The organism is Nocardia sp. NPDC051981 (assembly GCF_040680715.1).
Classification (GTDB): Bacteria; Actinomycetota; Actinomycetes; order Mycobacteriales; family Mycobacteriaceae; genus Nocardia.
The window spans coordinates 491,187-687,647 of sequence record NZ_JBFAXK010000002.1 but is presented as its reverse complement, the minus strand read 5'-3'; the positions used below and the strand labels follow the sequence as shown (position 1 = coordinate 687,647).

The window sequence follows — 196,461 nt, the reverse complement described above, 5'->3', positions numbered from 1 at the left end:
CCGGAACTGTTCCAGTCCACCAGCACCCGACGCCGCTCGTCCTCACCCAACACATCGATCGCCCCCACCCGACACCCCGGATCAGCAGCCACCGCAAGAGTGCGAATCAAACGCATATAGAGCTCGTGGTGACTTGTCGTGTTGTACTGGCTGTGCACCGCGCCGTTGGCGAGAAGGTCGATGTACAGGCCGTCCACATCCGCACGGTCATAGATCGCCAAGGCGAGGTCGCCTATCGGGCCAATCGACAGGTTGTGGACAGAGGTATTCTGATTAAAGAAATTGGAATAGTTGAATCTCATGAAATTGACATGGAAACCAAAAAGGCCATCCAATCCACCGTCCACGCCTAGGTCCCGTGCGATATCTTCAGCGCGATACCGCTGATGTCTCAGCGCGTTTATTACTTCATCGGATGTCGAATATATCAACTCACCTATAGACATACCCGGACATACAGTGAGTCTTATCGGGACAATATTTGATACCATTCCCGGGGTGCCTGCAAATTCCGAGAAAGATCGCGCCGAGACCGGCAGGCCTAGGACTATATCACGCTCTCCGGTTAGTCGATGCAACATAATACCGGCTGCCGCGATGAGAATAGCCGGATAGCCGACGTTCAGGGATTCAGCAAGCCTCAATAGCGCCGGCCACGCCTTCTCCTCAAACTGGCCCGATTGGGCTATAACAGATTGTCCGGTAGTTGCGGAGTTGCCAAGGACACGAGATCCGTGCGCAATGCCGGCAAGGCGGCCCATCCAGAAATTTCTATCCCTATCATAAGACTTGGAATTTCGATATTCTCTATCCTCACCAATCAGCATACGGAGTGACTTGAACCCTGAGGGCCGGGGCTCAATGCCGGTCGCGAAAGCCGTGTAGAGCTCGGCAACCCGGCGAGCAACAATCGACATCCCCATACCATCAATCAAAAGATGATGGAAACTGTGATACCAAAGTGATTTGTCGGGTGCCAGCCTGAGCAGTGCAAAGTAAAAGAGCTTATCGCGTTCAGGGGATAACGCAGTGCCAATCTTGGAGGCCATCCATCGTTCCGCCTCAAGTGCCGGATCCGGAAAGTTCGAAAAATCAACGATGGGGAATTCCCAATCGAGGTCGTCGTCCACATACTGAAGCACAGTATCGCCGAATTCTACGAAACGTGCACGGAGGGCCTCGGCCTCGCTCACTACCTGCCGAGCAGCCCGTTCAGCAAGCTTCGGATCCAATAACCCTTCGATTTCCAAATATTCGCCTACGTGATATTTGGGGGAATTCGGATCCAGCTGTGTCGCCATCCAGATTTCATATTGCGCTGCGGTCAATGGGAGGTACTTATCATTAACGGCGCCCTCGCCGGCCGTACGACCGCTCATTTTCGAACCCTTCGGAGTATTTCGGCACCGACGACGCAAATTGCAGGCGTGCCACCGGCAGAGCTTTCTTACAGTTCGGACTGACTTGCTAGTTCAGAGACGTACGCGCAACCAGCGCGGCTATCTGATTTGCTGTCTTGAAGTTCTTTGCGTTCACACTCGATTGCGGGACCGAGCGACCGAACTCCCGCGAAATAAACCCAACCAGCTCGGCAGTGCTCATGGAGTTGAGAATTCCCCATTCCAGTAAGGGCGTTTCGCCATCCAGAGCACTTGCCCGGTCGTCTCCGAGAAATCGTTCTCTGATATATTTCAGAAGGCGCTGTGCAATCTCGGTCTCGGTCATGAAAGGTCCTTGTCTAGGCGATATCGGTCAATGAAATGAGTTTCACTGTTGCTACAGCGCAGGCAACGCATTTCGATCCGTCTTCCCAGTCTGGGTCCGAGGAAGGGCCGATACGATACGCACCTCGTCCGGTATCATGTAGCGGGGCAAACGCAAAGCGCTGTGCCGCTTCATTTCAAGTACGCTGAGTTCGAATCCGTCGTGTACGACAACAAATAGAATGAGCCGTGCATCCATCCCCGAGCCGCGAACGACTGCGACTAATTCGGCCACAGCGGGGTGCTGTCCGATCCAGGCCTCGATCTCGCCGAGCTCGATCCGGTTGCCGCGGATCTTCACCAAATGGTCTCGCCGACCGACGTAGTCGAAAGATCCGTCATCGAGCACCCGGACAATGTCTCCGGTATGAAACGGCCCCTGCTGGTATTGATGCCCCCAGTAGCCCACCATAACCGTTGGTCCATCCACAATCAGTTCGCCATCCTCCCCGAACTCCGCGGCTGTCCCGTCGGGCTTCTCGGCCCAGACCTTGTCGCCACATGCGGCCTTGCCGATTGGCACAGGTTTATCTCGCAAAAGATCGCTCGCTGTCACCTCATGCGCGGTACATACATTGGTCTCAGTCGGTCCGTAGAGGTTCAGTAGTCGGGCCGAGGTCCATGCTCGAAGCTGACGCACGTGTGTAATAGAGAAGGGCTCGCCTGCGAAAAGTACCGCACGCAATGATGCTGGTGCCGGGTGGTCCAGTAACCCTCCATCACGAATCATTAGTGCGAGCGCCGACGGAACGGAATACCAGACTGTAATCGCATGCTCATGCAGAAAGTGACTCAGCTGCACTGGAGCGTATCCGAGCTCGGTCGGCACCAGGTGCACAGAAGCTCCTACAGCAAAAGCGCAATATACATCGAGTACCGATAGGTCGAACGTCAATGGCGCGTGATTTGCAAACCGATCGTCCGGATGAGCCCGCAACATCTGCACCGCCCAGTCCACAAACGCACGAGCGTTGCCGTGGCTGATGCAGACACCCTTGGGACTTCCTGTTGATCCAGAGGTGTAGAGAATATATGCAAGATCCGCAGAGGCATTTTCATGGTATTGCGCATCCGGATCGCAGGGCACCGGCTGCGCGAGGTCGAACCAGGCAGTATCAGCGCACATGCCGGCCGGCCTCGGGCGGGTCGAGCAAACTGCTTTCGCACCACAATTCGCGGCAATCGCGGCTACGCGGTCAGGCGGTGAGGCGCCGTCGGCAGGAATGTAGACCGCTCCGATGCGCAGCACTGCCTGCATCGCAGCTATAGCTGTGGGCGACTTGTCGTCCCATACCACCACTCGATCACCGTGCCGGACCCCTGTGGCAAACAGTCCCTTCGCGAGGTGCGTCACAGCACGGTCGAGCTCGCAGTAGGTCGCGTCTCCCATTGGGCTGCTCACGGCAAGTCGATCCGGATAGCGGGCTGCGGCCTCGATGAGCAGAGCGGACAGGCTCACAGTCCGACCTCCCGAGCGACGATGTCGCGCTGGATCTCAGATGTGCCTGAGAACAGAGTGGTCGGGACCGAGTCTCGTAGGTACCGCTCGATCCCACCGGGAACCAGATAGCCGGCTGCTCCGAAGATCTGGATCGCATCGAGGCTGTTGGCTATCGCAGCCTCGGACACACTCAGCTTTGCCAGCGCGGCTGCCGCGGTTTGCTCATCGGCTCCCTGATCGATTAGCCAGCTGGCGCGATAGACGAGCAGCCTGGCGCTTTCCAATCGCTGCTTCATGATGGCGATCCGATGAGACACGGCTTGAAATTGCGAGATCGAACGGCCAAACTGCCGACGTTCACGCGCGTGGGCAATGCATCGCTCAAGCTGCGCGTCCATCATGCCGACGTAGGCGGCGAACAGACACGCGCGCTCCCAGGCCATAGCGTGCGCGAAGATTGTGGAACCTTGGCCTTCTTCGCCCAGCAGAAAATCTCGCGGCACTGGGCAGTCACGGAAACACACACGTCCAGCGAGACATCCGTGTAGCCCCATCTTTTCATACGGCTCACCGACGCTGACACCTTGGAGGTCGGCAGGCACCGCGAACGCCGAAACGCCGAGAAATCCTGCGCCAGGAGTGGTCGAGGCATAGGTGACAAGGACGTCGGCGGCCGGACCATTGCTGACAAAAGATTTCTCACCGTTAATTAGGTATACAGATCCCTCTTCACGTGCGGAGACAGAAAGCCGACTCGTATCTGAACCTGCACCGTCTTCAGTAATCGCGTTAGCGGCTGTGAGGTCACCCGAGGCGAACCCAGGCAAGAAAATATCACGGAGATATTCGGATCCGAAGTCACGAATAGGAACTGCCCCTGCAAGCAGGTGAGCGCAGACACCGAAGACGAATCCGGTATCCGGGCATCCGCGGCCGAACGCTTCTAGTGACAGAGCCGTGTCGAACGCACCAAGGCCTCGACCACCATACTCCTTTGGTATGCATAGACCCGTGAGGCCGATCTGGCCAGCTTCTCTCCAGCTGTCTCGACCTGCATTCCCGCCGCGGGACAGCCTGCTCTGTGTTCGCTCCAGAATCTCTCGATATCTCTCAGACTGTACTGCGGTCAACAGGAAATCCATCTTCACCCTCTTCGCAAAAGCCGATCATTCTAGTCAATCTTCGAATCCGCATAGCCGAGCAGAGTCGAAGTGCACCAGTTGATACAAGGCAGCCGTGAACAGCTTCATGATTTTCCGGTTCATTTCTCCCCACAACCGTTCAACGTACTGCAATGGAGGATCACGGAAAAGCAAGCAGATTCCGTTAAGATTCTGAAAAATACAGCAAGTATCGGCAGTTAAGACATGCCGCAATCGATGATTGAAGAATAGGGGTTGAGAAGATCCCCGGAATAGTTCATTATGGGCAATTTTTCCCCAAGACCGAGTTCTTGCGCCATCTCCAAAAATACATCCAGCGCAAGGTGATCTTCAAATGCGAACCCAGTACTATCGAATACAGTCAAGCCATCTCTGACTTGCTTCGCCAATTGCGGTGCCGCACATAATTCCGGAAGACTCGCTCCGATCTGGTTCGATACAAGCTGCTGAGAATCTCCCTCTGCCAGCGCCTGTTCCAGATGGTCGACACAAACGAAAGCCCGCCGTAAGAGGCCGACAGGTAGTTCGGTCTTTCCCGCTTCGTCAGACCCGATAGTGTTGATATGTAGATGTGGGAGGTGGCTTACATCCGGCAAAACCGGGCCCTCGCCGACAGGAACTGACGTAGCAGTACAGATGATGTCAGCATGGGTCATTATCTCAAAAAGCGTCGCGACCTCGACATGCAAGCCAAGAAAGGCTACACGATCCGCAAAACTCTCAGCGTTGGCGGCATCGATATCAAACACAAGTACATTCTCAATGCCATATACTGTGCTAATCCCGTGAAGCTGGGTCACAGATTGGGCGCCGGCTCCCACGATGCCAACGGTACTTGAGTTCACACGAGCAAGAATCTTACTCGCAATAGCCGAGGCAGCGCCGGTCCGCATTGCGGTAATCAGTTGCGCATCGGCAACCGCCGTGAGAACGCCCGTATCGCCGCTGACCCTGTAAAGGCTCCCGAGCACCGTCGGAAGAGCGAATCTCTCACGATTGTGTGGAATGTAGGAGATATTCTTGAGGGTCATGTCGTGCCCAGGCTCATAGTGCGGCATATTCTCGATTACACCATCGCCTGGCGTTGCACGTAAAAATCCGCTCCTCGGCGGAGAATTCCTCCTCCGACCGAGGCCGAGTTCTGTCATGCCGTATTCGAGTCGATCTATAACTCGACACATAACCTCGTGCGGTCCAATTACTTCTAGCAAACGTCCGATATGTTCCTGAGTGAGTACCAGAGTATCCAAATTTATCAACCCTCCAACGCCGACCATTATGTTTGTCGAACAAACGGCCAGCTGCATTCAACGAACCCGCACTCTTAGCTTCACAGGCGGGCCCGGGAAGCCGGTCACATATAGGTTGCCGAGCGCAGACAATTAAACGTCTGATTTCATAGAGTCCTGAAGACTCTTAGGACGCATATCAACCCAGGTCTTTTCAATATAGGCGATACAGGATGGCCGATCATCCTCGCCGAAGACCACTCGCCATCCGGCGGGCACTTCACAGAATGAAGGCCAGAGAGAATACTGCAACTCGTCATTGACTAGCACGCAGAAGCGACCATCTTCGTCATCAAAGGGGTTCGAACTCAACCTATTTCCTGTTCTCGAGCGACAGTCGTATTTTAATTCCGAAGAATCCTCAAGGGGCCTTTGGTGCCGAAGGTCTGATTGATCGCCTCCGGCCAAAGCTCAGGCGCGAAACTTTCGTTCCGGGCTTATTTCCGACGGCCGACGGTTAATTCCCCGTAGCGTCACCGAGGTGGGACAGAGTCTCACTGACAAGCGCTGCCCACGGCGTACGTGCAATATAGCCCGCCTCGGTACTGGCCGGCTGCACCCGGGTATCCATCGAAATCCTGACGTCTCCGTCCGGCGAAGTATTCGGCACGGACCTATGGCAAGTGAAGGCATGGAATATCAGCAGATCCCCAGGCTCAACCGGCGAGAAGACCAGCGGAGCATACTCGGCCAGAGTAGCCGCTGGTATCGCACTCACCGCATGCCCGAATTGCTTATATCGATCGTCCGCGAGGTGTTCCCGCAGACCGAGCTTGTGACTTCCATCCGCGATTGCGACGCCACCAATGGTAGGGCTTGTCGGCAACAGGGGTATCCATATGGTCCGAAAATCCTTATTCGGACCCAGGAAACAGCCGTCCTGATGGAATGGAGTTATGTAAGATGGGCCGTCCGGATTCGTCTGAGCCGGATAGTATCTAATTGTGGAGCTTTTGAATACGAATACAGGCTCCCCGAATACCTTTTCGAACACCTCTATAGTCTGAGGATGATTCCAGAACCCGTCGTAGTCGACTTGGCTCTGCAGCACGGCTTCGTCTACGCTCTCGTAGATCTCAAGGCCGATATTGTTCAGAGTGGCATCGGGAGGCACCGAGCCGGTCGACTTCAATCCGGCCAAGACCTGCTGCGCAACACCACGAACCAGTTTCTTGTCCAGGACTCCCTTCAAATAGAGGTACCCGTGCTCGTCGTAGAAGTCCCTGAGTCGAGATGAATTCTCAAGCCACTCACTGCTATCAATATACGGAGTGAACACCGGAAGGGTCATATGGATCAATTCTCCAAAGGTTACGAGCCGCCTATTCACGACGGCCGTCGATCACAAGAATGAATTAGACCGACTCATGAGCGCTCGAAAACAACGGGGCAGCGCGCTTTCGACATTCGACACTCCAATCCCGGGTTCACCTGTTCGCGTGCACTCAACGCACGACGTAGAATACGCATTCTACGAGGAACCAGACGGCGATGTTATACCGGATGAGATACTTCGAACTCCCCCTAGATTTCTGATCCTCAGAATCCCTGAGAACCCCCAGAAGTTTCTTTTGACTCTAAGGTTCTAGACTCGATGCACGGATTGCTTCTGCAAAGCCTCTCCCCCATTCGAGCTGGTCCGTCAACCGTTACTCACGATATATGCCAAATGGAACTATTTCAAGTGAAAGCTATTGATGTGACCTGCATCACAAACTGTCGCCTTTCAAATCGGTAGCGGCTACGTCACGCAGACGGAGCGAGGTATCACATCAGCCCAGTAGGCACCTTGAACACCTACCTCACTAGCTTGGGTAGAAAGAGATGTCATAGGCAAAGCCGACCGAATGCGAGAACCGACCGGTCGTTTATCAGGAGAAATGATCAAGACCTGTGGATGACGGGGAAGGACGTACCTAACCTCGATCTTTCGCCGGGCCTTCAGCCCGGCATGATCGGGTTCGGATTGGTTTCCGGCGGCTGATCAGCGGCCAGTGAGCAACCGAGGGTGGCCCGGTCAGCGGGGTGGCTGCCGGGTTCCACGGGCCCGGAGATGGTCCTTTCGAGGGTCGTAGGTGTGGGTTGGTGCTGGTCAGCCGGGGTGTAGTCGGTTGAGGGCGGTGGCCAGCAGGTCGGTGTGCGGGGCGTGTGGTGGTAGGCGCAGCCAGGTTCTTCGGGCGTGGCGGGCGATGCGGGCTGGGAGTGAGAACAGGTGCAGGCGAAGGGTTTTCGGTTCCCAGCGGCGGGCGTGGTGGTCGTGCAGGGCGATGGTCTGCAGCCAGGCGGTCAGATCCAACGCGAGCGCGACGATGGAGCACCAGATCCGGTTGGCGTCGAAGCCGTGGAAGGGCAGATTCCGCAGGCCGGTGTCCTTGGCGGCGCGGATGCGGTCCTCGCAGCGGGCGCGGCGGCGGTGCCGCATTTCCAGATCCGCCAGTTGGCCGCGACGGGTGTTGGTGACGAAGGCGGTCAACCTGAGTCCATCGACGTCGGTGAACCGCAACTGCGCGCCGGGATGGGGGCGTTCTTTCCGGACGATCGAACGCATGCCGTCGGGCCAGCTCGACAGGTCGGCCAGGCCGGTCAGTTCGGCGACCCAGGCTCCGGGGCGGACCTGGCCGTCGGCGTCGTAGGCCGGGGTCCAGACATCTGTGGGCACCGTGTCGATCGCCGTGACCAGGGTGTCGGTGAGGGTGAAACCCAGCGAGTACTGCAGTCGGCGTTTGTGGCAGTAGGCGAGGAATTCGTGGGTGCCGCCGCCGGCGTCGGTGCGTACCAGTACTTTCCGTCCGACCCGATAGCCGGGCTGCCACGGCAGTTGCTCGAGCGCGGTGGCGAGTACCCGTTTGTGGTCGGCGGCGGTGTTGGCGGTGGCATTACCGGGCCGCAGTGTGAGTGCGGCGGGCTCGCCGGTGCCGGAAACGCCGTGGTCGATGAATGCGCACAACGGGTGGAAACCGAACCCGCGCTTGAATGTTGGAGCCGCGTTCTGTTTCTCCGAATGCGCGTCCAGCAGCGTGGCGTCCAGGTCGATGATCAGTGGATGCTCGGCGTCGATCCGATGATCGGGAGCATGCTCACCGGCGTGGCGCCAGGCCCGCGACCGGGCCTGCGCACGCGCCGAAGCGATCGCCGACAGCACTTTCGGTGCATCCGTGGCCAGCGCCGTGATCGTCCGGGACACCGTCGGATCTGAGGCTACCGAACCGAAAACTGCTGGCTCGCATCGCAATACCGACAGATCTGCAGCGCAGTCACCGCCGATCGCCACCGAGACGGCCAGATCCAGCACGATCTTGCCCGGATCGTGCGCGGCCGATCGCTTGCGCCATGGTGCCAGCGCGCTCGACAACGCCCGATCCAGCCCGACCTGCTCGGCCGTGCGCAGCAGCGCCACCGCTCCGGCTTGCGACACAACCCCCGACCCGTCACCGCCAACTTTCAGCGACGGGTACCACGACATAGACTCACTCACCAAAAAGGTGCTCCCACCACCGCGAAATTCAACCCTAGACAAGTCGAATTATCGCAGGTAGGAGCACCTTTCGCTCACCTCTGGCAAGCAGTGCCGAGATCGCCGTGAATGGCCGAGGCTAATGAGTTCGGGAGACCCCGCCGGACGTGGTTGGCTCCCAGCGGTAGTCACCGGCGGGTGAGCACACGGAGTACCTGGACCCGAGTCCTACGGAAAGACCGTGCCCCCGCCGGTGCCGCCGGGAGAGCCGGATCGCTGATGGGATGTTGTGCCCGCGCGGCGTGAGCACTGGTTCATTAGGTCGCGACGCCTCTCCCGCTGACTGCCTAGGCAGGAGACCACCGACGCGACTGGAGACGGGTTTGCTGTTCATCGGCGAGGATTGGGCCGAAGACCACCACGATATCGAGGTGATGGACCCGGAGGGCAAGGTCCTGAACCGGGCCCGGCTGCCCGAGGGAGTCGCGGGTATCACCAAGCTGCACAGCACCATTGGTGAATTGGTAGGCGAAAGAGGTCAGACCACCGAGATCGTGATCGGCATCGAGACCGATCGCGGCTTGTGGGTGGCCGCGCTGGTCGCCGCTGGCTACACGGTACACGCCGTGAATCCGGTGCAGGCTGCCCGTTATCGGGGTCGGCATGCGGTCTCCGGCGCCAAGAGCGACGCCGGTGACGCTCACATGCTGGCGGATATGATATAGTGCGCACCGATCGGCACCAGTTGCGCCGGATCGCTGGCGATTCTGCGCAGGTCGAGGCCATCAAGGCGTTGTCTCGGGCACACAAGACGTTGATCTGGGAACGGACCCGCCACGCCCTGCGGCTGCGTCACACGCTGCTTGAGTACTATCCGGCGGCGCTGGCGGCCTTCGCCGACCTCACAGCACCCGAGGCCCTGCTGATCCTGGACAAGGCGCCGTGCCCGGACAGCGGAAAGAAGCTGACCCAGGCGCAGATCCGGGCTCTGCTCAAACGCGCCGGCCGGTGCAAGCTCGACACCAGGGCACCGGTGCTGCAAGCGGCCCTGCGCGGCGAGCAGCTCGGCCAACACGCCACGATCAGCGCGGCCTACGCGGTGATCACCCCGTCTGCGGTAGCTGTGCTGACCACCCTCAACGAACAGGTCACAGCGTTGCATGAGCAGGTCGAGCAATTCTTCACCCGCCACCCCGACGCCCAGCTCGTCGCCTCGCAGCCGGGAATCGGATCCATCATCGGCGCCCGCATCCTGGGCGAATTCGGCGATGATCCGCACCGATATGCCAGCGCGAAGGCCCGCAGAAACTACGCGGGCACCAGCCCGATCACCCGAGCTTCGGGCAAAAAGACCGTTGTGGCCGCACGATTCGTCCACAACGACCGGCTCGTCGACGCACTCACCCAGCAGGCGATCACCGCGATCCGCATCCCACCGGGCGCGCGAGCCTATTACGATCGCCACCGCGCCCGCGGCGTCGAGCACTATGCCGCGCTGCGGCACGTCGCCAAGCGCCTCGTCGGCATCCTGCACGGCTGTCTCAAACATCGCAGCCCCTACGACGAGGCCACCGCATGGCCGAACGCAATCGGACAATCCACCTGATCATCCTCTGCCGCTTGACATCCGAGAACCAGGGATGTCTTTCTGGTGAGGGAGTCTACGTCGTGGTATCCGTCGCTGAAAATTGACGGGGCCGGGTCGGGTGTGGTGTCACAGGCCGGGGCGGTCGCGCTGCTGCGCACGGCGGCGAGGGTGGGGTTGGATCGCGCGTTGTCACAGGTGCTGGCGCCGTGGCGCAAGCCCCTCGCAACTCATGATCCGGGAAAGATCTTGCTGGATCTGGTCGTGTCGGTCGCGGTCGGTGGCGACTGTGCTGCCGATCTGGCGATGTTGCGCGGCGAGCCGGGCGTGTTCGGTGCCGTGGCATCGGACCCCACGGTGTCCCGCCTGATCTTGACGCTTACCGGCGATGCACCGAAAGTGTTGTCCACCATCGCCTCCGCGCGCGCTACCACGCGAGCGGCGGCCTGGCAGGCCGCCGGTGACCGGGTGCCGGACCACGCGATCACCGCCGAGGACCCGCTGACCATCGATCTGGATTCCACCCTGCTCGATGCGCACTCGGAGAAGGAATGCGCCGCGCCGACATTCAAGAGGGGTTTCGGGTTTCACCCGCTGCTGGCCTTCGCCGACCACGGCCGCGACGGCACCGGCGAACCCCTGGCCGGGCTGCTGCGCCTGGGCAACGCCAGCGCCAACACCGCCGCCGACCATAAGCGGGTCCTCGCCGTGGCATTGGCGCAGCTGCCGTGGCAACCCGGCTACCGGGTCGGTCGGAAAGTCTTGGTGCGCACCGACTCCGGCGGCGGCTCCCATGAATTCGTCGACTACTGCACTGCCCGCAGACTCCAGTACTCGCTCGGGTTCACCCTCACCGACACCATTGTCGCGGCGGTCGACGCCATCCCGAAACACGTGTGGACGCCCGCCTACGACGCCGACGAACACGTTCGTGAAGGCGCCTGGGTCGCCGAGCTCACCGGCATGGCAGACCTGACCGGCTGGCCCGACGATATGCGGCTGATCGTGCGGAAAGAGCGACCGCATCCCGGCGCTCAGCTGCGGTTCACCGACGTCGACGGCCTCCGGTTGACCGCCTTCGTCACCAATACCCGCAAGGGACAGATCCCTGACCTGGAACTACGTCATCGGCGCCGCGCCCGCTGCGAGGACCGCATCCGCAACGCGAAAGACACCGGACTACGCAACCTGCCGTTCAAGGCGTTCGACGCGAACCGGATCTGGGTCGCGATCGTGGCCCTTGCTCTCGATCTGACCGCCTGGCTACAGACGATCGGCCTGCACCACCACCGGGCCCGCCACTGGGAACCGAAAACACTTCGCCTGCAACTGTTCTCGATTCCCGCACGGATCACACACCACGCCCGCCGCGTTCATCTTCGCCTGTCACGGCATCACCGCGGCACCAGCCTGCTACTGACCGCCTGCAACCCGGCTGAACAGCGAAAACCATCCCTACAACCACCGAAAGGACCCCGATCCGGGCCCGTGGAACCCGGCAGCCACCCACTGACCGGGCTATCCTGCGTTGCCCAACGCTCGCTGATCAGCGACCGGAAATCAATCCGAAACCAATCAGGCCGGGCCGCCGGCCCAGCGAAAGATCGAGGTTAGGGGGCGAGGGCGTGGTAACACGCCCTCGCTACCCGCCGAGACCTGGTTTTCGATCATCACCCGTCAGGCGATCCGCCGCGGCACCTTCACCTCGGTGAGAGTGCTGGTCAAACAGACCCGCGACTACATCACCGCATGACACACCGATGCGAAACCATTCGACTGGGACCGCCACCGCCGACGAGATCCTTGCCAAGGTCCGGCTCACCCAGACCAACATCAAGAAACTCGTCGACAACAATGGGAAGTAAACCGAACAGAATCACCACACACCAGGGCTTGAGGTGCTATCATTGCAGGCTGTTTCGATGTGTGAAATCGATACTCTATCGAGAGCTGCGGGCACCTCTTTTGGGCCAAGGGTTTGCCAATTGCCCATTCTTTTGAAGCAATTTGATCCACGCCTGTGCGAGATGATTCGGAATGTCGTAGTGCTTCGCAACCTTGCTGATGCTGCCAAGTCTCCAATACGTAACACCGAAATCCGCAGGAATGTCCAAGCGGTTTGAGTGATTATTCGTCGAGTATTCATGTCCTATGGTATCCGATGCGGCCGAACTCTCATATTGTGCACAATCATCCATTTCCGAATCGTTCCGGGACGGACGATCGACTTTCAATGCTGATGGCACATCGGCAGCAGGTACAGTGTGGGCGGGTGGCGTGAGGTTCAAGGCGAGTGAGGTACGCACCAGCAGTGAGAAGTCGACGTCTCCTAACTCGGGCGGTATAGTAAATTCTCCACCCATTTCTGCACGTATCTCTCTTATTCGAGCACCGCCGTTAAAGGCTTCAACTGTGGCGGTGACAAGAATTGTAGTGCTGTCGGGCCCCGCGATGCTAATCGTATATGTATTTTTCATTGTTGATGTGCTGTTCCTGGTTCGAGTGCGGTCAAGAATGTGTCGACTTTTGCGAGGCCTGAGCATCCAACTTCTTTAGGCGGCCAATCCAGCCCTGAGCCGTATGTCTAGGAACCTGGTAGTACTTCGCCAGGCCAGTCACGGTGCCAATCTGTTCGAAGCTTTTCCGAAGATCTTCTGGCGCAGGCATTCTTCTATATGCTCGAACCGTGGAGCTTTCCGGCAAATTGACTGAACCGTCTGTCTCATGTTCAAATAGGGTAGCGTCGTTAGGCAGTTTCGAACTGGTGACCATCAATTCTGCGGTGGCTTGTCCATCTGCGGGGAGGGGGCCGGAGCCCAGATTGTCACTGGATGTGCTCATGTGTGATGTCAACGCCGAGATAACGGCAGCGAGGTCGATATCAGGAAAGCTCTTCGAAGTCAACCCTTCGGGTGCGTGCGAAATGACAGAAAGTCCGGTCAATTGAGCAGATGGCCTGTCGGTATCGACATGCAGAACCATCCGAGGGTGATAATCGACATCACCAGAATGCTCGCCACGCACGATTACTATGGTGTATTTGCTCATCCGGGATTGATCCTCAATGTCTCGGGTAAGTTGGAGACTCCAATGCACTGACTAACATACAGGGTGAAGCCGACATCGGAGTCTCGGCCAGCCCAATAGCGCGATCTCGCAGACCGGTCTCAGCCCAGCAAGCGGATCGGTTGCCTGGCTGGTGGTTCTCGGATGAGCCGAGTATCTGGGTGACCGGTCCCCGATGACGGGACGCAACCGGCCTTTGAGTCCGGGTTGGTTTCGATCCAGTCTCAGTTGATGTCGCAGGCCACGGGGTGGTGGGTGTGGCTGCAGCGGGCAGTGCGCTCGGCCGGGGTGAGATAGCCAGCGCAGAATGCCGATGTGAGGCGGCTGAAGATCTTCGAACAGTGTGCCCAAAATAGAATTTGGGGAACTGAACGGAGTTGTTTGTGGCACAGAAGAAGTCGCCGAAGTCGCGGCAGTTCAGTCCCGAGTTTCGAGAGACTGCGGCCCGGGAAGTGGTGGAGAAGTCGCGGGCGGTCGCGGATGTCGCCCGCGATTGCGGGGCCGATCAGACGATCCGGAACTGGGTGCGCGATTTCCGGCGCGCGCATGTCACCGATTCGGAGTTGTCGATCTCCGGGCGTGCCCGGTTGAAGGAGCTGGAGCGGCGGGTGCGGGAGTTGGAGGAGGACAGCTTCTTGGGAAAGAATCTGAGAGCCGCGTAGCGCCACTGCGTGGAGGCGGAAATCCTGTGCGGTTCTTGCGTTGCGGGGTGGGTGCGGGGTGGACGATGGTGGGGTGCGTGTCACGGATGACCCCGAACGCTTTGCGGTGCCGGTGAGCCCGATGGGAAAGATGGTGGTGGAGGCAGGGCGGTTCTCGTCCTTCGCGGGATCCGTGGATTGTTGCCCTGAGCACGTGTAGGAAGTTCCTGTTTGTTTTCGCCTCCCCGTGATACACACGCCGACAACAGGTTTCGTGCGAGAGGGAGAGGTGGGGCGCGGTGGAGGTCGTGCATGGCAGGTGCGCGGGGATCGACATCTCGAAGAAGGACGCGAAGGTTTGCGTGCGGGTGCAGGGCGACGGCCGGCGGGCGACGGCCTCGACGGTGACGACCTGGGGTGCGACAAGCGCCCAGATTCTGGCGCTGCGTGAGCATCTGATCGCGCAGGAGGTGACCTGCGTAGTGATGGAGTCGACCGGCGACTATTGGAAGCCGTTCTACTACCTGCTCGAGGACGGGTTGAACGTGACGCTGGTCAACCCGGGTGAAGCACGCAACCGGCCCGGTCGCAAGACCGATGTCAGCGATGCGGCGTGGCTGGCCGATCTCGGGGCACACGGGCTGTTGCGGGCGTCGCTGGTGCCGCCGCCACCGATCCGCCGGTTACGGGATCTGACCCGTGCCCGCACCAGCCTGCGGCGCGACCGCGCCCGGCAGGTGCAGCGCATCGAGAAGATCCTCGAGGACGCGGGGATCAAACTGACCTCGGTCGTCACCGACATCATGGGGGTTTCGGGGCGGGCGATGCTGGGCGCGTTGATCTCCGGCGAGCGGGATCCGGCCGTGATCGCCGCTCTCGTGGTGCCCAACATGCGGTCCAAGACCGAGGCGTTGACCGCGTCGTTGGCCGGCCGGTTCACCGCCCATCACGGGTTTCTGATCGGGATGCATCTGCGTCTGGCCGACGCGTGCACCGCCGAGATCGCGGACTTGGATACCGCGATCACGTCTGCGCTCTCACCGACCTTGACCCAGGCGAGGGAGCTGCTGGCCAGCATCCCGGGCTTCTCGACCACGGTCGCCGAGGTGTTCCTCGCCGAGACCGGCGGCGATATGAGCGTGTTCCCCACCGGCGGGCATCTGGCGTCGTGGGCGGGGGTGTGTCCCGGGGCGAACGAGTCCGCGGGCCGGATCAAGTCCACCAAGACGCGTCCGGGAAACCGGCATCTGATGGGCGCTCTGGGCATTGCCGCGATCTCGGTATCGCGTTCGAAGAAAACCTATTTCGCTGCCAAGTATCGTCGGATCACCGCCCGACGCGGTCCGATGAAAGCGATCGTCGCGGTCGAGCACGCGATGGTCACCGCCGCCCACGCCATGCTCATCCACGGCGACTTCTACCGAGATCCGGGCCCGGACTACTTCACCACCCGAAAACCCGGGTCCGCCAAGTCCCGCGCTGTCCGACAACTGGAAACCCTCGGATACGAGGTCACACTGAAACCGTTGAGCGACAACACATAACCGTCGGCGAGAGATTCCCCGTCACCCGGTGACGGTCGCATCCGCGTGCACTCACCAGCCCGTGGTCACCTTGGATTTCGTAGGAAATCGGTCTTCTTCGCGAAGAAGCACCGGTGAGCGTCAAGTACGCGTTCATCGCCTCCGAAGAAGGCAATCATTCCGTCGTGGACATGTGCCGGTGGGCGAAGGTCTCGCGCTCGGGCTACCACGACTGGTATCGACGCGAGCCCTCGGCCACCGCGCAGCGCCGCGCAATCCTCGCCGCTGAAATCCAGTTCTGTTTCCAACACTCCGACGGCACTTACGGCTATCGGCGCATCCACGCCCAACTGACCCGGTGGGGCACGGTCGTAGACCCGGACACCGTCCGCGCGATCATGCGGGAGCTGGGCTTTGGTGCCATGCCAGCCACGCCCGTTCCGGCCGGTCACCACCCTCGCCGGCGATGCGGCCGAGCTGCCGGACCTGGTGCGCCGCGACTTCACCGCCGATCTCCGGGCACGAAATTAGTTGGCGATATCACCTATATCGAGACCTGGGGCCGCGGCTCCCGATAGTCCACCCACGCCAGTCCGGCTTCGCACCGCCGATCGTGCCCTCGCAGCGGTGAGCAGGTAGGTCGCCATCTCCTCGGTCGCGATCGGTGAGGGACGGCGCAGCGGGAACGCGGCGGCCAAGCTGGCCAGCAGCGTGCACGCTTCCGGACCGGGTTCCCAGCGAGGCAGCGCCAGCGGCGCGAACCGGTTCTCAAGCTGGTCATCGGAGCGGATCGCCAGATTCGCGTCCCGAATCCCGACCCCTACCAGGGGGATTCGCAGGCTGTTGCCGAGGAACCGCAGCAGGTTCAGGAATTCCCGCTGTCGGTCGCCCCGACCACCGAGCACGTTGTGCAACTCGTCGATCACCAACATCCGCACCCCACACGCCTGGCACAGCCGCAGCACCAGCTGCTCGAACTGTCGGTGATGCCTCTCGAACGCGAGGGCGGACAAGCGCAGTTCATCGTCCACGACCACGCCCCCACACCACAAGGCTCCGAGCTGGAGGCGCTGCTTACCTGGCTACAGGAAAATCTGGCCCGCGACCTCACCCTCGCCGACATCGCCGAGCGCGCCTGGACCAGCACCCGAACCCTGATCCGGCGCTTCGGCGACCAGACTGGGACCACTCCGCTCCAATGGCTTCATCGAGCCCGCATCCGCCAGGCACAGCACCGTCTCGAAACCACAGTGCCAGTACTCCGAATCCGAGACCACCCGAAACCAGGCACGTGACCGGCATCTGCTCACCAGGTCCACTGACTTCGGTGACCCGGTAGACGCGCCACCGCTCGCGCCGGCGGCCTGGCAACGATCCTGATCGGCGACCGACGGGATGGGTTCGCTTACGTCGGTGGCTGTATCTGTGTTGACCAATCATGCCGGTACCGCCATCAAGATCCAGGCAACGGCAACCAGTCGCCCGAATCGACGCGATACGCAGTAACTCGACTCAGTAGCCGCCCTCGATCAGCAGCAGATACGTCGCTTCCAGATGCACAATGCACTCGTCTGGGTGATGGGACCGGTGGATATCTCGCAGCTCCCGTGCACGGTCGGGGGTCAGCTCCATCAAGTGCACCTGGCACATGAACTCGGCTAGCCTGCCGTCCGCCTGCACGAACGCCCTCTGCTCAGAGGGATCTGACAGTGTCATGGTCTTCTTCCCCGCATGCCCGAATGGCATTAAATGTTCTAGGACGAAAGGGATTCGGAATTCAGTCCCACAACTCGGCACACGGCAGTGATGGCAGGTCGGGGCGCACCTCGTCGTCGATCATCACCACCAGCTCCAAATTAGCGAAGCCGCTGATCAGTTCGTCCGCCACGTTCTGCGCTTGTTCGGCGCTGGCCTGGTAGTCCAGCGTGAGCGCGCCAGATTCGATGCGGATGTGCCGGATGCGGCGCGGTGGAAGCGGTTCTCGGACACTTCGAATGGGTGGCATCACCGATCACCGTCCGAGTACAAGTTGCTGGGCGGATTCGATCGCAGCCGCCAGGCAGTCGTAGCCCTGGCAGAGCTGCGCCAACTGGGTTGCCTCGGCTGGCTCTTCATCCGTCGCTACTGCGGCGAGCACCAGTCCCCATAGATCCGCCATCCGAGTGGCCAGCGGCCCAATGCTTTCCGTTTGCACAACCATGGCCGGTGTGCCCTCGGAGACGCCGGTGATCGGGAGTGGCGGCAGTGCCGAGTGGATTGGCGTTGCACGCCGCTGTTGCCGATAGCCGACGGCATCGGCAATGACGCCCGCCAGGATCTCGATGCCCTGACCGCAGGAAACCAGTTGCGAGGCAGCCTGGTCCAGTTCAAGATGCTCGATCTGCTCATCAGCCAATGTGAGCAGTGCCTGTCGGTGCTGCCGCTGGAAGGCCACCAGGTCAACCGCCGCCTCCACCATGTCGTTGCCGTGCAACTGTCGCACCCCGGCGAAGGACGCCAGCAGCAGTTCGTTCGACAGCAAGGCCGCACCTGGTGCCGCTTCCGGGGTCGGCTCGGTTGGAACATCGCCCATGGTGCTCGACGGAGGATCTTCCGGACTGTCGCCATCCGGCACGCTGGTCATGGTCGATCACCGGGGCTTACTCGTGGACAGCACCATCCGACCGGCTTCGGCCAGCGTGTCGAGCGCGGCGCTCTTACGCGGGCAGATCTTTGCCCGGCAGGCGATATGGATCTGGACGACTTCGTGAGCTTGGGCTGGAGTAAACGGCACCATCGGTGCGGCGTGCGCGGCAGGATCGCACAGTGCGATGAGTTCGTACATGGCAAGGGAATTGGTGGTGGCCATCTCTTCGGCATCTCCTGGTCGGGCGGTCTCGATCGGAGGTGCCCGGCACCGGGGGCTTGCGCCACCGGCCTGCCACTCTGGAGGCCAATGCGCCGGACGAGGGGGTACGGCTTCAGCCCGGTGCCGGGTACCGCTTTTGACCTTGGCCCACAGGCGCTTTCGGCCGTAACCGCGCGGTGTTGGGGTAGTGTTGGCGTAACGTTAGCGTTTGCCCAGGTCAGGCGGAGAAACCGTAGGTGAAGGCGATGGTACGAGGGCGCGAATGGACCGGGTTCGAAGCGGTGGCCCTGCAGGAGGCCATGCGAAAGTCGGTCCGCGAATTCGCTGCCTTACTCGGTATTGAAACCACCACCGTCAGCAACTGGCGTACCGGCCTGAGCGCAGTGAAACCGCGTTCGAACACCCAGGCCATCCTGGATACCACGCTCGGTCTGCGGGCGACCCCGGAGGACCGGGCGCGGTTCGAACAGATCGTGGCCGAGGGTGAAACGGTGTGGCGGGAGCGGCGTAGCCGTTCTCGCCGTCCGGCAACGAGCCCCAGCGTTCATCCGCCCTATGATGGGGTGACATGGTCCCTGGAGCATCAGGTTGATGACGTGCGTCGCTCAGATTTTCTTCGCGGTCTGTTAGCTGTATCTACGACGACGCTGACGGACGAGGTAATCACGACTGCCACCAAGCCGATTGACCGCCTTCCCGTTCGGGTTGGCATGGATCATGCTGAGCGCGTGCGGGATTGGGCGTCACTGTTTCGGGCTGCCGATGACGCCGGGCTGCATATCGGGGATGGTATGGTCGCGCAACTCCGGGTCGCAGTGGGCTATCTGCGCGCAGATATGTCGGCACCAGTCCGTGGTGCTATGAATGCGGCGGTCGGGACGTTCTTCCGGGTTGTCGGCTGGGCTCTCTATGATCGGGGGAACCATGAGGCGGCTCGGACGAACTTCCGCGCGGGTTGGCACTGTGCCGAGCAGGCCGATGAGTGGTGGCTGCGCGCTGCGGTGCTGACTTGTCTGGCTCGCCAGGATATTTATCTCGGGGATCCGGACAATGCCTTGACCCTGCTCGGGCTGGCATCGGTTCGCGCTGATCGGGTGTCGCTGCTACGTCGTGCTGACATCGCGGCTGTGCAAGCTCGTGCTTTCGGAAAGTTGGGCAATGCCGTTGAATGCATGCGGGCCGTCGACCAAGCAGAGAAGTTCTTCGACGAATCACGCGGGCAAGACCACCCCGATACCGCACACGAAGGCTTCAAGACGTACTACAACGAATCACTCCTGAGCGGCGACACGGCCCAGGGGTTGTTTGACCTCTCCTATCACCACAATGCCGAGGTGCCCAACACGGTGAGCAGGCTGCGGACAGCACTGAACCTGTCCGACGAACACGCCCGATCGCGCCAACTCAGCTTGATTCGGTTGGCCGCGTTGCAGCTTCGCCGTGGTGATCGCGATGAAGGACTGGCGCTCGGTATCCAGGCGGTCGACAGCGCCTCCGGTACCGGCTCAGCACGCATCCTGGATGGCCTGAAGATGGTGCACCAGGCAGCCTGTGACGATCGCGTCGCGTCGACTGCGGGCGCGCAGGAACTACGCCGTGGTATTGCCGACTTGCTGCATTCCTCATAGTTTCACAACCTGAATGACAAGGAGCTGTTTGTGATCATCGCCTTCTCAGTCACTCCGATGGGCACAGGAGAAAGCGTCGGCCAAGGCGTTGCCGAGGCCGTGCGCGTTATTCGAGCTAGCGGACTTCCGAATGAAACCAACGCCCTGTTCACGACAATCGAGGGTGAATGGGACGAAGTCATGGCGGTGATCAAGCAGGCGATCGACGCTGTCATGGCAGTCGCTCCCCGCTGCAGCATCGTACTCAAAGGCGATGTCCGGCCTGGGGTTACTGACGCCATGACCGGCAAGGTGGCTTCAGTCGAACGCTATCTGGCCGAGGAGCCCGGGGCTGCGGACGCCCAGAAGGCCGGCGGCCACTAGCTCATCGAGGCCGCCCAAGCTCGCTGGCGCAAGGTCAACGCGCCCGAACTGGTCGCGCTCGTTCGTAACGGCACCCTGCTCCACAAGGGCACCTCGGACGACCCCGCGACATCACTCCCCCGTCAGTCGGCCCGGCCGACACCCGCATGAACGGAGGTCGTCTGAAACAGACCGAACGAACGCTCGGTTCCTGCCCCAGGACGAGCGGCTCAAAATCGCTGATCTACGCCAGGCAGGCTTGAGCATCCGACCGATCGCGAGGCAATTGGGACGGAGACCCGTCTACGATTTCGCTAGAACTTCGCCGGAATGCGTTCAGAGGCAGAGGGTATCGGCCGTTCGAGGCGTATCGAGGCCCCACCGCCGGGCGGGCTCGACCACATCGGCGGTGAACCGAGACCAACCTCGAACTCCAACGTCCAGTCACGGAGTTGCTGGAGCAGCGGTGGAGTCCGCAGCAGATCAGCCGACATCTGCGGAGGCGGTATCCCGAAGATCCGCAGATGTGGTTATGCCACGAGACCATCTATCAGGCCGTCTACCCGGCCCCAATTCATCCCTGTTGCGGCCCTCGCAGCTGGTGCCGCACCGTCGATCGCCGTTGCGCACCAGACGCGATCATCGGCGCGCTCATCAACGGTCCGACCGGTGTCGGCGGCACGTGAAAAATGACCACCGCGCGGCACGGTGGTTTCTATCGACTGTCGCAACACTTCCCGTAGGTTCTGGAGGTTGTGTTGTCGTCGTCTCGTCGTGTGAAGAAGGGGCCGGGCCGTCGTCCGCAGTCGGCCAAACGTGAACGGTTCATGGAGCTTCGGGCGCGAGGCTGGAGCATTCTGCGCGCGGCCCGCGAGGTCGGAGCATCACGAACCGCGGGCAACAACTGGTCACGCGGCTACAAGACCTACCGCAACGGGGCGGTCGTCGGATTCGTGCCGGCACTGGATCGGCTGGCAGTGCGCCGGATCGATGCGCGGTACCTGTCCCAGGACGAGCGGATCGAGATCGCCGACCTACGCCAGGCGGGTTTGAGCATCCGGGCGATCGCAACCCGATTGGGCAGGTCGCCGTCGACGGTTTCACGAGAACTGCGACGGAATGCGTTCCGGGGCAAGGCGTATCGGCCATTCGAGGCACATCGACGCGCCGTCGCCCGGCGGGCTCGACGGCATCGGCGGCGCCTCGAGATGCACCCGGAACTACACCGTCTGGTCGCGAAGCTGCTGGCGCAGCGGTGGAGCCCGCAGCAGATCAGCCGACACCTGCGCGGGCGGTTTCCCGGGGATCCGCAGATGTGGTTGTGCCACGAGACCATCTATCAGGCTGTCTACCAGCCCGGATCATCGTTGTTGCGGCCGTCTCCGCTGGCGGCGCACCGTCGATCGCCCTTGCGCACCGGACGCGATCATCGGCGCGCTCATCAGCGGCCCCAGCGGCGACGTCCTCGATTCGAGCAGCCGATGCTCACCATCCACGACCGTCCCTTTCCGCCCGAGGATCGCTCGCAGGCAGGGCATTGGGAGGGAGATCTCATCATCGGCAAGGACCAGGGCTCCGCGATCGGCACGCTCGTCGAACGCCAGACCCGCACGGTCCGGTTACTGCACCTTCCCTTCCACGACAGCGAATCTCTGCATACAGCCCTGACCGCGAGGATGAGCGATCTGCCGGCACCGTTGCTGCGATCGATCACCTGGGACCAGGGCACCGAGATGGCCCGGCACCGCACGATCGCGCAATCGATAGGTGCGCCGGTCTACTTCTGCGACTCCCACTCCCCGTGGCAGCGCGGTTCGAACGAGAACACCAACGGGCTGCTGCGCGACTACTTCCCGAAGGGAACCAACCTCAAAATCCACTCACCGCAGCACCTGCTGGCCGTCGAGAACGAACTCAACCATCGCCCCCGCCGCGTCCTCCAAGACCGTTGCCCGGCAGAGCTATTCACCGCCCTGCTAGCCTCCCAGAGGTAGTCGGTGTTGCGACGTTGCCTAGAACCCGCCCCGCCGTCAAATGGTCCGGATTGGCGCGCCGTTGACAACCGGCGTCGCCCTCGTTTCGAACAACCCATGCTCACAATCCGCGACCGATCATTCAGTCATCTGTGCATCGCGTAACGTTGTTGCGTTAGTGAATGATTGATGCGGAAGACAACGACGCGACCGGTAGGGTGGGGATGTACGTCTCGCAGCTAACACTGAGTAACTTTCGCTCGTGCCGTGCGGCCACGGTAACGCTGCAGCCTGACCTCACGGTGTTGGCAGGGGAGAACAACGCCGGCAAGTCGACAGTGGTCGACACGCTCCGTATTCTCACCAATCCGCTCGACAACGGCGGAATTCTCTGGCCCGCCGACAACGACGTAGCGACCGGAGAAACCCAGGCACGGCTGAGCCTCACACTCGCCGACATCGCCGCAGAACAAGCCGGTACCTATACCGACGGCCGCTTCGAAGCAGAAGGACCCGACCAGGTTCAGGCCCGCTGGGGCTTCGAATATCAACGTGCACTCGAGGGCGAACGCCGCGGAGGCGGCACCTGGTTCCAAGGCGCAGACGTTCCATGCTCCGAGCCAGCGTTTCGAAACGGAATACGACACGTCTACCTAAAACCACTACGCGACGCCGCCCGAGAACTCGGGGGTGCATCCGCAGGCAGGATCCGCGCCATCCTAGCCGGACTGCTCGGCGGACCAGACGCGCTGCAAACGTTCCTCGCCAACGCCCACCAGGTCCTCAACAAGATCATGGACGATGAGGTGATCCGCGATCTCCAGAAGGAGATCAACGGCCCCCTTACCGATCTGACCATGGGTGCTCACCAACAGCAGACCGAGTTCCAGATCACCGACGCCACCCTCGCCTCAATAGCCCGCGTCCTCCAGATGATGATGGGCGATGCCGGACATCCGCTCAACTCCCTCGACTCCTCGGGGCTCGGATACGCCAACGCCCTATACATCGCCACCGTGCTCGCCGAGCTCCGCTCGGTCAAGAAGACCGATCTGACCCTGCTGCTGGTCGAGGAACCAGAAGCTCACCTGCACCCACAACTGCAGATTCTGCTCCTGCGCCACCTGCGAGAACGCGCGATCGCCTCACGCACGACCACACCGGCGGACGACGACGCGCCGAAGGACCCGACCGCTCCAGCAGGTCACCTCCAGGTCATCGTGACAACCCACTCCCCCGTCCTGTCGGCGTCGGTGAGCGTCCGCGACATCGTCGTCATGACACGGAGCCAGCACGAGCCGAGCGGAGGCTGGCAGGGCAATGCGGTCCCCGTCGCCCTGCTAGGTATGCAGGACAAGCAAATCCGCAAGATCGATCGACTGCTCGACGTCACCCGCAACGCCCTGTTCTATTCCCCACGCGCGATCCTGGTCGAAGGCTTGTCGGAAGCTCTTCTCCTGCCCGCCTTGGCAACCCGGCTCTACTCCGTACCGAAGAACGCCGACAAGGCGAAAAGTTCCGAGGCTCAGCAGAAACTAGAGCGATTCCACGGCACCACGATCCTGCTGGTCGACAGCGTCGGCTTCTCGACCTACCTACAGCTACTGGTGACACCCGTGCACGGTGCGTGCATAGGCCAGCGGATAGCACTGATCACCGATACCGACGGGGAAGAAGACGAGGACGAATCGCAGCGGATCGAGGGATACCGCATCCGGGCCGAGGCCCACCGCCCCGGGCTGTTGGGGGTCTTCGCTGGAACTCGATCCCTGGAACCACAACTGTGGACGTCCGGCAACGAACCGGTGCTGCGTGAAGCCTTCCTCGACCTGCACCCGCGTTCCCAAGAGCGATGGCAGCAAGTCCTGAAATCGCCCGACCAACCCCGCGCCTTCTGGGGACTGTTCGACCCCGCGAAGAACAGCGACGAGAAGGGACAACCGCTTATTGGCGGAAAACCCGTGTCCAAACCGGCATTCGCCCAAGCCCTGGCCGAAATCCTCACGACACAACCCGATCGTGAGTTCGCGTGCCCGACCTACCTGCAGGACGCTCTCGAATTCATCACCCGCATCGAGCAACCAGGACCAGCCCATGAGTGATGAGCTCGCGGCGGCCGAAGCCCAGCAACGGCTCGCAATCGACACCCTGCCACCGCTGTTCATCGAGGCATGTCCCGGCGCGGGCAAGACCCATGTGATCGTGTCGCGTCACATCCAGCGGCCGTCCCCCTCCTTGCGCGGTGGTCGGGCTCTGATCTCCTTCACACGCAACGCACGTGACCAGATGAAGTCGCGCTGCATCACAGCGGGGCGACCCGAACTCACCCGGTTTCCGCATTTCATCGGCACCTTGGATGCGTTCATCTGGCAGTTCATCGTCCGCCCGTATCTGCCGGAACCGAAACTCGCACAACGAATCGAGTCGTGGCGACACCTGCCGAACGCGGAAGCCACAATCAGCAACCGTGCCGTACCCCTGGCGGCCTTCGACTTCAAACTCGACCCGAAGACACAGGGCGAAATCGTCACCGTCCCAGGCTCACAGACCCCCTCGGGACGAGCGATAGCTGACTCACCTTTTCAACCCTGGCAGTGGAGAAACGCAGCGATCCAGTCCAGGAACCAGTGGCTGGAACGCGGCTATTACACCGGCCACGAAGTTCGGCTACACGCGCACAGGAACCTTCGAATGACCTCACATCGTGTGCTGGACGCAATCCACTCGCGATTTTCCGAAATCGTCGTCGACGAGGCCCAAGACTGCTCCGTCTCCGACCTGGAACTGCTCGACGCGATACGCCGCCACGGGATTCCACTGGTGGTCGTCGCCGATCCCGACCAGTCGATCTACGGCTGGAACAACGCCGATGTCACCCGCCTGCTCCAGCTGCGCGACGACCTCACCACTACCGTCCCACTCAGCGGAAACCGCCGCAGCACACCACCGATCTGCACACTCGCGGCAACAATCCGGGCCGGCGCACGCCCACCGGACGTATCCGTCATCCGCGCCGCGGGTCCGCCAATTCATATGGTGCCCACCAAGTTCGGGAATATGGGCAAAAACACCCACAGCCAGTCCGGTGAATCCATCCTCGATCTCACCGTTCGACTGGCCACTGTCCTCAGCGACTCCGCCGATCCCGACCCCACTGTCATGTTGCTTGCCCGCAAGCACACTCAACTCCCGCCTCCGCTCCGCCGCGGCGAACCGGACACGAACCCAATCACGCGACTGGCCCGAGCGCACCAGGTACTGCATTTCGGGATCGCCGACCCGGCCGAACTCGACCAAGCGTGCAGGCAAGCCGAGCATGTGCTGCTCAGCTACTGGTTCCCCGGACACACCGGAAACATCCGCCAGATCTGCCAGCAGAATGCACTGTCACCCGCCACACTCCGCAGACACGCGTATGCCTTCCTCGCCCACCTGTCAGCACCGACGACAGACTGGGCCGGACACGTCAATGCCTGTCTGAAATCCTGGTGGCGGCCACCGACCGCTCTCGTAAACGGTCGCACCGGAATGCTCGGCGGCAGCGTCGCCGGATCACGCAGTCCGAAACGTCCAGACTCGGCTGCCCTTCTCACCACGGTGCACCAGGCCAAAGGCACCGAGGCCGACGCGGTCTGCGTCCTGGTCGACGACACCACTGTTCTCCGGCACTGGAGCTCCGGCACAGCGACAACCAGCAGCGAGCTCGAAGAACTCCGTGTCCTCTACGTTGCTGTCACCCGCGCCCGCAGTCTCTTGGTCCTCGCACTACCCGAAAGCACAATCGGCGAAATACACGACTTCCTCACCAGTCGGCACGTACCTACCAAGATTGTCGAGTCCTGAAAGACCCGTAGTTCGGGAATAACGCCTCCGGCCACGACGCCGTCGTACGGTTCGGGACCTTGTGGACCAATCGTGGACCAGGGCTGGTCCACGATTGGTCGACAACCTGTGCCGTGCAGTCGTTCTGCACCGCACCAGGTTTCGGGCACCGGCACCTCACGCTGGCCGGTTCGGACAGCGTGGTACGCGACTGTTTAAGAGAATGGTGGTAGGGGCCAGGTCCTGGCCAGGGCTTGGTCAAGGTATCGGATCCCTGGTCCATGTCTGTGAATCGGCCGGTGCCGGACGACCCCATGCTCTGCTGTGGGGCCACGAACCGCGCCAGACCGGCTGTACCGATCCCGCTGCCAGGGTGGCCGCATAGATGTACAACACAGCCACTGGACATGGGCTGCAGTGGCCGGTCCCGGATGCACCGTTCATCGTGGAGACCTTCTGCATGAGCGACCACGCGATCGTCTCCGGCTACCGCCGCGCCTCGTCAGGACGGGTGGAACCAATTCTCCTCGCCGACGGTTCGGCCACGGGGCCGTTGCGCTTTTACCGGCGACCTGAGTTGCGCGTCCGGTTCCGCCCAACCTGCGACATCGCACAATCAATCTGGTCGATCCACCAAACTACTGCAAGTTTGGCGTCGCACCGGTGAGCGGGTACCGTCGATCGTGCGTTGAACCCATACACCATTCAACGCGCTAGGTCAAAGGTAGACCTGGCGGAACTTGAAGGGCCGCAACGGCCTAGCCCTATCGCAGGGATGCACAACATGCCTCTGCCCGCGTTCGCGCAGCAGCCGTTGGCCGCAACCCGGTCGATGAACATCAACGCGGCTGCCGCCGCCCTGAAGATCTCGCGGGCCTCCTTCGAGAAACTCATCGCCTGCGGTATGGTTCCGACACCGATCGATGCGGACCTGATCGGCTTGCTGGCGAGCCGTCCGCGCCTCGTCGTCACCGCCGGTGAGCTGACAGTGCTGAGGACCGCAGCGCGGTCCGCTGCGCATGAGTCAGACCGCGACTGGATCGGCTTCGACGTCGGTTTCAGTGTCGTGGACATGACAGCCGCGGCGCTACGCTGGTGGCGATGCGATCCGGACCGCGTCCTCGACAACGAACTGTTCGCGGTGACCGTCGCAACGATTCCTGTCGCGGTCTACGCCGTCACGGCATTGGAAGACACCATCCAGGAGCCGGGTGAAGCCGAGACACGACACCGGTTCGCCGGAGACCTTCTGGCTCGCTGGGGCGAACCTGTGGCACAGGGTATCGCCCCGCGCCTGAAGGAGCGTGTAGAGCAGATGATGTCCAGCCGCATCTCGGTCTCCAGCGGCGGCCCCATCGGATACCTGAACGCCGAATAGCTCTTCGGCGGACAAGGAGACCCTCCGTACTGGATCTCAGCGCCGAGGATCTCTTGCCATGCCACCCCGGTGATGTCGCAGTCACGTCTGCCGCTAGTGACGGCGCTCGCTGAATCTCCCCGCTGACGCTCACCGAAATTCCCCATTTGTCCCGTGTGGCTCCGCCGTGAAGGGCGGGCCTCCTCCAATGCTGGTGGTTACCACACCTGACCAGCAGCTTTCCTTCGGAGGAGGCCCGCTTTTCCATGTTGACACGTGAGGAAGATGTGGAAATAAGTGCCCTACGCGCCCGAGGCTGGACGATCTCCCAGATCGCCCGCCACACCGGCCGCGACCGAAAAACCGTCCGCGCCTACCTGGCCGGCGAACGAACCCCCGGCGTCCGCAAACGCCGCCAGCCCGACCCGTTCGAACCGTTCCTCGACTACGTCACCGCCCGCCTCGCCGAGGACCCGCACCTGTGGGCGCAAACCCTGCTCGACGAGCTGGAACCCCTCGGCTTCCCGTTGTCGTATCAGTCGCTGACCCGCAACATCCGAGCCCGCGGCCTGCGCCCTGTCTGCCATGCCTGCCGGACCGCTACCGAACGCCCCAACGCCGTCATCCCCCACGCGCCCGGCGGTGAAACCCAATGGGACTGGGTCGATCTGCCGAACCCGCCCGCCGATTGGGGATGGGGTGCCAACGCGCACCTGCTCGTCGGATCCCTCGCGCATTCCGGGCGCTGGCGCGGCTATCTCGCCCCCTCGACCGATCAGCCGCACCTGATCGAGGGCCTGGACCGGGTCGCCCGCGCACTCGGCGGGGTGACCGGGTCGTGGCGGTTCGACCGGATGTCCACGGTCTGTCACCCGGCCAGCGGGCAGGTCACCGCGTCGTTCGCCGCGGTCGCCAAGTATTACGGCGTGGTGCCGGCGATCTGCCCGCCGCGGCGCGGGAACCGCAAGGGCGTGGTCGAGAAGGCCAATCACACTGCCGCGCAACGCTGGTGGCGCACCTTGGCCGACGAGACGAGCGTCGAACAAGCTCAGGCATCGCTGGACAAGTTCTGTTCGCTGCGCGGCGACACCCGGCTGCGGCCGACCGCCGACGGCCGCGCCTCGGTCGCGGCCGTCGCGGCGCGGGAACCGTTGCGGCCCAAGCCCGCCGAGCCCTATCCGGCGATGGTCGCCGAACCCCGGATCGCGTCGCGGCAGGCGATGATCTCCTGGCGCGGCAACCGCTACTCGGTCCCACCGGAACTCGCGGCGGCGACGGTGGTCGTCGCGCAACCGTTGCGCGGCAACCACATCGACATCGCCACCACCGCCGGGATCGTGATCGCCCGCCACGAACGCAGGCCCGACGGGCTCGGCGCGACCGTCCGCGACCACGGCCACGTCGTCGCCCTGGACGCCGCCGCGATGGCCGCGGCCGACACCGGCCGCCCGCACCGCCGCAAGGAACGCATCCCACCGGGCGAGGCCGCCCGCGCCGCCGCCGCAGCGTTGCGCGCCGCCGCCGACCCCACCACCGTCACCGACGCCACGACCGGCGCGACGGTCACCGATCTGGCCGCCTACGAGCGCGCCGCCACCGCCAGGAGCCGCAAATGACGAACCCGACCACCCCGAAGAAGGCCAACCGGCGCACCACCAAGGCCGTCGGCGCCGACGAGACCTCGACCCGCTACCAGCAACTCCGCTCACACCTGGCGACGCTGAAACTCCATGCCGCCGCCGAAGCGCTGCCGAAGGTTCTCGAAGACGCCGTCACCGAGAACCTGTCACCGACAGCGACATTGGAGAAGCTGCTGCGGATCGAGGTCGACGACACCGAAGCCCGGCGCCTGTCGGGCCGGCTGCGGTTCGCGAACCTGCCCACCCCGGCATCGATGGACAACTTCGACGTCGATGCCGCATCCGGGATCGACCGGCCGTTGCTCGACGAGCTCGGCACCTGCCGATTCCTCGAGACAGCGACCAATGTCCTGCTGATCGGCACACCCGGGACAGGCAAAACCCACCTGGCGACTGGCTTGCTCGCGCGGCCGCGCACGCTGGTTACCGCACCTATTTCACTACCGCCGCGGACCTCGCCGCGCGCTGTCACCGGGCCGCGATCGAGGGACGCTGGGCCACCACGATGCGTTTCTACGCCGGCCCGGCGCTGCTGATGATCGATGAACTCGGCTACCTGCCGCTGCCGGCCGAGGCGGCGTCCGCGTTGTTTCAGGTTGTGTCGCAACGGTATTTGAAGACCTCGATCGTGATCACGACGAACCGCGGCGTCGGATCCTGGGGAGAGATCCTGGGCGACAACACCGTCGCCGCAGCCCTCTTGGATCGCCTCCTGCACCGGTCGATGGTGATCAACCTCGACGGCGACTCCTACCGGCTCCGGGACCATCAGGCCACCGCCGACAACCTCCGCCGCGCTACGACCGGGAACCGGGAGCCCCTATAATCAGCACGCTCACGGGTGGGGAATTTCGACGAGCCCGGCCGGGGAGATTCGATGAGCGCAGTCACTAGTTCTTCCCGGTCCCGGTGCGGTTCGGCAGCGCTGGTCGAATGGCGTTCGCCCGAAGAAGTTTCCGAAACGAGCGAACTATCCTAACGAGAGAGAGTCCATCGTTTTCAGGGTCGAGGTGCCTATCAACTTCGACGCACTAAGTTGATCTGCAGCCGATTACAGATTCTCGGGAATTTGGACCTTGAGGGAGTGATCCGACTCGGCCTTCTCGATGCGGGCGTTGTACAGCTCAAGGAGCCGCCGTAGCTCGGCGCGCACATGATCCTGTCGGAAGCCCGCCACTTCTTCGATGTTGGTCCCGACGAAGTCCTCGATGGACTGGATCGCGACTTTGTTCGCGATGCCTGCGTCTTCCGCGTAGATCTCGGCCCTGCGCAGCTCATCCTTCGGAACGAGCACGCGCGGTCGGAAACCGTGGTGGATGTTGTCTTTGCAGCGGCCCTGGAAGACTTGGCTGCTCGGCGACATGGTGACGTGGATCGCAGTGTGGCCGATCTGGTAGTCGCCGGCCCTCCCAGTCTGCTGATCGGCGGTGGTGTAGCTCTCCACGTTGATCTTCTCGTCGGGGAAACGGATCTGGAGTTTGGCGCCGACGAGATGCTGGACGATTGCGCCGGCCGTATTGCCGCCTCGTTCGCGCCCAGCGGCGATGAGGTTCGCGACTATCGTGCGGATCGACCAGGACGGGTCGATGTCGGCGCTGATCTTCTGCCGCCCGAAGTAGTCGTCCCGTACGCGGTCGACGAACCACTCCTGCAGGATCCATGCCAATGCGTGTCGCTCGGAGGGCCCCAGAGCGTTCACTTCGGCCGCCGCGCCCGCGCTGTTGATCGTGTCGGCCAATTGCTCGGCGAGGACGATGGTTTTGCGGGAAGTGCGCCCGCCTTCACTGGTGAACTTCCGCGTCTCCCCGTGGTCGGCGAGCAGTTCCTTCGCCTTGGCTCCGCTGGCTCCCTTCACCTGGGTGTCCGCCTTGTACACAGCGGGAGTCAATGGGAACGCGGCGGCGAGATAGTCGGAGATGTACAGTCCCGCGCACATCACGTTGGAGTCGACTTTGCCCTTGGCGTTCCGGTTGCCCTCATACCAGGGCTCGATCGCGTCGAGCAGAGTCTTGGCGGTCGCGGTGAGCTGTGCGGATTCTTCTTGCCCGTTCGGCTTGACCATCGTGCCACGTCCTTACTGTATGAAGCTGTCGATCTGTGAAGTTGTCGATCGTCGCGGAGGCGTTCGCGGGAACTCGCTCAGCAGGCGAGCTCACCGGAGAGCAGCGGGCCCAGGTACTCCTCGGCAAGCCATTGCACTGCGTTCACGCACACGGCGTCGCCGAAGCCCATGATCGATTGATTCCGATTGCCGGGGAGCCGATAGTCGGGAGCTCCCATGAGCTTGGCGTACTCCCTGGCGGTCATCCACCGAACCCGCAGCGATTCTCCCTGAATACGGACGACCGCCTGTTTCGACGACCCACCGCGCGCGGTACGCAGGCAGCCGGCGACGTCGCCGTCTCGGATCTCCCACGCAGGCTTGCCATTCCGGGTGCGACGGTACGCAGTGCGGTACTGAGGGCGGCCTCCAGCCTGTTCGGCGAGCTTTTTCACTCGCTCGGATTGGATAAGGGAGAGTTCGCTGCAGAACTTCGCGGTGCGCGTCTCGTCCCACCACTCCACTTCCTTTGCGCGGTCGTCGTCGACCAGGTCCGTCCATCCTTCAGTGAGCAAGGCGGGAGGTTCGGGCAACTCAGCGCGATGCGTGCGCAGGCCAGAGTCCAGTACAGGGTCGAGCCAGCTGGGTCGCAGTGCCGTGTCGCGACGTTCGTCCAGCTTCACGTCACTCAAGAGGAAGGGGTGCGCCGCGATCAGGAACAGTCGCGGACGCGACTGCGGCACCCAGCGACGAGCGTCCAACGTGACCACGTCGACGGAGTAATCGAGCTCGTTGAGACGGCGCACCGCCGCCTTGATGTCCTCGCCGCGGTGACTCGTGGCGAAGCCGTTGACATTCTCGATCGCGACCACCGGCGGGCGGTCATCCCCGAGGTGCTTCAGGATGTCCGTGAAGTTCCAGAAGGTACCCGAATGCCGCCCGGCCAGGCCCTGTCGGCCTCCTGCCAGAGAGAGATCTGTACACGGAAAAGACGCCCAGGCCAGACTCAGGTTCTTGGGCACCCGCGCAGTCTCGATATCCTCGGCGACAACGCGGATGTCCTCGAGGTGGTAGTGGGCCTCGCCTTCGCCGAAGTGGCCGATATACATGCGCTGCTTGTCCAAGTCGAGATCATTGGCCCACTTGACTTTGAAATTCGTGTTCCGCGCGTGCTCCAGACCGAGCCGTGCCAACCCGATTCCCGCGAAGAACTCCGCGACCTCGAACACCGTCATCGCGCTGTTCGTCGACACCGCCTTGACGATGCGTTCCCGCATCTTGACCGAAACATCCGGAGCAGCCGGGGCAAGACCAAGATCAAGGGCGGAAGTCACGGAGTCGATCCTATGCGACGGCGCCGACAGATAGCCCGTTCGCCGCGTGTAGAGCGTGAGATGGCTCGCATTGTTCAGGTCGTGGGGCCTATCTTGAACGGGTGGGACAGATCACGGAATCGTGGGCATCCTCACCAGGCGCGCGTGCCAGCATGCAGGCCAATCGAAGTCGAGACACCCGGCCCGAATTGGCGCTGCGGCGTGCGGTTCACGCCCTCGGCCTCCGCTATCGTGTCGCGGCGCGCCCGGTGCCGGGCCTGCGCCGCACCGCCGATCTGGTGTTCAGGGGCCCCAAGGTCGCCGTTTTTCTGGACGGGTGCTTCTGGCACGGCTGCCCCGAGCACCACACGGTGGCGGTCAGAAATGGAGCCTACTGGGCGGAGAAGGTCGCGAAGAACCGAATGCGCGACGCGGATACAGATCGCCGGCTCACCGAGGCGGGGTGGGCGGTGGTTCGCATCTGGGAACATGAGGACCCGCGGTTGGCAGCTCAGCGGGTACTCAATCTCGTATCCTCGCGGCGGTCGAGACGAGCGGGCGAGAATGACTGCGGCTGATGCCGATTCGGCATCCCCATCGGATCGAGGTTGATTGCTCGGCGCACAGCGCTCCCGACCACCGAGTCAGTGCCCGGCTGCGAGAGTCCTTGCGCCCCAGCGTCGTCCGCTCCAGCCGGTCGAGATCTCCTCACGCTGAATCGAATCCCGGAATCGTGAAACCCGGGTCGAAAGCAAGGCGAGCGTGTCTCCAAGATTCTTTCGGCGGTGTTATCAATGCCGACTCCTCCCATAGGAACCGGGGTGAGTCCGGTGGGACGATTCGGCGAAGCAGGCGCGAATCAAGCTCGTAGACGCCTTCGATGTGCGAGTGGTCGAGCTCTTCCGCGATGAAGGCCGAGCTCCGGAAGACCACTTGCAGCAGCCGCCATTCATCGCCGTGCTGTTGGCTCTTGTCGAACTCGTTGCGTGAGAGATGAAACGTTCGAGCCGTCCGCGGTCCCGCCGCCTTCACCTCGATCCGCTCCGTGAACGGATCCAAAACCTCGATGTCGTACCCGTAGACGTCAGATATCCGGGCTACATGGACGGGGTTCAATCCGGAGTATCGCAGCGCTTCGAGCACGAAAAGCTCTGCGGCATCGCCGATCTGCTTCTGCCACTCAGTCTGAGCGGACGAGTAGGCGTGGTCGTGCGCCTCGATGAGAAGCCTATCGAAGTTCGGTTCGAGCCATCGCAGAGAATCGAGGTCGCTCGCCGGGATGTACTCTCTCGTAACGACATCGCGGTTCACGGCCAGGCGCAGCCACTCCGGAGGAGCCGTGATCAGCAAGAGCCGAGCGACTTGTAAGAGCCCGTCGACATCGCGGCAACCCGTGGCGGCATCCAATTGCGGTGACAGTTCCAGCGATCGCCCGATGCGCGCGAGTCCGCTGCCGATGAGCATCGTCGCGGTAGCCTCAAGATCGATGGCGGCGGCGAGGAAGGATCCGTGCATTCGCGCAGCCGCTATCCAGTCGTCGACGCTGTGACGGGGAGCCACGGTCGCGGCACGCGCGAGCAGCAGTACGCCATAGCAGAGCCCGTGTCTAGGTAGCATTTCCGTCCGCAGCGCGAAGATACGCCGTGAACGCGGCGGCGTCATCGGTCGCGGCCGGCGGTTCGCTGGTTCCGGTGTCCGTCTCCGGCAGCGCGACCTGGACGAGCCCGGGGTCGTCCATCAACTGTGCGAGGGCCACGATCTTCTCGCGGAGACGCCCGTCGACGAGCTCGTCGATGGTTTCGGCGCTGATCAGCAAGGTGAACCGGGTGAGCACGCCGTCTCGGAGCCCGAGGCGGTGGATTCGGTCCTGACTCTGGAGATAGTGCCCGGCGTTGAAGGTGCGGTCGATGTAGACGGCGTGGTGGCACCAATGGTGGAGGCTCACGCCTTCTCCGCACGCAGCGGGATTGGCCAGCAGGACTGTGCAATCGGGGTCATTGCGGAATCGATCGAGCTCGGCATCTCGGGTCAGGACTCCGGGCGCGGCTCCGTCGGCCGGCGGAACTCCGCCGTGGACGACGGCCGGCTCATAGTCCTCGAGGTGCGCCGCCAGGATCCTCAGGTTGCGAACGAACGTCGACCAGACGATCACCTTCTCGCTTCTTTTCGCCGCGGCCGCGACGATTTCCGCGACTTTGTCGTATTTCCAAGGGATCTCGTGTTCTCGGTACCGCTGAAGCAAGTGCGTGAGCTGCTCGTCGCCGCGCAGCTCGAGCGGGGGATGCACGAACTCCAGCATGTCGTTCTCATCCGAGCCGGCGACCAGCAGCATCGGGTTCGTCGCGGCTTCCAGGAGGTACATCATCACGCGCCCGATTCGGTCGAACTGCCGCCGTGCGTCGCGGTCCAGTGCGAATGCTCCGCGGTATCGTCCGAGAAGCGCCTCGTAGATCGCCTGTTGAATCGGCCGCATCGGCTCGGTGACCACGTCGAAATTCGTCGGCGGCAGGTCCAGCCTCGACTTCGGTGTGCGAACGAAATAGCGTGAGATGGCCGCGCCGGTCTCGCGGAGCACCTCCTTGTCTCGGCCGGAACGCTCGAAGTACGCGCTGGCCGGAAGGATCTGCTGATCCTGTCCCGGATACAGGAATCTCATCGGCGCGATGAGGTCGAAAGCCCCTTGCGGAGCAGGAGTTCCGGTGAGGACGTCCCGCCGTCGCGCGGCGTAGGCGAGATCGAGCACGGCACGGCCGTGAACGCCCTGTTCACCCCGCTTGATCCGGTGGGCTTCGTCGAGAATCACCTGGGTCGGTCGCAGAGCGACGAACTCCCTGATGCGGTCGTAGTCGGAGGCGACGCGGTTGTAGTTGGTCAGCAGAATGTCGAGATCATCGGGTATCAGCGATCCGGAGCCTGTGTGTATGGCGATCGACGGAGCGGGCGACAGGCACTCTGCAGAGTCTTCCTTCCATGCCTGGAAGGCCGCGATCGGAGCGACGACCAGCATCTGCTCCACTCGGCCTCTCGCCCGGTTGAGGGCGAAGTTGGCGAGGGCGACCGTCGTCTTGCCCGCCCCCGGCACGGAGAAGTCCGCACCGTGCGGAAGCCTGAGCACGCTGGCCAGGTTCTCGAGCTGAAACGCCTTGAGCTCGCGCTTGAAACCAGCGTCACGGAGCTCCGCCTCCAGATCGTCCGTCTCATCCGAGACCGGCTCCGTGAAAGCCTTCTCTCGGGCCTTCCGGTCTTGTGCGAGGGAGCGGAGCTGCTCGGTGAGCGCCGGTCCCAGTTTGATCATCTGGCCGAACAGATCTCGTACTTCGCGAACCGCGGCGAGCTCGGCCAGAAACACATCGGCGCGGACGTCGGTCCGGTTCGTCGACCCGCCGACGACACCCCGCGAGAGCGCCTCCTGCAGTCGCGCCCAGGCTCCGTCGTTCGCACCTTCGCGACGCTCGACGATCACAAGCGGGCGGCCAGCCCGATACAGCTCCGCGAATATCAATGAGTCTCCTTGAGCGCCGTCAGAAGTTCCTCAATCGTCGCGATGCCTGCGGTCAGCCCAGACTCGTCCCACTCGGGAAACGCGCGCGCTTTGGGCAGCGCGGAGACGGCCCGCTGAAGTTCTTCGATCGCTTTGTTCACCCGCTTGATCGGCGCGATGAGCGCGCTCTTGTCCCGACCTTGTTCCTCCGCTTCGTCGGCGGCGGCAGTGATCGAGCTCTTCAAGCTGCCTAGGAGGTCCTGCACGCTCACCTTCTCGCCGTCGACCAGCGTCAGGTTCGCTTCAGGGCGTCTCGTCGCGACGAACCCAAGAAGGCTGTGCAGGGGCGAGGCGGGCGCGCTCTCGCCCAGCACGTCGTCGAGGTCGTCGTGGGCCTCCGGCGATCCGCTCGAAGCCTGCGCGTCAGCAGTCTCCAACACGCGGCGTAGCGCCGGTTCTTTCTCGAGCTCCTCCCGGACGAGCGCGGCGGCATCCGGGCGGCGGAGGTTGCGGAGCTTCCGATACTCGGTTCCCGCCAGCGTTCCTAGGAAGTAGACCGCCTTCACGGCATCGGCCTCATGAGCCGGCTTGTTGCGGACATGCGCCGCCAGCTCGTCGAAGGCCGACTCGTTCGCCGTGAAGCTGAGGTGGTCGCGTGCGCCCTCGGACAACGCGACCAGCTGGTGGACCTGCTGCAGCTTCTCGTACAGATCGCGCACATCGCTCGTTTTGCGGTGCATGCGGATCGCCACCCGATCCCAGTCCTTCCCCTCGCGGTTGTAGTACTTCTCGATCATCAGGGCCTCGTTGATCCAGGAGTAGCCCTCCTTGAAATCTCGCGCCACCTGCAGCTCGGCTTCGAGATCCTCCAGCTCGTCCGCGGTCGTATCGGTCGGCAGGACCAGACACTTCACGTACTTGGTCTTCAGAACGCCGTCTTCGAAGAGCGAGCGCATCGCAGCCGAACGCCGATTGCCGTTGATGAGGACGCCGTCAGCGGTGATGATCGCAGGCTCCTGCTGGCCGCGGTGGCGGAGATCGTCCTTCAGCGCCTCGAACCCGTCCTGGCCGCAGAGGATTTCGTACTGGGCCTTCTGAGCGTCCGGGCCGAGCGGATCGGACTGGAAGAGATCGGGCCGGCCGGTGGTCTTGATCATGCGGAGCTGCTCAGCTCGAGTCCGCCCATTGAGAGTGGAGAAGCGGACCCAGGTGGCCTCCAACTCGACCTGCGGCATGTCCTTGTCCTCCCGCGGCCAGGCGGGAACGGTCACACGGTTCTTCTTCTCCCTGGCGGCGAGAAACGCTGCGCGGTCCGGTTCGAGGGCGGGGACGGTCATAGATCAGCTCCTGGAGGTCGTGACTCGGATGCCGCCGTAGCGGGAGGTGATTGTGGTTCGCAGCGCGCCCGCCCGGCGTTGAAAACCGACGTGGCCTGTGAAGGACGGAGCCTTCTCCTCAGGTATCCCGAAAGCCCGTAGCAGGACGGTCGGAAAGAACCGCTGCTGGGTCCCGTTCCAGTTCCACTCGTCCGCGCCCACCGAGCTGTCCGGCTCACGATCCGGCATGACGTATATGCACGGCGGCGGCGTCTCGATTCCCCCGAAGGCGGCGGAGCTCGCCGCCTTCGGGCACGGGCGTGGGCCGCGCCCGCAGAGCTGGTTGTGGAAGATCACGCCGTCGACGGTTCCGGGGAGTTCGCCGAAGAAGCGCTGACGCAGGCGATTCACGCCTTTCGAGACGTGCTCTCCGGGCTCGTATCGCATGCTGTCGCACAGCCACCACAGATACGTCTCCTTCGCCCATTCGGGAACGGACCAGCGGACGCTGCTGTGCGCGCCGTCAGGGCAGCCCTTCTGGATGACTGCGACGTCGCCGTACCCGCTGATCGTCAACCGGTACACGGTGTCGTCGCCGTACATCGGCTTCTCGAGAGCCTCGATGTGTCCGTCCTGGAGCATGCCTTCAAAGAGCGTGGCAAGGAAGTGCCGCCTGTCGCCGACGCTCGCGCTCATGCTGCCCCGGATCCCCTCGATCGCGGCCGGCAACGCCTCGCGATACTCCTGAGCCGTGAGTCCGTACCGGCCGAGAAGGCTCTCCTCCGAGGCCAGGTCCGTGATCAGACGAGAGACGCTGTTGACGACGGCTGTCGGTGGCGCACCGGCGTGGCGACACGGTGCGGCTTCCTCAGCGCCCATGGCCATCCCCCTCTGTTCGATCGACTCTTGACGTGCCGTCGGTCCTGTCGAGCAATTCGCGCGTCAGCGCGGAGGAACCAAGTCCTCCATCCGGACAGCCCATCATTTGTATCACTCGCATCACCTAAATCTGTTGCGACCCAAGCTCGATCGCCCAGCGTACCGAGGGGGTGCGACATGATTCCGATCCGTCGGTTCTCTACAGGCGTCGCTCCCGTTTGCGAACTGGCGCCGTCGTCGAGACGTTGGGCGAGATGCGGCAGCTGCGCGATTGCCGGAAACCGGTGGACTCGACAACCGACAGGCTCGAGATCCTAAGCGGTGTAGAGGGATTCGAGAAAATGTCGGTGGGGCGTGCGATGCTCTGGCACATGGCGCAACCCACAACCGTCCAGCATGGTTTCATGCAGTGGGCGAGACCGGTGTCGGCGCGCCATCGGCGCGCCCGGGCGTCGGTGAAGAGCTCCGATGGAGACGGCACCGTCAGATCGAGGCTGACGGCCTGTGCGGGCGTGCACAGAATCGAACAGAGATCCGTGCGAGTGCGGAGTTCCGCTGGGGGTGAGTTTCAACCGATGTCCGTCGACATGTTCGAACGCCGGTTCGTCCAGGAATTGAGGAAGCTGAAAGAGTTTCGGCCGAATGACGTACGTGACCCGCGGGTGTGGCCGAGCGTCGGTTCGGACGCCGGGAAGCTCCCGGCCTGGCGAGCGCTGTTCACCTCCATGTGCCACTATGGGCACAGTACAGGCTACCGCTTGTTCGAATTCGAGGACTTCTACAACTATTGCCAGAAGGCGTACACCGAGAAGAATCCGAGCCGACAGAAGTACAAGAAATACTTCAGCGGCGAGTTGCGGAGTGGCATGCGTCAGAGGGTCGGGGTCTGGTACGAATCCGGCATGGCCGAGACTTACCTGTATTCCTGCTTGGCCGAGGCCATCGAAGACCAGATGAAGGTGGGCGTCGTTCTGTACGACGCTCGGGCGGACTGGAAGCTCAAGGCCGACATCGTGGTGATCATGAACGACAAGCCGATGCGCGTGAGCGCATACGTCGGCGAGGATCAAGAGCGGCCGAGCATCGAGGCGCGGCGCGAGGTGATCGAGAGAGAGCGGAAGAAGAACACCTCGCAGTCGGCGCACTGGAACAACACTCAGCTGGAGAGGATGAGACTGTTCGAGATCCAGCGAACCGACGATGACCTGCAAATCGTGAACGGGGTTCGACTCTTCTCGATCAGTGCGGTGAATCGCCTTCTCGTCGAAATGTACAAGCACGCACGCGTCGAAGGCGGATGGGTCTTTCCGGAGTAGTCGGATCGGCGACGGTAGCCGGTCGCCGATTCCGCGCGGTGGTCGTATTCGAGTGGTGCGTGGGACGCCGTCAGGCAGAGCGGTGGCGGGCGGCGGCCAATCGGGGGTGGCCGGTGCCCACGCCTCAGCGCTCCGAATCGGAGACGAGGAAGCAAGCGCACAGCTCCTCGGAGGGCGGCAGTCCGTTTCTCGCGTTGCTGAGTGCGAGATCGCAAGCGGTGTCGAAGGATTGGACGTCGTGGCCGTCGGCAAGCGCATCGGCTCCGTCGTCTGCATCGTATAGGCACGCATACCAGTGCAAGATGCGGCCGCGCTCTTCGGCGAGGCCGTTGTCGACAGTGGTGATCATCAGCAGCAACGGGTGATCGGTTCCAGGCGCTTCGCCCACGACGGCCTCGATCGCCATGCAACCGCCGCCGGTGTTCACGATCTGAGCAGTCGACCCGAACCGGTTGGCGAGCGCGTCGAGCTCAGTGCGGTAGGTCTCGCTCAGCCGAGCCTTGTAGGCGTCGTAGGCGTCCATCGGCGCAGCGTCTCCTGTCAGATCGAAGAACCCTTTCGAATCGACGCTAGTGCAGAACCCCGAGCGTCATCAAGGACGCCCCCGCTCGAGCGGCGAGCGCGAAGGGCTATCGCCGTCTGCCTAGTCCTGGCGAGCCGCCCCTTATCGTGCGGACGCTTACAGGTCGGTTCGATTGTCGGACCTCCACCGACGGCGGCGGGGGCTCGACGTCCAGGCGTTCCAACCGTTCCGGGGCCGGCTCGCCGGTCGGCGGCAGTACCTGCGCACCCGACTCCGGGCACGGGCGCGATGATTGAGGTTCGTTGTGGGAGTAGATCGTTCCTGTACGTCGGTTCGCGCGCGTGCGAGCGCCGCACCGGGAGCACTGGTGGGCAACGACATTCGGATTGCGAGGTACAGCCTTCACGCTGTCGAAGCTCCCGTCCGGTTCGACCATGAGTCGGCCGGATTCGTCGCATTCTGTTCGCGTTCCCGGCTGGCGGTGGCCGTATACGCGACCGCTGCGCAGATTGACGAAAGTGTCCTTGCCGCAGGTTTCGCACTTGTACTCGACGCGGCTGTCGACGTTCCCCATACCAAATGATCATCCGCCTACGTGGTCGTCGGCAAGTGCTTGGTCGCCTCCGCCGAGATCCTTGCTGCATCCGGCGAAAGGCTGACGCCCATCGCAGATGCGCCGAATCCCTTTGTGGTGAAGACGCATTCATGGGAGAGGCTGAGAATAGTTGCAGCAGAGTCGTTTCGGCGGCGAGATGGCTGGCGAGATCGCAGTGATCTCGCCAGCCCTCAAGTTCCTGGCCTGTGCTGGACGACGGCACGAGATCATCGACTGGCCCTAACTGCGACTCAGATAGTCCCAGATCGAAATCGGATTCCTTCGGAAGGCACGTATGTCGTGCAGCCGAACGCGGCGATGCTGAGCCTCGGCCTCCTCGACTGCGGCGAGCTGCACGGGATCGAAGTGCGCCGGTTCCTGTCGCCACAGCGGATGGGTCAGCAAGACGCAATTGTCGCTTGTGACGATGGCCGGCACGCCGTGGATGATCGTAGGGGAGCTGTGAAGAGCCTTGGCCGCGGACTCTATCCATTTGTCTTCGGACGGAAGCGATCTGGACGTGGTCAGCGGTTGCCCGGTGGTCAGTTCGAGCAGGTCGAGCGCGAGTCGCCAGTCGAGCAGCGCGTGTCGGCGCGCGTTGCCGTAGGAGCGCAGACAGTCCGGGCAGGACGTGTCGCATGTTCGGCTGTGGCACGCCGCCCCCGGCAACCCCGGCATCGCCACCCTGGCCGCCTGCCACCCTGTCGACCCCTGCGACGGGCCCGCCGTCGCGGCCTTGGCCACAGCCCTCAAGGTCGACCTCGTCGTGGTCGGCCCCGAAGCGCCACTCATCGCCGGTGTCGCCGATGCCGTGCGCGAGGCCGGGATCGCATGCTTCGGCCCCAGCCAGGCCGCCGCACGCATCGAAGGCTCCAAGGCGTTCGCCAAGGACGTCATGGCCGCAGCAGGGATACCGACGGCGAAATCACGCACCTGCACCAGCGAGACCGAAATCCGGGCCGCGCTCACCGAATTCGGCGCACCCCATGTCGTGAAGGACGACGGTCTGGCTGCGGGCAAAGGCGTGTTGGTGACCGACGACTACGCGGCTGCTCTCGCCCACGCCCTCGACTGCGAGCGCGTCGTGATCGAGGAATACCTTGCGGGCCCGGAATTCTCGGCGTTCGCGCTCTGCGACGGCAGCACCCGCAGCGTGCTGCTCGCCCTCGCCCGCGACTACAAGCGCGTCGGCGATGGCGACACAGGACCCAACACCGGCGGTATGGGCGCCTACTCACCGGTGGCGTGGCTGCCCGACGGCGTGGAGGACACCCTGTCCGAGGCCGTCATCGAACCCCTCCTGGCCGAGCTGCAGCGGCGCGGGACCCCGTTCTCCGGGGTGCTGTTCCCGGGCTTGGTCCTCACCGTATCCGGGGTCAAGGTCATCGAATACAACGCTCGCTTCGGCGATCCCGAAACCCAGGTCGTGCTCGAACGCCTCGACACCCCGCTCGCCGGACTCCTCATGGCCTGCGCGACAGGCACACTCAAACCCGACACCGACCTGCAATGGAGCTCCGACGTCGCTGTGAACGTCGTGATCGCCTCCGACGGCTACCCCGATGACCCGGTCACCGGCGATCCCATCACCGGCCTCGACACCGCGGCCGCCGTCGACAGCGTAGATGTCCTGCACGCGGGCACGACCCTGGCCGACTCCGGCGAACTGATCGCAGCCGGGGGGCGACTGATCAACATCGTGGCCCGCGCCGACACCGCAGCCCACGCCCGCTCGAACGCCTACAAAGCCGCTGACAGAGTGCAGCTGCGCGGACAGGTCCGACGCAACGATATCGCCGCCGACCTCATCTGACCCACCCGAATCCATCCAAGTACCACGGGAGTTCGCATGAACGATGGCTGGCCACTGCTCTCCCGTGACTACCCCTACAGCTACAAGCTCGGCCGGATCCGTCGCGACCACATCCGCGGTCGCGACGGATCACCGCACACGCTCACCATCCTCGAAAACGCTGGTGCCGTCTACGTCATCCCCCTGACCACCGACGGCACCATCCTGCTGCTACGCCAATACCGTCAATCGCGGCAACAATGGGGATGGGAGCTACCAGCAGGCGCCCGGTTCGACCACGATGGCGATCTCCGCGACCTCGCAGCGAAAGAACTGAGCGAGGAAGCCGGCGCGACTGCCGACCAGTTCGAATATCTCGGGTACTTCCACGACAGTGTCCCCATCACCACGTCCCGCTGCGACATCTTCCTCGCCCACGGCACTGTGATCGACCACGAACCATCGCCAGGACGAACCGAACTCATCACCACCCATCTGGTACCGGTAGACCATGCCCTGGTCATGGCACGCAGCGGCGAGATCACTGATGGCCGCTCCGCGCTGTGCCTATTGCGGGCAGAAGCGCTCCTCGCCGAAACCGGCGAGGCTCACACCGGAAACTGACTCGGTGCTGTTCATCGGGATCGAGCGAGATCAAACTACCGTCGCGTTCGGCAAGTCACCCACACCGTCGGATCGTTTGGCGACAGTCGAATACGAGACCATCATGGCTCCCGCACCGCCCCGGCCGCGTGATCACAGTTGACCTAATCGTGCAGCAATCCAAATTCTTTATTGCGGATCACGAGTCGATGACGAAGTACGCAGCGCACGGAAGTCGGGTCCGAATCCGAGTTCCTCGATCGGAAGGGTTCCACCCACCGGCCCGAACCATGCTGTCGGCACCGCATCGAAGGGAAGTCCTGGCTGGGGAACGTGTCGGGTTGGGGTGCATCGATGTAATGGTCCTTGTGCCGCGTCGAGGATGACGCGCATGTGCGGGTCGATGTGAGAGACGAACAGTGTGCTCATCGCTGTGCGGTCCTCGGTGACACGCGCGGCTTCGAACACGGCATGCAGGGCAGCGAATCGGACGGCAACGCCGTGGTGTGCCCACCATTGCCGACACCACGTGTATTGGCCTTCACGGTGATTCGCCGCCACCCGTACTGCGGTTACGGGTAGCAGCCATCGGTCGACGAAGGTGGAGTAGTGGCCGAAGCGCGGTGGTTTGGTCTTGCGCTCGTCGCCGTCCTTCGTGGTCGGTGCGGAACGTCGTGGTGGTCCGAACCATCCGGGTGGGACCGGTTCTGCGGATAGTGATGGCAGTGCGGTGTGTTTTGTTCTGGTGCAGCGGTGCAGGGGGCCGTTGGCGGCGTCGAGGATGATGCGCATGTGGGCGTCGATGTGGCTGAGCAGGAAGGTGGAGATGGCACCGCCGGATTGGCTTCGTCGTGAGGCTTCGAATGCGTTGTGTATGTGTGCGATTCGGACGGCGACGGGACGGTGCCGCCACCATTGCGCACACCAGGTGTAGGTCTGTTCACGGTTGGCTTCGGCCAGGCGGACGGTGACGAACGGGAACAGCCATTTCTCCCCGAAGGTGACGAAGTCGGGATACGCGGAGGGCTTGGGAGCCTTCTTGCCGGATCTGCCCTGAGATGGAGCCGGACCAGACGATGTCGTGGTCACTGCCCAGTACCGCCTTCTCGTCCGCTCCCATTGGGTGTTCGCGGCCGCTTCTCCAGCGAAACAGTGAGCTCAAATTCGGCAAGGGAGGCGTTGACGATCGGCGCGAATTCCGGGTGGTCCCACCAGAAGATCTTGCGCACGAGGATCGGCTCGTGATTCGGCAGGCGGACCAGGGCACGGTCTTTGGGCAGTGCACCGAGTTTGGCGACGTTGAGGATGGGCTCGGCGCGCCAGGAGACTGTGCGATTGACTCCGCCGGGGCCGATGGAGCGAGAGCGATCGGCGACGTCGTGCTCATCGATCAACTTCGACCATTCGTCGAGGTAGCTGACCGAAGCGATGTTGCCGCCATAGAGTTCGATCGATTGGGCACGCATCGTTTTCACCCCGTTCACACCCCACAGATCTTCACCTTGTTCGAGGACCTGGATGATGGTCACCAGAATGATCCCGCAGCCGCCACAGTAGGTGTAATAGCTGGGCAATTCACCGATGCGAGCGCAGTTGGCCGCCTCGTCGAGCACCGCCAGCAGCGGTACCGCCAACCGTCCGTCCAAGCGTGAACGTGCCACGGCGAGGGCGGCTTCGAGAATCTGCCCCACCAACGCGGCGGTCAACGGTCCCGCGGAGTCGGGGCCGGTCATCGACAGCGCGTAGAGCGTGTCGTTGCTCGAGACGAAGTGGGCGGGTTTGAATTGCGGCAGTGCGTGGGTGGCGGGTTCGGCTGCGATGTCGATGATGATGTTGTCTTCGCCTTCGTAGACGGTGAAGCGTTTGCGGGAGGGTGGGGTGATCATGCGGGCGTAGTCGGCGTCGGACAGCACGTTGAGGAATCGTCTTCCCATGTCGTACAACCCATCTCGTTGTCGGGCATAGAGGCTTTGCGCGTCGAGGATCCGTTGGGCAGGTCGGTGGTGGCCGTGGTGGCGCAGGATCAGCGCGGGTGTCTGGTCCTGGTCGCCGGACAGCCATTCGGCGACGTGCAGCAGGTCACCGTCGACGCAGGCTGCGGCGAAGGCGTATAAGGCGAGGAGTTCCTGAGCGCCTCCGTCAAAATACGAGTCGACTTTCGCGTTGGCTTGCTGCGCCGCAGACCCGGAGGAACCGCTGACGAAGAAGGCCGCCAGCTTCCGCGCGGCGGGCAGATTGTTGACCTGGGCGAGCAGATCGACCCAGAACTCGCATTCCGCGCGGCCGGTCACTGCTTGCAGATCACACAGCCACACGCGGCCACGCTGCGCGCGTCCGAACCTGGTGTGCCGGTATAGATCCGGCTTGTTACTCGTAGCCAAAGCGGGCCCCCAGGCCGAAAGTAGCCCGGGGATGGCCCAGGCCATCGTCTTTCCCGTACGTTGACCAGCGGCGATGAACACACCCAATTCCGCGGGGACGAACAGGTCGATGTCGCCGAGTACGGTGCGTCCCAGCGGTGGGCCCGGGCGTAGCCGGATGTCTGCGGGTGCGTCCTTGAGGAGGCGGGTCGCGGCGTCGCGGTTGTCTTGCGCCCGCGCGACAGTGATATTGCGGGGTCGGGCCATTGTTCTCGCAGCCGAGTCGAGGCCGGCACGTGCGGGGAGCCGCTTGCGAATCGCAAGCGTACCGGCCGCTACACCACCGGCGAAAATGACAGCGATGCAGGTGGATTGCCACGGCCACGGCCGTCGTCCGAGAGCCATCCCGAGCAGCGCGGCGACTGGATTGGCCGTCACCGGAAGTCCTGCCAGCCAGCTCCCGGCGCACAACGCGGCCCAGCCGAGCAGAGCAACGAGGACGGCAGCGAGGAACAGCAGCAGCAGCCATGCCTCTTCGCCGAGGCCGCCAGTATTGCGGCGACGAGATTCCCTCACCGGCACGACACCGCCGCCTTCTCACGCATCGGCTGACATGGAACTGTTTGGTGTGCAGTCGATTTCACGACTGAACTCCCAGATCGATCTGCGCATTCGCCGAAGCGGGCTGGTCTGGAGTGGACCCGGTTTCGGTCCAGATGCCGGCGTCCGCGTCGGCAAGGACTGCGTCGATCGCTTCGACGATCCGAGCACCGCTCTCACTCGTCGGCTGGACGTGCGTATCGACGGAAATTCTTCTGCCACTGGCTATTTCGATGCTCGACCGCGGTGAGGCGTCGACATCGGGTTGTGCGGGCTGGGTGGCGTATCGGCTGCGCAGGGTGGCGGCCTCGGCGCGGGCGCGGTCGCGGTCGTCGGACAGTTGCGCGATGCGGCCCAGACGTGGGTGGGACGGCTCGGTGCTCCAGTAGATGCCGTCTCGACCGAGGATGTAGGCGCGGTCGATATCAGGGGCGGGCACGCCGGCGCGCAACGCGTCGCGGCGAGCTGAGGCCAGCCCGTCGCGCAAGGCTTCGAGTTTGGTGATGCGGGCTTGGTCGTCGTGTCCGTCGAAGGCGTCGGCCACCGTCGTGTGCTCGCACGCGAGATCCTGCACTTCACGCAGGAGCTCGGCTTGCCGTAGCTCCCACACCTCTGATTGCGCGTAGTTGTAGCTGATCGGCGCTTCGCGCACGGCGCGAGGCAGCAGCGCTGCGCGGGCGTCGCGGCCGGTATCGAGATCTCCAGCATTTTCTTCTGTTTCGAGCGCGGCGTCGGTGGCGGCGATGATGTCTCGGATGTGATCGAGACTGGTTACCGTCGAGGCAGCTGCGCTGTCCCGGGGCGCGCCGAGGGTGCGTTCCACGGCAGTGCGCGAATCAGCTTCGGTTCGGTCGCGGTGCGGCTGGTTCGCGAGGGTGCGGCCGGGCTCCAGGTTCGGGAATCGGTGGGCCGCGTCGAGGATCGAGTCAGAGGAGGCCATGTCGGTGCCGTGGCCAGTGATCGCGCGTGCTTGTTGCAGGCTGCGCCAGAGGGTGTCGTCGACGGTGAGGTCTCCGGCGTGGCGTGCGCGGGCGAGTTGGTCGAAATTGCGGCGTGCGAGGTCGGGCCGGACTTCCCATCCCATGACGGCGGCTTGCAGTGTCTCCCACATCCGCCGGTGTTCGGCTGATTGGTGATGTCCCCATCGCATGGCGAGTTCGTCTGCGCGCTGGGTCATTTCCGCGGTATCGGCAGGCGTTTCGCCGAAGGGCGCGATTTCGCGCAACTGGTAGTACTTGGCGAAATCCGCGCGTAGTAGTCGTTCGCTGTGGTCTGCCGAGTCGGAATAGTAGGCGGGGTTGGCGTACCCGACCGGTTCGGTGATCCAGGTCATGGCTCGAGCTCGCCTTCTGGTGTGGCGGGGGGATGCTCTGTGAGCGGGGTGATGGGCGGGGATGGATCCTCGGCTATGGGTGGGTCGGCGCCGGTCATGGCGACCTCGACCGCGGTGCCGATGTCGGCGCCCGTCTGCGGGCGGCCCTCGGCACGGTCAGATGCGTCGAGGGCGTCGACCATGGTGGCGGTAGCGAGCACGGTGTTGGCGTGACGCAACTTCGCCAGAGATTCCAGTTCGTGCACAGCCTCGGCGCGGCTGGTGATCCAGTGGTGGTCATCGACTTCGCCGAGAAGTTCGCGCAGTGAAACTTCCTGCTGGGAGACCGTGGCGCCGAGGGCATCGATGGCGGCCTCGGCGGTTTCCAGTCGCTGGGTGAGGTTTGCGATCAGTTCGGCTTGCTCTGCGTTGTGGTTGCCGAGGTGATACAGCTCGTGACTGAGATCTTCGAGGCGGCCCAGCAGCCGGTGGGCGGGCTGCTGATCCCAGGCCAGGCCACTGCTGCCGATCTTGTCGGCGTTGTCGATGTCGGCGGAATCGACGCCTGCCTGGGCGGCGTCGATGCGCGCGGCATGCAAATCCTCGGCGATCCCGTTGACGTACATAGCCCACCGAGGCCGTGGATCGCTGATGTCGAGATCGTTGGCGACGGCGTTGGCCATCCACGCCGCACGCAGGAACGCCGCGTTCTGGACGGCTTTGAGCTTCGAGGCATGGATGGCGTCTATGTCGCCTGGCCCGAATCGGTGAGCGATCGCGCCGTCGCGCAAGGCTTGTGGCACATCGAATTTCGCGCCGTACAGGCGACGTATGGTCGGCCACAGGTCCTCTGGCGACATATTGCCGGAACCTGCGGCGTGTGCACGTGGCAGCGGGCTCGATCCGGACGAGTCAGGGCGTCTTTCCTGACCTGTCTCGGGATCGGGTGCTGAGTTGTCGAAGTATTTGTCGGACACCCTGTTTCCGCCTTCGCGGTTGCGTGATGTCCCTCGCGGAATGGTTTCTGGTTGTTCTCACGATGGTCGGCGCCAGCGCCACCGTGAGCGGGATCTCCGGCGGTGACCCCTCATGCCGAGTTCAAGGTCACCAGGGTTCAGCGGCCGGTCAGGGCTCGGGTCCGGGGCTGGGTGATGGCTGGGTTACGGTGGTGTCGGAGGGGGGCGGTTCGGGTCCCCACTGCCACTCGGTGTCGGCCGGTATCGCCACGTCGACGGCAATTTCAATGTCCCACTGCGCTGTCGGCGGGTCGAAGGGGTATACGCGCAGCGTCTGCGCGGCCTCGGTGATGAGCTGTTCAGGGGTGGGTGGACTGATAGCACCGTGTGCGAGTGGACGTTCGCCGTGGTAGTCCGCGTCCAGATAGGGCGGGACGGTGGAGGCGGGGTTGGGTTGCGTGTATTGCCGCCACGCGAATTCGAGAGTGAGGTTGTCCCAGCTATTGACCGCCACGGCTGTCACCTGCTGCAGGTCCGCGTTTTCTGCTGCGCCCCAAAGCTTCTCGGCGTCAGCATGGGTGAGCTGCGCGGCGTCGGCGAGTGCGCGGACCCGTAGATGCAGTAGTTGCATGTTGTGCTGGTATTCGGCTCTGGCGAACGGGGCTGTGCCGAACTCGTAGGAGCCTTCGGTTTCGCGGAGTTCTCGCGCGGCGGCCACGTAGGCCATGCGTTGCAGGTTCCACACGTCGACGCTGAGCATGTCGAGGTAGAACTGTTTGGCTTCATTCGCCGGTTGCTCGGACAGATCCGGTGGCGGCGTCGGGGTGTACTCGGCGCCGACGGTGCGGGCACGCTCGATCCAGGGTTGCGGGATCCCTGCCGACAACGCGATGCGTTCGGTCGCTTCACGCACAGCCGACAGGGCGTCGAGATGATCGAGCCAATCCTTCGTGCCGTCGCCGTCGGTGCCGTCGTAGCCGGCGGCCCCGAGATCGTCGATACGTCGGAACTCTGCCGCGAGGTCATGCACGCGCTGCAGCAGATCGATCTTCCACCGCTCGATCGACTCTGTCGGCGGTTCAGGGTCGGGGGCGGTCATCGCGCCCTCCTCAACTCTCCGCATGTGTTATGCACCAGCGCAATTCGACTCGCTGTGCTCATGGCTCCAGCTCACTGTCGGCGCGATGCTCGTTCTGCGGACCTGACGTTGCAGGGAACGGATGGCTGTCAGCCGACCAGTCGACCGAGAGTTCCTCGGGCAGAGCGGCTTCGACCGCCGCGCTGATCGCGGCGCTCTCAGCGCCGTCCGAGAAGTCGGGGCCGGCGACGGCGGTGTGGGCTTCGCTCAGCATTTGGCGTGGTGGCATCGGCATGTCCGGTAGCGGGATGTCGGGTCCGTGTTCACCGGCGCGGGCCAGCCGACTCAGCGACTTGCGTGCCGCGGTCGCGATGGCCGGATCGCCGTGTCCGCGCCAGCGGGTGTGTAGTTCTCCGAGGTCCTTGTCGGTGAGGTAGTGCCCGACGCGCTGCTGCCACTCCTGCGGTGTCACAGCCCACAAGACGGTCCGTTCCCTGGCGCTCATGCCGATCGACTCGGCGGTGCGTCCGGCGCGCATCCACAGCGCAGCCATGTTGCGGTGAATCTGTTGCGTCACCGCCTGTTCCATGGCCGAGACCAGTTCATCGACAGGTTTGCTATGCACGTAGGCGGCGTGGACAGCGGCCATGTCCTTGAGCTGTTCGACATCCTCGGCAACTCGTCGAATGGTGCGACGTTGTGCACGGGGGGCTGGATCGGGCAACGACTGATCATCGCGCCAGGGGTATCCGCGCTGGCCCAGGGTTCGGACTCGATCGATCCATTCCGCAGGGACACCTGCGGCGCGAGCCTTGATCTCGGTCAGGTCCCTGTCACGATCGATAGCGTTGATCTCGGTGATCGCCTCTACCGATGTTCGTGCGTCGCCGCCGGTTTCGTACATCTGCTGCAGCAATTGACCGCTCTCCAACGCCAACCCTTGGATGCGTTGAAGGAGCGCGACCTGATCCGGTGGGATGTTTCGTGCGCCTGCCGCGCGGTGTGGCTCGGTCACTACGACCCGCTCCTTTCGCCCACGCGCCGAGGGGCACAGCCGTTCACGGCTCGACCTCGGCAGACGGATCTGTGTGCGCCAGCGAATTGCTCGATACGTCAGGGGATTCGGTGGACCACGCCAGTTGGACCGCGGTGGGCAGCGCCGCGTCGACGGCGGTGTCGATCGTGTGCGCGAGGGCGGCATCGTCGGTGACGTCGAGCGCGGTGGAGATCTGCTCGTACATCGCCCGTGGTGAGGGGATGGGTTCAGGGGCGAAGGCGTCCGCGGGATCGATGCCGAGGGCGCGCAGGTCTCGGTGCGCCTCGTCGGCGAGACCGGGCCAGGCGTAGACACGCCAGCGTTCTTCCAGTCCTTGCATGTCGTAGGTGTCCACGGTGGCGGCCAGGACCCGCTGCCATGCGGTGGTGTCGGTGGCCCACATGCCCGCGTATTCCTCGGCGGTCAGCGAGATCGCGTGCGAGACCGCGGTGGCGCGCATCCACACTGCGGCCATGTTGCGTTCGAATTGGGCGGCTGCTTCGGAATCCGTTCCCGCGCCGATGGTGCTGGGATGCAGCGCCCCGACCATGTGGAGGGCGGCCATGTGCTGCAGTTGCCAGGTATCGGTTACGACACCGTCGATCATCTTCTCGCGGACAGGGTTTCCGGATCGCGCATCGGAATGCACGCGAAATCCCCTATTCCCCAGCAGCCGGGCGTCATCGATGTGTTCTTGGGCGATCCCGATCGCCTTGGCGTGGGTTTCGATTTCCTCGCGGGCATCAGCCAGCAGGTGTAGCTGGGTGCGCCAGGCCAGCACCGGGGCGTCCCCTCCCCCGGTACCGATCTGACATCCCTGCTGGAGAACACGGGCGCGATCGGCGGCCAGGTTCTGTATTCGCTCGAGTAGGCGTCGCCGCCAGGCAGGCTCACCTGCCATCGCGGTCGGTGGATTCGGTTCGGTCATTCATGCTCTCCTGCTCGTATCGGTCTGCTGTGCAAGGGTTTTGTTCGCCCTGCGGTCGCGGGCAGTTCCCGGATTCAGGGCTCGGGACCTGCTGTGTCGAGGAGCGCGGGCGAATACTCGCCCGGCTGTCCGGCGATGTCGTCGAGTCCGGAGGCTGTGGGTTCCTGGCCGATGAGCGAGGCCGCGGCAACCGCCTCGGCGATCGCTTCCCCGTTCCCGGCGTCGATTTGGACCGCTGATGCGGGCGTGTCGTCCGCGAGGCGCTCGGTGGGATGCTCCAGGCTGCGGTGGGCGGCCCCGACGAGGTCGACAAGAGTGGAATAGGGCGGCACGATCGGGTGCTGCTCGGCGACCGGCAGCTCGGCCAGCAGCCGTACGCGTTCTGCCTCGAACGGTCCGGACAGGTTGAGGTCTCGGTCACGCCAGTCGGTGAGTTCGCGGTGATCCCAGGCCTGTACCGTCGCGACGGAGGTGTAGGCCCATTCGGCGCTCGTCGGCCAGATCTGTTCTCGCTCGGCTGCGGTGGGATTGAGCAGCGACCCGATCCCGGAGATGCGTTTCCAGGACGCGTCCATGAAGTCGTTCAATGCTCCGACGGGCCAGAGCCGCTGCCCGTTCGCGTCGAAGATCTTGCCCGTAGCGGAGACTGCGAGCGCGAGACGTAGAGTGTGGGCCTCGGCACTCACGTTCTCGATCAGTGCACGGCGGTCGACGGGTTCGGGGGTCGGCCAATATTTCTGTACGTCGTGCCAGGTAATGGATTGTTCGCCTTTGCTGCGGATGTGGGTGATCCAGTTCTCGGGCACTCCACCAGCTCGCGCGATAGCCTCCAGTTCCCGGCCCCGCTCGTTGTGGCGCTGGTAGACGGCGTAGAAGGAGTCGGGCGCGATGGTGCCGGTGATCTCGCCGACTCTTCGGTGTGCTTCGAGCATGTCCGTGCACTGTTTTGCAGTGTTCTGAATTTCGCGCAGCATCACCTTGTGCGCAGCGCTCGGCGCAGTGAGTTGCGTTGGCTCGGTGGGGATCTGGTCTGAGGTCTCACTCATGGCTCGATCCCTGGCGTTGTCTCGGTCGCAGGGGCATGCGTCGCGATGGTGTCGACATCGAGCGGCGTGTCCACCTCGATGGGAATTCCGGCGACCTCGATCGCTTCTCCGATCTGTGTGCCGTGTGGCGAGTCGGCGCCCGGCTCACGTGGGGTCGCTGACAGCCGAGTTCTGACCTCTTCGATCATGTGGGCCGGAGTCATGCGCTCCCACACGCCGCTCTCCGGAGGCAGGCCGACGTCACCGAGCGCTTTGGTTTGCAACGCAAGATCAGTCGTGTAGATGCCGGCGTACCCTCGCCACCGCTTCCCCAGTGCAGACGCATCGAGGTCGCGCACGGTCGCGGTTGCCACGTCCCAGGTGTGTTCGCCCCACAACCGATCGGCTTCCTCGGTCGAGATCGTCAGGACGCTGGCGATGGCACGGGCATGCTGGGCCAAGACCCGCAGCTTGCGGTCGAACAGTTGCGCGGTGCCGACCTCGGCGCGTGCCCCGATCTCGCCATAGGTCGCTGCTACAGCGGCCATGCCCTGCAGGTGCCGAACCTGCCTTTCGAGCTCGGCCAAGAATTGGTTTCGAGGGATCAGCACGGGCTCGCGCCAGTGCAGGTCGGCTCGCCATCGCATCCCGAGATCGCCGCGCTCTCGACATTGTTCGATCCATGCGTGCGGGATCGCCGCTGCGGCAGCGGCGTTTTCGAGTTGTTGACGCAGCAACGCGTGCCCGTGGAAGTCCTCGTACCAGGAATTGGGCCGCGCCTGGGCGGTCGTCTGCTCCTGGACGTTGGCTCGGTCCTGCATCAGCCGCGCCATCGCCGCCTGATTGTGGACGGCTTTGAGGACCTTCATCTGCATCCGGGTCGGTTTGCTCGGCCTGCTCATCGATTTCTCCCGACCGTCCACGCCCACTGGGACGGGACTCCGCCTTCGGACGGCGCATAGCGACTGGTCATGGTTCGAGTCCTTGGTCCGGTGCGCTTGCGGATCCAGCCGTCGCCTCGGGTGTCGTGATCGGGGCGATGCCGGGGTCCTCCACGACTTCGGCGTCGATGACGTCGGCCAGATCGATCGCTGCTTCGATCACGGTGCCGTCGACCGCTTCGTTTGCCGCAGTGCCGGTGTCGGATTGCGTGGCATGGTTGACGACGATGTAGAAGTTCAGTTCTTCGGTCAGGCCGCGGGTTGCCTGCCACACGGCGAGGTCTTTTCCAGGGCGCGGGCCGAGATCCTCCGGCCCGGGGTCGGAGAGGTCGGAGGCGCTCATCCCGGTGTCCTCAGCGAGTCGCTCGTCGAACGCGTCGGCATGCGACTGGTGCGTATCAGAGAGGTCGGCCGTGCTGTGGGCGGCCGCGTAGGCGGCGGCCGAGCGCATTCCGGCGGCCTGGTCGGGGGCCTGGGAGTTGAGGGTTTCGGTGAATCCCGCTGCGCGACGGCGGATGTCGATGAGCAGCTTCTTGTATTCGACATCGAGATCGTGGCGTTGTTCTTCCCAGGCACCGCGGTTGATCAGGTTCTGGCGCTGGATTTGATGCAGGTCGTCTTTGTTCCCACGCTCGGCCGCAGCGTCGGCGGTGCGGCGGGCCAGGTCGGCGTCACCGCGTTCGATGATCCGTTCTTTGATCCGGCGTTCGAGCACGTGTAACTCTTCGGCGCGCTCGATCTGGCGGGCCTTGAAATCGGTTTCGAGCATGTGGAGTTCGGACTGATTGCTGGCGCGGGTCTGATAGCCGGCAGCCTTGAGATCGTGGATTTCGCGGTTCTGCTGCAGCCGGATCTCCGACTCCTCGACTCGGCGATCGAACTCGGCGGCCGACCGCGATTCGGCACCGCGCCGTTGCAGCAGGTTCATCGTCATCGCCGCGGTTTGCATGGCCTGCACGAATCCGGTCCGGACCGCTTGCCCGCCCTCCTCGACCGGGTCGCCGCCGCTCACGTTCTCACCTCCAACGCCGAAACACGCCATGCCACTGAAGAATCCGGCCTCGTCGCTCGTACAAAGACCGTGAGCAGGATCGATGGGTCTCGGTTGTCGGGCTGAAGGGTGACTGCGGCGACTCGAGCGAAGGTGACGTCGGTGTCGGGTGGGTGGTCGTCGGCTCCGAGGTGCGCGGTCGCGACGACTGAGACGCCCAGGTCTCGCCACCGCTGCCACTGCGGGCCGGTGATAGGTGCCAGGATGTGGGCGGTCGTGTCCGTGCGGGCGGCGAGCACCGGAACCATCAGCGGCGTCGCCGACTGGAACGACGCGCCTTGGTCGGCCTGCTGATCGGGTCGATAGGCGAAAACCGTCTGCACTGCTGCGAGGGCAACCTGCGACGGCGAGCAGCCATCGATATTTTCGAAGGGGGACACGAATTGCATAGCGCGACAATCAATCTTGGCGCTGCCATCGGATGTCCCGGGCTGAGCGCAGCCTTCGAGCACCGCTGCGGACAGGATCACAACCACCGCAACCGCTGCGTGCAGGGCCTTCTTTTCGGGGTGATCGCATGTCATCGCAGCCCCTGAGGGTTGCGGATCAAGGAACCGAGATCGCTGGTCCACCAGTCGATGAACTGGTCATCCGGGTGGGAAAGGGCTGGATTGGTGGTGGCGTCGACGACGAGGTCGAGTATCAGTCCGTTGCTGATCGCGGCAGTGGCGAGTTCCTCGCGCTCGAGACCTGACTGCGCCACGATCAGTCGCAGCGTGGCGACGTCGGCACCCCACTCCTGCCGGGCGCGCGCTGCGATCCAAATTGCTTGTAGTGCTGCGACTTTCGCGGCGACAATCGCGGTGTCAATGACCAGGTCGGCATGGAACCTCGCGTGCCAGATGACTGTTCGGTCAGGCCGACACACCGTGAAGGTTCGCAGCGTCGCTGTCGACCACAGCATCAGTTGTGGTCCGCGGGCAGCCAGGAGGGCCATCCGCTCCTCGGGTGTCGTGTTCTTCCCCGACCGGACTCCCCGCGCGCCGACCTCGGATTGGCCGGGAGGCGGTTCGATGCCGTCGGAAGACTCCCTGCGCCCCGTAGGGGCTGTATCGGGTTCTGTCACAGGCTTTTCCCTACTTCGCTGGTGCGGGAGTCGGCGGGGATCGCATAGCGGCGAAGATCGAGACGGTCGCCGTTCCACAGCGGCGCGATCGTGACGGTCTGCCCACTCTGGGGGGCATGCAGGACGAGGTCCTGGCCTTGCTCGTTGCGTCCGTAATAGATCGCGACGTGATGGGAGGTGCTCTCTCCCGGGGAGGTGAAGAAGATCAGATCGCCGGGCTGGCGTTGTTCGAACGGGATACTCGTTCCGGCAGGGTCGTCTTGCTGGGCTTGGGTGAAGTGCGGTAGCCGCAGTCGGCCGCCGGAGGCCTGGTAGAGCGCGTACAGAGTGAGTCCAGAACAGTCGAAGCCACCGCCGGTCGGCCCGTTCTGGTCCCCGCCGCCCCAGATGTAGGGGGTGCCGATCCACTTCTCGGCGGCCGCGATGATCGCAGCCCCGAAATCGCTTGTCGCCCCGGGCAGCAGTGCACCGGCTCCGTTGGAGCCGCATCCGCTCGCCGGTTGACCGGCTTGGGCCGTGGACAGCGGCGCAGGGTTTATGCCGGCGAACGTGGAGTACAGGCTGCGCGCCAAATCCAGTTGTCCCGCATACGCATTGACCCGGGCTACCTCGATGGCTTGTGCCAGGTCGGCGGGTGCCATGTGGTCTCGGCCCGGGATGCGATCGGCTTGGTCGTAGAACCAATTGATTTGATAGATCGGGTCCATCAGGGTGGCGATGCCCACTGATCCCCACACGCTGGCACGCATCTGATGGGGGCCCACTGAATCGCCGTCGTCTCCGAGCCCGTCTGAGCTGTAGTTCAGCGAATCGGGCACGGCGGGATTCGCCAGGTTCCGGAACGTGGATTCGGTGGCTTGCGCTGCGAGCTCGGCCAGGATCACCGTTTCGGGTTCGCCGCGTTGTTTCCCGATCACGACCCCGTTGCGGACCAGCTGTAGTTGCCCTTCGGTCAGTCCGTCGACTTGCACACCCGTGGAACCCTGTAACCCGCTGCCCGACACAGTCGTCGCGCATGATGAGATGGGCGTGGCCCCGATCATCACCAGGAATAACACGATCATGAGCATCGAGAGCGAAAATGCTCCCGCCACTGCTGTTTTCGGCAGATTCACGGGTCACCGCCTTGTCTCCCCGCCGTCGGCGGCTGCCGCAGTGCTGTGGTCGCTGCGCATCGCAGGTGCGCTGGAGTCGTCGTGTAGGTTCCGGGAATAGTTGTCGGCGGCCGCCGTTATTTCGTGCGCAAACCATGGGCTTTCCCGCTGATTTGTCGCCGGTTGCTTCTCATTGGTTTGTCGCTTTCTTCGAGTCGCCCCGACCGCATGGCCACCTGACGACAGCCGGGTACAGAGGGCGATAGAGGTGGATGCAAACGCGAGAGTTGTTGTGCGGTAGGCGCACTCAAGTACTCGCCCCACGCAGCCGGGGAGCTGATCCGCCCGACCGGGTTCCCGCCGAACTGTCGGAAACGACAGATCGCCGACAAGCGGATGGGATTACCGACAAGAGTCATGGGAACCTACACGTCGTGATCGCTCTGCGTTGTGGTGGTGAGGTGGTCGAAGCGCCGATTGGTGTTGTGGATCTGCGATTCCCGCTCTGTCGGGGTGAAGGTCATGCGAAAGGCGATGCCCGGCTCGGCGGCTTCACCCGTTTTGAGCAGGTAGCAGCCTGTGCCCGGGGGTGTTTCGCGGATCGGCGAGCCGTCGAGGCCGTCATCGGTCGGCGGCCTGGGTGCGGCCCAGGAGGTGACGAGTAGCTTTTCGGTCTCGGTGATCGAGACCGTGGCGCGGATGCGTTCGATTTCGTCGGGGCCGACGGGGCCGATGATCTTGGCGCGGGCGCGTTCGAAGAAGCCGAGGGCCTTCATGGTGGCGAGGTCTTTGATGGTGTGGCTGCACATGACCAGCCAGCACGCCAAGACCCGGTTGAGCCGCGTCAACGCGTCGACTCGGTCGACCATGTATTCTCCGACGCCCAGGACCCGCCAGATCTCGTCCATGACGACCCCGAAGGTGCGGGGAGGGGCGAGTCCGGCATCGGCGAGGGCGTGCGCGGCCGCGACCGCACCGAAACCTTCGCTCCAACAGGTCATCAGCACCGCGGCGAGGAGTTTGGTGTCTCCCTCTGGGATGCGTGAGACGTCCACGCACACTGCGGGGCTGTGTAGGTCGATCGGTGTGCTGGTGTGTCGGTCGAAGATCTCGCCCCAGGGTCCTTCGATCAAGGCGCGCAACGACCGTCGCAGCATTTTCGTGCTGGCCCGATAGGAGGGGTTGTCGTCTTCCTCGGCGAACTGGCGTAGTTGATCGGCGCCGTTGGAGATGACGGCCAGCAGATCCGACAGCAGCGGTGGACGGTCTGGCGTGAATCCTCCTGCTGGGCTGTAGAGTTCACGCAGGCTGGCCGCGATGAGCGTCTCTTCGTAGTCGGCGATCCTGGTGCCGCGGACCAACTCGATGAGCCCGGCGACGATGGTCACCTGCCCGGCTTCCACGCGTGCGGCGACGCGGCGACGCAGGTCGGGATCGGGGAGTTGATCGATCACCGAACCCAGCGCTCCTACGGCGAGGGGGTTGATACTGCCGTAGCCGTATCCCAGTTCGATGACCTGGCCGCCCAGTTTCTCGACCAGGTCGCGGTAGTCGGGCTTGGTGTCGCCCATGCACAGCACGGTCTCCCCCATGGCGACCGAGCCGGTGACGAGCCGGCGAATCAACGAACTCTTGCCGAATCCGTTGAGCGCCAGGATGAAAGCAATTGGTGCGGTGATGAATCCGCGCAGGAACCAGCTCATCGGATCGAAATGCACCGGAGCGGCGGTGATGTAGTGCGTTCCCACGGGGGTGCCGACCGTGGGTGCCGCAGCCCCGACCGAAAATGGCCACAGGCCAGCGACTTGGACAGTGGTCGAGCGCCATTCGGGCATCGCCGGCACCACCGAAGCCCGCCCACCACCCAAGCCCTGGTAGCCCCGGTCGGTCAGGGTCGCCCGCGGTAAGTGATAGTCGCTGCTGTTCTCGGCGTCGCTGCGACGCGCGGCGTTCGCGCGCCGATGGTCATCAGACGACAGTGCCCACCGTGCGGAGAGCCCACGCACTCCGCGCTTTTGCGCGGCGGCTTCGACTCGTTGCCGCGCTTCGGCTGTCAGGATCGCGATCCCGCCGACCTTGACCGTCCTCGGTGTCCGGGACGCGACCGAACGCGTACGGGGGCGACGTCGGCCGGTCATGCCGATACCCGTTTGGAGATCGAAGTATGCTCGGGCAAGATCAGCCCGATGCCGAGGCTGGCGGCGAACGTTGCAGCCTGAGCGGCGTAGCAGCGACGCACACGGAGTCGTGCCGCAGCCGACATGGCTCGTACTGACGCTTCGATTCCTGGTAGGTCGCCGTCGAGGGCGTCGGTGATGGTGATAAGGGCACCGAAGCGAGTCAGGCCCGCACCTCGGGCTTGCTCTTGCCGGGCGGCGCGAGTGTTGTCCACGCGGATCGACGCTGAGGCGGACGCGATTCCGCGTTCGGTCTGCTCTGCGGCCAGCGCGTCCTTGTAGTCGGAGTCGACGAGGTCGGCTGCCTCGGCGGCGGAGTGCAAGCGGTAGATGACGGCGACCCGTTTGCGGGGTACGTCCAGGCGCGGGCGCAGCAGTTCTTCGAGACCGGTTTCGAGGACCGCGCCGCGTGGGGGTGCGTCCATTTCCCAGGTGATCGACCGGGCGCCGTCGTGGACGTAGTGGTCCCAGCGGTCTGCGTGCGCGATGGGGCCGACGCTGTCCCAGGATTGGGTGCGCAGTATGTCTCGTCCGGCCGCTTCGATGTCGCGTTGGGAGGCTATGTCGTAGCGCGATCGCACCAAGCCCAGGACTTCCCATGCTTCCAGTGGTGTGGCGGGCAGGCCGGCGCGGGCGAGTTGGGATAGGACGCCTTGCAGGCGTTGTCCGATCTCGCGGGCCTGTTCGGCGGTGTCGCGGCGGATGCGGCCCTTGCCGATTGCTCGGTAGGTGATCGCGATCCTGGCTTCGATACGCACGCCGAGTCCGCCGATGTCGTTGGCGGCTTCACGCATCACGGTTTTCGCGAACTCCGGCGCGTCGTTGCGCACCAGCCGGGCGACTTCGCGGCGTTGCTTGAGCCGGGTCTCGACGACGGTGTCGACCACGGAGGTGACAGCGACGACTTCCCCGCCGCGCGATTGCGCGGCCAGGAACTGGCCGTAGTCCTCGACCCAGGCGTCGATCTGGGATTGGTCGACGAGCTCTTTGCCTCGCGGCAGCACTCGCAGCACCACGCTGTAGTGGTCGGTGCGCCGGATGTGGATGAGCGCGAACCGTTTGCCACCGGGCGTTTCGTACTCCGAGAGCCGCGAATCTGCCAGCAGACCAGGCAATTTCGCCAAGCCCGGAATCCGCGAGAACCTGCCCGCACGATATTCCAGCTCGCCACGCGCCCGCGCCATCGCGTACTGATACCGCAGCACGACGGTCTCCCAGCCGGTCCTACCGCCAATAGTGACCGCCAGCGGAGCGAACAGTGTTGCACTGCAAACGATTACGATGCCCGTCAGCGACAGGGAGTGGCTGAACATGAAGGTCAGCATCACCACAATCACCAGTCCGAGGCCGACCATACTCACGCCCCAGGTCAGCCCGAAAAAGCCTGCCGAGCGCGGCTTTTCCCATCTCCCGTACATGCGCGCTGATGTCATCGCCGCACCTCCATGGGACTCGGTGCGTCCACATCCCACCCGGCCTCAGTGGCATCTCGGAACTTGTCATCGACCGCCGAAGCAGCCTGCTGCCCAGCTTGTTTCGCTCCTTCTGCGGCAGCCATCACCGCTCCGGCGGGGCCCGCCGCAGCTGCCGCGCCACCGGCGCCCGCTGCCCCGCTGCTCTCCCCGGCGGCTGCGGCCTGGCCACTGCTAGAGGCTCCGGATCCACCGCTTCCGCTCGGTGACCCTCCCGATCCGGATCCGCCACCGGAGCCACCGGAATCGCCCGTTCCACCGGCCATCGGACGTCCGCCACCACCGCCTCCGCCGGGAGAAGGTCCGTCGCCCGCACCCCCGCCGGGTTTCGACCCACCGCCTGCGTCGTTGTCCCCTTCGGAGACCTTGCGAGCGTTCGATCCCCCGCCCCCGATCGATCCCATCGCGACACCGAACGCACCACCCGCGAGCGCCGCCGCCGCACCTCCCCCGCCCCCCAGTGTCGACACCGCTGGCGCGACCAATCGCATGAGCGCGGGCAGCACAATCGGTACCGACAGCAGCAGAAGCAGGCCCAACAGTACGAGCTGAGCATCTTGTTGATCACTGCTCTTTGTGCCGGCCGCGGTAAACGCAATGGCGTAGACGAGCGCACCGACCGGCTTCCACAGCACGAACGCCAGCGCCCACGACAGCATTCGCTTATAGGCTTGTGAACCAGGACCCGTACCGGCCGCCGAGGCCGCAAGCGGAAACGCGGCGACCACCAAGATCAGCACGGCCTGCCTCACGACCAGCATCACCAGCTGCGCGAGCATGCTGATCACGCCAAAGATCCCAAGCAACAGCAAAAGTGCCCCTAGCCCGCCATTGTGTCGAAGGTCGAAGTCCACTAATCGTGAGACAGCGCTGTTGAGGTCACCTCTCGCTGCGTCGAATATCACCCAATTGCTGAAAGCGTCACCGGCTTTGGTGCCCATCGTGATCAACGCCGAGAACATCATCGAGGCGAAAACCGCACGAGCAAAGACAAGAAAGCTTTCCTGTGCTTCGCCCGCCACGCCGCTTCGTTTGGCCATGGCAAGCCGGGCAGCACCGAAGAGAATGCCCGCGATCATCAGCAGCACTTGCAGGCCGCCGGTATAGCCCTGAATCGAGGTAAGCACAGGACCGGGGTCACCAGCTGTGGAGGCCAATTGCGGCGAAGGTAGGCTGACCCACCAGGTCATCGCCATCCGGAGTGCATTGCCGAACGCCTCTCCGAACATGTTGGCAATGCTGTCCAGGACCGAGCTCCCCGCAGATCCCACGGCCTTCTCACCGAGATTCTTCAACTGGCACACGGCACCTACGACATTCGGTAGGTTGCACAGGATCTGTCCTGGTGAGTCATGCAGAGGACCGGACTCAGCACTCGGATATGCGAGGAGAATCGGACCGCTCATAACGGAACTCCTTTCCAGGAACCGAAATCTGCGAGTGAGCTGACGGGAACTGCGGATTGCCAGAGGGATTCGATGTCGTCGGGAACCCGCACGCGCCAGTCACCATCGCTCCACGCCATTGGCCAGTTCGCGTAGGCCCATCCGCTGGTCGCGCGAACTGCGATCTGTACCACGGCAAAATCCGGCCGATACCCCGCAAGCACCCGGATTCCTTCGGGTACGACGACATAGGTTGCGGCGTTGAGCGTCTCAAGGCGGCTGCTGGCGATGCGATCGATGAGGGCCGCACCACCGCCGAGGAACCGCTGTTGTACGACGCTGCGCCACAGATCTTCTGGCGCGGACAAGGCTCGCGCGATCGCATCGCACGCGGACAGGCCAGCGCCCTGCGGGGTGTCGGCAAACCCTGAAGCCACTCCTGCCGCAATGGTGGTAGGTCCGTCGCTGCCGGAGATCGGCAGCGCCGCGCCTCCCCACACGCGCTGCCACTGTAATCGGGCAGGAGCCGCAGTGAGGTAGTCGGGCCGAATCGGGTTCGGCCGCAGCATCGGCTCCTGCGGAAGGGGGACGCCGGCCAGATCACCTGGAGCTTCGAGCCTGTTGCCGAAAATGTCGGTGGTGGGCACTCGAGACGAACTGGAATCTGTCGTCGTGCTTGCCATCGGAGGTGTCATTTTCGCAGGAGGTGTCGACACACCGTCGGAATTGCCGTGGTATCGAATTGAGGCGAGAACAGTGAGAGTGATGATCAGGACCGTGATTCCGATGGGCAGCACGGGTCCGGGACGTCGAAGGCTCATGATCGGCGCGTCCTCATCTCATGGAAGTGGTAGCGGAATGAGATTGGAAGGCAAGGCGGTCACCGTTTGCACAAGCGAGGATTGTGGGTGGCCGGGAAGCAGTAACTTCCAGTCACCGTCTTGCCAAATGACAGTTGCGGTGTTCCGAGTGAGCGACTGATCGGACTGGATCGTGAAGATGGCGATCTCGGCGCGATCCGGGGCGTAGTTCACGACGCGGTATCCTGCGATTCTCAGGGCGCTGGCAGTAATGGGGTCGGTAATGGAGATCTGTGATCGAGCGATCGCCCAGGCGTCACGACCGGGGCCTGACGCGAGCATCCGCTGACCAATCAGCGCCCATTCGCTGTCAGTCGCAACAGATATCCGAACTGTCGCGTTGATCGCGGCCAAAGAGGCACCGACGGGATTTCGATCGAATCCGCTCACCACAGCGCCGCTAGTGTCTCGTGGACCCTGATCCGCGACGGGCAGCGAAATACCCTGAAATGCAATCTTTTTCAGGTTGCTCGGCCGAGAATCGATGTTCGCGGTCGTGGCGGTGCCGGGCGTGGGGTCAGTGCTGTGGTGACTGCACCCGGCCAGCAGGATGGTCGACCCGAGCAGACCCGCGCTGAGGGTCAGTTTGCCCATGACCGTCGACGGTGAATAGCGCATTTCTCGCTCCTCATGAGCGTCAGTGGGTCGGGTAAATCGCGGCTGCGATGCCGCTGGCGGAACCGACCAGGACTGCGGCCAAAAGAGATCCGGCTAGTCCTTCGGTGGCTTCTTCTCGGTAGATGCGAATTCCGAGCAGGCCGGCAAGGAAGATCGTGCGCGCAATACACAGCAGCAGCACGATCCAGGCGAGCCATCCCAGCATCGGAGTGAGGTATTGCGTGACTTGTGGTGGAAGGGATTTCGCTAGTGCCACGGTTCGTCTCCTGCCGCTATGGCGGCGCGTTCGGCCTGGGCGAGGGTGTCGTCGATTGCGTTGCGATCGACGGCTTCGAGGGCATGCACGATCACGTCTGCGGCCCGGCCGGGCTCTGCATGCGGAAGGCTGTGGCCCGCGCCGGGCACCAGTTCGTAGTCGGCCCAGATGCGTTCTGCCAGCCGAACCGATTGGGCCGGTGGGACTACGCGATCGCGTTCGCCTGCGATCACGAAGGTCGGAATACCGCGAAGCAGTGCGGCCGCGTCAGCGTCGAGGGTGAAGTCGCCGTAGGCGGCGAGCACGTCGGCCAGGACCCGCGGATCGCTGCGGCGTGCGCCGCATGCTAGTTGTGCGCGCGAGCCCAGACGTCGGCTCAAAGCACGGAAGCGGTGTTCGAGGAAGGCGATGGTCGCGACGGACACGGCATCGAGGCGGGTGCGTCTGAACCGCTGAACTCGGCGCGGTAGTTCGCGGTAACGCGCGGCGAGAGAGGGGAATTCGGGGAATTCTCCGCCGCCGCTGAAGATGACCAGCGCGGACAGGGCCGAGGCTTGGGTCGGGTTCTGTTGTGCGTATGCGGCCGCGACCAGTGACCCGGCGGAGTGGGTAACGAGGATGACCTCGCCGCTGGCGTGCGCGAGTACCGCGTCGAGGTCATCGACCAGATGACGGAGCGTGGTGGCCGTGCGGCGGTCGGGCCGACCGGAGATGCCGTGGCCGCGCTGGTCGTAGGCGATCTGGGTGATGTTGTCACCGAGGCGGCGGTGCACGTGTTCGGCAACCGGAGACCAGTAGCTGCCGTCACTCAATAGGCCGTGGACGTAGACGACGGTCGTGGCGGCGGTGGGTGAGCCGAGCCGGGTGGCGGCGAGTTCGAGATCGTCGGTGGACTGGACGCTCAATGCGCTGGGGTCGAGCAGGGTCATAGTGGTGATTCCTTGAAGCTCAGGGCGAAGGGATACCTCTCGGCCGAGACGGCGATAGACGCGCTCGTCGGTGCCGATATCGAAAGGCGTTCGTGGTCGATAGATTTCGCTCGGCATGTCATTGCGTGCTCGTGATCTGAGTCATGATCGTTCCTGCGCTGGTGGCGATGATTCCGCCGACGAGGGCACCGAGGACGATCTTGGGGGCTTCTACCGCACCCCCGTGCCAGCGTTCCCACGCGAATTTGCCGCCGGCGTAGATGAGCGCAGCAATTCCTGCGAGCATCACGAACCACGACAACCAATTGACAATTTTGATCAGGCCGTTGGCACCGGGTGGTTGCTCGGGAGTGATGTGGACCTGCTGAGCCAATATCTCGACGGCGGACAGCATTAGTGGCAACGTCATTGAAGGTCCCCGGACACGTCGTGGTCGGTGTTCGGACGAGCGGCGGCGATGCGCGCGGTGATCGCGACCCCTGCTCGGTGCACATCGATGGGCACCGAGCTGCTCAGGTCTGCGCGTCGGGATGGTCGGGGATCGTTCGGTGTGAATTGCGCCAGCTGGGCGAGGTCGCAGACGAGGAGCTCGTCGTGCCATTGGATCGACCAGATCGCCTCGTCCACCAGATCGGCGACGATGCGCCGATAGCGGCGTACCGCTGCGGGGACGCGCCCAGGACGGACCGGAGTCAGCACCAGCCCGAGGACGGTGACGCCCGAGGGAGCGAGTCCGGCGTGCCATTCTCGTAGGCGGTCCGCGGCGGCGGTGAGTCCGGGTAGGCAGTCGCGTGCGGCGACGACGACGCGTTGTGTGGTCTGCGGGGAGGCGGGCCAGGCCAGTCCGGTATCTGCTGCGGGTGCCCACCAGTGCGCCAACGTGGTTGTGCCGGCGCCACCATGTGCTCCTTGCACGGCGAACAGGGGCGGGTAGGGGCCGGTCGTGGGCAGCGGTGTCGGACGAACCGGTGCTTGACGGTCCGGAGTCGGCGCGGTGATGGTATCTGGTTCGAAACGTGCCGGCTCGGTGCTGCCGGGGCGGTGGAGGTGAATGACGTTGGCGTGCATCGGTTATCCCTGCTTTTGAATGTTGTCGATCAGCAGCCCTGCCGGTGTGCGGCGGAGGTTGATCACCTGCAGGTAGTCCGTTCGGGTGTGGTCGGGGTGCAGCTCGACCAGGTGCACGTTGGCCGTGGCGTCCGCGATCGGTGTGATCGCGACGCAGTGCGTGGTTCCAGCGGGAATGGATGCGATCCCAGCGGTGAGCGGATCGCGCGTGATCCCGGCTTCGGGGGTGACCAATGCCAACGCTGCATCGGCCGAACGCTGCTGGTAATAGGCGTACTCGAACGCGGCGATCACGCCAGTGACGCTGGCTGGATCACCGGAGCCTGCAGTGACCGTCGTGGCGGTCAAGCCCGTGCAGGCACCGGTCAGCGCTGGGGTCGACGTCGCACTCAAGGTCACGGTCTGCGGCTCTGACACGGTGGACTCTGTCCTGCGACCCAGTGCGAAGACAGCAAAGACGATCACCGATACCGAGACCAGGGTCGACACGATAGGGACGACCCATCGAAGGCGTGCCGTCTTCGGCACCGGCCGCCCGTCGAAGTCTTCTCGCGGCCCACTGCGCGTTACTGCGGTATCCAGATCGTCTGGTAGCCAGCCCCATTCAGAGTTGGTCTCGTGAGACGGCGTGGTCGGGGCGGTGGGCTGGGTGGGCAATGTCGTGGGTGTTGAGTTGTCGAGCCAGCCCCACTCGCTGTTGCCGTGGATGCGCGAATCGGTGGTGGTGTTGTGGGGCATCGAGATTCACCTCCTGTGCTGGGTGATGTGGTGTGGGTGGGCCCTTCGGGCAGACGGCCCGCGAGGGACTGGTCTGGTTATCTCTCTGGCGCAGAGACCACCGTCTGCCCGAAGGGGTCTAGGGAGCAGGCGTGCTGCTGGCGGTCGCTGACAGCGGAGTCGCGACCGAGGGCGAAGAGGCGTGCGTCGTGGTTGTGACGCTCGGTGTCGCGCTGGTGGACGGTGTCGCCGATCTCGGTAGTGACGTGGCGGGGTTTGTCGCGGCGATATCGTGGGCCAGTGCGGCGAACCACGTGGCGGCGGCGCTGAGCGGGGCTGTTCCGGAGGAGTCGGCCGAAGCGCTGGTGTAGGAGTCGTGTCGTCCGGCGGTGTCGCTGTATTGGGTGTAGGTCGCCAGGTTGTAGAGGTCGTTGTCGTTGGTGACGGTGGAAGTGATCGCGGTGAACGCCTGGTTCACCCAGCCCAGTGCCGTCGCGGGAGGAATCAATTCAGCTACCGCGCCAACGACTTTCGCGCCGAGGGCGGCCAGGGCCGCGACCGGGTCGGCCATGCCGACTGTGGCGAGTTCGCTGATCGTGCTTGTGGTAAATACTTTCTGTGCGACTGAGACCACGGTGTTGAGTCCGATCGTTCCCAGCCGGAACAGCACCGAGAGGGCGTCACCGATGCCGGGGATCGGTGTGCTGGGATCTGATGCTTCGGCCAATCGCTGTCCGAGCGTTTTGGTCGGCTGGTAGGACAGCTGATCCAAGCTCGTGCCGGAGAGGTCTTCGGTGACCGCCCCCACGGTGGTCTTCCACACCGTGGCCGCCAAGGCTTGCGCGATCGTGGAGATGGCGGTGATGGGATCCTTGGTATCGGACTGTGCAGCAATGTTTTTCACAGTCTTGGTCAGCGGTGTATCGGAAGAGGAGTCACAGGACAGGTCACCCGGGGTGCAGAAGTCAGCGACCCGTCCGGCGAGTGAGCCGTAGTCGACAGCAGTGTTGCTGGCGATTCCTGATCCGCTGGTCCCTGTATCGGTCAGCGTGATCTGTGCGACCGCGGTGCCTGCAGTGCCGGGCGCGCCGGTCGGGGTGGTTTGGCCTGGGCGGCCGGGCAGCACAGCTTTGTCGGCGCGCGCGGGGTTAGCGAACAGGGCGACCCCCGCCACGGTGTCCGGATCCACGGGACCGGCACCCGTGCCGACCGCATGGGCGAATGCGGAGACGGCTGCGGCGCCCTGTCCGTAGCCGGCGGCGGCGATGCGCGTGTCGGGGCAGCGTTGGGCAATCTCGGCCGCATTCTTTCCGAGGAGGTCCGCAGCATCGGTCACGGCTTGCTGATATTGCGTCTCAGTGCCGTCGTCGGCGTAGCCGTAGCGCACATAGGAGCGCTGCACGGTAGTTCTGGCCTGAGCGAGCAGTGCAGAGAAGAACTGTCCGAGAGCTCCGGTGTCGGTCGTCGGTGCAGCGTCGGAGGGGCCTTCGTCTGTTCCTTGAACCCCGAAGACGTACAACGCGGGGCATGTGCCGTCCACGGGGACATCAGCTTCCGAGCGAGCGAGCAAACCGGTCGATAAGTACACAATCGTCACCACAAGGGTCACCAGAGGCGCGGCCGTGCGGCCGAAGTGTGTGGGCTGAGTGTTTGAACTGTGCAACAAAGGATTCACCTCGCATTCCTGATCTCTGACGGCCGTTGCGACGGCGCGAACGTCACGCTTGTCGCTCTACGGCCTTGGCAGCTGCCCGTTCTGCGTCGGTGGCCGACGTAGGAAGCTGGCGAGCGTGTCGGCGACTTCTGGTGTGCTGTCGATGGCAGTGCGGAAGTGGTTGGCGTCGTACTCGCGCCAGCTGACCTCGATGCCGCGGCGCTGATACTCGGTGAACAGTCCGCCACCGGATTCGATCGGTACGATCGGATCGTGGGTGCCGTGATACAGATGGACAGGGACGGCAGGAGTTCCTGCGCTGCTTCGGCTTTCGCGAGTCAGGACGAAGCGCCAGATGGCGTCGTTCCAAGGGTCCGGGCGTTCGCACCAATGTTCCAGCGGCTGTCGATACTGCGCGAGTAGCGTTGCCGCACTGAGCTGCTCAGCGTGTCTCGCCACACTGCGGCCGTCCTCGGTAAGGACATGACGCAACGGGAGATGGTGGTAGGCGCGCGAGAGTCCGATCAGTCCAGCCAGCGCCAACGCTGCCCACGGTCCGCGGTGTTGTGTGCGAACCAACGCGCCTGGATCAGTCACGACAGCGCCGGCCGCGACTCCGCGCAGGTCGAGGTCCGGGGCGTACTCGACTGCCAATTCGGCGCCCCAGACTGCCGCACGGCCGCCGTCGCCATAGCCCCACAGCACGATTGGTGCGCGCGGGGTGTGCGAAGGCGCGAGTTCCGGTATCGCCTGGGTGGCTCGGGCCAGGTCCAGCGCGACGTGTCCGGACGCGCGCGCGGCGAGGAAGGTGTGCGGGCCCAGACCAGTTACGCCGAGGTTCTCGCCGTCCGGCACAGCGACGGTCCACCCCCGATCGAGGGCTTCCCGGATCTGTTCGAGCGGTTCGTCGCCGGTGAGCAGTTGCTGTGAGGGAGCGCATTGGCCACCGAGTCCATGGAAGCTGGGGCAATACACGACAATCAGCGTCGGGTGCGGCTGCGCCATAGACGTTGTGGAGAACACTGTCCCTGTGACGGGGATCGGTTCTCCCCGTGAGTCGTTGGAGACGTACATGATGCGCCAGGCTCTCGTCTGACGACCGAGCTCCGGGACGGCGATGGCCTGTGTGCGGAGCAGCTGGCCTGGACGGTCGCCGCGCTCGGCGGGGAGCAGTGCGTAGAAGTCGGGCATGGTCAGCTCCCCGCGATGTCGTGCGCGAGGGCGATGAGCCAGGCGATCCCGGAGTTCAGCTGTCCGGTGGTGGCGTAGCCGTTGTGGCGAGCAACCGTGTCCGCGAATCGGATCCAGACCGCGGGGTTCACCAGGTCACTATTGTCAGCGGCGAACTGACCCCACGCCCCGGACAATTGCGAGACGAGTTTCGGCAACAGGACGAGCGGATTCTGGGCTACGGTGGCGGCGATCTCGTTCCATCGAGCCGTTGCTGCGGTGGTGTCCTCGGGCGACGGTCCGGGTATCCGAGGATCGGTAGCGTCGGTCAGCCGCTGTGCCAGCGTGCGTGTCGGAGTGTAGTCGACATCGCCGGAATCGAGATGGAAGTCGTTGAGCACGAACGACGTCCAGGCATCCCCCAAGGCGGCGGAGAGCAGGGATTGGATCGATCCGACTGCCGCGATCGGGTCACGTAGGTCGGCCTGCGCCGCGAGATCGGCTCCCGCCCGCAGCATCGCGGCATTGTCCGGTGCCGAACACGCCAGATCCCCGTCCACACAGATATCGGCCACCCGACCGGTCAGAGCCCCGTAGGTCGTGCCGTCGTCAGCGATTCCTGCACCAGCGGACGCGGAACTGGTGAGCTGCACAGTCGAGACTGCTGCTCCGGTACTGCCAGGGGCAGGATCGGGTCCGACCTGCCCTGGGCGGCCCGGGAACACGGGTTCGCCCGAGGTTCGAATCGGGTTGGAGTACAACTCGATTCCGGCGATCCGTTCCGCCGGTACCGGACCGTCGCCGGTACCTACGGCCTGTGCGAACTCGGCGACCGCTTGTGCGCCTTGGGAATAGCCGACGACCGCGAGCATCGTGGCCGGGCAGGCCGCCATCACCTGTGTTGCCGCGTCGTCAAGTCCGGTCAGAGCTGACGAGACCGACGCCGCATACGGGTCCGCACCGCCGCCCGGCACCGCCCCGCCGAAGCCGGCCTCGTAAGCAACGTAGCTGCGCTGGACCAATCCGGGCACCGCGGAGACCACGGGGCCCAGCAACGCACCGACCACTCCGGTATCTGCCGTCGGACTCGCCCAGGGTGAGGACTGACCAGTTCCTTGAACACCGAGCGCGTAGAGCGCGGGACAGGCCGGGCCAATCGGAACCTGCTGAGCGGCTGCTGGTTCCGAGCCGCCGACAAGCGAAGCACCGCACAGGAGCGCGATGGCCGTGCCACCGGAGATCCGTGAAATCCGTTTGCTCACGGCTGGCCCACCCCGACCCCTGCCCCGAAGCCCGCACCAACCGTCCCTCCTGCGATCGCGCCGACGATCGCGACCGGTAATCCCGCGATCGCCGAGCCGACTACCGCGCCAGCCGCAGCACCCAGAGCGGTGCCGAAGACTCCGGAGGTCACCGTCCCCAGAACCGGCACGGGCACAAGGGTTCCCACCGCGGCTCCGGCGATGCCGCCGACCGTGCCGCCGACGAGTCCGCCCACGACCGCACCGACCGCGGCCACCGGGCCACCCGCGATCACCGCCCCGGCAGCGCCCCCGACGCCCGCGCCCGCCAGGGTGGCGCCGCCGACACGGTCTGAGCGCCCTGCCGGGAAACCGATCGAGTCCAGCGCGGTCGCCACCTGGGCTTCGGCACCGGCGGAGGTGTCGTTGATCCAGTCCCGCACCGGCGTAGGTAGCCAATCAGGCGATGGCATCTGCCATTCACCGATGCGAATCGTGTCATCCGGCGGTGCGATCGGGGCGACCGGTGCGACGGGCTCGGGCGGATGAAGATCTTGAAGTTGCACGGGAGGTGCGGGATCAGCAGACGGCTGCGGCCGCGGCGACGTCCCGTTGCGTACTTCCGGTGGTTGCTCGGAGTACTGCTGGTCGGGCGGCGTCTGCTGCTCGACCGGTGGCGGAGGAGGCGCAGCGGGGGTCGTGGTGCCCGGCTGCGCGGGGCTGGTGACGCCGGGTTGATCCGCAATATCGCCGAGCCCCGCGGCCACGGCCATGCCCGGTGCCGACAACATGAGCGACAACGGCACGACGCCCGCGATAACAAAACGTCCGCAGCGAACGATCATCGGCGTCGACGACATCGCTGCGCTCGCACTTCCTACACCGTGCGCACGTCGGGTCGACCGTGCGGGATCGGCTGAATTGCGTCTGGAACTTCGCATATCAAATAGACCCTTCATAGCAAGAAAGGCAGTCCGCTCGAATTCGACGAACGTTCCGCACTCGATGGCGCAGGCGCTCCTGTCTGCAGATACGCGACCAGGAGCACCCGCGTCAAGGATCGGGACTTACAGGAACTGCCCCACCAGCGAGATGAGCTGGGTCACAATGTTGAGAGCGTTCGATGCGATCGACGAACCGAAGTTCAGGTAGGACAGAATACCCATCGGATCCACGAATTTCCCTTTCGTAGCGGTTAGCATTGCCCCACCATCAAAACCTCGTGGACACTGTCGCGCCATACCTTCCGCTGGTAAGAAAATTACCAAATAAGGTATTTACCAATACCCGCACGGCAGCACGCAGGCATTATCGCGCCGATTGGTAAAAAAATTACCAACAAAATGCTCGAGCAGAGCTGTCCGCCGGTTCGACGGACCTGTCCCTCCCTGCCAGAATCGCAAACGCCCGGCAATCACTGCCGCAAAATCAGCGTTGCCGGGACCGCAACTCCCTGGTAGGAACGGGTCGAACTCATGGGGGAGTTGCTTCATTCGCCACAGTCAGCTCAGCGATAAGTCACAACCGCAGAAGAGGGGGAGAGGACATGGGTCCGACTCCTGGGAGAAGAATCCGCCGGCGACTACCGACCATCCACGACGGCGAGGCCATCGGCATCGAGATGCCCAGCCTGGGCACCTGGCTCCGCCGCGTCCGAGACGATCGCGAACTCACCCGGCAGCAAGCCGCCGAGCGCTCGAACATCAGCGTCGACTACATCAACAAGATCGACCGCGGCTCCGTACCCACCCTGGACATGGTCGACAAACTCATCACTGCCTATGACATGAACCCGATGCAAGCCCGGCACACTCGCCACCTGTGGGCACCGCCCGTACCCCTGTCCTCGATCGAAGAGCTACGCGAACGAGTCGACACCCCGAGCCGTCGCGAAGCACTCGCACACATGGATAAAATCGGGATGATCTGTGTCTATACCGATCCGCTCTGGAATGTGCTATCCGCGAACGAGTCTTTCCGCCGCGCGCTACCTGGCCTCGATGAAGCCCGAGACAATGTCGCCATCTGGTTCTTCTACATCTGCAAGAACTTCCGCCCAGCGATGAATGTAACCCTGCAGTGGGAGCAAGAAGCCCTCTTTCACGTCGCCATCTTGCGCGGCGCCTTCGGCCTCTACCGAACCAGTCCACGCGCGAGAGACCTCTTCGACCGCCTGATGCGAGACCCCGACTTCAGACGCATTTGGAACAGCAGCCTCCAAGTCGCGTATGCACGAAACCCCAACGACCTCGCCCACCTCCGCGACCCAGACAGCGGCGAGCCGTACTCCATCAGCATCGACATCGCCGAGCTCGCCGACACCCGCGACATCCGCGTTTGCCACGCATTCCGTCAGCCCCACTCCGGACCACTCACACTGCCCTAGCCATAGAGCCGTTTACACCCAGGAGCTATGTGGCTCACATCACAATCAATGCGTGATAGGTATTGCGGCAAATGAATGTCTACAGCTGTAGCAAACTGTTAATCGCTTATAACAATCAGATCGTCTGACACGTGGGTTCGTCGACGGATAAACCACGCCGCCGACATGGATTTGTTGGAGTAGCCATAGGTCAGCCGTCGCGTCCGCCGACTGCCCGCTGGTCATGCCGTCCGCTTCGCCATTCCCACACGTTGCGGGCCGCGAATGTTCGACCTCCGGATTGGCGGGGCGGTCACGGCTCGAGATACAGAACTTCACACGGAAGGCGAGGAAGCTCGACTACATCTCCACGGGAGACCGAAATTTGTTCTGCACCAACATGTTCCGACCAATCCTGTACGAAAACCAAGGCAGCAGTTGCGCACGCCCGGTAGTCCAGTCGCACTCCGCAGAGGCACAGCGACAGATGCACATCCTCCTCACCCGGACGAGGCGAGCCGTTGAACGACCTAGTGAACACTACGAATCCGACGACTTGCGCCGGCACCGCGGCGGACCTGCACCAGGACCGATGCTCCCGGGATATCCAGACCTATCCGGTCGAGGGTCTTCACCAGGACCACTCCCGTTTGACTCCGCGGTGAGCACGAACCGCCACCACTTGGATACGTGAAAACCACACGCGGGCCGCAAACTCACCTTGAGAGAGGTAGCAGCCTGGGATCCGACGCATGGAGCTCACACTCGCCGGGTGGTGCACGTGCGAATTGATTCGATGACGGCCATCCCGGAGGGACGAAACCCGTCCCGTGGTGGCTCGACCCACCGCCGGAATTGCCCTTGCTGATCCGATGGCGAGGGCAGCACGATCTGAGCGCCGGCTCGAGCGACGCTCACACCGCAAGCCGATCAGTTCCCGTCGCTACGACTGCATCTGGGCGCGGGTCGGGGAGATCCTGCCCTGGGTAGCCGTTCAGGGCATAAGCATGCACTGGCTTCGGCACACCACACTGACCTGGATCGAACGCACCTTCGGTTTCGCCGTGGCCCGGGCCTACGCCGGACATGACGGCAAGGCAGGCGGCACGACCGCGACCTATGTGAAGTCCGATGTTCTCGAGGTCGCCGCCGCCCTCTCGATCCTCACCGCGGAATCTCACCCTCTGGTGTCGCACGAGGAGAGCATTGCCCGAGCCGTCGACCGAGTTTGACTGACGGACACCCTGCCACCGACTTGTGCAGCGGTGCGATCTCGTTTCCGCTGCCTCGGCCGATCAACTCGACCGAGGCAGCGGCACAGCGGCGAGAACTCGCCCGTGAAGTGCGCTCGAGCAACGAGAGGGTCTGTGTGACACAACAACTCGTTGCATCGCGTCCAGATGCACTCACACCACCCTCAGCAGGAAGGCCCGACAATGACTTCCGATCCCTCGACCACGAATCCCTCTCGACAAGCCGCGTTTCGCGGTGTTCGATGGGTCCAACCATCGCATCACCGGGAACCAGCACAGGCGCTGTTGCGCGGCCACCGTCCACGTCGCGGCGCAGCGGCACCGGGACGGGACGCCACCGTGGGAATCGACATCACCTGCCCAAGCTGTGGGCACGACGACCGGGTTCAGCGAGTTCCGGCAGTCCGGGCGACCGGTACGACCACGGTCCATGGCCTGGACTACCACTCCGGCGTCGCCGTCAGTTCCGCAGGCCTGATCCCCGTCGTTAGCTCGAGCATGACCGAGCGGACCTACTCGACCAGCCTGTCCCAGTCGCTGGCGTTGGCACCCCTCCTACGGCGTTCGGGCAAACTGGTCTTCCTCGGTGTGATCCTCGCGATTCCTGCCTTCATTTACCTCTTGATCGCCATCGTCAATGTCTCTGATCCTGAAGCGACAACGCCGTTGCCAGTGTTTCTCGTCGCCAACTTCCTGCTGATTTCCGCGATGGCTGCTCCATCGCTGTTCCTGTTCTGGATCGCGTCGCACAGAACTCGCCGAAACAGTAGAATTTCCAAAGGCATCTCTGTCAGTAAACATATCTGGAGTGCCGGCCACTACTGCCATCGATGCGGCTACTGCTTCTGGCCCTATGCGATCGCGCCCGGAATACCGGCACGACAAGCCGTCACCCCGGAAAACTATCGCAGAATCGTGTGGAGCGCAGGTGGCTACGCCAATCTGTGAGCGCTCCACAACCCCGTTCTGAGGACACGTGGTCACGCCGATCCATCGCCCACCGGCATCCATTCGGATGGTTCGCATAAACATGCGCCCAGCCAGCGAAACGCATTGAGACATCCACTGTTCATCGCGTACTGACCTCCACCGAGTTCAAGCACCGTCACCACGGCTTGCTGATGCCATCTCGGTGACGAGTGAGTGAGCGCGGCACCCATTGAGCTCCCCCATATCGCTGAAGGGGTACCTCGATAGTCGAGCGCTCCCGCACGCGAATTCCTGAACTTTCACGCTCGCGCATGCGTCCACAGCATAAAGCCGCGACGGCATTGCCGTCGCGGCCTTTTCTGTTTCTCCATCTACTGGAAGGCGATCCTCTATGCCTGTTCCCGCATCTTCTCCTCCGCATTCCTGCGCGGTCTGCCAGCCCGCGACGTCCCGGCCGCGAACGCGCACGGCGGGAACCGAGGCGATCAGTACTCCGGCTTCCGCCCGAACGCCACGATGTGATCGCTGCCGTGCGCCCAATCAGGACCTGGCCATCACAGCCGAATTCGGTCATGTCTGCCGTGAATGCACTCCCGGATGGTCGGAGTGCGCGCGCTGCCTGTATCGCGCGCCGACTACGTGGCGCACCGATACCGGGGAGCGTGTATGTCCACCGTGTGTCGACCGGTTCTTCGATCACTGCGCGGCGTGCAGCCTGTTCACTGCCGAGAGCCGCTATGTGTCCGGCGGCTCCCGCGTCTGCACTCACTGTGCCCAGAACTACCGCCCGTGCGAGCAGTGCGGCACCCTTCTCCCCGATCGCACCGACTGCGAAAACTGCGGCTCGGCCGGGCGGATCTGGAACTACAACTACAAACCCGACCCGCGATTCTTCGGTCACGGCCCAGTATTCCTCGGCCTGGAACTGGAAATCATCGTCCCACACCACAACTACGATGCCTGCGCGGCGACGGTCGGCGAGCACGTGCGCGATCTGGCGTACCTGAAGCACGATTCCTCGATCGAGCCGTTGGGTTTCGAATTGGTCACCCATCCGATGGACTACCAGTTCGCGATCGAGCACTTTCCCTGGCCACTGCTCGAGCGGTTGACCGAACTCGGGTGCCGCTCGGATCACAGCGTCGGTATCCATGTCCATGTCTCGCGGAATGGGTTCGACTCGGCCGCCCACATCTTCCGGTGGGCGAAGCTGATCTACCGCAACGAATCCCAGACGGTGGCCTTGGCGCGACGGCGATCGCGTTACGCGGTCTTCTCCCCGATCGCCCGCGAACGGGTCAAGCACACCGCCAAGGACGATCTGCGCCGGTATGGGATGAACCGCTACCAGGCGATCAACCCGCATCCGCGCAAGAGCCTCGAGTTGCGGGTGTTCGCCGGATCGCTTGGCCCCCAGCAGGTGCAAGCGGCCTTGGCATTCGTCGCGGCCAGCGTCGAGTACACCCGCACGCTGACCTCCACCGATGTCGTCCGCCACGGTGGCTGGGATTGGGAGCAGTTCACCGCGTGGGTAAGCCAGCGGGAGGAGTACGCGCCGCTACGGGCGGAAATGGAGGCCCTCGCGTGTGCTTGCTGACCTTCTTCCCCCCAGGCACGACACCTGACCTGAGCGCGCTGCGTAACGGCACGCGCGTCAACAGAGACGGTCACGGATTCGCCGTCGTCACCACCGACAGCATTCTCGTCGGGCGCGGTATGGACGCCGAGGAGGTGCTCGACGATTTCGCCTCCGTCCGCGCTCGCCATCCGGAACGAGCGGCGCTGTTTCACAGCCGCTATGCCACGCACGGCGCAGTGAGCATCGACAACTGCCATCCCTTCCGGCTCGGCCGCGATCGACGGACCGTGCTCGCGCACAACGGTGTTCTACCCAGACGGGTCCGTCCGACCCCGTACGATCCTCGCTCGGATACCCGGATAGCGGCCGAAACGTACTTGCCGCACATGCCTTTCGGGTCGTTCGATACCGGCCACGGGCGACGCGGGCTGGAGTCGTGGCTCGGGACGAGCAAACTCGTCGTCCTCACCGTCGACCCGACCTTCGGCCAGAACGCCTACGTGTTCAACGAATCGGCAGGAATGTGGGATGGCGGGATCTGGTACTCCAACCCCGGATACCGGCCCGAACTGGACCCGGCGCTGCTACGCGCGAGGGCGTGGCTGTATGTGTGTGAAAGCTGCGGGGACATCGACTTCAGCCGGCGCGGCCGCTACTGCGGCCGCTGCGGCTGGTGCTTCCTGTGCGCCAACCCATTCCCCCACTGTGACTGCAAGCAACGCTCCGACACCGCAGGCATAGAACTGCGCCGCAGGGCGATTCGCTAATTTCAGCGCTCACCTCTATTGGCTCTGGTCGGGGTTGCCCGCCATGTCGTCACCTCCGAACCGACATCGCAGGTGGCCCCCACCTGTCGTCTCGCTGATCGCATTCCTGAAACCAGCAGAGGGTGCGCGAGATTCGCGCGCCCCGCCGCGCTGTGCGCGCCGTTTCGTCCTCGGCGCTCCCATCTGCCTCCTTCAGTGCTCAGAGAGGTCCTATACCCATGCCCGAATTGCTGGACGCACCCGCGTTGTGCAGCACATGCTCCCCACCGCTGCCCGACAATCCTCCCCCGAGCGAACCCGCTCTACAGTGCCCGGACTGCGATGAACGCGCCTTCTGCGAGGACTGCGGCGAACAGGCCACCGAAACCCACGAGACGGTCAACGACGGCGTGCTGTGCACGGCCTGCACGCGGCGATGGTCGGAATGCGAGTACTGCGCGCGCTACACCACCACCGGTGAGGCGACCGTCGGCGGCGACATCGTGTGCGACACCTGCCATCTCGATCACTACTGGCGATGCTCGGACTGCCGGTTGCTGTCGCGATATCTACGCAGCGTCGACAGCGGCGACGAAGTGTGCCGCGACTGCCAGTCCCACTACCGCGAATGCAGCGATTGCGACTACCTGACCACCAGCGACGACTACTGCTCGTCGTGCTACCGCGACCGCCGCGATGACTACATCCACGACTACTCCTACAAACCCGACCCCTACTTCCACGGCCAAGGCCCGGTCTTTCTGGGGTTGGAACTCGAGATCAAAACCCTGGGCCGTTCCCTTCAAGCCTGCGCCGAGATCGCCGCGGACCACCTCGGCGACCTGGGCTATCTGAAGGAGGACGGATCCATCGGCTATGGCGGCGGATTCGAAATCGTCACCCACCCCATGAGCTACGAGTGGGCCATAGCGGAATTCCCTTGGAATATGCTGCGCGAGTTACGGATTCGCGGTGCTTATGTCGATGACCATGTCGGCATTCACGTCCATGTCTCGCGGGCCGGGTTCGACTCGCCAGCGCACGTGTACCGGTGGATGAAGTTCTTCTACCGCAACGAAACTCAGGCCGTGCGCCTGGCTCGCCGCCGCAGCGACGACTGGGCCAGCTTCACCTCCGAAACCCGCGCCGATATCGCCAAATTCGCGAAGGGTGAACGCTTCGGCCACGGCCGATACCAGGCCATCAACGTCAATCCCGAAGACACCTTCGAGGTCCGGATCTTCGCCAGTTCCCTACACAGTCAACAGGTTCAAGCCGCGCTGGCGTTCATCGCCGCCTCGGTGGAATACACCCGCACCCTCACCGCCGGTGATGTCGCGCGCCGACGGGGCTGGGAATGGACCGTGTTCGTCACCTGGGTGCGAGCCCACCGGATCTATCTGCCGTTGCTGGCGGAAATGGAGACCCTGCAGTGTGCATCTTGAGCTTCTACAAGCCCGGCATCACCCCTGATCTCGCCGCGCTGCGCGACGGGGCCTTGGCCAACCCGCACGGGCACGGCTATGCCGTCGTCGCCGACGATCGCATCCTCGTCGGGCACGGGCTCGACGCCGCCAAGGTGATCGAGGACTTCGCCGCCGTGCGTGCTCGATTCCCGGACAACCCGGCCCTGTTTCATTCTCGCTTCGCCACTCACGGATACATCAGCGAACAGAATTGCCACCCATTCAGGGTCGGAGGCGACGCGCGAACAGTGTTGGCGCACAACGGAGTTCTTCCCGCCATCGTGCACCCAGCCAAAGGAGACTCCCGCTCGGACACCCGGATAGCCGCCGAAGACTTCCTTCCTCTGCGTCCGTTCGGGTCGCTGGACTCGTGGGCTGGTCGCGCCGACCTCGAGGAATGGCTCGACGGCGACAAAATGGTCCTGCTCACCGTCGATCCCCGCTACAAACATACCGCCTACCTGTTCAACGAACACCACGGCCGTTGGAGCCGCGACGGGATCTGGTACTCCAACCACTCCTACGTGTGGCGTGGGCCCGGCACCGACGAACAGCCCGGAAACCACGTCGACGACTACTGCGACTACTGCGGACAGTACGGGCTCGAACGCGGCGGCCCGCACTGCCCGGCCTGCGGGTTCTGCGAGCAATGCTGGCAGGAATTCCCACACTGCGCATGCGAATTCCTCACCGGCACCGAACGATACGCCGACCTGACTTTCGTCGACATCGCGTGATCGGTTGCGCATCTCCCCTCTACCAGGCCGCGACGTCCGCCACGGCAATTCCGAGAAACGGAGTCCATCTCATGATCCGACAATCCGCAGGTGCCGATCACGCACCGAGCCGACACCTTTCGATGCTCCTCCGACCCGCCCGGCGGTGGCCGTAATGAAGACCGACCCGACCCGATACCTCGCCCGCCTACGCGTCACGCCCGGCTACGAGAAGGCCGTGCCTGCACCACCGTCGGTCGGAGTGCTGATCGTCGGCTACCGGGCGTGCTTCGCCGCCGCTCCCGCAGCCGGCACACCGATCGCGTCCTTCGAGGCCACCACCCCCGTCCAGATCGATGCCGGGGCCGCGACTGCGATGGCCTTGATCTCCGTCGAGCGCGCCACGCAGCGGCTCCGTATCCGCACCGAGGGCGGCACCGAAATCAGCTGGGAGGAGAACTATTTCAGCGCTTTTGGCGACTCGGGAACCCAGTGGCATCTGCTGCCCGTCGACCCCTCATCTCACGGCGGGTTCGTCATCGCGCGCGGAGCGTGGGCAGCGGGCGGCTACCAGGCCGTGCTCACCCGCTCCACCCTCATCCAGGCCCCCTTCGCCCCCGCGGTGGTGTCGGTGCACAACGTCGACCCGCACACCGGCGAGCGACGGTGGTGATTTCGAGCGCCTCCGCCCTGGTGCGGTGGATCGAAGACGCGCTCCCCCAACTCGATTCCTCCATCTTCGGCCCGTGGCTCGCCGAACCTCCTGAGCCACAGGCCCTCACCGCGCTCGTGCACGTACGCGTCGAATCCCCCGCCCAGCCCACGCAATCGATCACCGTCGCCTTGTCCGCACATCCCACGACCGGCGACCACGCCGCCCGCTAGCACGCTCAGCCGGGCATCCATCGTCCGACATTCAGGAGCATTCCGTGAATTCCGCAGCGCCGTCATCGAATCCGTCGCGGCCACCGCTTCCCGCGCGTCTGCACGACGCGCCGACCGCGCAAGGCTTGGCCATCCCGTATCTGACGTTGTGTCACCGCGGTCGTGTGTCCCCGGTCTGGGGTGCGATCGACCCCGAACGCTACGCCCTGGTACTGGGTTTGCGCCTGTGTCAGGTCTGCGGCGAAGAACTCGGCCACGGGCACGGACCCGGGCACCAAGTCGTGGTATTCGTCCGCCCTCAGGACTGGGTACGCGGGGTCGGCCCAGAAGCCGGGCTTCATCCCGAGTGCGCCGCCTACTCCACCCGTGGTTGCCCGATGCTGGCCGGCCGCATGCCCATCTACCGATCCAATGCGATCGCAGCCCGCTTCACCCCCTGCGGTGACCCTGAATGCGGATGCCCCCAATGGGTTCAGCCTGGTGCCGACTCCGACGAAGCCATCCGGGCAGGCCAACCTGCTGACGCCTGGTACTCGCTGCTCATCGACGCACACGACTACCGAATTGGCCCCTTCCACGAAGACGAATCCGGCCCTGTCACCTACGGTGTCGAACTCCGCGCGCTCCGCATTCTGCGAGTCCGAAAAGTGCGGGGCACCAACGATTCCACGCCCACAGTCCTCGACCAGCTCGCCGCGGCTCTGGAGTTCACTCGGCTGTGGAACTGACCACAGTCGCATGTCAGAAGGGCTAACCGATATGCTCCTCGAACCTTCTATCACCTATCCACGATGCGGAATGTGTTCCTACGCACCGGGCGACATCCAGCACAAGTATTGCGGCAATTGCCATGCCTTCCACGACGGATGCCGTCGCACAAGGCTTCTCGTGCACGACGGATCCGTCGCAGCGTGCAGGGAGGTAATTCGGGTCGACGCAAGTCAGCTGGAGTCGGAACTGTTTACGGCGCAGGGAATTACGCCGATTCCGTATGAGATTTGCGGTGGCGGAGTCGTCATTGTTTCCCGTCGACCCGCAGACGCCACCACGTTCATCGAACTGATCTCACGCATCACGGGTCGGACGCAGCCTTGGTCGCCCACGGGGAAGTTCGCTCAGGCAAGCTGCACATTTTCGGCGCGGTCGTCGCCCGGGTCCACATCCGTGGGGTTCGGCTCCTGCCGACACCGAGCCGACGACTGCCTCCGGTCTCGGCGGAGACGACGAACCGCCGTTCTGATCCGGCGGATCGACTCCGTCCGCATGTCGCCGCCCGGGATTCCTCATGCCGGGTCAGCTGCGGCTTCTCTGAAGCTGGGATGGTCGAGGACGTCGGTATATCGTTCGGCACCTTTCACGCTCAGTCCGAACAGATCACACAGGCGGCGGACGTCCACGCCGGTGGCGAGGGCTTCGTGCAGGATGCGGTCCTCTCGCACAGCTCGCCCCGGTCTTCAGCGGCGGTGCCCCGCGACGCCGGCGAACGGGTTAGTCAGTGCCTGAGTGACGTTCGTCGCTTCAGCTCGGCGGGCAGGAAGCGATAGATGCCGCGCCGTGGTCGGCGACAAGCACGGAACGGGCGACGGCCGGTATCCTCGACATCGCGAGGGACTGGCCAGTTGCATCATGCCAGTCAGGAGATCGTCATGGCCGAAAGTCGTTGTCCCGACCGTCACAACGTCGCGGAGATCATCGAGGATGCGTTCGGCCGCCGGCCGCAAGAGCTGAGACGACAGGTTCCCACAGCGGTCACGCCGCTACCGGCCGGGGCCTGCGAATGAATTCCCGGGATGTGTGGCTCACGTCCAAAGAACTCGCCGAGCGACTGAAGGTTCCAGAGAAGACCCTTGCCACCTGGGCCTCGGCCCGACGCGGCCCACGTTACGCGAGATTCGGGCGCCACCGCCGCTACCTGCTCAGCGATGTCATCGACTGGGAACGCAAACAGTTCAACCGCGAATAGACCCCGACATCTAAGTCATGGTCAGCGGCCAAACCACGGTCGATAATCCCGCCCTGCGGCGAAAACGGTTCGAGAGCAGGTCATTCCGCCTGGCACGGCAAGCTCACACATGCCGTAGCCGCCAATCGGCACTCGACTGCTTCGACGCACGTTCGGTCGCCACCTCCGGTTCGGCTTATCGCATTCATCCCGAGGGCTGGCCATCCCACAACGATTTTGGAGTCCTATGCCACGTCCCGAGATCCCGCTCGGCGGACTCGGCAACGTCAGTTGCACGTTGCAGAAGTCCGGCCGCTACAAGGGTAAGCACCGAGCGAGGGGAACATTCCGTCACCCCATCACCGGCCGAGATTTCCCTCTGGACTTTGTCGCGGACACCGAGCTCAAAGCGAGGCGGAAGTTACAGGACGCCTACCTCGAACGACTCAAGACGGCCAACACCACCTTGACCGCCACCTCCACCACAGTCACTAGGAAATCGAAGTTCAGTGACCTGATCGACCTGTGGATCGAGGAGCGAGAACTCGACGTCCAAGACGGACTGCTGGACCGATCCACGCTCGACAACTACCTCGACGAGATCAACCAATCAGAACCACGCCTCCGCAAGGATGGCACGCCCGATCGACGTTACAGCGCTGACACGATCAAGATCCGGCCGATGCTCGGAGACCTGCGCAACCACGATGTCGACGCCGGACGCCTGGACAGACACATCAAATCTATTCGGGCCCAGGGATATACACGCAAGGCCACCCTCCAGTACCAGATCCTGCTCGAAATCGTCACTCTCGGCCGCAAGCTCGGCGCACTTCCCCTCGATCCCATGACCGGCGTCCGGAAGACCCGGCGCAGAAAACGGACCGCCGCGAGAGCCATGGACAAGCAGACCCGGGACGGACTTCGCGCCCAGCTGCGGAAGTGGGTTGCCGGCGAGGCGATCCCCGGCACACCCGCCTACACGTCCGGCCCGAAACGCGACGAGGATATTCTTCATATCGCCGACATCCTGCTGGCCACCGGTTGCCGACCGTATGAAGGGCTCGCCTTCCGCCGCTGCGATGTCATCCGCTCCACCACCGGCCCCTGGGCGATGACCGTCTGCGGCACCCTCAAACGCCAGAAGGGCACGGGCGGCCTGCACCGGCAGGAATGGACCAAAACCGACGCCGGCTACCGCACCACTCTGATCCCGCAGTGGGCTACCGAGACGCTGCAAGCCATGGGGGCCGACACGTGGAGCGACGACGACAGTCCGCTGTTCCCCTCACGCAACGGTGGCTGGCGTGACCCACACAATTTCGGCCGCACTTGGCGAGATGCCCGCGGCACCGAATACGCGTGGGTCACCGCCCGCACAATGCGCCGAACCAACCTCACCACGGTCGCCGAACGTTACGGCACCGAACAGGCGAGCCGTCAAGGCGGGCACGCGGTCGTCAGCACCGGAGCTGACATCACCGCCCGCTATCTCGACCGGCCGCGTGAAGCCCCCGATTCCACCCCCGCGCTCGACAAACTGAAATAGGCCAGGGAGCGCCTTCGGAACCCGGGCCCGGTCTTCCGATACCGCCCAGCCGCAGCACGCCCATCAACACGCGAGCCGCGAAGCGGTGATTCATGGGGGATCGAACAATGGGGGAAACAATGGGGGATCAGCGAAAAAACAGATCAGGCCCGGAATGAACCCGGGCCTGATCTGTATAAATGGGTGGAGCTAAGGGGACTCGAACCCCTGACCCCCACACTGCCAGTGTGGTGCGCTACCAGCTGCGCCATAGCCCCGGATGGTTGCCGCGCGGTTTCCCGGGCGACTGGGAGAAGGTACACCAAAGGACCCCCTCGAGCGCAAATCGGCTGGAAATATGGGTGGGCGGGGGGTGGGTGGGCGCGCGTACAGTGGGCGGTGATTCGTTGTCGTCCGGGGTGGTTCGCGGGGAAGGCGGCCGCTCCGCGGGGAAGGTCGGACGCCGGTGAGGCTGATCAATGGCCGGTACGAGCTGCGGGAGCTGGTCGGCAAGGGTGGGATGGCCGAGGTCTGGGATGCCTGGGATCGGCAGTTGCGCAGGCAGGTTGCGGTCAAGGTGCTCGATGCGGGCAGTGTCGCGGTGCGGGCGCAGGACGAGCGGGTGGCCTGGCAGCGGTTCAAGCGGGAGGCGCGGATCGCGGCGCAGATGAACTGCACCAATGTGGTGATGCTGCACGACTCGGGGGTGTTCGCCGAGAACGGCTGCCGCTCACCGTTTCTGGTGATGGAGTTCATTCACGGGGAGAATCTGCGGCAGTTCATGCGGGCCCAGGAGAACTGGTCGCCGCCGGCGCTGGCCCGGATTCTCACCGACGCGCTCAGCGGGCTGGTGTACGCGCACTCCAAGCAGGTGGTGCACCGCGATATCAAGCCCGAGAACATCATGATCTGCCGCGACGGCACGGCGAAGCTGGCCGATTTCGGCATCGCCATCGAGATGCGGGAGAACATGCTGCGGCTCACCCGCACCAACCAGGTGGTGGGCACGCAGAACTATTCCGCTCCCGAGTATCTCGAACATGGCAGGTTCACCCATCTCAGTGACGTGTACTCGTTCGCGGTGGTGTGCCACGAGGTGCTGGAGGCGGTGTTCGCGCCGGCGCCGCTGCCCGGCGGGCTGAAATCGGTGCTGGATCAGGCGCTTTCGCCGGATCCGTCGCTGCGTTTCCAATCGGCGGCCGAGTTCCAGCACTACTTCCGGGACGCGGTCCACTCCCAGACCCGCAGTCTGACCCGAACCGTCAAGGGCCCCAGGCCGGAACCGGTCACCGTGCCGGTGCGGGCGCAGACCAGCGTCCTGACCCCGGGCCCGCCGGTGCGGCCGCCGGAGGAGCGGCACGGCGTCGACCTGCCCGAGACCGGGTTGTGGGGCATCTTCGTCCGCCCGGCCCTGGAATACCGCCAGCGCGTGCTGGAGGGACTGACCCGCGACGATCCCCGCCACATCGGCGGCGTGCTGCTCGGCGCGGCCGGTGCCGGAATCGTGCTGGGCTGGCTGGTTTTCGTGCTGCTCGCCTGGGTGATCGTGTCGATCGCCCACCACCTGTGAGGAACTGCGATGAACAACCGACGGGCCGGCCTGGCCTGGCAGCAGTACGTGTACGCCGGATCCCGCTCCTGGCACTGGCTGCGGGTGGCGTCCGCGGTCGGTGGGGCCTTTTTCCTGGCCACGCTGCTGTGGCTGACCTACACCGTGCTCTGAGGAGTGCCCGTGCGAATCGTCTGCCTGAACTGCCTGGCGGAGTTCAAGTTCGATACCGCCCGCCGCTCCTGGATCTGGGTGCTGCGCCAGCCCAACGGCGGGTTCGCGACCCGCGTCGGGGACTATTCGCGGCGCCTGGACCGGCGCTGCCCGAACGGCTGTGAGATCGACGAGGAGATCCTCGACCATCCGACCACCGTGATCGGCTTCGTCGGCGAATCCGCCTCGTCCAAGACGCATCTCATCGTGTCGATGATCTATTCGGTCATGAACGACCCGATGCTGGCCCGCGAATGGTCCATCGTGCCGTCCCGCCGTTCGACGAAAATGCTGGCCGCGCTGGAGAACACGCTGATGAACCGGCAGGCCATCGGCTACACCCAGAAGCGCGGCTACGTCGGCGCGCAGCAGCGGCAGGAGAACGGCATCGGGCCGCTCGGCACACCGCAGCCGCCGGGTCTGCCGCAGCCACCGCGCCCGCCGCAGCCGCCGATGGCGCAGCAGCAGACCCGGGCCCACGCCTGGAGCGGCTGGCAGGTCCGCACCCCGATCCTGATCAAGTTCACCTCGCTGTCCACCAGGCGCACGGTGAATCTCGCCTTCGTGGATGTCGCGGGCGAGGATGTGGCCGACGCCGAGATCGCCGCCAAGGTGAGCCCGCACCTGGCCATCGCCGACTTCCTCTGGTTCGTGGTGCCGTCCACGCTGAACAAGCAGTACCTGGCCATCATGCGCGAGCACGCGGGACCAGCCAACGAGGAGAGCCTGAACAACAATGTCGAGCACTCCCAGACCGTGGGCCGCACCACGATGATGATCGACCAGATCGCCAAGCTGTGGCGCACGGCCAACAGCTATCCGCTGGATCTGCCCATCGAACCGCCGCGCCTGCACGCCTCGACCATCATCGCGAAATCGGATCTGCTGTCGCTGATCAACCTGCCCGAGGTCGGCCTGGTCGCGCCGCCGGCGGACTGGGCCGATACGCCGTACAGCCTCAATGGTGCGGGCAACCTGTATCAGCCCGGCCAGATCGACTATCGCTCCGACGCGACCAGAAGCCTGGTTCGCAAACTGTTTCCGGCCGTCGACGCCACGCTGTCCATCCACTTCCCGCACAACCGCTACTTCCCGGTCTCGGCGGTCGGGTGCGGGAAGCGGGCCGACAACACCTATCCGGTGTTCAAGCCGTTCGCGGCCGTGGACCCGGTCATCCACATGCTCGACCGCATCGACCGGCTACGGGCGGACCGATGACGGGTTTCGCGCAACTGTTGTGCGGCTGGGCCATGGTGACGCTGGAGTCCTCCGGGACCGGGGTCGGCGTGGTCGCCAGATCCGGAAACTGGCCCGCCGCACTGGGATCCACCACGCGGGAGCTGGGGTCGCTGGTCAGCTGGGATGGTTCGCCCGCGTCGCCGGAGGCGTTCGCGCTGGAGTTCACCGTGGTGCGGGGACTCGCGGTAGCGGTGCTGAAAACGCCCGCCAATGACCGGCCGGGCACCTGTGTGGCACACCTCGTCGCGGGTGGTCGCGGAACACTCGACGGCGCAACGACTTTGAGCCTCTATGACGCGGGACGATTCCGCACCTCGCTCGACGACGCCGAATTCCCCACCGACCACTGGCCGCCGCTGCCGAATTCCGTGGAGCACAGTCCCGCCGTCAGCGCCGCGGCCGACGCCTACCTCGACCTGGACTGGCTGCCCGCCCTGGTCGGCTACACCCTGGCGCATCTGGCCGGGCGCGGCCCCGCCATCGAACTGCACGTCGAGAGCGGCACGGACGCCGTGGCCATGCTGCGGGCACTCTACGGCCTACTACCCCGGAACAGCCTGCGGGACTTGACCTTCTGCACCTCCAGCACGCCGTCCTCGGCTCCCGTCGCGATCACCGCGGTGACCCGCGACAGCCCCGCCCCGCCCGGCGGCGCCCGCCGCATCGTCACACCGGGCGATCCCGGCGACGAATCGGACCCGTTCGTCCTGCTCGGGCAGCAGATCATCGGCCACCGGCGCGCCGGTGTCACACTTCCCGAATCCCTGTCCACCGCAGACGAAATCGGCCACTGGTGCTATCGACGGCACCTGCGCGCCCTGGGTCCCGCCGAGCTGGACGACGACCATCTGGCCGAGGTGATCACGGACCCGGAGCTGAACCCCGACTGGCTCCGCGACGAGACGGTGGCCGGGCGCGCCGTCCGTCTCGCCATCGGAAGACCCAGCGTCGCACAGGCATTGGCGCGACTCGACCACCGTCCCAGCGTCCGCCGCACCTTCGAGCAGGTTCTCACCGACCGTATCCTCACCGACGGCCGCGACCGCACCCGCACCGTCGAGGTGGCCCGGCAGCTCGGCATCGATCTCGGCGCGGCGCTGGCCACCTCCGCCTGGCACCGCCTGGAATCCGGGACCGCGCCGCTGACCTCGTCCGATGCCGAATCGGTGTGGCCGCGCCTCCGGCGGGACTGGGCCACCGGCGAAGTCGAGCAGCGCCGCGTCGTCGCCGCCCATCTACTGCGTCACCGCGCCCTGCGCGAGCAGGCGATCGGCTCCCGCGACCGGGCCCTGGTGTACGCGGCCCTCAGCGCCGAGGTCGACGATCCGGGCACCCACACCGGCGGCAGCCGAATCCTGCGCCAGGCCATGCACACCAACCTGGGCATCGTCGCCCAGCTGGTGGTGAACGTCTCGTGCAACGGCCGCGATCGCTATGCGCTGGAGCAGATCCTGGCCTGCGCGCCCGCCGACCTGCTGCCCACGCTGCTGGCCGAGGCCACCCGCTACCCCGCGATCGACGCCACGGCCCTGCTGAAGGCCCTCACCCTCACCCGCTCCGAACCGGCCGAACTGGTGGCCGCCCTCCGCCCCGCGTGGCGCACGCTGCGCACGACCCTGGACCTTCCGGAACCGATCGAAGCCCTGGTCGTCCTCGCCGTCCCGGCGCCCGCCGACGATCAGCAGCGAGACGGACTCCGCCTGCCCCGCAGAGCATTCGGATGGAACAGGCAGCGCGGCACCTGGTCCCGCGCCGAACTCTCGGCCCTGCTGTGCACCCCGGCCGACGAACCGCTGGAAGCCGAATCATCCACCGGCATCTTGTCCGCCGCCCTGACCGCGGACCTCGAATTCGTCGTCTCCACCCTGGTCTCCCGCTCCCGCACCCCCGATGCCGTCCCCGCCCTGCGCCGCATCCTCGCCCTCACCCCCACCGATCAGCTCCCCGCCCTGGTCACCGCCTGCGCCCGCCAATGGGACATGCCCCCATCCACGCTCCTGCAAGCGGTGGCGGCCCTCGACCTCCCACCGGCCGACTTGACCGAAACCCTCACCGGCGGCTGGCCCTGGCTCCGCACCCGCCTGGACCTCCCCCAGGCCATGACCGCCCTGCTGGTCCTGGATCCCGCGGACAGCCTGCCGCCTGCGGCGACACTCATACCGCAGGAACAGGATTCACGCCGTGCCTGGCAGTTCTGGCGTTGACACGGCCTGAATCAGCGGCAGCTCCGCGTCGCCGACCAGCACCCGGTACCGTCGCAGCACGTCCTGGAGATCCGCGTCCTCCGGCACCGACTCCCGCGCCGCCCGCACGATCATCGCCGCCTGCTCCAGCAGGATGCTGCGCCGCTCGGGATCGGTTGTGTGGTCCGCGATCTGGGCCAGCGCTTCGAGTTGCCGGATCATGACCGCGGGCACGCCGCGCGCGGACTGTCGAATCTTCTCGAAAGCCCGCTGCACCAGCCGCTCGTAACTCGCCTGCGCCGCGATGACGCGGACATAACCGTTCTTGCCGCGGTAGACCGGGCTCGGCTCCCACGCCACCGCGGCCCGCGACAGGCAGTCACCGAGCCAGTCGATACAGGTCAGGGCGGTGAAGGTGTCGTTCACCGCGGTGGACAGCGCGCGCACGGCGATTTCGACCAGCTGGTCTATGCCGAAGGAAATGTCCTGGGTCAGCGATCGGGTGGGACCGGCCACGTGCCCGCGCGAGAAGTTCTCCGCTATCCGCCCGGCCGCCGACGCGGGCCAGACGGTGGCCACCACCTGCCCCTCGGTGAGGAAATGCCCGGGCCGGTAGGGCAGGTGGATCACCGCGTCCGCCTCGGTCGCGAGCCGCACCAGCTGCTCGTATCGGATGTAGCGCAGGTATCCGCTGCCGGTCACCCGGACCTCACCGCCCTCGCCCGCCATCCGTTCCAGCAATTCGGCCGCCGTCGGCCCGCAATGCGGGGTGGAGGGCGCGTCGGTGCGCTGCGCCTCGATTCCGACCGCCACCTCACCCGCGATCTCGGCGATGACATTGGGCAGCTGGATCGCCATGGCGATGTGATTGATGAAGTAGATCAGCACGGCGAGATCGAGCACCAGCGATGCGATCGAGACGGTCGTGCTGATGTGCGGCACGAAATCCGATCCGATGGACACCAGCGCGGCGATGGCGTAGACGAAGGTCGCCACGAAGGTACCGAGGGTGACCTGGGTGCCCCGATCGCGAATGAAGGTGCGCAGCATGCGCGGACCGAACTGGGTGGAGGCCAGCGTCAGCGCCACGATGGTGATGGAGAAGACCACACCCACCACAGTCATGATGGCGGCGGCGATGGCCGTCAGGACCTGCCGCGCCGTGTCGGGCGGGCCGCCGATGACCCAGGACGGAAAGGCGAACCCGCCCCGATATGCCGCCCGGTCCAGCAGGTAGGTGATCACGAACAGCCCGATGGCCGCGAGCACTTCCACGGTTGGCACGAACCACAGATTGGTCCGCAATGCCTCGCGGCGGCGGTCGAATTCGAGAGGAATCCCGGCCACGGTCGAGCCTCCTGCGCTGTTCCGGCGTCATGTCCTGACGCCGACCAGACTTCCCGGCTCACCCATCCGAGATCCCCGGACGTCTGATCACCGTACCTCCTGCTCAACGCCACAGCGCGGGCAGGGTCAGCGAACGACATCCATCCGTTCCAGGTCGTGCTGCCGATCGCCCCGGAGGAATCTGCTCACCTCCGGGGCGAGTTGATCGGAGATCACGACCAGACCCAGATGGCCGTCGTGGTACACGTGCAACCGCGCGTCCGGGATCCGCCGGGCCATGATCTTCGCGTTCACGAGCGGAATGATCGGATCGTCGTCGCCCGCGAGGATCAGCGTCGGCTGGCGGATCAAACCGAGGAACGGGAGGCTGGTCCACCCGGCGCCGGCCAGCAGCTGCAGCAGGTAGCCGCGAGCGGAGGACGTCGACGAGTGGCCGGCCAGCAAGGTGGTCACCCGGTCCGGATCGGTGCGCAGCCGGCCACCATAGAGTTCCGCGGCGATCCTGGTGGCGTACTCGGCGTCGCGGTATCGGCGTGGAGTGATCATCCTGCGCAGCACCTTCGGGTGCGCGGGGACCATCATCCAGCCGGTGGCGGTGCTGACCAGGACCACGCGCCGGCAGCGCCGGGGGTTTTGCAGGGCGATCTGCTGAGCCAGGCCGCCACCCCAGGAGATGCCGAGCACATCGAAGGTGTCGTAGCCGAGCTGGGTGAGCAGCGTGGTGACCCGGCTGGCCAGCGTGGTCAGGTGATAGGGCCGCCGGGGCAACGGCGAGCGACCGATCCCCGGTGGGTCGAACCGGATCACCGGAATTGCCGGATCGAGCTCGTCGACGAACGGCTGCAGCAGCTCGAGGCTCGCACCGATCCCATTGCACAGCACCAGCGGGACGCCGACGCCGGGACGGACCACAACGCGCAGGCGGTCGCCGGATACCGTGTACTCCCGGGCATTTTCACTCGCCATTGGGTGTCCTCGTGGGTATCGGAGCACGATCCGAGCACCAGAGTACGCATCGCCCCATCCGGGATGAATATGTTCGACCACATCGTTAGCGGCATTTCATTTTTTCCGGGCACATAGGTTTGCCCGCGCGGCTCTCCGACGATTGACAGGTGCGGGTCATCGTCGACCTTCGCCCATCTCATCGAACGTGAAATCCTCTCTCCCAGAAGGACTGTCATGACCGATCTGGATGTCTCCGCACCCCCGGACCTGATCCTCACCGAGGCCACCACCGGGATCGCCCGCCGGTTCCTGCCGGGGCGCTCGGGACTGAACCTGCTCCTGGCGATGGCGCAACGGCCGCGTCGCGTCGCGAGCCGGGCGGCAACCCTGGGCGCGGAGCTGACCCGCATCGCCGCCGGCTCCTCCACCGTCGCCCCGCCCAGCGCCCACGGAGATCTGGTCTGGAACTACTGGGTCAACAACTATCTGCAGGGCCGCAAGCCACCGGCCTTCGACATCCTGTTCTGGAATGCCGACACCACCCGGATGCAGGCGAAACTGCACCGCGACTTCCTCGAGACCGCGCTGGGCAACAAGCTCGCCCGGCCCGCCGATCGAGGCCGCCCCGGGCAGTTACGTGCTGCACAGGCAGGAGGCGGACCGCTGCCAGGCCGCGCGGCGCAGCAGGCGCAGACCGTTGAGGCCGACGATCACGGTCGAGCCCTCGTGACCGGCGACGCCCAGCGGGAGCGGCAGGGTGCCGACCAGGTCCCAGATCACCAGGACCGCAATGAAAGTCGCGGCGATCGCCAGATTGGCCACCACGACGCGGCGAGCACGGCGGGACAGGGCGATGACGGCGGGGATGGCGGTGAGGTCGTCGCGCACGACCACGGCATCGGCGGTCTGCAGGGTCAGGTCGGAACCCGCTCCGCCCATGGCGATTCCGGTGTCGGCGGCGGCGAGGGCGGGTGCGTCGTTGATGCCGTCGCCGACCACCGCGACCCGGTCACCGGTCGACTGCAGCGCCCGCACCGCATCGACCTTCTGGTGCGGGAGCAATTCGGCGCGAGCGTCGGTGAGCCCGACCCGGGCCGCGAGCCGATGCGCGGCGCGGCTGTTGTCTCCCGTCAGCAGAATCGGGGCGGCCCCCGTCACGCGGGTCGTGAGATCGATCGCGGTGGCGGCCTCGGGGCGGAGCTGATCGGTGATCGCCAGCACTCCGATCGGACGCGCATCGCAGGTGACGACGACCGCGGTGAATCCCTTCTCCTGCAATCCGTCCACGGCCGTGCGGGCGGCCCGGTCCGCATCCGGCGCACCCTGCCCGGAGCCTGGCAGCAGCGCCGCCGGAGAACCGACCGCGATCCGGCGCTGCCCGATCCGGGCACTGACGCCGCGCCCGGGATCGGCGGCGAATCCTTCGACGGCCGGCAGCTGCTGCCCCGCGGCGCGGGCCGCGCGCACGATGGCCGCCGCGAGCGGATGCTCACTGTCGAGTTCGGCGGCCGCCGCCAGCCGCAGCACCTCCGGCTCGCTGAATTCCGGATCGACACTGCGGATTTCGTCGACGTGCGGGGCGCCGCGGGTCAGCGTCCCGGTCTTGTCGAAGGCCACCCGCGTGGTCACGCCCAGCCGCTCCATGACCACGGCCGACTTGACCAGCACGCCGTGCCGCCCGGCATTGGCGATGGCGGCCAGCAGGGGCGGCATGGTGGCCAGCACCACCGCGCACGGGGAGGCCACGATCATGAAGGTCATGGCGCGCAACAGGGCTCGCTGCAGCGGATCGCCGAGGGCGAGGGGAATCGCGAACACCGCCAGGGTCACCGCGACCATGGCGAGGGAGTACCGCTGCTCCACCTTCTCGATGAACAGCTGTGTGCGCGCCTTGGTGTGCCCGGCCTGTTCGACGAGGAGGGCGATGCGCGCCACCACCGAGTCCTCGGCGCGGCGATCCACCCGGATCCGCAGTGCCCCGGTGCCGTTCAGGGTGCCGGCGAACACCTCGTCGCCGGCGGTCTTGTCCACGGGCAGCGGTTCGCCGGTGATGGTGGCCTGATCCACTTCGCTGCCGCCGTCGATCACGGTGGCGTCGGCGGCGATTCGCTCGCCGGGGCGGACCAGGACCACGTCGCCGATGTTGAGGTCGGCGGCGCGCACGGTCTCCTCGCCGGTGACGGTGAGCCGGGTCGCGGTCTCGGGCGCGAGGTCGAGCAGGCCGCGCACCGAATCCTCGGTGCGCGCGGTGGCCAGCGCCTCCAGCGCCCCGGAGGTCGCGAAGATGACGATCAGCAGGGCCCCGTCGGTGACCTGCCCGATGGCCGCCGCGCCGAGGGCCGCCACCACCATGAGCAGGTCCACGTCGAGGGTCTTCTCGCGCAGCGCCTGGAGCCCGGCCCAGCCCGGCTCCCAGCCGCCCGCGGCGTAGCAGGCCAGGTACAGCCCCCACCACAGCCAGCTCGGCGCGCCGGCCAGCTGGGCGGCCAGCCCGAGCAGGAACAGGGCGAGGGCCACTGCGGCCCATCGCATCTCGGCCAGTTCGAACAGGCGGGTCCGGCGGACCGCCACTTCCGGCTGTATGGATGCCTGCACCGGCGTCGCCACGACCACGACTCACCTCCATTGCTACCCCTGACGGCCGCGACGATACCAGAACACATGAAGACGTCTTCATGTGTATAAGGTTCCTCGAGGTACCCTCCTGTGTTATGGGACATGGCGTCGAGGGCCGCGATCGGCCGACGGCACGGCTGGACGCCGAGGCCGCCACCCATGTCGCGACCACCCTGCAGGCGCTGGCCACCCCCAGCCGGCTACTGATCCTCAGCGAGCTCCGCCAGGGCCCGCTCGCGGTCACCGAACTGGCGTCGTCGATCGGCATGGAGCAGTCGGCGGTCTCGCATCAGCTGCGCCTGCTGCGCAATCTCGGGCTGGTCGTGGGCACCCGGACCGGCCGCAGCATCGTCTACAGCCTCTACGACAACCACGTCGCGCAACTGCTGGACGAGGCCATCTACCACAGCGAACACCTGCGCTTGGGGCTCGCGGACCGCCCCACCACCGCCTGATCCGGACGCGATCGGCGGGCCCGCCCGACGAGAAGCGTTGCGAGGCAGATCAGTTGGGTGCGAGAGCGCCGGGGTGGTAGCTGACCGCGGGGTTCCAGAGGAAGAATCCGTTGTAGCCCGCCGCGTAGGTAGCGTCGATCTGCGCCTTCACCTCCGCGTCGCCGTAGGCCACGCCGAGGCTGAAATCCTGGAGCCACGGGATGATCTGGGCATTGGCGCCCGCGGTGCGGGCGCGGAAGTCCTGCAGGGACCGGAAGATGATGTCGTAGGGCTGGGCATTCGGGTTGGCGACCTCGTATTCGCCGGAGTGCCAGTGGCTCGGGTAGAGCATCGGGGCCAGGAAGTCGGCGTAGCGGGCCATGGACGGAATGTCCTGGGCGATCTCGTCGGGGCGGGTGGCGGCGATGCCGAAGACGGCCGCGCTCAACGAGGCTCCGGCATCGTGCACGGGTTCGCGGCAGTCGCGCAGGAAGTTGGCGATGGAGTCCGACGGCGATTCGGCCAGGCCCGGGAACTGCATACTCGCGAGATTGCCGTCGGGGCGGCGGATGTAGTCGTACATGACGCCGTCGAAGCCGAGCCGGGCCGCCTCCACCGCGAGATCCCGGTTGTAGGAACGTATTTCAGGGCTGGCGAAGTTGGTGAAGGCGATCGCGCCGTAGCCGCTGGAGTACGGCTGGCCGGACGGGTTCTGGGTCACCCAGTCGGGATGGCCGTTGTGCCAGGCCCAGCCCGCCAGGGTGGGATCACGGAAGGCGACGATGCGGCCGACCACCTTGATGCCCATGTCGTGCAGTTGCTTCAGCGCGGCCGGCGCGTCGTAAATCGTGATGGCGGCGCCGGATTCGCGCGCCAGCGGCACCTGCGAGTCGTAGCCGACCATCCCGTCCTCGTCCTTGATATCGAGTTCGACGGTGTCGATGCGGCCCTCGCGTGCCATGTCGAGCACGGCATCGCGCATGGGGTCGTAGGCCCAGGCGTAGGCGGTGACATGGACGGCCCGGATGCGCGACAGTGCCACCTCCACTTTCAGCGGGGCGGTGACGCGGTCGCCCGCGGCGCCGGTGGCCACGACGGTGGTATCGAGCGGTGCGTGCGGCAGCTGGATCTCGAAGGATCCGTCCTCGGCGGGCTGGACGGACCGGTCGCCCACCGACACCTGCTTCGCGCCGATCGCGGTGCCGCGCACCGTCACCGGATCACGGTAGGAGGTCGCGGCGGCCGTCGGGGCCAGCTCCAGGCGGCCCGGGCGGGTGTCGGCGCCGGCGGCCGAGGGGCGACTGCGGCCGAAGACGAACACCAACGCGGCGAGCACCAGAACCACGACCGCGCCGGTCGCGAGCAGGGTGGACCGCCGGCGGCGGATCGACCGGAGTCGCATGAGCAACGTACACACCAACTTCCACTGACAGCTGTTGGCATCACTATCGCGCCTGCACGCAGGTGTCGGCCGTTTTTCGCCGAGATCACCTCAAAACCGTTGTCGCCGCGTAGCGTTGCGGCGATGAAGGCGTCGACGACGCTGCGGATGGTCGCGGCGGCGCTGCTGTGCGCGACCGCCACCGCCTGCGGAGCAACCACCGCCACCGTGCCGCGCCCCGCGGCCGTCACCGCACCCCCACCGACCTCGAGACCGCCGGATCCGGCTACGGTGGCCGCCAATGAGCTGGGCCGGATCCCGATCCTCATGTACCACCGCATCGAGGCCGAGCCCGGCAGCGAATATGACCAGACGCCAACGAAATTCACCGCCGAGCTGGACCGCCTCTACACCGACGGCTACCGCCCGATCACCATCGCCCAGTATCTGGCGGGTGCCATCGACCTACCCGCGGGCACCCACCCGGTGGTCCTCACCTTCGACGACTCCACCCGAACCCAGCTCACCCTCGGCGATTCCGGCGAACCCACCCCCGACTGCGCGGTCGGCCTGCTCGAGCAATTCCATTCCCGCCACCCGGATTTCGCCGCCACCGCCACCTTCTACGTCAACAACGAGCCGTTCGGCGACGACCCCCGCGCCCTGGCCTGGCTGGTCCGCCACGGCTACGACATCGGCGCCCACACCGCCACCCATCCCAACCTGGCGCGCCTGTCCCCCACCGACGTTCAGCGCGAACTGGTCCAGAACGTCCGCGCCATCGCGACCGCCGCGCCCGGCACCGTCATCCACTCCATGGCCCTCCCCCTGGGCGTCTACCCCGCCGCCCACGCCCTCGCCACCTCCGGCACCTGGGACGGCACCCCGTACGCCTTCGACGCCGTCCTCCTCGTCGGCGCCGACCCCGCCCCCTCCCCGTTCGCCGCTGCCCTCGACCCGACCGGTCTCCCCCGAATCCGTTCCGGCCGCACCGCAGTTCCCTTCGACTCCACCTACTGGCTCGACTGGTTCGCGGCGAACCCCACCGCCCGCTACACCTCCGACGGCGACCCCGCCCACCAGTCCTTCCCCCGCCCCCTCGCGGACCAGGTCTCCCCCCGATTCTCCGCCACCGCCCGCCCCTACTGATCCGGATGAAGCTCCCGGAACCCGATTCGGTGCGATGACCACCTGATTCGGTTCGACGACGCGGCAGCCGGTCATGTGCCACGGTGGACACGTGTTCGGCGAACGTGTGGCGAGAATGCGGTGGCGGCCCGGCTCCGGCCGGCTGGTGACCACCATGGCGGTCTGTTTCGGACTCACCGTGGTGATCACGCGGCTGTATCTGATGGCCGCGGGCTATCCCAAGATCGGCGGCAGCACCTACCACATCGCGCATGCGCTCTTCGGCGGATTACTGCTTGTCATCGCCTGTCTGGTGATGTTCCTGTTCGCCGGGCGCGGGTCCCTGACCACCGCCGCGGCGCTCTCCGGGGTCGGGCTGGGCCTGTTCATCGACGAGGTCGGGAAGTTCATCACCTCGGACAACGACTATTTCTTCCCGCTGGCCGCGCCCATCATCTACCTCGCCTTCCTGCTGATCGTGCTGGTCGCCCGCTATGCCGCGCGCAGCCGGGTGCGCCCGCCCGCCCTGGTGCTGGCCGAGGTCACCGAACAGGTCGGGATGGACGTGGGCGGCACGATCGACGCGGAACAGCGCAATTACCTGCTGAACAGCCTCGACCGCATCGACCGCAGCGGTTTCACCCCCGACACCGTGGCCCTGTGCGACGCCCTCGCCACCTACCTGCGCACCACCCACGAGACCGCCCAGCCCTCCCGCTTCGCCCGACTGCGACAGGCTTACCGGCGCGCCGAGGACGTGATCCTGCCGCAGCGAGTGCTGGCGGCCGTCCTCATCACCGTGTTGATCGGCCACGCCGTCTGGACCCTGCTGCGGCTGGTGCTGGCCGTCATCGTGCTGGCCGGCTGGCACTCCCCCTGGGCCGCGGTCGACCACTTCCTCGACGTCACCCAGAACCACGGCTGGAAAGCCCTGGTGGGCTTGGGCATCGCCGCGGTCGCCGAACTGCTGGTCGGCGTCGGCTGCGCGGTGGCGGCCGGCGCGTGGATGCGCGGCCGCGCCGATATCGGTGTCCGGCTGGGCATCTGGTCCAACATTCTGTCGCTGACCGTGGTGAATGTACTGGCCAGCTACTTCAGCCAGTTCCTCACCGTGTTCACCGCTATCGCCGAAGCACTACTGCTTTGGCTGCTCATCCGCTACCGCACGCGATACTGTTCGGTGTGAGCGCATTTCGGCACAGCCCTCCCCCGGCAAGGTCGAGAGGGCGAGTTCCGCGCAATGCCGAGTTGCTACTCTGCGTGGCCGCGCTGGCCCTGATCGCCTTCGCCTATCTGGCCATGACCTCGGCCACCGGCAATGGCTTCGACGGCCAGAGTGTCCGCGCGCTCGGCGTTTTCACGGTCTTCGTGCTGGTCACCCATCTGGCCGTGCGCCGCTGGGCGCCCGCCGCGGACCCGGTGCTGCTGCCGTGCGTGGTGCTGCTGAACGGCATCGGGCTGGTGCTCATCGACCGGCTGGACCGCGCCGAGGTGGTGAAGGCCAAGAACGCCGGCGAGCCGATACCGTCCTCGGACTCGGCGCATCAGCTGATCTGGACCGGCCTGGGCATGCTGCTGTTCGTGCTGGTGCTGGTCTTCGTGCCCGACCACACCAAACCGGCCCGCTACGGCTACACCTGCGGCCTGGCCGGGGTGGTCGCGCTGCTCATCCCCGCCCTGCTGCCCTCCCGCTTCAGCGAGGTCAACGGCGGAAAGAGCTGGATCCTGATCAGCGGGTTCTCGATTCAGCCCGGTGAGTTCGCCAAGGTGCTGCTGATCATCTTCGTGGCCGCCTTCCTGGTCGCCAACCGGGACCTGTTCACCACCGCCGGAAAACGCTTCCTGGGCATGACCTTCCCGCGCCTGCGAGATCTGGCACCACTGCTGCTGGTCACCTTCATCGCGGTGCTGGTGCTGGTGTACGAGAAGAACCTCGGCTTCTCGCTGCTGGTCTTCGGCACCGTGCTGGCCATGATGTACATCGCCACCGGGCGGGCCTCGTGGCTGCTCATCGGCCTGGCCATGTTCTCGGTCGGCGCGGTCATCGCCTACCAGCTGTACGGGCACGTGCGGGTCCGCGTCGAGGTGTGGCGGGACCCGTTCGCCACCTATTACACGACCGGATACCAGATCTCGCAGGGCCTGTTCGGCATGGGCACCGGCGGCCTGGCCGGGACCGGGCTGGGCAGCGGGCGGCCGCAGGACGTGCCGTTCGCCGGTACCGACTTCATCATCTCGACCATCGGCGAGGAGCTCGGCCTGATCGGCCTGGCCGCGGTGCTGGCGCTGTTCCTCATCCTGTGCATCCGCGGTTTCAGCGCCGCCCTCACCACCCGCGACGCCTTCGGCAAGCTGCTCGGCGGCGGGCTGGCGTTCTCGATCGGCTGGCAGCTGTTCGTGGTGGTCGGCGGTGTCACCAAACTGATTCCGCTGACGGGTCTCACCACCCCGTTCATGTCCTACGGCGGTTCGTCGCTGCTGGCCAACTACATCATCCTGGCGCTGCTGATCCGCATCTCCGCCGACGCTCGCTCGGCCCCGCCGCCGCCCACCCGGCCCACGCCGACGGTGCCGCCGATCGCGGATGCCGTGACCGAGCACGTCTCCCGCCGCCTGCTGCCCCGCCGGCGCTGACCCGAATCGCGGTGTCGCCCGGGGCAAATGGGAGGAAGCTGGTTCGGTGACCTCTTCAAGCTCAGCGAGCCGGACGGCGCTCGGCAATGTTCGCGTCTTCGACGGCCGCGCGCTCACCGAACCCACCACGATCGTCATCGACGGCGACCGTATCGGCACCGACGACACCGGCGCCGAACGCCTCGACGCCGGCGGCGCGATCCTGCTGCCCGGCTTCATCGACGCCCACGTCCACATCCACGATGCGCAGACTCCCGGGCTGCTCGCCGCCCACGGGGTCACCACCGCGCTCGATATGGCCAGCCTCGCCGAGGTGGTAGCCGAGCTCCGGAACACCGTCGGCACCAGCGATATTCGCAGTGCGGGCATGGCCATCGTCGGCCCTGAGGGCATGCACGGCAAGTTCCTCGGCGAACCCGCCATCATCCGCAGCGTCGACCAGGCCGAATCCGCTGTCTCCCAGCGTCATTCCACCGGCTCGGACTACATCAAGCTGGTGCTGGAGGCCCCCGGCGACGGCGGCCCCGACGCGGCCGCGGCCAAAGCCGTTGTGGCCGAAGCTCATGCCCGCGATCTGATGGTCATCGCTCATGCCACCAACCCGGCCGCGTACACCATGGCCCTCGATGCCGGCGTCGACATCCTCACCCATATCCCCGTGGGTGTCGCGCTGCCGCAGGCAGTGATCGCCCGCCTGGCCGCCGAGGGCAAGGTCGTCGTCCCGACCCTGACCATGATGGAGGGCATGTCCGCCGCCCACGGCGTCCCCGGAGCCTTCACCGACGCCCTGACCAATGTCGGTGCGCTGCGCGCCGCGGGCGTTCCGATCCTGGCGGGCACCGACGCCAACTCCTCTCCCGGCGTGCCCATGAACCCGGCCTTCGGCGTGAGCCTGCACCACGAGCTGGAGTTGCTCGTCAGCGCCGGGTTGTCCCCCGCCGAGGCCCTCGATGCGGCAACCGCCCTGCCCGCGAAGTACTTCGGTCTGACCGATCGCGGCGTCATCGCCCCGGGTCTGCGCGCCGACCTGGTTCTGCTCGACGCCGATCCGCTCGCCGACATCACGGCTACCACGCAGATCCGCGGCGTCTGGTCTGCGGGAATCCCGGTCCCCCGGTAACTTTCAAGATCGGGGAGCTCCGGCTGCGGCCAACCCGCGCAAACCCGCACCCGGAGCTCCCCGATCCGGCCCGCGCTAGGGCAGAGCGCGCGCCACGGCGCGAACGGCGCGCAGCCGGCCGTCGGCGAGCGCCCGGGTCAGGTTCTCGATCTTCAGCGGGAAGTTCGGGACGAAGGCCTGCAGCCCAACGGGATTCGGCGGGGCGGCCAGCACGGCCCGCATGATCGTGCCCGCCTGGTCGGTGAGGTCGTCCCAGTGGTCGAGGGCGAAACCGGAGCGCTCCAGGGTGACGCGCAGGTCGTCCGGGGTCACCAGGTGGCTCTGCTCGGAGCGGTCGGCCCACGGGACGGGGAAGTCGGGGCGGGCGCCGGAAGCGGTGGTGATGTCCCAGATGGCCAGCAGGCCATCGGGATTCAGCAGCCGCCGCGCTTCCCGATACAGCGCGTCCTTGTCGGCGATGTTCATCTGCACGTGCTGGCTGAACACCACATCGAAGTCGCCGTCGGCGAAGGGCAGCGCGGTGACGTCGCCCTGCCGCACGGAGATCCGGTCGTCCAGTCCGACCAGGCGATTGAGCCAGCGCGACGTCTCGCAGTAGTCCTCGGTCAGATCCACCGCGGTGACCCGGCATCCGTAGGTTTCCGCGACATACCGTGCGGTGCCGCCGATTCCGCTACCGGCATCGAGTACCCGGGACGCCGGGGTGAGACCGGCCAGCTCCGCCAGCGCACCCGTGGCGATCCGGCCCATGGTGTGGAAGTCCTCGACCAGCGCCAGGTCGGCGAGCCGTAGCCGATCGAGGTCGTGCCCGGCCGCGAGCAGGGCCTTCTCGATATCCGTCCGGGAGTTGCCGGAGGCGTACGGGGTATCGATGTAAATGTCGTTCATATCAGCACTTTCATTCGAAGGCCGGGTGGCGGACCACTATGTTTCCATTGGTCACATCTACGAGTATGTGAGCTGATGTGACCGTCGTCAACATCCCGGCCGAATGTGCAATCCTGACGTTATGAGTCCAGCTGCCCCCGACCGCCGCACCACCTATCACCACGGCGCCCTGCGCGCGGCCCTCGTCGACGCCGGGCTCGCACTGGCCGACGACGGCGGACCCGACCGAGTGGTCCTGCGCGAGGTCGCCCGCACCGCCGGGGTGTCGCATTCGGCCGCCTACCGGCACTTCACCGATCGTGAGGCCCTGCTCGCCGAGGTGTCCCGCCGCGCCCGCGCCGCACTCGCGGCCGAGATGCGCCGGCGCATCGCCCGCACCGACGACCCGCGCGGCCGCCTGCACGCGGTCGGCACGGCCTACATCGATTTCGCGCTCACCCACACCGGCCTGTTCCGCACCGCCTTCGGCGCACACTCGCCCGCCGCATCCGCACCCGCGGACGAACCGGCCGACGACCCGCACCGCATCCTCGGCCAGGTCCTCGACGAGACGCAGGCCGCCGGACTCCTCGACCCGGAGCTGCGGCCCGGTGCGGACATCGCCGCCTGGTCGGCGGTCCACGGCCTGGCCGCCCTGCTGCTGGACGGGTCACTGCCCACCACCCGCGCCGACATCGATTTCGCGGTCGATCAGGTGCTCGGCCTGGTCAACCGCGGCCTGTTGGACGACCCGGCGCGCGGGTGACCCATGATGGGGACGTGAATCGGATCCGGGAATGGTTGCGGCCCTCGCACTGGGGGTTGCGGATTCGGTCGGCCATCGCGGCCGCGCTGACCGTGGGTGCGGTGCTGCTGCTGGCGGCCGGAGCCATGCTCGGACTGCTGAATCGGTCGCTGCTGCGGGAGATCGATACGGCGGCCGGCACGCGGGCCGAGACCATCGCCAGTGAGCTGACCCGGAATTCGGTGGCCGAGCTGCCGAATTCGCTGTTCGAGGCGACCGGGCAGATCGGAGTGGTGCAGGTCATCGACCCACAGGGGCGGATCGCGCGGGAGTCGAACGCGAAGCTGTCGGTTCCGCTGCTGGACCCGGGGACCGTGGGCGCGCGAGAGACCGCGCGCCGGCCGGTCTCCGTGTACGACGAGGACCTGCGGGTGTCGGCCCGCACCCTGTCCGCACCGGACGGCCGGTACCTGGTCCTGGTCGCGGGCGACAGCGAATCGGCCGAGCACGCGGTGAAGCGGGTCGCGGTCCTGGTCGCGGTGGGCGGGCCCCTGGTGGTCGCGGCGGCCGCGCTGGCCACCTACCTGCTGGTGGGGCGGTCACTGCGATCGGTCGAGGAGATCCGCAGCCGGGTGGCGGGCATCGGCGCGGCCGGACTGTCGGAGCGGGTGCCGGTGCCGGTGGCGCGCGACGAGATCGCCCGGCTGGCCGAGACCATGAACGACATGCTCGCCCGCGTCGAGGCCGGGCACGCGGCCCAGCGGCGCTTCGTCGGCGACGCCTCACACGAACTGCGCAGCCCGCTCGCCGCGGTCACCGCCGCCCTCGAGCTCGCCCGGGACCGGCCCGAGGTGCTGGACGCCGAATTGATCGGCGGCACACTGCTGCCCGAGACCGAGCGCATGCGGCACCTCATCGAGGATCTGCTGACCCTGGCCGCCGCCGACGAGAGCGGGCTCGACATGCGCACCGGGGATGTGGATCTCGACGATCTGGCCGGCGAGCAGGCCGCGGCCCTGCGGGCACGGGGCGGCCGCACGGTGCGGACGGCGATCGAGCCGGTACGGATCCGGGGCGATCAACCGAAACTGGCTCGGGCACTGCGCAATATCGTCGACAATGCCGCCGCGCACGCCCGCACCACGGTGGCGGTGACCGTCCGGCGCGACGGTGGCACCGCCCGGGTACTGGTGGACGACGACGGCCCCGGCATCCCCGCCGCCGACCGCGAGCGCGTCTTCGGCCGCTTCGTGCGACTGGAGGCCGACCGCGCACGCGCCACCGGTGGCTCCGGGCTCGGCCTGGCCATCGTCGCGGAAATCGTGGCCGCGCACGGCGGTTCGGTCAGTATCGGCGAATCACCTTGGGGCGGAGCCCGATTCGTCATCGACCTGCCCGTCACCGGACCAGCCGGGATCGACCATCCGGTAGCCGACGCCCCGTAGCGTCTCGATGCTGGTGCTGCCGAACGGCGCATCGATCTTCTTGCGCAGATAGCCGATGTACACCTCGACCACGTTCTCCGGACCGTCGTAGTGGGCGTCCCACACATTGCGCAGAATCTCGATCTTGGTCAGCGCCAATCCCTTGTGCCGCAACAGGAATTCCAGCAGCCCGAATTCGCGCGGGGTCAGCGTCAGCGCGGTCTCGCCGCGCCGCACCGTGCGCCGCGCCGGGTCCAGCACGAGATCGCCCGCCGTCAGCAGCACCGGCTGCTGCGGAGCGCGCCGGCGCAGCAGCGCGCGCAGCCGGGCGATGAGCACCACGAAGGAGAAGGGCTTGGTCAGGTAGTCGTCCGCGCCGAGATCCAGCGCGTCGGCCTGCTCGTAGTCGCCGTCCTTGGCGGTCAGCATGAGCACCGGGGTGGTCACGTCCCGGGCGCGCAGCCGGCGCAGCACCTCGTAGCCGCTCAGCCCCGGCAGCATGATGTCCAGCACGATCACATCGAAGCTGTCCTCGACCGCCGCCCACAGCCCGTCGGTCCCGGTGTGGGCGAGCTGTACCACGAACCCCTCCAGCTCGAGCCCGCGCTGCACCGTTCGCGCCAGCCGCTCCTCGTCCTCGACCACCAGCACCCGCACGGGCACCAGCATGCCCGACGATCCGGCCGCGGGGCGGCCCGGCCCCGCCCGGCCGGGCTCTCAACGTTCTCTCAGCGATGCCATGGCAACCTCGGTGGCATGCTGTCCTCACCCCCTGCGCAGAAGGAAGCGTCCACCACGAAACGGCCCGCCGGATTCCCCGGACACAGGCTCACCGGCATGTTGGTCACGCTGGCGCTGGCTGCCGTGATTCTCGTCCTGACCTGCGTGGTGGTCTGGTACAACGGCCCGGCCGGACCGGATTCCCCCTGGTTGCAGTGGTTCATCGACCAGCGCACCGCCACCTGGACCGGCCTCGCGAAGGCGGTCAGCGCGGCCGGGGACACCACCTCGGTGGCGATCTACGCGATCCTGGCGTGCGTGCTGCTGGCGTGGCGGAAGTACTGGGACCAGGCGGTGCTCGTCGCCGTCGCGGCGGCAGGCGCGGGGGCGCTGGTCTTCTTCGGCAAACTTCTCATCGCCCGCGATCGGCCCCCGGTGATCGACCACCTGGTCACCGAGACCAATCACTCGTATCCGTCCGGGCATGCCCTCGGTTCGACCGTCGCGGCCGGCATCCTGGTCGCGGTCCTCCTGCCGGTCCTGGCCCGCCGGATCACCCGCATCCTGGTGATCACCGTCGCCGCCCTGTTCGCCGTGGCGGTCGGCCTGTCCCGCCTCTACCTGGGCGTGCACTGGCCCACCGACGTCCTGGCCGGCTGGCTCATCGGCGCGTGCTGGCTCTCGATGTGCCTGACCCTGCGTCCGTACACCCGCCTGGTGACCGACCGCCTGCCCGGCTCGTTGCGCTGAACCGGACCGGCGGCGGCACCACACGGAGGTAGCGCTCAGCGCAGCGTGACCGTGGTCGGCAGGCTCGCGAAGCCGCGGTTGTTGGAGGCGTGGATGCGCTGCAGCCCCGCCGGGTCGATCTCGAAATCGGTTACCCGCGAGGCGATTTCCTGCAGCGCCGTGCGCAGTTCCAGCAGCGCCAGGTTGGAGCCGAGGCAGTGGTGGCGGCCGCTGCCGAAGACCAGGGAGGCGGAGGTGTCGCGGTCCAGGTCGAAGGTGTCCGGATCGGCGAAGACCTCCGGGTCGCGGTTGGCGGCCCCGGTGAGCAGCAGGATGCGGGCGTCGGCGGGAATCGACACGCCGTGCAGTTCGACCGGTTCGGTGGTGGTGCGCAGCTGGGTCTGGGTGGCCGGGTCCCAGCGCATGGCCTCGGCGATCCAGTCGTCGATCCGGCCGTCGAGGGCCTGCCGCCGCTGGTCGGGGTGCAGCCAGGCGGCGTGCCAGGCATTGCCGAAAGTGAGCATGCTGGTCTCGATGCCGGCCCCGACCAGCAGGATCAGGACGCCGACGATCTCCTCGGGGGTGAGCCGGTCATCGCCGTCGGCGGCATCGAGCAGACCCGAGAGCAGATCCTCCTGCCGCGACTTGCTGCGCTCGATGGTGAGCTCGGTGTAGTAGCCCACCAGCGCGCCGATGGCCTGCATGGCCTCCGGCCGCAGATCGGTGGACTCCTCCTCGGTGTACATGATCTCCATGCCGAGCTTGCGCAGCATCTCCCGATCGTTCTCGGGCACGCCGACCAACTCGGAGATCACCTCGGTCGGGAAGGGTCCGGCGAATTCGGCCATGAGGTCGAAGCTGCCGCGCTCCAGCAGCGGTTCCAGCAGGCCGATCGCGATCTCGTGCAGCCGCGGCTGCAGCGACTGCACCCGGTGCGCGGTGAACGCGCGCGTCACCAGGCCGCGCAGCCGGGTGTGCTTGGGCGGGTCCATGGCGACGAAGGAGAAGAACCGTTCGGCCTGCGGCCCCCAGAAGGCCGGTTCCATGCGCAGGCCGTTCACGCTGGAGAAGCGGTCCGAATCGCGGAGCGCGGCGAGCACGTCGGCGTGGCGCGAGAAGGCCCAGAAGTCGTCGGTGTCGTTCCGGTAGACCGGGGCCTCGCTGCGCAACCTGGCATAGTAAGGGTACGGATCGGCATGGACATCGAAATCGAACGGGCTGTAGCGCAACTGCATGACGAACCTTCCGGCGATGCTGCGGGGCGGGCGCACGGCTCTGCCGGTTTCCGAAGGTACAGAGTCGTTACCGATCCGCAACTGGAGCTGACAGATTCAGACAGTAGCCGAAAAGGATTGTGAGCGTTTTGAACTCGGAATCAGCGGCGGACCGCGTCGACACCACCAAACCGCATCCGGCCCGCCGGTACGACTACTGGCTGGGCGGCAAGGACAACTTCCCCGCTGATCGCGAGTCCGCCGACGCGGTGTCCGAGGCATTCCCGACCGTGCAGCTGTCCGCGGTGGAGAACCGCAACTTCCTGCGCCGCGCGGTCGCCTATCTGACCGGTGAGGCGGGCATCCGCCAGTTCCTCGACATCGGCACCGGCCTGCCCACCGCCGGGAACGTGCACGAGATCGCGCAGGGCATCGCCCCCGAGTCCCGCATCGTCTATGTCGACAACGACCCCATCGTGCTGGTGCACGCCCGCGATCTGCTCAACAGCTCCCCCGAGGGCCGGACCGCGTATCTGGACGCCGACCTCCGTGACCCGCAGCACATCCTGACCCATCCCGACCTGCTGGCCACCATCGACCTGAGCAAGCCGGTCGCGCTCATGGTGGTCGCGGTCGCGCACTTCATGACCGACGAGCTACGGCCCTACGACCTCGTGCGGCAGCTCACCGACGCCCTGGCCCCCGGCAGCTACCTGGTCATGTCGCACGCCACCAACGACTACCTCGACGAGCACGACCTGGCCCGTTCCGCGGAGGCCAATGCCCGCAGCGGCGTGCCGTTCCAATTGCGTTCCAGCGCCGAATTCGCCAAGTTCTTCGACGGATTCACCGTGACCCCGCCGGGCATCACCGCGGTCACCCTCTGGCGGCCCGAGGAGTACCGGCCGCATCCGCGTCCCGAGGCGGTGGCCATGCTGGGCGCGGTGGGCCGCATTCCCTGATCCGACGACCCGCCGCGCGCACGGTCAGAGGCTGCCGACGTCCTCGAGCACCCGCCGGGTCTGGGCGAACAGCATGCCCACATTGATCGATTTGCGGCACACCACCACCACGACCACGTCCTCGCGGCTCTCGGCACGCACGAACAGGTGGGTGAGGTTGTCGCTGTTGACCAGGATCTCCTGGAAGTAGTGGCGCTCCAACCGGATTCCGCGCCGCTCCTTCCAGATGTCCTCGATCATCACCATATTGCGGCCCTGGAACAGCTCCAGAGTGGCCGCGGCCAGCAGATCGAGGACCTCCTGGGGATGGTTGTCGACGGTCTCCACCGCCAGCAGCGTCCCGGTGGCCATGTCGATGGCGCCCGCGGCGATGCATTCGAGCACCTCCGAGCGCAGGACCTTCACCAGCGTCGACACCCGGTCGGTCATGCTGCCGGGAGCACCTGCATTGCTCGATGTGTTCATTGCGTCCTCTCTGGTTTCCTCGGGATGAGGGCCCGGTTCGACGCCGGGCACCCGCGGCGTCAGGTCTTCCGGCCGGGGTGAGCCGTCCGGTATGTCATGCGGTGATTCAGCGACCAATTCCCTCGTGGATGCGCGGCCCAGCGCCGGCAGCCGCCCGGGCGCTGCGACAGCTCCCGTAGTCATGCTCGAACTCCTGGGAAATAGGCACGGCGAAATGAGGCGTATCGCAGCCCGGAAGCATCGGAATGTGAAAGTTGCGCGCCTGATCGACAATTCGACGGTGAATCGCACCGGCCCCGTTCACCGCGTGTGGGATATCGTGACAGCCCAGCAGTTTTAGAGCAATGGATTCCGGTGAATCGATTACCAAAGTCCCACGGCATTGCGCGACCCGGCGCGCAGGGAAACCCGCATCACCAGCGCAAGCGATCCGCCATGTGCGCCGCCTACGGGTTAAGCGCGCTTGACGGTTGCATCACGAAAAGATATTGCCGCGCAATATGAACCGCCCGGTCGAATTCATTTGTCCGAATTCGATTTATCGCTACCCGGCACAGCCAGCGCCAGCAGATCCTCCCCGGCCGAACCGGTCCATGGCCGCCTCCGAGGGCGCGCCCGCGCACAACGCAACCAGGGCGCAGGCGCAACCGAGCCGCGCGGCCGTCCAGATGGCCAGGCCGCGCAGGGCGTCCCCGACCAGGACCGCGTCTTCGATCCCGCACAGCCGCCACACCGCCGGGCGGCCGCGGCGCAACGGGTCAGCGGCGGCCTGCCCGATCGGCGAGCACGCTGACGAAGGGGCCGACCGGACCGGCGATGACCGGCCTGGGACGGGAGGCCCGCAGGGTCTGCTCGGAATAGCGGCCGGTACTGGTGTGCCAGTGCAGATTTCCGGCCATGTGATCCCGCAGCCGGTCGACATGGCCGAGCAGCGCCGCCCGCACCTCGCCGGGCGGCTCGTGGTCGGCGAAGAATTCGGGCAGCCGTTCGCGCGCGACGAGTTCGAACTGCGTCAACCGTTCATTGGCGAGATCGACGACGATATCGGCGGCGTGCTCGCGGGAACAGCCCAGGAAGGACTGGGTGAGATACACGAGATTGTAGATCTCCTCATCGTATTCGATCTCCTTCTGATACGAATAGAGATCGTTGACGAGGGCCGCGTAGTCGTGGGCCGAATTCTGCAGCTGCCGAACGATGCTGGAGTCCGATATCTCCGAAATCCGTGAGTCGGCGGCAATTTCGGGCGAATACAGGGCATCCAGTGCGCAGAACAGCGGCCCGCCCGAGGTGAGGCGTCGCTGCTCGAGATAGTCGACGGGATCGGGCAGCCGGTGCCGAATCTCGTTCTCCAGCACGCACTCCCAGCCCTCGAACAGCTCGATCAGGGCCGCCCGCAAGCGCTCACGCCCCGCCTCGTCACAGCCGGCCGCGGTATCGCGCCACAGCGCGGCCAAGCCGTATTCGAGTGCGGTGAGCGGTGCGGGCGGACTGTCGGCGAGCTGAAGTCGCAAGTGCCGCAACTGATCTCGGCCGGACACCGGTTCCACCCGGAACACCCGGGTAGCCAGGTCGTCGGCGTAGGTGCCCCAGGTGCACCAGCGGGTGCGCAGCAGCAGCGCGGCCGCATCGGCCCCGGGATCGAGCATGGCCATCAGCCCCGCGAAATCTGCGGCGGCCACGGTCTCGGCCGTCCAGCCGACCCGCGATCCAGCAGTCCGACGGCCGCGGCCCACCTCGGCCCGTCCGCGCGAGCCAGCGCCACCTGCGGATTCATCGACACCGGATACGGCATCACCAGCCCGCGCACGGGCAGCGGTCCGGGTGTCCGCGGCGGCGGAACGTGCTGCTGGAGCTGGATTCGCAACCCCGGCGCGAGCCGGGCGGCCGCGCTGCCCAGCCCGGTCGGACCGCGGTCGACGCCGCTGTTCATGTAGCGGCTCGACCGCAGATGCCACTCGTGCCCGCCGGACTGCCAGTCCTGCAGGCCCCCGATGTACCGCGCGACGGCCAGCTGTTCGGCAGGGGTGGCCGCGCGTTCCACGCACAGCTGTGGCACCTCGACCGACGCGGTGTCCTCGAACTGTTTCAGCCGCGAGGTCAGCATGTCATTGGTCAGCTCCGCGGCCGCCTGCGTGGGCAGGCCCAGGAACCGTTCCAGCACCAGCACCATATTGGCGTTCTCGCCTTCGACCCGGACCTCGCGCTCGTAGGAGAACAGGTCGTTGCGCAGATGCACTGCGTCGGAGAAGGTTTCGCACAGCACCCGGAGCGGCCGCTCGGCGGCGAAACGGCCGGGCACCTCGGCGCCGCAGGCGAACTCCACCAGATTGGCCGACCAGGGCGCGCCGCCCACCCGGCGGCGCATCTCGATGTACTCGACCGGATTGGCCACCCGATCGCGGGCGATATTGTCCAGTTCCCAGAGGGATTCGACCATGAGGTTGTGGGTGGAGCGGCGCATGCGCTGCCGCCAGCCCGGGGACATGACCGGCACGGTCCGGGCCCAGCAATCGGCCAGTCCGGCCTCCGACGCCCGTCGCCGTCTCGCCAACACCTCGCAATCTTCTCCGACCGATCGGTACCTCCCGAACCGGCCGGCCCGCCCCCGCCCGAGATAGCCTGGGCGCTGCGCCACCCGCACCCGCCACCCACACCAGGAGGATCGTCCATGCCGAATCCCGCCGCCGACCGCGCCCCGATCCTGCAGCGACTGGGCGACCGTGGCCGGGTGCGCGTGATCGTCGCCGGTGGCGGCACGGGCGGCCACACCTATCCGGCGGTGGCGGCGATGCGGGCGCTGCGGGATCTGGCGGCCGAGACCGGGGCCGTGGCCGAGGTGCTGTGGGTGGGCGTGCCCGACAGCCTGGAGCAGCGGGTCGCGGCGGAGAACGACATCGACTTCACCGGCATCAAGGCCGGCAAGCTGCGCCGCGACCGCAATCCGCTCAAGATGCTCAACAGGGACAATGCGCGGGATGCGCTGCGCGTGCCGGTCAGCGTCCTCACCGCCCAGGGCGTGGTGCGCCGGTTCCGCCCGGACGCGGTGCTGTGCACCGGCGGCTACGTGTGCGCCCCGATCGGCATGGCCGCCGCGCTGCGCCGGCGGCCGCTGGTGATCCACGAGCAGACCACCGGCGTCGGCAAGGCCAACCTGCTGCTGGCCCGGATGGCCGACCGCATCGCGCTCAGCTCCGAGGCGTCGATCGCCATGCTGCCCGCGCGCGCCCGGAACCGGGCCGTGGTCACCGGCAATCCGATTCGCCCCACCCTCACGACCGGCGATCCGGCCGCGGCGGTCAAGGCTCTCGACTGGGAGGGCTACACCCCCGGCCTGCCGACGGTCTACATCACCGGCGGCGCGCAGGGCGCGGTGCAGATCAACGAGCTGATCGGGCAGCTGCTGCCCGAACTCCTCCACTCCGCCAATGTGATTCACCAGTGCGGACGGCTCTCCTTCGAGCAGGTTCGCGACCACGCCGCCACCCTCCCGGAGGAGGTGCGCGGCCGCTACCTGGTGCGGGAGTTCGTCGGGCCTGAGCTCCCCGATGTGCTGGCGCTCAGCGACGTCGTCGTATCCCGTTCCGGCGCAGGGACTCTCGCCGAGCTCACCACGCTGGGCAAGCCCTCGGTGCTGATTCCGTATCCGCATTCGGTCGGCGGCGAGCAGATCCGTAATGCCCGAATCCTGGCCGACCACAATGCCGCTCGCGCCCTCGTCGGTGACGATGCCACCGTCGCGAACCTGCGCACGGCCCTCACCGAACTCCTGACCGATGCCGGGACCCGCGCTGCCGTATCGGCCGCCGCCCGCGCCCTCGGCCACCCGGAGGCCGCCACGGACCTCGCCCTCACCGTCCTGGATCTGGCCACCCGCTGAGCGCGGATCACGAAAAGCCGTGCGCCGCCACGCGATCTATTCCACACGCCACTCTCAGTAGGAGTGGGTATGGTCGGAGGTGTCAGCAAGCCCTCGGTTACTCCGGGGCTTGCTACCCGAGAGATTGGAGATGCCATGCAAATCCAGGTCTTCGCCGACAAGAACATCGGCGGCGGCGCGATCGCGCAGGAAGCGACGGACACCATCGCTTCGATTCTGGATCGATTCGCTGATCACCTCACCCGGGTCGAGGCCCACATCACCGATGTGAACGGGCACAAGGGTGGTTCCGAGGACAAGAAGTGCAGCCTCGAGGCGCGGCCCAAGGGCCAGCCACCGGTGGCGACCACCCACCGCGCGGCCACCGCCGAGGACGCCTACACCGGAGCCGCCGACAGCATGGCGCACCTGCTCGACAGCAAGTTCGGGCGGTTACATCACGCCAAGGGCGGTGAATCGATCCGCCACCTCGTGTCGGACTGAGTCCGGCCGCCGGCCGCTGCCTCCGGCATTCGGTTACGGAAGGAGCCCGAGGCGGCGCGCGCGCACGACCGCCTCGTGGCGGTTGTGCGCGCCGAGTTTGGTCATGGCGCTGCGCAGATAGCTCTTGACCGTCTCCGGGCGCACCGAAAGTCGCTGCGCCGCTTCCAGATTCGTGCAGCCCAGCGCGACGTGGGCGAGGACGTCCAGTTCCCGGGGCGCGAGGCTCACCGCGTCGTCCGGGGCCGCGACGCCCGACACCAGGCGCGCGAGCTTCTCGGTCACCTCGCGCAGGCGCCGGCGGGCCGAGGCCTCCGAGACCACCTGGGTGATGCCGCGCAGTTCCGCGTGCAGATCCCGGAGTTGTTCGGTGACAACGGCATTGGCTTCGGCGACGAAGGCATGAGCGCGCGTCGTGGACTCCCGCGCGAAGGACAGGCGCAGCCGCCGATCCACTTCGTCGCGAATGGCCAGTTCCGTCGCGAGCCGGCGCCCGGCCTGCACCATCTCGTCGGCGATCCGGTCGCCGATCACCCCCGAGTCCCGATTGGCCACGTACAGCACCGCCCGTGCCTCGCCCCGCACCACCACCGGCACCGCCACCACCGCGCGCAGACCCTCGCCGAGCACCGGGACGTCGTAGTGGTGGGTGATGGTCGAAGCCGAGCGATAGTCCGACACCGAGCGCGGCTTGCCCGTCACCACCGCCGAGCCGCCCAGCCCGGAGCTGGGTGCGACGGCCAGCCCGCGCATGCCGTTGGTGCGGGTGCCGACGAACTCGCTGAGCACCAGCATGCCCGCGTGCACCTCGCCGCCGAAGACGACCGGAAGCTTGCTGGCGGAGGCGAGAGTGCGCAGCTCAGCGCGCAGAGCGTCACAGTCGCTGGGGCGCAGGAGCCCGTCCGTGGCCGAAGTCATCGGTCAGCCCCTTTCGGGGGTAGTTCAGGGTGAGTGTGACGTAGATCCTACTGGTGTGAGCGAGAGCACGAGCTACACCTTCGGAGTCTGGGACGCTCCCCTGCTGGGCGACACCATCGGCGCCAACCTGGAACGGACCGCGGCCGCGTATCCGGACCGCGAGGCCCTCATCGACTACACCACCGGTATCCGCTGGACCTACCGCGAATTCAACGCCGAGGTCGACGCGCTGGCGCTGGGCCTGCTGGCGGCCGGCATCGGCAAGGGCGACCGGGTGGGCATCTGGGCGCCGAACTGCCCGCAGTGGACACTGATCCAGTACGCCACCGCCAAGGCCGGCGCGATCCTGGTCAATATCAATCCGGCGTATCGGGCGCACGAACTGCGCTACGTGCTGCGCCAGGCCGGAATTCGAATGCTGGTCGCGGCACCGTCGTTCAAGACCTCCGACTACGCGGCCATGATCACCGAGGTGCGCCCGGAGTGCCCGGAGCTCGAGCAGGTGGTGCTGCTGGACAGTCTCGAATGGCAGAGCCTGTTCACCAGCGGCCGGGCCGCGAATTCGGATCTGCTGGCCGCGGCGCAGTCGGCGCTGTCCACCGACGATCCGATCAATATCCAATACACGTCCGGCACAACGGGTTTCCCCAAGGGCGCGACCCTCAGCCACCACAATATCCTCAACAACGGCTATTTCGTGGGCGAGCTGTGCGGCTACACCGAGCAGGACCGGATCTGCATTCCGGTGCCCTTCTACCATTGCTTCGGCATGGTCATGGGCAATCTGGCCGCCACCACGCACGGCGCGGCCATGATCATCCCGGCCCCGGCCTTCGACCCGCGCGCCACCCTGGAAGCCGTTGCGGCCGAACGCTGCACCTCCCTGTACGGGGTGCCGACCATGTTCATCGCCGAACTGGCCGATCCGGAGTTCGACACCTACGACCTGTCCTCGCTGCGCACCGGCATCATGGCCGGATCGCCGTGCCCGGTGGAGGTGATGAAGCAGGTCATCGAGCGCATGGGCATGCGCGAGGTGAGCATCTGCTACGGCATGACGGAAACCAGCCCGGTCTCCACCCAGACCCGCGGCGACGATTCGCTGGTGCAGCGCACCGCGACGGTCGGCCGGGCCGGGCCGCACATCGAGGTGAAGATCGTGGACCCGGTGACCGGGGTGACCGTGCCGCGCGGCACGGCCGGCGAACTGTGCACCCGCGGCTACTCGGTGATGCTCGGCTACTGGGGCGAACCGGAGAAGACCGCCGAGGCCATCGACGCCGCGCGCTGGATGCACACCGGCGACCTGGCCACCATGGACGACGAGGGCTACGTGGCCATCACCGGCCGCATCAAGGACATGGTCATCCGCGGCGGCGAGAACATCTACCCGCGCGAGATCGAGGAATTCCTCTACACCCATCCCGACATCGTCGACGCCCAGGTGATCGGCGTGCCCGACGTCAAATATGGCGAGGAATTGATGGCGTGGATCCGGATGCGCCCGGGTACACCGCCTTTGACCGCCGAGAGTCTGCGTGAGCACTGCGCCGGCAAGCTCGCCCACTACAAGATCCCCCGCTATGTGCACGTCGTCGACGAGTTCCCGATGACCGTGACCGGCAAGATCCGCAAGGTCGAGATGCGCGAGATCGGCGCCCGACTGCTCGGCCTGAACGAGGAGAACGCATGACGAACACCGAGGCCTACCGCGCCGCCCGCGACGGACTACTGGCCGTGTCGACGGACTACGACACTGCTGTGCGCGAGTTCGAATGGCCACGGCTGACCGGCGAATTCAACTGGGCCACCGACTGGTTCGACCACATCGCCCGCGGCAACGACCGGCCCGCGCTGTGGATCGTCGAGGAGGACGGCTCCGAACAGCGGATCAGCTTCGCCGAGATGGCCGAGCGCTCGGACCGGGTGGCCACCTGGCTGGCCGGGCTGGGCGTCGGCAAGGGCGACCGCGTCGTGCTCATGCTCGGCAACCAGGCCGAGCTGTGGGAGGCCATGCTGGCGGTGGCCAAGCTGGGCGCGGTCATCATGCCCACCACCGGGGCGCTGGGACCGGCCGATCTGAGCGACCGGATCGAGCGCGGCGGAGCGCGTTTCGTCATCGCCAATCACGGCGATACGGGCAAATTCGACGAGGTGCCGGGCGACTACACGCGAATCGTGGTGGGCGAGCCGGTATCTGGCTGGCACGACTACGCCGGGGCGGCGTCCGTCGAATCGGCCGGGCCGTTCCGGGCCGTCACCGAGGTGACCGATCCGCTGCTGGTGTACTTCACCTCCGGCACCACCAGCAAGCCGAAGATGGTGCAGCACTCCCAGATCAGCTACCCGGTCGGTCACTTGAGCACCATGTACTGGATCGGTGTCCGCCCCGGCGACGTGCACCTGGCCATCAGTGCGCCCGGCTGGGCCAAGCATGCCTGGAGCTGCTTCTTCGCGCCGTGGCTGGCCGAGGCGACCGTATTCGTCTACAACTATTCGCGTTTCGACGCCGCGGCCCTGCTGGCGCAGCTGCGCCGGGCCGAAGTGAACACCTTCTGCGCGCCACCCACGGTGTGGCGCATGCTGATCCAGGCCGATCTGGGCGAGCGTCCGGCCGGGCTGCGCGAAATCCTCGGTGCGGGTGAGCCCTTGAACCCCGATGTCATCGCGCAGGTCGAGAAGGCGTGGGGCCTGGTCATCCGCGACGGCTTCGGCCAGACGGAAACCACCCTGCAGGTGGGCAATACGCCCGGGCAGCCGCTCAAGCCCGGCTCCATGGGCCGGCCCGCACCGGGCGTGCCGGTGGTGCTGGTGGATCCGATCACCGGGCAGCGCGCCGAGGAGGGCGAGATCTGCCTGGATCTGGCTGCGGCGCCGGTCAATCTGATGACCGGCTATCTCGGCGATCCGGAGCGTAATGCCGCGGTCATGGACGGCGGCTACTACCATACCGGCGATGTGGCCGTGCGAGACGCGGACGGATACATCACCTATATCGGGCGCACCGACGACGTTTTCAAGTCCTCCGACTACAAGGTGTCCCCCTTCGAGCTGGAGAGCGTGCTCATCGAGCATCCGGCCGTGGTGGAGGCGGCCGTGGTGCCGCAGCCGGATGACACGCGGCTCGCGGTGCCCAAGGCATACGTGGCGCTGGCGGCGGGATGGGAGCCGGACCGTGAAACCGCCCGCGCCATCCTGGAATACGCCCGCGATCACCTCGCGCCCTACCTGCGTGTCCGCCGGCTGGAGTTCACCGAGCTACCGAAGACGATTTCCGGCAAGATCCGCCGCGTCGACCTGCGCCATCGCGAGGAGCAGGCGCACGCGGCCGGCGAGACCATCCCCACCGAGTACCGCTACGAGGAAGTACTGAGCGACACCGTCCGCTGAAACCGCACCGCCCCAGCCCCTACGACAGATCGGAGCTCCCATGCCCCATACCGTGGAATCCGCGACCGCCTACGTCATCGCCGCCCTGGAAGCCAAGGGGACGGCGACCCGTGAGGACTTCGACATCCCCGGGATCGTCAGCACGACGCACAGCATCACGCAGACATGGGATTTCCAGGAGGTCGACCGCCGCCGGTTCTGGGGCATAGCGGCCACCTTCCTGCGCGCCTGACCCGCAGGACAACAGGGAGTGACACCCCGCTCGCCCGGACCCGCAGGAGATCGGGGACGAGCGGGTTGTCTCACAGTTCGGCGAATTCGCGGTTTCCGGCCGCGAATTCCCCGCACCATTGGCTGATGCACACCTCCGACTCCGTGCTGCTGCCACGTTTCGTCCTGTCGCGCGCCGCGGCCGCGGGCCTGGACCCGGCCCGCCTCGCCCGCGAGGCCGGCATGCCGGGCTGGCTGCTGGAGGACGGCGATGCCCGGGTGTCCAGTGACTACTTCCCGCGGCTGTGTGAGCTGCTGGAGTACGAGCTGGACGACCCGGAGGTCACCCTGCGGGCCACCGGTAGTTACCGGCTCGGGGAATTCGGGCTGATCGACTATCTGATCTCGACGGCCGAGACCGTCGGTGCGGGTTTCGGCGTGATGGGCCCGTTCGTGGGGGCGATCTCCACCAATTTCCGTGTCGAGCCCGGCGCGCAGACCGAGACCGAGTCCACCTTCGACATCTACACCGTCAATACCGAGGGCCGCGGCCGCGACCTGTCGGTGCAGATGGCGCTGGCCTCCCTGATCTGGCGCATGCGCCAGACGACCGGCCGCCCGATGGATCCGGTGCGCATCCGGTTACGCGAGCGCGCGCCCCGCCGCCTCGACGCCTTCACCGAACAGTTCGGCACGGCACGGCTGGATTTCGGCGCTCCGGTCGACCGGATCACCTTCCGCAACGCGGACTTCGAGCTGCCCCAGATCACGGCGGACCCGTTGCTGGCAGCGGTATTGCGCCGCCACGCCGCCACCGTGCCGCCCCCGCCACCGCGCGCCACCGAGTGGCCGGACCGGGTGGCGGCGGTGCTGGCCGAGGTCCTCGACGGCACCGACGCGCTGCTCGACCAGGTCGCGCGCCGTCTCTACACCAGCCCGCGCACCCTCCAGCGCCGCCTCGCCGAATCTGGCACCACCTGGCGCCTCGAGGTCGACCGCGCCCGCAAACGCCACCTCGAAGATCTCGAATCCGGCTGGGCCGCCGAACACGACGGCCATACGCCATGATTCGCCGAAGTAGGGGGTACCCACTCCGGCGAGGTGACCCGAGGTGGCGTGGGCGAGGCGGTGTGGCCGGGCGAATAGAGCGGCGATCATGACCGCCTCGGACAGCATTCTGATGGCCCGGTTCGCACTGGAGCGGGCGGCCCGGGCAGGGCTCGACCCGGAGCGGATCGCCCGGCTGGCCGGGGTCCCCGCCTGGCGCGAGGGCGGCGAGGGGACCCGGGTGTCGTCCCGGTACTGCCTACGGGTGTGGGAGCTGCTCGAACAGGAAACCGGTGACCCGGATATCGCCCTGCGCGTGCCGGAGGACAGTGCGACCGGCGAATTCGGTCTGCTGGAGTATCTGTTCCTGTCGGCGGCGACCCTGGGCGCGGCACTGGACGCCTGCGTGCACCACACCGGCAGTCTCACAACGAGTTACAACTTCCGGATCACGCATCGCACCGAACACGAGGTCTGCTACGAGGTGCTGTCCGGGGTGGAGGACTGCCGCGGGCGGGAACTGTTGGTGCAGGCGGCTTTCGCGCTCCTCGTGGGCCGGGGCCGGGCGGCGACTCGCTCCCCGATCGTGCCCGCGCGGGTCACCTTCCGGCAGGCCGCGCCGGTCGACCTCGCCGCAGTCACCGAGCTGTTCGGCACTCGCGCAATCGATTTCGGGAGCCTGGTCGACTCGCTGACGCTGCGGGCCGTGGATCTGGCGCTACCCATGAAGTCGGCCGATCCCGAGTTGACGGCCGTGCTGCTGTCCTACGCGGCCACGCTGCCGGTCACTCCCGAATCCGGCGTCACCTGGCTGGAACGGCTCGGCGACGTCCTCGACGGCGCTCTCGACGAGGGCACCGCGACACTGGAAGTGGTAGCGCGGCGTCTGCTGACCTCACCAAGATCACTACAACGCCGCCTGACCGAGGCCGGAACCACCTGGCGCCGTGAGGTGGATCGGGCGCGGCGCCGCAGATTGCAACGGGCCGAACACCTTCCACGCGCTCAGCAGGCGGAATTCCTGGGATACGCGGATCCGGCCAGCCTGCGGCGCGCCGTACATCGCTGGCGCGATCGCGACGATTCCTGAAAGACGGACCCCGCGCGCAGGCCGAAATCGCACCTACCGTACGGTATTCCGGCAACCACACAGCAAGGTTGGCGTGTACCGGCCCGGTTTGGCGTCTTCGGAACTCCCGCGCGACGCGGGCGGAAATGAAACTGGACGGAAACGCCACGACGTGCCCGCCGCGAGGCTCGCCACGGCGTTTGCGATGCGTGGTTGTGGCCGACGCTGTCCACGGCCACGTGTCCCACCCGGTCCCGGTCCTCGATTGGAGCTTCCTCGTGCCCCACACCGCAGAAACCGCCACCGCCTACGTCGTCACCGCCGTGGAGGCCAAGGGCACCGCCACCCGGCACGACTTCGACATCCCGAGCATCGTCAGCATCACCCACAGCCTCACCGAGAGCTGGGATTTCAACAGCGTGGACCCGAACATGTTCTGGAACATCGTCGCCACCTTCCTCGAGCACTGAGCTCGGCCGCGCCTCGCGGCCGTCAGACCCCGCACCGCGGCCGTCAGCCCCGCCCCGCCGACCGACGATTCGCGGAACGGTTCTCCTCGGCATCGGTCATGGCCGTGCCACGCCGTCCGAGTCGTCGCCGGATCCGGTCGCGGCCGGCCGGGCCGGCCGGGGCGCGGGTTCACGACGCCGCCAGTCCTCGGGAATGACATCCTCGAGCACATCGTCGACGGTGACCACACCGAGCACCCGATCGGCGTCGTCCACCACCGGCACGGCGTACAGGTTGTAATCGGCCATCAACAGGGCGATGTCGGTGATATCGGTCTCGGGCGCGACCCGCACCGGATCGTCGTCCATGAGGTCGGCGACCGGCGTCGCCGGGTCGGCCTGCAGCAGCGCGATCACGGAGACCACGCCCACGAGCCGGCCGGAGTCGAGTACGTGCACTTTCAGCAGGGCCTCGGGCTGCACCGCGTGCGCGGCGGAGACCACCGAAAGCGCCTGTGCCGCAGTAGCGTCCAGCGGACACGAGACGAAGTCGACGTTCATCAGCCCGCCGGCGCTGTCGGGATTGAACCCCATCAGCGTGACGACCTTGACGCGCTGCCCGGGCGGCATCAGGTCGAGCACACGCCGGCGGCGCGATTGCTTGAGATCGATGACGGAGTCGGCCGCGTCGTCGGCGCGCATGCGCCCGAGCAGCGCCGCGACTTCCGCATCGGACATGTCGTTGAGCAGGCGGCTGGACTTGTCGGAGTCGAGCTCCTCGAAGACATCCGCCTCCAGTTCAGGGTCGTCGTGCACTTGATCCAGGATCTCGTCCTGCTCGTGCTTGTCCGCGTCCTCCAGCAGGTCGGCGATCTCAGCGGGCTTGAGCCCGCGCAACCGGCTGCTGAGCCGCAGGGTCAGCGACTGCTCATGGCCGATCAGCGGCTCGAACGCCTTCCAATCCCGGGAGGCGTGACCGCCGCCGGACTTGATCAGCCCGAACAGGCGAGCCGGGCGGCGGGTGTCCAGTCGCGCCAGCACCCAGCCCGAACCGGAGCCGTCGGGTACGCCGACCCGATCGAGCTCGACGTCATAGGCGTGCACCAGCTCTACCGCCTCCACATCGATCAGCCGGTGACCCAGGATGTCCGCGCGCAGCAGCACCTCACCCGCACGCCGCTCGAAGGACCGCAGGTCGACCTTGTTGACCGAGAGGACGATGCGATCGGCTTCGAACAGCCGGATACGTTCGGCGGAGACGAACACATCGCGCCCGCCCATCCCGACGACCACGCCGATCACCGGCGGATAGGCGTCGCCACCCGGGAGGCGCACGACGAGGTCGTCCACGCGGCCTATGGCCTCCCCCGACGCGGCGATCACGGGCGCCTTCAGCAACTGCGACAGATGCACCGTCGCAACCGATTCCGGTTTCGGCGATATTGTGGGTTCGGTCATATGCGCTCCTGACTCGGCGACCCGGAATTCCGGCGGCCACGGGCGAACTTGCATGTCCGAATTTGACGAATCAATCCTCTACTGCCAGACTTTGCGGCGTCAATCAGCACCTCGCTAGGCGAGGCTCCTGTACGAACACAGGCCACTGATCCGACGACGTCGAGAGACGCCCAGGGTTAGGACAGGTTTCCCCGGATTAAGGGGTCACCCGAAGTGGCTTCCCAACGACATCGTCATTGGGGATACGTCGTGCAGTGCCGAAGCTCTGACGAGAGGGGTGCTCGCCCCCCGGCCTGCTGCCGCGGCGACTCCTCGTGTGCACCCTGGTCAGCGCCCTCGTGCGCTCCGACCGCAAGGAGGTGAGGACGACCCATGGCCCCCGGCGATAGTCCGTGTCCGAGTGATCCGTTCCACTCACCCGTTTGCGGGTGGAAACACGCCACACGACTCTGACCTTTCACCACATCACGCACGATGCGTATCACCATTACGCGGCCGTGTAATACGTGCTGGCCTTTCCACCCTCATTCGAAATCATCCACCCAGAATTTCGGAGGTTCGCCAATGAGGAAAATCACCGCGCACCCCCTGGCCGCCACCGTCCCCGCCCCGGCCCTGCCCGCGCCGGTGCTGAAGACCGTCGCGAGCCAGGCCGACCAGGATGCCGCGTTCGCCGCGGCGGTCAACCAGTTCGGTCTGGCCACCTCGATGGGCACCCTGATCGGCACCCTCATCGGCGGCGCGGCCGGTTGCGCCATCGGCGCCGCGGGCGGCGCCATCGCCGGCGTCACGGTCATGTCGGTGCCGACCGGCATCGCGGGCTGCCTCACGGGCGCCGCCATCGGCATTCCGCTGGGTGCGGCGGCCGGTCTGGTGCTGACCGGCGTACCCGCCGCCATCGCGGTCGGCATCGGCCTGGCCCAGCGCCTGTCCGCACCCGACTCCACCCCGGCTCCCGTCGGCGCGGCGCCTGCCGTCTAGCGGGCGGGTCCGATTGTGCCGGTGAAAACCTTTGCGGTGGTGAGGGTCTCGATCCTCCCCGCCGCTGCCTTCTTGTCCGGCAGCAGGTTCGGGACTGTCACACACCGTCTACCGAGAGGGTGGCCTGCATGAGAGTCATCGCCCCCGCGCACGGGTCCGGTTGCGCCGCGTGGTCGCGGTTCTGGACCCACCAGGTGACGGTGCCGGTGTCGGAGGCGGTCACGGCGCAGGTGCTCGGATCCTTCGGGTCACGCCAGTACATGCCACCGAAGTGCTTGATCACCAAACGCTCGACCTGATAACCGAATTGGTCAGCGATCTGGACCTCACGGCTCAGGGTGTCGTTCTCCAGCCAGGCGTAGGTGATGTCGACCGCACCGCCGTGCGGGCTGGTGGCGGTCCAGTTGCAGATGGTGGGGGCGCTCTGCTGCTCGAGGCCCGAGACGTGCAGGTTGCTCGCGATCTTCTGATCCTCCAGCGGGCCGCAGCCGGCCAGCAGGTTCGGGGCGTCGGCGGCGCGCACGGGTGATTCCCTCGGACCCTGCGAACACCCCGAGAGTGCGGCGATCAGTAAGACCGCCAAGGCGATTCGCGCTCGAATCCGACGCATTACCCCTGCCCAGCCTTCGTCAGAGTGGACGCCGCCAGCTGTTCCAGTCCCTGACAGGACTGCTTGGCGGTCTCGGTGATCGCGGCCCGCTCCGACCAGTCGATGAAATCGCTGTCCCCGAACGGAAGTGCCACCTCGCACGACTGCGGCCCCTGCCATTCGATGCCGGATTGCCCGGCCACCTGAACATCGGACGGGCGCGCGTCGGTGATCTGAGTCCGGCGGTCCGCGAGCGGACTGCCCCGGAACCAGTGGAATACCACCGCGTAGTCACCGCCCGCGGGCCGCTGCCACGCACATCCGAGCGGATTCACCGCCACTCGCTGCAGCCCATTGAGCCCGGTCGCCTGACCGACATCGGCATCGGCCACCCCGCCGCACAGTCCGACGGTGTTCGGCGCCGGCATCACCGCCGCCTTGGATGTGGTCGTGGCCGGGGCCGCCTGCTGATTCGACGAACCGCCGCAGCCCGCGATCGCCGCCCCGATCAGGGCGATCCCCGCCACCGCGCCCACCGCTCTCATCACGCCGACCAGCGTAGGCGAACCGCCCGAATCATGCGATCGGCGACGCGGTGGACGATTCGCGACATGGCCAGCGCATATAAATACAAGCTTTTCACAATTCCCGGGCCTTGCCTACGTGCAATACCGCACCTCGATAGGCGGCGCTCCTGTCACGCTGGTAACTCTTTCCGGTATTCGGCCGCGCCCCTGGCGCTCGCCTATTTCCGCGTGCCTTTTCTCGAATAGATGCGGATTCATCCAGCACGACGCCGACGAGCACATGCTGACCCGGAACACGGCGGCCTGAGTCAGTTCTCCCGGCGGGCGCGGGCGCGGCGCTTGCCCTCGTGCATGGCCTGCACCCGCGCCACCGGGATGGTGTGCCCCTCCGCGATGAGATCGGCTGGGAGAGACTGGGGTTCGGGCATGGCCTCGGCCCAGGGATCGCGGTCGCCGAGCATCTTGGCCACCGTACGAATCGTGAAGTCGTGCGGGTCGACGCCGGGCAGGTCCGCCCAGGCGACCGGGAACGAGACGGTCGCGCCCGGGCGGATCCGCGGGCTGTAGACCGACACCACCGTCGCGCCGCCGGCGCGGGTCGAATCGAGAAAGACCTTGCCGCCCCGATCTTCTCGAATGAACGCCGTGGTGGCGAGCTGTGGATCGAGACGTTCGGCGCGCGCGGCGATCGCCCGGGTCGCCGCCGCGGCATCCTCGAGATCGACGCCCGGCGCCACCGGGACGAAGATGTGCACGCCCTTGGCGCCACTGGTTTTCACCGCGCCCGCCAGCCCATCCGCTGCCAGCGCTTCCCGAACGAGCTGCGCGGCCCCGACCACCCGGGTGAAGGGCTGATCCGGCGCCGGATCGATATCCAGCACGAGATGCGTTGGGCTGCCGGAATAGTCGGCGAGGCCCTCCGCGTACAGCAGTGTCACGTGGTACTCCACCGCGCGCTGATTCCCGAACCACAGCAACGTCCGCACGTCATCGCACAGCGCATAGGACACCTCTCGTTTCGAGCTGCCCGCCCACAGCGTCACCCGCCGCACCCACTCCGGTGTGTACTTGGGCAGGTTCTTCTGCATGAACGGCTCCTGCCCCGGCCGCACCCGCACCACCGACAGCGGCCGCTCCCGCAATGCCGGCACCATCCGCTCGCCGATCGCCTCCAGGTAGTCGATCAATTCGCCCTTGGTGGCCTCGGCCCCGTCGAACAAGGGACTGTCGAGACTGGAGAACTTCAACCCGGCCCGCACGTCATCGCCCATCGGCCCACCATGCGCCACACCCGTACCGCCGTCAACCATCCCGGCCGTGGCAGCCCGCGCCGTCATCCGATATCGGCGACCCTCGCCCAGGCGGGCGGGCGGTCCAGCACCGGATATCCCGCCCCCGGAAACGTCTCCCCGACCCGCAATCCCGGCGAATCATCCTCGGGCACAGAAACATCGACGGCGACGCGCCGCCGTGCGCCACACCGCACCAGCCAGTCGCGGTGCGTTACCGCGAGCTGAGGCAGGAAAATGGTGAAACAGGAAGGGACCTAACGGACCAGCGCACCAACCGCAGGGTTCTGATCGACCGGCCGCGTACGCCGGGTGCTGAGCAGGAACAGGGCCACCAGCAGCACGCTGAACCAGACGTAGGTGTTGCCGATGAGGTGCTGCCAAGGCGTCCAGTGCGATTCGCGATGTTCGCCGTCCGGGAGCCAATTCTGCGGGCCGATCACGAAGATCGCGGCCGTGATCGCGGTGACCAGGTACCAGCCCGCGGCACGGCGCCAGGGCAACCGGGTCGCGTAACCGAGCATCGCCAGCAGGGCCGGGGCGATCCAGATCCAGTGGTGCGACCAGGAGATCGGGGACACCAGCAGCGTGAAGACCGCGTTGATCCCGAGCGCCAGCGGCGGGAAGCCCGCCGCGCGGCGCATGGCGGGCACCACCAGCGCCAGCAGTGCGGCGCTCAGCACCAGCCACAGGATCGTGAGCAGTGGCTTGTGGATCTCGAACCGGGCCAGCACCGCCTGAATCGACTGATTGGTGTGGAATGCCGAACCGCTGAGCCCCGACACATTGCCCAACCCGCCGAACCAGTACTTCACCGATGCCTGCGGCAATACGGCAAAGGTCAGCGCGGTCGCCACGGCACCGGTGATCGCGGCCGTGACGGCGGCCTTGTAATCACGGCGGATCAGGAAGTAGAGGATGAACGCGGCCGGTGTCAGCTTCACCGCGGCCGCGATACCGATCAGCATGCCGCGCCGCCACTTCGGCTTCTCCGTCAGGCAGTCGGCCACCACGAGCACCATCAGCAGCAGATTGACCTGCCCGAAATCCAGCGTCGAGTGGGTCGGCTCCAGCAGCAGGGCCAGCGGTGTGGCGCACGCGGTCACCCACAGCCCGAGTCGCTGCCGGCTCTCCCCCGGCCACACCCGCAGTGCCACCAGATAGAACGAAATCGCCAGCGCGGCCACCGAGGTCACGAAGAACCCGGTGCGAGCCACGTCCCAGGGCAACGCCGCGAACGGCGACAGCACCAGCGCGGAGAACGGCGGATAGATGAAGGGCAGCCCGATCCCGATCGTGGTCTGCGGCAACTGCCCGTACATATCCCCGCCGTGCCATAGCGTCTGCACGCCCAGCCGATACACCTGCAGGTCGATGAACCCACCGGTGATCTGCTTGAACGGCCACACGGGCAGCATCAGGCACAGCGCGGTGGAGGCCACACACAACGCCGGAACCAGCCACATCACCCGCCCGAAACGGCGGGTCAGCGACTTCGGGTCAGCAACAGCGGTAGAACAACTCATCCGCCATCACATTATCGGCGTCCCCTCCCAGGCGTGCACCCGCACCCACCGAGACTCGCCAATGCGGATCGATGCCGGTCGCGGACAGCCGCGCGCACCGCTCGGACCAGCGCAGCCGCCGCGCTCATGTGGGGATCCCGGCCGCTAGTTCTGCCGCCGAGACGACTCCGATGCCGTATCGGGGTTCGGCTCGTCCGTGCCCGCGGCACACGTATCGGATGCGGAGGCAACACGTTCGAGCGCCTCGATATCTTTCTCGATGACGCCGTAGAGCAGATAGGCGAGCACGAAGCCGATGATGCCGCCGATGCACAGAATCCGGACCGCCCAGATAATCGATTCGATCTCCGCGCCTGGAAGGAAGGTTATGCCGGTCACGCCGACCAGCGGCACCGCGGCGGCCACGGTGAGGTAGAAACCGGTGCGCCCGGCGAGGCGGCCCAGATGGTCGATATCGGCGGCGTCGGACCGTCCGTGCACCAGGAAAAGGGGATACAGGCACCGCACCACGTACCAGGTGACCGCGAAATACGGATACGCCACTGCGATTGCGCCGCACACGACGACCGCCAGCACGGAATGCACGTAGGTGCCGCGTGGAACGCCGCCGGCGATCAGGTTCAGCAGCGCCGGGATGATCACGCCGCAGAGCACCCAGAACACGAAGGCGATCCGCGCCGCCCGGCTGCCGAGCCGCAGCGCATCGATACGCGTCCGTGTGAGGGTCTCGTCGCTGTAGTTCCATCCGATGCGTAAACCGATGGGCACGCGAATGAGGCGGCGTGATACGTAGAGAATCAGGATTCCGCCCACCGCAAATGCGAGCGGAATCAGGACCGAGGCGACATAGTCGAACGACCGCTGGGCTGCGGGCGTGAGCTTACTGATGATGAGCGTTTTGTTGTAGTAATAGTTGTACCCAGCCGCCACCACATTCGGTATGCCGATCGCTATCGCGATCATCGGCAACGGCCACAGCGGTCCGGTCGGCCGCCGGGAGTGCTGCGGCGGGTCGACCAGATCCCGGGCCCGAGGGTCGAGGCACAGCTCGAATTGCTGAGCCAGCTCCGCGCCATTGGCCCACCGATCGTCCCGTCGCGGCGACAGACAGGTCAGCAGCACACGGCGCAGCGAGGCCGGGCAGTCGGCGGGCAGGTCGTCCAGGAATTCCTCGGCGATCGGGCGGCGGCGGAGCGCGAGCTCCTGCTCGACATAGTCCTGCGAATCCTTCGCCTCGACCCGGGGGAACGGCCGCCGCCCGGTCAGCAGCTCCCACAACACGACCCCGAGGGCGTAGATGTCACTGCGCGTGTCCAAGTCGTCGACCGTACCGGGCAGCGTCGGGTGGCTCGCCGCGAGATGCTCGGGCGACATGTAGGCCAGGGACCCCCCGAAATACGCCACCGGACTGCTGCCCGCGAGGTGGCCGCTGAAACTGATATTGAAATCGGCCAGCTTCGGCACACCGTCAGCGGAGAGCAGGATGTTCGCGGGCTTGATGTCGCGGTGCAGTACACCCTGTCGCTCGGCGTAGTCCAGTGCCTCGGCGAGCCGGCGTCCGAGCCAGGCCACGGTCTCCGGCCACGACAGGGCGGCGATCTCCTCACGCACCCGCAGGCCCGTGGTGCGGATCTCGCCCTTCGCCTCCAACGCCGAGTCGACGGCGTCCAGTAGCAACCGCCCGCTGCGTAGCTCCGGCGGCGTCTTGCGGACCCGCTTCAGCACCGCCGCCAGCGTTCCCCCCGGCAGGTACTGCATGTACAGGAGTTTCAGCCCGCGCTCCGGCAACACCCGCTGGTCGTAGACACGAACGATGTACTCGTGCTCCAGCCGGGCCAGCGTCTGGGGTTCGATGCCGTGGTCCGTGGAAACCTTGACCGCCACCAGTCGCTGCATCGAGCGCTGCCGCGCCAGGAACACCTTGGCGAACGAGCCGTGGCCCAGCTCCAGCAGCAGATCGAAATCGTCGATCCGATCTCCCGGCTCGAGTTCGTCACTCGCGATCAGCGCGCTCGACCGCTCACTCACCGCCCGATCGGCCAATGGATCGAAGGCAGCGGTGGCATCGCCGGTCGGCCGATCACCCATTGCGCATCACCCCGAGCTGAAACCCCGAGCCATGATCGATTTTATCGCGCGGCGAGCCGGCGGAGCGCTCCGAATCTTCGTCGAGCCGAGGGGACCATCCATAGGCACAGATGCGACGGAAATCAGAGTGACCGTTGCCGGTTGACCTGCCGGGTCACGGCACAGGGCGAGGCGAATGGCGATGAATTGCACAGCTTCCCGAGCCAGGAATCGGAATTGCGTTGCGAGTCAGTGAAATACGTCCACTTCGGGCGGCGGGGGCTCCGTTCACGGCAGCCGCCGTCGCCGGCGGGTGGGCCCGGGAGGTGCCGTAGGAAGGGGCCCTCACCAGCCGTTTCGGGGATGGGGCGGGACTTGTCGGTGGGGTCACATACCTTGGGCGCATCGTGATCGACCGGGAGGGAGAACGATGGCCTCGAATCCGAGTGCCACGCCGGGTGAACCGGCTTGGGAAAGCGCTTCTGTGGTGCGGGTTTTGCCCGCTGTCGCGCCGCGGAAATTGAACAAGGTGCCGTTCGTCGAGCTGGCCGACGGACGCCTGCAGGGGGTGGTGTCGAGTGGCTCCGATATCTCACGGGTGTACGTGGCATCGGTGACCGCGGGGACGCACGGGCTGAGCTGCAGCACCAACAACAACCGGCCGTGCGGCGGGTTGAACCAGGGGTGGGGCTGCAAGCATCTGGACGCGCTGATCGATGAAGCGGTGCTCCAGTACGGACAGGACCGGGTGGCACGGTTCCTGCGGGTCGAGGTCCCCGAGGGTTCTCGGCTTGCCCACTGCCTCAATGGAACTCGCGATCCGGCTCCGGCCGCCGCGGTGTTCAGCCGGTTCCTGCGGCATCTGACCTATCTGGAGCTGCCGGGTAGCGCGACGCCGATTCCGGAGCTGCACTGGTTCCCGGCGGGGGTGGGTCGCTGATGCAGGCGGTACAACTGGCCGCGCTGGTGGATGCGCCCGCCGGCGTAGGGGCAGCCCTGGATGCGGTGAACGGCTTCGATTCCGCTCTGGTCAATGGCTTCGCCCGGGTTTCCGAACCGCAGAGCGCGGCGCTGGCGGCACTGGCCGCGGCGGTGGCGGGTTCGCCTCTGGCCGAGGCGGTTTCGGCGGCAGTGTCGAAGGTGAGCACGGGGGCGATCGGCGCGGATGAGCTGTCGGCGCTGGCCGCCGCCCGGGCCGCCCTGCTGGGCGCGGTGCACGACGCACTGGTCGGCCAGGCCGATACGGCCATGGGCCGCAATCGATCCGAGTGGACGGCGACGCCGGAAGCGGCCGCACCGAGCCCGCTCGCGGCGGGTTCCCGCGCCTGGCTGGGTGAACTGGCCATCGCCGGATGGCGCGGCGTGGACCACGACCTGGTGGCGGCCGCGGATCAGACCGTGGAGTCGCTGCTGGCCGAACCCGCGCTGCGGCGGCTGGCGATGCTGCTGGATGGCTTCACCGCCGAACTGGGCGCGTCCGCGCCGATCGCCACCATGGACCGGGTGCCCGCGCGACGCTGGGCCGATCTGTGGACGCGCGCTCTGCTGCTGTCCTGGCGCGGCGCGGAATCACCTGCCATCGAGCCGGTTTCGGGTCGTCTGCTCCCGCTCGGCGTGGACCTGCACGAGCACGGAACCGCGGTACAGGCACAGGTGCACGGCGTGCTCGAGGTCGCGGGCGCACCGGCCCGCCGGGTGCGGGTGTCGGTGGCGGCGGCCAAGGTGGACACCATTGTGGGACCGGCGGTGTGGCAACTGCTGGGTGCGCATCGCCAGTTGCTCACCGCGCTGGCCGGGCAGCGCGCGCTGGAGCTCACCCATATGCCGCTGACGGCGACCGGTGACCTGCTGTGGGATGACGATCGGGCGAAGGCTGGGGAGGCCGCCGATCCGTTCGTCACCGCCACCGTGCAACTGCCGCAGGCGCAGGCCCCGGCCGTCGCGCCACTGGATCGCGATCCGGTGCACATCGCCGAACCGGTTGTGCTCGAGGGGTACCGGTTCCGCGACGGCGTACTGGAGATGGGTGACCAGCGGATCCGGGTGGAGCTGGACGCGCTGCCGTCCGCCGGTCCGCTCACTCCGGCCGGGGTGACCGGGTCCAGCACCATGATCGGACTGCTGCGCTGGGAGGCGGGCGTCTGGTCGGTGCGGCCGCTGGCAGTGCAGCGCAAGGTCAAGGGCGCGCTCACCGCCTTCCACAACGGTGATTGGGCGCTCGGCCCGACGGATCCGAAAGTCGCCAAGGCACAGGCCAAGTCGGGCGATGCCGTAGCGGTGCTGCGTGAGCGCGCGGGACGGTTGCTGCGCAAATGACGAATCATGAAACGCGACGCCAGATCCTGTACTGGCGGCTGCTGGCCGGTGTCTTCACCGGAGATCAGCAACCGGCGCTGGAGCAGGCCAGCGCGGGCATCGTCGACGATCTGGGTCTGCCGCTGGCCGTGCTCGATCCCGGTATCTCCATCGACAATGTGGTGCAACGCTATCCGGAGATGCAAGCCGAGTTCGAAAGCCTCGACTTCTCCGAAAACGGGGACTCCGCGGCCGAGGGAGCGGCAGCCGAAGACGAGACCCAAGACGCCGCGCCCCGATCCATCGGCGCGGCCGATGTCCGCACCGCCGCACTGGTTTCCAAGCTGCTGCTGAACGTCTTCGCCACCGGCTCCGGCCAGGTCAGCGCCACCCAGCTGGCGGGCTGGCAGTCCGATGCGAACTGGCTGCGGCGCTGCCTGGGCGAGGAGCAGGCGGGCGCCGTGCAAGGCGTGCTCACCGGTCTCGAAGGTGAGCTGGTGTCCCGCATGCGGCTGCGCGAGGTGCTCGCCGATCCGCACCTGGCCGCCCAGCTCACCCCGAGCATGTCGCTCATCGAACAACTGTTGCGCGACAAGCACAATCTGTCCGGTGTGGCCCTGGCCAATGCCAAACGCCTCATCCGCCGCTACATCGACGAGGTCGCCGAAGTGCTGCGCACCCAGGTGCAGCAGACCAGTGTGGGCACCGTCGACCGCTCGGTCCCGCCCAAGCGCATCCTGCGCAATCTGGATGTGGACCGGACGATCTGGAAGAACCTGCCCAACTGGAACCCCCAGGACGAGCGGCTGTACGTCGACCGGCTCTACTACCGCCAGACCGCCAAGCGCACCGTCCCCGCCCGCATGATCGTGGTGGTGGACCAGTCGGGTTCCATGGTCGACTCCATGGTGAACTGCACCATCCTGGCGTCGATCTTCGCGGGCCTGCCCAAGGTGGATGTGCATCTCATCGCCTACGACACCCGCGCCCTGGATCTCACCCCGTGGGTGCACGACCCGTTCGAGGTGCTGTTGCGCACCAATCTCGGTGGCGGTAACGACGGCCCGGTCGCCATGGCCATGGCCCAGCCCAAGATCACCGACCCGAAGAACACCGTGCTGGTGTGGATTTCGGACTTCTACGAGTTCGATCGTTCCCAGCCGCTGTTCGAGGCCATGGAGGCGGTGCACCGCTCCGGGGTGAAGCTCATCCCGGTGGGCTCGGTGAACAGCTCCGGCCACCAGAGCGTCAACCCGTGGTTCCGCGAACGGTTCAAAAACCTTGGCACCCCGGTGATTTCCGGACGCATCCAGAAGCTCGTGCACGAACTCAAGAACTTTCTCGACTAGGAGACCAGCCATCATGAACGACGTTTTGCGCGCCCCCGCCGAGGTCAAGTACGCCGAGGAACTGGATTGGCTGGAGTCCATCGACGACGGCCCCAAGCCGTTCGCGTGGCGGCTGAGCCCGAAGATGGTGCGGCTGTTCATACTCGGCTCCGAACGCGCCGACGGACTGGACCGCGAGGTCGAGCAGAAGTGGTTCGGCGACCGCAGTTTCGTCGAGCGCAGCATTGTCACGCTGGCCTCGGACCGGGGTCTGCTGCTCATCGGCGATCCGGGTACCGGCAAGAGCTGGCTGGCCGAGTTGCTGTCGGCGGCCATCAGCCGCAATTCCACGCTGGTGGTGCAGGGCACCGCTGGCACCACCGAGGACCACATCAAGTACTCGTGGAACATCTCCATGGTCATCGCCAAGGGGCAGTCGCGAGAGTCGATGATCCCGTCCCCGATCATGACCGCCATGGAGCAGGGCGTGATCGGCCGCTTCGAGGAGCTCACCCGCTCCACCAGCGATGTGCAGGACGCGCTGATCTCCATCCTGTCGGAGAAGTACGTCTCGATCCCCGAACTCGATGACGACAATGTGGTGTTCGCGCAGCCTGGCTTCTCCATCATCGCCACCGCCAACAGCCGCGACCGCGGCGTGAACGACCTGTCCTCGGCGCTCAAGCGGCGCTTCAACTTCGTGCGAATCCCGGTGGTGTCCAACAAGAAGAGCGAGGCGGAGATCGTGCGCTTCCGCACCGCGGAACTGCTGCGCCGCCACTCCATCGAGCTGGAACTGCCGCCCACACTGCTGGACATCCTGCTGGAGAGCTTCGCCGATCTGCGCGCCGCCGCGGCCGCCGCCACCAGCGACGACGACAAGCTGGAGTCGGCACTGTCCACCGCCGAGCAGATCGGCGTACTCGAGGACGCCATCCTGCACAGCCAGTTCTTCGGTGCGAAGGAACTGCGCGCGGAGACCCTCGCCGGTTCCCTGGTCGGGTCGCTGGCCCGGCGCACGCCCGAGGACCTGGCCATTCTCAACAAGTACCTGCACGGCGTCGTCGAGCCGCGCACCAAGGACAAGAAGGGCGATGCCGCCTGGGGCGAATTCCTCGAGGGCGGCCGGGCGGCGATCGCGAGGCTCTCGTGAGCGGGCCCGGCACCGGCCTCGCGCCGAATACCTTTGCCGCGCTGCGGGATCAGCTGGCGGACGCGGCCGTCGCGTTCGCCGGCGCACCCGGGGCGGCGGGCGACATCCTGGCGGGCATCGTCGACGATGTCGACCGGGCGCTGTCGGAGCGGCTGGAGATCTTCCCGGTCTGCCACCACTCGCCCGCCTCCGGTCTGGCCATGGTGCGACGGCTGCGCGAGAAGCAGCCGAGCGTCATCTACCTGGAATTGTGCGAGGACATGCGGCCGCTGCTGGACGAGCTGCGCAACTGCCGCCTGCCGATTGCGCTGCAGGCCTTCGCCACCGAGATCGAGGGCTTCCCCGCGGAATGGGCGCCGCTGTCGGTGGTCGCGCCGATCACCGAATCGTCGGCCGAGTACCAGGCCATCGCCTACGCGCTCGATACGCCGGGCGTCGAACTGGTGCTGGTGGATCGGTCCACCGATCACGTCTTCCAGTGGGCTCCCGAGGCGAAGCAGTCCGAGACACCCGCCGACGGCGAGCAGGCCGAGGACGACGGCCTGCACGGCGGCGCGGTCGGCCTCGAAATCGGTGATCTGCGACCGCGTTTCGCCGAACTGGAAGAACACCTGCTGCACCACGGCAAGGTCCGGCACTGGTCGGAATGGTGGGACCAGTACGTCGAGCAGCCCCTGGTGGACGCCGACTACGACACCTACCGCCAGGTCATGGTGATGATCGGCAGCCTGTTCCGGCGGCTGCGGCGCGGCAGCACCGTCGAGGACGAGGACCGCGAACGGCACATGTGGACCCGGATGCGGGAACACTTGGCCGCCAACGACATCGATCCGGCACAGGCGTTGTACGTGTGCGGCGCGGCCCATGCGGCCAGCCCGGTCGAACAGTTCGGACTGGCCGCGTCGGAGCCGTTCGAGATCTCGCCGCGCTCGGCCACCAAATGGCACTACGGGCTGATCCCGTCCAGCCACTCCGCCATCGAGGCGCAGTTCGGGCTGGCCGGCGGCGCGGTGTCGATCGCGGCGGCCACCTGGGCGAAGGGATTGCGGCGCGGCAAATTGCAGTCGTTCCAGCTGGAAGGCCAGCAGGGGGCGAAGAAGCGCGCAAAGAAGCCGCCACTTCCGGCGGAAACGGAAACCGATGTGACGGATCGGCTTTCGGGCTTCCTGTCCCGGCCACCGGTCCTGGACCCGCTCGACGAGGCCGAGCTCCTGGAATGGTCGGTGGATATCGTCCGGCTGGCCCGGCGCAACGGCTACCTGGCCAGCACCGCCGACGCCATCGCCATCTTCGAGACCTCGATCCTGCTGGCGGGCTTGCGCAATCGCGCCCGTCCGACGCCGTACGACTTCCAGGACGCGGCCGTCACCTGCCTCGAGAAGGACCGGGTGCCGGGGCGGCGGGATGTGCGGCGGCTGTGCGAGATCCTGCTCGGCGGCGACCGCATCGGCCAGGTCGGGTACGCGGCGCTGCCGCCGCTGGCCCGCGACGTGCTCGACCGGCTGGCACCGCTGGGACTGGATCTGTCCAAGCGGACGCTGCAACGCGCGTTGCTGGACCTGAAAGCGAATCCGGACCTGCGGTCCTGCTCGGATCTGCTGTGGCTGCTGCGCAGGCTGCTGCCGCAGGACGCGCTGCGGCCCATCATGGGCTCGCGCGGACTGGGTGAGACCTCGATCCAGGAGAGCTGGGACATCGGGCTCGGCAAACACCAGCGCTCACTGGTGGAACTCGGGTACGAGGGCGTGTCGGTGGAGCAGGTGCTGGAGCAGCGCCTGCGGCGCGCGGTCGCCGCGCCGGACGCGACCGCGGCCGTGGCACTGGGTGCGGTCGAGGACGCGCTGGTGTATCTGGGCTCGGTCCGGCTCGCCGACGAGCTGGGCCACCGCGCGGTCGAACTCCTCGCCGCCGAACGGACAGTGGACGACGCGCCCGTCGTGCTGCGGCGGATCCGGGTGCTGCTCAACTACTTCCGCTCCACCGAGGACGGCCTACCGGCGTGGTGCGAACGGTTCGTCACAGCCGGGTACGCACATTACTGCACCCTGCTGCCCACCGCCTTCGCCGCCGAGGAGACCGGGCCGGCGCAGGTGGCGGCCATGCTGGGGTTCCTGTTCGGGATGGAGAATCTGGCGCTGTCGCTGGGCTGCGATCACACCCAGCTGGAACTGGCGGTGCTGCAATCACATCCGGAGGCGCCGGCCAAGGTGGCCCTGCTGTGGGCGGCGCGGTTCCAGCTCGGCCTGCTGACCATGGCCGAGCTGCGCGCGCGGTGCGACGGGATGCTGGCCAATCCGCTGGTGCTGCCGACGGTTCCGCAGTACGTGAGCGGTTTCGTGCAGGCCATCGACCCGGCTCCGGCACTGAAACCCTTTGTGGTGGAACTATTGTCGAAGGCCTTCGGCACGCTGCCGGACCCGGTGCTGCTGCCCTGGCTGCCGAAGTTGATCACCACCCTGAAGGATCAGGCGGGCGACCTGATCCCGGGCCTGGTCCGGGAAGCGGGCCGCACCTTCCCCGCCGCGCTGCCCGCCGTGGACGCCTTCGTCCCGCCCTGGTCGGCCGAATTCACCACGGCCGCACCGCCGGTGGCCGCCGCACCGCGCGGGCCGGTCACCGAACTGCTGGCCGCCCACCCCGCCGCCTGCGACGCGCTCAGCGGACTGCTCGGCATCGAGGGCGGCTGGCAGGAGGCCGGCCCGGCGGGAAACCACAAGGTAACCGGCCTGCTCGAGCGATTCCCCGGCACCGCTGCGGCATTGGCCGCGCTGCTCGGCGTGCCGGCCGCGCGGAGCTGACTCGCGTCCGGCCGGCTCGTCCTTCCGACGGGCGGCCGGCCGGACAGTCATTCGAACCGTGCATTGCTGGTGGGCGGGCCGCACAGCACAATTCATACGGTTCGGTCTCGAATTCGGGAGCGCCTCGCGATCGGGCGCGAGAACACGTTACAGTCCGCCCGTGAAATATCTTGTGGGATGCGCAATGGCCCTGTCGTTCGCGGCGGGTTCACCGGTGGCGCAGGCGGATTCCGCACCGACCTGTACCGACACCCCGAACGCCTACACCGCCGGCTGGCAGACCGGCTGGGCCACGTATCAGGCCGAGCAGAAGAGTCCGTCGTCCGGCACGTCGTCGCGGACGGTCGATCTGCCGATCACCATCAATGCGCCGATCGCCAAGGTATGGACGGTGTACTCGAACCTGCGCAACGACATCGGGCGGCATCCGTTCCTGAAGGACATCATCGTGCATCGCACCTGCACCGACAGCGCCACCGAGACCATCGATTTCACCGCGCTGGAGAACATCCCGATGGGCTCGGTCGACTACCCCGCGAAAACCCAGGCCGAACAACGCCTCTACCCGGTCGATCACTACTACCTCACCGACAGCTATGACTCGCCCGGCGTCATCACCCATCAGAAGGTGACCTTCATCGACAACGGCAACGGCACCACCTCGGTGAACGAGCACCTCACCTTCATCGCCAACCCGCTGCTCATCAACTTCACCGTCGACAACGGCGTCTCATCCCACCAGGCGTACCAGGCGGCGCTGAAACGCGACATCGAAAACGGCACCCTCTGAATGCGGAAAGGCCCGGCCCCATCGGCCACTCGATCGATCGCCTCCGCCGCTCCGGAGGCGAAGACGGTGGCCAGGCGCGGGCCGACCATTCCGGGACTACCACTGATCGGACAGTCGAGCATGGTGGCCCCGGCGCGCTCGAGCTGACGCATCAGTCCGAGCTCACATTCGTCACGTCCTCACAAACATGGTCGGTCCGTTGAGCTGACGCTGACCGGGCTCCACTCCAGCGGTCGTGAAACTGCAACCGTCAGCCGGAACGGACACCCAGCAGGACCTGGGCAAGGCGCTGCCCCTCCCGTCAGGCTGTCGCGTTGTCGGCGGCGGAGAGCAAGTCCAGGGCTATGTCGACGATCAGGTCCTCTTGTCCGCCGACCAGCCCGCGGCGTCCCACCTCGAGCAGGATCGTGCGCACGTCGATGCCGTAGCGCCGCGACGCCGCTTCGGCATGGCGCAGGAAGGACGAGTAGACCCCGGCGTATCCGAGGGTGAGGGTTTCGCGGTCCACCCGCACCGGACGATCCTGCAGCGGCCGCACCAGGTCGTCGGCGGCGTCCTGCAGAGCGAACAGATCGCAGTTGTGCTTCCAGCCGGCCAGGTCGGCGACCGCGACGAAAGGTTCGATCGGGCAGTTGCCCGCTCCCGCGCCGTGTCCGGCGAGCGAGGCGTCGACCCGGGTGACGCCTTCTTCGACCGCCACCACCGAATTGGCCACCGACAGCGAGAGGTTCTCGTGCGCGTGAATGCCGATCTCGGTGCCCGGATCGAGCACCTGACGATAGGCGCGAACCCGGTCACGGACACCGTTCATGGTCAGCCGGCCACCGGAATCGGTGACGTAAACGCATTGCGCCCCATACGATTCCATCATTTTCGCCTGTTCGGCGAGGCGAGCCGGTTCGGCCATGTGCGACATCATCAGGAATCCGGAGACGTCCATGCCGAGTTCCCGTGCGGTGGCGATGTGCTGGGCCGACACATCGGCTTCGGTGCAGTGGGTGGCCACGCGCACCGACCGGACACCCAGCCGGTAGGCGTGCTTCAGTTCTTCGATGGTGCCGATGCCGGGCAGCAGCAGCGTGGTCAGCCGAGCGTTCGTGAGATTGGCGGCGGCGGCCTCGATCCATTCCCAGTCGGTGTTGCTGCCGGGCCCGTAGTTCAAGCTGCCTCCGGCGAGACCGTCGCCGTGGGCGACTTCGATGCCGTCGACACCCGCCGCGTCGAGCGCGGCCACGATCCGGCCGACGTCGGCGGGCGTGATGCGGTGGCGCACCGCGTGCATGCCGTCGCGGAGTGTGACGTCTTGGATGAACAGCTGGGTGGTCACCGGAGCGCTTCCTGTTCTGCCGGGGGGGCGGCGATCGTGTCGGCGATGGATTCGGCGTAGCGCACCGCCGCCGAGGTCATGATGTCGAGGTTGCCCGCGTACGCCGGGAGGTAGTGGGCGGCTCCTTCGACTTCCAGGAAGACCGACACCTGATGCGTGGGCGCGGCCGCCGTGTCCGGGCCGAGCAGGGTGCGCACCGGCTGATCCTGCGGGACGGCGCTGATCTGAACTCGTTGCTTGAGGCGGTAGCCGGGCACGTAGGTGGCCACCTGCGCGACCATCCGCTCCACCGATTCGCGAATCGCCCGGTGCGTGCCGGAATCGGGCGCCGTGATCAGGCACAGCACGGTATCGCGCATGATCAGCGGCGGGTCCGCGGGATTGAGGATGATGATGGCCTTGCCGCGCTGGGCGCCCCCGACCGTTTCGATCGCGTGCGCGGTGGTCTCGGTGAACTCGTCGATATTGGCGCGGGTACCCGGCCCCGCGGACTTCGAGGCGATGGACGCGACGATCTCGGCGTAGGCGACCGGTACGACGCGGGAGACGGCGGCGACGATCGGGATGGTGGCCTGCCCGCCGCAGGTGACCATGTTGACGTTGGGCGCGTGCCGATGTTCGTCGAGGTTCACCGCCGGTACGACGAACGGGCCGAGCGCGGCCGGCGTCAGATCGATCAGGCGTTTGCCGAGCGGTTCGAGCACCGCGGCGTGGGCGGCGTGGGCTTTGGCGGAGGTCGCGTCGAAGACCACGTCGATCTCGTCGAAGTTCGGCAGCTTCAGCAGACCCTCGACGCCGGCGGCCGTGGTCGGGATGCCGAACCGGCGGGCGCGGGCGAGTCCATCGGATTCCGGGTCGATGCCGACCATCGCACCCATCGTCAGCACGTCCGAGTGCCGGATCACCTTGATCATGAGATCGGTGCCGATATTGCCCGACCCGATCACCGCGACCTTCAGCCCGGCGGGTTTGTCGTTCATGATTCTCACTCCTGGACGAAGTTCGCGGTCACCGAGCCGAGTCCGATGATGTCCGCGGTGACGGTGGCGGGGCCCTGGATCGGGGCCATGGGTCCGAGCGCTCCGGAGAGCACGATCTGCCCGGCGCGCAGTGGCCGACCGAACTCGCGGGTGGTCCGCGCCAGCCAGGCCAGGGCGTGCAGCGGGTCGCCGAGGCAGGCGGCGCCGGTTCCGGTCGACACCTGGACACCGTCGATCGCCATCCGCATCCGCACCGAAACGGGGTCGAAGGTATCGAGGGTGCGGCGTTCGGAGCCGAGGACGAACAGGCCGCTGGAGGCGTTGTCGGCGACGGTGTCGCCGAACGTGATGTCCCAGCCCGCGATGCGGCTGTCGACGATCTCGAGCGCGGCCACCGCATAGCCGACCGCACCGCGAACCTGCTCGTCGTCGAGCGAGCCGTCCACCAGGTCCTGCGCGAGCACGAACGCGACTTCGGCTTCGACCTTCGGTTGCAGGAGCCGGCTCAGCGGCACGGGCGTGTCCTGCCGGTAGTGCATGTCGTCGAACAACACTCCGAAGTCCGGTTGGTCGACGCCGAGCTGCCGCTGCACGGCCGGGGAGGTCAGGCCGATCTTGCGGCCGACAACCCGGGCGCCTGCCGCGATGCGCTCGGCGGTCAGCAGTTCCTGCACGGCATATGCCGCGGCTATGTCGTCGGCACCGATCAGATCGCGTACCGGCGCGCACGGGGTGCCGGAGCGGGCAGCCGCGCCGAGCATGTCGGCGGCGATCGCGGCGGTGTCCGCGTCCGCGGAGGGTCGGTCAAGGCTTGGAGGTAGTGGCATTCGGAACCCCGGATTCGTGACGAAGGCTGGAACAGTGATCTCACTGTCATCGCAGGCAGGACGCACCCGCCAGCATTCCGTTCCACTGAGTCGAACGGCCGCCGGATAGAGTGGGCTGGGCCCGCAGGGTTGGAGGTCGACGATGTCATCTGAAGTTGCCGGTCGAGTGGTGGACGGTTCGACCGTTCTGGGCAAGACCATGGCGGTACTCGAGGCGTTCTCGATCGACGACTCCCCGTTGAGCCTCGCCGAACTCGCGCGGCGGACCCGCATTCCGAAGGGCACCTTGCACCGGGTGCTGTCGGACATGGTGACGGTGCGGCTCCTGGACCGGACCGAGGCCGGATATCGGCTCGGCGGGCATCTGTTCGAGCTGGGGATGCGCGCGTCGGTCGAGCGGAGTCTGCTCGAGGTGGCCATTCCGTTCCTCGAGGAGCTGAACGCACGTATTCACGAGACCGTGCATCTGGGCGTCCTCGACGGCACGGATGTCGTGTACCTGACGAAGATCGGCGGACGGCGGCAGGCCAGCGCTCCGTCCCGGATCGGAGGCCGCATGCCGGTGCACTGCACGGCCATCGGCAAGGTGCTGCTGGCCAATGCCGATGCGGCGCTCCGGGATCAGGTACTGGCAGGGCCGCTGCGTCGCTACACTCCGCGGACGATGGTCCAGCCGGGCACGCTGCGCAAACAGCTCGATCGGATCGCGGCGGACGGCGTGGCCTTCGAATTCGAGGAGTCTGCCCCCGGCCTGGTGTGCGTATCCGCTCCGATCCGCGACGCGGACCAGGTGGTGGCGGCGATCAGTGTGGCGGGCCCGTCCCACCGGTTCCATCCGGACGCCCACGCGGCATCGGTCCGCGCGGCCGCCGAGGGAATCGGCCTCACCCTCACCCGGCGGGCCCGGCTATTGAGCACGCCCACCGCGGTCCCCGGCAGATGATCCGCGGTCAGGCGATCGAGCCCAGTCGATTCGAGACGCCGTCGCGAGCCCGGCGGCCGGCACGGACCGGGCGGGAACCCTCCAGGAATTCGCTGCCGAGCAGGCGATGCCGCAGCGACCGCGTGTCCTGGTTGGGATCGATTTCGAACTGCTCCCGCAGACGTTGCGCACACAGCGCGTACCACTGTTCCGCCTGCTGCAGCTCCCCGCGCCGGGCGTGGATCGTCATCAGTCGGCGAAAAGCCGCCTCGTTCGCCGTATCGATGGCCAGCGTGCGGCGGCACGCGTCGGCGGCGTCGGCGAGTTCTCCTGCCTCGAGCGCGTATTCGGCCAGCGTGTGCAACGCGCTCAGGATCATCGAACGCAGCCAGTGCCGGTGCTCGATCACCCAGCTGTCGGACTCTCCGTCGAGAAACTCGCCCGAGTAGAGTGCGGCGGCCCGTCGATACAGGTCCAGCGCCGCCTCCCGCAGGCCCCGCGCGGCGGCCTCACGTGCGGCCGCCGTATACCGCTCGAATTCCTGGCAATCGACGATCACATCGTTACTCACGTCCATGATGTAGCCGAAATCCCGGAACTCGATGCGCAGGTCTCGCCGTTCGGCTCCGAAGTGGGCATCCAACGTTCTGCGCAGGGCGTGCACCGTAACCTTCAACGACGTACTGGGCCCATCGATGTCCGGCCACAACAACTCTCGTAGCCGCTCCTTGCCCACGACGCTGTTGCGGTTCACGAGCAACACTCCGAACAGCGATCGTGCCTTGCTCGCACGCCACCGAACGCAATCCGCATCGGCGACCGAAATGGCGAACTCGCCCATCATTTTGATATGGATCGCCCGCTCACCAAATGCTCTCAATGAAACTCCTTGCGTCATGGGCGAACCGCAAAAATATTCAAATCTATTTCGCCACAATCCATCTCGCATCCCATTTCCGCTGGCGGCTATGTTCGCACGGCCAACTTGCCTGCGCAAGTGGATGTTTCGCAAATCGACTCCAGTCGCGAGACTTCTTCGCGCGACCCACCAAACAGTAATGTTCACTTCACGCCGCTACCTGGCCGCTCGGACGAAAAGTCATGTTCCGCTCATGTTTGCCGCCACGCCGAGTCGTCTGCGATCATGATCGCGTGTCCGAGTCGGGGCGCCTCCGACGCGCACCTGTGCAGTCGCGCAGCAGGGAACGTGTCGAGCGCATCCTGGACGCGGCACGGGAACTCGTGGACGAGCACGGCGTGGACGCCGTGACGACCCGCGCGATCGCCGAGCGCGCCGCCGTGCCGATCGCGACGCTCTACCAGTTCTTCGCCAATCGAGAGGCGGTGTTCCGCCAGCTACTCGACCGCGACATGGACCGGATCGACCGGCGGGTCGCGGCGGAGATCGAAACGCTTCGCGCGGACAGCATCCCGCACGCCATCGACCTGTTCGCCGCCGTGCATCGCACCCACTTCCTGCGGCATCTCGAATTCGTCGCGCTCTACTTCACCTACGGCGACAGCGCCGTGGTCCACGTCCATCAGCGCCGCTGCGCGCACTCGTTCGGCCACCTGCTGCTGAAATCCGGGGCGATGCCCGCACACACCGATCCCCGGGTGTTCGGGGTCGCGATCGCGATCGCCGAGGGCACCATCGAACACGCCTACCGGGACGCTCCCCGCAACGAGTGGGTGGTCAGCCAGGGCCGGCTGGTACTGCAGCTCTATCTCGAAAGCCACTGCGGCTGAGGCCCGATCGCGCCCGCTGACCCCTAACCCGGTCCTAACCGCCCCTGGTTAGCCTCGCGGCATGTCCAGTTACCGCACGAGCAGCGGCCGGCCGAAAAGCGGGCTTCGCTCAGATAGTTACTGCGTGTTTGGTTTTCCTCGAGGACTGCTCGAGCCGGGATTCACATACTCGGGGCGAGAACAGCGACGTTCGGGATTTGTCTCGCAGTAGCCGTGGCTACCAGCAAGATTCGGAAGACAACATGAACGCCAGTGTGATCGCCATGTTTCCCGGCCAGGGTTCCCAGCGCGAGGGCATGGCCGCCCACCTGATCCGGGAACACCCCGGCACGGCGGGGATGGTATTCGAGCGCGCCGACGAGGTGCTGGGCCTGCCCCTGGGCAAGCTGTGCGCCGAGGGTGACGCGGAACAGTTGCGGGCCACCGAGATCGCGCAACCCGCGATCCTGGCCACCTCCTTCGCGATCTTCGAGGTGCTGCGCGCCGAGGGCTTCTCCCCCGACATGGTGACCGGGCACAGCCTCGGCGAGTTCACCGCGCTGGTCGCGGCCGGGGTGCTGGACCTCGCCGACGCGCTGACCCTGGTACGACGCCGGGGTGAGCTGATGGCGGAAATCGCCGCGGCGATACCGGGTGCCATGACGGCCGTGTCCGGGGTGCCCGCGGCGCGGATCGAGGAGATCTGCGCGGGAGTGGCCGGCGTGGTCGAACTCGCCAACTACAACGCCCCCGATCAGTCGGTCATCTCCGGCACGGCGGAGGCGGTGGACGCCGCCGTGGAGTTACTGCGCGAGGAAGGCGCGGGCTCCTTGGTCGCGCTGCGGGTCGGAGCGCCGTTCCATTGCTCGCTCATGGCCTCGCTGGAGGAGCGGTTCGCGGCCGACCTGCATCGCGCCGAATTCCACGACCCCGCCATCGATGTCCTCAGTTCCGTTACCGCGCAGAAGATTTCGAGTGGCAATGACGCCCGCGACCTACTGCGCCGACAGCTCACCGCCCCCGTCCGCTGGATCGAGGTGATCGGCACCGCCGCCGATCTCGGCTGCACCGACTACCTCGAGATCGGTCCCGGACGCGTGCTGTCCGGGCTCGCCAACCGCATGCTGGACGCGGCCACCGTGCGCAGCACCCAGGACGCCCGCCGCATCGCCGCGGCCATCGACGCCTACGCCTGATCGGCCGAATCCGGCCGATTTCCCGGCCGATCCCCACCCCTGTGGCGTCCCGCGCCCCAGGGGACCCAACGGTGTCCCCACCACGAAGGAAGAGATAACCATGCCCGAAACCAGCACCGATTTCGCTCCCGCCGTCATCGACGCGATCGCCGACGCCCTGGGCATCGACCAGTCCGAGGTGACCCTCGACGCCACCCTCATCGACGAGCTCGGCGCGGAATCCATCGACCTGCTCGACATCCTGTTCCGCATCCACCGCGACACCGGCGTGAAGATCGCCGTCGCCGATGTCCAGGAGCTGCTGCAGGGCGGCATCCCCGACGACGAGTTCGGTGACGAGAACGAGATCGTCTCCGAGATCGGCCTCGCACACCTGGAAAAGGTGCTGCCGCAGTTCGATCGGACCAAGCTGAACGGCCCACTGCGCGGTGAGCAGGTGCTCGGCCTGGTCACCGTGCGCAATCTGGTGGACCTGGTCGCCCAGCGCGCCGCCGCCGGTCCGGCCGACGCCGAGGCTGTCGCCTGATGTCCGGCGACTTCGCCGGCCGGGTCGCGCTGGTCACCGGCGCGTCCCGGGGCATCGGGCGGGCCGTGGCCCTGACCCTGGCCGGTCGCGGCGCGGCCGTGGCCGTCAACTACCGCTCGCACAAGGACGAGGCCCTCGAGGTGGTCGCCGAGATCAAGCGCTGCGGCGGGCGCGCGGTCGCCATCGGGGCCGATGTCGCCGACGGCGGCGCGGCCCGCGATCTGGTGGAGCAGACGCGAGAACAGTTGGGCAGCTTGCACATTCTGGTCAACAACGCGGGCATCACCCGCGACGGCCTGCTGCACGACATGGATCCCGAGGTGTGGTGGGAGGTCATCCGGGTGAACCTGGGTGGCGCGTTCAACTGCACCCATGCCGCGGCCGGGCACCTCATGGCCCAGGGCGAGGGCTCGATCGTGAACGTGTCGTCGATCATGGGCGAGAAGGGGCTCACCGGGCAGTCCAACTACTCCACCTCCAAGGGCGCGATGAACGCCTTCACGCTGGCCTGCGCGGTGGAGATGGCCCGGTTCGGGGTCCGCGTGAATGCCGTTCTGGGCGGGGTGATCCCGACCGATCTGATCGGTGACCTGCTGCAGCGCGACGGCGGGCGCGGACGCACCCATGTCCCCATGCGCCGCTACGGGACCGTCCAGCAGGTCGCCGAGGCGGTGGCCTACCTGGCGAGTCCGGCCGCCGACTACGTGACCGGCGAGTTGCTGCGTGTGGACGGTGGACTGGCGGTGCAGCTCAGCAATGGCCGCCTGGTCTCCCGCTGATATCGGAAAGGGAGTGACTGCCATGCGATTTCATCTCATCGACCGCATCGAGTCCTGGGAACCGTTGCAGCACATCACCGCTCGCAAACTCACCTCGGTCTACGAGAACGTCTGGCAGCCCTCCGCCGCCGGCCCGGTGCTGCCCTTCGGCCTGGCGCTGGAGGCGCTGTGCCAGGCCGGCGCCTGGCTGGTGCTGCTGAGTTCGGCGCACACCCGCCGGGCCGCGCTGCTCACCGTGGGCGAGGTGACCGTGTACCGCGACGCGGTGCCCGGTGACGTGCTGCGCATGACCGCGCAGGTGGTGCACGCGACGCCGGAGGCGGCGGTGGTGGATGGCTGGATCGAGGTGGACGGCGAGCGAATCCTGTTCGCCCGCAACATCATGTGCGCCCTCATCGAGGCCGATCGGCTCGACGATCCGGTCGATACCGAACGGATGGCGCGTCAGCTGCTCGGCGAGGAGCTGGTCTGATGCGTGCCACGAACGCGGCGGGCCTGCGGCGGGTGGCCGTGACGGGCGTGGGAGCGGTCACCCCCCTGGGCGTCGACGCGCCGACCACCTGGGCCGGAATGATCGAGGGCCGCAATGCCATCGGGAAGTTGACCACCTTCGACTGCGCCACCTTCCCGGTCCGGATCGCCGGACTGGTGCCCGACGCCTTCGATCCCGCCACCGCCGTCCCGGCGGCCGCCGACCGGCGCTGGGTGTCACGGCCGGGGTTGTTCGGGCTCGCCGCGGCCGGCGAGGCCCTGCGGTCGGCGGGCCTGGACCCGCTCACCGAGACGCCCTACGCGCCATCGGATCGCGGTGTCGCCATGGGCGCGAGCGTGGGCCGCCCGGATCTGAACCTGGTGCTGAGGGTGTCCGAATTACGTTCTCGCACCGGTCAACCCGACGCCTTCGTGCGGCCCGCGCCGTCGGCGACCCTGACCGGGAATCAGAACCTGGCGCTCAATGCCATGGTGCGGCTGATCGGCGCGACCGGGCCCATGGTGGGCATCCACACCGCCTGCGCCGGCTCCGGGCACGCCCTCGGCGAGGCGTTCCGGCTGATCCAGGAGGGCGATGCCCGCATGATGGTGGCGGGCGGCTACGACTCGCTCACCACCTGGGCCGACATTCTCGGATTCGGCCTGCTGGGCGCGATGACCGACCGCTACAACGACGATCCCGCCAAGGCGTCCCGGCCCTTCGACGCCGACCGCAGCGGGTTCGTCATCGGCGAGGGCGCGGTGGCCTTCGTCCTGGAGGATCTCGAGTCCGCGCTGGATCGGGGTGCGCCGATCCTGGGCGAGTTGCTCGGGTACGGGTCCACCATGAACGCCTGGCGCATCACCGACTCGCCACCGGACGGCTCGGGCGCGATCGAGGCCATGGAGTCTGCGCTCGGCGAATCCGGCTTGAGCACAGCCGATATCGACTACATCGCCGCGCACGGCACCAGCACGCCGGGCAATGACGTCTCCGAGACCCGGGCGATCAAGAAGGTCTTCGGCGACGACGCGCACCGGCTGGTGGTGTCCTCCCCGAAATCCATGACCGGGCATCTCACCGCCGCCGCGGCGGCGCTCAATCTGCTGGCGGCGCTGGGCGCGCTCCGGGATTCGTTGGTGCCGCCCACCCTGAATCTCGACACTCCAGACCGCGCACTGGATCTCGACTACGTCCCCCATCGCGCGCGCTCCATGCCGGTGCGCGCGGCCATGATCAATGCCCTCGCGTTCGGCGGTTCCAATACCTGCCTCGTGGTGGGCAGACCCCAGGAGCTGCCATGACCGCGTCCTACACCGTGCCCACCGCACTCCCGACGCCGGCCGAAGTCCCGGCCGCGAGTATCGGCGCCCCGGGATTCGATCGAATCCTGGAGGTGCGTCCCGGAATTCGCGCCGAAGCCCTGCTGAACGTGACCGGCACCCTGCCGTTCTTCGACACCCATTTCCCGCGCCGGCCCATCCTGCCCGGCGTCCTGCTGACCGAGAGCATGATCGCACTGGCCGTGCTCGCGGCCGGTGAGCCGCTGCTGCGGCTGCGGGCCGCCGAGGGGCTGCGCTTCCGGCGCTTCGTGACGCCCGGTGACCAGGTGCGCATCACCGTCGAAACGGCCGGCACCGGCCAGGATCCCGCCGAATCCCGGTGGAAGGCGACCGCTCGCGTGGGCGAGGCCACCGTCGCGGCCGTCCGCACCCTGCGCTTGGTCCACGGGCCCGTCGCGGAGGCGAATGGGAGCACTGCGGCGAATGGTCTCACCGCCGAGGCGAAGTCGTGAACGCGCGACGCGTCGTGATCACCGGGATCGGTCTGGTCACGGCGCTCGGCGAGGGTGCGGACGACACCTGGTCGGCGATCGTGGCCGGGCGCACCGCCATCGGCCCCCTGCGCGCCTACGATCCGTCGCCGCTGCGCACCCGGCTCGGCGCGGAGATCCCCGACTTCGACCCCAGCCGGTTCCTGTCACTGCGCTCCATGCGCACCTCCACCCGCGGCGACCAGTACGGCGTCGCGGCGGCCACCCTCGCACTGCGGGACGCGGGACTCGAGAAACGCGACCTCGGCCACCGCACCGGCCTGTATCTCGGTGGGAACAAGGACATCTGCCAGCGCGACGACTCGATCGCCGATATGGAGGCCATCCGCGGCGCGGACGGCGGACCGGACATGCGGCGGCTCGGGGAGCTGGCCCGCTCGATCGTGCCGCCGCTGGCGTACGTGGAGGGTTTGCAGAACGGCGGGACCTACCACATCTCCTCGCTGTTCGGCCTGCGCGGACCCAATGCCTTCTATGCGGGCGCGGCGGATTCCGGGGCAACCGCCATCGGGCGGGCCATGCGGGCGATCCGCCGGGGCGAGGCCGATATCGCGGTGGCGGGTGGGTACGACGACGCCACCAACTGGTGGGCCATGGCCAAACTGGACGGGCTCGGGGTGCTCTCGCCCCGCAACGACCTGGGCGGCAAGGCTTTTCGCCCCTTCGACAGGGAGCACAGCGGTTCGGTCATCGGTGACGGCGCGGCGATCCTGATCCTCGAAGAACGTGATCGGGCACTGCGACGCGGCGCGCGCTGTTACGCCGAGCTCGCGGGCTACGGCATGGGCAACGACTGTGTGCGCGCACCCGCCTCCGATCGGGACGGGCGGGGACTGGCCCGTGCCATCTCGACGGCCCTGTCCGACGCCGGAGCGCCGGCGGTGGACGCCGTGTTCTCCCACGGCTGCGCCACCGCGCTCGGCGATGCCAGTGAGGTGCGCGCCCTGCGCACCGCCCTCGGTCCCGAAGCCCACAGGGCCGCGGTGACCAGCGTCAAACCACAGACTGGTCACCTGGTGGGCGGAGCCGGTGCGCTCAATGCCGCACTCGCGGGACTGGCCCTGGACTCCGGCGTCGTGCCCGCCACCGGCAACCACGAAACACCCGCGCCCGGCTGCGATCTCGACATCGTGTCCGGTGCCGCGCGCCAGGCGAATCCGCGGGTCGCGCTGGCCCTGGCCCGCGGCCTGGAGGGCCAGGCCGTGGCGCTCACCCTCACCGCATCGAACTGACCGACAGGAACTTCGGCCATGCACGAAACCCCTCATCCCGCGCCGCACCGGCGCATCGTGATCACCTCGCTCGGCGCGATCACCGCGCACGGCGTCGGCGCGGAGGAACTGTGGCAGCGGGTGCGCGGCGGCGAGGTGGCCATTCGGCCGCTGCGTGAGCTCGCGGTGCCCGGACTCGCCGGAGCCATCGGCGGCGAGATCCTCGACCCGCCGCGTCCCAAATACGACTATCTGACCCCGCTGGGCCTCACCGACCCCGAACCCGCCGTCGACTACGCGCTCATCGCCGCCGAGGAGGCCATGGCGGGCGCGGGACTGGGTGTGCTCGAAGACGGCGCGGAACCGAGACCGGACGCCCTGCCCGCGCACCGGTGGGGGGTGGCGTTCGGCAGCTGCAACAGCGGAATCCGCAGTGCCGAGAAGGCGGTGCGCCGCGCGGTCGCCGCCGGCCGGTCCGTCGACGCGGACGGGCTCGGTCTCGGCGACGACCGGCATCTGCTGCTGGTGCCGCCGCAGTTCTGCGCGGAGGCGCTCAGCGCGGCGTTCGGGCTGAAAGGTCCTGTGCTGTCGGTGAATACCGCGTGCGCGTCCAGCGCTCACGCGCTGGCGCACGCGGTCGAACAGATCCGCGCGGGCCGGGCCGACGCCATGCTGGTGGGCGGCAGCGACGCGCTCACCGAGATGGCCTACTACGGATTCACCAGCGTCGAATCGCTGTCCACGCGCCCGGCCCGGCCGTATTCCCGTGATCGCGACGGGCTTTCGCTCGGCGCGGGCGCGGGCATGATGGTGCTGGCGGCCGCCGAGGTGGCGCTGGCGGCCGGTGCGCCGATCCTCGCCGAGGTGCTCGGCTACGGCATGTCGGCCGACGGCTACCACGCCACGGCCCCGCATCCGCAGGGTGCGGGCGCGGCCCGGGCGATTCGCGCGGCCATCGACACCGCCGGTCTCGCGCCCGAGGACGTGCCCTACATCAACGGCCACGGCACCGGCACGCCGAAAAATGATGCGGCGGAGAGCAATGCGGTGCGGGCCGCGCTGGGCGAGGCCGCGTCGACGGTGGTGCTCAGCAGCACCAAGTCCATGATCGGCCATCTGCTGGGTGCGGCCGGGGCGGTCGAGGCCATCGTGACCATCCTCGGACTGCGCGATGAAATGGTCCCGCCGACAGCCGGTTTCGCCGAGAACGACCCGGCCTGCGGCCTGGACCCCGCACCCGAGGCGCGGGCGCTGCCCATGCGGGTCGCGGCGTCGAACAACTTCGCGTTCGCCGGAGCCAATGCCTGTGTGGTGTACGCCCGGCCCGGCGCCGCCCGCACCGATCTCGACCTCGTCGCCGCCGACGAGGTCGTCGTCACCGGGATCGGCGTGCTGATCGGCGGGGCATCCGATGCCGATCAACTCTGGGACGCCTGGACCGGTGGCATCGTGACGACGGAGCCGCACCAGGGATTACGGCTCGCCCGCGTCGGCACCGACCCGGGTGCCGACATACCGGCCAAGGCCCGCCGGCGCATGGACCGCCTCGGGCAGCTGGCGGTCGCGACCAGTCAGCAGGCGCTCGCCGCGGCCGGACTCACCGCCCACGAGGGCGTGGGTGTGGTCGTCGGCACCGGCATCGGGCCGATGAGCAGCATTTCCCGATTCTTCGAACCGACCGTGCTCGGCGGACCCACCCAGGGCAGCCCCGCCATCTTCCCCAACACCGTCTTCAACGCCGCCGCCGGACAGGTGGCCATGGCCTTGGGGGCCAAGGGACCGACCTCCACCCTGACCTCGGGCCACGCCGCCGGGGCCGCCGCCCTCGGGACCGCGTTCGACCTGCTGCGCGCCGGACGCGCGGACGCCGTGCTGTGCACGGGCGCGGACGAGCTGTCCCCCTACGCCCTCGACGCGTACCGGGGCGCGGGGCTTTTCACCGGCCGCCACGGCCGGGGCTTCCGGCTCGCCGAGGGCAGCGTCACCCTGCTGCTGGAGCGGGCCTCGGTGGCGCGGCAGCGGGGCGCCACCCCGATCGCGCTGCTCGCCGGGTACGCGACCACCTCCGATGCCCTGGGCATCGCCCGGTGGGATCCGCGCGGCCGCGGGATGGAACGGGCCATGCGCGACGCCCTGGCCTCGGCCGGGGTATCCCCCGCCGACCTCGCCGCCGTCTGGACCGCCGCGGCGGGCCTGCCCGTGGTGGACGGCCCGGAGCGGCGTGCCATCGACCGCCTCGGTCTCAGCGCGAATTGCGCCCGGCCCGAGCCGAAGCGGGTGCTGGGCGATCCCATCGGAGCGGGCGCGCAACTGGCCGCTGCGCTGGCCATCACCGCCTGGCAGCGCGGCGGCGACCACGGCCCGGTGCTGGTCAACGGCTCCTCGCTGGGCGGCACCCACACCAGTTTCGTGCTGCGGCATCCCGCCGCGGTCATCCACTCGTGAACGGAGACACCACATGCCGAATCCCGAACCACGTCACGTCTCGATCCTGGCCACGGGCTCGTTCCTGCCCGGCGACCCGATCGACAATGCCACCCTGGAGCGCCTGTGCGGCGCCCTGCCCGCCGAGGTGCTCGACAATATCCAAGTACGCCAACGGCATTGGATGATCGATCCCGCCACCGGCAAGCACGGCACCGGCACCAACACCATGGCCACCACCGCCGCACGACGCGCCCTCGCCCGCGCGGACATCGATCCGGCGGAGGTGGACCTGCTGGTGGCGTCCTCGGCCAGCCCCGAATACCAGCTGCCGGCGGTGGTCACCTACGTGCAGGAGCAATTGGGCCTGGCGCACTGCGCGTGCATCGAATTCCGGGCCGCCTGTACGGGTTTCGTGCAGGGACTGGACTACGCGCGGCGCATGCTCGCGGACGGCACCTACCGCACCGCCGTGGTGATCGGCGCGGAGGCGATCTCCCCGCTGCTGGCCCCGATGTACCTGGGCATGGACGCGGAGTCGGTGCGCATGCGTGACCGGCTGGTCATCAACTCCTTCGGCGACGGGGCCGGGGCGGTCGTGCTGCGCGCCGGGGAACCGGGCAGTGCCGACCCGAACGGCGAATTCCAGTTCGCCACCGCCTGTTTGGGCGGCGACCGCAAGCCCGGCATGCAGATCGTGGGCGGCGGCACCCACGAGCCCGTGGCCGATCAGGCCAGGCGCAAGCGCCTGGTGGAGATGAAACTCGATGTCTCCGGGACCGCCACCTTCGGGCCGAAGGTCTTCGTGGCGGGCATGCGCGACATGCTGACCCGCACCGGGCTCACGGTGGCCGAGATCGACGCCTGCGTGCTGCCCGAGGGCAATGCCGACTACTTCACCGCCGAATTCGATGCCGCCGGAGTCTCTCCCGAGGACCAGGCGGTACTGGCGAAGAACATCGTGGAGAACCTCGCCACCGTCGGCGCGACCGGCTCCGCCGCCGTGCCGCTGGCCCTCGACGAGGGCTGGGTACAGGGCCGCGTCCGGCCGGGCGACCGGGTCCTGCTGCTGGCCGTGGAGGCCAGCCGCTACCTGTACGCCGGCCTGTCGCTGCGCTGGGAAGCGCCCGCGCCCGGTGAGGAGACCGCGAATGTCCACGCCTGAGCCGGTTTTCACCCCCGAGGACAATGCCCGCATCATCCGGCGCGTGTTCGACGAGTTCGTCAACGCGGGCGACTTCTCCGTGGTCGACGAGATCTACGCGCCGGACATGGTCGATCACCAGCCCCTGCCCGGCGCGCCGGAGGGCACCGAGGGCGTCAAGTACACCATCGCAGGTTTGCGCCAGGGCTTTCCGGACCTGCACGTCACCATCGAAGCGCTCAGCGCGCACGCCGATTATGTGGTCATCCACAACACCTGGCGCGGCACCTTCACCGGTGAGTTCCTGGGGATGGACCCCACCGGGGAACGGATCGAATTCCACGGTGTCGTGGTGTGGCGGCTGGCGAACGGCCTGATCGCCGAGCGCTGGGGCATCGGCGTCGAGTCCTCCATGCTGGAGGCGCTGGGCCTGGGCTGGCTGATGTCCGGCGCGTTGGCCCGCAAGGGCCGCCGCCGCGGCGGCGGGATGGATCTCGCGGATCTGGCGGCGGCCGCCACCGCGCTGACCGCGACGGAACAGCCGTGACGGCCCAACCGCTCACCGTCCTCATCTCCGGCGGCGGCATCGGCGGCCTGGCCGCCGCACTCGCCCTGCGGGAGCGCGGCATTCGCGTGCGGGTGTTCGAGCGGGCCACCGAACTGCGCGATGGCGGTGCCGGACTGCACATCTGGACCAATGGCACCATCGCGCTGCAACGGCTGGGCGTACTCGACGAGGTGCTGGAAACCGCGCCGATCCAGCACATCACCCACTTCGGCACCTGGCGCGGTGACCTTTTCGGCGCGTGGCCGGTCGGCGACTTCGTCGACAGGTACGGCGCTCCGACCATCGCGGTCGAACGCTCGGTGCTGCATCGGGTGCTCAGCGCGGCGGTGTCGGCGTATCCGGCCGGCACCGAGATCCGCACGGGCGCCGGCGTTGCCGGCTTCGAGCAGGACGACGCCGGCGTCACCGCGGAACTGTCCGACGGTGAGCGGGTGCGCGGCGACGTCCTCATCGGCGCGGACGGCATCAACGGCGCGGTGCGGCCCGGACTGCTCGGCGAGCGCCCGCCGCGCTACACCGGCTACATCGCCTGGCGCGGCAAAGCCGAACTGCGACACGAGAAAATCCCGCCGGGCACCTTCTACGCCCTGTTCGGTCCCGGTATCCGCTTCACCTTCTACGACGTCGCACCCGGCGTCGTGCACTGGATGAGCGTCGCCAACGGCGCATCCGGCGGCCGCGATACGGGCGACGTCCGGGCAATGCTGCTCGAGCGCCATCGCGACTGGATGCCGCCGATCACGGATATCCTGGAAGCCACACCGCCGGAGGCCATCATCCGCGGCGATGTCCTGGACCGGCCGCCGGACCGGCGCTGGGGGTCCGGCCGGGTCAGCCTGCTCGGCGACGCCGCCCACCCGATCACCTTCAATATCGGCCAGGGCGCGTGCCAGGCGCTCGAGGACGCGCTGGTGCTCGCCGACGAACTGGACACCACCGATCCCGTGAACGCGTTGCGCCGCTATGAGAAACAGCGCCGCGCCCGCACGGCCGGTCTGCAGCAGGTCGCCCACCGCATCGGCCGACTGGGCGCGCTGGAGCACCCCCTGCTCATTCGGCTGCGGGAACTCGGCATGCGCGCGGTGTGGCCGCGGCTGGTGTTCCGGATCGCCGAGCGCGACCAGATCGCCTACGCCACCCGCTGGCGCACACCAGCGAAACCACTGCCGGACAAGAGTTTTCAGACAGACGGAGCATGACATGAAGCAATCCCAGACGGAGAGCGACTTCTTCGGCGACTTCGCCGAATCCTGGTGGGACGACGATTCCGCCATGAAAGGGCTCACCTCCTTCCAGCGCCCGCGCTTCGAGTACTTCGACCGATTCGTGAAGGACTGGTCGGGCAAGAAGGTTCTCGACGTCGGCTGCGGCGGTGGCTTCACCACCGAGTTCCTTGCCGGGCGCGGGGCCGTGGTCAGTGGGATGGACCCGTCCGCCCGCCTGGTCGCCGCCGCCCGCGCGCACGCCGAGGCCACCGGCAAGGCCATCGACTACGCGGTCGGGCGGGCCGAGAAGCTGCCGTACCCGGACGCCGCCTTCGATGTCGTCACCTGCGTGGACGTGCTCGAGCACGTCGACGATCCGGCGCTGGCGGTCCGTGAGATCGCCCGCGTGCTGCGGCCCGGCGGAATCTTCTGCTACGACACCATCAATCGCACGCTCATGGCCCGGATCGTCATGATCTGGATCCCGGAGTACCTCACCGGCATGGTGGCCCGCGGCACCCACCATCACCACCAGTTCATCAAGCCCGCGGAGCTGCGCCGCCACCTCGACGCGGCGGGCCTGACACCGCTGGCGAAGCAGCGCGGACTGACCATTCTCGGCAAGCGGCGCGACGGCAACCTGCTCATGTTCACCACCCCGGACCTGTCCTCCACCTACATCGGCGCGGCGGTGCGGTCGTGAAGGCGGTCTTCTACCGGCGCTACGGCGACGCGTCGGTTCTCGAATACGGCGACCTGCCGGTGCCCAAGATGGCGCTCGACGGGGTGCTGCTCGACGTCAAGGCGGCCTCGGTCAACCCGATCGACTGGAAGGCGCGCGAGGGCTATCTGGATCCCTTCGCCGACACCGTGTTCCCCATCGTCCCCGGTGCCGACGTGTCCGGGGTGGTGCGCGAAATCGGCATCGGTGTCACCGAATTCGCCGTGGGCGACGAGGTCGTCGGCTGTGTCCGCGAGGACTATCTGAGCCGGGGCGCCTTCGCCGAGGTCATGCCCGCCCCGGTGCGAGCGCTCGCGCTCAAGCCGCAGAATCTGGGCTGGGCCGAGGCCGCCGCCATGCCGCTGGCCGCGCTCACCTCCTACCAGGCGCTGGTGCGGGTGCTGGATGTGCGACGCGGCGAGACGGTGCTGGTGCACGGCGCGGCGGGCGGCGTCGGCAGTGTCGCGGTGCAGCTGGCGGTGCACCTGGGCGCGCGCGTGATCGGCACGGCCAGCGACCGCAATCACGCCTTCCTGCGCGAACTGGGCGCGGAGCCGGTGAATTATGCCGCGGGACTGGCTGATTCGGTGCGGGCGCTGGCGCCGGCCGGGGTCGATGTGCTGCTCGACGCGGTCGGCAAGCGCATTCAGCGCACCGTGCTGCCGCTGCTCGCGCCGCACGGCCGGTTCGCCTCGGTGGTCGACCCCAAGGCCCGCGAACTCGGCGGCGCGTACGTGTTCACCCGACCCGACACCGGGGATCTGCCGGTGGTGGCCGCGCTCGCGGGCAAGGGCGTGTTCCGGGTGCCGGTCGGCGCGGTCTACCCACTGCCCGACGCCGCGCAGGCGCACTTGCTCAGTCAGGGCGGGCATGCCCGCGGAAAGGTGGTGGTCGCCGTGGACGTGGCCGCCTGTGCGGAGGAAAGACCTTACGATGAACGGTAATTCGATGCTCGCCCGTCGCACCCAGGCGATGGTGCGGCAGGCGGCGTGGTCCCAGGCACTGGCCCGCATCGCCATCGGCACCGGCATGCTCACCGCGCCCGCGGCCGTCGCGAAGTCCTGGTCCGGCGAGTACGACGAGGATGCGTCCTCGCTGCCGACCCGCGCGTTCGGCACCCGGGACGTGGTGATCGGGCTCGGCACCCTCTGGTCGCTGCGGCGCGGACATCCGGTGCGGCACTGGTTCGTCCTGGGCGTCGCGCTCGAACTGGTGGATGCGACAGTGACGCTCAACAAGCGCGCCCGCCTCGGCCTCACCGGGCCGCCGGACACCTGGGAGTTGCTCACCGCGGCTGGATTGGCGGGCGGAATTATGGTGGCCGCGGCCTTACGCGAGTAATACCTGACCAACTCCGCTTATATCGGATCACAGCCCACACCGGGCAGGAACTGGACATCGTGACAATCACAGTTCGGTGAAACCTGTTGTGCCGCAATGTGCAACATACTATTCACGACCCCTTGCGACGATAACTACGCCGAGGATTCTTCCCATGAATTATTTCTTATTGGCCGCCATCGGAATTTCAATCATGACGACGGCTGTGGTCTACGGGACGGATTTTTTCTGCGCCCTGGTGCTGCGCACGGCGCTGGCTCGCATCGACGACCGCGCGCTGACCGCCGCCACCGGACGCATTCACGAGGTCGCCGACAAGCGCATGCCGATTCCCGGCGCCGTCGGCGTGGTCGCGGCGGTCGTCGCCACCGGGGCCGCCTTCCTGGGCGGGAAGGCGGCCGCGGGCATTCTCGCGGCGGCGGCCGTGGTGGCCCTGGCCATCTGGCTCGGCATCTACGCGCGGGTCAGCGCGCCGGTCAACAAGGAACTCACCGCCGCGGTGCTGGCCGACCGGGTGCCGGTCGACGTCCGGGACCTGCAGCGCACCTGGGACAGCGTCATCGTGGTCCGCGTGATCCTGCAGGGAATCGCCCTGGTCGCACTATTTCTCGCGGCGCTCTCGGTGTAATCGAGTGCGCCGCACCACAACCCGCCCGCGCGTTCGCGCGCGACGGCGGGAAACGAAGGCGTGGCAATGATTCAGTTCAAACTCCTCGGTCCCGTGCAGCTGCACGTGCACGGCAAGATCGTGGACCTGGGGCCGCCCCGGCAGTGCAGCCTGATGGCCGCGCTGCTGGTGGATTCGGGCCGGCCGCTGTCGATCGACACCCTGATCGACCGGGTCTGGGGCGACTCCCCGCCGGCCGCCGCACGCGATGCCGTCTACACCTACGTCGCCCGGCTGCGCGGTCTGCTCACCGAGGCCACCTCCGGCACCGGCGCGGACCCGGTCCAGGTGCACCGCGGCCCCGGCGGCTACATGCTCTCCACCCCGCCGGAATCGGTCGACCTGTGGCACTTCATGGATCTGGTCGACCGGGCCCGGGCCACCGACATCGACGATCCCGATCGGGTCGAGCGGCTGTCGGCCGGGCTGAACCTGTGGAACGGCAGTGCCATGACGGGTCTGGACAGCGAATGGGCGCGGCGGCTCAGCGAATCCCTGCACCGGCTCAAGCACGAGGTGACCGCGGACTGGGCCGACGCGGAGATCCGGCGCGGCAATCATTCGCTGGTCATCAACCGGCTGCACACGACGCTGCTCGAGGATCCGCTGGTGGAGGGATTGCAGGAGCGGCTGATTCGCGCCTACTTCCTCAATGGCGAGACCGCCCAGGCACTGCGGCAGTACGAGCTGGCGCGCCGGCTCATCGCCGACGAACTGGGCGCGGACCCGAGTCCGGGGATGCGGGATCTGCACAGCCGCATCCTGCGCGGCGACCTGCCCAAGCTGGACGCACCGGCCTACCCGCCGCTCACCGTGCGCGCCGAATCCGGTGGGCTGCGGCCGCACGGGCTGGCCGTCGCGCCCGATACGCTGCCGCTGGCTCCGCTCGGATTCAGCGGCCGGGACACCGAATTGGCGACGCTCACCGGCATGCTGACCGACGATCCCGCACCGCGGCCGGTGCTGGTGACCGGCGGCGCGGGGGTCGGCAAAACGGCGCTGGTCCTGCAGGCGGCGGACTGCCTGCGCGACCGCTTTCCCGAAGGACTGCTCTACGCCGACCTCGCCGAGGGACCGTGCACCACCCCGGAGACGGTGCTCGGTCGGCTGCTCACGGCGCTGGGCATACCGGCCGACGCGATGCCGAAGTCCCTGGCCGAACGGGTCAATCTGTACCGGGCGCGGCTGGCGCATCGGCGGGTGCTCGTCATTCTGGACAACGCCGCCACCGAATCCCAGGTCATCCCACTGCTGCCCCCGGGCGGCGTCGGCACCGCCCTGATCACCAGCCGATTCGCCCTGGGGCTCACCACCGTTCGCACCTTCGTCCTGCACGAGCTGTCCCGTACCCAGGGACTGCAGATGCTGGTCGCCACCGTCGGGCGCGCCCGCGTGCTGCCCGAATGGGAGGACGCCGGGACGGTCGCCGACCACTGCTCCGGCATTCCGCTGGCCTTGCGCGCCGTCGCCTGCCGCATGACGACGCGGCCCCATTGGACCTTCGCCCACATGCTCGCCCGGATCAGCGATGAACAGCGCCGCCTCGAAGTGGTGTCGTATCAGGCGCTGGACATGCGCGCGAGCCTCGACCTCACCTTCGACCGGCTCGACCCCACCGCCGCCGGATTGTTCCGGGAGCTCGGTCGCCGGATACCGGCCGGAACCGAGTTCACCGCACCGGCATTGGCCGATCTGCGCGTCGATGAGGTGGAGGACGCCCTGGACCGTCTCGTCGACGCCTACCTGCTGTCCGAGGTCGGTCGCGACGATGCCGACCGCACCCGCTACCGCATGCTCGACATCCACCGCATCTACGCCAAGAACCTCGGAGACTGATCATGTCGCGTTCCGTGCAACACACCACCCCCTACCCGTACCCGGACACGCTGTTCCATCGCGTCCTCGGCTCCCGCGACTATTGGGAGCAGCGCATTCGCGAAATCGACGGCCCCGACGCGGAATTGGCCGCCTTCGATGCCGCGGGCGGCCCGGCGATGGTCACCGTGAACACCGTCATCCCGGCCTCGGCGCTGCCCGGTCCGGCCGCGACCTTCCGGCCCCACGGGGTGCGCTACCGCTACAGCGAGTCGTGGAACGAACCCGAGGACGGCGTGGCCCGGGGACGGATGCAGGGGCAGGTGGAAGGCATGACCATCTCGCTCACCGCCGATCTGGTGGTGCGCCGCACGGAGATCGGTTGCGAGTTCACCATGTCGGGCTCGATCGAGGCGCGAGTTCCCCTGATCGGCAGGCTGATCGAGGCCGATATGAGCAAGACCTTCGCGAGCACCGCCGCCGCCATCGACGAATTCACGATGAAGTGGCTGGAGAACGCGGAATGAACGACCCCGTGCTGATCACCGGGGCGACCTCGGGCCTCGGTCTGGAGACCGCGAAGTGCCTTGCTGCCGAGCGTATTCCGCTGGTCCTCGGATGCCGTGACCCGCAGCGGGCCGAGACTGCGGTTCAGCGGATCCGCGCGCACGCGCCCGATGCCCGGATCGAACTGGTCGAACTGGAGCTGGCCTCGCTCGATTCGGTCGACGCGGCCGTGGCGGAACTGCGCGGCCGGAAGAACCCGCGGCTGGGCGCGGTGGTGTGCAATGCCGGCCTCCAGATCGTGGACCGTGTGCGGACCTCCCAGGACGGCTACGAACTCACCTTCGCGGTCAACCACCTCGGGCATTTCGCGCTCGTCACCGGGTGCGCCGATCTCCTCGCGCCGGGCGCGCGGGTCGTCGTGGTGTCCAGCGATGTGCACCAGGGGCCGCGCAAGTCCATGGGGTTCCCCGCTCCGCAATGGCGTCACCCTCGCGAGCTGGCGGACCCGGATGACCAGCGGGACTCCGGTGTGGACGGCCGAATCCGTTATGCCACCAGCAAACTCGCCAATGTCTACTTCACCCATGAGCTCGCGCGGCGTTGGCACGACCGGGAGATCACGGCCAACGCCTTCGATCCCGGGCTGATGCCGCAGACCGGGCTGTCGCGCGGCTACCCGGCCGTGGCGCGCATCGGATTCCGTTTCCTCGCACCGGTTCTCATCAAGGCCATGCCCATTGCCCGCACCGTCACCCGGCCGGCGGCGGACCTCGCCTGGCTGGTCACCGCACCCGAACTCGCCGACACCACCGGTAAATACTTCACGGGGGCGGCGGAGGTGCCCAGCGCGCCGGAGTCCTACGACGAGGAGCGAGCCGCCGAACTCTGGCGGGTCTCCGAAGATCTGGTCCGGGCCGCGCGACACGTGCCGCCCGCCGAACGGCGGTGAGACCCATGCTGACTCGAATCGCGCTCTTCGCCCAGCGCCGCGCGCGGGCCGTGCTGGCGATGGCGGGGCTGGCCGCCGTGCTCTGCTATGCCGTCGGCTGGTCCGCGCCGATGCACCTGCAGTCCGGTGGCTTTCAAGCGCCCGACTCCGAATCCACCTGGGTGGACCAGTATCTCGAACAGCATTTCCCGGGTGCCGCACCGAACGTGGTGCTGCTGCTCACCGCGCCCGACGGCATCGACGGCCCGGCCGCCGCCGCGGTGGGACGGCAGCTCACCGATGAACTACGCGCCGATTCGGATCTGCAAGGTGTGCAGTCGTATTGGAGCGTGGCGACCGAGATGCGGCCGGCCTTGCGCAGCAAGGATCAGCACAGCGCCGTCATCGTGGCCTTCGCGCGCGGCGATGACACCGCCGCGCCCAAGGTGGCCGACGCCATCGCCGAAAAGTACAACGGCACCCGCGACGGAGTCGAGATCCGGGCGGGCGGTGAAGCGGTCGCGCTCGCCCAGATGAGCCGCCAGGTGACCCTCGATCTGGTACTCATCGAATCGATTGCCGTCCCACTGGCCGGTATCGCCCTGGTGCTGGTGTTCGGCAGCCTGATCGCCTCCATGCTGCCGCTGCTGGTGGGTGTGGTCACCATCGGCGCGGCGCTGGCGGTCCTGCGCGGGCTGGCCGCCGTCGGGCATGTCTCGATCTTCGCGTTGAACATGACCACCGCGCTCGGGTTCGCGGTGGCGCTCGACTCCAGCCTGTTCATGGTGAGCCGGTTCCGGGAGGAGATCGCGGCAGGCGCGGACACCGCCGAGGCCGTGGTTCGCACGGTGCGCACGGCCGGGCGCACCGTGTTGTATTCCGGTCTGACCGTGGCCCTGTCACTGTCCGCGCTGCTGGTGTTCCCGCTGTACTTCCTGCGCTCGTTCGCCTACGCGGGGCTGGCCGTGCTCGCGGCGGCGGTGTTCACCACGCTGCTGGTGCTCCCGGCGGCCCTGGCGCTCATGGGTTCCCGGGTCGACGCCTGGGATGTGCGGCGGTTCCTGCGCCGCCGTCTCGGACGCCCCGACCCCGTACCCGTTCCCATCGACGACGATCGCTGGTACCGCTTCGCCGTGGGTGTGATGCGCCGTCCCGTGCTGTGGATCACCGCCGTGGTGGCGGTCCTGCTGCTGCTCGGATCGCCGTTCCTCACCGTGCGTTTCGGCTGGGCCGACGATCGGGTCCTCGCCTCCGGCTCCAGCCGCGATGTCGGCGACGCCTCCCGGTCCGACTTCTCCGAGAACCTGACCGCGGGCATCCTGGCGATCCTGCCCGATGATCACGGCGACACCGCGGCGGTCGGCGACTACGCGAAGACGCTGTCCCAGATTCCCGATGTCACGTCGGTACTGTCCAGCGCCGGGGCCTACGCGGGCGGATTCCAGGTGGCCGGACCACAATCCGCACTCGCCGGGGACGCGGGCACGTATCTGCGGATCGGCACCCGCCTCGACCCCTATTCCACGGCGGCGACCACTCAACTCGACCGCCTGCGCGCGGTCCCCGCCCCGGGCCGGGTGCTCTTCGGCGGGGCGGCGGCCCGCAATGCCGACTCGGTGTCCACGCTGGCCCGGCGAGTTCCCCTGGCGCTGAGCATTATCGCGGTATCGATGTTCCTGGTGCTGCTGATCTTCACCCGCAGTGTGGTGCTGCCGATCAAGGCGCTGGCGCTGACGGTGCTGTCGCTGGCGGCCACCTTCGGCGCGATGGTGTGGATCTTCCAGGACGGACACCTCTCGGGCCTACTGGGATTCACCTCGACCGGCTATCTGGTCCCGACCATGCCGATCCTGATGTTCTGCCTGGCCTTCGGCGTATCCATGGACTACGAGGTGTTCCTGCTGTCACGCATTCGGGAGGAGTATCTCGACTCCGGCGCAACCGGTCGCGCCGTTGCCGTCGGAATCGCCCGCACCGCAAGGATATTCACGGCCGCGGCGGCCCTGCTGGCCATCGCCTTCGTCGGCATGGTGTTCTCCGGGGTGTCCTTCGTCCAGCTCTTCGGCCTGGGACTCACCCTGGCCGTGCTGGTCGACGCAACGATCATCCGCACCATCCTGGTCCCGGCCCTCATGCAGACCATGGGCCGCCTCAACTGGTGGGCTCCCGGCCGGCGGAATCCGGAACCGGCGACTGTTGGAGCGTAATACCCACAAACCGCGTGGGGCCTGGCGTTATCGCCGGGCCCACCCGGCGGGGAGGCTACCGGGCAGCACGGACTTGGATTGCCGTCGGCGGTCACCACTCGGGATCAGCGCGGTAGATCTCGCGGTATTCCTTGGCGAAGGTGCGGCGGCCGAGCAGACGCCAGGCGAGCCGGGCGGGGAGCGGCAGCTCGGCGAGGACCTTCCGGCGATCGGTGCCGGGGACGCCCTGCAGGATGAAGCCGAGGAAGATCAACTGGCGGTCCTTGGGCAGGTGCTCGCGCCCGCGTTCGCCGAGAGCCCGCCACTCGACCGCGGTCATGACGTTCCCGACCACGGGCAGGATGTGCCGCTCCTCCTCGGTCATGTGCTCGTCGAGGGCGTCGGAGAGCGCCCGCAGCGTGGCTGCGAGCCGGTCCCGAACCGATGAGTCTGCGGCGGTGGCGAACTCGGCCCCCTCGCGGTGGGCGCGCTCGGTGAGTTCGGAGATCCGCTCGTGCTGTTCCTCCATACGCAGCACTAGGGCGGAGTCGGCGGGGGCGCGCTCGAGCAGGATCGGCCACATCAGCTCGTCCTCGCCGGTGTGGTGGTGGTGCAGGCCGGTGCCGAGTTCGTCGAGGAAGGCCATCAGGCGGCGGCCGCGCTCGACGTCTCCGGTCGGCACCGCCGCGACGAGGCCGGGTAGAGCGCTGAAGTGCCTACGGAAGGCGTTGTGCACGACGATCATGTCGTAGGTGTCGGGGCGGCCGGATGCGATGCCGGTGGTGCTCATGCTGCGCTCCTGTTGTTGTCGGGTACCGAGGCCACTGTGTGGCCCGCGGCTTGCAGCCCACTAGCAAGACACTGCGTTCGAGCCCGTCCTAGACTTGGCCCGTCATGGTTCGGATTCGGGTACTGGGCGCGCTGACCGCGGCGGACGGGCGTGGCGAACTCGATCTCGGCGGCCCGCGGCAACGCGGCGTGCTGGCGCGTCTGCTGGTCGCGCGGGGTGAGGTGGTGCCGATCGATCGCCTGATCGATGACCTGTGGCGAGGTGAACCGCCGCCGCGGGCGCTCGGCGCATTGCAGGCCTACGTCTCCAACCTGCGGCGGTTGCTGGAGCCGCAGCGGGCGCCGCGCACGCCCGCCACCGTTCTGATCAGCCGGACCCCGGGCTACGCGGTGCGTCTCGCCGCCGAGGACGTGGACGCGTGGCGCTTCGTCGCCGAACTGGAAGATGCCGGGCGGCAAGACAATCCGCGCGATCGACGACAAACGCTGGAACGCGCGCTCGCCCGCTGGCAGGGTCCCGCGTACGCCGCCTTCGCTGCCGAGCCGTGGGCGACCGCGGAAGCGGCGCGGCTGGAGGAATTGCGGCTGGGCGCACGCGAGAAACTCGCGGCCGCCCTGCTCGAGCTGGGCGAGCCTGCGCTCGCCGCGGCCGAGGCCGAGGTGTTGAGCAGGGAACACCCGCTCCGTGAGGAGGCGTGGCGGCTGACAGCGCTGGCTCGATATCGGGCGGGCCGCCAGGCCGACGCGCTGAGCGCCCTGCGGCAAGCCCGCAGCGTTCTCGCGACCGAACTGGGCATCGATCCGGGTCCGGCTTTGACGCGGCTGGAGTCGGACATTCTCGCGCAACGAATCCCGCTGTGCGAGCCGGTGATTCCACTCCAGGAGCCACCTTCTGCGACCATCGCGACCGGAAGCGCACCACCGGCCGGACCGGGTCCCGAATTGTTCGGCCGCAGCGCGGAACTCGCCGCGCTGCGCGAAGCGGCCGCCGGTGCCGGCCCGCGGTCGGCGACCGTGGCGGGCGAAGCGGGCAGCGGGAAATCGACTCTGCTGCGGCACTTCGACGCTGCCTCGCGCGCGTCGGGGCACCGGGTGGTGATCGGCCGCTGCCCGGAGGACGACGCCGCTCCGTCGGCTTGGCCATGGGTCGAGATCCTGCGTGCCCTGGCCCGTGAGCACGATCCCGGAGACTTCGCGCCCGCCCTGGCGCCGCTGCTCACCGATGGCGCCGGCACACCGGACTCCGGCCACGCCCACGGCCGCTTCCTGCTGCATCGGGCGGTGTGCGGCTACCTCACCGCCGTCGCTGCCGACGCTCCGCTGGTGATCCTGCTCGATGACGTACACCGAGGTGACGCCGAGACAGCGGCCCTGCTCACCGCGGTGGCGACCCAGGTGCCCGGGCTCGTCGTGATCGGCTACCGTCCGGACGAGGTACCGCCGGCGTTGGCCGACACGCTCGCCGCCCTGGCCACCTCCGTCCGCGCCCGGGTTCACCTGCGCGGCCTCGGCGTCGAAGACAGCGGTCGCCTGATCACCGCGCTGACCGGCAGCACACCGGCGTCCGCCGTGGTCGCGACCCTGCACGAGCGCACCGGTGGAAATCCGTTCTATCTCGTCGAGGTCGCACGCCTGCTGCAGAGCGAGGGCGAGCTGGTCGCCGCGGCGGAGGTTCCGGCGGGCGTGCGAGATGTGTTGCGCCGCAGGTTCTCCCGGCTTCCCGAGACCGGGGTGGCGCTGCTGCGCCTGGCCGCGGTGATCGGCCGGGAGTTCGATGTCGCGGTGCTGATGCACGCGGCCGAGGTATCCGAGGACGAGGTGCTGGACGCGGTGGAAGCGGGGGTGCTGGCCGGGCTGCTGGACGAACCCGCCAGCGGCCGAGCGCGTTTCACACACGTGCTGGTGCGTCAGACGCTGCTCGGCGATCTGTCCCGGATCCGCCGCGACCGATGGCATCGGCGGGTCGCCGCCGCGATCGAGGAGATCGATCCGGGCGATCTCGCGGCCCTGGCCCACCACTACGGCGAGTCGATAAGCCCGGAGACGGCACGACGGGCCGCCGACTACGCCGTGGCGGCAGCCGAACAGGCAGAGCGGCGCTACGCCCACGACGTCGCCGCGGCCGGGTACGAACGCGCGGCCGCGGCGCTCGAGCGCCACGCGGGCGCCGATACCGTCGAGGAACGGGTCGCCATGCTGTGCCGGGCGGGTCGCAGCCATCTCGCCGGTGGAGCTGGGCTCGCCGCTCGAAGCGCCCGGCATCGGGCCGCGGCGCTGGCCGAGGAGGCCGGCCGGGCCGATCTGCTGGTACGGGCGTTCACCGCCTGGGAGACACCCACCCCGTGGATGAATCGGCAGTGGGGCGTGGTCGAACACCGGGTCGTCGGTTGGATTGAGGACGCGCTGCGTTTCCCCGGCCTCACTCCCGCCGACCGGTGCCGATTGCTGGTGACCCTGGTCGACGAGATCGGCGGCGAGGCAGGCGAACCCGCCGCGGTGGCCGCCGCTCAGGCGCACGCCCTGGCCCGCGAACTCGGTGAGGACGCCCTGCTCGCTCCCGCACTGCAAGCCATGGCCTCGCTCTACGACTCGCCGGACCGCGGCCCGCTCGCGGCCGAGCTGATCGAGGTCGGGCGCCGCACCGACCGCGGTGATTACCTGCTCCTCGGGCACACCGTCGCGCTCCAGGCCGCCGCGTCCACGGCCGATATCGCCACCGTCCGCGAGCATCTCGAGGCGGCCACCGTGCTGGCCGACCGTTACCAGTGGCGGCAGGCTCAGGTGGCGAACGCGATGGCACGCGGGCTGGTGGCCCTCGCGACCGGTGACCCCGACACGGCCGAGCAGCACTATCTGCGAGCCAACGAATTGCTCACCCGCGCGGGCATTCTCAACGCGGGCGGAATCCTGGGCATGGCGCTGTTCGTGGTGCGGCTGCACCAGGGCCGCGCCGGCGAACTGGTCGAGATGATCAGAGAGTTCGCCGACAGCGCCGTCCCCGCGAGCATCGACGCCATGGTGGATTTTCTGGTGCTGGCCCTGCTCGCGGCCGGCGACCGGATGGAAGCGGCCCGGGTCCGGCGGCGGGCCCGGCCGATCCGCGACAATCTGTTCCGATCGCTGTTCCTCTCACTGCGCGGCATGGCGGTCGCGACGCTGGGCACGGCCGACGAGGCCGCCGCGCTCTACCGCGATCTGCTCCCCTTCCGCGACCGGCTCGGTGGCGCGGACACCGGTTCCTACTCGGTCGGTCCGGTCGACACCGTCCTCGGTGACCTGGCGGCCCGGCACGGGGATGCCGGACTCGCCACCGAGCATTACCGGGCCGCGCTCCGCGTCGCCCTACGCTGTGGCAACACGACTTGGATAACGGCTGCGGCCGAACGCCTCGAGCACTGACGCTTCACTGGTCGCTCACAAGCCGGACCCGGACCATCACTTCCGACGATCCCGACCGACCGAGGAGTACCCCGTGCCACATACCCGCCGCTTCCGCGCGGCCACCGATCTGTACCTGAAGACCGTGACCACCGCGCACCGCAAACTGCTCGACCTCAGCGGCGGCCGCGTCGGCACCCGATTCAAGAAGATGCCCACCCTGGCTCTCACCACCACCGGACGGCGAACAAGGTTGCCGCGCACCGTGATTCTCACCGTCCCCGTCGTGGGGGACGACAGTTATCTGATCGTCGCTTCGCGCGGCGGAGACGACATCTCCCCGGACTGGTTCCACAACCTGTGCGCCGATCCCGCGGTCGAGGTGTCGTTCCAGCACGGCGCGAAGCAACCGATGACCGCCCGCGTGCTCACCCCGGAGGAACGCGACCGGCGGTGGCCACAGGTCGTCGCCGCGTACCCGGGATACCAGACCTACCAGAAGCGAACCGCCCGACAGATCCCCTTGGTCCTGCTCTGCCCACGCGAGTGAACGACATCGCCGCAGGAGCCCGGCCCTGCGGATTGGTGCATCGCAAAGAAAGGCAGCGGAGCCGCAGGTCCATGACCTGCGGCTCCGTTGTTCTGTGGACCTGACGGACCAGCATACGAACCGGGCGGTGCTGATAGACGGACCGGACATCATGATCAGGGCGGTGGGTACCCGACCGCGGTTGTCGGCTGTTCAGTCACCTTGGAGCAAAAGCCGGAATGACGAATGAGCGGGCGTCAAGGGCCGCACGGCGCGAAAGTCCTTCTCATCCAACGTCAATATGTCGTTGGTGAGATAACGCTCGGCGAGCACCACAGTGACCGCATCGGCCAGATCGAGCCGGAGGCCACGATACTGCTCGATGATCTTCTGGGCGACCCGGAGATCATCGCGGTCCACCTGGGGTACGAGCACCGCACCCTCCTCAGCCGAGGTGAGCAGATCATCGAGAACGAGATCGGCTGTGCGGCGGTCTTTTCCGAATCGTGCGATGAGCAGATGATCGACCTCGTCCAGCACGAGTGGCGAAACAACCGCGACAGAAGTGGCAAGGAATTCACGCGCCCGTTCGTGCAGTTCCGCGGCGCGATCGTAAGCGGCGATGATTGCCGAGGTGTCGGCGATGAAGAAGCTCACTCGCCGTATGCCTCCCCGAGCAAGTCCTCACTGTTGGCAGCGAATCCAGGATCGCCGGAATCGAACGACGGCCACGGCCGGGTACGGCGAACCCGGTGCGACCGCAGCAACACCAGGTCGATCCCCTCGCGGATCAAATCAGCTTCCGATCGCCCCGTCGCTTCGGCCGCCTCCTTGAGACGGGCAGCCTGCTCGGGATCCAGGTACACGCTCGTTTTGGCCTTCATGAACGTAGGGTACTACGTAGGGTACCCGCCGGGCTCGCGCATTGCCGGAAATGAAACAGAGCCGCAGGTCGATGACCTGCGGCTCTGTCGTTCTGTGGAGCTAAGGGGACTCGAACCCCTGACCCCCACACTGCCAGTGTGGTGCGCTACCAGCTGCGCCATAGCCCCGTGTTCACTTCTCCGCCTGCGGGGCGTTGCCCTGCTTGCTTGAACGAAGTTACACGACCGGTGTCGAACAAACCAAATCGCCTGTACAGAGGCTGGCGGCGGCGATCTTCTCGATGTACTCTCGAACGCATGTTCGATAGCCGAGAGGTGGAGGCGATGGGCGAGGAAGAGCTGATCGACGCGCTGCGGCGGGCACACGGGGCGGCGGCGTTCGCACAGGCGGCGGAAATCACAGCGGTGCGGGAGGTGTATCGCCGGCATCGGGCCGGGAATGCCGCGCCGGGAGCGGGCGGGGTACGGGCCGGGGAGTTCGCCGCGGCGGAGATCGCCGTGGCGGTGCACGTATCGGAGGCGGTGGCGGCGGCCCTCATCGATATCGGATTGGCGCTGGATTCCCTACCGCAGACCAAGCATGCCTTCGCGGCCGGGCGGATCGACCTGTCTCGGGTGCAGGTGATCGCGGACAGTCTGCGCGGCCTGCCGCACGAAATGCGAGAAGTGCTGGAGCCCAAGCTGATCGAGGCGGCGCTGCGCTCGGATCCGGCCCGATTACGCCAGACCGCGCAGCGCTGGGTCACCCGCCTGGACCCCGAGGGTGAGACCCGCCGCCGCGAGGAGCGCGAGCAGGACCGTGACGTCCGCATTCGCGCGGTGCAGGACGGCATGGCCGTATTCGATGGCCTGCTGCCCGCCGCCGGAGCCCAGGCGCTCGCCATGCGGCTGCGCGAAATGAGCCTCCAGGTCTGCGATGCCGATCCCCGCACCATGTCCCAGCGCCGCACCGACGCGCTGGTCGCGCTCGCCGACGGCTCCGGCCGCCTGCGCTGCGGCTGCGGCCGGGGACTCGACTGCCCCAAGGCCGATGCCCCCACCACACCCCGCCGCCCGCTCATCCAGGTCGGGGTCTCCGCCGAAACCCTGCTCGGCCTGCGCGACGATCCGGCCTTCCTCGCCGGCTACGGCCCCATCGACGGCGCCCTCGCCCGCACCCTTGCCGAACACGCACGTTTCCAGGTGATTCCGGAGTACTTCCCGAACGAGGCCGCCCAGGAGACGAACGCGACGGACGGAGCGGCCACCCAGCGTCCCGAGCCGGCCGAAGCGCCGGGTCCTCGCGCCTCGCGCAGGCCGGAGTCGCGGACCATCCCGGTCCGGCCGGCTCCGTGGGAACGCGCCATGACCGCTCTGGAGTCGAGACCCGTGGCGGTGCGTGCTTTTTCGAGCGCGCCACCCCGTGAGGTCCGCGCCGTCGATGGCCTGTGCCGCTTCCCCGGCTGCACCATGCCCGCAGCGGAAACCACCCTGGTCCAGTTCGAGCCGCATCCCTCCCGCGCCGCCACGGGCCCGAATCCGGCCTACCGCGCAGTCCTGTGCACCCATCACCATCGGCTGAAGTTACTGGCAGACAGGGGAAAACACCCCTGGCGCGTCTATCTCTCGGACACCGATCGCATGCGCTGGATCGACCCCAGTGGCGAGTCGCACGAAACCGTCCGCGAAGGTGCGCGCTACCTGTTCCCCCACACCGATATCGACGCACCCGCCAGGCCACACCCTCTGCGCGTCGTTCCCGACCCCATCGAAACCGCCACGGCTGGAGCAGCTTTCACCCAGGACCTGGCCTACCCGATGGAGTCCCACGTCCTCATCCACCCCCAGCTGTCCCGCGCCACCCCGGACAACGACATCCCCGAAACCCCCACCCGAGCCGCATCGCGCTGACCCGCAGGATCCCCCCGACCAAGGAGCCGAGCCCCCAGCCCGGCTCCCTGCCCGGGGTGCGGCTCACTTCTCCGTTCCCCCGAGGGCCGCACCCCACCCATTCCGCCAGGCATGCGGTGATGCGCAAGAACATCCGAATTCCTGTGCACCACCGCATGTCCTGGCCCACCACGGCATGCTGGTCGCATGAGCGACCACGAACCGAGCGCGGAAGCCGACCTGCGGGACCCACTGCTGCTGGAACAGCGGCGGCAGCTGCTGCAAGATCGGCTGCAGACCCTTCGCGCGGACCTGGCGGACCTGACCGCCGCCTATCGCGATCTCCCCGACTCCGGCCTGCTGCTCGATACGCCAGGCACCGGCGCACTCACCACCCCGGCCTACTGCGTCGCCGGCGCCGCCGAGGTGTTCGACGAGGCCCTCATCGAACTCGATGCCGCCGAGGACGCGCTGGGCCGGGCAGCCACCTACACAGGTCGCCTGCGCCGGCCCGTCCTCGACGCCTGAAGCCGTACCGTCCAGCCTATTTCGCGGCGTCGAGGACCCAGTTCTTGTTGTTCACGTCGACCTTCTTGCCGTCGATGAAGACCGACGGGGTGGCGGCGCGATTGTTGAGGGCGTCGTTGAGGGCCTTCAGCGCGGCTTCGGCGTGGGCGCGGCCGGTGTCGGCGCGGTCGCCGGAGGTGATGCACTTGGCGACATCGTCACCGGCGCCCGCCTCCTTGGCGATGGCGGCCAGTTCCTTGTTGTCGTGGTCGGAACCGCCCTCGGCGGGCTGCTTGGTGGTGAACAGCAGCGAGTGGAACTTCGAGTAGACCGGACCGTCACCGGCCTGGGCGACGCACTCGTTGGCGGCCACCGCGCGGGTGGAGTAGTCCTTGCTGGCCGACCGCGGGTCGAGGAAGTTCACCAGGCGGTACCGCACCGCGATCTTGCCGAGGTCGACCTGCTGGGCGATCTCCTGCCCGTAGCTCTTCTCCAGCTGACCACACGCCGGGCACAGCGGATCCTCGTAGATGTCAATGGTTTTCGCATTGGGCTTGCCCAGCACGATGGCTCCGTCGGAATCCAGCGCCACCGACACCGCAGGATCGTGCACCGGACCGTATCCGTCGTTGCGCACCTCGTCCCCGCCGCCGCGATTCCACAGGTAGAGGGCCGCCACGATCGCCACGACCACGACAACGGCCAGCCCGGCCAGCGCGTAGGTGGTCTTGCTCGAGACCGGCCGCGGTGTGTGCTTCGAAGTCGGTTTGCTCACCCGCAACACTCTGCCCGACGCCCCCACCCGAGCAACACCCACCCCGCCCCACCAAAATCCGCGGCCGGCTCGCTAGGCGGCGGTGGCCGCGGCGGGTTCTCTGCGGCGGAGGGTTTCCGGTACCAGCAGCCAGACCGCCGATGCCGAGGCCAGCAGGGCGCCGGTCACACCGAGGGCCACGCCGTAGGAGACGCGGTCGGCGAGCATGCCGATCGCATAGGGACCCAGGAAGGTGCCCAGGTCGGCGGACATCTGGTAGCCCGCGAGGACCGGGCCGCCTCGGGTGCCGGGGCCGATGATGTCGGCGACCGCCGCTTGCAGGGCGGGGGTGAACATGCCGGAGCCGATGCCCGCCACGCAGGAGGCGACCAGGAGCCAGACGAGGGTGGGGGCGAGGCCGATGCCCGCGGTGCCGACCGCGCAGACCAGGGTTCCCGCGATGAGGAAGGGCTTGCGGCCCACCGTGTCCGACCACCGCCCGGACAGGAACAGCACCGAGGCATTGCCGAGGGCGAAGGCGGTCAGGGCCACACCTGCGAGGGCGGCGTCCTGCTTCAGCACCTCCACCACGATGAGCGGCACCAGCGCCATGCGCACACCGAAAACGGCTGCGCCATTGCCGAAGTTGGCCCACAGCGCGGCCCGGTAGGCGGGCCGGGCCAGCCCCTCACGGAAGGTCATCACGGGGGCGCCGTTCGATTTCTCCGGCAGGGCCAGCGGGGAATCCCGCAGCGCCACATAGACGATGAGGCTGGCGATCAGCAGCGCCACGCAATAGATGAGGAACGGGGCGCGCAGGCCGAGGAAGGACAGTGCACCGCCGACCAGCGGCCCGCTGATCGAGCCGATCAGGAAGCTCGTCGAGTACACCCCCGACACCCGCCCCCGTTCGGCGGGCGGGGACATGCGAATGACCAGCCCCAGCGAGGACACCGTGAACATCGTCGACCCGATCCCGCCCAGTGACCGCAATACCAGCAACTGCCAATAACTCTGGGCCAGCGCACACGCACCGGTCGACACCGCCACGATCAACAGCCCGGTCAGATAGACCGGCCGCTCCCCTAGCTTCTGCAACAACCGACCCGCCAGCGGCGCGAAGAGCAGCCGCATCAACGCGAACGCGCTCACGATGAACGAGGCCGCGGCCACCCCCACATCGAAACTCCGCGCGAACTGCGGCAACGCCGGCGCCACCAACCCGAACCCGATGGCGATCGTGAACGCCGACCCCACCAGCACCCAGATCTCCACCGGCAGCCGATGCCGCCCGCCGACCGGCCCCTCGACCTCACTCAGCACGACGCACCGCCCACCCGGATCCGCCCGGCGCACACACCAATCCATCCATTCGCCACACCTGACCGAAGGCCGCGCTATTCACCCGTGAGGGCGTGTCCGACGATCTCCTCGGCCGCGGCCTGGACCTGCGCGAGGTGTTCCGGCCCCTGGAAGGATTCGGCGTAGATCTTGTACTTGTCCTCGGTGCCCGACGGGCGGGCGGCGAACCAGGCGTTCTCGGTGGTGACCTTGACGCCGCCGAGGGCGGCGCCATTGCCACGGGCGCGGGTCTGGATGCCGGTGATGGGTTCGCCGGCGATTTCGGTCGCGGTGATCATGTCGGGCGTCAACGCCGCCAGGCGGGTCTTCTGTTCCGGGGTGGCGGTGGCGTCCACGCGGGCGTAGGCGGGTGAGCCGTAGCGTTTTTCGAGTTCGGTGTACCGGGTGGACGGACTCTGCCCGGTGACGGCGGTGATCTCCGCGGCCAGCAGCGCGAGCAGGATCCCGTCCTTGTCGGTGGTCCACACGGTGCCGTCCATGCGCAGGAACGACGCGCCCGCGGATTCCTCACCACCGAATGCCAGGCTGCCGCTGAACAGTCCGGGCACGAACCACTTGAACCCGACCGGCACCTCGTACACGTCGCGGCCGAGCACGCCGACCACCCGGTCGATCATGGAGGACGTCACCACCGTCTTGCCGATCTTGGTGAGCGCGTCCCACCCCATCCGATTGGCGATCATGTACTCGATCGCCACCGCCAGGTAATGGTTCGGATTCATCAGTCCCGCATCGGGAGTCACGATCCCGTGCCGGTCCGCGTCCGCGTCGTTGCCGGTGGAAATGTCGTAATCGTCGCGAATCGCCACCAGCGAGGCCATGGCGTACCGCGACGAGGGATCCATCCGGATCCGCCCGTCGGAGTCCAGCGTCATGAACCGCCAGGTCGGATCGACGAACGGATTCACCACCTCGAGCTCGAGGTCGTACCGCTGCCCGATCTCCTCCCAGTAGTCCACCGAGGCCCCGCCCATGGGGTCCGCGCCCAGCCGAATCCCGGCGCCCCGAATGGCGTCCAGGTTCAGCACATTGGGTAGGTCCGAGATGTAGCGGTCCAGGTAGTCGTAGCGCTCCACCTTGGTGGCCAGCGCCTGCGCCAGCGAGGTGCGCTTGACGTCGGCGAGCCCGGTGCGCAGCAGCTCGTTGGCGCGCGCGGCAATGGCATCGGTGGCGATGGTGTCGGCGGGACCGCCGTGCGGCGGGTTGTATTTGAACCCGCCGTCGCGCGGCGGATTGTGCGAGGGCGTCACCACGATGCCGTCGGCCTGGTGCCGGGTCCCGCCCCGATTGTGCCGCAGCACGGCGTGACTCAAAGCCGGTGTGGGCGTGTACCTGTCGCGCGAGTCGATGACGGCGGTGACGTCATTGGCGGCCAGCACCTCCAGCGCGGTGGTCCAGGCGGGCTCGGACAGCGCGTGCGTATCCCGTGCCAGATACACCGGCCCGGTGATGCCGCGCGAGGCACGGTATTCCACGATCGCCTGGGTGATGGCCAGGATGTGCGCCTCGTTGAAGGCGCAGTCCAGGCTCGACCCGCGATGCCCGGAGGTGCCGAAGGACACCAGCTGCGCGGGATCCGACGGATCCGGAATCCGGCTGTAGTAGGCCGTCACCAAGTGCGCGATGTCCTCGAGGTCCGTGGCCCGGGCCGGTCGTCCGGCTCGATCGTGGGCCATGCTCGCACCTCCCTTCCGTATCGCCTGCGCCCGGCTGGTCATGAGAATCACGGCCACACCCACTGCCCGAGGAAGGCACCGAGGTAGGCCGCGGCCAGGCTTGCGCCGACGCCGATCACGACGTTCGCCACCGCATAGCTGTAAGCGCCCTCCTCGGCCAATCGAACCGTTTCGTACCCGAACGTACTGAACGTGGTCAGCGCGCCGCAGAACCCCGTCCCCACGGCAGCCAGGAACCAATGATTTGCTCCCGCACCGATCAACGCGCCCAGCACGGCCGAACCGCCCATGTTCACCGCCAGTGTGCCCAGGGGGAGAACACTATCGAATCGATGGGCCACCGCGCGATCCACCAGATACCGGACGGGCGCCCCGAAGAGCGCGCCGAGGATCACCAGCAGCCCTGTCACCGCCGCACTCCGGCGAAGACCTCGACCGGCGAGAGCGCCACCGTCACCGAATCCAGCAGGTCCGCATTGTTTTCCACGAACGCCCGCAGCCGCGCGGTGTCGTCGATGATCATCACCATCACCGGCAACCGCTCGGCCAGATCGAGCAGCCGGGCGGTGTGGATATGGGAGGACACTCCGTAACCCTCGACGCCGCGCCACACACTGGCCCCGGCCAATCCGGCATCCCGAGCACGCCGCACGATCTCGTGATACCGGGGCCGGTGCCGATAGGTGTCGTCCTCGCTGAGCAGCACCGTCAGCCGAGACGCGGGTACCCACTGCCGAACCATGTCACTCATCGCCTTCCCCCAATCGTCGTGCCGTCTCCGATACCCATCGTGTCGCACTCACGCCCAGCAGGACCGAAATCAGTCCTGTCACCACCGTCCCCCCGAGGTAGGCCAGTCCGGCGCCGACTCGGCCCGATTCGAGCAGTGTACGAACTTCCACCGCGTAGGTGGACATGGTGGTGAATCCGCCGAGAATCCCGACCCCGAGAAAGGGCCGCAACAGCCGGTGCGCCACCCAGATCTCGGTGATACACACCATCAGTACCCCGATGAGGAAGCAACCGATCACGTTGACCGCCAAGGTCTGCCACGGAATCGAGCCGTGGTGCGGCACCCACAGGCTCATGGCGTAGCGCGCTTCCGCGCCGATCGCGCCACCGAGGGCGATGACGCCGAGCAGGGCGGCGTCCACGCCCGCGACTCTCGCTGCCACCGCCCCTCCTCTCAAATTAGCCAAATCATTGCTGTTCGGCGTGTTGGTGAAGCCGTACAGCAGCCCGGAACTGCGAGGATAGTGCCGCTTGCCCAGAGTTGTCCCATCGGCCTCGAGGAGTCAAAGTTGGCGGTGCGGCAGTCGATCAGAAAGTTGCTGGTACAAGGGTTCGGAATCGCCACGGTACTGGTGGCCGCCATGGCTGCCACCCCCGCGGCCCACGCCGGGGCGATTTATCCGGTTTCCGACCCGGACGGGTTCTACTACGCCACAGGGAATCTCGCCGCCGCCCATAACGGCGACATCCTCGATTCCCGCCTGGTGCCCAACCATCCCTGGCCCGGAGCGACGGTGTGGCAGCTGAAGTTCCGCTCCACGAACTCCACCGGCGTGCCCATCGCCGCGGTGACCACCCTCATCACCCCGGGTCCCGGCCCGCGACCGCTGTTGTCGTATCAGCCGTTCGTGAATTCCCTGGGCATGCAATGCGCGCCGTCGCACACCCTGTTCAACGGCGGCGTGCGGGAGGCTGCCGCTTTCCCGCTGCTGCTGGCGCGCGGCTGGGCGATCGCCGTGCCCGATCACCTCGGCCCCGACAGCGCCTACGGCGCGGCCCGCATGGGCGGGCAGATCACCCTCGACGGCATTCGCGCTGTCGAGCGTTTCGCCCCGGCGGGACTGGGTGATTCGCCGGTCGGCCTGGCCGGTTACTCCGGCGGTGCGATGTCCACCGGTTTCGCGGCCGCCATCGCCCCCGACTACGCGCCCGAGCTGCCGATCGTCGGCGTCGCGGAGGGCGGCGTGCCGGTCAATCCGGGCAAACTGGCCATCCAGGTGGGCAATACGCCCCAGCCGCTGTTCGGCCTGGGCTTCGCGGTAGCAGTGGGCATGGAGCGCGAGTACCCCGCCCAGATCCAGCTGGACAGCTCGCTCACCCCCTTCGGCTTCTGGATGCGCGACCGCATCGCCAATTCCTGTGTGGAAGACATCATTTCGGTCGGTGCGAACCACAGCATCGGCGACGTCTTCCACCCGGGCAAGGAGAACGACCCGGACCTGATCCACACCATGCACGCCAATGCCCTCGAGGTCGTCCCGGAGCTCATCCGCCAACCCCTCTACGAATGGCACGGCAGCAACGACCAGGTCCCCCTGGACCTCGCCCTCGAGACCGCGGACCGCTACTGCGCCGCCGGCACCCCGGTCCAGTTCGACATCATCCCCGGCGCCGACCATGGCACCGCCATGGTCGGCGGCGCCACCGCATTGGACTACCTGTCCGACCGGTTCGCGGGCCTGGCCCCGCCCTCCAACTGCCGCTGATCGCGGTAAGCCGAAAAAGAAGCGGCCCCGCTCACTTTCGTGAGCGGGGCCGCTTCCATGTCCGGAACTCAGTGCGCCAGAACGGGCTCGCCCTCGGCCGGGACCGGCACCATGTTGGGCATGATCAGACCGGTGACCACCGCGCCGACCACGAAGATCGCTGCGGCCCACCAGAAAGTGGTGGTGTAGCTCTTCACCGCGGCCTCGGCCAGCACCGCCGCCGACGGCGGCACGTGGCTCGACGCGTAATTGTTGAAGGCCGTCGAGGCCAGCGTGCTCAGCAGCGCGGTGCCGATGGAACCGCCGACCTGCTGGCTGGTGTTCACCATCGCCGAGGCGACACCGGCGTCGCTGTGGTGCACGCCCGAGGTCGCGCCACTGAAGGCCGTCGACATCGCCATGCCGAGACCCAGGCCCATCAGGACCAGGCTGGGCAGGATGTGGCTCGCGTAGCCGGTGTCCACGCCGATGCGGGTCAGCAGCACCATTCCCACTGTGGCGAGCAGGAATCCGCTCACCACGGTCACCTTCGGGCCCACCCGGGGAATCAGCAGAGCGGGCACGGTGGTGGAGGCCGCCACCATGCCGGCGACCATGGGCAGGAACGCCACGCCGGTGCGGATCGGCGAGTACCCCAGCTGCTGCTGCATGTAATAGGTGAGGAACAGGAACATGGCGAACATGCCGATGCCGATGGTGAACACCGTGACGTACGACGCGCCGCGGGTCTTGTCCAGCACCACGCGCAGCGGCAGCAGCGGATGCGCGACCCGCTGTTCCAGCCAGGCGAACACGCCGAGCAGCAGCACGCCGCCGATCAGGAAGGACAGCGTCAGGCCATTGGTCCAGCCGTCCGACTCGGCATGCGAGAAGCCGTAGACGATGGCGAACAGGGCGGCGGTCACCGCCAGGGTGCCGGGCAGATCCAGCTTGGGCCGCTCGGTGGCGGTGTGCCCGGCCAGCAGCAGTACCGCGCCGACCAGCGCGACGGCCGCGAAGACCAGGTTCACGTACATCACCCAGCGCCACGAGGCCCACTCGGTGAGCGCGCCGCCCAGCAGCAGGCCCAGGGCGCCGCCGGCGCCGGCGATGGCGCCGAAGATGCCGAAAGCCTTTGCGCGCTCGGCAGGTTCGGTGAAGGTGACGGTCAGCAGCGAGAGCGCGGCGGGCGCGAGCAGCGCGGCGAACACGCCCTGAGCGACGCGGGAGCCGACCAGCACCTCGAAGTTGCCGGCCGCGCCGCCGACGGCCGAGGCGACCGCGAAGCCGACCAGGCCGGTGATGAAGGTGGTGCGCCGTCCGAACAGATCGGAGAGCCGTCCACCCAGCAGCAGCAGGCTGCCGAAGGCGAGCGCGTAGCCGGTGATGACCCACTGCCGATCGCCATTGGAGAAGCCCAGATCGGCCTGCGCGTGCGGCAGCGCGATGTTCACGACGGTCGCGTCCAGCACGACCATCAGCTGGGCGACGCCGAGTACGGCGAGCACCCACCAGCGCAGCGCGTGCGATCCGCGCCGCGGCGCGGCGGCCGGTGCCGCGACCTCTTTCTCGAGAGCTGTTGTCATGGCGGTTTTCCTCGTCCCCTAGGATTAGTGGAGAACCTGTCTCCGCTTACCGGTAAAAGCTACCAGCAAAACGGAGACCGCTCCTCCAGATAATCCCGATTGCTGTTAGGATCAGGGTGTGAATCACGTCACCACCGCGCCTCCACCTCGGCGTCTGCGCGCGGACGCCGCCCGCAATCAGCAGCGCATCATCGCGGCCGCCCGCGAGCTGTTCGCCGATCGCGGGCTGGAGGTCACCCTCGACGATGTAGCGGAGCGCGCCGGCGTCGGCGTCGGCACCGTCTACCGCCGCTTCGCCAACAAACAGGAGCTCATCTCCGAGGTCTTCGACCAGATGGTCACCGAACTCGCCGGGGCCGTGGATGTGGCCCTGCACCATCCGGACCCCTGGGAGGGCCTGGTCGATCTGTTCGAGTACTCGTGCCGGCACGTCGCGGTCAACCGCGGTTTCGGCGAGGTCATTCTCGAACTGCACGACAGCATGGATCGCTTCTGCGCCATGAAGGATCACATCCGGCCCGGCATGCAGGCGGTCATCCAGCGCGCCAGGGACGCGGGCGCGCTGCAGCCCGATATCGAGGCGGGCGACTTCTTCGCCATGGTGAACATGGTCGACGGTATTGCCGGATTCGCCCGGCCGGTCAATCCCCAGGTCTGGGAGCGCTATATGGCGCTGATTCTCAATGGCGTGCGCGGCGACGGCGTGCCCCGCCTGCCGCTGGCGCAGCCGCCGCTCACCGAGGACGAAGTGGAACGGGCCAAAGCCGCGGCATATACCCCTCGCAAACGGTAGCGCGCATCACACTCGCGGTTTAAAGTTGGTCGCATGACCAACTCTTGGGTGAACTGGGCCGGGGATCAGAGCTGTACCCCGGCGGCCATCGCCGAACCGAGCTCGCCCGAGGACGTCGCGGCAGTACTCGCACAGGCCGAAGCGAACGGGCACACCGTCCGGGTCGCCGGATCGGGACATTCCTTCACCGAGACCGTGCTCACCGACGGCACGCTGCTGCGCCTGAACAAGCTGGACCGGATCCTGAACGTGGACCGTGAATCCGGGCTGGTCCGGGCGGAAGCCGGCATCACGCTCAATGCCGCCAGCAATGCGCTGCACCCGCTGGGCCTGGCCTTCCCCAATCTCGGCGACATCGACGTGCAGTCCATCGCCGGCGCCACCGCGACCGGCACCCACGGAACCGGATCCAAGCTGCAGAACCTCTCGGCCGCACTGCATTCCGTCGAGCTCATGCTCGCCGACGGCAGCCGGGTCGAACTCAACGAGCAGACCGACCCCGACGGCTGGCGCGCCGCCCGCGTGAACGTGGGCGCGCTGGGCGTGGTCACCGCCGTGACCCTGCAGATGGTGCCGTCCTTCGTCCTCGAGGGCATCGAACGGCCGGTCCCGGTCGAGGAGGTGCTGGCCGATCTCGACAGCTACGTCGAGGGCAACGAGCACTTCGAGTTCTACATGTTCGCGCACAGCCCGCTGGCAATGACCAAGCGCAACAACCGGGTCGAGCTGCCCGAGCAACCGCGCGGCAGAGCCGTGGACTGGTTCTCCGACATCCTCATGACCAACTACACCTTCGACGCGCTGTGCCGGCTCACCCGCCGCCGCCCGAACCTGATCCCGCTGGTCCAGCGCAGCGCCGCCTACGCGGGCAGCTACCGCCGCCAGGTCGAGCGCTCCTACCGGGTCTTCGCCAGCCCCCGGCTGTTCCGCTTCACCGAGATGGAATACGCACTGCCACGCGAGCATTCGGCCGACGCCATCCGCGAGATCAAGGAGGTGGCCAAGCATTTCGACACCCCGATGCCGATCGAGGTGCGCTGGGTCGCCCCCGATGACGCCTTCCTCTCCCCCGCCGGCGGCCGCGAGACCTGCTACATCGCCGTGCACCAGTACCAGGGCATGAACTACGAGCCGTATTTCCGCGCCTGCGAACGCGTCTTCGACCGCTACAACGGCCGCCCGCACTGGGGCAAGCGGCACTTCCAGACCGCCGAGACCCTGCGCGAGCGCTACCCGGACTGGGACAGGTTCGCCGAGGTCCGCCGCCGCTTCGATCCGAAGGGCCGCTTCACGAACGAGTACATCGAGCGTGTCCTGGGTCCCGTGCTCTGAAAGTGCCGGCCACCGCGCACCGAAAGAGGACTACTATCGATTGCTGAAAGGTCGCTGTAACTGCCCGAACGTGATCGACATAGGGAGGGTTCCGATGCCTGAGCGGCGGATCGAAGTAGGGAACCACGACGATGCCCACTGATGACGACTCCGATGACAAGGTCGAACGCCTGACCGACGACCTGCGCACCACCGCCGACGATCTGACCACCGACCTCGGGGTCACCGCCTCCGACCTGCGCGAGCGAGCCGAATCAGCGGCGGGAGCGCTGGCCGAGCGAGCCAGCGGCGCCGCCGCCGAACTGGCCGACCGGGCACAGAGCGCGGCCGCCGATCTCGCCGATATGGCGAAGGCCTTCGCCGACAAGATCACTCCCGAGGATCTCCAGAGCACTCTGGAATCGGTGCGCGCCAACCTCGACCACGCCGCCCAGGACGTGCTCGCCGCGGTCAACGAGATCGTCACCGCCCTCAAGAACAGGGCCGGCGGAAAGTAGTCCCCACTCGACCCCGGTTCCGGGCCACTGTGGCCCGGAACCGGGGTCGTTCGCTTTCATCCGGCCGCTTCGTTCGTTCCAGACGGCCCCGTCGGGTTGCCGATTGTGTGCCAGCCCCGACCGACCGTCCGGAGTGATGCACGTCAAGGGGGCTGTGCCACGTGCGCGCTACACCGCGACCAGCCCTTAAACTCCCATTCAGAAGATAACGAAAACGTCTCGGATTGGATCAAGCGCGCATCATGCTCAAGGGCTTCAAAGACTTCCTGATGAGGGGCAACGTCATCGATCTCGCGGTGGCCGTGGTCATGGGCACGGCCTTCACCGCGATCGTGACCTCGGTGACCAAGGGTGTGATCGAACCGTTGCTGGCCACCCTCGGCGGCAACAAGGAATACGGCCTGGGCTTCCAACTCCTGTCCGACAAGCCGTCCACCTTCGTCGCCCTCGGTCCGATCATCAGCGCCGGCATCAACTTCCTGTGTGTGGCCGCGGTCCTGTATTTCGTGCTCATCCTCCCGATGAACACCATCAAGAACCGGCTCAGCAAGCCCACCGCGGTGAAGGCCGATCCCACCGAACTGGAGCTCCTCACCGAGATCCGCGACCTGCTGGCGAAGCAGAACGCGAACAAGTGAGCCGCGCACCCCGGGTAGTCTTAGCCAGGTTGTTGCCAGCAGCTTGACCTATGCCTAGCCGAGGAGGCGGAAGACGTGGGCCGCATCCCACCCCGGGAACAGCCGGACGATCTGGCGGACCGGGTGGCGCCCGCGCCGGTGAGCCGGTGGGCCATGCTCGCCGTGCTGTGCGCGAGTCTGCTGCTGGTGGCGATGGACGCGACCATCCTCAATGTCGCGCTGCCGTCGCTCATCGATCACATGGCGCCCACTCCGATGGAACAGCTCTGGATCGTCGACCTGTACGGCCTGGTGCTGGGAGGCCTGCTCATCACCTGCGGCGCGATCGGCGACCGCTACGGCCGCAAGCGGCTGTTCCTGGCCGGCTTCGTGCTGTTCGGCCTGGCCTCGGTGGTGGCGGCGACCGCGCACGCGCCCGCGCAGCTCATCGCGGGCCGCGCGCTGCTGGGCGTCGGCGGGGCCATGGTGATGCCGTCCACCCTCTCGCTGATCCGCAATATTTTCACCGATGACCGGGAACGCACCCTGGCCATCGGCATCTGGGCCTCGGTGGCCGGTGCGGGCGCGGCCATCGGCCCGCTGGTCGGCGGCCACCTGGTCGAAGCGTTCGGGTGGTCGGCGGCCTTCTGGCTGAACGTACCGGTGGTGATCATCACGGTCGCCGCCGGACTGTGGCTGTTGCCGGAGTACCGAGCGCCGCAGCACGGCAGCCTGGACTGGGCGAGCGCGGCGCTGTCGGTGCTGGGCGTCGTGGCGCTGGCGTGGGGGATCAAACATGTGGCCAAGGGCAATCCGGCCCCGATCGATCTGGTGATCATGGCCGCCGCGGTGATCCTGCTGGGGCTGTTCGCCTATCGGCAGCTGAAGTCGCCGGATCCGCTGCTGGATGTGCGGTTGTTCCGCAATCGCGCGTTCACCGCGGCGGCGCTGGCCACCCTGCTGGCCATGCTGGCCATCGGTGCGGCACTGTTCCTGATCTCGTTGTGGCTGCAATACATTCACGGCTACTCGCCCTCCCAGGCGGGCATGCGCACGCTGCCCGCGGCGCTGGCCACCCTGTTCGGCTCGCTGTCCACCCCGTGGCTCATGCAGCACGTGAGCGTGCGCGCGCTGATGGGCGCCGCGCTGGGCGCGCTGGCTGCGGGTTTCGCGGTGCTGGCGGCGGTGCCGGACACCACCTATCCGATTGTCGCGCTGGTAATGGTGTGCCTGGGCATCGGTGACGGCATCGCCATCACCACCGCGGCCGCGGTGCTGGTATCGGCGGTGCCGGCCGAGCGCGCCGGGCAGGCGGGCGCGGTCGAGGAGACCAACTACGAGCTGGGCATCGGCCTGGGCGTCGCGCTGCTGGGCAGCATTCACGGCCGCCTGTTCACCGGCCACATGACCGGATTGCCACTGCAGGGCGACGATCTGGCCGAGGCGCGGGGCTCGGTGGGCGGCGCGGCCCATATCGCCGAGCAGATCGGCGGGCCCACCGGTGACGAGGTGCTGCGCATCGCCCAGCACGCCTACGATGCCGCGCTCACCACCACCTCCTGGATCTCGACCGCCATGGTGGGCACGGTCGCGGTGCTCACCATGATCCTGGTCCCGCGCGGTTTCAAGGCCACCGCCGCGCACTGATCGGCACGCCGTATCCGGTTATGCCAGTGACACTTTGAGCTGGGCCAGCGCCGAGCGGATGCGAGCCTTGACCGCGGGCAGCCCGAGCCGCTCGGTCACCCGCCGCTGGCGCTGCACCAGGTTGGCGGTGACGATGTGGCCGGGCCCGCCAACGGGGTGGCGACCGAGAGGTCCTTACCGGTCCAGTGCCGCCGGGTCGCGCGAATACGGGCTCAGCACACCGGCTTCGGTGTCGTCGAGGCACATGGGGACGGCGGCCACCGAGGAGATCCGGTGCCGCTCTTGCCGTCAGCTCATGGTATTTGCCGGGCGGGGTGCTGCGGAAAAGTTGCGCTCATTCGGCTTCGATCCGAATCTCGCGCTCCACCACCCGCCGTGCCACCTCCACCAGGGAAAGCCCATGGGTGAAGGCGTATCCACGCAGGCGGGCATAGGCATCGGCGATCTCGATGCCGAGCCGGGCGCTGGTCATCCCGGCCGCCTGGTGAATCCACCGGCTGGACAACGGCTGTGCCCACTGCCGGGCGTCGTCGCCGGTGGCCAGCACCAGGCTGGCGGTGACCAGATCCGCGATGTGCAGCGCCGCCGACAGCAGTCGCGGCCCCGGCCGCCCGACCGAATCGCGGTACAGATCCACCGCGCCCAGCCGAATCGTGCCCAGCCGCAAGGGCACTGCGAACAGGGAACCCGACACCGGCTCCTCCGAGAGCGCCTCGGCGAACCCGGGCCAGTTCTCGCAGTGGGCGCTCAGATCGGTGATCACCACCGGCACCCCGTCTGCCACCGCCGAGACCGCGGGCCCCTCCCCCGCGGTGGCCTGCGCCCGCTCCACCCGCTCGGCGAATCCGTCACTGGCACACCAGGGTTGCATGCCGGCGTCGCGTTCCTCGAGCACGATGGCCGCCCGCCGGACCGGCAGCACCCGCACACACGCGGTGCACACCGCGCTCAGACCGCCGCCGGCATCACGCACGGCGCGCAGGAACTGTCCCGTCAGCTGATCGAACTGCGACGAAGCCATCACCATCGAACCGCCCCACAATCATCGCCCGGCGATGAGTAATTCGGTGCCCGGGGCCAGTATCACCGTCACGGCTCGACAACCAACAGGGCCGAAAGTCACTGTGGCGGACGATGATCAGGGCTGATAGGCCACACCGAGCCGGGACAGGCCGCGCAGGTCGTAGGTGTGGGTGGCGACCGCGCCCAGCAGCAGACCCACGGTCAGGCCGAACACCGTCATCCAGATACCGGTGCTCAGACCCGCCTCCAGGTGCCCGTCGAAGAACAGGATGGCGCGCACCGACAGGTAGATCTGGTGCATGGGCTCGAAGCTGGACAGCGCCGCGATCCAGCGCGGAATCGCCTCCACCGGAATCGAACCCGAGGAGGACGGCAGGCCCAGCACCACGAAGACGATCATGTTGATCAGCAGCCCGGCGGTGCCGAAGGCCGCCAGCACCGACAGCCCGGTCACCCCCACCGCGATGATGGCGAGCGTGCCGTAGAGGAACAGCGGCAGCGGCTGGTCGATCGGCATGCCGAAGATCCTCGCGATGCCCATGAACATGCCCGAGAGGACCGGCGCGGTGATGACGGTGATGGCCCACTTGACCAGCAGGGTGCGCCAGCGGCTGATGGACGCCGGCTCCGGCGCGCGGAACCACGGGCCGTATTCGGCCGGGGCATAGCCGAGCACATTGTCGATCATGGAGTGGATGATCATGGCGCCGCTGAAGCCCGCGAACAGCAGCACGAGGGTGTAGAAGAAGGCCGACAGGCCCTGGCCGGTGCCCGCGGGCAGCGGCCGATACGGACTGACCACGACGTCGATGGGCTTGGCCAGCTGCAGCCGTGCCGCGCCGGACAATTCGGTTGCGGGAGCACCCGCCTTGGGCGCCAGCTTGGCCTTCACCTGATCGGTGAGCTGCGCACCGACGGTCGTATTGACCTGTGCCATGGCACGATCGGTGATGCGCTGCACGATCGAGGACGCGTAGGTGCCCGCACGCGGATTGGTCTGCACGGTGATGACCGGGCGCTCCACGTCGCCGGGGACCACCGAGGCCGCCGCCAGGATGGACAGCCGCTTGGTGAAGTCGCTCGGAATGATGATGGCGCCGTAGATCTGGCCATTGCTCAGCTGCTGGCGGGCGTCATTGATGCCGACCAACCGCAGATCGATCTTGTCCTTCGGAATCTGCTCGGTCAGCGCACCGGTGATCTGGTCGCCGACATTGAGGGTCTTGCCATCCATCACGTCGCCCACATCCTGATTGACCAGGGCGACCGGGAAGTCGTGCAGGTTCTTCTCCGGGTCGGAGGTGTAGCCGAGGTACATGGTGCCGATCAACGCCGCGAGTAGCGTGAGCACCAGCATCGGGCCGATCCAGCCGCGCAGCGGCACGGCCCGCCGGGGCGGGGTCGCCGCCGGGGTCGCCGTGGCCTCCGGGCCGGTCGGGGAGGCACTGTCATTCGCCATGCGACGAATGTAGGCAGTGACAACAAAGTAGTCAACGCCAACATGGCCGAGTGTGTCCGATATCCTGCTCTCACCATGAGCATCGCCAAGCGCAAAGCCCGCGAGGTGGTGGAGCGCGCGCGGTCCTACCACCACGGGGACCTGCGCGCCGAACTACTCCGGCGCGCCGAGGAGACCCTGCGCGGCGCGGGTGTCGACGGCCTGTCGCTGCGGCAGCTCGCCCGCGACACCGGCGTCAGCCACGCCGCGCCCAGCCGGCACTTCCGCGACAAACAGGCACTGCTGGACGCGCTGACGGTAGCCGGATTCGAGCGGCTCGGAGCCGGATTCGAGAAGGCCGCCGCCACCGGCGCCTTCCTGGAGCGCCTGCGCGCCATGGCCCACACCTATCTGCGCTTCGCCATCGACAATCCGGCGCTGCTGGCACTCATGTTCGCGCGCAAGAACAGTGCGACACCGGCCATCGGCGAGGCCGCCGCCCGCGCCTTCACCGTGCCCATCGAAATGGTCACCGATGCGCAGGCGAGCGGCGAGGTGGTGCCCGGCGACGCGCGGCGCATCTGCCTGTCCGCGGTCGCCGCGCTGCACGGGCTGGCCGCCATCATGGGGTCGGGCCTGGTCGACGCCGAGGAGGCCGACGGCCTCTTCGACGAGATGGTCACCCACATGATGAACGGTTTGCGTCCGCGACGCTGACGCCGCGTCCGCGAACCGGGCTGCGGAAATCCGCGAACCGGAATCCGTGGGCCCGCATCCGTAACCTTTCAGGCGTGACGATCGAGAAACGACAGTGACGATCGAAGGCAGGCAGTACGGCGGACGCGCCGTGACCGAACGAAAAGCCGAGCGCCGGCAGCGCTTCCTCGACGCGGCCATCCAGATTTTCGGTGAGCGCGGCTACGCCAACTGTTCGCTGGCCGATGTATGCGCGGCCGCCGGACTGTCCAAACGCCAGTTCTACGAGGAGTTCCAGACCCGCGAGGATGTGCTGGTCGCGGCATACGACCAGATCCAGGACCAGGCCGCCGCCGCGTTGGCCACGGCCCTGAGCGCCATGGGACCGGACCCGGACCCGACCGACACCGTGACGCGGGCCCTCTCGGCCTTCCTCGGCTCGATCGGCGCCGACCCGCACCGTGCCAAGGTCGCCTTCGTCGAGGTGGTCGGCGTGAGCGAGCGCATGGAGCAGCACCGGCGCGATCGGCGGCACGCCTGGGTCGCCACCCTGTATCTGGCGGTGGAACCGCTGGCCGGTTCGGGCGCGCGGGTGCGCGGCGCGGGCGAGCTCGCGGGCAGCGCCCTGATCGGCGCGATCAACGGCCTGGCCCACGAGTGGCTGCTGTCCGAGCCGCGCCCGCCGGTGAGCGACCTGGTGGAAGTACTCGTCCCCATGGCGGTTTCGCTCATCGTGCGGGATCCGGCCTAGGCAGTCACCTCACACCGAGCCGATCACATCAGCCGCCGCATGAAGTAGGTGTACTCCAGCGCGCTGGTGTGCGCCTTCTCGTCGTTGTTCGCGCCAGACCCGTGGCCGCCCTGGGTGGCCTCGTAGAACAGGTACGGATCGCCGAATTCGGCTAGTCGGGCGGCGAACTTGCGCGCGTGCTGGGGCCCGACCCGGTCGTCCTTGGTGGTCGTCCAGATCAGCGGCTCGGGGTACTTCACGCCCTTCTTCAGCTGTGCGTACGGCGAAATGGAGGCGAGGAAGGCACGTTCGTCCGGATCGGCCATCGATCCGTATTCCCCCACCCAGGACGCGCCCGCCGCGATCTGCTCGTAGCGGACCATGTCCAGCAGCGGAACCTGGATGTCCACCGCACTCCACAGGTCCGGATGTTGCGTGAATTCGACACCCATGAGCAGCCCGCCATTGGACCCGCCCTGGATCCCCAGCCGCCGCGGCGAAGTGATCTTGCGCGCGACGAGATCGCCGGCCACGGCCGCGAAGTCGTCGAAGGCCTTCTGCCGGTGGGTCTTCAGGGCCGCGTCGTGCCAGGCGGGCCCGTATTCGCCGCCGCCGCGGATGTTCGCGATGACATACGCGCCACCGTGTTCCAGCCACGACTTGCCGAGCAGCCCGTTGTAGCCGGGCGTGGACGAGGAGTCGAAGCCGCCGTACCCCCACAGGATCGTCGGGGTGCTGCCGTCGTAGGGCAGCGTGGCCGGATGCACGATGAAGTAGGGCACCTTGGTCCCGTCGGGCGAGGTGGCCTTCAGTTGCTCCACCACGAACCCGGACGAATCGAACCGTGCCGGTGCGGCTTTCACCTGGTTCAGCCGTCCGGTCGCGGTGTCCAGGCTCCAGATGGTGGCCGGGGTGAGCATCGACGTGACCGATAGGTAGGCCATCTCGCCCTGGGAATCGGCGTCCACGCCCGAGACGGTCGCATTGTCGGGCAGGGGAACCGGTGCGGACGTCCAGCCGTCGTCGGGCTGCGGGGTGTAGACGGTGGCGCGGCCCTTCACGTCGTAGAGCGAGGTCACCACCACGTGGTCGCGGGTCGTCATGACCCCTTCGAGGGTCTCCTGCGGCCCGGGTTCGTAGACGAGCGTGGCCGTCGGCTGATCCGGGTGCGCGATCAGGTCGTCGGCATCGAGGGACACCAGCGAGCCGGACTTGAAGGTGGCGCCGCCGGTGGTCCAATCCTGTTGCAGCGCAACCAGGACCCGATTGCCGACCATGCCCTGGAGCCCGGACTTCGGCGGCAGCCCCAGCCGCACGGGCTGCGCGCCCGCGAGCAGGCTGACCTCCGACTCGTAGAACGACGGCCGCCGCTCCACCATGTTCATCCGCCGCCCCGCCCCGTTGTCCAGCAGCGTCGCCGCGGTGGCGAGCCCATCAGCCTGGCTGCCGCGGGCGATCTCCACCGCCTGGTCGAGCGCCTGCCCGCGCCCCAGACGCTTCACCACGTACGGATAGCCCGAGGTGGTCTTCTCCCCCGGCTGCCATTCCCGCGACACCAGCAGTGTGTCGGTGTCCACCCAGGCGGCGTACTGCTTGCCGCGGTCGAGCGCGAATCCGCCGGCCACGAACGTCCCTGTCCCCAGATCGAATTCGCGCAGTGTGACGGCGTCCTCGCCGCCCTCGGACAGCTCGACCAGGCAGCGCCGATGGGTGACCGGGTCGCAGGACATGCCCTTCCACACCCAGTTCTTGCCCTCGTCGCGGGCCAGAGCGTCGAGATCCAGAACCGTGCGCCACTGCGGTTGCGGCGATTCGTAATCCGCGACCGTCGTCTCCCGCCAGATGCCCCGCTGATGGTCGGCGTCCTGCCAGAAGTTGCCGATCATCCCGTCGTGGAACTCCGGCACCGGCAGGCGATCGGCCGCATTCGCCAGCGCCTTCGCCTGGGCCAGATTGTCGGCGTAGCGCGGATCCTGTTCCAGCACGCCGAGGGTCCTCGTGTTCTCGGCCGCCACCCACGATTGCACGCGGGGACTGTCCAGCTCTTCGAGCCACTGATACGGGTCGCTCGCCGTGCTCGATCCCCCGCACGCGGCCAGCAGGACCACCGCCAGACCCGCGAGGGCGGCCCGGATTCCGCTCTTGCTCCAAACCATGAAATCCCCCATCCCATGATCACGAGGCGACCCCGATCGGGGCGTCAGCGAGCCACCCTACCGCCGCCCACCGACAACCTGTCGGTGCCTGGTGCCGACAACCTGTCTGCGCCTCCTGCCCACGACCTGTCGGCGCCGGGCGGCAAGATCACGGGCATGACCGACGAGGAGAGGCGCTGGGCCGATCCGCACGCCACCACGGCGGTGCGGAAGTTCCTGCGCCGGCACCGTCGAGCGGTGGAGACCGTGCTGACGGCGGCCCGGCTGGACGGGCTGGACGAACTCGCCGACGCCGCAGCGGAATACGCCGCCAACCCCGCCGGACCGGTCACGCCGGAGGGCGCGGCGGTGGTGTTCGCCATCGCACAGCGGGCGGCGATCGCCTATCGGACCGGGCCACAGCGGGAGCAGGAGTTCATCGACCGGTTCATCGACAGCTGGACGAACGAGCACGGGTACGCGTTCGCGGCCGCGGTCGCCGAGACACGGCAGGGCCTGCGCATCGAGGAACCGGAGCCGCGCGCGGGACGGATGACACCATGGCTGCGGGCGACCACGCCCGGCGAGGAGCCCGAGCCCGCCGCGGAGACATTGAATCTCCGGGTGCGTGCCCGGCTGGGTGCGCAACCGTCCTCTCCCGGCGGGGACACACCACACGCCCCCGCGGACCCGAAATCGGTGACCACCGACCAGATTCGGCGACTGGAGGCGGCCATGGTGGACGGCCGGCGATGGCGGTCCGCGGCTCACCGGCGGCTGGTGCTCGAGGATCCCGCGCTCGGCCAGCTCGCCCGGCGGCTGGTGTGGGCGAGCTTCGACGGCCGCGGCACCGTGACGGGTACGTTCCGCATCGATGCCGAGGGCGGGCTCCGGGCCGTGGACGACAGGCCCGTCGAGCTGCCGCGCGAGACGCTGGTGGGCGTGGCCCACCCGCTGCACCTCGCGGAGTCCCTGGCGGCATGGCGGAATTCGTTCGCCGGCAACCGATTACGCCAGCCGTTCGAGCAGCTGGACCGGCGCACGTACATCCTCACGTCAGCGGAGGCGGAAGCGGATCGCCTGTCCCGCTTCACCGATCGCCAGGTCCGCACCGATCGGGTGTTCGGACTGCAACAGCTGGGCTGGGAGTTGTCCGGAGAGCTCCTGTATCGCCGGTTCGGTCCGTTCCGGGAGGTGGCCGTCACGCTGGACCCCGGGCTCGCGGGCGGTTATCGCTACGAGCCCGAACTCCAGCGGGTGCTGGCGGTGGAGCTCCGGGGCGGCACGTTCGGGTCGTTCGATGCCGTCACCGCCTCGGAGCTGATCCGTCAGCTGGAGCGGCTGGCGGCGTGACGTCCGGCGCGGCGCCCGAAGAAGGAGCCCGCGCCGAGCTGGGTGCCGCTGGAATAGCCCTTGCCGTCCTGGGCCAGAGTGGAGGCGGTAGCGCCCGCCGCGTAGAGCCCGGGAATCGCTGATCCGTTGTCCCGCAGCACTTCCGAGTCGGCCGAGGTGCGCAGGCCGCCGAGGGTGAAGCCCGCGTACAGCGCCTTGCCCAGGGTCAGGTCGAAGGCCGCCCACGGTCCGTGATCCTGCGGCTCGAGCCATTCGGCCGCCTTGTGGAAATCGGGATCCTCGCCGCGGGCCGCGTTCTCGTTGTATCGGTCGAGGGTGGATCGCAGTGCCTCGTACGGGATTCCGAGCGCGGTCGCCATCTCCTCGACGGTCTCCCAGCCGTCGATGAACGGCGCGAGCGGGAACATGGGCCGTTCCATGTGCTCGGAGTCCACGATCAGGTAGGCCACCGCACCGGGCTGATCGAGTACGAAGGCGGAGGTCCGCGCGTGATAGGAATCCTCGGCGACGAAGCGTTCGCCCCGCTGGTTCACCACGATTCCGGTCAGCAGCTTCGCGGGCGGATACACGGGCGCGGTGACGAACGCCTGGTCCATCATGCGGGTCATGCCGCCCGCCGAGACGCCGAGCCGGATGCCCAGCCCGTCGTCGAAGGGCGTCCCCAACACGAAAGGCTTCTCGGTCAGCCACGGCACGTGCTCGGTCACCATGTCGGTGTTCATGACGAAGCCGCCGGCGGCGAGCACCACCGACTTCGCCCGCACCGCACCGGTGGTGCCGAGGTGCTTCCAGCTGACGCCGGCCACACTGCCGTCGGCCTCGGTGATCAGATTGGTCACGCCGGTCTCGTACCGCACCTCGACGCCGAGCGCGGCGGCCCGCTTCACCAGCAGCTCGATGATCATGGCCGCGCCCTGGGTGTCACCGGGCACCGGAACCTTGTGCCCGCGCGGCGCGGGCGTCGCCTGATCCCGGTAGGGCCAGACCTTTTCGTTGCCGGTGTACATCAGCCCCTGGGTGCCGGGCTGGATGACCGCCTTCTCCGGGTAGTAGCTGCGCTCGAATTCGAAACCCAGGCTCTCCAGCCAGTCGAAGTGCTCGACACTGCCGTCGCAGTAGGCACGGATCTTGTGCGGTTCGGGATCGCGCGCCACCGACAGCAGGTACTTGTACATCTCCTCGGCCGAATCGTCGTGGCCGGTCGCCCGCTGCACGGCAGTGCCGCCGCCGAGGTAGAAGTGCCCGCCCGCCAGCGCGGTGGTGCCGCCCGCGACGCCGGCCCGCTCCAGGACCAGTACGCGGGCCCCGTTGGCGGCCGCCTCGACCGCCGCGCAGCCGCCCGCGATGCCGAATCCGGCCACGACCACGTCGACCTCGTCGGACCACTCGGTAATCGACGCCGCCGCAAGGGTTTCCGGTATCTGTGTGCTCACTGCGCATCCTTCTTGATCTGCTCGAAGAACAGCCGCATATTCGGCCCGATCTCGGCGAGTTCGATGAACGGCACGCCCGAGGCAGCGCCGTCGAGGTAGGCGAAACGCATCTGCCCGCTCATGTCGCCCTGCTGCACCACCGGGATCCCCTGCGCCGCGGCTTCTTTCAGCGCGCCGTCGAAGTCGTCGGGTTCCAGGCAGATGTGGTGCAGGCCGGGTCCGCCGCGTTCGAGGAATTCGGTGTAGATGGAGCGGCCGCGCACCGGCTGGATGAGTTCGAGCTGGGTGTCGCCGCTGTAGGACAGGGAGATGTGCGCGGTGAAGTCGGCGGGTTCGCCACGGTAGACGCAGCTCTCGGGCCCGAAGTGGACCTCGGGCATGCGCATCCAGCCGCCGGCGCCCATGGTGGTGTTCAGGAACTGTTCACCGGCCGCGATGTCCTCGACCACCCAGGCGATCTGGGTGACCGGGCCGCGGGCCACACTTGTGCTGTCCACCCCGGCAGTTAATCACAATCGCTTAAATTGGCAAGGGTTACTCGTCGTCGGGATCCGGATCGGATGGCGCCGTCCACCCTTTGTTGCTGAGGCCGTAGAACGTCGAGACCAGCAGATACAGCACCAGTGCCGTGATCGGAGAGAAGAATCCGACCCCGATGCACACCGCGTAGACCAGGATGCCCGGCCAGGCCCGCCAACTCTCTCGCCGCGCGTAATCCGCACCCAGACCGGGCTTCAACATCTCCGGCCGCTTCGCCAGTCGCCACCACATGGGCGCCCACGGCACGGTCATCATCACCCCGACGATCCCGTACAGCGCCACCGCCACCACGGCGTCCCGGCGCGTCCCGTGCACCACATTGTCGGCCACCACCATCGTCGGGAACGGCACCAGCGAAATGCCCAGCAGCAGCATCAGATTCCACCACCGCAGCACGTGGTCGATGCGCCGCAACCGCCCGAAGAAGGTGTGGTGGTTCATCCACACGACGCCGATCGTCATGAACGACGCCAGATAGGCCACGTACGCCGGCCAGATGTGCGCCAGCGCCTGCAGCAGGCGCCCGGGTTCATGGTCGGGCACCCGGATATCCAGAATCAACAGGGTGATGGCAATCGCCATCACCCCGTCGCTGAACGCTTCCACCCGGGCGGTTCCGGCGAGCGTGCGATCCGGAACCGATCCGTCACTCATGGACGGAAGCGTAACCCGATTCCGCGATCGCTTCAGATCGCTTGGCCCGCTTGATGGTTCGAACCGTGATCGCCATCAGCACCACGGTCACGCCGATCATGAGCGCGCTCGACAGCCAGGCCATGGTGTGGATGGGCAGCCGGTAGGCGAGCACCACCCGCAGCACGGACTCGCCGACCAGGCCCACGCCCCACATCCCGGCGATCCGGTTGTGCACGCGGCGCACCAGCGGGTTGGTACGGAAATTGTGCTCCATCTCCGCCAGCTTCGCCGGTGAGTTCGCGAAGGCCTTCCGGGCCGCCACGTAGGTCAGCGGCTTGCCCAGCAGTGCGCTCACCCCGAACGCGAGACCGATGACCGCGGTGGTGAGCGAGTCCCGCACGATCATCATCCGGGCGTCGCCGCTGATCAGCGAGCTGGCGATGCCGAAGACGAAGCCGGCCAGGATGAGCGCGGCCAGGGCGTCGACGCGCCGGGCCCGGATCACCTCGACGAGGACCATGATGCCGGAGAACACCGCGCCCGCCAGCAGCGCGAGGAAATCGGAGTACCCGGCCCAGTGCAGGAGGTAGTACGCCGCGAGCGGCACCGCGATGTCACGGGCGGTGGGAGCGAGCATGCGCAGCAGGTTCGGCCGGTCCTGCGACTGCGGCGCGGACACTGCGGCGATGTTGTCGGCCATGGTCGGAACTCCTGTAATCGGTTTGTGCGCTACAGGAATGACGCTACGGTCGCGCCGACCTCGCCGAATCTGCCAACCATCACCTCCCGGCCATGACAGTTGTCATGCCGGCGCCGGACACGCCGTCCGCCGCCATCCCCGCTTCGGCCCGACGGAAGACGATGATTTCCGGAGCCGGGCGTCGTCTCCATTCCCGGGGACCGAAATACCGATTCGAGGAGTTGACCATGTCCTACGTGACGCAGCCGGGCGATCCGGTCTGGACCGATCTCTTCACCACCGACACCGACAGCGCCATCGACTTCTACGGTGAGCTGTTCGGGTGGAGCGCGGATGTCGCGCCCGAGTACGGCGACTACATCACCTTCCGCAAGGACGGCCTGGCCGTCGCGGGCGGGATGCGCAATAACGGGAACAGCGGGCCCGATCAGTGGACCGTGTACCTGGCCAGCCCGGACGCCGAGGCGACCGCGGCGGCCGTCACGGCGTCCGGCGGGATGATCGCGGCGCCGGTGACGGCGGTCGGGGACCTCGGCAAGTTCGGCGTGTTCGGGGACAACGGCGGGGTCGGGATCGGCGTGTGGGAAGCCGGCACCATGGCCGGGTTCGAGCAGCGCGGCGTGGCCGGCGGCGGGCAGTGGGAGGGGCATGTGGGCACGCCCTCGTGGTTCGAACTGCACACGCGCAACTACGACGACGCCCTGAAGTTCTATCGCGAGGTCTTCGGCTGGAAGGACCCGTTCACCATTTCCGATACACCCGAATTCCGGTACACCACCATCCATTCCGTGACCCCGATGCTGGGCGGCGTGATGGACTCGAGCAGCTTCCTGCCGCCGAGTGTGCCCGGATACTGGACCGTCTACTTCGGCGTCGAGGACGTGGACGCCGCCGTGCGCAAGGTGGCCGAACTGGGCGGCAGCGTGGTGCGGCCCGCCGAGGACACCCCGTACGGCCGGCTGGCGGCGGTGGCCGACCCGTCCGGCGTGCGATTCAGCCTGGGCGGCAACAAGTCCTGACCGGTTGCACAGCGCGTGTACCCGATCGATAACCGGCCCCGGACAGGACGAACGGCCCGGCCCCCACAGTGACCGGGCCGTTCGGATCATCCCGCGGCGACGTGGTCGGCGCCCCAGCAGCGCTTCGGACGCCGCCTCGGGAAGTCACCCCCCGGTGACGACGACGGCGCCGCGCACGCCGGTGGCCAGGGTCTGCTGCCTGCCCAGTCCGGCGACCTCCACGACCACGACATCACCGTCGCGCAGATAGGGTTTCGGCTCCGGTCGGCTGACCGCGACGCCGCCCGGGGTCCCGGTCAGCACCAGATCACCGGGTTCCAGGGTCATCAGCGTGCTCAGGTACCGCAGCAGTTCGCCCACTCCGGCGACCATGTCGCCGGTCGTACCCGCTTGCCGCTGTTGGCCGTTCACCCACAGCTGCAGGCTCAGCGCCTGCGGCTCGGCGACCTCGTCGGGTGTCACCAGCCACGGGCCGATGGGGGTGAAGGTGTCGAAGGACTTGCCCTTCACCCAGGTCGGTTCGCCCGCAATGCCATTGCGCTCGGTGACGTCATTGGCGGTGACATAGCCGCCCACCGCCCCCAGCGCGGTGGCGGCGTCCGGGCAGTCGCGCAGCGTGCGGCCGATCACCACGCCCAGCTCCACCTCGTGGTCGGTGGCGCGGCTGCCTGGCGGCAGCTCGATGGCGTCGTAGGGACCGCTCACCGTGGTGCCGGGCTTCAGGAACACCACGGGCCGTTCCGGAATGGCCGCGCCGATGGCCGCGGCGTGGTCGGTGTAGTTGAGCCCGATGCCGATCACCTTGCCGGGCCGGGCGATCGGTGCGCCGACCCGCGCGGCCGGATCCACCTCGGGCAGGGATCCGGCGGCGAGCGTGGAGCGCACCGCGCTCAGCGCCGCCGGATCACCCAGCAGCCGGCCGTCGATATCGGCGGTCACGGACGACAGATCGCGCAGCGCGCCCTCATCATCGATGGCCACGGGACGCTCGGCGCCCCGGACCCCTACGCGCAGCAGTTTCATACGTCGCCTCCCGGCTGCTTCATTTCTCGGCCCCCGATTGCTCGGCGGCCACGGCCGCCACCCCCGCGCCACCCGGCAGGTGTTCGTGCGCGATGCGAATACCCAGCTGCTGCAACAGCATTGCCCCGGCACTCAGGCAGCGCTGTTCGTCCGGTTCGATCTCGATGAGCGAATACGCGGCGGCGAAGCCGGTTTCGCGCAACCGGTCCGCCGGCAACGTGTTCCGGCCGCACACGGCGACCACCGGCACCCCCGCGGCTCGTGCCGCCGCCGCCACGCCCGCGGGCGCCTTGCCGTGCAGAGTCTGCTCGTCGAGCTTGCCCTCGCCGGTGACGACCAGGTCCATCCCGGCCAGCCGCGCGTCGAAACCGACCAGCTCCAGCATCAATTCGATGCCGGGCCGCAGGGTCGCGCCGAGGACGGCGAGCGCGGCGAATCCGACACCCCCCGCGGCGCCGGCCCCCGCCGCGTCGCGCCGATCCGACCCGAGTTCCGCGGCCAGCCGCTGCGCCCACTGCCCGAGCGCGGCGTCCAGCTCGGCCACCTGGGCCGGACCGGCGCCCTTCTGCGGCCCGTAGACCGCAGCGGCCCCATACGGCCCGGTGAGCGGATTGTCGACATCGCAGGCCACCGTGACCTCGACGCCGTCCATCCGCTCGCGCAGGGCGGTCAGGTCGATGGCGTGCACCCGGGTGAGAGCCGCCCCGCCGTCGCCGATGGGCTGCCCATCCGCGTCCAGCAGCCGGGCGCCGAGCGCCTCCAACAGACCTGCGCCGCCGTCGGTTCCGGCACTGCCGCCGATGCCGAGCACGATGCGGCGGCACCCGGCCGCGACCGCGGCCGCCATCACCTCGCCGGTGCCCCGGCTGGTGGCGGTCATCGGTTGCAGCCGGCCTTCCGGCAGCCGCACCAGGCCCGACACATCCGCCATCTCCACGACCGCGAGATGGTCGCGCCGGGCGTAGGCGGTCAGCACCGGTTCCCCGGTCGGCCCCGACGCGGTCAGCGGGACCGCGTCGAAACCGGCTGCGAGCGCGGCGGCGACGGTGCCGTCACCGCCGTCGGCCACGGGCGCGACCGCCACCGAGGCGTCGGGACGCGCCCGCCGGATTCCGGCTCGCACGGCGGCCCCGACCTGCGCCGCGGTCAGCGAGCCCTTGAATTTGTCGGAGGCGATCAGCACACGAGCCATGGGAATCCTCTAGTCCAGTGGGACGGTTGCGGTCGGGGCGTCGACGAAGGCCGAGGCCAGCTCCTCGAACTCCACGACCTCGTTGATCTCACGCGCGCCCATGGACACATTGGTGACGCGCTCGAGAATGCATTCGACCACGACGGGCACCTTGAATTCGGCCATCAGCGACTTGGCCTTCTCGAAGGCGGGACCGATGTCCTGCGGCTCGAAGACGCGAATCGCCTTGCAGCCCAGACCCTCCGCGACCTTGACGTGGTCCACGCCGTAGCCGTTGACCTCGGGCGAGTTGATGTTCTCGAAATCGAGCTGGACGTAGTAGTCCATCTCGAACGCCCGCTGTGCCTGCCGGATCAGCCCCAGGTACGAGTTGTTCACCAGCACATGGATGTACGGGATGTTGAACTGGGCGCCGACGGCCAATTCCTCGATGAGGAACTGGAAGTCGTAGTCACCGGACAGCGCGACGACCTGCTCGTCCTTGCACGCGGTGGCGACACCCAGCGCGGCGGGCAGGGTCCAGCCCAGCGGGCCGGCCTGACCGGCGTTGATCCAGTGCCGCGGCTTGTACACGTGCA

178 protein-coding genes, 2 tRNA genes, 6 pseudogenes and 1 riboswitch (1 of these 187 cut by a window edge) are annotated in these 196,461 nt (G+C 66.8%); of the genes and pseudogenes, 93 read left to right on the top strand and 93 right to left on the bottom strand.

Features of this window, described 5'->3' with window-relative positions; all coding sequences use genetic code 11:
• The 8 genes from AB0L60_RS07130 to AB0L60_RS07095 all read right to left on the bottom strand — a co-directional run.
• The coding region (locus AB0L60_RS07130; protein ID WP_364608477.1) for a condensation domain-containing protein at window positions 1-1,379 on the bottom strand (1,379 nt) is incomplete at its 3' end.
• An 88-nt stretch (window positions 1,380-1,467) separates the two neighbouring features.
• Window positions 1,468-1,725 carry an acyl carrier protein gene (locus AB0L60_RS07125; RefSeq protein ID WP_364608474.1) on the bottom strand — a complete coding sequence of 86 codons (258 nt, stop codon included), beginning with the start codon at window positions 1,723-1,725 and terminating at the stop codon, window positions 1,468-1,470.
• A gap of 51 nt (window positions 1,726-1,776) precedes the next feature.
• Entirely contained in the window at window positions 1,777-3,222 is a 1,446-nt protein-coding gene (locus tag AB0L60_RS07120; protein WP_364608471.1) for an AMP-binding protein, read from the bottom strand.
• Window positions 3,219-4,346, bottom strand: a complete 1,128-nt coding sequence (locus tag AB0L60_RS07115) for an acyl-CoA dehydrogenase family protein (protein ID WP_364608468.1) — start codon at window positions 4,344-4,346, stop codon at window positions 3,219-3,221. The genes AB0L60_RS07120 and AB0L60_RS07115 overlap by 4 nt, the downstream gene beginning before the upstream one ends.
• A gap of 218 nt (window positions 4,347-4,564) precedes the next feature.
• Complete coding sequence (locus AB0L60_RS07110) at window positions 4,565-5,644, bottom strand: ornithine cyclodeaminase family protein (protein WP_364608594.1); 1,080 nt, start codon at window positions 5,642-5,644, stop codon at window positions 4,565-4,567.
• 105 nt (window positions 5,645-5,749) lie between these two features.
• Window positions 5,750-5,968, bottom strand: a complete 219-nt coding sequence (locus AB0L60_RS07105; RefSeq protein ID WP_364608465.1) for an MbtH family protein — start codon at window positions 5,966-5,968, stop codon at window positions 5,750-5,752.
• Between the two features lie 145 nt (window positions 5,969-6,113).
• Window positions 6,114-6,947 carry a phytanoyl-CoA dioxygenase family protein gene (locus AB0L60_RS07100; RefSeq protein ID WP_364608462.1) on the bottom strand — a complete coding sequence of 278 codons (834 nt, stop codon included), beginning with the start codon at window positions 6,945-6,947 and terminating at the stop codon, window positions 6,114-6,116.
• Window positions 6,948-7,748: 801 nt separating this feature from the next.
• Window positions 7,749-9,119 (bottom strand): IS1380 family transposase, encoded by a 1,371-nt coding sequence (locus AB0L60_RS07095; RefSeq protein ID WP_364608591.1) that lies wholly within the window; start codon window positions 9,117-9,119, stop codon window positions 7,749-7,751.
• Window positions 9,120-9,493: 374 nt separating this feature from the next.
• Here AB0L60_RS07095 and AB0L60_RS07090 point away from each other — a divergent pair.
• A pseudogene (locus tag AB0L60_RS07090) lies at window positions 9,494-10,716 on the top strand (IS110 family transposase).
• A 45-nt stretch (window positions 10,717-10,761) separates the two neighbouring features.
• Window positions 10,762-12,084: pseudogene (locus AB0L60_RS07085) on the top strand (IS1380 family transposase); the annotation flags it as partial.
• A gap of 551 nt (window positions 12,085-12,635) precedes the next feature.
• On the opposite strand, the gene AB0L60_RS07080 reads toward AB0L60_RS07085, so the two are convergent.
• Both AB0L60_RS07080 and AB0L60_RS07075 read right to left on the bottom strand, forming a co-directional pair.
• Window positions 12,636-13,172 (bottom strand): hypothetical protein, encoded by a 537-nt coding sequence (locus tag AB0L60_RS07080; protein ID WP_364608459.1) that lies wholly within the window; start codon window positions 13,170-13,172, stop codon window positions 12,636-12,638.
• Window positions 13,173-13,203: 31 nt separating this feature from the next.
• Window positions 13,204-13,743: a hypothetical protein gene (locus AB0L60_RS07075; protein ID WP_364608456.1), complete on the bottom strand. Its 540-nt coding sequence runs from the start codon at window positions 13,741-13,743 to the stop codon at window positions 13,204-13,206.
• Between the two features lie 401 nt (window positions 13,744-14,144).
• Between AB0L60_RS07075 and AB0L60_RS07070 the strand changes: the two genes are divergently transcribed.
• The 3 genes and pseudogenes from AB0L60_RS07070 to AB0L60_RS07060 form a co-directional block, all read left to right on the top strand.
• Complete coding sequence (locus tag AB0L60_RS07070) at window positions 14,145-14,423, top strand: transposase (protein WP_364608453.1); 279 nt, start codon at window positions 14,145-14,147, stop codon at window positions 14,421-14,423.
• A gap of 278 nt (window positions 14,424-14,701) precedes the next feature.
• Complete coding sequence (locus AB0L60_RS07065; RefSeq protein ID WP_364608450.1) at window positions 14,702-15,946, top strand: IS110 family transposase; 1,245 nt, start codon at window positions 14,702-14,704, stop codon at window positions 15,944-15,946.
• Between the two features lie 170 nt (window positions 15,947-16,116).
• Window positions 16,117-16,326: pseudogene (locus AB0L60_RS07060) on the top strand (IS3 family transposase); the annotation flags it as partial.
• Window positions 16,327-16,452: 126 nt separating this feature from the next.
• Here AB0L60_RS07060 and AB0L60_RS07055 read toward each other — a convergent pair.
• Window positions 16,453-16,905: pseudogene (locus tag AB0L60_RS07055) on the bottom strand (TniB family NTP-binding protein); the annotation flags it as partial.
• Between the two features lie 6 nt (window positions 16,906-16,911).
• On the opposite strand from AB0L60_RS07055, the gene AB0L60_RS07050 reads away from it, so the two are divergent.
• Complete coding sequence (locus tag AB0L60_RS07050; RefSeq protein WP_364608447.1) at window positions 16,912-17,220, top strand: AraC family transcriptional regulator; 309 nt, start codon at window positions 16,912-16,914, stop codon at window positions 17,218-17,220.
• A gap of 482 nt (window positions 17,221-17,702) precedes the next feature.
• Here AB0L60_RS07050 and AB0L60_RS07045 read toward each other — a convergent pair whose 3' ends face one another.
• The 3 genes from AB0L60_RS07045 to AB0L60_RS07035 are packed head-to-tail and all read right to left on the bottom strand — an operon-like array spanning window position 17,703 to window position 18,773.
• Window positions 17,703-17,930 (bottom strand): hypothetical protein, encoded by a 228-nt coding sequence (locus AB0L60_RS07045; protein ID WP_364608444.1) that lies wholly within the window; start codon window positions 17,928-17,930, stop codon window positions 17,703-17,705.
• A 6-nt stretch (window positions 17,931-17,936) separates the two neighbouring features.
• The gene (locus AB0L60_RS07040) at window positions 17,937-18,548 is read right to left on the bottom strand and encodes a hypothetical protein (protein ID WP_364608441.1); all 612 of its coding nucleotides are present in this window, start codon (window positions 18,546-18,548) and stop codon (window positions 17,937-17,939) included.
• A 6-nt stretch (window positions 18,549-18,554) separates the two neighbouring features.
• Window positions 18,555-18,773: a hypothetical protein gene (locus AB0L60_RS07035; protein WP_364608438.1), complete on the bottom strand. Its 219-nt coding sequence runs from the start codon at window positions 18,771-18,773 to the stop codon at window positions 18,555-18,557.
• A gap of 236 nt (window positions 18,774-19,009) precedes the next feature.
• Here AB0L60_RS07035 and AB0L60_RS07030 point away from each other — a divergent pair, with 236 nt between their 5' ends.
• The 8 genes and pseudogenes from AB0L60_RS07030 to istB all read left to right on the top strand — a co-directional run bounded on the left by AB0L60_RS07030 (window position 19,010) and on the right by istB (window position 30,361).
• The gene (locus AB0L60_RS07030) at window positions 19,010-20,401 is read left to right on the top strand and encodes a hypothetical protein (RefSeq protein ID WP_364608435.1); all 1,392 of its coding nucleotides are present in this window, start codon (window positions 19,010-19,012) and stop codon (window positions 20,399-20,401) included.
• Between the two features lie 24 nt (window positions 20,402-20,425).
• Window positions 20,426-20,719: pseudogene (locus AB0L60_RS07025) on the top strand (MTH1187 family thiamine-binding protein); the annotation flags it as partial.
• A 1,001-nt stretch (window positions 20,720-21,720) separates the two neighbouring features.
• Window positions 21,721-22,737 carry an IS30 family transposase gene (locus AB0L60_RS07020; RefSeq protein ID WP_364608588.1) on the top strand — a complete coding sequence of 339 codons (1,017 nt, stop codon included), beginning with the start codon at window positions 21,721-21,723 and terminating at the stop codon, window positions 22,735-22,737.
• Window positions 22,738-22,898: 161 nt separating this feature from the next.
• Window positions 22,899-24,818, top strand: a complete 1,920-nt coding sequence (locus AB0L60_RS07015; protein ID WP_364608432.1) for an AAA family ATPase — start codon at window positions 22,899-22,901, stop codon at window positions 24,816-24,818.
• A complete protein-coding gene (locus tag AB0L60_RS07010) occupies window positions 24,736-26,559 on the top strand; it encodes an ATP-dependent helicase (protein ID WP_364608429.1) in 1,824 nt (607 codons plus the stop codon). The genes AB0L60_RS07015 and AB0L60_RS07010 overlap by 83 nt, the downstream gene beginning before the upstream one ends.
• Before the next feature lie 667 nt (window positions 26,560-27,226).
• On the top strand, window positions 27,227-27,916 hold the full coding sequence (locus AB0L60_RS07005) for a hypothetical protein (RefSeq protein ID WP_364608426.1): 690 nt from the start codon (window positions 27,227-27,229) through the stop codon (window positions 27,914-27,916).
• 245 nt (window positions 27,917-28,161) lie between these two features.
• Window positions 28,162-29,511, top strand: coding sequence for an IS21 family transposase (locus AB0L60_RS07000; protein ID WP_364608423.1), 1,350 nt, complete (start codon window positions 28,162-28,164; stop codon window positions 29,509-29,511).
• Window positions 29,508-30,361 (top strand): annotated as a pseudogene (gene istB, locus AB0L60_RS06995) (IS21-like element helper ATPase IstB). Before AB0L60_RS07000 ends, istB begins: the two are co-directional and overlap by 4 nt.
• Before the next feature lie 225 nt (window positions 30,362-30,586).
• Here istB and AB0L60_RS06990 read toward each other — a convergent pair.
• Window positions 30,587-31,597 carry a DUF4928 family protein gene (locus AB0L60_RS06990; protein ID WP_364608420.1) on the bottom strand — a complete coding sequence of 337 codons (1,011 nt, stop codon included), beginning with the start codon at window positions 31,595-31,597 and terminating at the stop codon, window positions 30,587-30,589.
• A gap of 77 nt (window positions 31,598-31,674) precedes the next feature.
• A complete protein-coding gene (locus AB0L60_RS06985; RefSeq protein WP_364608417.1) occupies window positions 31,675-32,910 on the bottom strand; it encodes a DNA cytosine methyltransferase in 1,236 nt (411 codons plus the stop codon).
• Between the two features lie 152 nt (window positions 32,911-33,062).
• On the opposite strand from AB0L60_RS06985, the gene AB0L60_RS06980 reads away from it, so the two are divergent.
• Window positions 33,063-33,467 (top strand): very short patch repair endonuclease, encoded by a 405-nt coding sequence (locus AB0L60_RS06980; protein WP_364608414.1) that lies wholly within the window; start codon window positions 33,063-33,065, stop codon window positions 33,465-33,467.
• Between the two features lie 130 nt (window positions 33,468-33,597).
• Here the strand turns inward: AB0L60_RS06980 and AB0L60_RS06975 are convergent, their stop codons facing one another.
• The 4 genes from AB0L60_RS06975 to AB0L60_RS06960 all read right to left on the bottom strand — a co-directional run bounded on the left by AB0L60_RS06975 (window position 33,598) and on the right by AB0L60_RS06960 (window position 38,565).
• Complete coding sequence (locus AB0L60_RS06975; protein WP_364608411.1) at window positions 33,598-34,404, bottom strand: DUF3883 domain-containing protein; 807 nt, start codon at window positions 34,402-34,404, stop codon at window positions 33,598-33,600.
• Between the two features lie 91 nt (window positions 34,405-34,495).
• Window positions 34,496-36,391 carry a DEAD/DEAH box helicase gene (locus tag AB0L60_RS06970; protein ID WP_364608408.1) on the bottom strand — a complete coding sequence of 632 codons (1,896 nt, stop codon included), beginning with the start codon at window positions 36,389-36,391 and terminating at the stop codon, window positions 34,496-34,498.
• Window positions 36,388-37,707, bottom strand: coding sequence for a hypothetical protein (locus AB0L60_RS06965; protein ID WP_364608405.1), 1,320 nt, complete (start codon window positions 37,705-37,707; stop codon window positions 36,388-36,390). The genes AB0L60_RS06970 and AB0L60_RS06965 overlap by 4 nt, the downstream gene beginning before the upstream one ends.
• Before the next feature lie 3 nt (window positions 37,708-37,710).
• Entirely contained in the window at window positions 37,711-38,565 is an 855-nt protein-coding gene (locus AB0L60_RS06960) for a hypothetical protein (RefSeq protein WP_364608402.1), read from the bottom strand.
• A 575-nt stretch (window positions 38,566-39,140) separates the two neighbouring features.
• Here AB0L60_RS06960 and AB0L60_RS06955 point away from each other — a divergent pair.
• A complete protein-coding gene (locus AB0L60_RS06955; protein ID WP_364608399.1) occupies window positions 39,141-39,881 on the top strand; it encodes a hypothetical protein in 741 nt (246 codons plus the stop codon).
• A gap of 124 nt (window positions 39,882-40,005) precedes the next feature.
• Here AB0L60_RS06955 and AB0L60_RS06950 read toward each other — a convergent pair whose 3' ends face one another.
• Entirely contained in the window at window positions 40,006-40,404 is a 399-nt protein-coding gene (locus tag AB0L60_RS06950) for a hypothetical protein (protein ID WP_364608396.1), read from the bottom strand.
• A gap of 835 nt (window positions 40,405-41,239) precedes the next feature.
• Window positions 41,240-41,743, bottom strand: coding sequence for a hypothetical protein (locus AB0L60_RS06945; protein WP_364608597.1), 504 nt, complete (start codon window positions 41,741-41,743; stop codon window positions 41,240-41,242).
• On the opposite strand from AB0L60_RS06945, the gene purD reads away from it, so the two are divergent.
• Both purD and AB0L60_RS06935 read left to right on the top strand, forming a co-directional pair.
• The gene (gene purD, locus AB0L60_RS06940; protein ID WP_364608393.1) at window positions 41,631-42,812 is read left to right on the top strand and encodes a phosphoribosylamine--glycine ligase; all 1,182 of its coding nucleotides are present in this window, start codon (window positions 41,631-41,633) and stop codon (window positions 42,810-42,812) included. The two genes, AB0L60_RS06945 and purD, sit on opposite strands and share 113 nt — an antisense overlap.
• 36 nt (window positions 42,813-42,848) lie before the next feature.
• Window positions 42,849-43,415: an NUDIX hydrolase gene (locus AB0L60_RS06935; RefSeq protein ID WP_364608390.1), complete on the top strand. Its 567-nt coding sequence runs from the start codon at window positions 42,849-42,851 to the stop codon at window positions 43,413-43,415.
• 168 nt (window positions 43,416-43,583) lie between these two features.
• Here the strand turns inward: AB0L60_RS06935 and AB0L60_RS06930 are convergent, their stop codons facing one another.
• The 28 genes from AB0L60_RS06930 to AB0L60_RS06795 all read right to left on the bottom strand — a co-directional run bounded on the left by AB0L60_RS06930 (window position 43,584) and on the right by AB0L60_RS06795 (window position 71,590).
• Window positions 43,584-44,483, bottom strand: a complete 900-nt coding sequence (locus AB0L60_RS06930; RefSeq protein WP_364608387.1) for a DUF4913 domain-containing protein — start codon at window positions 44,481-44,483, stop codon at window positions 43,584-43,586.
• On the bottom strand, window positions 44,480-46,336 hold the full coding sequence (locus tag AB0L60_RS06925; protein WP_364608384.1) for a TraM recognition domain-containing protein: 1,857 nt from the start codon (window positions 46,334-46,336) through the stop codon (window positions 44,480-44,482). Before AB0L60_RS06925 ends, AB0L60_RS06930 begins: the two co-directional genes overlap by 4 nt.
• Before the next feature lie 58 nt (window positions 46,337-46,394).
• Window positions 46,395-47,687 carry a hypothetical protein gene (locus AB0L60_RS06920; protein WP_364608381.1) on the bottom strand — a complete coding sequence of 431 codons (1,293 nt, stop codon included), beginning with the start codon at window positions 47,685-47,687 and terminating at the stop codon, window positions 46,395-46,397.
• A complete protein-coding gene (locus tag AB0L60_RS06915; protein ID WP_364608378.1) occupies window positions 47,684-48,643 on the bottom strand; it encodes a hypothetical protein in 960 nt (319 codons plus the stop codon). The genes AB0L60_RS06920 and AB0L60_RS06915 overlap by 4 nt, the downstream gene beginning before the upstream one ends.
• Window positions 48,644-48,791: 148 nt before the next feature.
• Entirely contained in the window at window positions 48,792-49,721 is a 930-nt protein-coding gene (locus tag AB0L60_RS06910) for a hypothetical protein (RefSeq protein WP_364608375.1), read from the bottom strand.
• 58 nt (window positions 49,722-49,779) lie between these two features.
• Window positions 49,780-50,715: a hypothetical protein gene (locus AB0L60_RS06905; RefSeq protein WP_364608372.1), complete on the bottom strand. Its 936-nt coding sequence runs from the start codon at window positions 50,713-50,715 to the stop codon at window positions 49,780-49,782.
• Between the two features lie 43 nt (window positions 50,716-50,758).
• A complete protein-coding gene (locus AB0L60_RS06900) occupies window positions 50,759-51,664 on the bottom strand; it encodes a hypothetical protein (RefSeq protein ID WP_364608369.1) in 906 nt (301 codons plus the stop codon).
• Between the two features lie 74 nt (window positions 51,665-51,738).
• On the bottom strand, window positions 51,739-52,710 hold the full coding sequence (locus tag AB0L60_RS06895; RefSeq protein WP_364608366.1) for a hypothetical protein: 972 nt from the start codon (window positions 52,708-52,710) through the stop codon (window positions 51,739-51,741).
• Window positions 52,707-53,591, bottom strand: coding sequence for a hypothetical protein (locus AB0L60_RS06890; protein WP_364608363.1), 885 nt, complete (start codon window positions 53,589-53,591; stop codon window positions 52,707-52,709). Before AB0L60_RS06890 ends, AB0L60_RS06895 begins: the two co-directional genes overlap by 4 nt.
• Before the next feature lie 67 nt (window positions 53,592-53,658).
• The gene (locus AB0L60_RS06885; protein ID WP_364608360.1) at window positions 53,659-54,642 is read right to left on the bottom strand and encodes a hypothetical protein; all 984 of its coding nucleotides are present in this window, start codon (window positions 54,640-54,642) and stop codon (window positions 53,659-53,661) included.
• On the bottom strand, window positions 54,639-55,205 hold the full coding sequence (locus AB0L60_RS06880; protein ID WP_364608357.1) for a hypothetical protein: 567 nt from the start codon (window positions 55,203-55,205) through the stop codon (window positions 54,639-54,641). The genes AB0L60_RS06885 and AB0L60_RS06880 overlap by 4 nt, the downstream gene beginning before the upstream one ends.
• A complete protein-coding gene (locus AB0L60_RS06875) occupies window positions 55,202-55,618 on the bottom strand; it encodes a hypothetical protein (protein ID WP_364608355.1) in 417 nt (138 codons plus the stop codon). The genes AB0L60_RS06880 and AB0L60_RS06875 overlap by 4 nt, the downstream gene beginning before the upstream one ends.
• A 125-nt stretch (window positions 55,619-55,743) precedes the next feature.
• Window positions 55,744-56,862, bottom strand: coding sequence for a C40 family peptidase (locus tag AB0L60_RS06870; protein ID WP_364608352.1), 1,119 nt, complete (start codon window positions 56,860-56,862; stop codon window positions 55,744-55,746).
• 404 nt (window positions 56,863-57,266) lie between these two features.
• On the bottom strand, window positions 57,267-58,589 hold the full coding sequence (locus AB0L60_RS06865; RefSeq protein ID WP_364608349.1) for a hypothetical protein: 1,323 nt from the start codon (window positions 58,587-58,589) through the stop codon (window positions 57,267-57,269).
• 386 nt (window positions 58,590-58,975) lie between these two features.
• Window positions 58,976-60,451, bottom strand: coding sequence for an SCO6880 family protein (locus AB0L60_RS06860; protein WP_364608346.1), 1,476 nt, complete (start codon window positions 60,449-60,451; stop codon window positions 58,976-58,978).
• Window positions 60,448-61,785, bottom strand: a complete 1,338-nt coding sequence (locus tag AB0L60_RS06855; RefSeq protein WP_364608343.1) for a hypothetical protein — start codon at window positions 61,783-61,785, stop codon at window positions 60,448-60,450. The genes AB0L60_RS06860 and AB0L60_RS06855 overlap by 4 nt, the downstream gene beginning before the upstream one ends.
• A 107-nt stretch (window positions 61,786-61,892) precedes the next feature.
• The gene (locus AB0L60_RS06850) at window positions 61,893-62,522 is read right to left on the bottom strand and encodes a hypothetical protein (RefSeq protein ID WP_364608340.1); all 630 of its coding nucleotides are present in this window, start codon (window positions 62,520-62,522) and stop codon (window positions 61,893-61,895) included.
• A 192-nt stretch (window positions 62,523-62,714) separates the two neighbouring features.
• The gene (locus tag AB0L60_RS06845) at window positions 62,715-63,353 is read right to left on the bottom strand and encodes a hypothetical protein (RefSeq protein ID WP_364608337.1); all 639 of its coding nucleotides are present in this window, start codon (window positions 63,351-63,353) and stop codon (window positions 62,715-62,717) included.
• Window positions 63,354-63,372: 19 nt separating this feature from the next.
• Window positions 63,373-63,609 (bottom strand): hypothetical protein, encoded by a 237-nt coding sequence (locus AB0L60_RS06840; protein WP_364608334.1) that lies wholly within the window; start codon window positions 63,607-63,609, stop codon window positions 63,373-63,375.
• Window positions 63,600-64,538, bottom strand: a complete 939-nt coding sequence (locus AB0L60_RS06835) for an alpha/beta hydrolase (protein ID WP_364608331.1) — start codon at window positions 64,536-64,538, stop codon at window positions 63,600-63,602. The genes AB0L60_RS06840 and AB0L60_RS06835 overlap by 10 nt, the downstream gene beginning before the upstream one ends.
• A gap of 118 nt (window positions 64,539-64,656) precedes the next feature.
• On the bottom strand, window positions 64,657-64,932 hold the full coding sequence (locus tag AB0L60_RS06830) for a hypothetical protein (protein ID WP_364608328.1): 276 nt from the start codon (window positions 64,930-64,932) through the stop codon (window positions 64,657-64,659).
• 11 nt (window positions 64,933-64,943) lie between these two features.
• Entirely contained in the window at window positions 64,944-65,606 is a 663-nt protein-coding gene (locus AB0L60_RS06825) for a hypothetical protein (RefSeq protein ID WP_364608325.1), read from the bottom strand.
• Window positions 65,607-65,609: 3 nt separating this feature from the next.
• Window positions 65,610-66,344 carry a hypothetical protein gene (locus AB0L60_RS06820; RefSeq protein ID WP_364608323.1) on the bottom strand — a complete coding sequence of 245 codons (735 nt, stop codon included), beginning with the start codon at window positions 66,342-66,344 and terminating at the stop codon, window positions 65,610-65,612.
• Window positions 66,345-66,462: 118 nt separating this feature from the next.
• Window positions 66,463-67,998, bottom strand: a complete 1,536-nt coding sequence (locus tag AB0L60_RS06815) for a cutinase family protein (RefSeq protein ID WP_364608322.1) — start codon at window positions 67,996-67,998, stop codon at window positions 66,463-66,465.
• A gap of 57 nt (window positions 67,999-68,055) precedes the next feature.
• Window positions 68,056-69,168, bottom strand: coding sequence for a lipase family protein (locus AB0L60_RS06810; RefSeq protein ID WP_364608320.1), 1,113 nt, complete (start codon window positions 69,166-69,168; stop codon window positions 68,056-68,058).
• A gap of 2 nt (window positions 69,169-69,170) precedes the next feature.
• A complete protein-coding gene (locus AB0L60_RS06805; protein WP_364608318.1) occupies window positions 69,171-70,214 on the bottom strand; it encodes a cutinase family protein in 1,044 nt (347 codons plus the stop codon).
• Between the two features lie 191 nt (window positions 70,215-70,405).
• Entirely contained in the window at window positions 70,406-71,179 is a 774-nt protein-coding gene (locus AB0L60_RS06800; protein ID WP_364608315.1) for a hypothetical protein, read from the bottom strand.
• Window positions 71,180-71,455: 276 nt separating this feature from the next.
• Window positions 71,456-71,590 (bottom strand): hypothetical protein, encoded by a 135-nt coding sequence (locus AB0L60_RS06795; protein ID WP_364608312.1) that lies wholly within the window; start codon window positions 71,588-71,590, stop codon window positions 71,456-71,458.
• 344 nt (window positions 71,591-71,934) lie between these two features.
• Here AB0L60_RS06795 and AB0L60_RS06790 point away from each other — a divergent pair, with 344 nt between their 5' ends.
• From AB0L60_RS06790 to AB0L60_RS06735, 12 genes are all read left to right on the top strand, one after another.
• Complete coding sequence (locus tag AB0L60_RS06790) at window positions 71,935-72,774, top strand: helix-turn-helix domain-containing protein (RefSeq protein WP_364608309.1); 840 nt, start codon at window positions 71,935-71,937, stop codon at window positions 72,772-72,774.
• Window positions 72,775-73,760: 986 nt separating this feature from the next.
• Window positions 73,761-73,985, top strand: a complete 225-nt coding sequence (locus AB0L60_RS06785) for a hypothetical protein (protein ID WP_364608307.1) — start codon at window positions 73,761-73,763, stop codon at window positions 73,983-73,985.
• Window positions 73,986-74,345: 360 nt separating this feature from the next.
• A complete protein-coding gene (locus tag AB0L60_RS06780) occupies window positions 74,346-74,954 on the top strand; it encodes a hypothetical protein (RefSeq protein ID WP_364608305.1) in 609 nt (202 codons plus the stop codon).
• Between the two features lie 721 nt (window positions 74,955-75,675).
• Window positions 75,676-76,533, top strand: a complete 858-nt coding sequence (locus tag AB0L60_RS06775; protein WP_364608303.1) for an amidoligase family protein — start codon at window positions 75,676-75,678, stop codon at window positions 76,531-76,533.
• A complete protein-coding gene (locus AB0L60_RS06770) occupies window positions 76,521-77,282 on the top strand; it encodes a class II glutamine amidotransferase (RefSeq protein ID WP_364608301.1) in 762 nt (253 codons plus the stop codon). Before AB0L60_RS06775 ends, AB0L60_RS06770 begins: the two co-directional genes overlap by 13 nt.
• Before the next feature lie 218 nt (window positions 77,283-77,500).
• A complete protein-coding gene (locus AB0L60_RS06765; RefSeq protein WP_364608299.1) occupies window positions 77,501-78,706 on the top strand; it encodes a hypothetical protein in 1,206 nt (401 codons plus the stop codon).
• The gene (locus tag AB0L60_RS06760; RefSeq protein WP_364608297.1) at window positions 78,694-79,464 is read left to right on the top strand and encodes a hypothetical protein; all 771 of its coding nucleotides are present in this window, start codon (window positions 78,694-78,696) and stop codon (window positions 79,462-79,464) included. Before AB0L60_RS06765 ends, AB0L60_RS06760 begins: the two co-directional genes overlap by 13 nt.
• A gap of 154 nt (window positions 79,465-79,618) precedes the next feature.
• Window positions 79,619-80,116: a hypothetical protein gene (locus AB0L60_RS06755; RefSeq protein ID WP_364608294.1), complete on the top strand. Its 498-nt coding sequence runs from the start codon at window positions 79,619-79,621 to the stop codon at window positions 80,114-80,116.
• Window positions 80,110-80,328 carry a hypothetical protein gene (locus AB0L60_RS06750; protein ID WP_364608292.1) on the top strand — a complete coding sequence of 73 codons (219 nt, stop codon included), beginning with the start codon at window positions 80,110-80,112 and terminating at the stop codon, window positions 80,326-80,328. Before AB0L60_RS06755 ends, AB0L60_RS06750 begins: the two co-directional genes overlap by 7 nt.
• A gap of 44 nt (window positions 80,329-80,372) precedes the next feature.
• Entirely contained in the window at window positions 80,373-81,056 is a 684-nt protein-coding gene (locus AB0L60_RS06745) for a hypothetical protein (protein ID WP_364608290.1), read from the top strand.
• 1,049 nt (window positions 81,057-82,105) lie between these two features.
• Entirely contained in the window at window positions 82,106-82,291 is a 186-nt protein-coding gene (locus AB0L60_RS06740; protein ID WP_364608287.1) for a helix-turn-helix domain-containing protein, read from the top strand.
• A 226-nt stretch (window positions 82,292-82,517) separates the two neighbouring features.
• Window positions 82,518-83,819, top strand: a complete 1,302-nt coding sequence (locus AB0L60_RS06735) for a hypothetical protein (protein ID WP_364608285.1) — start codon at window positions 82,518-82,520, stop codon at window positions 83,817-83,819.
• A 184-nt stretch (window positions 83,820-84,003) separates the two neighbouring features.
• Here AB0L60_RS06735 and AB0L60_RS06730 read toward each other — a convergent pair.
• Window positions 84,004-84,076: transfer RNA gene (locus AB0L60_RS06730), tRNA-Ala, on the bottom strand.
• Between the two features lie 188 nt (window positions 84,077-84,264).
• On the opposite strand from AB0L60_RS06730, the gene AB0L60_RS06725 reads away from it, so the two are divergent.
• The 4 genes from AB0L60_RS06725 to AB0L60_RS06710 are packed head-to-tail and all read left to right on the top strand — an operon-like array spanning window position 84,265 to window position 89,003.
• Window positions 84,265-85,368 carry a serine/threonine-protein kinase gene (locus AB0L60_RS06725; protein WP_364608283.1) on the top strand — a complete coding sequence of 368 codons (1,104 nt, stop codon included), beginning with the start codon at window positions 84,265-84,267 and terminating at the stop codon, window positions 85,366-85,368.
• Between the two features lie 9 nt (window positions 85,369-85,377).
• Window positions 85,378-85,521 (top strand): hypothetical protein, encoded by a 144-nt coding sequence (locus tag AB0L60_RS06720; RefSeq protein ID WP_356999350.1) that lies wholly within the window; start codon window positions 85,378-85,380, stop codon window positions 85,519-85,521.
• Window positions 85,522-85,530: 9 nt separating this feature from the next.
• A complete protein-coding gene (locus AB0L60_RS06715) occupies window positions 85,531-86,778 on the top strand; it encodes a hypothetical protein (RefSeq protein ID WP_364608280.1) in 1,248 nt (415 codons plus the stop codon).
• Window positions 86,775-89,003 (top strand): hypothetical protein, encoded by a 2,229-nt coding sequence (locus AB0L60_RS06710; protein ID WP_364608278.1) that lies wholly within the window; start codon window positions 86,775-86,777, stop codon window positions 89,001-89,003. Before AB0L60_RS06715 ends, AB0L60_RS06710 begins: the two co-directional genes overlap by 4 nt.
• On the opposite strand, the gene AB0L60_RS06705 is transcribed toward AB0L60_RS06710, so the two are convergent.
• The 3 genes from AB0L60_RS06705 to AB0L60_RS06695 form a co-directional block, all read right to left on the bottom strand.
• Entirely contained in the window at window positions 88,974-90,329 is a 1,356-nt protein-coding gene (locus AB0L60_RS06705; RefSeq protein ID WP_364608276.1) for a DUF2254 domain-containing protein, read from the bottom strand. The genes AB0L60_RS06710 and AB0L60_RS06705 overlap by 30 nt on opposite strands.
• A 126-nt stretch (window positions 90,330-90,455) precedes the next feature.
• Window positions 90,456-91,295, bottom strand: coding sequence for a poly(3-hydroxyalkanoate) depolymerase (phaZ, locus tag AB0L60_RS06700; protein ID WP_364608273.1), 840 nt, complete (start codon window positions 91,293-91,295; stop codon window positions 90,456-90,458).
• Between the two features lie 615 nt (window positions 91,296-91,910).
• Window positions 91,911-93,884: a heavy metal translocating P-type ATPase gene (locus AB0L60_RS06695; protein WP_364608585.1), complete on the bottom strand. Its 1,974-nt coding sequence runs from the start codon at window positions 93,882-93,884 to the stop codon at window positions 91,911-91,913.
• Between the two features lie 104 nt (window positions 93,885-93,988).
• Between AB0L60_RS06695 and AB0L60_RS06690 the strand changes: the two genes are divergently transcribed.
• Entirely contained in the window at window positions 93,989-94,348 is a 360-nt protein-coding gene (locus AB0L60_RS06690) for a metalloregulator ArsR/SmtB family transcription factor (protein ID WP_354835904.1), read from the top strand.
• 49 nt (window positions 94,349-94,397) lie between these two features.
• On the opposite strand, the gene AB0L60_RS06685 is transcribed toward AB0L60_RS06690, so the two are convergent.
• A complete protein-coding gene (locus AB0L60_RS06685; RefSeq protein WP_364608269.1) occupies window positions 94,398-95,729 on the bottom strand; it encodes a putative glycoside hydrolase in 1,332 nt (443 codons plus the stop codon).
• Window positions 95,730-95,852: 123 nt separating this feature from the next.
• On the opposite strand from AB0L60_RS06685, the gene AB0L60_RS06680 reads away from it, so the two are divergent.
• From AB0L60_RS06680 to AB0L60_RS06665, 4 genes are all read left to right on the top strand, one after another.
• Entirely contained in the window at window positions 95,853-96,857 is a 1,005-nt protein-coding gene (locus AB0L60_RS06680; RefSeq protein ID WP_364608267.1) for a polysaccharide deacetylase family protein, read from the top strand.
• A 91-nt stretch (window positions 96,858-96,948) separates the two neighbouring features.
• Window positions 96,949-98,022 (top strand): hypothetical protein, encoded by a 1,074-nt coding sequence (locus tag AB0L60_RS06675; RefSeq protein ID WP_364608265.1) that lies wholly within the window; start codon window positions 96,949-96,951, stop codon window positions 98,020-98,022.
• A complete protein-coding gene (locus tag AB0L60_RS06670) occupies window positions 98,019-99,470 on the top strand; it encodes an FtsW/RodA/SpoVE family cell cycle protein (protein WP_364608262.1) in 1,452 nt (483 codons plus the stop codon). Before AB0L60_RS06675 ends, AB0L60_RS06670 begins: the two co-directional genes overlap by 4 nt.
• A gap of 46 nt (window positions 99,471-99,516) precedes the next feature.
• A complete protein-coding gene (locus tag AB0L60_RS06665) occupies window positions 99,517-100,590 on the top strand; it encodes an amidohydrolase family protein (protein WP_364608260.1) in 1,074 nt (357 codons plus the stop codon).
• Between the two features lie 75 nt (window positions 100,591-100,665).
• Here AB0L60_RS06665 and AB0L60_RS06660 read toward each other — a convergent pair whose 3' ends face one another.
• Complete coding sequence (locus AB0L60_RS06660) at window positions 100,666-101,478, bottom strand: class I SAM-dependent methyltransferase (RefSeq protein ID WP_364608258.1); 813 nt, start codon at window positions 101,476-101,478, stop codon at window positions 100,666-100,668.
• A 121-nt stretch (window positions 101,479-101,599) separates the two neighbouring features.
• Here AB0L60_RS06660 and AB0L60_RS06655 point away from each other — a divergent pair, with 121 nt between their 5' ends.
• Together AB0L60_RS06655 and AB0L60_RS06650 are read left to right on the top strand one after the other, a co-directional pair.
• The gene (locus AB0L60_RS06655) at window positions 101,600-102,223 is read left to right on the top strand and encodes a TetR/AcrR family transcriptional regulator (RefSeq protein WP_364608255.1); all 624 of its coding nucleotides are present in this window, start codon (window positions 101,600-101,602) and stop codon (window positions 102,221-102,223) included.
• A gap of 14 nt (window positions 102,224-102,237) precedes the next feature.
• The gene (locus tag AB0L60_RS06650) at window positions 102,238-103,647 is read left to right on the top strand and encodes an ATP-binding protein (protein ID WP_364608252.1); all 1,410 of its coding nucleotides are present in this window, start codon (window positions 102,238-102,240) and stop codon (window positions 103,645-103,647) included.
• Here the strand turns inward: AB0L60_RS06650 and AB0L60_RS06645 are convergent.
• Window positions 103,561-104,283: a response regulator transcription factor gene (locus AB0L60_RS06645; protein ID WP_364608582.1), complete on the bottom strand. Its 723-nt coding sequence runs from the start codon at window positions 104,281-104,283 to the stop codon at window positions 103,561-103,563. The two genes, AB0L60_RS06650 and AB0L60_RS06645, sit on opposite strands and share 87 nt — an antisense overlap.
• Window positions 104,284-104,382: 99 nt before the next feature.
• Between AB0L60_RS06645 and AB0L60_RS06640 the strand changes: the two genes are divergently transcribed.
• Window positions 104,383-105,096 (top strand): phosphatase PAP2 family protein, encoded by a 714-nt coding sequence (locus tag AB0L60_RS06640; protein WP_364608250.1) that lies wholly within the window; start codon window positions 104,383-104,385, stop codon window positions 105,094-105,096.
• 35 nt (window positions 105,097-105,131) lie between these two features.
• Here the strand turns inward: AB0L60_RS06640 and AB0L60_RS06635 are convergent, their stop codons facing one another.
• Complete coding sequence (locus AB0L60_RS06635; protein ID WP_364608247.1) at window positions 105,132-106,310, bottom strand: cytochrome P450; 1,179 nt, start codon at window positions 106,308-106,310, stop codon at window positions 105,132-105,134.
• Between the two features lie 128 nt (window positions 106,311-106,438).
• Between AB0L60_RS06635 and AB0L60_RS06630 the strand changes: the two genes are divergently transcribed.
• A complete protein-coding gene (locus AB0L60_RS06630) occupies window positions 106,439-107,251 on the top strand; it encodes an SAM-dependent methyltransferase (protein WP_364608244.1) in 813 nt (270 codons plus the stop codon).
• Between the two features lie 24 nt (window positions 107,252-107,275).
• Here the strand turns inward: AB0L60_RS06630 and AB0L60_RS06625 are convergent, their stop codons facing one another.
• The 3 genes from AB0L60_RS06625 to AB0L60_RS06615 form a co-directional block, all read right to left on the bottom strand.
• Window positions 107,276-107,680 (bottom strand): hypothetical protein, encoded by a 405-nt coding sequence (locus AB0L60_RS06625; protein WP_364608241.1) that lies wholly within the window; start codon window positions 107,678-107,680, stop codon window positions 107,276-107,278.
• 794 nt (window positions 107,681-108,474) lie between these two features.
• Window positions 108,475-109,398, bottom strand: a complete 924-nt coding sequence (locus tag AB0L60_RS06620) for a hypothetical protein (RefSeq protein WP_364608238.1) — start codon at window positions 109,396-109,398, stop codon at window positions 108,475-108,477.
• Window positions 109,371-110,273, bottom strand: coding sequence for a hypothetical protein (locus AB0L60_RS06615; protein ID WP_364608235.1), 903 nt, complete (start codon window positions 110,271-110,273; stop codon window positions 109,371-109,373). Before AB0L60_RS06615 ends, AB0L60_RS06620 begins: the two co-directional genes overlap by 28 nt.
• Window positions 110,274-110,387: 114 nt before the next feature.
• Between AB0L60_RS06615 and AB0L60_RS06610 the strand changes: the two genes are divergently transcribed.
• Together AB0L60_RS06610 and AB0L60_RS06605 are read left to right on the top strand one after the other, a co-directional pair.
• Complete coding sequence (locus AB0L60_RS06610) at window positions 110,388-111,596, top strand: UDP-N-acetylglucosamine--N-acetylmuramyl-(pentapeptide) pyrophosphoryl-undecaprenol N-acetylglucosamine transferase (RefSeq protein WP_364608233.1); 1,209 nt, start codon at window positions 110,388-110,390, stop codon at window positions 111,594-111,596.
• Window positions 111,597-111,731: 135 nt separating this feature from the next.
• Window positions 111,732-112,079, top strand: coding sequence for a ribosomal subunit interface protein (locus AB0L60_RS06605; RefSeq protein WP_364608230.1), 348 nt, complete (start codon window positions 111,732-111,734; stop codon window positions 112,077-112,079).
• Window positions 112,080-112,112: 33 nt separating this feature from the next.
• On the opposite strand, the gene AB0L60_RS06600 is transcribed toward AB0L60_RS06605, so the two are convergent.
• Window positions 112,113-112,994 carry a LuxR C-terminal-related transcriptional regulator gene (locus AB0L60_RS06600; RefSeq protein ID WP_364608227.1) on the bottom strand — a complete coding sequence of 294 codons (882 nt, stop codon included), beginning with the start codon at window positions 112,992-112,994 and terminating at the stop codon, window positions 112,113-112,115.
• A 55-nt stretch (window positions 112,995-113,049) separates the two neighbouring features.
• On the opposite strand from AB0L60_RS06600, the gene AB0L60_RS06595 reads away from it, so the two are divergent.
• The 6 genes from AB0L60_RS06595 (at window position 113,050) to AB0L60_RS06570 (ending at window position 119,180) form a co-directional block, all read left to right on the top strand.
• Entirely contained in the window at window positions 113,050-114,687 is a 1,638-nt protein-coding gene (locus AB0L60_RS06595; RefSeq protein WP_364608224.1) for an AMP-binding protein, read from the top strand.
• The gene (locus AB0L60_RS06590; protein WP_364608221.1) at window positions 114,684-116,384 is read left to right on the top strand and encodes an AMP-binding protein; all 1,701 of its coding nucleotides are present in this window, start codon (window positions 114,684-114,686) and stop codon (window positions 116,382-116,384) included. Before AB0L60_RS06595 ends, AB0L60_RS06590 begins: the two co-directional genes overlap by 4 nt.
• Before the next feature lie 40 nt (window positions 116,385-116,424).
• A complete protein-coding gene (locus tag AB0L60_RS06585) occupies window positions 116,425-116,616 on the top strand; it encodes a hypothetical protein (protein WP_364608218.1) in 192 nt (63 codons plus the stop codon).
• A 125-nt stretch (window positions 116,617-116,741) separates the two neighbouring features.
• Window positions 116,742-117,662, top strand: a complete 921-nt coding sequence (locus AB0L60_RS06580; protein ID WP_364608215.1) for an AraC family transcriptional regulator ligand-binding domain-containing protein — start codon at window positions 116,742-116,744, stop codon at window positions 117,660-117,662.
• Between the two features lie 88 nt (window positions 117,663-117,750).
• Window positions 117,751-118,731 carry an AraC family transcriptional regulator ligand-binding domain-containing protein gene (locus AB0L60_RS06575; protein ID WP_364608213.1) on the top strand — a complete coding sequence of 327 codons (981 nt, stop codon included), beginning with the start codon at window positions 117,751-117,753 and terminating at the stop codon, window positions 118,729-118,731.
• Between the two features lie 257 nt (window positions 118,732-118,988).
• Entirely contained in the window at window positions 118,989-119,180 is a 192-nt protein-coding gene (locus AB0L60_RS06570; protein ID WP_354835950.1) for a hypothetical protein, read from the top strand.
• A gap of 96 nt (window positions 119,181-119,276) precedes the next feature.
• On the opposite strand, the gene AB0L60_RS06565 is transcribed toward AB0L60_RS06570, so the two are convergent.
• A complete protein-coding gene (locus AB0L60_RS06565; RefSeq protein WP_364608209.1) occupies window positions 119,277-120,617 on the bottom strand; it encodes a CBS domain-containing protein in 1,341 nt (446 codons plus the stop codon).
• A 103-nt stretch (window positions 120,618-120,720) separates the two neighbouring features.
• Window positions 120,721-120,901, top strand: a riboswitch (M-box (ykoK) riboswitch).
• Window positions 120,902-121,181: 280 nt separating this feature from the next.
• Here AB0L60_RS06565 and AB0L60_RS06560 point away from each other — a divergent pair.
• Window positions 121,182-121,598, top strand: a complete 417-nt coding sequence (locus AB0L60_RS06560; RefSeq protein WP_364608207.1) for a hypothetical protein — start codon at window positions 121,182-121,184, stop codon at window positions 121,596-121,598.
• A gap of 97 nt (window positions 121,599-121,695) precedes the next feature.
• Here the strand turns inward: AB0L60_RS06560 and AB0L60_RS06555 are convergent, their stop codons facing one another.
• The 5 genes from AB0L60_RS06555 to AB0L60_RS06535 form a co-directional block, all read right to left on the bottom strand.
• The gene (locus AB0L60_RS06555; protein WP_364608205.1) at window positions 121,696-122,208 is read right to left on the bottom strand and encodes a DUF3558 family protein; all 513 of its coding nucleotides are present in this window, start codon (window positions 122,206-122,208) and stop codon (window positions 121,696-121,698) included.
• Window positions 122,208-122,732 (bottom strand): DUF3558 family protein, encoded by a 525-nt coding sequence (locus AB0L60_RS06550; protein ID WP_364608579.1) that lies wholly within the window; start codon window positions 122,730-122,732, stop codon window positions 122,208-122,210. Before AB0L60_RS06550 ends, AB0L60_RS06555 begins: the two co-directional genes overlap by 1 nt.
• 290 nt (window positions 122,733-123,022) lie before the next feature.
• Window positions 123,023-123,985, bottom strand: a complete 963-nt coding sequence (locus tag AB0L60_RS06545; RefSeq protein ID WP_364608202.1) for an ATP-dependent DNA ligase — start codon at window positions 123,983-123,985, stop codon at window positions 123,023-123,025.
• 275 nt (window positions 123,986-124,260) lie between these two features.
• Window positions 124,261-125,529, bottom strand: coding sequence for a glycosyltransferase 87 family protein (locus AB0L60_RS06540; protein WP_364608200.1), 1,269 nt, complete (start codon window positions 125,527-125,529; stop codon window positions 124,261-124,263).
• 144 nt (window positions 125,530-125,673) lie between these two features.
• The gene (locus tag AB0L60_RS06535) at window positions 125,674-127,617 is read right to left on the bottom strand and encodes a serine/threonine-protein kinase (RefSeq protein ID WP_364608197.1); all 1,944 of its coding nucleotides are present in this window, start codon (window positions 127,615-127,617) and stop codon (window positions 125,674-125,676) included.
• Between the two features lie 508 nt (window positions 127,618-128,125).
• Here AB0L60_RS06535 and AB0L60_RS06530 point away from each other — a divergent pair.
• The 6 genes from AB0L60_RS06530 (at window position 128,126) to AB0L60_RS06505 (ending at window position 135,960) form a co-directional block, all read left to right on the top strand.
• The gene (locus AB0L60_RS06530) at window positions 128,126-128,536 is read left to right on the top strand and encodes a hypothetical protein (protein ID WP_364608195.1); all 411 of its coding nucleotides are present in this window, start codon (window positions 128,126-128,128) and stop codon (window positions 128,534-128,536) included.
• Window positions 128,536-129,912 (top strand): hypothetical protein, encoded by a 1,377-nt coding sequence (locus AB0L60_RS06525; protein ID WP_364608192.1) that lies wholly within the window; start codon window positions 128,536-128,538, stop codon window positions 129,910-129,912. The genes AB0L60_RS06530 and AB0L60_RS06525 overlap by 1 nt, the downstream gene beginning before the upstream one ends.
• Entirely contained in the window at window positions 129,909-131,240 is a 1,332-nt protein-coding gene (locus AB0L60_RS06520) for a VWA domain-containing protein (RefSeq protein ID WP_364608189.1), read from the top strand. Before AB0L60_RS06525 ends, AB0L60_RS06520 begins: the two co-directional genes overlap by 4 nt.
• A 13-nt stretch (window positions 131,241-131,253) precedes the next feature.
• Window positions 131,254-132,372, top strand: coding sequence for an AAA family ATPase (locus AB0L60_RS06515; protein ID WP_354835976.1), 1,119 nt, complete (start codon window positions 131,254-131,256; stop codon window positions 132,370-132,372).
• Complete coding sequence (locus tag AB0L60_RS06510; RefSeq protein ID WP_364608185.1) at window positions 132,369-135,170, top strand: DUF5682 family protein; 2,802 nt, start codon at window positions 132,369-132,371, stop codon at window positions 135,168-135,170. The genes AB0L60_RS06515 and AB0L60_RS06510 overlap by 4 nt, the downstream gene beginning before the upstream one ends.
• Before the next feature lie 160 nt (window positions 135,171-135,330).
• Window positions 135,331-135,960 (top strand): hypothetical protein, encoded by a 630-nt coding sequence (locus AB0L60_RS06505; RefSeq protein WP_364608182.1) that lies wholly within the window; start codon window positions 135,331-135,333, stop codon window positions 135,958-135,960.
• 301 nt (window positions 135,961-136,261) lie between these two features.
• Here the strand turns inward: AB0L60_RS06505 and dmpG are convergent, their stop codons facing one another.
• From dmpG to AB0L60_RS06490, 3 genes are read right to left on the bottom strand one after another with little or no spacing between them, the layout of a single operon-like run.
• Complete coding sequence (dmpG, locus tag AB0L60_RS06500) at window positions 136,262-137,287, bottom strand: 4-hydroxy-2-oxovalerate aldolase (RefSeq protein WP_364608179.1); 1,026 nt, start codon at window positions 137,285-137,287, stop codon at window positions 136,262-136,264.
• Window positions 137,284-138,267: an acetaldehyde dehydrogenase (acetylating) gene (locus AB0L60_RS06495; protein WP_364608176.1), complete on the bottom strand. Its 984-nt coding sequence runs from the start codon at window positions 138,265-138,267 to the stop codon at window positions 137,284-137,286. The genes dmpG and AB0L60_RS06495 overlap by 4 nt, the downstream gene beginning before the upstream one ends.
• Before the next feature lie 5 nt (window positions 138,268-138,272).
• Complete coding sequence (locus AB0L60_RS06490; RefSeq protein ID WP_364608174.1) at window positions 138,273-139,094, bottom strand: fumarylacetoacetate hydrolase family protein; 822 nt, start codon at window positions 139,092-139,094, stop codon at window positions 138,273-138,275.
• Window positions 139,095-139,236: 142 nt separating this feature from the next.
• Here AB0L60_RS06490 and AB0L60_RS06485 point away from each other — a divergent pair, with 142 nt between their 5' ends.
• Window positions 139,237-140,037, top strand: a complete 801-nt coding sequence (locus AB0L60_RS06485) for an IclR family transcriptional regulator (RefSeq protein WP_364608170.1) — start codon at window positions 139,237-139,239, stop codon at window positions 140,035-140,037.
• 7 nt (window positions 140,038-140,044) lie between these two features.
• Here the strand turns inward: AB0L60_RS06485 and AB0L60_RS06480 are convergent, their stop codons facing one another.
• Window positions 140,045-140,965 carry a BTAD domain-containing putative transcriptional regulator gene (locus AB0L60_RS06480; protein WP_364608168.1) on the bottom strand — a complete coding sequence of 307 codons (921 nt, stop codon included), beginning with the start codon at window positions 140,963-140,965 and terminating at the stop codon, window positions 140,045-140,047.
• Window positions 140,966-141,168: 203 nt separating this feature from the next.
• Between AB0L60_RS06480 and AB0L60_RS06475 the strand changes: the two genes are divergently transcribed.
• From AB0L60_RS06475 to AB0L60_RS06380, 20 genes are all read left to right on the top strand, one after another.
• Window positions 141,169-141,765 carry a helix-turn-helix domain-containing protein gene (locus tag AB0L60_RS06475; protein WP_364608166.1) on the top strand — a complete coding sequence of 199 codons (597 nt, stop codon included), beginning with the start codon at window positions 141,169-141,171 and terminating at the stop codon, window positions 141,763-141,765.
• Between the two features lie 242 nt (window positions 141,766-142,007).
• Window positions 142,008-142,940, top strand: a complete 933-nt coding sequence (fabD, locus tag AB0L60_RS06470) for an ACP S-malonyltransferase (RefSeq protein ID WP_364608164.1) — start codon at window positions 142,008-142,010, stop codon at window positions 142,938-142,940.
• Window positions 142,941-143,040: 100 nt separating this feature from the next.
• Entirely contained in the window at window positions 143,041-143,466 is a 426-nt protein-coding gene (locus AB0L60_RS06465) for an acyl carrier protein (RefSeq protein ID WP_364608161.1), read from the top strand.
• Window positions 143,466-144,245 carry a 3-oxoacyl-ACP reductase family protein gene (locus tag AB0L60_RS06460; protein WP_364608159.1) on the top strand — a complete coding sequence of 260 codons (780 nt, stop codon included), beginning with the start codon at window positions 143,466-143,468 and terminating at the stop codon, window positions 144,243-144,245. Before AB0L60_RS06465 ends, AB0L60_RS06460 begins: the two co-directional genes overlap by 1 nt.
• Window positions 144,246-144,267: 22 nt before the next feature.
• Window positions 144,268-144,717, top strand: a complete 450-nt coding sequence (locus AB0L60_RS06455) for a hypothetical protein (protein WP_354840748.1) — start codon at window positions 144,268-144,270, stop codon at window positions 144,715-144,717.
• Complete coding sequence (locus AB0L60_RS06450; RefSeq protein ID WP_364608156.1) at window positions 144,717-146,021, top strand: beta-ketoacyl-[acyl-carrier-protein] synthase family protein; 1,305 nt, start codon at window positions 144,717-144,719, stop codon at window positions 146,019-146,021. Before AB0L60_RS06455 ends, AB0L60_RS06450 begins: the two co-directional genes overlap by 1 nt.
• Window positions 146,018-146,512, top strand: a complete 495-nt coding sequence (locus AB0L60_RS06445; RefSeq protein ID WP_364608154.1) for a hypothetical protein — start codon at window positions 146,018-146,020, stop codon at window positions 146,510-146,512. Before AB0L60_RS06450 ends, AB0L60_RS06445 begins: the two co-directional genes overlap by 4 nt.
• Window positions 146,509-147,783, top strand: a complete 1,275-nt coding sequence (locus AB0L60_RS06440; protein WP_364608151.1) for a beta-ketoacyl-[acyl-carrier-protein] synthase family protein — start codon at window positions 146,509-146,511, stop codon at window positions 147,781-147,783. The genes AB0L60_RS06445 and AB0L60_RS06440 overlap by 4 nt, the downstream gene beginning before the upstream one ends.
• A gap of 18 nt (window positions 147,784-147,801) precedes the next feature.
• Window positions 147,802-150,207 carry a beta-ketoacyl-[acyl-carrier-protein] synthase family protein gene (locus AB0L60_RS06435; RefSeq protein WP_364608149.1) on the top strand — a complete coding sequence of 802 codons (2,406 nt, stop codon included), beginning with the start codon at window positions 147,802-147,804 and terminating at the stop codon, window positions 150,205-150,207.
• A gap of 13 nt (window positions 150,208-150,220) precedes the next feature.
• On the top strand, window positions 150,221-151,351 hold the full coding sequence (locus AB0L60_RS06430; RefSeq protein WP_364608146.1) for a 3-oxoacyl-[acyl-carrier-protein] synthase III C-terminal domain-containing protein: 1,131 nt from the start codon (window positions 150,221-150,223) through the stop codon (window positions 151,349-151,351).
• Window positions 151,338-151,877, top strand: a complete 540-nt coding sequence (locus AB0L60_RS06425; protein WP_364608143.1) for an ester cyclase — start codon at window positions 151,338-151,340, stop codon at window positions 151,875-151,877. The genes AB0L60_RS06430 and AB0L60_RS06425 overlap by 14 nt, the downstream gene beginning before the upstream one ends.
• On the top strand, window positions 151,874-153,097 hold the full coding sequence (locus tag AB0L60_RS06420; RefSeq protein ID WP_364608140.1) for an FAD-dependent monooxygenase: 1,224 nt from the start codon (window positions 151,874-151,876) through the stop codon (window positions 153,095-153,097). The genes AB0L60_RS06425 and AB0L60_RS06420 overlap by 4 nt, the downstream gene beginning before the upstream one ends.
• A 1-nt stretch (window position 153,098) precedes the next feature.
• Window positions 153,099-153,806: a bifunctional 2-polyprenyl-6-hydroxyphenol methylase/3-demethylubiquinol 3-O-methyltransferase UbiG gene (ubiG, locus tag AB0L60_RS06415; RefSeq protein ID WP_364608138.1), complete on the top strand. Its 708-nt coding sequence runs from the start codon at window positions 153,099-153,101 to the stop codon at window positions 153,804-153,806.
• A complete protein-coding gene (locus AB0L60_RS06410) occupies window positions 153,803-154,768 on the top strand; it encodes an NADP-dependent oxidoreductase (RefSeq protein ID WP_364608135.1) in 966 nt (321 codons plus the stop codon). The genes ubiG and AB0L60_RS06410 overlap by 4 nt, the downstream gene beginning before the upstream one ends.
• Window positions 154,758-155,165 carry a hypothetical protein gene (locus AB0L60_RS06405; RefSeq protein ID WP_354840720.1) on the top strand — a complete coding sequence of 136 codons (408 nt, stop codon included), beginning with the start codon at window positions 154,758-154,760 and terminating at the stop codon, window positions 155,163-155,165. The genes AB0L60_RS06410 and AB0L60_RS06405 overlap by 11 nt, the downstream gene beginning before the upstream one ends.
• 193 nt (window positions 155,166-155,358) lie before the next feature.
• Window positions 155,359-155,793 (top strand): DUF1772 domain-containing protein, encoded by a 435-nt coding sequence (locus AB0L60_RS06400; RefSeq protein WP_364608132.1) that lies wholly within the window; start codon window positions 155,359-155,361, stop codon window positions 155,791-155,793.
• A gap of 66 nt (window positions 155,794-155,859) precedes the next feature.
• The gene (locus AB0L60_RS06395; protein ID WP_364608130.1) at window positions 155,860-157,668 is read left to right on the top strand and encodes a BTAD domain-containing putative transcriptional regulator; all 1,809 of its coding nucleotides are present in this window, start codon (window positions 155,860-155,862) and stop codon (window positions 157,666-157,668) included.
• 2 nt (window positions 157,669-157,670) lie between these two features.
• A complete protein-coding gene (locus AB0L60_RS06390; RefSeq protein WP_364608127.1) occupies window positions 157,671-158,174 on the top strand; it encodes a DUF2505 domain-containing protein in 504 nt (167 codons plus the stop codon).
• Window positions 158,171-159,103: an SDR family NAD(P)-dependent oxidoreductase gene (locus AB0L60_RS06385; RefSeq protein WP_364608125.1), complete on the top strand. Its 933-nt coding sequence runs from the start codon at window positions 158,171-158,173 to the stop codon at window positions 159,101-159,103. The genes AB0L60_RS06390 and AB0L60_RS06385 overlap by 4 nt, the downstream gene beginning before the upstream one ends.
• A gap of 5 nt (window positions 159,104-159,108) precedes the next feature.
• Complete coding sequence (locus AB0L60_RS06380) at window positions 159,109-161,289, top strand: MMPL family transporter (RefSeq protein ID WP_364608123.1); 2,181 nt, start codon at window positions 159,109-159,111, stop codon at window positions 161,287-161,289.
• A gap of 91 nt (window positions 161,290-161,380) precedes the next feature.
• Here the strand turns inward: AB0L60_RS06380 and AB0L60_RS06375 are convergent, their stop codons facing one another.
• Window positions 161,381-162,058 (bottom strand): hemerythrin domain-containing protein, encoded by a 678-nt coding sequence (locus AB0L60_RS06375; RefSeq protein WP_364608120.1) that lies wholly within the window; start codon window positions 162,056-162,058, stop codon window positions 161,381-161,383.
• Window positions 162,059-162,162: 104 nt separating this feature from the next.
• Between AB0L60_RS06375 and AB0L60_RS06370 the strand changes: the two genes are divergently transcribed.
• Together AB0L60_RS06370 and AB0L60_RS06365 are read left to right on the top strand one after the other, a co-directional pair.
• Complete coding sequence (locus AB0L60_RS06370) at window positions 162,163-165,456, top strand: BTAD domain-containing putative transcriptional regulator (protein WP_364608117.1); 3,294 nt, start codon at window positions 162,163-162,165, stop codon at window positions 165,454-165,456.
• A gap of 73 nt (window positions 165,457-165,529) precedes the next feature.
• Window positions 165,530-165,985: a nitroreductase family deazaflavin-dependent oxidoreductase gene (locus tag AB0L60_RS06365; protein ID WP_364608115.1), complete on the top strand. Its 456-nt coding sequence runs from the start codon at window positions 165,530-165,532 to the stop codon at window positions 165,983-165,985.
• A gap of 192 nt (window positions 165,986-166,177) precedes the next feature.
• Here the strand turns inward: AB0L60_RS06365 and AB0L60_RS06360 are convergent, their stop codons facing one another.
• From AB0L60_RS06360 to AB0L60_RS06350, 3 genes are all read right to left on the bottom strand, one after another.
• Complete coding sequence (locus AB0L60_RS06360) at window positions 166,178-166,621, bottom strand: PIN domain-containing protein (protein ID WP_364608112.1); 444 nt, start codon at window positions 166,619-166,621, stop codon at window positions 166,178-166,180.
• On the bottom strand, window positions 166,618-166,848 hold the full coding sequence (locus tag AB0L60_RS06355; RefSeq protein WP_364608110.1) for a ribbon-helix-helix domain-containing protein: 231 nt from the start codon (window positions 166,846-166,848) through the stop codon (window positions 166,618-166,620). Before AB0L60_RS06355 ends, AB0L60_RS06360 begins: the two co-directional genes overlap by 4 nt.
• A 95-nt stretch (window positions 166,849-166,943) precedes the next feature.
• A tRNA-Ala gene (locus tag AB0L60_RS06350) sits at window positions 166,944-167,016 on the bottom strand.
• A 129-nt stretch (window positions 167,017-167,145) separates the two neighbouring features.
• On the opposite strand from AB0L60_RS06350, the gene AB0L60_RS06345 reads away from it, so the two are divergent.
• Together AB0L60_RS06345 and AB0L60_RS06340 are read left to right on the top strand one after the other, a co-directional pair.
• Entirely contained in the window at window positions 167,146-168,738 is a 1,593-nt protein-coding gene (locus AB0L60_RS06345) for a DUF222 domain-containing protein (RefSeq protein WP_364608108.1), read from the top strand.
• Between the two features lie 186 nt (window positions 168,739-168,924).
• Window positions 168,925-169,245, top strand: coding sequence for a hypothetical protein (locus AB0L60_RS06340; RefSeq protein WP_364608106.1), 321 nt, complete (start codon window positions 168,925-168,927; stop codon window positions 169,243-169,245).
• A gap of 16 nt (window positions 169,246-169,261) precedes the next feature.
• Here AB0L60_RS06340 and AB0L60_RS06335 read toward each other — a convergent pair whose 3' ends face one another.
• From AB0L60_RS06335 to crcB (AB0L60_RS06310), 6 genes are all read right to left on the bottom strand, one after another.
• Window positions 169,262-169,999, bottom strand: coding sequence for a thioredoxin domain-containing protein (locus AB0L60_RS06335; RefSeq protein ID WP_364608104.1), 738 nt, complete (start codon window positions 169,997-169,999; stop codon window positions 169,262-169,264).
• Between the two features lie 72 nt (window positions 170,000-170,071).
• Entirely contained in the window at window positions 170,072-171,301 is a 1,230-nt protein-coding gene (locus AB0L60_RS06330; RefSeq protein ID WP_364608101.1) for an MFS transporter, read from the bottom strand.
• Between the two features lie 74 nt (window positions 171,302-171,375).
• Window positions 171,376-173,016, bottom strand: a complete 1,641-nt coding sequence (pgm, locus tag AB0L60_RS06325; RefSeq protein ID WP_364608099.1) for a phosphoglucomutase (alpha-D-glucose-1,6-bisphosphate-dependent) — start codon at window positions 173,014-173,016, stop codon at window positions 171,376-171,378.
• Window positions 173,017-173,063: 47 nt separating this feature from the next.
• Window positions 173,064-173,426 carry a fluoride efflux transporter CrcB gene (crcB, locus tag AB0L60_RS06320; protein ID WP_364608096.1) on the bottom strand — a complete coding sequence of 121 codons (363 nt, stop codon included), beginning with the start codon at window positions 173,424-173,426 and terminating at the stop codon, window positions 173,064-173,066.
• On the bottom strand, window positions 173,423-173,767 hold the full coding sequence (locus tag AB0L60_RS06315) for a DUF190 domain-containing protein (protein WP_364608094.1): 345 nt from the start codon (window positions 173,765-173,767) through the stop codon (window positions 173,423-173,425). The genes crcB (AB0L60_RS06320) and AB0L60_RS06315 overlap by 4 nt, the downstream gene beginning before the upstream one ends.
• On the bottom strand, window positions 173,760-174,191 hold the full coding sequence (gene crcB, locus AB0L60_RS06310) for a fluoride efflux transporter CrcB (protein ID WP_364608091.1): 432 nt from the start codon (window positions 174,189-174,191) through the stop codon (window positions 173,760-173,762). Before crcB (AB0L60_RS06310) ends, AB0L60_RS06315 begins: the two co-directional genes overlap by 8 nt.
• Before the next feature lie 132 nt (window positions 174,192-174,323).
• Here crcB (AB0L60_RS06310) and AB0L60_RS06305 point away from each other — a divergent pair, with 132 nt between their 5' ends.
• Window positions 174,324-175,514 (top strand): lipase family protein, encoded by a 1,191-nt coding sequence (locus AB0L60_RS06305; RefSeq protein ID WP_364608576.1) that lies wholly within the window; start codon window positions 174,324-174,326, stop codon window positions 175,512-175,514.
• 68 nt (window positions 175,515-175,582) lie between these two features.
• On the opposite strand, the gene AB0L60_RS06300 is transcribed toward AB0L60_RS06305, so the two are convergent.
• Window positions 175,583-177,079, bottom strand: a complete 1,497-nt coding sequence (locus AB0L60_RS06300; RefSeq protein ID WP_364608088.1) for an MFS transporter — start codon at window positions 177,077-177,079, stop codon at window positions 175,583-175,585.
• Between the two features lie 118 nt (window positions 177,080-177,197).
• Here AB0L60_RS06300 and AB0L60_RS06295 point away from each other — a divergent pair, with 118 nt between their 5' ends.
• From AB0L60_RS06295 to AB0L60_RS06275, 5 genes are all read left to right on the top strand, one after another.
• Entirely contained in the window at window positions 177,198-177,872 is a 675-nt protein-coding gene (locus tag AB0L60_RS06295; RefSeq protein ID WP_364608085.1) for a helix-turn-helix domain-containing protein, read from the top strand.
• 33 nt (window positions 177,873-177,905) lie between these two features.
• The gene (locus AB0L60_RS06290) at window positions 177,906-179,204 is read left to right on the top strand and encodes a D-arabinono-1,4-lactone oxidase (protein ID WP_364608082.1); all 1,299 of its coding nucleotides are present in this window, start codon (window positions 177,906-177,908) and stop codon (window positions 179,202-179,204) included.
• Window positions 179,205-179,335: 131 nt separating this feature from the next.
• Window positions 179,336-179,701 carry a hypothetical protein gene (locus AB0L60_RS06285; RefSeq protein WP_354840665.1) on the top strand — a complete coding sequence of 122 codons (366 nt, stop codon included), beginning with the start codon at window positions 179,336-179,338 and terminating at the stop codon, window positions 179,699-179,701.
• Between the two features lie 224 nt (window positions 179,702-179,925).
• Window positions 179,926-180,339, top strand: coding sequence for a large conductance mechanosensitive channel protein MscL (gene mscL, locus AB0L60_RS06280; RefSeq protein WP_364608078.1), 414 nt, complete (start codon window positions 179,926-179,928; stop codon window positions 180,337-180,339).
• A gap of 75 nt (window positions 180,340-180,414) precedes the next feature.
• Window positions 180,415-181,965 (top strand): MFS transporter, encoded by a 1,551-nt coding sequence (locus tag AB0L60_RS06275; RefSeq protein ID WP_364608075.1) that lies wholly within the window; start codon window positions 180,415-180,417, stop codon window positions 181,963-181,965.
• 334 nt (window positions 181,966-182,299) lie between these two features.
• Here AB0L60_RS06275 and AB0L60_RS06270 read toward each other — a convergent pair whose 3' ends face one another.
• Together AB0L60_RS06270 and AB0L60_RS06265 are read right to left on the bottom strand one after the other, a co-directional pair.
• Window positions 182,300-182,986: a GAF and ANTAR domain-containing protein gene (locus AB0L60_RS06270; protein ID WP_364608072.1), complete on the bottom strand. Its 687-nt coding sequence runs from the start codon at window positions 182,984-182,986 to the stop codon at window positions 182,300-182,302.
• A 117-nt stretch (window positions 182,987-183,103) separates the two neighbouring features.
• Window positions 183,104-184,447, bottom strand: a complete 1,344-nt coding sequence (locus AB0L60_RS06265) for a DUF3533 domain-containing protein (protein ID WP_364608069.1) — start codon at window positions 184,445-184,447, stop codon at window positions 183,104-183,106.
• Between the two features lie 75 nt (window positions 184,448-184,522).
• Between AB0L60_RS06265 and AB0L60_RS06260 the strand changes: the two genes are divergently transcribed.
• A complete protein-coding gene (locus AB0L60_RS06260) occupies window positions 184,523-185,143 on the top strand; it encodes a WHG domain-containing protein (protein ID WP_364608066.1) in 621 nt (206 codons plus the stop codon).
• Between the two features lie 130 nt (window positions 185,144-185,273).
• Window positions 185,274-185,873 (top strand): TetR/AcrR family transcriptional regulator, encoded by a 600-nt coding sequence (locus AB0L60_RS06255; RefSeq protein ID WP_364608063.1) that lies wholly within the window; start codon window positions 185,274-185,276, stop codon window positions 185,871-185,873.
• Window positions 185,874-185,896: 23 nt separating this feature from the next.
• Here the strand turns inward: AB0L60_RS06255 and AB0L60_RS06250 are convergent, their stop codons facing one another.
• Window positions 185,897-188,008 carry a prolyl oligopeptidase family serine peptidase gene (locus AB0L60_RS06250; RefSeq protein ID WP_364608060.1) on the bottom strand — a complete coding sequence of 704 codons (2,112 nt, stop codon included), beginning with the start codon at window positions 188,006-188,008 and terminating at the stop codon, window positions 185,897-185,899.
• 156 nt (window positions 188,009-188,164) lie between these two features.
• Here AB0L60_RS06250 and AB0L60_RS06245 point away from each other — a divergent pair, with 156 nt between their 5' ends.
• Window positions 188,165-189,340 carry a DUF4132 domain-containing protein gene (locus tag AB0L60_RS06245; RefSeq protein ID WP_364608057.1) on the top strand — a complete coding sequence of 392 codons (1,176 nt, stop codon included), beginning with the start codon at window positions 188,165-188,167 and terminating at the stop codon, window positions 189,338-189,340.
• Here AB0L60_RS06245 and AB0L60_RS06240 read toward each other — a convergent pair.
• The 4 genes from AB0L60_RS06240 to AB0L60_RS06225 are packed head-to-tail and all read right to left on the bottom strand — an operon-like array spanning window position 189,316 to window position 192,649.
• Window positions 189,316-190,773, bottom strand: coding sequence for an FAD-binding protein (locus AB0L60_RS06240; RefSeq protein WP_364608054.1), 1,458 nt, complete (start codon window positions 190,771-190,773; stop codon window positions 189,316-189,318). The genes AB0L60_RS06245 and AB0L60_RS06240 overlap by 25 nt on opposite strands.
• The gene (locus tag AB0L60_RS06235) at window positions 190,770-191,270 is read right to left on the bottom strand and encodes a VOC family protein (protein WP_364608051.1); all 501 of its coding nucleotides are present in this window, start codon (window positions 191,268-191,270) and stop codon (window positions 190,770-190,772) included. The genes AB0L60_RS06240 and AB0L60_RS06235 overlap by 4 nt, the downstream gene beginning before the upstream one ends.
• Window positions 191,271-191,307: 37 nt before the next feature.
• Window positions 191,308-191,967, bottom strand: a complete 660-nt coding sequence (locus tag AB0L60_RS06230) for a TMEM175 family protein (protein ID WP_364608048.1) — start codon at window positions 191,965-191,967, stop codon at window positions 191,308-191,310.
• A complete protein-coding gene (locus tag AB0L60_RS06225) occupies window positions 191,960-192,649 on the bottom strand; it encodes a VC0807 family protein (RefSeq protein WP_364608045.1) in 690 nt (229 codons plus the stop codon). Before AB0L60_RS06225 ends, AB0L60_RS06230 begins: the two co-directional genes overlap by 8 nt.
• A 227-nt stretch (window positions 192,650-192,876) precedes the next feature.
• Here AB0L60_RS06225 and AB0L60_RS06220 point away from each other — a divergent pair, with 227 nt between their 5' ends.
• Window positions 192,877-193,668, top strand: coding sequence for a VOC family protein (locus AB0L60_RS06220; protein WP_364608042.1), 792 nt, complete (start codon window positions 192,877-192,879; stop codon window positions 193,666-193,668).
• Window positions 193,669-193,812: 144 nt separating this feature from the next.
• On the opposite strand, the gene AB0L60_RS06215 is transcribed toward AB0L60_RS06220, so the two are convergent.
• The 3 genes in view from AB0L60_RS06215 to gcl are tightly spaced (at most 19 nt apart) and all read right to left on the bottom strand, a layout consistent with a single transcriptional unit that may run on beyond the window.
• Window positions 193,813-194,691 carry a fumarylacetoacetate hydrolase family protein gene (locus AB0L60_RS06215; RefSeq protein ID WP_364608039.1) on the bottom strand — a complete coding sequence of 293 codons (879 nt, stop codon included), beginning with the start codon at window positions 194,689-194,691 and terminating at the stop codon, window positions 193,813-193,815.
• A gap of 19 nt (window positions 194,692-194,710) precedes the next feature.
• Complete coding sequence (locus AB0L60_RS06210; protein ID WP_364608036.1) at window positions 194,711-195,883, bottom strand: glycerate kinase; 1,173 nt, start codon at window positions 195,881-195,883, stop codon at window positions 194,711-194,713.
• A 9-nt stretch (window positions 195,884-195,892) separates the two neighbouring features.
• On the bottom strand, window positions 195,893-196,461 hold the 3' end of the coding sequence (gene gcl / locus AB0L60_RS06205; protein ID WP_364608033.1) for a glyoxylate carboligase. 1,210 nt of this gene lie beyond the right edge of the window; only the last 569 of its 1,779 coding nucleotides appear in the window; the start codon falls outside the window, past its right edge; it ends in the stop codon at window positions 195,893-195,895.

What these genes read in the sequence shown, in the direction of transcription:
- AB0L60_RS06215 (WP_364608039.1), bottom strand. Translation starts at nt 194,691, where the DNA reads ATGAAACTGCTGCGCGTAGGGGTCCGGGGCGCCGAGCGTCCCGTGGCC.
- AB0L60_RS06820 (WP_364608323.1), bottom strand. Translation starts at nt 66,344, where the DNA reads ATGCCCCACAACACCACCACCGATTCGCGCATCCACGGCAACAGCGAG.
- AB0L60_RS06980 (WP_364608414.1), top strand. Translation starts at nt 33,063, where the DNA reads ATGCAGGCCAATCGAAGTCGAGACACCCGGCCCGAATTGGCGCTGCGG.
- AB0L60_RS06880 (WP_364608357.1), bottom strand. Translation starts at nt 55,205, where the DNA reads ATGACATGCGATCACCCCGAAAAGAAGGCCCTGCACGCAGCGGTTGCG.
- AB0L60_RS06545 (WP_364608202.1), bottom strand. Translation starts at nt 123,985, where the DNA reads ATGGGCGATGACGTGCGGGCCGGGTTGAAGTTCTCCAGTCTCGACAGT.
- AB0L60_RS06755 (WP_364608294.1), top strand. Translation starts at nt 79,619, where the DNA reads ATGAAGACCGACCCGACCCGATACCTCGCCCGCCTACGCGTCACGCCC.
- AB0L60_RS06965 (WP_364608405.1), bottom strand. Translation starts at nt 37,707, where the DNA reads ATGACCGTCCCCGCCCTCGAACCGGACCGCGCAGCGTTTCTCGCCGCC.
- fabD (WP_364608164.1), top strand. Translation starts at nt 142,008, where the DNA reads ATGAACGCCAGTGTGATCGCCATGTTTCCCGGCCAGGGTTCCCAGCGC.
- AB0L60_RS06285 (WP_354840665.1), top strand. Translation starts at nt 179,336, where the DNA reads ATGCCCACTGATGACGACTCCGATGACAAGGTCGAACGCCTGACCGAC.
- AB0L60_RS06465 (WP_364608161.1), top strand. Translation starts at nt 143,041, where the DNA reads ATGCCCGAAACCAGCACCGATTTCGCTCCCGCCGTCATCGACGCGATC.
- AB0L60_RS06560 (WP_364608207.1), top strand. Translation starts at nt 121,182, where the DNA reads ATGAGGAAAATCACCGCGCACCCCCTGGCCGCCACCGTCCCCGCCCCG.
- AB0L60_RS06245 (WP_364608057.1), top strand. Translation starts at nt 188,165, where the DNA reads ATGACCGACGAGGAGAGGCGCTGGGCCGATCCGCACGCCACCACGGCG.
- AB0L60_RS06370 (WP_364608117.1), top strand. Translation starts at nt 162,163, where the DNA reads ATGGTTCGGATTCGGGTACTGGGCGCGCTGACCGCGGCGGACGGGCGT.
- AB0L60_RS06345 (WP_364608108.1), top strand. Translation starts at nt 167,146, where the DNA reads ATGTTCGATAGCCGAGAGGTGGAGGCGATGGGCGAGGAAGAGCTGATC.
- AB0L60_RS06900 (WP_364608369.1), bottom strand. Translation starts at nt 51,664, where the DNA reads ATGACCGAACCGAATCCACCGACCGCGATGGCAGGTGAGCCTGCCTGG.
- AB0L60_RS06445 (WP_364608154.1), top strand. Translation starts at nt 146,018, where the DNA reads ATGACCGCGTCCTACACCGTGCCCACCGCACTCCCGACGCCGGCCGAA.
- AB0L60_RS06450 (WP_364608156.1), top strand. Translation starts at nt 144,717, where the DNA reads ATGCGTGCCACGAACGCGGCGGGCCTGCGGCGGGTGGCCGTGACGGGC.
- AB0L60_RS06950 (WP_364608396.1), bottom strand. Translation starts at nt 40,404, where the DNA reads ATGGACGCCTACGACGCCTACAAGGCTCGGCTGAGCGAGACCTACCGC.
- AB0L60_RS06315 (WP_364608094.1), bottom strand. Translation starts at nt 173,767, where the DNA reads ATGAGTGACATGGTTCGGCAGTGGGTACCCGCGTCTCGGCTGACGGTG.
- AB0L60_RS06515 (WP_354835976.1), top strand. Translation starts at nt 131,254, where the DNA reads ATGAACGACGTTTTGCGCGCCCCCGCCGAGGTCAAGTACGCCGAGGAA.
- AB0L60_RS06975 (WP_364608411.1), bottom strand. Translation starts at nt 34,404, where the DNA reads ATGCACGGATCCTTCCTCGCCGCCGCCATCGATCTTGAGGCTACCGCG.
- AB0L60_RS07015 (WP_364608432.1), top strand. Translation starts at nt 22,899, where the DNA reads ATGATTGATGCGGAAGACAACGACGCGACCGGTAGGGTGGGGATGTAC.
- AB0L60_RS06610 (WP_364608233.1), top strand. Translation starts at nt 110,388, where the DNA reads ATGCCGAATCCCGCCGCCGACCGCGCCCCGATCCTGCAGCGACTGGGC.
- AB0L60_RS06290 (WP_364608082.1), top strand. Translation starts at nt 177,906, where the DNA reads ATGACCAACTCTTGGGTGAACTGGGCCGGGGATCAGAGCTGTACCCCG.
- AB0L60_RS07050 (WP_364608447.1), top strand. Translation starts at nt 16,912, where the DNA reads ATGCCTCTCGAACGCGAGGGCGGACAAGCGCAGTTCATCGTCCACGAC.
- AB0L60_RS06920 (WP_364608381.1), bottom strand. Translation starts at nt 47,687, where the DNA reads ATGACCTGGATCACCGAACCGGTCGGGTACGCCAACCCCGCCTACTAT.
- AB0L60_RS07095 (WP_364608591.1), bottom strand. Translation starts at nt 9,119, where the DNA reads ATGTCGTGGTACCCGTCGCTGAAAGTTGGCGGTGACGGGTCGGGGGTT.
- AB0L60_RS06625 (WP_364608241.1), bottom strand. Translation starts at nt 107,680, where the DNA reads ATGACCGACCGGGTGTCGACGCTGGTGAAGGTCCTGCGCTCGGAGGTG.
- AB0L60_RS07125 (WP_364608474.1), bottom strand. Translation starts at nt 1,725, where the DNA reads ATGACCGAGACCGAGATTGCACAGCGCCTTCTGAAATATATCAGAGAA.
- AB0L60_RS06605 (WP_364608230.1), top strand. Translation starts at nt 111,732, where the DNA reads ATGCAAATCCAGGTCTTCGCCGACAAGAACATCGGCGGCGGCGCGATC.
- AB0L60_RS06300 (WP_364608088.1), bottom strand. Translation starts at nt 177,079, where the DNA reads ATGACAACAGCTCTCGAGAAAGAGGTCGCGGCACCGGCCGCCGCGCCG.
- AB0L60_RS06800 (WP_364608315.1), bottom strand. Translation starts at nt 71,179, where the DNA reads ATGTTGTCGGCACCGGGCATGGCCGTGGCCGCGGGGCTCGGCGATATT.
- AB0L60_RS06230 (WP_364608048.1), bottom strand. Translation starts at nt 191,967, where the DNA reads ATGAGTGACGGATCGGTTCCGGATCGCACGCTCGCCGGAACCGCCCGG.
- AB0L60_RS06435 (WP_364608149.1), top strand. Translation starts at nt 147,802, where the DNA reads ATGCACGAAACCCCTCATCCCGCGCCGCACCGGCGCATCGTGATCACC.
- AB0L60_RS06810 (WP_364608320.1), bottom strand. Translation starts at nt 69,168, where the DNA reads ATGCCCGACTTCTACGCACTGCTCCCCGCCGAGCGCGGCGACCGTCCA.
- AB0L60_RS06555 (WP_364608205.1), bottom strand. Translation starts at nt 122,208, where the DNA reads ATGCGTCGGATTCGAGCGCGAATCGCCTTGGCGGTCTTACTGATCGCC.
- AB0L60_RS07110 (WP_364608594.1), bottom strand. Translation starts at nt 5,644, where the DNA reads ATGGTCGGCGTTGGAGGGTTGATAAATTTGGATACTCTGGTACTCACT.
- AB0L60_RS06600 (WP_364608227.1), bottom strand. Translation starts at nt 112,994, where the DNA reads ATGACTTCGGCCACGGACGGGCTCCTGCGCCCCAGCGACTGTGACGCT.
- AB0L60_RS06405 (WP_354840720.1), top strand. Translation starts at nt 154,758, where the DNA reads ATGAACGGTAATTCGATGCTCGCCCGTCGCACCCAGGCGATGGTGCGG.
- AB0L60_RS06575 (WP_364608213.1), top strand. Translation starts at nt 117,751, where the DNA reads ATGACCGCCTCGGACAGCATTCTGATGGCCCGGTTCGCACTGGAGCGG.
- AB0L60_RS06385 (WP_364608125.1), top strand. Translation starts at nt 158,171, where the DNA reads ATGAACGACCCCGTGCTGATCACCGGGGCGACCTCGGGCCTCGGTCTG.
- AB0L60_RS06795 (WP_364608312.1), bottom strand. Translation starts at nt 71,590, where the DNA reads ATGCTAACCGCTACGAAAGGGAAATTCGTGGATCCGATGGGTATTCTG.
- AB0L60_RS07100 (WP_364608462.1), bottom strand. Translation starts at nt 6,947, where the DNA reads ATGACCCTTCCGGTGTTCACTCCGTATATTGATAGCAGTGAGTGGCTT.
- AB0L60_RS06835 (WP_364608331.1), bottom strand. Translation starts at nt 64,538, where the DNA reads ATGACCCTGCTCGACCCCAGCGCATTGAGCGTCCAGTCCACCGACGAT.
- AB0L60_RS06660 (WP_364608258.1), bottom strand. Translation starts at nt 101,478, where the DNA reads ATGAACGACATTTACATCGATACCCCGTACGCCTCCGGCAACTCCCGG.
- AB0L60_RS06845 (WP_364608337.1), bottom strand. Translation starts at nt 63,353, where the DNA reads ATGCGCTATTCACCGTCGACGGTCATGGGCAAACTGACCCTCAGCGCG.
- AB0L60_RS06680 (WP_364608267.1), top strand. Translation starts at nt 95,853, where the DNA reads ATGAAGGCGTCGACGACGCTGCGGATGGTCGCGGCGGCGCTGCTGTGC.
- AB0L60_RS06390 (WP_364608127.1), top strand. Translation starts at nt 157,671, where the DNA reads ATGTCGCGTTCCGTGCAACACACCACCCCCTACCCGTACCCGGACACG.
- AB0L60_RS07035 (WP_364608438.1), bottom strand. Translation starts at nt 18,773, where the DNA reads ATGGCCACCACCAATTCCCTTGCCATGTACGAACTCATCGCACTGTGC.
- AB0L60_RS06960 (WP_364608402.1), bottom strand. Translation starts at nt 38,565, where the DNA reads ATGGGCGCTGAGGAAGCCGCACCGTGTCGCCACGCCGGTGCGCCACCG.
- AB0L60_RS06400 (WP_364608132.1), top strand. Translation starts at nt 155,359, where the DNA reads ATGACGACGGCTGTGGTCTACGGGACGGATTTTTTCTGCGCCCTGGTG.
- AB0L60_RS06910 (WP_364608375.1), bottom strand. Translation starts at nt 49,721, where the DNA reads ATGACCGCCCCCGACCCTGAACCGCCGACAGAGTCGATCGAGCGGTGG.
- AB0L60_RS06585 (WP_364608218.1), top strand. Translation starts at nt 116,425, where the DNA reads ATGCCCCATACCGTGGAATCCGCGACCGCCTACGTCATCGCCGCCCTG.
- AB0L60_RS06220 (WP_364608042.1), top strand. Translation starts at nt 192,877, where the DNA reads ATGTCCTACGTGACGCAGCCGGGCGATCCGGTCTGGACCGATCTCTTC.
- AB0L60_RS06860 (WP_364608346.1), bottom strand. Translation starts at nt 60,451, where the DNA reads ATGACATCAGCGCGCATGTACGGGAGATGGGAAAAGCCGCGCTCGGCA.
- AB0L60_RS06355 (WP_364608110.1), bottom strand. Translation starts at nt 166,848, where the DNA reads ATGAAGGCCAAAACGAGCGTGTACCTGGATCCCGAGCAGGCTGCCCGT.
- ubiG (WP_364608138.1), top strand. Translation starts at nt 153,099, where the DNA reads ATGAAGCAATCCCAGACGGAGAGCGACTTCTTCGGCGACTTCGCCGAA.
- AB0L60_RS06260 (WP_364608066.1), top strand. Translation starts at nt 184,523, where the DNA reads ATGAGCATCGCCAAGCGCAAAGCCCGCGAGGTGGTGGAGCGCGCGCGG.
- AB0L60_RS06765 (WP_364608299.1), top strand. Translation starts at nt 77,501, where the DNA reads ATGCCCGAATTGCTGGACGCACCCGCGTTGTGCAGCACATGCTCCCCA.
- AB0L60_RS07080 (WP_364608459.1), bottom strand. Translation starts at nt 13,172, where the DNA reads ATGAAAAATACATATACGATTAGCATCGCGGGGCCCGACAGCACTACA.
- AB0L60_RS07075 (WP_364608456.1), bottom strand. Translation starts at nt 13,743, where the DNA reads ATGAGCAAATACACCATAGTAATCGTGCGTGGCGAGCATTCTGGTGAT.
- AB0L60_RS06250 (WP_364608060.1), bottom strand. Translation starts at nt 188,008, where the DNA reads ATGGTTTGGAGCAAGAGCGGAATCCGGGCCGCCCTCGCGGGTCTGGCG.
- AB0L60_RS06480 (WP_364608168.1), bottom strand. Translation starts at nt 140,965, where the DNA reads ATGCGAGATGGATTGTGGCGAAATAGATTTGAATATTTTTGCGGTTCG.
- AB0L60_RS06635 (WP_364608247.1), bottom strand. Translation starts at nt 106,310, where the DNA reads ATGCAGTTGCGCTACAGCCCGTTCGATTTCGATGTCCATGCCGATCCG.
- AB0L60_RS06590 (WP_364608221.1), top strand. Translation starts at nt 114,684, where the DNA reads ATGACGAACACCGAGGCCTACCGCGCCGCCCGCGACGGACTACTGGCC.
- AB0L60_RS06380 (WP_364608123.1), top strand. Translation starts at nt 159,109, where the DNA reads ATGCTGACTCGAATCGCGCTCTTCGCCCAGCGCCGCGCGCGGGCCGTG.
- AB0L60_RS06340 (WP_364608106.1), top strand. Translation starts at nt 168,925, where the DNA reads ATGAGCGACCACGAACCGAGCGCGGAAGCCGACCTGCGGGACCCACTG.
- AB0L60_RS06520 (WP_364608189.1), top strand. Translation starts at nt 129,909, where the DNA reads ATGACGAATCATGAAACGCGACGCCAGATCCTGTACTGGCGGCTGCTG.
- pgm (WP_364608099.1), bottom strand. Translation starts at nt 173,016, where the DNA reads ATGGCCCACGATCGAGCCGGACGACCGGCCCGGGCCACGGACCTCGAG.
- AB0L60_RS07115 (WP_364608468.1), bottom strand. Translation starts at nt 4,346, where the DNA reads ATGGATTTCCTGTTGACCGCAGTACAGTCTGAGAGATATCGAGAGATT.
- AB0L60_RS06740 (WP_364608287.1), top strand. Translation starts at nt 82,106, where the DNA reads ATGAATTCCCGGGATGTGTGGCTCACGTCCAAAGAACTCGCCGAGCGA.
- AB0L60_RS06710 (WP_364608278.1), top strand. Translation starts at nt 86,775, where the DNA reads ATGACGGGTTTCGCGCAACTGTTGTGCGGCTGGGCCATGGTGACGCTG.
- AB0L60_RS06490 (WP_364608174.1), bottom strand. Translation starts at nt 139,094, where the DNA reads ATGCCACTACCTCCAAGCCTTGACCGACCCTCCGCGGACGCGGACACC.
- AB0L60_RS06430 (WP_364608146.1), top strand. Translation starts at nt 150,221, where the DNA reads ATGCCGAATCCCGAACCACGTCACGTCTCGATCCTGGCCACGGGCTCG.
- AB0L60_RS06990 (WP_364608420.1), bottom strand. Translation starts at nt 31,597, where the DNA reads ATGGTCAAGCCGAACGGGCAAGAAGAATCCGCACAGCTCACCGCGACC.
- AB0L60_RS06580 (WP_364608215.1), top strand. Translation starts at nt 116,742, where the DNA reads ATGCACACCTCCGACTCCGTGCTGCTGCCACGTTTCGTCCTGTCGCGC.
- AB0L60_RS06690 (WP_354835904.1), top strand. Translation starts at nt 93,989, where the DNA reads ATGGGACATGGCGTCGAGGGCCGCGATCGGCCGACGGCACGGCTGGAC.
- AB0L60_RS06565 (WP_364608209.1), bottom strand. Translation starts at nt 120,617, where the DNA reads ATGACCGAACCCACAATATCGCCGAAACCGGAATCGGTTGCGACGGTG.
- phaZ (WP_364608273.1), bottom strand. Translation starts at nt 91,295, where the DNA reads ATGGCGAGTGAAAATGCCCGGGAGTACACGGTATCCGGCGACCGCCTG.
- AB0L60_RS07000 (WP_364608423.1), top strand. Translation starts at nt 28,162, where the DNA reads ATGTTGACACGTGAGGAAGATGTGGAAATAAGTGCCCTACGCGCCCGA.
- AB0L60_RS06935 (WP_364608390.1), top strand. Translation starts at nt 42,849, where the DNA reads ATGAACGATGGCTGGCCACTGCTCTCCCGTGACTACCCCTACAGCTAC.
- AB0L60_RS06735 (WP_364608285.1), top strand. Translation starts at nt 82,518, where the DNA reads ATGCCACGTCCCGAGATCCCGCTCGGCGGACTCGGCAACGTCAGTTGC.
- AB0L60_RS06395 (WP_364608130.1), top strand. Translation starts at nt 155,860, where the DNA reads ATGATTCAGTTCAAACTCCTCGGTCCCGTGCAGCTGCACGTGCACGGC.
- AB0L60_RS07040 (WP_364608441.1), bottom strand. Translation starts at nt 18,548, where the DNA reads ATGACCAGCGTGCCGGATGGCGACAGTCCGGAAGATCCTCCGTCGAGC.
- AB0L60_RS06495 (WP_364608176.1), bottom strand. Translation starts at nt 138,267, where the DNA reads ATGAACGACAAACCCGCCGGGCTGAAGGTCGCGGTGATCGGGTCGGGC.
- AB0L60_RS06535 (WP_364608197.1), bottom strand. Translation starts at nt 127,617, where the DNA reads ATGGGTGATCGGCCGACCGGCGATGCCACCGCTGCCTTCGATCCATTG.
- AB0L60_RS06485 (WP_364608170.1), top strand. Translation starts at nt 139,237, where the DNA reads ATGTCATCTGAAGTTGCCGGTCGAGTGGTGGACGGTTCGACCGTTCTG.
- AB0L60_RS06790 (WP_364608309.1), top strand. Translation starts at nt 71,935, where the DNA reads ATGGGTCCGACTCCTGGGAGAAGAATCCGCCGGCGACTACCGACCATC.
- AB0L60_RS07045 (WP_364608444.1), bottom strand. Translation starts at nt 17,930, where the DNA reads ATGCCACCCATTCGAAGTGTCCGAGAACCGCTTCCACCGCGCCGCATC.
- AB0L60_RS06825 (WP_364608325.1), bottom strand. Translation starts at nt 65,606, where the DNA reads ATGCACGCCAACGTCATTCACCTCCACCGCCCCGGCAGCACCGAGCCG.
- AB0L60_RS06720 (WP_356999350.1), top strand. Translation starts at nt 85,378, where the DNA reads ATGAACAACCGACGGGCCGGCCTGGCCTGGCAGCAGTACGTGTACGCC.
- AB0L60_RS06225 (WP_364608045.1), bottom strand. Translation starts at nt 192,649, where the DNA reads ATGGCCGACAACATCGCCGCAGTGTCCGCGCCGCAGTCGCAGGACCGG.
- AB0L60_RS06830 (WP_364608328.1), bottom strand. Translation starts at nt 64,932, where the DNA reads ATGCTGTCCGCCGTCGAGATATTGGCTCAGCAGGTCCACATCACTCCC.
- AB0L60_RS06210 (WP_364608036.1), bottom strand. Translation starts at nt 195,883, where the DNA reads ATGGCTCGTGTGCTGATCGCCTCCGACAAATTCAAGGGCTCGCTGACC.
- AB0L60_RS06270 (WP_364608072.1), bottom strand. Translation starts at nt 182,986, where the DNA reads ATGGCTTCGTCGCAGTTCGATCAGCTGACGGGACAGTTCCTGCGCGCC.
- AB0L60_RS06550 (WP_364608579.1), bottom strand. Translation starts at nt 122,732, where the DNA reads ATGAGAGCGGTGGGCGCGGTGGCGGGGATCGCCCTGATCGGGGCGGCG.
- AB0L60_RS06455 (WP_354840748.1), top strand. Translation starts at nt 144,268, where the DNA reads ATGCGATTTCATCTCATCGACCGCATCGAGTCCTGGGAACCGTTGCAG.
- AB0L60_RS06955 (WP_364608399.1), top strand. Translation starts at nt 39,141, where the DNA reads ATGTCCGTCGACATGTTCGAACGCCGGTTCGTCCAGGAATTGAGGAAG.
- AB0L60_RS06375 (WP_364608120.1), bottom strand. Translation starts at nt 162,058, where the DNA reads ATGAGCACCACCGGCATCGCATCCGGCCGCCCCGACACCTACGACATG.
- AB0L60_RS06785 (WP_364608307.1), top strand. Translation starts at nt 73,761, where the DNA reads ATGCACTGGCTTCGGCACACCACACTGACCTGGATCGAACGCACCTTC.
- AB0L60_RS06640 (WP_364608250.1), top strand. Translation starts at nt 104,383, where the DNA reads ATGCTGTCCTCACCCCCTGCGCAGAAGGAAGCGTCCACCACGAAACGG.
- AB0L60_RS06265 (WP_364608069.1), bottom strand. Translation starts at nt 184,447, where the DNA reads ATGGCGAATGACAGTGCCTCCCCGACCGGCCCGGAGGCCACGGCGACC.
- AB0L60_RS06875 (WP_364608355.1), bottom strand. Translation starts at nt 55,618, where the DNA reads ATGGCCCTCCTGGCTGCCCGCGGACCACAACTGATGCTGTGGTCGACA.
- AB0L60_RS06425 (WP_364608143.1), top strand. Translation starts at nt 151,338, where the DNA reads ATGTCCACGCCTGAGCCGGTTTTCACCCCCGAGGACAATGCCCGCATC.
- AB0L60_RS06890 (WP_364608363.1), bottom strand. Translation starts at nt 53,591, where the DNA reads ATGAGCAGGCCGAGCAAACCGACCCGGATGCAGATGAAGGTCCTCAAA.
- AB0L60_RS06655 (WP_364608255.1), top strand. Translation starts at nt 101,600, where the DNA reads ATGAGTCCAGCTGCCCCCGACCGCCGCACCACCTATCACCACGGCGCC.
- AB0L60_RS06685 (WP_364608269.1), bottom strand. Translation starts at nt 95,729, where the DNA reads ATGCGACTCCGGTCGATCCGCCGCCGGCGGTCCACCCTGCTCGCGACC.
- AB0L60_RS06895 (WP_364608366.1), bottom strand. Translation starts at nt 52,710, where the DNA reads ATGAGTGAGACCTCAGACCAGATCCCCACCGAGCCAACGCAACTCACT.
- AB0L60_RS06460 (WP_364608159.1), top strand. Translation starts at nt 143,466, where the DNA reads ATGTCCGGCGACTTCGCCGGCCGGGTCGCGCTGGTCACCGGCGCGTCC.
- AB0L60_RS06525 (WP_364608192.1), top strand. Translation starts at nt 128,536, where the DNA reads ATGCAGGCGGTACAACTGGCCGCGCTGGTGGATGCGCCCGCCGGCGTA.
- AB0L60_RS06540 (WP_364608200.1), bottom strand. Translation starts at nt 125,529, where the DNA reads ATGAGTTGTTCTACCGCTGTTGCTGACCCGAAGTCGCTGACCCGCCGT.